This is a genomic window from Hymenobacter terrigena, from assembly GCF_054776515.1.
Map to the genome: position 1 here is coordinate 230687 of NZ_BAAHBU010000004.1, position 229312 is coordinate 459998.

The following is a 229312-nucleotide window of genomic DNA, read 5'->3' on the forward strand; positions in this document are numbered from 1 at the left end:
GCCCGGGCCACCCCGGAAAAAGCCAGCGATGCCAGCACCAACGCGTAAAAACGATTCATCAGAAAGGAAGTAGCTAAGGGTGAAAAAGGAGTTGCAGCGCGCGGTACAAAAATCACGCCCACCTTTGCAGCAAGTTACACCCGGTTTGCTTTTCCAGTTCTGCAGCATGTTGCTCTATTCCCGTTATTTGGCCGCCGGCGGCCTCGTCAGCACCGATTCGCGCCAGCCCCAGCCCGGCACCCTGTTCTTCGCCCTCAACGGCCCCAGCTTCCGCGGAGCCGACTTTGCGCCGCAGGCGCTGGCCGCCGGAGCCAGCCACGCCGTGGTTGATGATGTGCTGCTGGCCGCTTCGGACCCCATCCATTACACCTACGCCCCCGACCCGCTGGTGGCCCTGCAACAACTGGCCCGGCACCACCGCCGGCAGTTCCGCATCCCGGTGCTGGCCATCACGGGCTCCAACGGCAAAACCACCACCAAAGAGCTGCTCACGGCCGTGCTGGCGCAGCAATTCAAGGTGCTGGCCACGATAGGGAACCTGAATAACCACATCGGCGTGCCGCTCACGCTGCTGCGCCTGCGCCAGGACGAGCACGACTTCGCCGTGATTGAGATGGGCGCCAACCACCGGGGCGAAATCGCGGCCTACTGCGAGTGGGCCGAGCCCACGCACGGCCTCATCACCAACATCGGCAAGGCTCACCTCGAAGGCTTTGGCGGGGCCGAAGGCGTGGCGCTGGGCAAGGGCGAGCTGTTCGACTACCTCACCCGCACCGGCGGCACGGCCTTCGTGAACACGCTGGATGCGCGCCTGCCGTCGCTGGCCGCGCAGGTACCCACCATCCTCACCTACCCCCGCGTGATGGATAATTACCCGGCCACGCTGCTCTCGGCCGCACCGGCGGTGGCCCTGCGCCTCGGTGATGGCACCGAAGTGGTGGCCCAGCTCACCGGCGACTACAACTTCCCCAACCTGGCCGCCGCCGCCGCCGTGGGCCAGTATTTTGGGATTTCAACCGATAAAATAGCCGCTGCCCTGACTCGCTACAACCCGCAGAACAACCGCTCGCAGCTGGTGCGCACGCCCGCCGGCAACGAGCTGGTGCTGGATGCCTACAACGCCAACCCCAGCAGCATGGCCGCCGCCCTGCGCAGCTTCGCAGCGCGCCCCGTGGCAGCCGGCCAAACCAAGCTGGTGCTGCTCGGCGACATGTTTGAGCTCGGCGACGAGAGTGCCAAAGAGCATGCAGCACTCGGCCAGCTGCTGGCGGAGCTGCCGCTGCCGCAGGTGCTGCTCATCGGCCCGGAAATGGCGCGGGCGGCGGCGCTGGCCCCCACCGCGCAGCACTTCGCCACCAAAGCCGAAGCGGCCGAGTGGCTCCGCGCCCATCCCGTGCGCAACCGCCAGGTGCTGGTGAAGGGCAGCCGCGGCATGGCCCTGGAAACGCTGGTGGAACTGCTGTAGCGAGTGACTGAGTGAGGGAGTGGCTGAGTGACGTTCCAAACAATCAATCAGCCACTCCCTCACTCAGTCACTCGCTAGAACGGGCTCACGAAATCTGTGAAGGCCGGCAGCTCATTGTCCTTGCCCGATACGAGTGGGTGTACTTCCGTGCCCCAGTTGATGGCCAGGTCGGCATCGTCCCAGCGCAGGCCGCCTTCGGTGGCAGGCGCGTAATAATCGGAGCACTTGTAGAGGAAGATGGTGTTTTCTTCGAGGGCCATGAAGCCGTGGGCGAAGCCGGCCGGAATGTAGAGCATATTGCCCCGCTCGGCGGCCAATTCCACCATCTGGTGCTGGCCGTAGGTGGGCGACTCACGGCGCAAATCCACGGCTACGTCGAGGGCGCGGCCATGGCCCACGCGCACCAGCTTGGCCTGGGCGTGGGGCGGGCGCTGGAAGTGCAGCCCGCGCAACACGCCTTTTTTGGAGTTCGACTGGTTGTCCTGCACCCAGTGGGCGGCAGCACCGGCCTCGGCCATGAGGCGCTCGCAAAAGGTTTCGAAGAATACGCCCCGGTCGTCGGCAAAAACGCGGGGGGTAAACTCAATCAGGCCGGCGAGGGGAAACATCTTTACTTCCATTGGGACAAAGGTAGAAGGTTGGGGAAGATGATTTGACCCGTTTAGGCCGAAAAAAGAATGGTCCTGCTCAGCTTGGCGACGCATCTCTACTGCATAACGCAATCCAATCGAATGGTTTGCTAAAGCGGCAGAGATGCGTCGGCAAGTTCAGCTGGACCGTACTATCAGGGTGAAAAACCATTTACTTCCGCGGCACGGCTGCTACTGCCGAGATGTACTTGTCGAGCACCAGCCGCTCGTCAAACTTGGTTTCGGCCAGGTAGCGGCTGTTCTGGCCCATGCCCTGCAGGTCGGCGTCGCTCAGGCGTAGCACTTGCAGCATTTTGGCGGCCAAATCTTCGCCGTTGCGCACCTGGCAGAGGTAGCCGTTGCGGCCGTCCACCACGGTTTCGCGGCAGCCGGGCACGTCGGTGGTCACGATGGGCTTGCCCACGGCCGCCGCTTCGAGCAGGGTTTTGGGGGTGCCTTCGCGGTAACTGGGCAGCACCACGCAGTCGGCGCGGTGCAGGTGGGCGGCCACGTCGTCGGAGCGGCCCAGGTATTCGATGTCGCCGCTCAGCAGCCACTCCTCAAACGTGGCGCGGGGCACGCCCACGCCGCCGGCCTCATCGAGCCCGCCCAATAGTTGGATGCGGGTGCCGGGCACGGCCCGACGAATGATTTTGGCCGCTTCGAAATATTCGACCACGCCCTTTTCATACAGCACCCGCGCCACCATCAGAAACACGAACGGGGTTTGGCGTACGAAGCTGGCGGCGGGCCGGAACTTGATGGTATCCACGCCGGAGCCGGGCAGCAGGTCGGTGATGCCGCGCTTCACCAGGCCGTTATCGAGGAAAAGCTGCCGGTCGTCGCCGTTCTGGAAAAACACCTTGGCCGGGAAGCGGAACGCGAAGCGGTAAAGGCCCAGTGCCACCTTGCTCACAAAGTTTTTGATGATGAACACCGTGCCCAGCCCGCTCACGTTGTTGATGCTGGGAATGCCCGCGATGCGCGCCGCAATGCTGCCGTAGATGTTGGGCTTGATGGTGTAATGCAGCACCACGTCGGGCTGCTCGCGCCGGTAGATGCGGTAGAAACGGCGTGTGAGGGCGGCGTCCTTGATGGGGTTGGTGCCCTTGTTTTCCATTAGAATGGGCACGAAGCGGCAGCCCAGCTCGGTTTCGAGGCGCGCCGAGTAGTCATCGGGCGGGGCAATGGCCAGCACTTCGTGGCCGGCGGCCTGCAGGGCCCGCACGAGGCTGGCACGGAAATTCCAAATATTCCAGCTGGTATTGATGACGATGGCGACGCGCAAGGGAGTGGCTGAATGAGAGAGTGACTGAGTGAATGGGGGCAAAGGTCGGGCCTACGAGGGTTAGAGTCGTGCGGTTATTTCACCTGCTCACTCAGTCACGTCCTCACTCATTCACGCTTTCGCCGGTACTTTGTGAGCTCTTTGCGTGTTGTGCCTGCTATGAACCTTCGTCTTTCGGTCTTTTTGTTTGTTTTGGCGCTGCTGCCGCAATTGGTTTCGGCTGCGCCACCCACGCTGCCTGGCCAGGCCATTTTCCAGAAAAACTGCGTGCGCTGCCACGGGGCCAACGGCAAGCGCGGCCTCAACGGCGCGCACGACCTTACCAAGAGCAACCTCAACGAATTTGGCCGCACCTACCTTGTCACCAACGGCATGGGCAAGATGCCGGCTTTCGGCAAAAGCCTCACGCCAGCCCAGGTGCAGCAGGTGGTGGCGTATTCGCTGACGCTGAAGTAACCGTTTTGTCATGCAGAGCGCAGCGAAGCATCTTTACCGCGCAACGCAATCAAAAGAATTACCATTGAGGTAAAGATGCTTCGCTGCGCTCTGCATGACTGTCGTTATGCTCGGCGTAACGTTCTTTTTGGCCAGACTTGCGTTTACTAGCTCCTGACCTATACAATACTGACAACAACTTCCCATGGCAACTACCCAATCCGGCGGCCGCAAGCCCGGCAACAGCACCCGCCACATCGGCGCCGTCGACGGCGTGAAAGGCCGGGCCGGCCGCATCCTGCTAAAGGCGACCGACAACGGCACCTACGAAACCGCCAAAGAGCACGAAACCGCCGTGCTCGTCTCGGTGCCCCCGCGCCGACAGTCCGAAGCGCAAACTACCGAATACCTTGACGAGCTGGCGTTTTTGATTGAAACGGCCGGCGCTACTGCCACCAAGCGCTTCGTGCAACGGCTCGAAAAGCCCGACATCCGCACGTATGTGGGCGAGGGCAAGCTGGCCGAAATCAAGGCCTATGTGCAGCACGAGGGCACCAGCATGGTCGTGTTCGACGATGACCTCTCCCCTTCCCAGCTGCGCAACCTGGAAGCCGAGCTGCTGGTGAAAATCGTGGACCGCTCGCTGCTCATTCTCGATATTTTCGCGCTGCGGGCCAAGTCGGCCACCTCGCGCACGCAGGTCGAGCTGGCGCAGTACCAGTACTTATTGCCCCGCCTCACCGGCCTCTGGACTCACCTTGACAAGCAGCGCGGCGGCGTGGGCATGAAGGGTCCGGGTGAAACGGAAATTGAAACCGACCGCCGCATCGTGCGCGACCGGATTGCCTTTCTAAAAGAGAAGCTCGAAGACCTCGACAAGCAGAGTCACACGCAGCGCAAATCGCGCGGCGGCAGCATCCGGGTGGCGCTGGTGGGCTACACCAACGTGGGCAAAAGCACGCTCATGAACGTGCTGGGCAAGGCCGAAGTGTTTGCCGAAAACAAGCTGTTCGCCACCGTAGACGCAACCACGCGCAAAGTCGTGCTCGACAACACGCCGTTTCTGCTATCTGATACGGTTGGGTTTATTCGCAAGCTGCCTACCAAGCTGATTGAGAGCTTCAAGAGCACGCTGGATGAGATTCGCGAAGCCGATTTGCTGCTGCACGTCGTGGACATCTCGCACCCCAATTTCGAGGAGCAGATTCAGGTGGTGAACGATACGCTGGGCGACATCGGCGCGGCTGACAAGCCCATGCTGTTGGTGTTCAACAAAATAGACCAGTACAAGCCGGACGGCGCCGAACAGGACCCCTTCGGCGAAGTGCTGGATGCCGAGGACGATGGCACCGCACCGCGCCCACCGCTGGAGCAGCTGCAAGCCACCTACATGGCCAAGCTGCACGACCCAGTGGTATTCGTGTCGGCCCAGGACCGCACCAATCTGGACGAGCTGCGCGAGTTGCTGGGCAAGCGCGTGGCGGCCCTGCATCAGCAGCGCTACCCCTACCAGGCCAATAACTGGGGCGGCGAGTAGCCCAGTCAGCCCGGCGGCATTATCAAAATGTTGCCGGGCCGGGCAGCGATGAACGTTACGTGAATATTAGCGTAAGAAAAAGGCCGGGCCTCATCAGGCGCGGCCTTTTTCTTATGATTCAGGTGCGTTTTTTCCGTTTAAGCTGCCTGTTGCTGCTGGGTTTGGGCCGGGCCGCCGCACAGGATATTCCGGTGTACCCGCCGCCCGCGCCGCTCGATACCACTGGGGCGTCCGATGCCCAGACGTTTGCCAACTCGCAGGTGGTGGGCATGGGACCGAGCAAGGGCCTCATTGTGAAATACGAGCGGATTCCGGGCAACTTCAGCCTGAAAAGTACGGCCGTGGGCGGCTCGGCCGACTACAATACTCAGGTCAGCAAAAACGCTAACCTCGTCGTGAAGGCCTACGCACCGCTGCTCAACCACCCGCACCTCAAGCTCATTCTGGGCCTGAACTACGACCGGCAGGAGTTCCAGTTCAGCACGCCCGCCACCACCGACCAGTATGGCCTCTACAGCAACATCGAGAACAAGGGACTGAGCATCATCGGCGCGCAGCTGGCCGTTATCCGGCCGGTGGATGCGGTGCACTGGTACCTCTTGCGCACCAAAACCGAGCTCAACGGCGACTACAATTCCGACGAGCTCAGCGTGAGCGACTACCTCAAAGTCACTTCCGAATTCATTTACGGCTGGAAGCGCAGCCCCACCTTTGCCTGGGGCCTGGGCGTGCAGCTGGGCTACACGCTGGGCCGCCAGAGCATCTACCCGGTGCTGGTGTATAACCGCTCCTTCAACCCGCGCTGGGGCGTGGAGGCTCTGTTTCCGGCCCGGGTGCTGGTGCGGCGCAACCTTTCGCCTAGCTCGCTGCTGTTTGCCGGCTACGAGGTAGCCAGCAACAACTACAACCTCAAACTGCGCACACCTTTTCCCGCGCCCAACAACCCCAAAGTCACTTCGCTGGAGCTGCGTCAGATTGACCTGAAATTCCGCCTGCGCTACGAGCACGAGCTGCTGTCCTTCCTCTGGACGGGCATTGAGGCCGGATACCGCTACAACTACGCGTTCAACGCCTTCGACCGCACCAACAACACCCGCGACCGCCTCATCAACAGCCGGCTGGGGAGCACGCCTTACGCCAGCCTCGACCTGTTCATCGTGCCGCCCCGAAAGCTGCTGCAAAAAGCCGAGCGCAGACGGAAGTAGCTTACTTATTTACCCGAAAAACCGGGGCCGTCGGTCCGCAGAAACGCCCTCAGTGAGGAGGCTTCTGCGGACCGACGGCCCCGGTTTTGTGCTGTAAAGCTACGCTGAGCGCTAAATCCCGAAGTTATACACCGCCTTCAGGTATACGAAGGCCCCGTTAAAGCCCATTTGCACCGGGGCGTAGGGGTACACGTCGTGGTTGGTCGGAAAGGGCGACGGCACGCCGTAGCGGCCCTGGAAATAACGCTCGAAATCGCTGCGGCTGGCGAAGCCGCCGGGGGCCACGCCGTTGGAAGCCGCTTCGTTGAGGGTACTGGGCTTCACGTTGAACAGGTTCTGCGCGCCCACGGTCAGCGTCAGGGCTTTGGCAGGCTGGTAGCTGACGAGCAAATCGGTCACGGTGCGGGGTTTGAACACCAGCAGGTAGGCGCCAAAATCATACACAGACGGGTCAGGAGCCACGTCGTAGTATTTCACCTGGCCGAAATAGGTATTGCGCAGGCCCACCCCGAATTTGCCGACGTTGTAGTTTATGCCGAGCAGGATTTTGCTGGCTGGGTTGCCGGTTTCGATGAGCGACAGCTGGCGCGGGTCGATGTAGTTGGTGGTCGGGTTGTCGTCGGTTTGCAGGTTGCTGAAGTTGGCCGGAATGTTCTGGGCGCGGGTGCGGGTCTGGTTGAAGTTAGCCGCGGCGGTCACCGTGAGCTGGCCTTTGCCCAGGGCCTGGTGGTAGCTGCCCACCACGTCGATGCCCTGCGTGCGGGTGTCCAGGTCATTGGTGAAGAACTGGGCCTGGCTCACGCGGTTGTTGGCCAGCACCTGCGCAAACTCCGGGCTGATGCCCGAGCCCGGCCGCAGCAGGCCCGAGAGCGTGATGCGGTTGTCGATGTCAATCAGGTACGCATCGGCCGTGAGCGAGAACGACGGTGTCGGCGTCAGCACCAGACCGGCGCTGTAGCTCCGCGATTTTTCGGGCGTCAGGGTCGGCACCTGGGCTTTCAGGGTCAGCTCGTCCTGGTTGTTGAAAATGCCGGCGTACACCACCCCGCTCACGCCCGGGCGCTGCGTAATCTGGCGGTAGAGCGCCTGCTGGAGCGACGGCGCCCGAAAGCCCGTGTTGAAGGCGCCGCGCACGGCCAGAAAATCCGTCACCTTCAGGCGCGTCGTGGCCTTGTAAATGAAGGCCGAGCCGAAGGTGGAATAGTTCTCGTAGCGCAGGGCGCCGCTCACGCTCCAGCGCTTGGTTACGTCGGCTTCCACGTCGAGAAAGGCGCCCACGTTGGTGCGGCTGCCCACTACCGCCGAAGCTTCGCCAAAGCCGCTGAAGCCCTGCGCGCCCTGCTGGGCCAGCGAGTTGTTGTCGTACTCGGCCTCGGCGCGCTCGTCGCCGCGCAGGATTTGGTAGCGGTCGGCCCGGAACTCACCGCCGAAGGCCACGTTGGTGCCGGCCAGCACTTTATCGAAGAAGCGGTTGGCCGTGGCGTTGGTCACGTTTTGCAGAAACTGAAAGCCGCCGGCGTTGGCAAACACCGTGGGCGACTCCGAGCCCAGCGACGCATTCAGGGTGTTGGCCAGGTCGTAGCTCATCCGGTTGTAGCCGGTGGTGTTGCTCAGGTCCAGCGTCCAGTGGTTGGGGCCGCTGCGGCCCAGCACCACGCCCACCGTGCCGGCACCGTCGTGGATGCGGGTGTTCACCTCGGGCTGGTAGCCGTACGGGAACAGCTCCTTCACTACCTCGTTGGGCTGGGTGGCAGGCAGCACCCACGGCGTGTTGGCCTGCCCCCGGCGGAAGTTATAGCTGCCGAAACCGTAGAAGGCCAACGCATCCGACACTTCAACGCGGGCATTGAACAAGCCCCGCACGTTGCGCACGCGGGCATCGCCGTTGTGCTGCTCAAAGTCCTTATAGGTTTTGCCGGCGGCCGCCAGCGCGGCCTGCTCGGCGGCGGGGTTGTTGGCCACAAACACGGGGCTCACCAGCGGGTCGCGGGCGTAGCCGCGGGTGGTGCGGCCCCGGTAGTCGGCGTCGGCCGTCAGGTTCAGAAAGCCCTTCTGGCCCAGCCGGAAGCCTTTGTTCACGCCTAGCAGCGTGGCCAGGCCGTCGCCCTCCGAGGTGATGCCCGAGTTCAGCAGCACGCTGCCGCCGTGATTGTCGCTCTTCAGGTTGATGTTCATCACGCCGGCAATGGCATCGGAGCCGTACTGGGCCGCCGCCCCGTCGCGCAGCACTTCCACGCGCTCCACGCCCAGGCTGGACAGCGTGTTGAGGTCGGTGCCCACGCTGCCCAGGCCGCGGTTGCTCAGCAGGTTTACCAGGGCGGTGGTGTGACGGCGCTTGCCGTTCACGAGCACCAGCATCTGGTCGGTGCCCAGGCCGCGCAGGCTGGCCGGGTCCACGTGGTCGGAGCCGCCGGCCGCCGTCTGGCGCGTCGAGTTGAAGGCCGCCACCGTGTATTGCAGCAGCTGCGTGAGGTCGGTCTGGGGCACGGTGCGCACCAGCTCGCTCATTTCCACCACGTCAACCGGCACCGCCGATTCCAGGGCGGTACGGTCGCTGCGGCGCGTACCTACGGCCACCGTTTCCGGGTTCAGCGTCACGGTGAGCACGGTGGCCTCGCCAGCTTTCAAAAACACGTTGGTAATGTTCTGCACCCGGAAGCCGGGCTGCTGCACCTGCACCACGTAGGGCCCGCCGGGCACCAGCCCGGCAATGGTGAACGTGCCCGTCGGGCCGGCCTGTACCGTGCGGCGTTGGCTGGTAGCCAGCGAGATGATGGACACCGAAGTGTTGGGCTGCACCTGCCCCTGAGCGGAGGTGACTTGCCCGGTCAGACTCGATGAGCTGCCAACAGCAGCGGCTCCGGTGCTCCCGTCGGGAGTGGTAGGCGTTTGGGCCTGGGCGGTGGCCGGCAGCAGCGCCGGAGTTAACGAAACTCCTAATAAAAAGCAGCGCAGGGTAAAATTATTCATGCAAAAACGTGAAAAGGAAAAAAATATAAAAATTAAAAATGCTGAGGCGAAAACAGAGAAAGAGGACTGAAAGTGACGAGTTTTTAGCTCCGTTGCAAATCGGAATAATCTTATTTATATTTTATAAACAGACAATTGGCAATTCATTACTGTCCAGGTAAAGCATTGTTTTGACTACTAAAGTGGAAAACCGCTTTTTGTCCCAAAATGGGAAATCAGGTGGTTAATGCGACGTCAGACGGTAATTTATGTCTCCGTTCTGGAATACTACCGTAAACCTTTTTATTTTGTTTAAGTTATAGGCACAATAACTTAAACTTTTCTTCAAGTCCATTTTAAACACAATCTTTTAACCCACATGAAAAAGTCCTACATTTTCTTTCTAGCATCCGCATTGAGCCTCTTTACTGCTTGCAGCAAGGACGACGCCACCCCTACCGCTAACACGACGACCAATCTGACGGCCACCATCAACGGGGCGCAGCAGGTACCGGCCAACAACACGACTGCCGCCGGAGCCTTTGCGGGCGTGTACACCAGCAGCAATAAGCTGCTTACGTATACGGTCACCTTTTCGGGTTTTACGCCTTCGGCAGCTCACATCCACTCTGGTGCACCGGGCGTCAACGGAGCGGTGGCTATTCCGTTCTCTTCGCTGACTTCGCCCATCACGGGCACGGTGACGCTCACGGATGACCAGGCAAACCAGCTGCTCAACAATGGCATGTACGTGAACATGCACTCGACGGCTTTCCCGAACGGCGAGATTCGCGGCGACATTAAAAAGCAGTAAGTAGCCGGGGCTTACCGGCTACTTAGTAACTCCGTTAAAAAGGCCCGCTATTAGCATAGCGGGCCTTTTTTTGCAGTAGCTAACCAGCCCACGCTACGATTTCCGCTGGCGGCGCTTCATGCCTTTCAGCCACGCGTAGGTGGCTTCCTGCGCCCGCAGGGGCTTTTCGCCTTCCGGTGCCGGAATGAACGCATTCTCGAAATCGCGGGCCTTCACATTATCGTGGCGCTGGAAATCGAGCAGCTGGCGCACTTCGGCGCGCAGGCTTTCGTCGAGGATGGGGAAGGCAACCTCCACCCGCCGGTCGAGGTTGCGCGTCATCCAGTCGGCCGAGGACACGTAGACTTTTTCCTCGCCGCCGTGGCCGAAAACGTACACCCGGCTGTGCTCCAAAAACCGGTCGACGATGCCGCGCTGGCTGATGTTTTCGCTGAAGCCAGGCTGGCCAGGCACCAGCCGGCCAATGCCGCGCACGATGAGCTCGACGCGCACGCCGGCGTGGCTGGCCTCGTAGAGCCGGGCAATCATGCCCTCGTCCTCCACGGCATTCACTTTGAGGATGATGTAGGTGTCGTGGCCTTTTTTGGCCTGCTTAATTTCGTAGTCAATCAGGGCGTTGAGGCCGGGGCGCAGGCCAAAGGGCGCTACCAACAGCTGCTTCAGCTCGGGCACCACGCTTTGGTCGCGCAGGTACTCAAACACGGCGGCCGACTCCTGCGTCAGCCGCTCATCGGCCGTGAACAGGCCGTGGTCGGTGTAGAGGTCGGCGGTGCTTTCGTTGAAGTTGCCGGTGCTGAAATAGCCGTAGCGGCGCGTGGTTTCGTCGGCCTCGCGGCGGGCAATAAGCAGCAGCTTGCTGTGCACCTTGAGCTCGGGCGGGGTGAAGACGACGTGCGCGCCGGCCCGCTTCAGCTTATCGGCCCAGAAAAGGTTGGATTCCTCATCGAAGCGGGCTTTCAACTCAACGACTACCGTGACCTGCTTGCCATTTTTGGCCGCTTTCAGCAGGGCTTTCACCACGGCGCTTTTGCTGGCCACGCGATAGAGCGTGATGCTGATGCTGGGCACGCGCGGGTCGGCGGCGGCTTCGCGGAGCAGCCGGCACACGTAGTCGAACGACTGGTAGGGCGGGTGCAGCAAGTGGTCGCGCTGCCCAATGGCCGCCAGCAGGCTGCCCGTGCGCGGCAGCGTGGGATGCGGCAGCGCCGGTCGCGGCGGGTAGTGAAAGTCGGGCTCGCCAAAATCGGGGAAGCCGAAGAAGTCGCGGAAGTTGTGGTAGCGGCTGCCTTCCACCAGCTCCTCGTCGGTGATGCCGGTTTTCTGCTTGATGGCGCGCAGGACTTCCTTTGGCATCTGGGGGTCGAAGAGCATGCGGGCCGGGAAGCCGGTGGCGCGCTTGGCCAGGCTACTGCGGATTTTCTCCATCAAGTCGCCCGACACCTCTTCTTCGATGTCCAGCTCGGCATCGCGCGAAAGCTTCACGGCATTGACTTCCACTTTCTCATACGCCGGGAACAGGCTGGGTGCCCCCACCCGGATTACGTCGTCCAGAAACAGCACGTACCGCTCCTCGCCCTCGTCGGGCAGGCGCACGAAACGGCTGCCGTGGCGCTTGGTGGGCAGCTCCATTATCAGCACCCGCTCGTCGGCGTGCTTGCTTTTGGCCTTGCTGGCGGCGTGCGGCTGGCTCAGGAAAAAGGTGAGGTAAACGGCCTGGTCCTTGAGGAAGAGATGGTGCAGGGTGTCGTCGAGCACCACGGGCGAGAGCAGGTCGCGCACGTTTTTGTCGAAGTAGCGGGCCGTCCACTCGCGCTGCTGGTCGGTGAGCTCGGCCTCGGTGAGCAGGTGAATGTGATGACGGTTGAGCTCGGGCAGCAGCTGCTCCCGGAACGTGGCCCCAAATTCCTCCTGCTGCCGCGCCACTTCGGCCAGCACTGCCTTGAGCTGCCGCTTGGGGCTTTCGCCGAGCCTGGCGCGAGTTTTCTTCTTCAGCTTCGTCAGCCGCCGCAGCGTGGCCACCCGCACCTTGAAAAACTCATCCAGATTGCTGCTGAAAATGGCCAGGAACTTGAGGCGCTCCAGCAGCGGCACGGCATCACTCTGGGCTTCTTGCAGCACGCGGGCGTTGAAACGCAGCCAGCTCAGGTCGCGGGAAAGGGTTTTCATGAGGCGGGTTTTGTCATTGCGAGGGCTGCGCCGGTCATTGCGAGGAGGCACGACGAAGCAATCCGTCCTGTCAGGGCCAGACACTTCCCTGAGCGACCAGCTTACTTCGTTGAGTTTCGCCCTTTACGGCTGTATTCGCAAAAAGGCTTGTCGCGGAAGAAAATGTCTGGTGTTGACAGGACGGATTGCTTCGCTACGCTCGCAATGACAAGCACGGTGCTCGCAGTGACAGCCTTGGTCCCTACTCCACGTTGCGCGGGTAGTCGTAGAAATAAAACTCGGCGTTCACCTTGCTTATTTCGGCCCAATGGTCGCACTCGAAGCGTAGGCAGACCACGGCGGCAGTGGGCATCTCGTTGAGGCTGGAGGGCGACAGCGCGTTGGCCGTTTCGGTAATGGTGGGGTTGTGGCCCACCACCAGGGCCGAGGCGGCCGAATCGGGCAAATCCTTGATGATGGCGAGAAAATCGTCCACGTCGGCCCCATAGATGCCGGACTCCACCACAATCTTATCGTGCGGGTACTGCATTTCGCGGGCCACCAGCACGGCCGTGCTCATGGCGCGCACGGCGGGCGAGCTCACGATGATATCGGGGCAGATGCGGCGCTTGGCCAGGGCCTGGCCCATCAGGGGGGCATCGTCGCGCCCCCGGTCGTTGAGGGGACGTTCCTGGTCGCTGAGCTCATCGAAGCTCCAGCTGGATTTGGCGTGGCGAAGTAGATAAAGCGTTTTCATGGAGGCGAAGCTAGTGGCGTTTGGCTTACATCAGGCATTAGGAAAAGGTTATGAGGGGGAACAGGATAACTGTTTGCACACGGGTAGTCATGCAGAGCGCAGCGAAGCATCTTTACCGCTTCGTTGAGCCGATTGATTTACTACTGCGGTAAAGATGCTTCGCTGCGCTCTGCATGACTGTTCTAAATGGTTCTCCCGACTTCCAGGCAGCCGCAATGAAAAAGAGCCCCGTCGCCAAACCGGCGACGGGGCTCTTTTACGGTCATTCACCTTATTCAACAATTAGCTTTTTCACCACCATTCCCATTTCCGTCGTCAGGCGCAGGGAGTAGATGCCGGGCGTCACGTTGGATAGCGGCAACACATGAGCCGCCAGGCCCGCAGACAGCACCTGCCGACGCATCACCCGGCCCAGGGCATCAACCAAAGCCACCATTACCGGCTGGCGGCTCAGGCTGAGCGGCAGCTCGATGGCTACCTGATTTCTGGCCGGGTTGGGGTATACCGCCACTTGCTGCGCCAAAGCCGCTGAGGCAACAGCCAGCGCCGACCGGGCCGAGAACACCAGCTCAAAGCGCGTGGTGTTGAGCGCGGCGGCATTAGTCACGGTGAACTGGTAAGCGGCCTGCTGCGTGAGGTCGGTGAGGGTGCCGAGCTGCACGTCGCGCAGGTACACGGCGGTGGTGCTCAGGTTCAGCAGCTGGGTGGCGGTGAGGGTGTAGGTGCCGGCCTGCGGCACGCCCACGGCCAGCGGTACCACGCGCTGAGCGGTGCCCAAAATGGGCTGGCCGTCGATGCTGAGGTTGTGGCCAGCCAGGCCGGTGGAGAGGTTGAGGCCGGAAGGATTGGGCAGTTTCCCGGCATCATAAGCGGCATCAAACCCACTGGTGGCCCCGCTTTCGAAATATACGGTGGCCTCATCCACCAGCGGGCGGCCGGCGCCTTGCAAGGTGAGCTGCACCAGAGGCCGGGTTTCGACCGTGGCGCGCTGGAAGGTAGTGGGGCTGGGCGTGGTCAGGCGCTGGCCGTTGCGGAAGGTGAGGGTGGCCGACGACTGGCCGGCCGCCACGCGGGCAAAAAACGCCTGCCCCACCGGCAGCACCGGGTTGCCGACGTTGTTGACGTAGCTGCGGTACTGCCCCGCGTACTGGGCGCTGCTGCCAAACACGTAGATGGCATCTTCCAGGCCGGCGCGGTCGGCGGGGGCTACCCGCGAGTAGTCGAGCGGCGCGGGATAGGGGTTGCCCAGCAGATGCCAGCCGCCGTCGGGGTAGCTGGCGCGGTTGCTGGGCAGGGCCAGCTGCTGGTCGCCGCTGGTGAGGGTGCCCTGGAAATCGACCAGTTCCCCGGCCCCGATGTTCACGGTGTAGCCCCGGCCCACGGCCAGCGCATCGGTCAGCGTGGTCGGCGAGAACCAGCCTTTATCGAAGCTGCTCATGGTGTTGGTGAGGGCCAGGCGGCTGTCGTCGTAGCCGTACACGGTCGGGAACGGTCGCACACTGCCGGGCGCGGCGGCCGAATTGTAAGCCGGGTTTACCACCGGCGCGAAGCTGCCGCCGCTGGCCGTGGTGGCCAGGTCGGCCACGGTGGTGTTGCTCACCGGGGCCGTGTACTGGCGGTAGCCCAACCCGGCGTTCAGGCTTGGGTCGATGGCGCGCTGCACCGTGGCAGTGCCCAGCACCGCGCCGCCGCTGTTCACCACCAGGGCATCGGTGGCCACGCCATTGCTCACGCTGGAAAGCAGCGTCAGGGCCTGGCCGTTGGTGCTGAGGCTGCCTTGCAGCGTGAGCACGCCCCGCAAGCAGGCGGCACTGCCCAACGTGGCCCCGGCCGGTCCCACACTCAGGTTCTGGAACGTGAGCACGCTGCCGCTGCCCAGGGTCTGGCTGGCGGGGCCACTGGTGGCCAGGGTGCCGCCGGTGGCCGTGTAGCTGCCGTTGTTAATGAGATTACCCGTCAGGCTGAGCGTGCCGCCGCTCTGGTCCACGGTGGTTTCGGCGTTGATGGTGAGGTTGCGGGCCGTGGCCGTGCCGGTGCTCAGCAGCGGGTAGCGGGTGCTGGCGTTGGTGGGAATCAGGGCATCGGTGGTGGCCGTGGGCACGCCGCCGGTCCAGTTGGCGGCCTCAAACCAATCGGTGCTTACTGCGCCGGTCCACAGCGTGGCAAATTCAAACGCGCCCAGGTCGGGCGCCGCGCCGCTGTAGGGAAGGCCCACGTCGATGCCGGCGTCAATGAGCCGGCTGCCGGACGCCAGGCGCAGGGTAGAAACCACGGGCATGCTGCCGTCGGCCTGGCGCGGGGCGCGCAGCCGGGTGGTGTCGAGACTTACGAAGTCGCTGGCACTCACCGTTACCCCCACGTTGTTGGGGCCGAAGGTGTTGTGGTCGATGGTGCACTGGGTGGGGTCGTAGTTGATGAAGTCGTTGCCCGTCACGGCCGGGCTGTAGCTGATGTTGTTTTGCACCACGTGGTTGTAGCCGGGCACGTCGGACTGGTAGTTCGACGCGCGGTTCAGCATGTTGAAATTGGCGCTGCTCGTCCCCCCGCCGTTCCGGTAGGCCGTGTTGTTGATGAAAGTGACGCCGCCGGGGTGGTGGTTGGCGTAAAACCCGTTCGACTTGTTGCGCACCGACACACAGCCGCGCACGATGTTGCGCGGAATGGTGGCGGGCACGCTGGGCGTGGTGGAGGTGCCGTAGCCACCCGTTTTGAAGCCGTTGCCGTCGCCCCGGCTCACGAACTTGGGCGTAAACCCGTTGTAGAATGCCCAGCAGTTCTCAAACGTCGTTGCAGCGAAGGCCGAGATGCAGTCGTAGCCGTCGTCGCTGTTTTGCCAGGCGCGGCAGCCGCGAAACACGTTGCCGGTGTAGGTGGGCTGGTTGGGGTGGCAGCCGAAACCGTCCACGTTGCCGCCGTTTTGGGTGCCGGTGGAGTTGGGCACGTTGATGTCGTCGTTGTTGCGGTAGGCGTCGCAGTTCAGAATGAGATTATTCGGGCCCCGGGTCAAATAAAAGCCGATGGCTTGCCCATCGTGCATGCTCAGCCGCTCGTAGATGTTGTTGCCAAACTGCCCGCTCTGCGAAAAGCAGATGGACAAGGTATTGACGGTGCTGGCCACCCGCGGCACTCGCAAGCCCACCACTTCCAGCCCCCGCAGGTGGATATACGAGCCCGTGACCTCAAACGCGCTGAGCCGGTAAGGGGCCGGCACGGCACCGGGGTTGGCCACGGGATTGGTGTCGGTGATGCCGGGGTCGACGCCGGCGTAGTTGAACACCGGCTGCTCGCCCGGGTAGGCCCAGTAGTTGATGCGTCCGGCCGTTGCCGAGCCGCTTTTAGTCAGGTACGTGATGTAGGCGTAGGAACCGGCGGCGGCAGTGGAGTGCCCCGATATGTTTGTGTTATTCATCATGTACGTGCCGCCGCGGATGTACACGGTGTCGCCGGCCGACACGGCCGTCTGGGCCCGCTGAATGGTGAGGAAGGGTTGTTGAATGGTGCCGCTGTTGGTGTCGCTGCCCGTGGGGGCCACGTAGTACCGGGCAGCAATTGCCGGGCGAAAGCTCAGCGCCAGCAGGAGGGCAAGAAAGTAGTGTTTGTACATAGTGGGGATGGGAAATGGATGATGAGTTGAACTTACCCGCTTCCTTTGCCCACACTCTCCTGCACTGTTCTGACTGCCCCTCAATCACTTCGTCAGGAGAGGCCCGCAGCCGAAGCAAGCGCCGCCCGGCTTACCTTTTCCCGATTCTTTTCCATCTCGCCCACACCTCCCGGGCCGGTTTATGCCCGGCCCAACCACTGCCCCAGGCCCGGCAACCTGCGCTCACCTGCTCCCATGCTCCCCTCCTACCTCCGCCGCTTCCAGCACCTGCGCGTGGCCACCAGCCGCCAGCACGGCGAAGCGCCCTACAAGCCCGCCCTGCTGCTGGCCGTGCTCGAAGGCATTGCCGACGGCTCCATCCAGGGCAACCGCATCGAAATTACGCCCGAGCTCATCGCGGCCTTCAAAGCCATTTGCACCGATTTGGGCACCTCCGCGCTGTTCACGGCCGCCAACTTCGCGCTGCCCTTCTACCACCTGCGTTCCGACGGCTTCTGGCACCTGCACACCTGGCCCGGCCTCGAAATTCTGCTCACCCGCTCGGGCTCCATCCGCAGCTTCCGCCACCTGCGCGACGTGGTAGCCTACGCCGCGCTCGATGCCGACCTCTGGCAACTACTGCAAGACCCCACCCAGCGGGCCGCCTTCACGCAAGCCCTGCTCACGCGCTACTTCCCCCAAACGCAGGGCCGCTACCGCGCCCGCGCCGGGCAGGAGGCGCTGGCCGGCATCCGCCGCCAAATGCTGGAAGAGCCCGCCGCCGAGTACCGCGCCCACCTGCACCTGGCCGACGAGCTGGACCTGAACGTGCGCAGCGGCGTGTTCAAGCGCGTGGTGCTCGAAGCCTACGACTACACCTGCGCCGTATCGGGCCTAAAGCTGCTCAGCACCCGCAGCAGCCCCGTGCCGCTGCTCGATGCCTGCCACATTGTGCCCTGGGCCGTGAGCCACGACGACACCCTGCCCAACGGCCTCGCGCTGTGCCCCAACCTGCACCGCGCCTTCGACCGCCACCTGTTCTGGATTGACGCCGACTACCGCGTGCGCCTGGCCGAGGATTTCGGCGAGCTCAGCGGCGGCGACTACGGCGTGCGCCGCTTCGAGGGGCAGGAGCTGCGGCTGCCCCACCGGCCGGAGTGGTGGCCGGGGCGGGAGAATCTGAGGGCACAATGTACGGGTACACACTAATTCTCGCACTACTGTCTAAAGTGCTTCTGAACATAGCCTATCAAGCCATCACGCATTAAAAAGAAGTTCTAATGGTATGCAGCAATACATCCCCCTCTTGCCCTTTGCGCCGGCTGCCTTCCAGAAAACAATTTAGGAAACCCGTCACCTTCTGCGCAGAAAGAGCATAAGCTCCAGATATATTCATACGGTGGTAATTTCCGCCGCCATGACCAGGCCCTATTGATTCTTTTGCACCAATAACTGTACAGCACACGCTCAGCTTCTCACGACTTAGAAAATCCCGAAGAAAGTCTTCGCGTAGCAGAAGCGCCGTTGGTCCATTTTGATGTACTGTAGGGTCGAATGCTACTAGCCGATTTTCTGCATCAACATAATCTGCGCCATTGCCTGTCCAGCGCAAGGCCATTTTCTCTATCAATTCAGGCCGTAATAGGTTTAACGAAACAGTTTCATCGATTGAGCAGTCAAAACCACCCGAGCTGTCTGAATAGTCAAAAGGAATAACCTGCACATCGACAGGACAGTCCTTTCTTGGCCTTTCCCATACTTCTCTATCATAGTATTCCCGCTGAAAATAATTTGAAGCAGGCGACCAACTGTGTTCACCAAGAAACATTTCGCTAAAATTATTTGCATCTGGCATCCATTGTCCTAGGAAATCAACGGTTTCTGCCCACTGCATGAATGCTGAAACATCATCTTCTCGCACAAGGTATCCAGTAGTTATATACCAAATCCGTCGTTTTTCTACATCCATAGAATCGAGGTCGGGTGGTGTAGGCTCGGCCCAGCTGAAATGACCAGCAGCATTGAGCCATTGAGAGGAGTCTTCTTGCCGAGACACAAGCAGTAAATTTTCTACTGTGGGCAAATCCTGCCATTGAACTACCCAATCCTTTGCTTTTGCCGCTTCGCCCCAATGTCCTTGCTCTTGCTGCCCCCACCATGCTGGGGCGTGTGAAACCCAAGACGTACCGCCCGTAATGGAGCGCAAGGTATTTGAGGGGTCAAGGTCACGGATGCTGGGCTGCCAAGGCCCTTCATATATCCTTACTTTCTCCTCCGAAGAAAACCGCTCATAAAACTGATAATGGTCAGCTAGAAACGCCATCATTTCATGAAAGGCAATCCACTGGTATTTTTTGCCTATCCGCTCTACTTTGTGTGCTTCACGACCATGGTACCCTATTGTGATATTATCAAACTGACCGAAAAGCTCAGAAGACCAGCCTAAGTCAAACACACGCCAAATAATGTAGTTCTGAACCTTTCCTAATTCAAACTGCGGAGCACGGCGCACCTCATAATTAGATGCTGCGTTATCATATATACCAGCAAGCTGTTGAGCGTGCTCATCTGTCAAAGTGCTGTCTAACTCAGCCAATCTGGCTTCACGCTCGGCGCTTTCCACAGTGGTTTTTGCATCTACTTGTGCTATCAATTCAGCATACTCAGGCGAGTCATCCTCGAAGAAAGCCCACTGCTTAGGAAGTTCTTCTTGTTCATCAAGCATCTTCTTAAGATGCCTGTACGATGCAGCTTCTAGTTCTTCTTTTGCTTGCTGAAAAGCGCTCCAAGCTTCTTGTTCGATTTCTGAGAGATTTTCAGCAAAATCTTCTAGTTGTTCGTTAGTGCTTTTCGGAATAGTCCACTCAGGCTCATTCAGAAGTATTGCTAACCAATCGTCTATTGCGGGCTCTATAACATATCGACTGAAGTCATCGTGTATTACCGATTCTTTGATGCGGTCACGGCCCCATGTCTCCCTACCATTAGATTCTCCAGTCGCTACTTCAGGAAATAGCAAGGCAATTTCTTCGTCAGTTGGAATGGTAGGCCAGCTACTTACATAAGGTGGACGTATTAATTTAACTTCAATAGAAATATCAGCCTCTAAAAACAGAGCTCTTTCAATTACTCCACGGGCATAGTCTCGCAATAGGATATGAACTGGCGGCCTTTTATCAGCAAAAACGCGGTTGTAAACGATAAAGGCAAGCTTCCCAGTTTCCGTTTTATCATTGCTGCGCATAGCCACCCCGTAGGCAACTGCATAAATACGTTCTGTCACGTATGGGTCATCCACATCTGCAAACCGCTCAACTAATCGGCCTGCAGCTTCCAGCTTCCCAGTCAGCAGGCTAATAAGCCCCTTTGTTGCTCTGTCACGCAAGAATCTGTTTGAAGAAGTAAGCATCCATGCGAGGGCAACAGCACATAAATCAACTGCTGGCTCATCAAGAACAGTAGAGGCTGTGATAGCAGATGACCAGTCTACCAACCGGTCAACGGCGCTGTGCCTATCCCATAGGTTATGCAGGTCGATACTCCACCAAGCATCGCGTTCGGGCATTGTAGAAGTTCTAAGCTTTCGGTCAAGAAACCCTGCATTGAAAGGATGGTCAGGCAGCGTTGCGACAGTAAGCAGCATATCGAGCGTTTTCGCCCATTCATTATCCGTTCTGTTGAATTCGTTCAATGCATCCCGGGTCCTATCAGAAAATGCCTTAGTAGAGCGCCAGACGATGCTTTGACGAAAAGCATCAGCGTTCCAATATTCTATAACCGCAGGTGCCAGTTCTGATAATTCCCGGTTGGTACGTTCAGGTACCTGAATGAACATTGCTTCCAGCAAACCCGATTGAAACCTGCTATCAGTGTTCCATATCAGAGCCAATGGCGCGCCTTCTGCAAAATCAGAAGCTGCATCAGTAGAAGTTAAGTGAGTATCTAGAAGAACCTTTACCCATAGGTGGTCAGCCAACCGTTCGTAGGAAATAAAAACCACCTCCTCACGTCTTTCCTCAGAGTGCCCACTATGGGGCGCTTCCTCAATTAAAACGCCTTCTGTTACCAACCCGTGATATAAAGAACGACGAAAATCACGGTTAGGCAGCAGTTTATCAACGACAGCAGTTGCCTCTGTCAGCGTGAGCCAACGTTCATCCTTTTTAGCAACTTCTTGGGCAAATTCTTCCAATGCCCTGCTCACCAAATTTTGTTTTGGCTGATAGTCTAAAGACTCCGACAGCTTTTTATTAATACCTGTCAAATAGAGGTCAAACGTTGCCGTAATGCCATGGAATCCTCTTGGTAAGCGACGCAGATTTTTTGCCTTCAATCCCTCGCATAAAGTCTTTAAAAAAAGCGGATTCTGAAATTCTGGAGCCAGCAGCGGGGTAGAAGGCAGTTCTAAGCCGTAATGGATAAAAAAAGCCTTTGTCGCATCATACTCGTGTCCCGAAAAACCTTCGTGTGTTACTTGACAAGCTTGGTCACGCACCGATTGAGGCAAGATGTAATCTTTATAGGAAGAACGTACTGATAGAACAATGCCCAGCCAAGGCGACCTGAATGCTTGGACTAAAAATGAAGCTACGTTACTTGGCCAGATTGCTCTACCGTTTCCCTCGTTAATGGCATCAACCATTAGTAGCAAGCGGCTATTAGCTACTTGAGCAGCCGACTCCAAAGCTCCTACAACTTCCTCCACGCTGACCATTGCCAAATCAAGTTGTTGTAAGGCTTGAATCCATGGCCCTTCTGTACCAATAAAGAGTTGGCCCATCAGTAGTAGCGTTGGCCTTCCAGCAGCAACTCTATCTTTTGCGATATCGCATAGAAGGTGTGTCTTGCCGCTACCAGCAGCACCGCTCAGTATCATTAGACTATGATTGGCTACACTTCTAGCCTCCCATATCCTATTATTTGCTTCTCGCAGAGATTTAGTGAGTCGTGATATATCGTACCGCAAGCTCCTAAAAGGGTCGGTATCGGATGTTTTTTTTGTGCGTTCTGGCCTGGACTTAAACTCTTGTTCCAATAGCTGACGCTCAATCTTATCTGTGCATTCCCTTGTGCTTGAAATGAGTTCGATAATGGGTGTGAGAGGCAATTCGCCAATAGGCTGCAATTGAAGGCTGCCTAGATGCGAGAGAACACTTCCGATTGAGCTAGTAAGCTCTGTAAGAGCAGATTCAATACCGCTTTCCTCTACGACATCTTTTGATGGATAAAGCCGCCTATGAGTTTCCCTGATATCTTTCGCTAAGGCTTTTATACCATTGAAAAATCCTTCCGTGCGACCAAATGCTTCAAATTTTTCAGCTATTGGCAAGTTCAGGTTAAGCTCTGGGGTGTAGCGAGTGCCAGCGGTGTCAATAGTCTCTTCCAAACGAGACTTAAACCAATTTTCGTCAAAAACCTTAGTATCGAACCAAAAGCGGACTCTCCCTACATTAACTGGCTTAGTCAGTAGGTTTATAATTTCATGCGAACCCCAATAGGTAAACTCTACAGTCATTCCTTTTGCTTGTGCTAGCCCTGTCCACTTCTGAACGTAGCCATTCCACGTTTGCATTGCTGATTGTCGCTTGTCGATGCGCCCGTCTGGCCGGTCAAGGGGAACACATATAAAGTACCGCACAAGATTGGGATGCTTCTTAAGTGCGGTCTTTACTGATTCGTCTAGTTGCTGCCATTGTGAACTTCCGAAAGAATCGAAGTATTTGGACTGCCATCCCCATTCGCTTCCATCTTCAAGAACAGCGAAGCATTCTACCCCAGCATCTGGTGTGCCTTTCCGCTCAAAGCGAGATTTGGTAGGTTTCTCAACCCTGGCTAATTGAGCACACAATTCCTCAAATCCATCTTTTTTGTCACCATTCAGTGGACGGATAGCGCTTAGGTCAATATTAAGCTTATTCATATGCTTCTCAAACCAGGCAATAGTTACTGCCTTTACACGAAGATGCTCAGAAACACAAAAGAAGCCCCGGCCGCCCACGCAGCCGGGGCTTCTTCTTGCTCCCTCAGCAACTCATGTTACATTCCTCCCAAAAAATAAAAGCCACGTAACATCCGTTGTTACGTGCCGGCGGATTTTTCCCGGCGACGTAACATTTTCTGCTGCTATGGCGCGCAAACTGCCTTCCAACTCTCTTTCGGCGGCGGTGCGGGCGCATTTCGGCCTCACGCAGCCGGAGTTGGGCCGCTACCTGGGCGTGCGGCGCGAGCAGGTAGCGTTTGTGGAAGCGGGGCAGCGCACGTTTTCGGCGGTGGCCGAGCGGCGGCTGCGCCCACTGGGGCTGTTGCTGCCCGAGTCGCGGGCCGGTGGGCCGCCCGCATCGGTGGCGGCCGAGCCAGTGGCCCCGGCCGATGCGCCCGACGTGGCCGCGCTACGCAAGCGCCTGCGCCGCTGCCGGCACCAGGCCGCGCAGTTGCGCTACGAATTGGAAAACCAGGCGGCCCGCGTCCAGAGCCACGCCAACCGCCAGCGCGGGCTGGCGCAGCTGCAAGCGGGCCTGCTGCCCTCCCTTGCCAATGGGGCCGCGCCCACGGCCGATGCTGAGCGCGCCCGGTGCTGGCTGGTGCAGCTCGCCGCCGATACGCCGCCCGCACCGCCCAACGCCACGGCGCGGGCATTGCTGACGGCGCGCCTGCAAGGGCTGGTGGCCGAAGCAGAAGCGCTGGAGGACCTGCTGGCGGCTACGGCGGCTATAGGTACTGGGAATCAGGAATAAAAATGTGGGCCCGCACAATTCCACAGCGGGGCTTGCCGTTCAGCTGCCGAACCTCATTTTTCCACATTAACCCTAGTTACCCCTATGGCTTACTCCGTGAATTTACTGACGACCACCGCCGAGTGCGACGCCGCCCTGGCCGCCGCCGATGCCGAGCTGCGCGACCTGAACCACCGCGCCGACAACCTCGACTACACCCGCGAAAACACCACCGAAAGTGCTACGGAAGTGCAAGCCGAAATGGCCAGCCTCACCGCCGAAATCACCGCCCTGAATACCATCATCCCCACGCTGGCCGATGGCACCAAGGCCCGCAAGAGCAACGAAATAAGCCTGCGCCGCGCCACCAACCGCCAGGCCATCCTCAACGACAAGCAGGATTCGCGGGGCCCTGTGGCCCTGCTCACCCGCGAGCTGGATTTGGCCCAGGTGCAAGCTCAAATCACGGAGACGAATACGTATAAGACGGCCGTCACGGCGCGGCGGGCAGCGCTGTAGAAATGTCATGCAGAGCGTAGCGAAGCATCTTTACCGCATCAGTAAATCAATTAAATGAATTGCGTTGCGCGGTAAAGATGCTTCGCTACGCTCTGCATGACGTTCTGTTCGTTCCCTAATAAATCAGTCACCACACATCACACAAAAAAGCCCCGACCAACCGGCCGGGGCTTCTTTGTTTTCGGTAGCTCAGAAAGGCTAATGCTATTCTTTCACGAAACGCTGGTGCGAGGTCTTGCTGCCGTCGCTCACGCTCAGCGTGTAGATGCCGGTGCGCAGCGAGGCCACGTTCAGCTGACCATCCACGAAGGACAGGCCTTTGATTTCGCTGCCGCGCACGTCGTACACGCGCACCGTGAACGCCTGCTCGGGGTCCATGTTCAGCGGGCGGGCAATGGTCAGCACGCTGCTGGCCGGGTTGGGGTACAGCGTGTACTGGTCGGCCAGACCGGTGGTGCCGTTGGTGCGGGCCGTGGTGCCGTCGAGGCGGGCACCGCCGGTGATGCTTATCGTGTAGTCCTCAGTTTCGCCGTAGCTGTAGCTGCCGCAGCTGGTGGTGGCACTGTTGTCGCTCAGCACCACGCGCATGCGGGTGTTGCCGCTCTTGGCCGTGGTGGGCACCGTAAACGAGCCCGTGCGGGTGGTTGCGGCCGTGCTAGCGGCAGCATTCACCACCAGCTCGCCAGCATCGGTAAACACGCCGTTCTGGTTGTAGTCGATGTACACTTTCACGTACTCCGAGTAGGCCGAGCCGGTGAAGCCGGCCGAGAAGCTGATGGTCTGGGCCGAGCCGGCCGCGAGGCTGGTGCTCAGGGCCGTGCCGTCGTAGTAGCCGCCATCGGCGCCCGAGGTGCGGGCAATGGTGCCCAGCTTCACGTAGTCGATGTACTCATAGGCTACGCTGGTGCCCTTGCTGGCGCAGTACGTAACGGTAGGGGGAGGCGTGGTGCCGCCGCCCGAGGGCGCTACCCCGCCCTGCGAGGTGAGCAGGCCGACGCGGGCCCCACCGGTGGCAAACAGCGCGTTCATGCGCTGGCTCTGGCCGGTCGAGAACATGAACATGGCGTTGTCGTCCACGTAGTCCATGTAGTTCATGAACATGTCGCCGTTCGGGCCGTTCGAGCACGATACCTGCGGGAAAGCGGGCGTGCCGTAGTGCTCAGCACCCTGGTTGGGGGTGTCGGCCACGTTGTCGGTGCCGGTGCAGGCCCCGGAGTCATCGCCCCAAATGTGGTTCAGGTTCAGCCAGTGGCCCACTTCGTGGCTGGCGGTACGGCCTAGGTTGTAGGGCGAGGTCACGGTGCCGGTGCGGCCGAAGTACACGGGCGAAATCACTACGCCATCGGTAGCGGCCGCGCCGCCGGGAAACTGGGCGTAGCCCAGAATGCCGCCGCCAATGGTGCCCACCCACAGGTTGAGGTACTTGCTGGCGTCCCAGGCGTCGAGGCCGCCGGTGCTGACTTTCTTGATTTTATCGGCAGTGCCCCAGCTGGTGGTGGTGCTGCTTTTGCGCTCGATGCCGGTGGTAGCCACGCCAGCGGGCGTGCGCTTGGCCAGCACAAACTGGATGCCCACGTCGGCCACCAGGCCGGCAAAGGCGCTGGGGGTTTTGGTGTAGTCGGCGTTCATCTTGTGGTAGTCCTCATTCAGCACGTCAATCTGCGACTGAATCTGGGCATCGGAAATGTTTTCGGAAGCCGTGCTGTAGAGCACGTGCACCACCACCGGAATGGTGACCGTAATGGCGGCCGTGGCGTTAGTCGCCTGGTTGCTTTTGGCAAACTGCAGGGCCTGGTTGTTGATGGCGGCCATGCGCTGGGCCAGGCCGGGGTCGGCGGCCAGCTGCTGCTGGAGCACTTCAACCGAGGCACAGGTCCGGTGCGGCGCAGGGGCCTGCGCAGTGGCCGGGTTAGAGGTGAGCGCAAGACCCAGAAGGCCCAGCGCAGCGGCGTAAAAATTTGTTTTCATTCAAATGGGGGGTTTGGTGGTAAAAATGCTTTTGGACCGGCAAGCTATTGAAAATATTACAACATTATCAACAAAATTTCGGCATTAATGATAATTTCAAAAGTTTTTACACTATTTACATATTAAATTGATAATTAAATTGATTCTTTTGGCCCTTTCACTCGGCTTAACGGAATTTTTTCTAATCACCACACTACTAGCCGGCTAATCAACTTCACTGCTAACCGGTAAAAACAACGACGCCCTGCCCAAAGGGCAAGGCGTCGTGCAGGCAAAAAACCGAAATCCGCTAGTCCTTCTGGAAGCGCTGGCGGCTCACTTCAGCCCCGGTGCCGATGGTGACGTAGTACAGGCCCTTGGGCAGGTCGCTCACGCGCACCTGGCCCCGGCCGTCGTAGCGCACCTGCGTCATTTCGTGGCCCGTCAGGTCGAACACGCGCACGGCGTACTGCGCGGCATTGGCACCGCTGGGCAAGTCCAGCGTCAGCACGTCGGAGGCGGGGTTGGGATAGAACGAAGCCACCGAAGACGTGGACAGTGTGCGCGGTGCCGTGCCGCCCTGCGAGGTGAGCAGGCCGACGCGGGCCCCACCGGCGGCAAACAGCGCGTTCATGCGCTGGCTCTGGCCGGTCGAGAACATGTACATGCAGGCATCGTCCACGTAGTCCATGTAGTTCATGCTCATGTCGCCCGAGTTGGAGCACGACACGTGCGGGAAGGCCGGGCAGCCGTAGTTTTCGGCGCCCTGGTTGGGGGTATCGGCCACCAGGTCCGAGCCGGTGCAGGCGCCGTTGTCATCGCCCCAGATGTGGCGCAGGTTCAGCCAGTGGCCCACTTCGTGGGTGGCGGTGCGGCCCAGGTCGTAGCTGCTGGTGTAGGTGCCGGCGGCGTACTTGGCGCGGCTGCCGAAAGCCGAATACAGAATCACCACGCCATCGGTGCTGGCCGCGCCGCCGGGAAACTGGGCGTAGCCCAGCAGGCCCTGGCCCAGGTTGCAGGCCCACAGGTTGAGGTATTTGGTGGCATCCCAGGCATCATCGCCGCCGCGCTTGGAGTTCTTCACGGCATCGTTGGTGCTCCACGAGGTCGTTTTGGTAGACTTATGAATGATGCCGGTAGTGGCCGCGCCGGTGGGCGTGCGCTTGGCCAGCACAAACTGCACGTTGGCATTGGCCACCAGGCCGGCGTAGATGCCGGGCGTTTTGGTGTAGTCGGCGTTCAGCTTCTGGTAGTCTTCGTTCAGCACGGCAATCTGCGACTGCACCTGGGCATCGGAGATGTTCTGGGCGGCCGTGTTGTAGAGCACGTGTACCACCACCGGGATGATGACCGTGCCCGCCGTGCTGCGCTGCAGCGCCGGGTTGGCCAGCAGCTGCCGGGTCTGGGCTTCGATGGTGGCCATGCGCTGGGCCTGGGCGGGGTCGGCGGCGAGCTGGGCGGCCAGCACTTCCATGGTGCCGCAGGCACGGCGCGTGATGGTAGAGGCGGTTTCCATCCCGGTGACGGGCGCGAGGCGCTGAGCATCCTGCGCCAAGGCGGGGGCGGCGCTGGCCAACAGGGCCAGTGCGGAGTAGTAAAGTTTGTTCATGTAAGGGTTGGGCAATAGGGTGAGAGTTGGTTGAAGTCGCAATACCAAATTAAGAAAAAAAGGTTACCATTCCGCTTTTTTATTAACAAATCTTCAAGCATACTGTCCAGCATAAACTGAAACTGGCAATAGAAACCAGGAAAACCTGTTTCTATTGCCAGTTACGATAGTTAATAAAATGACGCGGCCCGGCTCCTTAAAACAGGAAGTCGAACCCGACGAATATCAGCTTCTCCTCCCCTACCGAATAGGTAGCGTTGATGATGGCCGCCTTAAGAATATCGACGTACACGCCGCCCCCAAAACCGCTGTGGAAGGCGTTGAGGCCGGTGTAGGTACCCGTGTCGTTGTCGGAATATACCCGGCCGATATCGGCCAGACCCATCACGCCAAGCTTGCCGGGGAAGAGGTAGGCGTTGAAAGAAAACAGCTCCAGGCGCGGCTCAAAGTTGGCGTACACGGTGGTGCGGCCCGCAAAGCGGGTGCGGCGGTAGCCGCGCAGGTTGGTGGTGCCGCCCAGCGTATTGGCCTGGTAGAAGCGGTAGTCGCCGTAGTTGTGCTGGTAGCCGATGCGGCCGGCATACGTCAGGTGGAAAGGGAAATTGGGCGTGAGGTAGGCCCGCACCTCGGTGCTGAAACGTCCGAAGCTCAGGCTCTCGCTGTTGAGCTGCCAGTTGTACTGGTACTCATTGTACCAACGCAGGCCGATGCGGGGGTTCTTGGCCGAAGAGCTGGCGTCCAGGTTCAGGTACACCAGGCCCCCGAGGTACTGGTTAGTCTGGAAATCGGAGGCGCGCACGCCGAAACGGCGGTTCTCGTAGGTCGTGACGCCGTTTTTGTTGGTCAGGCTGTCTTTAATAACCGAGCCGATGGGGTCCTTCTCGATGCGGAACTGTTCGTATTGCGGCCCGATGCCAAACTTGAGGAAGCTGAACATCTTGCGCTCTAAGGTGGGCGCGATGGTAATGCGGTTGAAGCGCACGCGGTAGGCGCTGTTCACGGTGCGGTTGGTCACCACGCCCCGGGTTTCGTCCTCGGTGGCCAGGTTAGCCGTGTTGTTGCCGATGCCGAAGAAGTTGTACAGCAGCTGCGGGCCGTAGTACTGGGCCGCGATATGCAAATCGGTCTTCTTGAAAATGCGCGTAAACTGGCCCGTGTAGCGGATGTTATAGGCAGCGCGGGCCGGCGCGAAGTTGGCCGCGATGGTCTGCTCCCACGAATAGGGCTCGCGACGGAAGCCGTAGTGGCGGTACGTCACGCCGCCGCCGAGCAGGAGGCCATCGTCGATGTTGTAGCCAAAGTACAGGGCCGGCCCCACGTAATCGAGGCGGTAGTCTTTCAGGTCGAAGCGGTGCGGGTAGTCGTAGCGGCTCACCTCGTAGCCGGGCTCCAGGCGCTGGCGGGCCTCGGAGCTGGCGTTGATGACGTTGCCGGTGTCGGCGTCGTAAATCTGGGTTTTGTGGAGCAGGCCGCCCACGTGGTCGCGGGTGGTGATGGAGTCGCGGCCCGTGCCGGCAATGATGCGCAGCTTCACGCCCCGGTTCACGTCGCCGCGCACGTCGTACACGTCCTTGCCGCCAATGCCATAGAGGCGCACCTCGTCGGTCACCCTATCGTCGAAAGTGCGGTCGTAGAGGATTTTGGTCAGCTTGCCTTCCTTGTTAATCTTCTGCATCACCACGTGGGTTTTGCGGTTGCTGAGGCGCTCCACGGTGAACTTCTCGTTCTTTTTCGAGCCGCGCACCTCCACTATTTCGGCCAGCACGTCGGCGTACTTGCCGGCCACGTCGGGCAGCAGGTCGCGGCGGCTTTTCAGCTTGGCAATGATTTCCTTGCCGTGCAGGTCATAGATTTGCTTGGGCCACTTTTCCAGAAAAGCCTTCTCAATCACCTCGTCGGTGAGGTGGGTTTTCATGTACTCGGCCTCCTTAATCCAGTCCTCGCGGGTCACGGCGCTCATAAACACCCGGTCGTTGCTCATGCCCGTCTGGTTCAGGCCCTTGTAGTCGGCGTAGTCGTACCCGAAGTTCTGGAAGTTGCGGATGGCGAATTTGCGCGAAATCAAGTAGGGCAGCACGCCATCGCCCTTGAAGAAGGCAATGTCGCGGTCTTCGGGCACGGCCGTGAAGGTGCGGTCGCCGCCCTTGTCCTTCGTTTCGCTCCAGCGCCACTGGTCCTCGTGGCGGTCCCAGTCGCCAATCCACATATCGAAGAGGCGCGAGCGGGCGAAGGCTTTCTGGTTCACCTGGTTGTCGTTGTCGTCGAGCAAGCGGCTCAGCATTTTCTCGGTGCCCACCAGGTTTTTGGCGAAGCCAAGGCTTTCCACGTTGTCCTGGTTGTCTTTGGAGTCTTCTTCCAACGCTGCGGGCAGGTTGGCAAACTGCGCGTAGTACTGCCCCAGCAAAGGGTCCTGCGGAATGTAAACGGGCTCGGGGTTGGTGTGCAGAATGCCGGCTGCCGTGCCCAGCGGCGGCAGCACAAATGAGGCATACGGGTGCTGGGCCGAAATCTGGTCCTGGAGCACGGCCTTGGCCAGGCCGGTGCGCAGCTGCTCGGGCAGCACGGCGGCGGGGTCTTTGTCGATGCCGCGCAGGGTGAAGTTGTGGCCTTCCTCGTTGCGCACTTTCAGCGACGCGGTTTGCTTGCCGCCGCCGGTTTTGTATGGCATGAGGCCGCCCTTGTCGTTGGCCAGGTCCAGGGTGCGGAATTTTACGGGCGTGGCCCACTCCTTGCGGTAGTGCTCGCCCAGCAGCCAGTTGTGGAAGGCCCCGTGCTTGTTGTAGTTCGGGTTGATGGCCACCGTCACCGAGCTGTCGCGGAAATCGGGGCGCTTCGTCGGAATCGGGGCCTTGGCAATGGCCGCAGCCTCTTTTTCCTGCTTCTTCTCCTTGTCTTTTTTCTTTTCCTTGATGGCCTCCTCGGTCTGGAGCAGCTTTTTGCCGGTGGGCAGGCCGTTGGTGGTGATGAGGGCCGTTTCGGGAATAGGCTGGGCGGGCGCGGTGGCAATGGCGCCCGTGGTTTTGGCGTACATCGGCGTGCGGAACACGCGGCGGGCCGTCTGGCCATTGCCCTGCGGGATGAAGTACTCGGTCCATACCTGGCCGTCGTCGTAGTAGTTCACCACCGCAAAGCCCTTCTCCTTATCCGAAAAAATGGCCCCGCCGCCATCGCCGGGCTTCACGTGCTGGGTTTTGCAGCCCGAGCCGCTGGTGATGAAGTGCGTGCTGCCCTCGGTATAGTATTGCAGGTTGTGCTCGTGCCCGGCGGCGTACACCACATTCGGGTATTTGGCGAAAATATCGAGCAGCCCCTTGCGGTAAGCCTGGTACAGCGGGTGCGGAATGTCCTGGCTGATGCCGCCGTACTTCCGGGCAAACGGGTAAATGGAGCCAATGACGGGCAGCGGCAAAAACGCATACTTCAGCACAATGCTGAGCGGGAAAATGTGGTCGGCCAGCGTGAAGTAGCCGCCGTGAATGCCGTCGCTGAACAGCGGGTGGTGGGCAAACACCATGATGTGCTTGTCCTTGTTGCGGGCAATGATTTCCTCAATGGCCGCAAATACGTCGTCGTTGTTATCGGCGCCGCAGGGCCCGTTCAGGCCGAATGGGCGGTTGGTGGGCAGGGTCAGAAACCACTGCGAGTTCAGGGCGATGAGCACCAGGTCGTCCTGCACGCGCACCTCAAACGGGCCGGGGCAGCCGTCGCGGGGCAGGAAAAAGTCGCCGGTGTAGGCAAAGGCCGTCGAGTCCTTGCGCATGTACTGCTCCACAAAGGCCTGCTCGCGGTTCACCTGTTCCAGGCCACCGGCCGCGCCCTGAATCCAGTCGTGGTTGCCGGGGGTCATGTACTTCTCGCCGGGGTAGTTGCGGAATACATCAAGCTGGGCGGTGAGGCGCTCCTCGGCAAACTTGCGGTCGTAGGCCCCTTCCGGCGGCATGCCGAAGTTGTACACGTTGTCGCCCAGGAAGATGGTCGTGCTGTTTTTGCCGGCCTCCATGATGCGCTGGCGCAGGTAGTTCAGGCTGGGCTCGCCGCCCTTGGCCTTGGGAATGGGGTTGCCCACGTCGCCAATCAGAAACACGCGGTAGCGAATGCGGCTGGAATCGGGCGGAATATTCTTCTGCCAGTTCACCCCGGATTTGCGGTAGATGGGGCGGCTGGTGTGCGGGTTCTGGTCCGACTCGCCGGGCTCGGGAAGCTCCCGCTGAGTCCCCCGCGGTTCTTTGGGCTCTTTCGAGGATTGAGTGGCGGCGGGCTGCGCAGAAGCAAGCAGCGGCAGGCAGCAGGCAAGCAGAAAAGTGAGGCGGCGAAGTAGGAGCATGTAATAAATTTACGAGACGAAGAATGGGCCACGCCGCAGGGCCCGGGCAAATACGGAAATAGCGCGCCCGCCCGGCTGGGACCGGCGCTGTAGCGCCCGTTACGCAAAGCACGGCGGTGCGGTTTGGCCGGGTTTTTAACTTCTGGCCCGCGCTTCGCGTTGAAAGCCGGCGGACCAGCCCATTGTGCCGGCCGTAGCTTCGCGTATCATGAAAGAAATTACCCCCGAATCCGTCGAAACGTCTGCGGCACCTGCATCGGCGGAAACCCCGGCTCCTGTTGCGCCTGAAGCAACCCCTGCCACCGAGCAGCCGATGGCAGCCGAGGCCGACAAAGCCCCCAAGGCTAAAGTCTCGGCCCTGGTGAAAGAGGCGCAGGCCTACATCACCGATTTGTTTGCCAAAGAACTGCCGGCCAAGCTCACTTACCACACCCTCGGCCACACCGAAGCCGTGGTGAAGGAGTGCCGCGCCCTGGCCCCCGCCGCCAAGCTCAGCGCCGAGGACACCGAAAACCTGCTGCTGGCGGCCTGGTTTCACGACGCCGGCTACCTCGATGTGTACGATGGCCACGAGTTTCGCAGCATGGAGCGCGCCGGGGCCTGGCTTGCCGAGCACGGCCTGCCCAAGGCCCGCATCGAGCTGATTCAGGAGCTGATTAAAACCACGCACCGCGACTCGCCGCCCGAAACCGAACTGCAAAAGCTGCTCTCCGACGCCGACATGAGCAACCTGGCGCGCGAGGACTACCGCTCGCGCGCCGAGCTGCTGCGTACCGAGTGGGAGCTGGTGCTCGACAAAACCTACACCACCCCGGAGTGGACGGAACTGCAGCTCAATTTCATGCTGGCCCACAAGTACCTTTCCGAAGCGGGCAAGGAGCGGTACAAGAAGGCCCTCAAAAAGAACATTGAGGACCAGCGCGAGCACCTCAAAAAGAAAGAGAAAAAGGACAAGAAGAAGACCAAGGAAAAGAGCGACACCTTCGCCGAGCCCAAGCGGGGCATCGAAACCATGTTCCGCACCATGTACTCGAACCACATGAAGCTGAGCGACATGGCCGACAAAAAGGCCAGCATGATGATTCAGCTCAACGCGGTGCTCATCTCGGTCATCATCACCTACCTGGGCGCTAAAATGGGCAAGGCCGGCAACCTGGCGCCGCTGATGGGCAACAACCCCGTGCTGGCCATTCCGGTGAGCATTCTGCTGGTCACGGCCCTGGGGTCGGTGACCACGGCCATCCTCTCGGCCCAGCCCGATGTGACGAGTTTTGCCTGGCTCAAGAAAAGCCCCGAAATAGCCACCAACCGCCGCGTCAACCTGTTGTTTTTCGGGCAGTTCACCAAGCTCAAGCTCGACCACTTCCAGAACGGCATGCGCGATATCATGCGCCAGAAAGACCTGCTTTACACCAACATGGTGACGGACATTTACTACCTCGGCGAGGTGCTGACGCGCAAGTACCGCCTGCTGCGCACCAGCTACACCATTTTTCTAGTGGGTATTATTCTCACGGCGCTGTCGTTTGGCATTGCGCTGCTGTATAAGTCGTAGGTCAGAACCTTGTATTGGCGGACTTGCGTTATCTTTGTCAGGCACTGTTATCAACTGGGCCTGTAGCTTAACTGCATAAAGCAAGCCTCTCCTAAGGGCTAGAGTACAGGTTGGATTCCTGTCAGGCTCACTTAGTTAAACCCCGCACTGCCGGCCCATCAATGGCTGAACAGTGTGGGGTTTATTGCTAACAGGCCGTGGTCGTACTCCCAATGGCAATTGGGGCAGAGTATCAGAATGTTTTCCGGTCCCGATACTTTTTGCACCGTCGTAGAATCAGGAAATACCTTGATGGGCTGAATGTGGCAATATTCCACATGTTTATCGTAGCCACAAGCTTGGCAAATGCGTGGCCGGTGCACATTTAACAGCCGTGTGATGCTGTTGAGATAGCCTCGATAGTAGCTGGGGTGCTTAATGGCGTCTTTGGCTTTGAGCTGCGCTACTGTTAGCAATCGGTAGTCCGCTTTGCGCTTGCCGTGCACCGCGCAAAACTGCCGGTCAGCCGGAATTAGCGTATCGCACTCCGGGCACTTGCGCGTCAGCCGCCGTTTGGGAGCCTGCTGATTAGTGTGGATGGCCGCGTGCGAACGAGAGCAGTATTTGGGATTGGCAGTTTGAGCGCCGCAATGCAGGCAGTTATTCATGCCTCAAATTACCGGATATTGTCGGCTCATTCGCGCCCCTGCATGAAGAAGCTGAAGAAACTCCTGCCCCTGCTGCTCCTCGTAGCAACTGCCGCTCAAGCTCAGAAAGCTCGCAATCCCCAACCCGAAAACCTCATCCAGTACGCGCACCCCCTGGTGGGCACGCAGAAGATGGGCCATACCTACCCCGGCGCCACGGTGCCCTTCGGCATGGTGCAGCTCTCACCCGATACCGACACGCTGAGCTACGAGCAAAACGGCAAGTACAACCCCGACATTTACAAGTACTGCGCAGGGTATAACTACGACGATAAAACCATCGTCGGCTTCAGCCACACGCACTTCAGCGGCACGGGGCACTCCGATTTGGGCGATTTCCTGCTCATGCCCACCACCGGCCCGCTGCAGCTCAACCCCGGCACCGCCGACCGGCCCCGGAGTGGCTACCGCTCCGCCTTCTCGCACCAGAACGAGGTGGCCGAGCCGGCCTACTACAAGGTAAAGCTCGACGACCACAACATCCTCGCCGAGCTTACGGCTACCACCCGGGTGGGCTTCCACCAGTACACGTTTCCAAGCACCGAGCCGGCCCACGTCATCCTGGATATGATGGCCGGCATCTACAACTACCCGGATAAGAATGTGTGGAGTTACGTGCGCATCGAAAACGACTCGCTCGTGACCGGCTACCGCCAAACCACCGGCTGGGGTCGCACCCGCACCGAGTACTTCGCCATGCAGTTCTCGAAGCCTTTCCGCAGCTACGGCGCCCGCAAGTACGACGCCAAGGAAACCTACCGCGGCTTCTGGGGCCGCTTCGACCAAAGCAAGAACTGGCCCGAGCAGGCCGGCCGCCAGCTGCGCCTTTACTTCGATTTCAACACCGTGGCGGGTGAGAAAATCAAGGTCAAGTTTGCGCTTTCATCCGTGAGCACCGCCGGTGCCCTGGCCAACATGCGCGCTGAGCTGCCCGGCTGGAACTTCGAGCAGACCCGCCGCGCCAGCCAGCAGCTCTGGCAGCAAGAGTTGGCCAAAGTCACCATCCAAACGTCCAACCGGGCCGACAAGGAGAACTTCTACACGGCCCTCTACCACGCCTGCCTCAGCCCCACCGTGTACCAGGACGCCGACGGCCAGTACCGCGGCCTCGACCAGCAAACCCACCGCGCCGAGGGCTTCGTGAACTACACCACCTTCTCGCTCTGGGACACCTTCCGGGCCCTGCACCCGCTCTTCAACCTGCTCCAGCCCAGCCGCAACGCCGACATGGTGCAGTCCATGCTGGCCCACTACGACCAGAGCCCCGAGCACATGCTGCCCGTCTGGAGCCACCACGCCAACGAAAACTGGTGCATGAGCGGCTACCACAGCACCTCCGTAGTGGCCGATGCCGTGCTGAACGGCACCGTGCCGCCCGCCCAGGCCGAGCGCTCCCTGGCCGCCTGCGTGGCCACCGCCCGCCACGGCTGGTACGACGGCCTCGACAGCTACATCAGCCGTGGCTACGTGCCCAGCGAGCGCAGCGGCACCTCCGTATCCAACACCCTGGAGTTTGCCTTCGATGACTGGTGCATTGCTCAGCTCGCCCAGAAGCTCGGCCACCCGGACATTTACCAAGAGTTCAGCAAGCGCGCCGGCAACTGGCAAAACGTGTTCGACCCACACGTGAACGCCATGCGCCCACGCCTGGCCGACGGCAGCTTCCGCCCCAAGTTCGACGTGCTGAGCACCAACGGTCAGGGCTTCATCGAGGGCAACGCCTGGAACTACACCCTCGCCGTGCCCCACGACCCCGCCGGCCTCATTGCGCGCATGGGCGGCAACCGCCGCTTCGTGCCCCACCTCGATTCGCTCTTCACCATGAACCTGCCCGACAGCTTCTTTGCCGAAACCGAGGACATCACCCGCGAGGGCATCATCGGGGGCTACGTGCACGGCAACGAGCCCGCCCACCACGCCGCCTACCTCTACAACTACACCGACCAGCCCTGGAAAACGCAGGCTCAGGTCCGCAACATCCTCGCCCGCCAGTACCACCCCACCCCCGACGGCCTCGGCGGCAACGACGACTGCGGCCAGATGAGCGCCTGGTACCTCTTCTCGGCCCTGGGCTTCTACCCGGTGGCCCCGTCATCAGGCCAATACGCGCTGGGCAGCCCGCTGGTGCACGGCGCCGTCCTGCACCTCGAAAACGGCAAGGAGTTCACCATCCAGGTCAAAAACCAAAGCCCCAAAAACGTCTACGTGCAGTCGGTCACCCTCAACGGCCGGCGGCTGGCGCAGCCGTTTCTGCAGCAGCAAGACGTGGCAAAGGTTGGGAAGCTGGTGTTTACGATGGGCGCGCGGCCGGTGAAGTATTAGCGCCTACCTTCATCACCACGAATAGTTTCATAATAGTTTATAGCCCAAAACAAATGCAGAAATGCCTTCTCATTTTAGCGACATTTCTCATGTCGTTTACGTCGTTCAAGAACGAACCTATTGACAGAATGGGTGTCAAAGGACCATTGACTTTCAACCAAACGGCTTTCAACTTATCCTGGTCTGGAAGACCAAGCGAGACTTACTTTATTCAGGAGTATTTACCTAAAGGCGAAAAGGCAGAGCAGTTCAACCAAATGTTGACGCTCCACTTGTTTGACAAAGACATAGCAGTAAAAAATGCTGTTAAACAAAAGGTCCAGGAGCTTGAGAACCGCAAAAAGACAGACCCCATATGCAACTACCAAGTAACAGAAGGGCCTGATGGCAAAGAGTTCATGGTCGACTTCCTCCTTGGCGAAAGCAAGGAGGATAAAATGACCATTGCCGAATTCAATATCTACCGTTTTAAACAAGTAGACCTTGGGAATAAGAAAAGGGGAATTCTCATTTATTCTTTATCAAAAAGAGCATATGGCGATGACATAACCCCATTTCTGAAAAACCTGGGCAAAGACAGAATCGACCTATTAAATACCATGCTTAGCACTCAAATCCCTTCCGTAAAGCTCGGGGGCAATTAGAGCCAGCATCAGCCAAAAAGCCGCCCGCTCCTCAACTGGAAGCGGGCGGCTTCATTTCCAATCCTCCCGAAACCTACGCCACAGCCGGTTTCTCCTTGCTGCTTCCACCGCCGTAGTTGAGGACCTTGCGGGCCTGCGTGTAGCCGTCGAAGAGCGGGCGGTTCAGCAGCTTCAAGGCTTTCAGGTCTTCGTCTAGCTCGCGGAGCTCGTCCATCAGGTCGGCATGCAGGTCTTCCAGAGCAGCGCCCGAGAGGGCGACCCAAACTGGCGCGAGGTCCAACCTTTGCTCTGCCAGCTTGTTGCCCTAAACGACCTACCCTTCTCCAATGCTCCAATGAACGCCTTTTGTGAACAGTTGGGCCTCTCCCACCCCATCATCCAGGCACCGATGGCGGGTGTGTCGACGGTGGCACTGGCCGCGGCGGTGTTGGAGGCCGGGGCGCTGGGGTCGTTTGCCACGGGCGCCATTCCCGCCGCCGAAACGGTGGCGAAGCAGCTAGCAGAACTGCACGCGGCCACTACCCGGCCGTTCAACGTCAACGTGTTTTGCCACCAGCCCGCCGCGCCCAACCCGGCGCAGGATGCCCAATGGCTGGCTTATCTGAAGCCCTTCTTCACCGCGCTGCACAGCACCCCGCCGCCGTGCCTGGAAGAACTTTACCCCAGCTTTCTGGTCAATGACGCGCTGCTGGCCGTGCTGGTGCAGGCCCGGCCCCGCGTGGTGAGCTTCCACTTCGGCATGCCCACCGCCGCCCAACTCGCGGCTCTGCGCCAGGCAGGCATCCTGTTGCTGGCCTGCGTGACATCCCCGGCCGAAGCACAAGCCGCCGAAGCCGCTGGCGTTGACGTACTATTGGCCCAGGGCGTGGAAGCCGGCGGCCACCGCGGCACCTTCAACCAGGAAATAGAGCCCGGCATTTCGACCCTGGACCTGACCCGCTACCTGGTGCGCAACGTACGCCTCCCGGTGGTAGCCGCCGGTGGAATCATGGACGGGGCCGACATTGCGGCGGCTTTGCGGGCGGGCGCCGTGGCTGCCCAGCTGGGCACCGCCTTCGTGGGCTGTCCCGAATCCAGTGCTTCGGCGGCGTATCGGGCGGCACTTCTGCAACAGCCGCCCCTACCCACCGCCCTCACCGCCGTGATTTCCGGCCGGCCCGCGCGGGGTCTGGTCAACCGCTTCACCGAGGAAATAGACCAACCCGGCCGGCCGCCAGTCGCCGCCTATTCCCGGGCGTATGCGGCCGGCAAAGCCCTGGTAGCCGCTGCCCAGCAAGCCAACGAGCTCGGATTTGCCGTGCAATGGGCGGGCACCGGGGCCGGCCGGGCGCGGGCACTTCCGGCCGCCGAGCTGGTGCGCGCATTGGCCGCTGAGCTTCGGCTCGCCCTTGGCTAGCTCGGTGCCCCTGGAGCAGTTTCAGGGCCGGTGCACAGCGGACGATGTAGGGGCGGTGCCGTACCCATCAATCTGAGAACCGCTCTAGCTTTGCCCTCCGCAGCAGCACAGCCGCTTTCGCTTCCCGCTGACAACCGCCGATGGAAACTTATATCGTGGACTCCTTTACGCAAGAACCATTCAAGGGCAATCCGGCCGGGGTGTGCTTCCCCCGGCGGGAAATAAGTGCCGGGGCCATGCTGAAAATAGCGCAGGAATTCGGGCTTTCCGAAACGGCTTTCGTGCGCGAAACCAGCGCCGCCGGCACCTACGCCATCCGGTATTTCTCGCCGAAGCAGGAGATTCCGCTGTGCGGCCACGCCACCCTGGCCGCCGCCAAAGTGCTGTTCAGCCAAACAACGCAAACCGAAATTCACTTCCTCACCCACGAGCAGGTCGACCTCGGCATCACCCGCCGGGGCGACGACATCACCATGACCTTCCCGGTGTATGACACCGTGGCCGCGACCGCGCCACCGGCCCTGCTGGCCGCCCTGGGGCTGCCCGCAGTGGTAAACACCGCATTTAGCCCAAAAAACAAGATTGTCCTCCTCGAAATTGCCGACGACCAGCTGCTGGTCGCCCTCCGGCCCGATTTCGCCGCCCTGCTTCAGTCTCACACCGGCATCAACGGCGTGCTGGTGACGGCCCCCGGCAGCACCCCGGCCTACGACTACCACTACCGCTATTTCTGGCCCTGGGCCGGCACCAACGAAGACCCCGTCACGGGCGGCGTGCAAACCTTCCTCGCCAAATACTGGGCCACCCGGCTCCACAAGCCGCTGATGCAGGCCTTCCAATCATCGGCCCGCACCGGCTCCATGCAGGTCGAGCTGCGGGACGATAAGGTCTTGCTCACCAGCCAGGCCCGCATTGTCCTCGAAGGCAGTCTGGTGGCTTTCGACTAATTAATTCTCCCTGCTTATCCACTCCCGCCATGCTCATCGCCACCCTCCGCACCCTCTTCGCCCGCGACCTGAACAAGCTGAAACAGGAAATCGAAGCCTACCACCACGAACCCGCCCTGTGGCGCACCGCACCCGACATCAGCAACTCGGCCGGCAACCTGTGCCTGCACCTGGTGGGCAACCTCAACACCTACATCGGGGCCGAGCTGGGCCACAGCGGCTACGTGCGGCACCGCGACCTGGAGTTCTCCCTGCGCGACATTCCCCGCGCGGAGCTGCTCGAAAAGATTGCCGAAACCCTCGTCGTGGTCGATGCCGCGCTGGCCGACCTCCCCGCCGCCCAGCTCGACGCCGAATACCCCCTTCTGGTGTTCGAAGCGAAGACTTCCACGGGGTATTTCCTCGTGCATCTGGCCTCCCACCTGGCCTACCACCTCGGCCAAATCAATTACCACCGCCGGTTACTGGATAATCCCCTATCCGAAGACTAAATGGCCGCCCCGCCTGACGCCTCCCTGCCGCTAATTTTGGCTCAAATCTCAACCCGCCACTCAGCTCCCCGCCCGGCCCCATGACCCCAGCAGAAGCCCTTTACCTTTCCATCGGCCAGGCCCTGCCGGATGCCGCCCCAAGCCAGCTATTCGGCAAGCCCTGCTTCAAGACCAACGGCAAAGCCTTCATCTGCTTTTTCCAAAACGAAATGGTGTTCAAGCTCCCCGGCGACCATCACCACGAAGCCCTAAGCCTCGACGGCGCCCACTTATTCGACCCCTCCGGCAAAAACCGCCCGATGAAAGAATGGGTGCAAGTGCCCGCAACCTACCAAGACCAGTGGCCGGCCTACGCCCAGGCCGCCCAGCAGTACGTCGGTGGGCAATAGCCTGGCGGCCGACTAATCGTCCAGCCCCTTCCCACTAAGGATTTGCGGCAGCCATTTTTCAACCCTTGACTCCCGGGTTTTAGACTGCTTGGCGGCCGAAAAATAAAGCAGATACGCACGCTTCCGTCCTGGCGTCAGGGCGTTAAAAGCCGTTTTCAAGGCGGGGATTTCAGTTAATTTATGCTGAAATTCTTCCGGAATCAGGGGCTCTGCATCCGTTTTGAAATCCACTTTCAAACCACTCTTTTCCACCTCAACAGCCTCCTGAACATAGGCTTTCAGGCTGGATTCCAGCGCCACTATTTCCGAGACATTGGTGAACCGAATCTGGCGCGTGGCCCGCGTATTCTCCGTTTGTTGGGTTAGAATTCCTTGGGCGTCCTTCAGCAAGGCCCCTTTGAAAAACATAAGCGCACAGTATTCTTTAAATACGTGTAGCAGGCAGATGTTCTTTTGCTGAAACGTGTAGCAAGGCACGCCCCACTTCAATTCCTCAGTCAGCCCACAGTCCAGCACAAACGTGCGCAGGTGCTCCAGCTCCACCAGCCACTTTTTGTTTTTATTGAAATAGAAATCGACGGCAGGATTCGTGCTGTTCATCTATTGATTAATTGAAGTGCGCTTTCCCAGGCGTAGGCTTGCACCTGTTCGGTTGATGCAATTATAAAGTAAAAAGCCGCCCACTCCCCAACCGGAAGCGGGCGGCTTTTTCCCAAAGCGAAGCTAAACCCAGGCTCCGATGCTACGGGCACTTTTGTCTTCGTGTCACCGCCTCGCTGCCGAAACTGGTAGTGTCGTGCGGATTAGAGGCTTTCATGGCTGCATTTTTCGCGCTACGCCCATTACCCTGAGAATGTCCCCAACGCAAAGCCCGGCAATTGCCCCCACTAATTCCCTGACTAATTGTTATAAGAAAAACGGACAGGGTTAGCCCCAAAACCTTTATCAGTTATAATAATCATCACCTCAATCCAATGAGACAAAATGTGTAGTATGTTAGCTTACCCAATTACCCCAGCCCATCCCCCTCTCACCCCATGAGCCCATCCAGTACCACTATTCTCGAGCGCAGCAACGTTACCATTTCCGGTGCCACCGGCCCCGGCACCCAGGCCATCGTCTTCCTGCACGGCCTCGGCGGCGACCAGCACGACTGGCGCCTCGTAGCCCCCGCCTTTGAAGACCGGTACCAGGTTATCCTCCTCGACCTGATTGGGGCCGGCCAGTCCGACCTCAGTGCCTACCAGCCGACTGTGGCCCACAGCACCCTTGACGGCCACGCCACCGACCTGCTGGGCGTACTCAGCGCCCTGGCCCTGCACGATGTCGTGTTCGTAGGCCATTCCGTGGCCAGCATGATTGGCGTGATTGCCGCCGTGCGCGAGCCCCAGCGCTTCGCTAAAATGGTTCTCATCTCGCCTTCGCCCCGCTTCATCAACGAAAAGGGCTACTCCGGCGGCTTCGAGCAAAAGGACATCAGCGAATTGCTGGCCGCCATGGAGGCCGACTACAACGGCTGGTCGCACGGTTTCTCGCCCGTGATGGTGGGCGAGCAAGAATCGCCCGAGCTGGTGATGGCCCTCACCAACAGCTTCGTGCGCACCAACCCCGAAATCGCCAAGCATTTCGCCCGCGTCACCTTCTTCTCCGACACCCGCGCCGAGCTGGGTTTCCTCACCATTCCCACGCTTATCATTCAGTCGGCGCACGATGTCATCGCGCCGCTGGCCGTGGGCCACTACATCAACGAGCAACTGGCCGACAGCCGCATGGTCGTCATCGAAACCAACGGCCACCTGCCCCACCTCAGCGCCCCGCAGCAAACCCTGGCGGCCATTGACCATTTCCTGCACGAGGAAACGGTGCTGTAAGACGTTTGGCTTTGTAAGGGGCATCGCCAAAAAAGGCCGTCATGCTTCGACTACGCTCAGCATGACGGCCTTTTTTGTTCGTTCCGCTCTCCTTTTCCCCAACTTTTACAGCCGAATGCTGAACGCCAGCGGCTCCACCACCCACTGCTGCACCGCCGAGCGGTACACCACCCGCACCCCCGCCTCTACGGGCGTACGCAGCCGCAGCACGTTGAAGAGCACCAGCAAATCGGCCCCCACGTTGCGGTAGTTGAGCTGCGCGGCGGTGCCCCGGAAATCATTGCCCTGGGCAAAATCGCCGAACACGGTGGCCCGCAGGCGCTGCACATACAGCAGCCGGCCCAGTTCCCAATGGGTATAGCCCAACGGCAGGAAATAGTCCAGGCTGCTCACTCCCAGGCGGTCGAAGCTGGTGTAGCCCTCGCCGCGCGGGAATGACACGGCGGGCGCAAACTGGTACTGCATCTGGTCCTGCCACTGGTAACCGGCCCGCACCCGGATGGCGTGATGCCGCCACAGCCCCGGCAAAAACGCGCTGGCCTGCGCCGCTAGCTGCCGCGCCTCCAGCCCGGTGCCAAACGGCGTGGTACGCCATGTGCCCAAAAAAGTATAGCCCAGCGTGGGCGCAATGCCCCGCGCCGGCGCCTTGCGCTGCTTCACGTAGCTGAGGGTGGTTTGCAGGGCATTGAGGGGCGCGTTGGGGCTGACATCGGAAAGCTTCCGGACGGGCAGGTCGTAGCCGTACACCTGCTCGTGCAGGAAGTAGGTGCCCAGCGACATGGCTTCCAGAAATTTGGAATGCGTGAGGTTGAGCGGCAGCCGCAGCCCGGCCGTGAGGCGGGCGTACTGCCACTGGTCACGGTAGGTAGCTCCCCGGTAAATGATGGCCGCGTCGCGCCCGCCATACGTCACATCCGCATCCAGCACCGGGAAGCGCCCCTGGTAGCTGAGCGCGCCGGTCACGTTGAAGGTACGCTCCACCTGGTCGTACCCCAGCCCGGCGAAGGCCTGCGTGGTGTTCAGCAAGTCCTGCGAGCGCAGGCCCACGCTCACCGTATTGCCGCTCGGGCTCTGCACCACGCCGTAGCTGAACAGGTTGAAAGCATGCGCCAGCGGCCGGTACCGCCGCACGCCATAGCGCGGCAAGGCCGAATCGGGCCGGGCCGCCAGCAGGCGCGGCACCAGCTTGCCGGCCGGCTCCTGCGCCGTGAGAGCCGCCGCGTAGGGGCCAGGAATATCGGCCGTGGCGGTGGGCACCGGTACCCAGGCCGTGGTATCGAGCGGCATTTCGACCACCTGCGCCCCGGTGGCCCGGTAGTCGTGGAAGGCCAGCGTGCGCCCACCGGGCGAGACGGCCGCTTGGTACGCCCCGAATGGCCGGGCCGTGACGCGGTAGGTCTGGCCGGTGCGGGCGCTCACGGCGTAAATGTTGTCGATGCCCGACTGGGCCGAGTTGTAGAGCACGAAATCGCGCCAGGGCTGCGGGTTAGCCAGGTTGAGATTGGCCACGGGCAGCAGGGCTTTTGAAGTGCCGGTGGTAGGGTCAATGACGGCAATAGTTTTGCCGGCGGCGCTCAGCGTCACGGCTACCAGGCGGCGGCCGTCGGGGTGCCAGCGGGGCTGCTGGTAGAAGTCGTTGGCGGGGTTGGGCAGGGTCTGGATTTCGGCCCCGGTTTGGGCATCCAGAATAACGAGGGCATGATGGTAATCGGCATTCTCCCGCACGGCCACCAGCCGCAACCCATCGGGCGAAAGCGCGGCGGCCGAATACCGCAGCCCCTTGCCGATGCGCGTGAGCCGGCCGGTTTTCAGGTCCAGCACTTTTAGCTCAGAAGCAATGCGCTGGCCCCAGCGGGCATGCTGCTGGTACTCGGGCCACACGGCCCGGCCGCCACCCACCGACAGCATCTCGGGAATGTTCAGCTGGCCCGGCGTGAACACCGTCTGCTCGGCTCCGTGCCGGCTCAGCAGCACGAAGCGGGGGATGATGGCGAGGCCGGTTTTCAGGGCCAGCACCGTGCTGTCGTTCACGTACTGCGGGTATTGGTATTGGGTGAAAATTTTTCCAACCCCGGCCTGCCGCAGCTCCCGCACCGGCGTGGTGGTGGGCTGCTCCCGCTGCTGCACCCACCACAGCGAGTCGATTTCGGCCATGCTGCGCGCGTACACCTGTTCCACCCGCAGGCCGGTGGTGCGCCGGATGCCGTTGGAAAACGAGAACGGGTAGAATGGAAACCGGTAATAGTTGTCCAGCACCTTGGCCCACACATCGGGGCCGTAGTGGGCTTTCAGGTACGAAGTCATGAAGTAGCCCAGCACGTACCAGTCGGGCACGTTGTCGCGCAGCGAGCCGTTCACGGCCTTCTGGTAGCTGTAGTTGAAGCCGCTGTGCAGGTTGGCGCGCAGGCCCACGTTGAAATTGGGAATGCGCCCGCGCCCGCTGCGCGTCAGGGCCGTTTCGGTGCCCACGGCGTCGCCCTCAAAAAACCATTGCGGCACGCCCACCGCCGCAATGCCCAGCGCCCCATCGCCAAACAACGGCCCCAGCACCCGGCCCACGCCCTGCCGCGCCTTCTCGAACTGCCCCACGTGCCGGAACTCGTGCACCGCCAGTCCATCGAGCCAGTCCACGGTGCCCAGCCCAAACCCCTGCTGCGGCGTGGTAAAAAACTCGGCGTGCCGGGGCAAAAACGTCACGAAGCCGTTGCTGACCGTGGTCTGGTTCTGCATCACCACCGCAATGGGGCGCGGATTCACGCCCAGCGTGGCCACATCGGGGCCGTGCAGCTGCTCCAGCCGGGCGGCCGTGTGCTGCGCGGCCGAGTCAATCCCGCCCGCGTAGAGCACCCGAAAATGCGGCGTGCGGACCTCGCGCCAGCGCAGCTCGGGCGGGTTTTGGGGCAGGATGGGCAGGCTTTGGGCGTGGGCCGGAGCAGTAAAAACCAGGCTCAGCAGCCCCGGCAGCAACAAACGACGCATGGGTAGCGGATGGAATCGGCGGGAATAGATAAATTGGGCACTAAAGAACGTCATGCAGCGGCAGTACCGATGCCAACGGGGCCAGCCGTTGCGTTTGGGCCCAGACTTCTGAACTTTCGGAGGCCGGATGCGTTAAGCTAAAAAATAATTGATGTAGCGACATCAAATGTAGCAACATTGATTATCTTTGTATTCTCAATTCACCTTTTCAACCCCCAACGCCATGTCCGAAACCACCGCCACCGCCACCAAATGGGTGCTCGACCCTACGCACTCCGAAGTACAGTTCAAAATCAAGCACCTGGTTATTTCCACCGTCACCGGCTCGTTCAACACCTTCGCCGGCACGCTGGAATCGGCCAGCGACGACAACTTTGAGAATGCCAAAGTAGATTTTTCGCTTGATGTGGAAAGTATCAATACCAACCAGGAGCAGCGCGACGCCCACCTGCGCGGCGAGGAGTTCTTCGATTCGGCTAAGTTCCCGAAAATCAAGTTTGAGTCGACTTCCTTCGTGAAAACCGGCGGCAACGAGTACAAGGTAACCGGCAACCTGACCGTGAAGGACGTGACCAAGCCCGTGACCCTGGAAGCCGAATACGGCGGCTCGGCCGTCGATTTCTACGGCAACCACAAGGCTGGCTTCGAGGTAACCGGCAAAATCAACCGCAAGGAATTTGGCCTGACCTGGGGCGCCGTCACGGAAGCTGGCTCCATCGTGGTGGGCGACGACGTGAAGCTGATTTTCAACGTGCAGTTCGTGAAGCAGGCGTAATTAGCCGGTTTCTGACCGAGCAGCAAGGCGGCCGTTCCCATTGGAACGGCCGTCTTTTTTTGTGGGCATGCAACGCGGCAAGTCCGGCGGCGGTCAACGCCCTGAACCCGATTCTTCCACATTTTAAACTGCCGGCCCATGCTACGCAACACATTCTCCTTCTTCCTGGCCGCACTGCTGGCCGGCGCTTTCCTCGGCTGCAAAAAAGACTGTGCCACCCCCGCACCGAGCTGCTACAGCGGCAAAGTGGTGGCCTATACCTGCATGATGGGCCCCCTGATTGAGGTGGACGCGGCGTACCCCATCGGCGCGCGGGCCGTGTCGATAGCGGGCAACCGCTTCCTTGGCAACAACGTCATCGCCGTGGCCAATCCGGCCAGCTTGCGCAACATAAGCCAGGTGGGACAAGTGCTGTATTTCACCTACACCCCGGCTTCTACTCCGGCGGTGGCCGCCTGCCTGGCGGCGGACGGCACTACTACCCCCGTGCCCATCCTGTCTCTCAGCAATGTGTCGACCATAAGCTGTGACTCGGCCCGCGCCAAGTAGCGGCCAATTGTAAAAAAGCAAAAAAGGCGGCCCGATGGGCCGCCTTTTTTGTGGTTCACTAGCTTTACGCCGACAGTAATTCCTTGTCCGGCACGCTCTGGTCTTTGAGGGTGGCCGTGCCGCGCTCCTTGCGCATGATGCGCGAGTAAAGGCTGATTTCCTGGTCGAACAGGAATTTAAAGAAGAGCTTGGTGTAGCTGGTGTGGGCCAGCAGCGGCTCGTAGAACTCGGGGGCCACGGTTTTGAGCTTGGGCAGGTTGTTCCACGGAATGCTGGGCATGTCGTGGTGCTCGTTGTGGAAGCCCACGTTGAGGTTGATGCCGTTGAGGCGGCCGTAGTAGGAATAGGTTTCCTGCTCGGGGCTGAGGGTGAGGTAGTGTTCCTGAATCCAGCGGGCGCCCAGCGGGTGCAGGCCGACGGAAAACCAGAAGCTGAGGAACAGGTACAGCAGCGCCGTCCAACCGAAGAAGTACACGATGGCCACATCGAAGGCCACCTGGGCCACAATATTGGCGGCCACGTACTTATCAATGGTCGCCACCTCGCGGCAGCGCGCCGTGCGAATTACCTGAAACAGCGGGAAGAAAAACAGCCAGATGGCCTTGCCAATGCTGTAATTATGAATCAGCTTGGCCTCGTACCAGTCGGGCAGGTCGGCGTCCAGCTCGTGCACGCCCTGAAAAACGTGGTGCTTGATGTGGAAATTCTTGAAGCTGATGGCCGTGGGAAAAACCGACGGGAAATTGGCCAGAATGCCGGTGGCCACGTTCTGCCATATCTTCCGGAACACCAGGTTGTGAGCCGCTTCGTGAATCACCACAAACAGCGTGTGCGAAAAAAACGCCCCCACCAGATACGCCGCCGGAATGGTCCAGTACCAGGCTTTATCCCGCAGGAAATACGCAATGGCCACCTGGGCCACCACGCAGCCCAGGCCGATGAGGAAGGTGGTGGGGTTGCGCGTCATCAGCTGCTTCACCTCGGGGTGGGCCTTGATGATTTGGCGGGTGCGGATGCGGTGCGGCTCGGGGGCCGTGGCCACGGTGAAAGCGGTAGGTGCTGATGCCATAAGAAGCAGAAAGCGGGCGCAATGAGTAGGGACGCGCCCGGCCTTTCAGACAAAAATACGGCAAATAGGTTCAGCCTGAAACGCCGGGGGCGCTACGGCAGGCTGCGCAGCCAGTCTTCGGCGTCCTCCAGGCGGTCAAACATTTTTATCTCAAACTGGTCGCTGATGCGCTGGTGCAAATCCTGCATCGAGAGCTGCCCAAAAACGCCCGGGGCCAGCACCTGGGCAAAGTAGCGCAGGCCGGCCTGCATGATGCGCGGCGTCCAGACCTGAGCCACCCAGTCGTTGGCATCCACGAAGCGGCCCACCAGCTCGCGGTGGTCGTTGAGCAGCTTGGGGCAGGGCTCGGCGCGGAGCATGTCGATGTAAGCCAGACCGCCGGTCTGGATGGTCGCCAGGGTTTGCACGCCCGACCATTCCGCGTGAATCCAGTTATTCACCCGGTCGCGGGTGGCCGTAAGGAATACGTGGCCATCGGGGCGGCGAAAGGTGAGGATATCAGCAGGTTGCACGGAGGAAATAGCGAAGAAGGATTATAACATCCCAAACCTACTGAAAAATCCCAGCAGCTACAGCTGCATCAGCCAGGCTTTGGCCGTGTCGATGTCGTCGAAGGTGGCCACCACGGGCTGGCCAGCCGTGAACTGCAGGGTGAGGTCGGTGGAGAGGCGGCTGTAGATGTTGGGCGAGTATATCCAGGCGAAGTACTGCAGGCCGGCGGCCGTCATGGCTGGAAACCACTCCGTGCCGGCCCACTCGGCGGCTTCGCTCCACATGCTCGTCACGCGGGTGTTGTCGTTCAGCACTTTGTGGCAATGCTGCACCTGCAATAGCCTCAGCATTTCCTGGCCGCCGTGCTGCACGCTGGCCAGGTTCTGGTCGCCGTGCCAGTCGGCCAGAATCCACTCATTCAGATGGTCGTAGGAAATGGTGATATGTGGTGCTTCTAGTAAAGTTTGTAAAGACATAGCGACAGGCTGGACGGCAACAGCGCCTGCTACGTGAAATACGCAGCAAAAGATGCGCACATTATTCACTTTTACCGATTTTATAGACCTGAGCACTTCAAAACCATGATAGAACGGTTATAACGCTGGCATAAATACGGATAGGCAACGTCATAAATATGGGCAGGCCCGGGAATCTGGCGAATAAATTTGCCACCAGCCCCTTCAGGGCTTGGCTACGTTTGCATGCCCGCCCAATAGCCACGCAACCCTGCCAACCCGGACCGCGCCCGGGGCCGTACATGGTACTCAAGCAGATGGGCGCGGGCTGTAAGGCCGGCGGCGCAGCCGCGTCTACCGACGCAGCAACTCCTTATTAGCATTCCTCTCTTCGTCATCATTTTCATGAAAAGTCAATTGAAATCCCTGCTTGGCATTGGCCTGCTGGCCTTCACGTTTGCTTGCGGCTCGCAGCAGCCCGCCGATGCCCAGAACCCGCCACGCTCCACGGCGGGCTTCGCGCCGACCAACCTGACGGGGCTGGCCGTGGCTACCTTCGCGGGTGGCTGCTTCTGGGCCCAGGAAGAAGCTTTTGAGCAGATAAAGGGCGTGAAGCAGGTGGTGAGCGGCTACGCCGGCGGCACCAAAGCCAACCCTACTTATGAGGAGGTGGCCGACAAAACCACCGGCCACACCGAAACGGTGCAGATTTACTACGACCCCAAAGTCATCAGCTACCAGAAGCTGGCCGATATTTTCTTCACCGCCTCGCACGACCCCACCCAGCTGAACCGCCAGGGACCGGACGCCGGGCCGGAGTACCGCTCGGCCGCGTTCTACCGCACCCCGGAGGAAAAGAGAATCCTGGAAACCACCATTGCCCGGGTCAATGCCTCGAAAGAATACGACGGCAAGATTGTGACCCAGGTGGTGCCGTTCCAGAAGTTCTGGCCCGCCGAGGACTATCACCAGGGCTACTACCGCCTGCACCCCGAAAACCCTTACATCGCCCACGTTTCGGCGCACAAAGTGGAGCACGTGCAAAAGCTGTTTCCGCAAGACCTCAAAAACCCGTTGTAGCTGCCGACTGTTCAATTGACGCACTACTCAAAAAGCCCCGACCTGCAACGGCCGGGGCTTTTTGATAGCCGCTGTGCACGCACGCCCAGCGGCCTATCTTTGAAAGCAGAAGTAGCCGGCTGGTAGTCTGCTTCGGTTGAATGACCCGTCCGTTAAGTATGTCTGTTGCCACTCCACCCGCGCTGGATTTTGAGCTGCTGTTTTCGCTGCTGCCCGCGCCCCATGGCGTACTGGCCCCCGACGGCACGGTGCTGCACCTGAACGCGGCCATGGCCGCCCTGCTACCCGTCGGCAGCACGCCCGGAGCCCTCATTGGCCAGCCGCTGGCGGCCCTGCGCACGGCCATTGAAACGGGCGGACACCTGCTGGCGGCCAATGCGGCCTGGGGTCCGGCGCTGGCCGCCGCGCTGGCCGGCACGGCCCAGGTGCTGATGCCTGACCCGGTACTCACCGGCCTGGCCCCGCCGCACGGCTACTGGCAGGCCACGTTGCAGCCCGTGCCGCAGGAGCGGCTGCAGTACGTGCTGCTGCGCCTGCTCGATGTGACGCCGCAGGTGCGCAGCCAGCAGGTGGCCACGCAGGAGCAGGAACGGTTCCGGTTTTTGGCTGAAAGCCTGCCCCAGCTCATTTGGGCGACCAATGCCGACGGCAAAGCCGACTACACCAATCAGCGCTTCATTGCCTACACCGGCCACGACGTGCTGCTAATGTCGGAGGACGAAAAAGCTGCCTTGTGGCAACAAATTATTCACCCCGATGACCTGGCAGGCATGTATGCCCAGTGGGGCGCGGCGCTGCAAAGCACCCAGCCCTTTGAACTGGAATTCCGGATGCGGGGCACGGATGGCGAGTACCGCTGGTTTATCTCGCAGGTGGTGGCGCAGCGCGGGGCCGATGGGCAGGTGCAGCGCTGGTTTGGCCTGTGCACCGACGTGGATGCCCGCCACCGCGCCCAGCTGCAGGTGGGCGTCCAGCAGCGCCACATGCAGCGCATCCTCGACCAGCTGCCGCTCACCATCACCTCGATGGAAGCCCCCGATTTCCGGTTCACCTTTCTCTCGGCCCGCGCCCGCGAGATGATGGGGCCGCGCGCCGGCGTGGGCACCACCGTGGCCGAAAGCCTGCCCGAAATTGCCGAGCAGGGCTACCTGAAATTATTGGAGCAAGTGGTGGCCACCGGCCAGCCCATACTGGGCCACGAAGAGCATTCTATCCTGACCGACCCCGCCACCGGCGAGCCCCGGGAGCATTACAACAACTTCGGCTACCTGCCGCTGGCCGGCGAACCCGGGGCGGCCCCCGGCGTGCTAGCCTACAGCCTCGACGTGACGGAACAGGTACGGGCCCGCCAGCGCAGCGAAGCCCTGCAGGCCCAGGCCCACGCCGCCGACCAGCGCCTGCGCCGCGTTACCGAGAGCCTGCCGTCCATCACCTTCATCAGCGACCAGGCCGGGGAAGTGCTCTACCTCAGCCCGCAGTGGTACGCCTACACCGGCACCCGGCCCACCGACGACCTGGCCGAGGTGTGGGCCGCCTGCCTGCACCCCGACGATACCGCCCGCGTGGCCACGGCCTACAGCGCCGCGCTGGCCGCCGGCACGCCGTGGCGCTACGAGCTGCGCCTGCGCCGCCACGACGGTGAGTACCGTTGGTTTATGAGCCAGGGCGTGCCCGAGCCGCTGGCCGATGCCGTGGGCCTCTCCCGCCAGTGGTTCGGCTCCGACCTCGACATTCACGAGCTGCACGAGGCCCGGTACCGCCTCGAAATCAAGGACCGGCAGCTGAGCCAGATTCTGGCTCAGGCCCCGGCCTTTATTGCCACGTTTGAGGGCCCCGACCACCGCTACTCGTTCTTCAACGCCGGGTATAATGAGTTAATGAGCCCTCGCCCCCGCCTGGGCCAGCCCGTGGCCGAAGCGCAGCCCGAAGTAGCGAAACAGGGCTTTCTGAAGCTTCTCGACCGCGTGTACCAGACCGGCGAGCCGTTTGTGGGGCACGAAATGCTCATCCGGCTGCCGGGCCAATCTCCCACCGACGCGTATACCGAGCAATACTTCGACCTGAGTCTGGTGCCCCTGTGCGACGACGAGAACCAGGTGTACGGCGTGCTTAATTTTGCGCTGGAAGTAACTGAGCGCGTGTACGCCCGCCAGCGCGCCGAGGCCCTGGCCGCCGAAATGAGCCGCCGCAACGAGCAGGTGAACGCCATCACGGCTTCGGTGCCGGTGTTCATCTTCAATTTCGACCCCAGCGGCTCCATCACCTACACCAACCCATACTTCTACGAGTACACCGGCCTGAACCCCGAAGCCGCACCCGACTCGGCCTGGGAGTCCCTCCCGCCCGACGACCGCGCCGCCGTGAGCGCCGTGGGCCAGGCCGCCATGGCCGCCGGCCAGGCCTGGGAAGCTACCTTCCGCTGCCGCCGGCGCGATGGCGAGCTGCGCTGGTTCCAGACCAAGGTTCAGCCTTACACCGATGCGGCCGGGCAGCTGGCGGGCTTCAGCGCGGCCACCGTGGAAATCCACGACCTGCACGAGCGCACCGAGGAACTGGCCCGCAGCCGCACCGACTTTGCCGCGCTGGCCGACAAAATGTCCCAGCTGGCCTGGATGGCCGATGCCACGGGGCATATTTTCTGGTACAACCAGCGCTGGTATGACTTCACGGGCACTACGCTGGAAACCATGCAGGGCACGGGCTGGCAGGCCGTGCACGACCCCGAGCTGGTGGAAGGCGTGAATGCGCGCTACCTGGCGGCCATCCAGGCCGGGCAGCCGTGGGAAGACACCTTCCCGCTGCGCCGCCACGACGGCGCATATCACTGGTTTCTGAGCCGCGCCCGGCCCATCCGCGACGCGGCCACCGGCGAAGTGGTGCGCTGGTTTGGCACCAACACCGACGTGACCGAGCTGCGCCGCCTGCAAACCCAGCTGGCCGAGAGTGAGGAAGAGCAACGCATTCAGGCCGAGAGCATTCCGCAGCAGGTATGGACGGCCCGGCCCGATGGCACCGTGGACTTCTACAACCACCGCACGGCCGCCTACCTGGGCGAAGCCATGGAGAAGAACGGCGCCGCGAACTGGCTCAGCTTCGTGCACCCCGACGACCGTGCCCTCATGCAGGAGCGGTGGCAGGCCGCCATTGCCAGCCAGCGCTACTACGAGGCCGAGTTCCGGCTGCGCCGCTACGACGGCCAGTACCGCTGGTTTCTGGGCCAGGCCCAGGCGCGCCGCGCGCCCGGCGGAGGCATCCTGAAATGGTACGGCACCAACACCGACGTGCACCAGCAGCGCGTGCTGCAGGAGCAGGTGCTGGCCAGCCAGGCCCGCTTCAAGCAGCTGCTCGAAGCCCTGCCCCAAATGGCGTGGACCTCGCGCCCCGATGGCAGCGTGAACTACTACAACCAACGCTGGTACGACCTCACGGGCAGCACCTTCGAAACCATGCGCGACTGGGGCTGGGAGCGGTTTATTCATCCCGATGACCTGGCGAATACCATGGCCCTGTGGAAGCACAGCGTGGCCACGGGTACCGACTTTGAAGCCGAGCACCGCTGGCGCGACCAGATGGGCCACTACCGCTGGTTTCTGGCCCGCGCCGAAGCCATCCGCGACAAGGACGGCGCCGTGGCCCTCTGGGTGGGGGCTAATACCGACGTGCACGAATTCAAGCAGGTGCAACAGCAGCTCGAAGCGCAGAACGCCCGCCTGAGGCGCACCAACGAAGACCTCGACAACTTCGTGTACACGGCCTCGCACGACCTCAAGCAGCCCATCAACAACATGGCCGGCATTTTCGACGAGCTGACCCGCACGGCCTATTTCCGCGACCCCGACGCCATCAAGCTCATCGACTATTTCGAGCGTGCCCTGGGCCGGATTTATGCCACCATCGACGACCTCAGCGCCATTGTGCAGGTGCAGCGCCAGCAGCAGGAGCGGCCCGTGGAAGCCGTAGACCTTGCCCAACTGGTGGGGGAAATAACGGCCAGCCTGCACGACCAGATTGAGCAGAGCAAGGCCACTTTTGAGCTGGATTTTGCCACTTTCCCGGCCGTTGATTTCGTGCGGCCTAACCTGCAAAGCGTCCTGTTCAACCTCATCAGCAACTCGCTGAAATATGCCGCTCCCGCCCGCCCGCCGCGCATCCGCCTCAGCAGCACCCCCGATGCCCTTACCGGCCGCCCCACCCTCACGGTGCAGGACAACGGCCTGGGCATCGACCTTGACCGCTTTGGGCCGCAGCTGTTCCAGCTGTTCCGCCGCTTCCACTCTCACGTCGACGGCACCGGCATGGGCCTCTACCTCGTCAACCGCATTGTGCAGAACCACGGCGGCCGCATCGAAGTGAGCAGCAAGGTGGACGAAGGCACCACGTTCCAGATTTATTTGTGAGGCTCTGAACGGTTGCAGTAAATTGGGTTACGCTCAGCATAACGTTCTCACTTTAAACCTCATCTCCTCCCCGCCCGTGCTCCAATCCAAGCTCCCCGACGTTGGCGTCAGCATTTTCACCCAAATGACCCTGCTGGCCCAGGAAACCGGGGCCATCAACCTTGCCCAGGGTTTTCCTGATTACGACCCGCCGCAGGAACTGCTCGAAGCCCTGGCCCGCCACGCCCTCATCCCCGGCCACCACCAGTACGCGCCCATGCCGGGCCTGCCCCGGCTGCGCGAGGCCATTGCCGCCCAGGTAGCCCGCCTCCACGCCGATGCGCCCGCCCCCGACCCGGCCACCGAAATCACCATCACGGCCGGGGCCACCGAGGCCTTGTATGCCGTGCTGGCCGCCGTGGTGCGTCCCGGCGATGAGGTACTGGTGTTTGAGCCGGCCTATGATTTGTACGGCCCCGCCATCCGGTTGCAGGGCGGTGTGCCGCGCTACGCGCGCCTGCCCGCCCCACACTTCCGGCCCGACTGGGACGCCGTGCGCCGCGTGCTCACGGCCCGTACCCGCTTGGTGATAGTGAACACCCCCCACAACCCCAGCGGCGCCGTTTTCACGGCCGACGACTGGCAGGAGTTGGCACGCCTGCTGGATGGCACCGACGCGCTGGTGCTCAGCGACGAAGTGTACGAGCACCTTGTGTTCGACGGCGCGCCGCGCATAAGCGCCCGCCAGCACCCGGCCTTGCGCGAGCGCAGCTTTGTGCTTTCATCCTTTGGCAAAACCTACCACGCCACCGGCTGGAAAGTGGGCTACTGCATTGCCCCGCCCGCCCTCACGGCCGAGGTGCGCCGCGTGCACCAGTTCCTCACCTTCGCCGTGAGCACGCCCACCCAGCACGCCCTCGCCGATGCCCTCGCTGGCGATGCCACCGATGCCCACGCCCGCGGCCTGGCCGGCTTTTATCAGCAGAAACGCGACGAGTTTCGGGCCTTGCTCGCGGGCGCGGGCTGGGACTTATTGCCCGTGCCCGGCGGCTACTTTCAGCTGGCCCGCTACGATGCTATCTCGCCCGCCAGCGACCTGGCTTTCGCCCAGTTTCTGGCCCGCGACAAGGGCGTGGCCGTGGTGCCAGTCTCAGCTTTTTACCATGATGGGTTCGATGATGGCCTCATTCGGTTCTGCTTCGCCAAAGAGTCGGCCACGCTGCACGCAGCGGCGGCGCGGCTCCGGCCGTAACCGCGGATGGCTTTTTCTCAGATTGCTCACTTGCACGGCCTGCTTTTCTATGAAAAGCGGGCCGGTCTATTTTCGGCTTGTGACACCTGATGACCGAGATTGTGCAAGTTGACAGAAGCTTACATAGACCCCGATGATTTGGAAGCTCCTCCCTTGTATACAAAGGCATGCCACCTAAAAAAGGGTGTTTTAGCTGTTCCCCCCATTCCAAAAACAGGAGGCGTATGTCCCAAGCTCATCAATATGGTGTGCTCCCCTACTATAACGGTGGTGCTTCAGCAAATCTTCACATATTTTTCACTCTTGGAAAAAACTAATTTTTAATTTACACGCATCTTCCATTGAACTATATTGGCCCGAAGTATGCTTCTGCACTTTCACTTTTGAGAAAGGCTTAAAATTCATTCTTTGGCCCTTTATTTTAACTAGTGCTTCTAGCCGTTCGCCGATTATTTTTCAGCATTCGGCCTGTTATGCCCCTTCCGGCGTTCACTATTTATTCCAAATTCATACCTTTCGAAATATTGAAAGCTGAACTGTAATTCAATTCGGCTTTTTTCTATTCTCCTAACACATCCCACCCGTGTCATTTGAACTAGAAATGGCGGCCCGCCTCACGGCTGGCGCCCCCGGCGTTTCGCACGCCCCCGCCCGCATCTCCTACGACCATGTGGTGCTGCCCGGCGATTTCCCCGACCCCACCGTCACCAAAATCGGTGACACCTATTGGGCCAGCGCCACCTCGGCCGAGTGGGGCGCGGTGTTCCCGATTTTCACCTCGAAGAATTTGCTCGACTGGGAATTGGTGAGCCACGTTTTCCCCGAAAAGCTGCCCGACTGGGCCGGCTCCAACTTTTGGGCCCCTGAGTTTTACCACGAGAATGACCGCACCTACATGTACTACACCGCCCGCAAAAAGGGCGGCATGCTGTGCGTGGCCGTGGCCAGCGCCGACCACCCCGCCGGCCCGTACACCGACCACGGCATACTGGTAGGCCAGGAAGCCGGCTCCATCGACGGTTTTGCCATGCCCGATGAGCACGGCGACCTCTACCTCATCTGGAAGGAAGACGGCAACTCCTGCCACCAGGACACGCCCATCTGGGCCCAGCGCCTGAACGATGAGCGCACCGCCCTCGTCGGCGAAGCCACTGAGTTGTTCGGCAACGACGTGAAGTGGGAAGGCCCGCTGGTGGAAGGCTCGGCCCTGGTGCGGCACAACGGCTGGTTCTACATGTTCTATGCCGGCAACAGCTGCTGCGGCAAGGGCTGCAACTACGCCACCGGCGTGGCCCGCTCCCGCAACCTGCTGGGGCCCTGGGAAAAGCACGAGCAAAACCCCATCCTCGACCGCAATAGCACCTGGAAATGCCCCGGCCACGGCACCGTGACCGAGCTGGACGGCCGCTGGTTCCTGCTGCACCACGCCTACGCGGCCGAAAGCCACGAGTTTGTGGGCCGCCAGGGCCTGCTCAGCGAGTTTACCTGGAATGCCGACGAGTGGCCCGAATTTGTGCACCGCAGCCCGCAGGCCCCGGCTCTCACCAACATGGGCCGCTTTAACGTGGCCGATGAGTTCGGGGGCGACCGCCTGGGCCTGGAGTGGCAATGGCCCATTGGCCAGCAGCCCTCCACGGCCGTGCGCCACGGCCAGCTGCACCTCGCCGCCCACGACTCGCGCCTTGGCGCCTTGGTAGCGCGCCGCACCCACGCCGCCACCTACAAGGCTGCCACCACCATCGACTTCGCCAACCTGCCCGTCGACACCTTCGCCGGCCTGGCCGCCGTGGGCGACCCTTACAACGCCCTGGCTCTGATGGCCGGCAATGGCCAGCTCCAAATATGGCACCTGAAAAGTGGCAAGCAGCAGTGCCTGGTCAACATCTTCATCGATGCCTGCCCCACCCTCACGCTGCGCCTCGAAGTGTGGGGCGGCCAGCGCTACCGCTTCGCCTACAGCACCGACGGGGCCACCTGGCAGCCCCTCCCCACCGAAAGCTTCACCCTGAACGGCACCTACCTCCCACCCTGGGACCGGGGCGTGCGCGTGGCCCTGGTGGCCCAAGGCACAACCGACAGCGCCGCCACGTTCAACAATTTCATCATCCGCAACCAGCGGTAGGATGATGAAATTGGATAGAAAAGGACCGTCACGCTGAGCGCAGTCGAAGCGTGACGGTCTTAATTAATTTAGCCCTTAAACAGCAACGCCCGACACAGTGTGTCGGGCGTTGCTGTTTTTGCTATTTCAAACTACCGTGCTCTAGCGGCGGTGCTTGGCCTTGCTCTTAGTTTTGGAGGGCGTGGACTTCTTGCTGGATTTGTGAGCCGTGCTCTTTTTAGCTTTCGAAGAGCTGCTGTGCGTGGTTTTGCTTTTGGCTTTGCTGCTCTTGCTTTTCGAGGTGCTTTTGCTGCTGTGGGCAGTCGACTTGCTTTTGCTTTTCGACTTGCTCGCCTTGCTTTTGCTGCTATGCGACGTGGCTTTGTGGGCTTTCGATTTGCTGCGGCTGCTGTGGCGGGCGGCGCGACGGGCTTCAGCCCGGGCCTCGGCGCGCGCTTCGGCTCTGGCTTCGGCGCGTGCTTCTTCGCGGCGGGCAGCGGCCCGGCGGGCGGCGCGGGCTTCGGCATGGCTGGCCTCGTAGCTGCGGGCGGTGCGGGCCGACGTGTTGACGGCTTCGTCGGTGGCCTCGGCGTAGTGGGCCGTGGCGTCGGTTTCGGGGGCGGCGGTGTTGTCCTCGGTGTTGGCTTTCGGAGCTTCCGCGACGATTTTCTTGCGGCGCACCGGCATCAGAAAATCGCGCTCGGCGCGCTCGCGGAGGCTGAGGTTTTCCTCGCCCGGCAGCTTCGTTACGGGCGTTTGTTTCTCGTTTTGGGCCTGAGCGCTGCCCCAGGTGAGCAGCAGCGAAAGGAAGACAAATAGGTGCTTCATAGACGAATAAAGGAATAACAACGGTAGACAAAGCTACACCTTACCCCGGTTAAATGCAAGGGCGAAGTGGTTTTAAACGCTGTTGGAGCCGTTTCAGCCGCCTAAGGGCCTATTTTAGCGGTTCGGCAGCTACGGGGCCACCCGCAGCCGCACGCCGGCCGACTGCGCTCCAAATTCGGGAGCATACAAACACTGTACCTGGCTCAGGCCGCCCGAAAAATCGCCGGCTTGGCTGGCCCGCAGCCGGTACTCGAAAACGTGTGTGCCGCGCGGCACTTCGCTCAGGAAAAAGTTCGTGGCCGCGTCGCGGGGCGACTCATAGTAGCCCAGGCCGTTCTGGTAGCGGTAGCCGCTGGTCTGGCCGATGGGTTCGAGGCCGGCGGCGCGCTGGTCCTTGAGGTGCACGTATTCGAGGGCGCGGTCGGTGCGCAGCACGAGGCGCACCACCAGCGCATCGCCAATTTTCAGGGGCGACGTGGGCGTGAGCTTTTCCAGTACCGGACCACTGGCGGTGCGGGTTTCGCGGTAGAGCTGGCGCTCCAGGCTGAGCGGCGTGGCGGCGGGCGTCACCTTGTCGATGTCCTCGAAATACTGCCAGTAGAGCGCCCCCCAGGCCACGCCCGCGTCGGGTTTGGTGAGGGTGACTTTGCCTTGCGCGGGCTGCACGTCGGCGGCGGGCCAGCTGGTTTTGAAATAGCCGGTGCCGGCCTGGGCGGCTTCGGGCCGGATGCTTTGGCCGCCGACGGTGACTTGCAGGGGCTGGGTGGGCGCGAGCCAGTCGGAGCCGCGCAGCAGCAGGGCGTAGCAGGCATCGGCGGTGGCACGGGTGCTTTCCCAGCTGTGGGTCTGCTTTTGTTTAAGCAGCCAGAGCTTCATTCCGTCCACCGATTTTTGGTCGTTCTTCACCTCATCGAAGGCTTCAATGAGCGTGGCCTGGGTTTCGGTGGGGGCTTCGCGCCAGTAGTAGCCGCCGCGCACTTCCTTCCAATACATGCCCAGCTCGGGCGAGTGCAGGGCATTTTCCGAAAGAGCCCGCAGGATTTCAGCGGCGGCCGGGGTTTTAGCATCCTGGCGGAACAGGGCCAGGGCAACTTGCGCTTGCAGGTAGCGCGTTTGGGCGGGCCAGAAATTGGCGGCCTGTTCGCGGTAGTAGGTGGCGGCGGTTTTCGAGGCGGCTTCGGCTGGCTGGGGCCAGAAGCTGCGGGCGTAGAGGGCCTGGATTTGCAGGTCGCTGAGGTGGTTTTCGGTCAGCTTTACGCCCTTGGTTTGGCGCAGGCGGGCGTAGTCGGCAGCCAGCTCGGCATCGAGGTAGCGCAGGGCATTTTGCAGGATGTCGCGGCCCACGGCATCTTTCCCGGCATCGAACGCGCCCAGCTTTTTCAGCTTGCCGAAGCCGGCTACGATGAGCTGGGTGATGTACCGGTCATCGGGCATTTTGTCGAACCACGGAAAAGCGCCGCCGGGCAGCTGCATGCGCTGGAGCTTGAGCAGGGCACGGGCGGTTTCGCCTTGCAGGCGGGTTTCATCAAACAGCTCGGTGAGGCGGGCCAGACGGGCGGTTTCGCTTTGCGCATTGCGCACCCAGGGGGTTTCCTGAAGCAGCAGGTTTTTGAGCTCCTGGTTTTGGGCCAGCTTGCTTTCGAGGGCATTTTTCTGAGATGCCGTACCGCTCTGCGCCTGCCGCGTCCACTCGGCCAGGATGGTTTTGAAGCGCGGGTTCGATTTGAGAATCTGAGCCGCGACGAGGTTAGCGTAGAGGCGGCTGAATACCTGCTCGGAGCACTCATAGGGATATTCCATGAGGTAGGGCAGGCTCTGCACGGCGTACCAGGCGGGGTTGGCCGTCATTTCCAGCGTGAGCGAGTAGTTGCGGCGCGTGGGGCTGTTGGTGCTGGTGAGTTTCTGCAGCTCAAATTCCCGCGTCCCAGGCCCCACGATGGGCAGCGGCAGGCTTTCGGTGATGAGAATGCGGTTGGGCAGGACCGGCAGCGTGTTCTCCTCGCCATCGGAGAAAGTGGTAGCGGGCTGCTTGCTGCGCTTGGTGTTTTTGCCTTTCGCTTCGTCTTGGCCACCTGCCTGCGCTACTACCCGATACGTCACCGCAGCCGGCGCGAAATCAGCAGGGATGCTCAACTCCCAGCCCAGCGCGGCGCTTTGGTGCGCGGCGGCCGACACGGTTTGCTGCGCCGGCCCGTGCAGCAATTGGTTGGTGATGTCCTGGCCCGTGGCGGCGTCAATCAGAAATAATTGCGCGGTGCCGCTGGTGGCGTGGTCGGTCAGGTTTGAGAACTTGGCGGGGAAGGTGAAGGTATCGCCCTGCCGCAGGAAGCGCGGCGCATTGGGCGTAATCTGGATTTCCTTCTGCGTCACGAGTTGCCGGGCGAGCTGGCCGCTGTGCAGGGCTTTGTCGTGGGCCAGGGCTAGTAGCTGCCAGCGCGTTACAGCCTCGGGCATTTGAAATTCGAGCACTACGTCGCCGTTCTTATCGGTGCGCAGGGCCGGCTGCCAGAAGGCTGTTTCGCGGAAATCGGTGCGGGTGGGGATGGTGGTGAGGTCGGGGGGGGTGGGCTTGGAACGGCTCGCTCCTGCGCTGTTGGTATCAGCTACCTCTTCGTGCAGAGCCTCATCGTCGTTTTTGATGACCGGCGCTGTGAATCTCACTTTAGAAGCCATTGGTGCAGGAGCGGCCATTGCCATAGCTGCGTTTCCACGCACCGTTACCCGACGTACTACTTTATCTTTTAAATCTGCTTGGTCGGGTATTTCTTCTGAATTATTAATCCAGTCCTTCAACTCCGGATATTCAATGTCATCAATCCCTCGGCTCTCCTCCCCAAACATCATTTCCGAATTCACCTCCTCAAACTCCCCCATCCACCCAAACCGCGCCGGATAATACCCCGCGCCCAACTCCAGCCCCATGAAGCTGTGCGGCCGGAAAATGTCCAGGCTCTGATCGTACAGCGTGGCTAGTAGCTCGGCATCGGCGGCTTTGCCGTTGGCCTGGTGGATGGTGACGCGCCAGGTTTCCTTCTGGCCGGGCTGGAGCTTGTCGCGGAACGTGGCAATGGACAGCCGCAGCGGCTGGGGTTTCTCAGCCACCTGCACGGTGGCATCGTGGCGGTAGAGGCGGCCGTCGCGCACCTGCGTGGTGTGGATGTAGAGCGGGCCGACGGCCGTGGTAGCGCCGCTTTCGAGGCTGAGGCGGCGCTGCTCGCCGGCCTTCAGCGTCAGCCATTCCTGCCGCAATAGCCGGCCTTCACGCTCCACTTCCAGCAGAATGCGCGCGCCGGCCTCGCTGCTGCCCAGCAGAATTTCGGTGGACTGGCCGGGGGCCACGGTATCGGCCAGGGCCACAAACCAATCGGGCGTGGCATAGGGCACGGCAGCGGCTTGCGAATCGTAGAGCGTGAAATCGAGCTTCGCCCGGGCCGAATCGGCTCCGGCGGCGCGGGCTTCAAGGCGGTAGCGGCCGGTGGGCAACTGGGCGAGGGCGGCTTTCAGGTCGAGCGTGGCGCTGGCTTTGGTATCGAAGGACAGGGTCTGTACCAGCTCGGCGGGGGCTTCGTTCTCCTCCGTTTCGGGCGCCGGACCGGGCACGCCGGGCGGGTTGGGGCGGTAGCGGCGGGCCAGCAGGCGCAGGGTGCCGGTGGCAGGCAGCGGCTCGCCGGTGGCGTTGGTGCTGAGCAGCTTGATAGTGGGCAGATGCTGCTTATCTAGCTCAGTTGGGCCGGTGAGTTGCAGGCTGAGCGGGTTGCGGCCGATGGGCAGGCTGCGGGTGCCGGTGCGGGTTTCGCCGGCCGCGTCGGTCACGTCGGCGGTTATTTCGAACAGGTAGCCCGGCTCCCACCGGCGGCCGGCCGGCCTGGGCACCAGCGGCGGCGTGAAGGTGAGGCTGAACCGGCCCTCAGCATCGGTGATGGAGCTGCCGTGGGCAATTTCCTGGCTGCCCTGCCCCCGCCCCGGCCCGTAGATGCCGCGCCCACCAAAGCCGTAATCAAACAGCGGAAACAGCTCGCGGCGCGTAACGCGGTAGCGCACCGCCGCACCGTCGGTGGCCTGCCCGGCATAGGCCCGGGCGCGGCCGTTAATGGTGAGCGGCTGACCCAGCTGCGGCCGGCCGGGCACCGAATCGATGCTGACCAGGAAGGTAGGCCGCTTATAGTCCTCCACCGCGAAGCTGAGGCTGCCGTAGTCGGTTTGCAGGCTCATTTCGCCATTGAGCAGGCCCGTGGGCAGCACCAGGGAGCCGTGAAAACTACCGAAATCAGAAGTCGTGAAGGGCAGCGTTTGCACGGTCTGGCCGTTCACATCCACCAGCCGCACGCTCACCGCCTGGCCGGTCACCAGGCTGCTTTTGGCGCGTAGGGTTTCGGTCAGAATGCCTTTGAAGTACAGCGTCTGGCCGGGCCGGTAAATAGCGCGGTCAGTAAAGAGGAAGGTGCGGCGCTGGGCCTGTTCCGTTATCTGGGTGGGCTGGTAGTAGCCCCAGATACCATCCAGCTTCAACGTGTCGTTGCCCTGCCAGACGCGCACGGCCGTTACTCGCTCAGCATTCGATTCGTTGGGGCTGGAAGCCTGGATTTCCACTTCGCCCGAAGCTGCTGTTTTATACACGTCACCCACGCGGGTCACCTGTTTCCGTGCCTTCTGGTCGTAGCGGCTGTAAGTGGCCTGTGCCTGCACACCGGCCAGTGGCACGCCCTGCTGCCGATGGAGCAGTAGCAGCTTCAGCGCCCAATCTGTAAGACCATGTCGATTCAGGGCGCTCAACTCGCTGGCTCCTACAAAGCCGTAGCTCGTCACCGCGCCCGGCCGCCCTTCCGTTGGCTTCGCCGCTTGATTACTGATGATGACCAAGTAATACCCAATAGGCAGCGCCGCGCCCGCCGCCCCAAACTTCTGCTCCTTATAATCCTGCGAATGCGTGGGCACCGGCACGGTCCAGGTAGCCGCTGGCGCAGCTTTCAGGGCGCGGGCGTAGCGCTGGGCCACCGTGCGGTTCTTTTCATCGTATTGCCTAGATTTCTCCCACTCGCTCAGCGAAATGCGGTACGCCCAGGCGTGCAATTCAGTCACGTTGCGGGCCGTCATATTCAGCCGCCAGGGCTGGTTGGGCACCACGATATCGGCCGCCGAAAATGCCAGCTCCGGCTGCTCAATCTGCGCCCGCAGCTGCCGCGCCCGCGCTGCACCGCGCGATTTCGGGAACCGCGCCTCGGCATCCTGCGCCAGGCGCACGGCGGCCACGTTATCGCCGGCCTCGCGCACCGCCTCGGCCCGCCGCGCCATAAACTCCGTGCTGATGGGCAGCGTCTTATAAGTCTCGGCCAGGCGCACCAAGGCCGGCTCATACTGCGCCGCCAAATCCGTATTCTGGGTGATGCTGTGCAGGTAATCAATCCGGCTCAGGTCCACATCGGCTAATGCGGCCACGTTCTGCGGCGCCAGCTGCTGGCGCGAGGCCGTGAGGCGCTGCAACAGGTGCAGCGCGTGCAGCTGGCCGTTCAGCGAGTCGGCATCCGGGGCCAGCAGGCGTAGCGCGGCAAACTCGGCCGCAGTTCCAAACAGCTTCGGGTCCGTGAGCTGAAACTGCTGTTCGGGCCGGGCCACGTACAGCTCCTGATTTTTCAGCCCCTCGATGGCGCGCTGGGCCAGCAGGTCGTAGAGCGTGGGGCGCAGGGCGCGGCCTTCGGCATCGCCGCCGGTAACCAGGTCGCCGAGGTCGGCCAGGGTGGTTTTCAGCTGCTTCTGCGGCTCGTCTTCTACCGACTGATAGTAGTGCCGCACGATGGCCGCGCCCAGCCGGCCCATGTCCCAGGTGGCGAGTCCGGTGCCGCCGTCGGCGGTTTTCTGGTCGTCGGTGGTAGGCGTGGCCCCGGCCGTGCGCTGGTAAAGGCGGTAGCGGTTCTGGTTGAGGTAGTTGGTGTACTGCTCGGCCAGGAGCGAGTGCAGAATGGGCCGCGCCGGAAAGGCAGCCGTTTTCACATCGGCTTCCAGCAGGGCAATGGCTTTTTCGTCGGCATCTTCCTGCCCGGCTTGCAGCAGACGGATTTTGTAGAGCAGCGCCCGCACGTAGGCTGCGCTGTTGTTCTCCTTTTTGGCCTGCTGATAAATGGCTTCCACCAGCGGCGCGGCCGTGGCGGTCTGGTCCTTCTTTAGCAGCGCGTCAATCTTCTTCCAGCGGGCGGCGTAGGGGCCGGGCGGCGGGCCGGGAGCAGCAGAGTCGGCACTAAAAATCATGGTCAGCAGCAGGCAGGCAAACAGAAACAAGCGCATAGGCGAAGCGGGCACTGGCAAAGGTTGGAGCCATAAAGATGCTCGGCCGGGCATTATTGCACAGAGCGGGCCATTTTCCGCACGCCGTAGCGCGAACTTTTAATCCCCGCCCCCTCTACGGCGTCATTCTGTGACGCGACGGACAAGGTCAGGCTATAAAAAAAGCGCCGGGCTGCCCGGCGCTTTTCGCATTTCCATCGTCATTCTGCCAAAATCCTGCCGATGGCACGGCCGCTTTTCAGGCCGCCGAAGCGCTGGCTGTCACGGTATTGCCGGCCAGCACGGCCTCGGCCTGGGCAATGTGGCGCTGCATGTGTACCACCAGGAATTCGAGCTGGTCGGTGAGGCGCAGCAAAATTAATGGGAATAAGGCATTGGGAATCCGAATGGCGTTGGCATTTACCTGCCGGGCCAATAGTGTGAGGCGCAGCAATTCATCCACTTGCCGGCTGAAAACCTCCGTAACGGTGCGCGGTAGCCGGGTGCCCGTGGGGGCGTAGCGCTGCGGCGAAGTGTAGGTTTTCACGCTGGCCGGCGTGCGCATGGCGTCAATAAATTTCTTGCCCAAATAGCCCTGCTTGGCCACGGCCGCCGGCTTCGAGCCCCGCTCCTGGGCGCGCTTGATGCGGGCCGCGATGCTGGGCAAGTAGTAGCCGCCCACGATGTTGAGGTGCTCCAGGCACTGGCCGGCGCTCCAGCGACTGGGGCCGGGGCGGCGGTTCAGTTCTTCGGCGCTCAGGGGACGAAAACGCTGCTGCGCCTTTACCCGCAGCAGCAGCAGGTCATTGGTTAGCTGGTCGAAGAAATCGGAAGTGGCACGGGCGGCAACGGGCATAAAAGCAGAGGCTAACGAGTCGTAAACATACAATTTTGCAGCGGATTCCGAATAATTTACGGTGGGTTTCTGCCCCGCCAAGCTCAACATTTGGGTCCGGCTGGTATCTTGGCTGCATGGTAAAACAATGTTTTTGGTATTGTAGTGCACTGGTTGTCTTAGCAACGGCATTTTTCGGCGAGGCTCGGGCCCAGGCCGTGCCCAATGCCGGCGAACGGGTGGAAAGCCTGGTCACCTTTGGCGCGCAGTCGGACAAGATGTGGGGCGACGATGATTACACCCAGACCTTCTTCTTCCTCATCCCCGAAAAACAGCGCACCCCGGTTTATATCCGCGTGTTCGACCCCGACTGTGGCGGCAAAAACGACGACCTGAAAGGCGCCGCCAACACCACTACCTCGTTCAGCCTCTACGGCGGCCCGGGCACCTTCAGCGGCCCGCAGGCGCGCGACCCGCGCCCCACCAACCCCACGCCCACCGGCCGCCTGCTCAAGAGCCAGACCTTCGGCAACGAGCCCAAATACGATGGCAAGTGGTACACCTTCGGCCCGCTCAACCCGCTGGAAGGCGAGATGGTGGACGAGTTCAAAGGCCATGTTTTCAAACTGGTGGCCCGCGGCCTGACCGGCAACGACGGCAACCTGTACCGCTACTTTTTCAGCACCAGCCCCACCGAGAATGTGTCGGTGGAAGGCGGCAACGCCTTCACCTACGAGTACTGCTTCCGTCTGCCGGCCACGGCCAGCAAAACCACCGTGCACCTCTACCCCTTCGTAAACGACAAGGTGGTGAGCATTAAGCAAAGCAATTTCGACGCCGACAATGCAGCCACGCTCAACGTGTTCAGCATTGCCAAAAACGGCCAGCCCGGTACTATGAGCGGCGACGGCGAATGGAGTAGCAGCGTCTTCCCGGTGTCGCCCAAAGAGCACGGCCTCAGCCTCGATTTCCGCCTCACCTCCACCAAGCCCGCCCCCAACGACATGGTGTTCTACGTGACCGACCAGTACGAAACGGCCATGCCATTTTTCGCCATTCCGCTGGGCGGCCCGCCGCGCTACCAGTACGATATCAACGTGAAAGTGCACCGCTAAGCGCTACTTTTCGTCGGTATTCCTCCACAGAAAAAGGCCCGTTAATAGCTAACGGGCCTTTTCTGTGGGGTAAATTTTAGCCCAGCGCTTTACTCGTCGGCTTCGCCGTCACGGCCGGCATTGCGCCGCGGCGCGCTGTAGTCGGTGCTATCGTCGTCGCCGGTCCTGTTCTCCTGGCGGGCCGCCGAGCCGTAGTTTTGGGCCGCATCTTCGGCGCGCTGTTCGCCTTTGGCGGGCGAGCCGGCGGTGCTGCCGGCTTTGCTGTCGTCGTAGGCATCGTTATAGGAACCGCCGCGCGAGCCGATACCCTGAGCGGCATCGCCTTTGTTGGCGGCGGGCTGCGTGTAGCCGTTGCGCTCGCCGCCGGTGTTGTTATCGGGCACGCTGTTGGGCTGGTCGCGGCCCCGGTCGCCGTAGCCCTGGCCGCGCTGGTTGGCCATTTCGGGCTGGTTGGTGGAGTAGGTGCCGGAATCATGGCGGCCTTCTTTCTCGTTAGCACCACCCTCAGCGGGCATGTAATCCCCCATCTGGTTGCGGTGTTCGCCTTCGGCAATATTGCCGGTGCGCTGTCCAGAGGCATCGCCGGAGCGGAGCGACGTGTGACCGTAGTCGGCCGCGAAACCGGTATCGACGCTTCTAGGCGAGCCGTTGTCGTTTAACCGAGGGTTGCCAGTAGTGCGCATGGAGTCTGTCGCGGCTCCGGCTTCGAAACCGTATTCGGTGCGGCTGTCGGGGCGGGCATCGCGGCCGTCGTAGCTGCGGTAGGCATTGTCCTGCTCGCCGGGGCGGCCGGGGCCGCCGTAGTACTTGTCTTCGGCGGTGTTGTTGGGTTCGTAATCGGCCATGCGGTTCTGGTTGCCGAAGCCGCCGTGAGTGGTGCCGCCCAGGTCCTGCGCACCAAACTCACCCCGGTTGGGGTCGCTGTCCTGGTTTTCGCGGCGGTCCTGGTCGTGGTAGCTGCCCTGGGTGCTATTGCTGAAATTGCCGCCGTAGGAGCCCTCCGGCACCAGATGGGCCGGGTCGGCTTCCTTGTTTTCCTGGGGCTGGCCATCGGCGTCCACGGCTCCCTGCGCCATGCTGGTTTCGGCATCGGCCAGCGTTTCGCTAGTTACCGGGGCAGGCGCGGCGTGGCTGGCAGGCGGCTTGGGTGGGCCGCCTGGCTGCCCCACGCCCTGGCCGGGCGGGGTGTGCTTGGTGGCAGTGTTGCCCACCGGTCCGTCGATGCGGTTGCCGGCGATGTCGTTGGGTTCGGTGTTCAGGTTTTCTTCGGCGTCGGTCATGGCGGTGGGCTGATAATTAAGAGGTGAGCATTAGCCAAAGGCTGCTTATCTATACGCACCACCGAACCCGTTGTTTTCGAAGCGGACCGGGCGCGGGGGTGGACACGGTTTTCGGCGGTGCCATTTTACCTTTGCCTGGCAGCGGCCCGCCGCGCTCCGATTTCAGGCCCTCTGCCAGCCGGATGCGGAGCTTCCAAACCCGATTCATTTTACCCTTACCCCACGCTCATGCTTACCGGCACCGTTAAGTTTTACAACGACACCAAAGGCTTTGGCTTCATCATTGCCGACGACAATCAGGAAGAAATCTTCGTGCACCAAACCGGCCTCATCCACGAAATCCAGGAGGGCGACCGGGTGCAGTTCAACATCAAAGCCGGCAAGAAAGGCCCCAACGCCGTGGACGTAACTCGCGTGCAATAATCTTAAAGCGCTGGCATCAGGCAGTCGGCAATCAGACGGCCAATGCAGCGTCTATTTATTTAGAAAACAAAAGGCCGGCTCCGCATTGTGCGGAGCCGGCCTTTTGTTTTTCCGGTCATTTTCAACTGACTACTTCTTTGCCACATGCTTGGCCACGCGCACGCCCACAGCCATGAGGCCGGGCAGCTGGTCTTGGCGCATGTACTGCTCCAGGGTCAGGGTGTAGTTGCCGGGCTTGGCAAAGTGCTGATTGGGCAGGGCCAGGGCTTGTAGGTCGTAGATGTCGCCGGTGCCGCTGCCTTTGGGTTCGCCGGTTTTAGGGTCCATCAGCAGGATTTGGTGCAATAGCGGCGGGCCAGCCGGGCCAGCGGGACCAGTCAGCGTGTGCTTCACATACAAGTTGTAAAACCCATAAGCCGAAGCAAACCGGACGTTGAAAAACACGTCGTAGCGCGCCGCGGTGTCTTCAATAGCGAAGGTGAAAGCGGGCTTCTGCTGCACGTCCCACGAGTACTTGGGGAAATCGATATTCTGTTCAAAAACCCGGTTGGGGTCGCAGGCCGTGAGCAGACTTAGCAGTCCGCCCACCACGACCATCTTCCATGCAAAACGCTGATTCATATTAATAACTGGCATTCAAAAACAAAACAGCGTTGACTAGGAACCGGCCGGAGCCGGGGCCGCGCCGGAGGCAGCTCCGCCTTCACCGGCCGGGCCACGGCCGCCGCGGCGGTTGCGGCCGCCCCGGCCTTCGCGGCGCTCACCACCTTCGCGGCGGGGGCGCGGCTCGCTTCCACCCTCGGCGGCGTGACGGGGTGTAGCACCAGCGGTAGAGTCGGTTCGGCGGGGGTTATCGGGGCGGCGGTGGCGGCCGCCTTCGGGGCGCGGTTCGCCGGCTTCGCCCTCGGGGCGGGGTGCGTCGCTGCGGTTGCGGCCGCCGCGGCGGTTGCTGGGGCGGGCGGCGGCACCACGGCGGCCGCGCTGCTCGGCCGTATCGCCCAGGGCGGGTACCGGGTTGTCGGCATCGCCGGGACCGGGGCTGGTCATTTGCTCGGGCGGGCGGGGGCCGCCGGGCGCGGCACCGGCGGGGCGGCGGCCATCGCGGGCGGGCCGGCCGTCGCGAGACGGGCGGCTTTCGCGCGGCGCGGCGCCCGGCTCCTGGGCAGCGCGGGGCTCACGCTCGGGACGGGGCGCCCGAGGTTCGCGTGGCTCACGGCCTTCACGCGGAATGCGGGCTTCGGTGGTTTCGGCACTGCTCTCTTTTTCGCCGCGGCCTTTTTTGCGCTTGCTGCGCTTGGCGCTCGATTTGATTTTGTCGTCGAGGCGGTCGAGGGAGCCCTCCACGATGGCCGATACTTCGGGTTCTGGGGCTTCTTCACGGGGCGGCAGCAGGCTTTCAATGACCTCGCCGCGCTTGTTCATTTCCAGCAGCTCGCGCACGCGGGCCGTGTCCAGCATCACCCAGTTGTTGTCGCCCTTGAAGGCAAACCACATGCGGCGGCGGAAGATGTCGGTTTTCTGCAAAAAAGCCTCGCCCTTGCTGGTTTTCAGGGGACGCTGCACCTGCGGAATGTCCTTCAGGGCATCGAGGTACGCATCCAGCTCATAGTTGAGGCAGCACTTGAGGCGGCCGCACTGGCCGGCCAGCTTCTGCGGGTTCAGGCTCAGGTTCTGGTAGCGGGCGGCGGTGGTACTCACGGTTTTGAAGTCGGTGAGCCAGGTCGAGCAGCACAGTTCGCGCCCGCAGATGCCGAGGCCGCCGATGCGGCCGGCTTCCTGCCGCAAGGAAATCTGCCGCATTTCCACGCGCACCCGGAACTCGTCGGCCAGGCGGCGGATGAGCTCGCGGAAATCAACCCGGTCCTCGGCCGAATAATAAAAGAGGGCGCGGGTACGGTCGGCTTGGTATTCCACGTCGCTCAGCTTCATGCGCAGGCGCAGCTCGCTCACCATGGCGCGGGCCCGGAACATGGTGCCGGTTTCGAGGTCGCGCACGGCCTGCCACCGCTCCTCGTCGTCGGGGGTGGCGATGCGCAGGATGTTGCGGATTTCCTTCGAGTCCGCGGATACCTTCTTCTTGCGCATTTGCAGGCGCACCAACTCGCCCTTGAGCGAGACGTGGCCGAGGTGCCAGCCCGAGCCAGCGGCATCCACCACCACGGCATCGCCGGTCACGAGCGGCAGACGCAAATCATTGCGCATAAACTCTTTGCGGCCGCCTTTGAAGCGTACTTCCACGAGGTCGAAACCAGCAAAGGAGTCGGGAATTTCTACGTCCTGGAGCCAGTCGAAGACGTTCATGCGGGTGCAGCCGCCGGAGCTACAGCCCCCTTTGGAGCCGCAGCCCCCTACTTTGGTGGTGCCGCAGCCCCCACCGGTTGAACATGATGCACAAGCCACGAGTCAGACAATTATATAGTTGGGCGAAAAGCTGGTTTTCGCGAAAATTCGGTTCCTAGCAAAGATACGCAATTAGCACAGGGCACTTCCGACAGGCCAATAACAAGGTCCGGAGCACTTCTATCCCGGGCAGGCCGCCCCAAGTGCGGGCAACAAGTGCCCTACTCAATCGTGTAATTATTAAAATAGTTTATTAGACCGGCACTTATAAAATTTTGTCATTTTTCACAATTAAAAACCCATAAAACCTATTTATTCGCCATTAAATCGGTTTTTGATTAAACTTTTTTCAAAACATTTAATGTTGATTGATGCGATTCACAATTTCAGCCACATATATTCGCCCATTCTTCACCAAAACCTCACCACCAAAAAGTTCTATGAAAAATTTCAAACTTCTCACCCTCCTTGCGCTGGCCGGCGCAACTCTATCTCTGTCGTCGTGCAGCAAAAAGGAAGAAGCCACTGCGGCTCCTACAGTTGCTTCGGCAGATGCAATGGCTCAAATCAAAGCCCTAGGTTTTAGCACGCAGGACGTAAAGAAAGTTGATGCTGGCTACGTGGTGGAAGGCGACATACTGCTGACCCCGGAGCTGCTGGCCAGTGCCCCCGGCTACTCCACTCTCCGCGTAGGCGACCAGGAGCAGTACCGCACCACCAACCTGGTGGGCAGCCTGCCGCGCGTGCTCACGGTAAGCCTCAGCAGTTCGTTTCCTGCCGCCTATACATCGGCCATTGATGAAGCCATCCGGCGCTATAACGCTGCGGGCCTGCGCATCACGATGCGCCGCATCACCTCGGGCACGGCCGACCTGCCCGTGAAGTATTCGTCGAACCTGGGGCCGGGCGTACTGGGCCAGTCGGGCGGCTTCCCCAGCGGTGGCAACCCCGCACCGGGCTTCACGCTGGTGCCCAATGTGATTAACAGCTCGAACGTTAACTACATCGCCACCATCATGGCGCACGAGATGGGTCACTGCATTGGCATGCGCCACACCGATTACTACAACCGCGCCATCAGCTGCGGCGGCAGCGCTTCCAACGAAGGTGCCAGCTCAGTGGGAGCCATCCTCATCCCCGGCACGCCCTCGACGGCCGAGTCGAACTCCTGGATGCTGGCCTGCGTGGGCAACGGTGTAAACCGCCCCTTCACCGCCAACGACCTGACGGCCCTGAACTACATCTACTAGCCGCGGCTAGTAACCCCAATAAAAAGCCCCGGCTCTCGTCAGAGCCGGGGCTTTTTGCTGTTTTCCCGCATCCAAATCCGGCGGACTTATTGAATGACAATCTTCAGGGTTTGCCCGGGCTTGTTATCCTGCTGCACCTGGAGCAGATACATCCCCGGCTTCAATCCATTGGTTTCTATCAGGTTAACCAAGCCTTCAGCAATTGCTGTGCGCTGAAACCGGCCCAGCATATCGTAGAGGCGGATGGCCACGGGAGCAGCGCTATTGGCAACCACGGTGAGCGGGGCACCGGCCAGCACGGGGTTGGGATAAGCCTGAATCAGGCCGGCTTGCAGCAGGAAAGCTTCTTCGGTGTCGCTGTAAAATTGCTGGCTGGCTACATTGTCGAGGCGCACGCGGTAGAGGTAGCGGCCGGCGGCTGCGGGCTGGTCGGTGAAGGTAAACGTAGTGCTGGTGACCGGGCTGATGGTTTGCAAGGCCTCAAAGCTGCCATCGGGCCGCTGGCGCTCCAGCGTAGCCGATTTGAGGTGATACACCGTGCCAAGGATTACATCGAAGCGGATGGTTTCATCGACCAGCTGCCGGGGCAAAAAGGAGCGAAAGTAGCACGCCGTGCCTTGCGTGGTGTAATTGATGGTGGTGCCCGGCTGGCCCACGCGCCCGCCCACCACGGGGGCCACGGCGTAGTACAGCACCGGCACCTGGGCCCGGCTGAGTACGAGGGCGGTATCAGCCGTTTGTGTCAGGGGCTCAAGCTGCGTAGCGCCCAATTGATATACTTGATAGCGGGCCACGCCCGGGATGCGTGGCCATTGCAGCAGCGCTTCTTCGGGACAGGCGTAGCCGACTTGCAGGGAGGGAGCCCGCACAATAGCGAATGTATCGGAAATGAATTCGCTGCTGCCGCTCACCAGCCGCAGCTGGGCCAGCGTGGCCGTATCGGGCACGGCCCAGGTGGCGCGGCGGTCGGCCAACGGTACCGATGCATTCAATATGCGCCAACCAGGACGGCCCACGGGACGGTAATCGAGGCGGGCGGTAGCAGTGGCCGGGCCGCTCCACTGCCAGCGCAGGCTGGCGGTGGTCGTGGGCCGCAGGTTATCGGGGCGTACGGGGTAGGTCCAGGTCAGGCCGGGCGGGTTGAATTCGTAGGCCAAGCTAAAGGCTTGCGGGCCTTGCGGCACGGCGTAGCCGCGCACGTGCAGCTCGTAGGTGCCGGCGGCGGGCAGCGTGAGGGTGATTTGCTCGGCGTTGTTGATATGGTCGGCACGGCGGCGGGCGGGGCGGGCCAGCGAGTCGGCATTGGGGTAGGCACTCAGGGCCCAGGGTAACCAGCGCTGGCCGGTGCTCACGGCTACCAACTCCAGGTCGAGGTCGTTGACGAGGGCGGCGGCGGCGTTGGCGGCGGCGGCGGGGTCGCTCCACACCAGCGTGGCTTTCAGTTGCTGCTGGCCGGCGGGCACGGTGATGCGGAATACCTGGTCGGCACCCTGGCCGGCGCTGCCGGCGAAGAAGCGCCTGGCACGCAGGGTGCTCACCGCCCCCAGCGCATCGGCCTGCCCGAAGCCACTGAGGTAGTCGATTTCGGCCGTGCCGAGGTCGTCGGCGCTGTTCAGGAGCACGGCTTTGACGAGGGCGGCGGGCGGCAGGGCACCGGCGTGCTGGTCGCGGTACTGTTGCTGAAGCAGAATACTGATGCCTGACACCAGCGCAGCCGCTTCGGACGAGCCACCTTCGCCGTAGGCCACCAGCTCGGGTTTGATGCGGCCATCATACGCCGGGCCGCGTGAGCTGAGGATGGCCACCTGTCCGCTGGGGTCGGTAGCGCCCACGGTCAGGGTGTTTTTCGACATCTTGAACTGCCCGCTGACGTTGGCGAACCGGGGAATGTCTTTATAAACGCCGCTGGGGCTGGCCGACGAGCCCACATTGCCCGATGAAAAAACGTGCAGCAGCTGCGGCAGCTGTTGCGTCTGCTGGTCATAAGCCTGTGATTCGAGGCCGTAATAGTTTTCGATGCCAACGCCATAGGAGTGGTTTTGGACCGACACGCCTGCCTGGGTGAGTTGGGCAACATCGTCGGGCAGCAGGCGGGCGAAGTCGGACGTAGCCAGCCGTACGGCCCGGGCGGCACCACGGCCCAGCGGGTCGGAGTTGCCGGCGCCGCCCAATAGCGTGGCCATGGCCGTGGCGTGGTCGGAATAGGGTTTGGCAAACGCGCCCGGGTTCACTACGCGGCCTTTCAGGTCAATGTCATCAGGGTCGAAGGGTAGTTCTTTGACCGAGGCCGTGAGGCCTTGCCCGGTGAGGTCGGGGAAGCGGGCGTGCACCGCCGAGATGACGTTTACCGATAAATCGGAATTGCCGAGGCGGCGCTCCTCGTGGGCGCGGCGGTCGGCCACGTCCACAAATTCCACACCCGGCGCGGTGGCGAGCTGGGCCGGCGTGAGGCCCGTGATGGTGAGCGTGCGGGCATCGGGGCCGGGCTGGGCTAGCTGCGCGGCGGGCTGGTGCTGCCGCGCCCACTGCCGGAAGGCCGGGCCGTCGGCCACGCGAATGCGGAGCGGGCGGGGCGCATTGGTTGCGGAAGCAGCTTGTAGGCCCGGAGCCAGCTTTTCTATAGTAGAATGGCTAACCTGCGCTTGGGCACTGAGCAACTGCGGTAGCAATAGCCCCAGCAGCAACGCCCACCGACCACAGCGCAAAGGCTTTGAAACAGATATCAACTCACCTCGAAAATACCCCATGTAGTCAGCCTATCAGATGAAATTGCCGGCCCACAGGGCCTTTGCCAAAGGTAAAACATACTTTCCCGGCTGCCACCAAAAGAGAAAGGAACCCGCTTGCGCAGATTCCTTTCCTTATTAACAGCTAGTTACAAACTACTCGCCGGGTTTCAGCACCACTTTGGTGCAGTTGTCCTTTTTGTTGCGGAAGATGTCGTAGGCGTGCGGAGCCTGCGAGAGGGGCAGGCGGTGCGAAATGATGTCGTCGAGGCGCACGTCGCCGTTGGCCACGTGGGCCAGCAGCTTGTCGATGTGCTTGTGGGCCGGGGCCTGGCCGCCTTTCAGCGTGATGCCCTTGTCGAAGAACTGATGGATGGGGAAGTTATCAAACGGCGAAGAGTACACGCCCAGCACCGACACGAACCCGCCCCGGCGCACGGCGCTCATGCAGGCCAGCAGCACCTTGTCGGAGCCTTTTTCGAGGTTGACGACTGATTTGGCGCGGTCAGCCAGGTTACGGTCGGGCTCGAAGCCCACGGCTTCCACCACCACATCGGCCCCATAGCCTTTGCTCATGGCGCGGATTTCGTCGACCACTTGCTTATGGTTTTCCCACAGAATGCCTTCGGCGCGGGCCGCTTGCTTGGCCTTATCCAAGCGGTACTGCTGGGTATCGACGATGATAACCCGGCTGGCCCCGCGCAGCCAGGCCGATTTGGCGGCCATGATGCCCACCGGACCGGCCCCGAAAATGGCCACGATTTCGCCGCCCCGCACATTGGCCCAGTCGATGCCCGTGTAGCCCGTGGGGAAGATGTCGGTGAGGAAGAGCACCTGCTCATCGGTGAGGTTATCCGGCACTTTGCGGGGGCCGTTGTTGGCGTAGGGCACGCGCACGTACTCGGCCTGGCCGCCGTCGTAGCCGCCGTACAGGTCGGTGTAGCCGAACAGGGCGCCGCCCTTTTCGGTCATCAGGCCGCCCTCAGGGCCGTAGTGGTCGGGGTTGGAGTTTTCGCAGTGGCCGGGCAGGTCGTGGTTGCAAAACAGGCAATGGCCACAGGCCACCGGGAAGGGCACCACCACACGGTCGCCGCGCCGGAGGTTGGTGACGCCCTTGCCCACTTCCTCCACAATGCCCATGAACTCGTGGCCGAGCGTCATCGGCTTGGGCTGGGGAATGCTGCCGTTGTAGATGTGCAGGTCGGAGCCGCAGATGGCCGTGCTGGTCACGCGCAGGATTACATCGCGCGATTCCTTGATTTCGGGGTCGTCCACGTTATCGACACGAACGTCTTTGGCACCGTGAATGCGGAGAGCTTTCATAAAGCAGGAGTTAGGAATGAAACAGAAGAACCTGTGCTCCTAACGGGCTGCTTTTCCGGTGGGTTGCTATGATTGAGGCCGCCTAGCCGTTAGGCTCCACCGTAGCTACCCGTCTTACATCTGATACACAGCCACGCCCGCCGCCGTGAAAATATAGGCGTACGTTTCGCCCACCAGCACCTGCCGTACCGCGCCGGGGTCGAGGCCGGCGGGCAGGGCCACGCGCCGCTCGCTCAGGTTGTAGAGGTGGAAGAAGTGGATGGCGCCGGCTTCCAGAAAGTACAGCTCATCGCCCCGGAAGCCCACCGTGCCGAGGCCCGGGAAAGGCAGCTTCTTCTTGTAATTTCCGAGATTGTCGAACACGTACACGCCGGTGCTGCGGTCCACGAGGTAGGTGTTGTTCTGGTACTGCCGAATGAACCGAAAATCGGGCCGCGAACGGCCAATGATGAGGTCCAGCGGCGTGTTCTGCACCAGGCGCAGGGTGTTGGGGTCGAATTCGCGCAGCACTAGGTTGCTCTCATCAAGTAGCCAAATGAAGTTGTCCGGAGCCAGCGTGGCCACACGCACCGTGCCGTCGAGGTAATCCGCTAGTCGGACTTCGCTGATGGGCGACAGGAACCTATCGAGCAGCACCAGCTGCTGCCGGTCATCGTTGAAAACGAGCGTACTGGTCACGTTCCAGGCTTCGACCTGGGCTACGTGGCCGGGTTGGGTAGGGGCGTAGGTGTTCAGGGGCAGGCCTTCGGGGCCGTATTGGCGGAGGTTGTTGTCGGCATCGGCCACGTAAAGCGCGCCGCGCCGGTCGAGCGAGGCCGCGCCGGGATTGGGCAGTTTGATGAGGCGCAGCAGCTTCCAGGCAGCCACGGTAGGCGCGGCCGTGGCATCCAGCACGGGTGCAGGGGCCGGCTGCACGGGAGCCACGGTCTCCTTTGATGCCGGCGCGGCCGAGGCAGCAGAGGGCACAGTGGTTTGGGCGCGGGCGGCGATGCCCGCCAGTAAAAACACGGCGAGACACTGTGCCTTTAAATACTGCGGGAAACTGCGTGAAATGCCGTCCACGCTACTGCTCAAAATGCCGCAAGGCCAGCTCATTTCCATCATATACGCCGTAGCTGCAATAATTGACCCACTCCCCCAGGTTCACGTAGCGGCTGCCGGGGGCCACTTCCACGTCCAGCGGCAGGTGGCGGTGGCCGAAAACGTAGTAGTCGTGGTGCAAACGCGTTTCCAGCTCGCGGCAGTATTGCAGCAGCCATTCCTCGTCGCCGAAGTACACGGTGTCATCCTTGCCCACCTGCATCCGGCTGCGGCGGCTCCACTTATTGGCCATGCCAATGCCAAAATTGGGGTGCAGCCGCGCAAACAGCCACTGCGCCACGCCCGAGGTGAACACCTGCTTCAGGGCCTTGTAGCTGTAGTCCTTCGGCCCCAGCCCGTCGCCGTGCCCGATGTGGAACATCTTATCACCAATCCGTTGGCTCACCTCCTGGCGCAGCACCGGAATGCCCATTTCTTGGGTGAAGTAGCCGAACATCCACATGTCGTGGTTGCCGGTGAAGATGGTGATGGGCAGGCCGCCATCCGTCAGCTCCGCCAGCTTGCCCTGCAAGCGGCTGAACCCGCGCGGAATGGCATGCTTGTACTCAAACCAGAAATCGAACAAGTCGCCCAGTAAGTAAATGGCCGCCGCATCCTTTGCCGCTTCATCCAGCCAGCGCACGATGCGCTTCTCCCGCGCCAGCGAGGACGCCGCATCGGGTGCCCCCAGGTGGAAATCGGAAGCGAAATAAACCCGTTTGCCGGGCGGCAGGATAAGGTCAGAAAGTAAATGGGGCGACTTCATTCAGGTAAGTTTTCGGCGTCGTCTTCCAGCAGGAATAGCGCAATGCGGCGCGGGCCGTGGGCCCCGAGCACGAGGGTTTTTTCAATATCGGCGGTGCGGCTGGGGCCGCTGGTAAGCGACACCATGGAGGGCATTCCTGCGCCGTAGCGGCTTTGCAGCACGCGCAGGGCCTCCCCTATCTCGTTTACCACCTGGCGGGGGCGGGCCAGTACCAAATGTTGGTCGGGATAAATGCTCAGCCGCCGCCCGCTGGCCGTGGCCGCCGATACCAGCACGCTGCCGGTACGGGCCACCAGTGCCTCGCAGGAGGTCAGGCTCAAATCAGCCTTGGCGATAAAATCGGTTTCATCGGCCTGAAAAGCGATGCCTGCCTGGTAGAGCAGCGCCTGCATTTCGGGCTCCCACACGTAGGGCGCGCCCACCTGCTGCCGCTGCCGGAAGCCTGCCACCTGCGTTGCCAGGTGCGGCAGCGACTCGCAGTAGTAAAACTCACCGCCCACACGCTGGAAGCTTTCGGCAAATGCCACCACAGCATCGGCGTTGTTCAGCGGCGGATGCACTGGCGCTGCAAAATCAGGACGAGGCGGCAACGGGGCAGGACCAGCCGCCAGCCCCTGGCGAATGCGGGCTAAAACGGCATCGCGGGAAGAATCAGCCATGACGAGAGAGTTGCGGGTTGAAGCTGCCAAAGGTAACCGTTGCCCGATAACCGGCATTACTTCACCAAAAAAGCCCGCCTCCTAAGTGGAAGCGGGCTTTCTTATTGTTAAACCTGAGCCGGAAAACTACCCCGCAACCGCGCTGCCGTTAGCAGCAGGGGTCTCGTTGTTGCGATTGTCGTCCACGCCGGGCAAGTGCAGTTCGGGTAAGTCGTTGCCGAGCTTGCCACCGGCGGCCTGTTCGCCTTTCACCTCCGAAGCGGTTTCGCTGCGGTCGGTGCCGGCCATGTGGGCCTGGTAGTTGGTCTGGGTTTCGAAGGGACGCGGACCCACGAGGCGGGTCAGGTCTTCCTGTTGCAACACCTCTTTTTCCAGCAACTCCTTGGCGATTACCTCCAGCTCGTGGCGGCGCTCCGTCAGCAGGTCTTTGGTACGGGTGTAGGCGTTTTCAATGATGGTGCGCACTTCCTCGTCAATCATCTGCGACGTGGCTTCCGAGTAGGGCTTCGAAAAACCGTACTCGTTCTGGCCTTTCGAGTCGTAGAACGACACGTTGCCGAGCTTCGAGTTCATGCCATACATCGTCACAATGGAGTAGGCCATCTTGGTGATGCGCTCCAGGTCGCTCAGCGCGCCAGTCGAGATTTTGCCAAATACCAGCTCCTCGGCGGCGCGGCCACCCAGGGCCATGCACATCTCATCGGTCAGCTGCTCGGTGTTGTACAGGAACTGCTCTTTCGGCAGGTACTGCGCGTAGCCGAGCGCGGCCACACCACGGGGCACAATGCTCACTTTCACCAGCGGGTCGACGTGTTCCAGGAACCAGCCCGCGATGGCGTGGCCGGCTTCGTGGTAGGCCACGATGCGCTTCTCGCCGGGCGAGATGATTTTGTTCTTCTTCTCCAAACCACCAATCACGCGGTCGATGGCGTCGGTGAAGTCCTGGTCGGTGATGAATTTCTTGTCGCGGCGGGCAGCAATCAGCGCGGCCTCGTTGCAGACGTTGGCAATTTCGGCGCCGGCAAAGCCCGGGGTTTGGGCCGAGAGGCGCTTAGCATCTACGTCGGGGCCCAGCGTCAGCGGCTTCAAGTGCACATTGAAAATCTGGGTGCGGCCGTTGATGTCCGGCTTGTCGATGCTGATTTGACGGTCGAAACGGCCGGGGCGCAGCAGGGCCGAGTCCAAGGTATCAGGCCGGTTGGTGGCGGCCAAGATGATAACGCCGGAATCGGTGCCGAAACCGTCCATTTCCACCAGCAGCGAGTTCAGGGTGTTTTCGCGCTCGTCGTTGCCGCCGGGCATCGAGCCCTTGCTGCGCGAACGACCCACGGCGTCAATCTCATCAATGAAGATGATACAGGGCGCCTTAGCCTTGGCTTGCTTGAACAGGTCACGAACGCGAGCCGCGCCCACACCTACGAACATCTCCACAAAGTCGGAGCCCGAAAGTGAGAAGAATGGCACGTCGGCTTCACCGGCTACGGCTTTGGCCAACAGGGTTTTGCCGGTACCGGGAGGGCCTACCAGCAGTGCACCTTTCGGAATCTTGCCGCCGAGAATGGTGAACTTGCTGGGGTTCTTGAGGAACTCCACAATCTCCTGCACTTCCTCCTTGGCTTCTTCGAGGCCGGCTACGTCTTTGAAGGTGATTTTCACCTTGTCGCCGCCCTCAAACAGGGCGGCTTTGCTCTTGCCAATGCTGAAAATCTGGCCGCCGGGGCCACCAGCGCTACCCATGCGGCGCATCAGGAACCAGAAGCCGACAATCATCAAGACAATGAAGCCGTAGGTGCCGATGTAATCGCCGGGGCTGGAACGCTCCTCAATGTTGATGGGCAGGCGCTGGGCGGCGGGCACGTTTTTCTGCAGCGCGTCCAGGTTTTCCTGGAATAGCTTGGCATCCACCACCGGGAAATAAAACTGCGAGCCCACGCCCGATGCGCCAAATGGCGTGCGGCGCGTGAGCTCCTGCCGGTACTTGGCCTGCGCCGCCTCCTTCAGGGTCACTTCCACCACTTTCTGGTTGCTCACGATGGTGACGGCCTGCACATCGCCGGCCGCCAGCATGCTCTCGAAGCGCTGCTGGTTGATTTTGGCGGGCGAGTTGAGGTTATTCACCCACATCACCCCAAATAAAAACACCAGCAAGCCCGCCAGCACCCACAGCTGCAAGCCCGGCCGCGGACTAGGCACCGGGGCAATGGGCTTCTTCTTTTTATTGTTATTCAGATTTTTATCCGACATGAAAATAGCTACTTAAAACCGAGTATAGGTAGGAGCAAAACACCACGCTAAAAGCAAATGTTCGGCAAGAAGGAAGACGCGGGGCGGGGTGTTTTATTTTATCGCGTTTATCGCGGCATCGCCTTTTCTGTCATCCTGAGCGCAGCGAAGGACCTTATTGCGCCTGTGCCGTTTGGTATTACTACAAACTTTCGAGCTTGATAAGGTCCTTCGCTGCGCTCAGGATGACAGGTCCAGACTAAACGCTTTACGCTGGCTCCGATTCGATATAGCTGATGTTGGCATCGCCCCACAGCTCCTCGAGAGCGTAGAACTTGCGGCGGTCGCGCAGGAAAACGTGAACCACCACATCAACATAGTCGAGCAGCACCCACTCACGGTTGGTGCGGCCTTCGGTTTGCCAGGGGCTCTCGCCGGTAACTTTTTCGATTTCTTCTTCTACCGAGCGGGCCACGGCTTCGAGCTGCGTATCGGAGTTGGCCGAGCAGATGATGAAATAATCGGCAACGGCATTTTTTAATTCCTTCAAGTTCAGCACCACGATATCGGATGCCTTCTTGTCTTGCATGCCGCGAACGACCAAATCTGCCAATGTGTCTGAATCCTGACGGACCAACGTGCTTTTCATATTGTCTTGTTAGGTGTGAGCTTTACAGCCGAAAGTCTACGAAGTTAACGAAACGCGAAAGAAGGCCGTGGTTGTCACCCCAAAAACCTTGTTCACGGGCCAGCAATTGCTGTGGCTGCCGGCCTGCGCCTCGACCAATTCGGAGGCTCAAAGTTTGATTGTCCAAAACCGGGCCAGCGAGGGCTGCACCGTCATAACGGACTTTCAGACCGCCGGCCGGGGCCAGCGCGGCAACCAGTGGGTGGCCGCCCCCGCCGAAAACCTGATGCTTTCGGTGGTGTGGCAGCCCACGTTTCTAGCCGCCACCGAGCAGTTTCGCCTCAGCCAAGCCGTGGCGCTGGGCGTACACGACTGGGCCGCGGCCCTGCTCGGCCCCGACCCGAAGCTCAAAGTGAAATGGCCCAACGACTTGTATTACGGCAATCAAAAGCTGGGCGGCATATTGATTGAGAACAGCCTGAACGGCACAAAAATTCAATATAGCATCATTGGCATTGGCCTGAACATCAACCAACAAGCTTTTGAGTTGCCCACGGCCACGTCTTTTGCCCGGCTCACCGGCCGCGCCTACGACCGCGCCGCCCTGGCCGCCCGCCTGTTGGAATGCCTGGAGCGGCGCTACCTGCAGCTGCGGGCCGGGCAGGTGGGCGCCTTGCGGCGCGATTATTTGCAGGCCTTGTACCGCTACCAGGAAACTCACCCGTTCATTATCGACGGGCAGCCGGTGAGCGGCCAGATTGTCGGGGTGGAAGACGATGGCCGGCTGGCCGTGGCCATTGGCAATGAGCTGCGCCGCTTTGGCTTGCAGGAAATTCGCCACGGCTAGCAACCCTGACCTCCTATTTCGGCATCAGGCTGATGAGTTTTGGTGAGCCGTAAAAAAATAATTCTTTCAGGCAACTAATTCCCAGCTTGCGCCGAGTTGTCAGTAACGTTGGCTCCAAATGGTTACTTTTCTGCCGGTCCATCAAACCGAAATAATTTTCGGGGTGTTGATTTAATGGAAAATAAATTCGGCACAGTGCTTGTCAATGCCTTATCCGCAACTTTTCAATTTTCGCCTTCACTTTTTCTGCTTGAGCTATGAAACTCTCTACTCGCTGTGTGGTGCTACTGGCGGCGTTACTGCTGCCGCTGGCCTCGGCTTTTGCCACGACGGTAACGGTTACGATTGGCAGTAACTTCTACTCGCCGCTGACGGTCAATATTCAGACCGGTGACGTAGTACATTTTGTCTTGCAGAGCGGCCAGCACCCCACGGTGTCGGACGATGGAACGTCTATTCCGCTGTTCACCCTCAGTTCGGCCAGTCCCACCCGCGATATCACCTTCAATACGGTGGGGGCCATTCCCTACTACTGCCTGGCGCATGGTGCGCCCGGCCAGCCCATAGGCCAGACCATGAATGGCTTAATCAACGTGACGCAGCGTACCACCACTGCTACACTGGATGCCAAAGCGGCGGGTATCGACGTGAATGTGTACCCCAACCCCAGCCACGGCCAAGTGACGGTGCAGCTCAACCAGAAAATCGGTGCGGGCACTTACCAGTTGCGCCTGAGCAACATCATCGGCCAGGAAGTGCGCACGGTGGCCCTCAAGCCGGAGCTGACCACTGCCGGCCTGGCGCTCGACTTGAGCGACCTGCGCACCGGCGTATATTTCTACAGCTTGTTGGTGGATGGCAAGGTGGCCAGCACCAAACGCCTCGTGCTGCAGAACTGACCTGACATCTTCGCCGAACCGTTTGACCAAAAAGCAGCCCCGGGCTGCTTTTTGTGTTTCTAGCCCGAATTGGTTTCGCGCAAGCATCAGTGCAACGGTGCATTGCCTACTTTTGCCTTTTCACCGATTTGCTCGTTGCTTCTTCCGGCAGTGTGCGGCTTGCGCATCTGCCGGTGTCTTGTGTCCCATTCGTTTCTATGCGCTCTTTTAAAAGCTTGAACAACCTCGTCGGCTGGCTCGTGTTTGCCATTGCCGCCGTCACCTACCTGCTCACCCTGGAGCCTACCGCTTCGTTCTGGGACTGCGGCGAGTTTATTGCCTGCTCCTACAAGCTGCTGGTGCCGCACCCTCCCGGGGCGCCCACCTTCCTGCTGCTGGGCCGCCTGTTTTCGCTGTTCTCGTTTGGCGATGTGACCAAGGTGGCCGTGCTCATCAACGCCCTCTCGGGCCTGAGCAGCGCCTTCACCGTCCTGTTTCTGTTCTGGATTATCACCCGCATGGCCCGCAAGCTGGTGCTGCGCGAGGCCACGGGCAATAGCGGCTTAGCCGCCGAAGCCATCGAGCCCAGCGGCTACCAGTCGTTGCTCATTCTGAGCGCGGGCGTGGTGGGTGCGCTGGCCTTTGCCTTCTCCGATTCGTTCTGGTTTAACGCCGTGGAGGGCGAAGTATACGCCATGTCGGCCCTGTGCACGGCGGCCGTGGTCTGGATTATGCTGAAGTGGGAAGCCCATTCCAACGAAGCCGACTCGGATAAGTGGCTCATTCTGATTGCCTACGTCATCGGCCTCAGCATCGGGGTTCACTTGCTGAACCTGCTGACGCTGCCAGCCCTGGGCTTCATCTACTACTACCGCCGCACGGCCAATCCTTCGCTGAAAGGCGGCATCATCGTGATGGTGGTGAGCATGATTATCGTGGGCTCCATCCTGGTGGGCATCATCCCGGGCCTGCCCACGCTGGCCGGGGACTTCGAGGTGTTCTTCGTGAATACCGTGGGTCTGCCCTTCAACTCGGGCCTGTTCATCTTCCTGATTGTGTTTATCGGGCTGATTTGGTTTGGTTTCCGGATGTCGTTTCAGCGCCGCAGCCAACTACTGAACACGGCCATGCTGTGCTTCGTGTTCATCCTGATTGGCTACTCGTCTTACCTGATTGTGCCGATTCGGAGTTCTTTCCAGCCCACCATCAACGAGAATGACCCGGAGGATGTGCTGAGCTTCGTGAGCTACCTCAAGCGGGAGCAGTACGGCTCGCGCCCGCTACTCTACGGCCCGCAGTTCAACGCCCAGCCCGTGGACTACGCCGAGGGTGCCCCCCGCTACGCCCGCGACCTCAAAACCGGTACCTACAAAGAGATTCTGCCGCGCCAGCAGGAGCCCGTGTACCGCGACGAGGATAAGATGCTGCTGCCTCGCATCTACAGCTACGAGCCCGACCAGATTGCCAACTACAAGAAGTGGGTCGACATTCAGGACGGCGTGAAGCCGACGATGGGCCAGAACCTGGGCTTCCTGTTCCGCTACCAGATGGGCCACATGTTCTGGCGCTACTTCATGTGGAACTTTGTGGGCCGCGAGTCCGATATTCAGCAGGCGGGCGTGGTTACGCCGTTTAGCCCCAGCGCAAAGTCGCTGCCGCCCCGCGTTGGCGAGAGCCCGGCGCACAACAACTTCCTCGCCCTGCCGCTCATCCTCGGCCTCATCGGCCTGTGGTTCCAGAGCCGGCGCGACAGCAAGGACGCCTGGGTGACCGGCCTGCTGTTTTTGATGACCGGCCTGGCCATTGTGATTTACCTCAACCAGCCGCCGCGCGAGCCGCGTGAGCGCGACTACACCTTCACCGGGGCCACCTTCGCCTTTGCCATCTGGATAGGGCTGGGCGTGCTGGGGCTGGCCGAATTGTTCGGCAAAGTGGTGAAGGCCGACGGCTTGCGGGCCGGCCTGGCCCTGGCCGTCGGCCTGCTGATTCCGGGCATCATGGCGGCCCAGGGCTGGGACGACCACGACCGCAGCAACCGCTACAACTCGGTGGATTCGGCCAAGAACCTACTCAATAGCTGCGCCCCCAACGCCATCCTGTTCACCAACGGCGACAACGACACCTTCCCGCTCTGGTACGCCCAGGAAGTGGAGGGCTTCCGCACCGACGTGCGCGTGGCCGTGCTGAGCTACCTGAATACCGACTGGTACATCGCCCAGATGAAGCGCCGCTCCTACCTTTCGCAGCCCTTCCCCATCTCGATGCCCGCCGCGGCCTACGCCCAGGGCACCAACGACATGCTGCCCTTCGCCGCCAACCCGGCTGTGCCCAGCGTGAACCTCAAGGAATTCATTGAGCTGGTGAAGGGCAACAACCCGCTGCTGCAGGTGCAGTACCAGGAAAACGGCCCGAGCATGATGAGCTTCCCGACGCCCAACTTCTTCCTGCCCGTGGACACGCTGGCCGTGAAAAAGCTCGGCATCATCCCCAAAGACCGGGAAGGCCAGCTCGTGAGCAAGATGGAGTGGAGCATGGGCAAGCGCGCCATCGAGAAGAAAAACCTAGTGATTCTGGACATGATTGCCACCAACAACTGGCAGCGGCCCATCTACTTCAGCAGCACCGTGGCCCCGAGCGACTACATGAACCTGCAGCCCTACTTCCAGCTGGAGGGCATGGCCTACCGCCTGCTACCTCTGAAAGACCCGAACTACGACCCGCGTAGCGGTGACGAGGGCTTCGTGGAAAAAGACCTCACCTACCAGCGCCTGCTGAAGGATTTCAGCTACCGCGGCCTGCAAAACCCGAAGATTTTCTACGACGAGAACAACCTGCGCTTCCCGGCCAACTACCGCGACAAGTTCGCCCGCCTGGCTAATGCCTACCTGGCGTCTAACAACGTGGCCAAGGCCAAGGAAGTGGCCGACAAAGCCATGGAGCTGATGCCCGACAACACGATTCCCTACGACTATTACTCGCCCCAGCTGGTGCCCGCCCTGGTAGCGGGTGGCGAGAAAGCCAAAGCCAACCAGATTCTGGACACCATGACCCAGCGCTCGGAGCAGATGCTGGCCTACTACGCCAGCAAGCCCGACGGCAGCCTGTTTGAAGACGACCAGCGCGGCTACCTCCTGGGCCTGCAAAGCGTGTACCGCGCCGCCGAGCTGGCAGGCGACAAGCCCCGCAGCGAAAAGGCCCTGGGCCTGATGAACCAGTACTACCCGCGCTAAGGCAGCAGTAGCAGTTGAATAGAAAAGGCCGGTCCGCAATGTGCGGGCCGGCCTTTTTTGGGTTATCAACCCTGTTTAATTTTTCATTCGCCAAATTGCTTTAAGCACTTTCGTGGCAATAACCGAGTTTTATTTTCCCGCAGCGCCCGCTTTCGTCGCTTTGTTCGTTAGGAAAAAGGACTTTACAATTCTACATCCGTAGTGCCAGCTATGCCTTTCACCCCGCGCTCCTGGTTTCGCCTCAGTTGGCTGCTGCCGCTGCTGTGCGCCTTCGCGCCCTTGGCGCCGCGCCCCGACTACGCCGGCCTCTACCGCGACGCCCCGCACCTGGACGTGGACACCCGCCGCGAGAGCGACAGCCTGCGCCTCTACCTGCGCCTGCCCGCCCCCGCCCGCCTGGGGCCGGGCCACCCGCTGCGCCTCACCGCGTGGCCCAGCTACGAAGCCAAGCTGCCGCTGTGGCAAGACAGCATCGGGCGCCGCCGGCAGCACCCGCGCCCCGATGCCGACGGCAGCCAGCGCCTCAGCTTCTGCATCGCGGCCACTCGCGTACCCGTCGGGGCCGTATTACAAATCACCACCGCCCCCACCGATGCCAAAGACGACTACCAGGAGCCCAGCACCACCGCCTGGCTGCGCCTGACCGAAGCCGTGCTGGCGCGCCCCTTCGTGCTCACCGACTCGGTGGGGCTGCCCCTGCTGCGCCGCTACGTGCAAGCTGGCGAAACCTTCGGCGTGGACAGCTACGGCCTGATGCAGCCCGTGCGCTGGAAGCGCTACGCCGTGACGCCCACCCCCGCCCTGCCGCCCATGACCAGCCCCGCCGCCATGCCCGCCGGCCCGCGCCTGCTGCCCGTCCTCGATTCGGCCACGGCCACACCCGGCGAGCCGCTGCGCTTCCGCGAGCCCGGCCTGTATGCGCTGAAGGTGGGCGGCGCGGGCGGCCTGCCCACCCGCACGCTGGCCGTGCTGGTGGGGGCCAACCGCTACCCGGCGCTCACCACGGCTTCAGAGCTGATTGAGCCGCTGCGCTACCTCACCACCAGTCAGGAGCGTCAGCGCCTCGCCGACGCGCCCGACCCCAAGCGCGCGGTGGATAAATTCTGGCTCGATATCGCCAAAGGCAACCAGCGGCAGGGCAAGGAATTGATTCGGCAGTTCTACGGCCGCGTCACGGCGGCCAACCGCCTTTTTGCCGCCCACAAGGCCGGCTGGCTCACCGATAGGGGCTTGCTGTACGTGGTGCTGGGCCCGCCGCCAAGCGTGCGGCGGCTGTTCAACGGCGAGGAACGGTGGTTTTATCCCGAGGGCGGGTTGAGCAACGGGCCCATCACCTATACCTTCCGGCCCCGGCCGAGTACCTTTGCCCCTGATTACTACGAATTGGTGCGCCGGCCCGAGTACGAACTGCTCTGGTATGCCGCCGTTGAAAAATGGAGAACCCCACTGACCGCCCTGACCGGCCCGAACGTCCCCAGCGACCTGCCCGCCCGGTAGCCGGCCGCCGCTTTTACGATGGCGCCAACCGCCCCGTCACCCCGAAACAGTTCCGCCCCGACCGCGGCGGTTCTGAGTTCGACGAACGCCCCGCCCGCCCCCGTGGCCGCGGCGGCTCCGACAACCGCGACGACGCCTCTGGTGACCGCACCGGCCGTTCCGACCGGGGCGAGTCGCGCCCGCCCTATCGCGAGCGCGAAGGCGGCAACGACCGGCCCCGCTACGAAAACCGCTCCGCCCAAGCCTCCAGCATCGACATGCTGTTTGGCCTACGCCCCATTCAGGAAGCCCTGAACGCGGGCCGCACGCTGGAGAAGATTTTCCTGCTGCGAGGCACCAAAAACAGCCTCGTGACGGACATCTCGGCCGCTGCCCGCGCGGCGGGTATTCAGGTGCAGCTGGTGCCCGTGGAGAAGCTCGATAACCTGACCCGCAAAAACCACCAGGGCGCAGTGGCCTTCGTGTCGCCCATCGACTACGCGCCGCTGGACACCATCGTAACCGGCTTGTTTGAGGAAGGGAAAGTGCCCTTCCTACTGCTACTTGACCGCATTACCGATGTCCGCAACTTCGGCGCTATTGCCCGCACGGCTGAGTGTCTGGGCGTGCAGGCCATCGTGGTGCCCAGCCGGGGCGCGGCCCAAATCAACGGCGATGCGCTGAAAACCAGCGCCGGCGCGCTCAACCTCCTGCCCGTGTGCCGCGAAGTGAGCCTGCACGAAACCATCCGCTTCCTCCAGCAGTCCGGCATCACGGTGGTGGCCTGTACCGAGAAAGCGGAAGAAGCCGTAGGCACGGCCGATATCGACTTCACTGGCCCCGTGGCCGTCCTTATGGGCTCGGAAGAAGACGGCATCTCGCCCGACCTGCTGAACCTGGCCGATGTGAAGCTGAAAGTGCCCATGAGTGGCCAGATTCAGAGCTTGAATGTGGGCGTAGCCGCTGGCATCATGCTGTTTGAAGTGGCCCGCCAGCGGGTGAATGCATAACTGCAGAACGTATGGCGATGAAGACGCAGCCACAGGACTGGGCTTTTATCGCCGCTTGCTACCAAAGCCTTAATAAGCAAGGCTGGAGGCATGAAAGAATGCTGGAATTGGTTCAGCACATTATTTCATCAGGTGCAGCAAGTCGTCTTTTCGCTTACACTTCACTTGATACGCTCAACGTGAGTAACTACGAGCCACTTGAAGACTCAGAGATACTGCGCATCCACTTTGACCGCCAAAAGCAACTTTTCTGCTTTGAATACTTTGCTAGTGCAACTGGCAGCAAACTATATGACCAAGTGCAGCCCGAATTTCAAAGATGGTATTCATCTGAAATCGGTATAGAGAAATTTGACCAGTTCCTGCGTTGGATTCGTTGGTAAGTCGACAATAAAAAAGCCCGCTTTTAAGCGGGCTTTTTTTTATTGGTACGAGTCGTTATTAATTATACCCCCCGCCCTTCTTCGCCTTCACATCGGCCACGAAATCCTTCACGCGCTGCTCCTCGCTACGCTTGCAGATGAGCAGCACATTGTCGTACTCGGCCACGATGTAATCTTCTAAGCCTTGCACCACCACGAGGCGGTCGGCGGGGGTTTTGATGACGCAACCTGTCGTGTCGTAAAGCAGCACGTCGCCGCTCACCATGTTGTTGTTTTCGTCGTGGTGGCCGATGCGGTGCAGCGAATCCCAGGTGCCCACGTCGCTCCAGCCGAAATCGGCCGGCAAGACGTACACGTTGTCCGCCTTTTCCATCACACCGTAGTCGATGCTGATGTTGCGGCAGCGCGAATAGGCCCGACTGATGAACTCTTCTTCTTCAGAAGTACCTAGTTGGTCAGCGCCCTCATCGAACACTTCGGCAATGTCGCCTAGGTAGTGGTGGAAGGCATTGATGATGACCTCGGCGCGCCACACAAACAGGCCGGAGTTCCAGAGAAAGTCGCCGCTGTCCACGAACATGCGGGCCAGCTCGAGATTGGGCTTTTCGGTAAAGGTTTTCACCTTGTGCAGCTGGCCGCCGGGCAGGCTTTGGTCGTCCATGTACTGGATATAGCCGTAGCCAGTATCGGGCCGCGAGGGCTGAATGCCGAGGGTGATGAGTACATCGTTGGCCCGGGCGGCCGCCACGGCAATGCCGATGAGGCGACGAAATTCGTCTTCGCGCAGTACGGCGTGGTCGGCGGGCGTCACAATGATGGTGGCGTGCGGGTCGCGCTGCGCAATGCGGTAGCTGGCGTAGGCAATGCACGGCGCGGTATTGCGGCCAATGGGCTCGCCCAGAATCTGGTCGGCCGGTAGCTGGGGCAGGTGCTCCTGCACCAGGTCCACGTAGTCGCGGTTGGTCACCACAAACACGTTCTCGGGCGGGCAGATGCCTTTGAAACGGTCTACGGTAAGCTGGAGCATGGAGCGGCCCGTGCCCAGCACGTCGTGAAACTGCTTGGGGTGGTTGGTGCGACTAAACGGCCAGAACCGGCTGCCAATACCGCCAGCCATAACGACGATGTAAGTGGAATTCATGTGAGCAAATGTAAAGGAGAACGAAGTACGACCCGAAGGACTGCTATTTACTCCACAAATATTATATATTAAATAAATAATATAAATCAGACTAATCCTTCACGTAGTAAATCGTGCAAGTGAATGAAGCCGGCAAACCGGCCGTCTTCCGTCACCACCAGCTGCGTGATGTTGCGACTCTGCATCCGCGCCAGCGCTTCGGCGGCAAAGTCTTCCACATCAATTGTAGCGGGCCGGGGCGTGAGAATGTCGCGGGCCTTGAGCTTCTCCAGGTCCGAGAAGCTGCCCAGCATGCGGCGCAGGTCGCCGTCGGTGATGATGCCGGCGAGTTGGCCGGCGGCGTCGAGCACGGCGGTGGCCCCGAGGCGCTTGCCGGATATCTCAAGCAGTACGTCTTTTAGTGGGGCTTCTTCCTGCACCTGAGGTCGCTGGTTCTGGCGGCTGAGGTCGCCCACTTTCAGGTAGAGGCGCTTGCCGAGGGTGCCGCCGGGGTGCAGGCGTGCAAAGTCGGCAGCGGTAAACTGGCGGCTTTCGAGCAGGCAGACGGCCAGGGCGTCGCCCAGGGCCAGGGCCGCCGTGGTGCTGGTGGTAGGCGCGAGGTTGTTGGGGCAGGCCTCTTTGGTCACGGGGGCGTGCAGCACGTAGGTGGCCTGCTGGGCCAGGTAGGAGTCGGCGTTGCTCACCAGGGCGGCCAGCGGCACCCCCTTGCGGCGCAGCAGCGGCACCAGCACCTTAATCTCGGGCGTATCGCCGCTCTTGCTGATGGCAATGACGAAGTCTTCGGGCTGAATCATGCCCAGGTCGCCGTGGATGGCATCGGCGGCGTGCATGAACAGGGCCGGCGTGCCGGTGCTGTTGAGCGTGGCCACGATTTTGCCCGCGATGTGGGCACTTTTGCCAATGCCGGTCACCACCACGCGGCCTTTTAATTGCAGAATGGCCTGCACGCAGGCCCCGAAATCGGGCGTGGCGGCCAGCGCATCGGCCACGGCGCGCACGGCGTCGGCTTCCTCGTGCAGCACCTGCCGGGCAATGGTCAGCACGTCGGCGGAGGCCGGAATAGCGGCGGGCGGGGCATTCTCAGAATGAAGGGTCACAGGCATGGGCAAGGCACGAAATGTTATTGCAAAATTGGGGGAAAGAAGCTTAGCCCGCTTCCACCGACGCAAATCAACTCGCTCGGATTAATGGATAATTTAACCAATGCCAACAGCGCAATTGCATCAGGTTGGGCCGCTCGTCACTTTAGAAACAGCTTTTCTTATAGATGGACAGCCTTAGAAGCACAAGGTTTTCAAATAACTCATTCCCATTTCGGAGGAGGTGGCAATATGAATAAATTGTTTTCCACAATTCATGAAAAACACCATTTTTCATGCTGAAAACTGAGGCTATTGATTATCTTCGTTATGAACCGCGCGTCGGTACGCCTTTCACTAGTGCTATCATCCTATGTCATCAGTTGCCCTCCAAGAAGCCCCGGTCCTCGCGGCCAATTTGAAACATACACTTAAAGAAGTATTCGGCTACGGCCAGTTTCGGGGCACGCAAGAGGCTGTTATTCAAAACGTACTCGCCGGGCACAACACGTTTGTGATTATGCCCACCGGCGCGGGCAAAAGCCTGTGCTACCAGTTGCCGGCGCTGGTGGTGCCGGGCACGGCCATCGTTATTTCGCCCCTCATCGCCCTGATGAAAAACCAGGTCGACCAGCTCGGGGCCTTTGGTGTTAATGCTCAGGTGTACAATTCGACCCTGACCAAAACCGAAATGAAACGGGTGCAAAAAGACGTGATGAGCGGCGAGGTGCGCCTGCTCTACGTGGCCCCCGAAAGCCTGACCAAAGACGACACCATCGAGTTTCTGCTGAAATCCACCATCAGCTTCGTGGCCATCGACGAGGCCCACTGCATTTCGGAGTGGGGCCACGACTTTCGGCCCGAATACCGCAAGATTCGCGGCATTATTGACAACCTGGGCGGCAATGTGCCCATTATCGCCCTCACCGCCACGGCCACGCCCAAAGTGCAGCTGGACATCCAGAAGAACCTGCACATGGACGATGCCAGCGTCTTCAAAACCAGCTTCAACCGCACCAACCTCTACTACGAGGTGCGCGCCAAGCACAACACCAAAAAGCAGCTGATTCAGTACGTGAAGCAGCACAAGGGCAAGGCCGGCATTATTTATTGCCTGAGCCGCAAGAAGGTGGAGGAAATTGCCGAGCTGCTGCGCGTAAACGACGTGCGCGCCCGTCCCTACCACGCCGGCCTCGACCAGCAAACCCGCATCGACAACCAGGATGCTTTCCTGAACGAGGAATGCGATGTGATTGTGGCCACCATCGCCTTTGGCATGGGCATCGACAAGCCCGACGTGCGCTTTGTGGTGCACTACGACGCGCCCAAGTCCATCGAGGGTTACTACCAGGAAACCGGCCGCGGCGGTCGCGACGGCCTGGAAGGCAACTGCCTGATGTTCTACAGCTACGACGACATTCTCAAGCTGGAAAAGTTCAGCAAGGACAAGCCCGTGACGGAGCGCGACAACGCCCACCAGTTGCTGGCCGAAATGACGAACTACGCCGAGTCGTCGGTGTGCCGGCGGCGGCAGCTGCTGCACTACTTTGGCGAACAGCTGGACAAGGACTGCGGCTTTTGCGACAACTGCAAGCACCCGAAGGAGCGGTTCGAGGGCGAAGCGGCCGTGGGCCTGGCCCTGCGCGCCGTGGTGCAGACGGAAGCCCGGTTTAACCTCAACCATATCGGCCAGGTGTTGCTGGGCTTGAACAACCCACACATCGAAAGCTACGCCCACAATGCGCTGCCGGTGTACGGCCAGGGCAAGGAGTTGGGCGACGCGCAGTTCTGGCACTCGGTGCTGCGCCAGTGCCTGCTGAACGGCTTGCTGGAGAAGGACATTGACAGCCTGGGCCTGGTGCGCATTACGGACAAGGGCATGGATTTCATCGAGAATTCGTATTCCATCACGCTTACCCGCGACCATAACTTCGACGCCGAGCAGAAGGCCGACGAGGAAAAGGAAGAAGTGCAGCACGCCGCCGGCCACGACGAGGCGCTGTTCGCGCAGCTCAAGGAACTGCGCAAGCAGGTGGCCAAGCAGAAAAACCTGCCGCCCTACGTCCTGTTCCAAGACCCGAGCCTGAAAGAGATGGCCACCACCTACCCCACTTCGCTGCACGACCTCACGCACGTGTCGGGGGTGGGCCAGGGCAAGGCCCAGAAGTTTGGCGCGCCGTTCGTGGCCGCCATCAAGAAGTACGTGGAAGACAACGACATCGAAACCGCCGAGGACGTAGTGGTGAAGTCGGCCGTGAACCGCTCGAAAATCAAAATCTACGTCATTCAGCAAATCGACAAGAAGATGATGCTGGAGGACATCGCCTCGTCCAAGGGCATCACGATGGCCGAGCTGATGGAAGAAATCGAGCACATCTGCTACTCCGGCACCCGCCTCAACATCGACTATTACCTGGAAGAAATGGTGGAAGAGGAAGTGCGCGACGAGATTTACGACTACTTTATGACAGCCAGCACGGACAACATTGCCGTGGCAATGAAGGAGTTGGGCAATGATTTCACCGAGGAAGAGTTGCGCCTGGTGCGCGTGAAATTCCTGAGCGAAGTGGCCAACTAAAACCGACCAGCTTCAATAACAAGCCGAAAAAGCCGCTCTAAATTGGAGCGGCTTTTTTGTTTTCCGGCAGGCTTTCGGGCATCTGCAACATCAACTCTGCTTAGCTAGCCGCGTATGGGCAGAGGTGCTTGGCGCGCAGCTGGGCAAGTGCTTTTTGAGCCTTACTATGTGGATTGTCTTCGCGTTGCTGGCCGCTCTGGCTTCGGCCTCGGTGGTTACGCTGTCGAAAGCCGCGATTAAGGATGTGCCGCCCAGCCTGGTGTTTGCCATTGAGGCCGTGCTGATTTTATTGGTGGCCTGGGGCACGGTGCTGTTTCAGGGATTGTTGCCGGACATCGCCAGGATTGAGCGCAAAACCTGGCTGGTGCTGGTGGTGGCGGGCGTACTTACGGCTGCGTCGTCGCTGCTCGTATTTCGGGCGCTGTCCATTGGCGATGCTTCGCGGGTGTCGCCGCTCACCAACATCACCCTGGTGTTTTCGGTGACGCTGGCCGCCATTTTCCTCAAGGAAAAACTCACCTGGCAGGTGGTGCTGGGCGCGGCGCTCATGGCGGCCGGAGCCATTCTCATTGCCACCACCAAACCCGCCACGAAGAAGGACAGCGCCAAAAAAAATGGTCGCCCCGCAAGCGGAACGACCATTTACGAATCCAAGCCGGCAGCCTGAATTTCGCCTAGCAATACTCTTCGAACGCGCCTTGCAGGTTGTTCACGATGCGCATGGCGTCGGAGCCTTCGATGTGGTAGCGCTCAATCATGTGCACCAGCTCGCCGTCTTTGAACAGCGCGATGCAGGGGGACGAGGGAGGGTATGGGAGCAGATGCTCGCGCATTTTGGCCACGGCGTCGGTTTCCATGCCGGCGAAAACGGTCACGAGTTTGCCGGGCTTTTTGTCGGCGCTGGCGAGGGCCATTTTCAGGGCGGGGCGGGCTTTGGCGGCGGCGCAGCCGCACACCGAGTTCACGGCCACCAGCACGGTGCCTTCTTTATCGGCGAGGGCCGACTCTACTTCCTCGGGGGTCATGAGCTGCTCGAAACCAACTTCGGTGAGGTCCTGGCGGATGGGGGCCACCATGTATTCGGGATAAACTGCCATTGTCGTAGGTATTATTTAAAAAGCGGCGGGGCCGCGTGATGGTGCAAAAGTACGAAGGCCTAAAGCATTAAGGTGGCCAGAAGGTTTCCGGCGGTGGCTACCGGCGGCCGTAGCGTTGGCCAAAAAAGTCGCCCTTGTTCCAGGTGGGCCGGGCGGGGTCCTGCGCCACCTGGTAGCCGATGAGGAAGCAGAGCTGCACGTACTTGCGGCCGGCCTCAAAATCGAAGCGGCCGTTGATGTCGTCCTGCGGCTTATGGTAGGTCACGGCGCGCCATTTCTGCACTTCCTCGCTGAGGTTGTTGCGGCCGTCGGCGGTTTTGTTGCCGTATTTGATGTGCAGGGCTGGGATGCCGGCCGTCACGAAGCTGTACTGGTCGCTGCGGATGAAGCGGTTTTGCTCCGGCTCGGGGTCCTGCTCCAGGTCGATGGCCATGTAGGCGCAGGCTTTTTTCACAGGCTCGATGAGGGTGGAATGCGGGGCACCCAGCGCCACCACGCTCAGCAGCGGGGCAATGAGGGTGGGCATGTCCATGTTGATATCGGCCACGATTTTGGCCTTGGGCACGGTGGGGTTGGCCGCGAAAGCCGACGAGCCCAGCAGGCCCAGCTCCTCACCGGTCATGAAGGCGAAGAGCATGGTGCGCTTCGGCTTGTCCTTGAGTTTGGAGTAGATTCTGGCGATTTCGAGCACGCAGGCCACGCCCGAAGCGTTGTCGTGCGCGCCGTTGTTGATGGAGTCGCCCTTCACCGGCGCGGTTACGCCCAGATGGTCGAGGTGGGCCGAATGCACCACGTACTCATCGCGCAGCTTGGCATCGGAGCCAACAAATTTGCCCACCACATTATAGCTCTCGATGTCCTGGTACGAGGACTGCGCGCTGGCGCTAATCGTGGTTTTCAGCCCCGCCGAGGCCGGTTTGCCGCTCCGAATGGCCGCGAAAGCCTGCGTGGTATCGAGCCCCGAAGTTTGCAGCAGGCGCTGGAGCGTGGCCGCGTTCACGGCCCCGTAGAGCTGCTGCCGGCTGCCGGCCGCAAAGGTGCGCGACACGGCCACCTTGCCATCGGCGCCGAGCACGCTGTAGGTGCCGGCTTTGAGGTCAGGCAGCGCACCGGCGTGGGTCGAGGCCAGTATCAGCCCCACCGCGCCGTGGCCGATGGCCGCCTTCAGCAGCCCGGCCAAATCCTGGCTGGCCGAGGCCACCGTGGAGGCAAAGGTGCGGGGTGCGCCGCGCACAATCATCACTACTTTGCCCTTCACGTCGAGGCCGGCGTAGTCGTCATAGCCCAGCTCGGGCGCGCTGATGCCGAAGCCGGCGAAGGCCAGCGGCGCATTCTGCACGCTGGTGGCGGGCAGCTCGGGGCTGGGGTACACGATGTAGTCCTGACCAGCGATGAGGGGCAGCGTGGCGCCCTGCGCATCGCGGGCCGCGAAGGTGGCCCCCGGCTTAAGGAAGGCGCGGCGCAGGCGCACTTTCTGGATGAAGGTGCCGCCCTCGCCGGCGGGCTGCACGCCCAGCGTTTTCAGCTGCTGCGTCACGTAGTCGACGGCCATTTGGTAGCCGGGGGTGCCGGCTTTGCGGCCCAGCAGGCGGTCATCGGCCAGGTAGGCGATGTGGGCTTTGATGTCGGTCGGCTTTACCTGCTCCAAGGCGGCGGCCACGGGCTTGGGCACGGTGAGGGGCGCTTGGCTAGCGCCGACCTGCGGCTGCGCATAGGCCGCGCCGCTTAGCAGCAGCGCGGCGGAGAGGGACGAAAGGGAGATTCTCATGCCGTAAAGAAACGCAGAGGGCGAGCATTCAGGTAAAAAACATAACCTGCGCGTAACAACAAAACACCGGCGATACCGGAGGCAAAACCGGGCGTTCCACAATCGTTTTTGCCGGGCCCATTCCACTAAAAAGGACCATGGCCGCGCCAGCCGGATGGGCCAGCGCATTGAAATAATCACGACGAACTATACTGCAAGGCTTCGCGTTAATAGCCCTTGTCCCTGTTTTATTAACTATCTTGAGATATAAGCCCGGCATTACCCGGGTGAGCCCCGGCCGCGTGGCCATGCCTTTGCCGGCCCGCCACGCCCGCCCGGTTGGCCAGTTGGCCGGCTCCTTTGCTAAATAATTATCGCCATGACTACTTCCCTGCCTACGTATTCCGACGCCATTGCTCCCCAGTTTCAAATCACGGACCCCACGCATCGGCAAACCCACGACCTCAAGACCTGGCCCGAGTGCTTCGCGGCCGTAAAAGCCGGCAACAAGCCTTTCGATGTGCGCCGCAACGAAGAGAATTTTCAGGTCGGCGACTTGCTGATGCTGCGAGAATTTGACCCCGATACCGAGCAGTACACCGGGCGCACCATTACGCGCTGGGTGAGCTACGTGCTGCAGGGCGGCCTGTTTGGCGTGCAGCCCGACTGGTGCGTGCTGGGCTTTAGCGAGCTGGCCCCCATCCCGACGGGCATGACCGATATCCGGCTCTGGTAACAGTGCGGAGCGTTTTGAGTTAAGAGTTAGCGCCTGCCGCTTTCAACCCTTAACTCTGCACTCCCAACTCTTAACTCCCTTCTAATGCCTGTTATCCGCGCCGCTGGCTTGCGCAAGTCGTTTGGCGCGCATACCGTGGTCAATGATGTGTCGTTTGAGGTGGCGGCCGGCGAGACGCTGGTGCTGCTGGGCCCCAGCGGCTGCGGCAAAACTACGCTTCTCAAGCTGCTCAACCGCCTCATTGAGCCGGACGGCGGCACCGTGGAAATCAACGGCGAAAACGTGCTGGCTCAGCGCCCCGAGGTGCTGCGGCGCGGCATGGGCTACGTCATTCAGCAGGTGGGGCTGCTGCCGCACTACACGGTGGCCGAGAACATTGCGGTGGTGCCGCGCCTGCTGGGCCACGCGCCGGCGGCCATTGCGGCGCGCACCGAGGCGCTGCTTACGCGGCTGCATTTGCCGCCCGGGCGCTACGCCGGACAGCTGCCGCAGCAGCTCTCGGGCGGGCAGCAGCAGCGGGTGGGATTGGCCCGCGCCCTGGCCGCCGACCCGCCCATTATCTTGCTCGATGAGCCCTTCGGGGCCCTTGACCCGGTGACGCGGGCCGGCATCCGGCGCGAGTTTCGGGAATTGGAGGAACTGAAAAGCAAAACGGTGGTGCTCGTGACGCACGACGTGACGGAAGCCTTCGAGCTGGCCGACCGGATTATGCTGCTCGATGCCGGGCAGATTCAGCAACTGGGCACGCCGCGGGAGCTGCTGTTTCGGCCGGCCAACGCCTTTGTGCGGGGCTTTTTCGCGGCCGAACGGCTGGCTTTGCAGCTGCGCACGCTCACGCTGGGCGACGTATGGCCGGATGTGCAGACTCTTCCTGCCCTAATTGACCATCAAAGGCTCGATTTCGAGCCAAAAAGGGCCGAAATCGAGGGTCTGACCTCGGAAATCGAGCTAAAAAGGGTCGGTATCGAGCCAACGAAGGTCGATTTCGGCCCTTCGACCCGCGCAATCGAGCCAAAAAGGGTCGATATCGAAGGTCCGACCCTCGATATCGAGCCAAAAAGGGGCGTAATCGGGGGTCGGACCCTCGATTTAACCCCGGCCACCACCGTGCACGATGCTTTGGAGACGCTGACCACTGCCACGGCAGCGGCCGCGCCCTTCACAATAGCCCAATTAATGGCCGCCTTCGGCGAAGCCTTGCAACGAGAGGAGGACGCATGGAAACGCTAACGGCTCTCTTCACTTTCTGGCGTGAGCAGGCCGGCAAACTCGGCGAGCAGACGGTGCAGCACATTGGCCTCACGGCGGGCTCGCTGCTGCTGGGGGTGCTGCTGGGCGTGCCGCTGGGGCTGTTTTTGTCGCGCCGGCCGCGCTGGGCACCGGCAGTGCTGGGCCTGGCCGGCGTGCTCCAGACGGTGCCGAGCATTGCCCTGCTGGGCTTCCTGATTCCGCTGCTGGGCATCGGGCCGAAGCCGGCCATTTTCGCGCTTTTTCTGTATTCGCTGCTGCCCATTATCCGCAACACGTTTGAGGGTATTCGGGGCGTGCCGCCGGCCGTGGTGGAGGCCGCCCGGGGCCTGGGCCTGACCGATGGGCAGGTGCTGCGGAAGGTAGAATTGCCGTTGGCGCTGCCGGTGCTCATGGCCGGCATTCGCACGGCCACGGTGATAAATGTGGGCGTGGCCACGCTGGCGGCCTACGTGGCGGCCGGCGGGCTGGGCGAGTTCATTTTCGGCGGCATCGCTCTCAACAATCCGGTGATGATACTGGCCGGGGCGCTGCCCGCCGCCGGGCTGGCGCTGGCGTTTGATGCGCTGCTGGGCGGCGTGCAAAAGCTGAGCACGAAGCGCCTGGGCCGGGTGGGCGCGGCGTTGCTGGTGGCGCTGCCGCTGCTGAGCGGGCTGTATCTGCTGCCCCAGGCCACAGGCCGGCTGCGGGCCGGGTTCAGCCCCGAGTTCGTGGGCCGGGCCGATGGCCTGCCGGGTCTCACCGCCGCCTACGGCCTCACGCACCTGCCCAGCGTGGTGCTGGCCCCCGCCCTCGTCTACGAAGCCGCCCGCCACGCCGACGTGGACGTCATCGACGGCTACAGTACCGATGGCCGCATCCGGGCCTACGGCCTGCGCGTGCTGCGCGACGACCGTCGGGTGTTTCCGCCCTACTACGCCGTGCCCGTGGTGCGGCCGGAGCTGCTGCGCCAGCACCCGGAGCTGGGGCCGGTTTTGGCGAAGCTGAATGGGCAAATTTCCGACTCGGTGATGACCGATTTGAACTACCGCGCCGACTACCTGCACCAGCACCCCAAGGCCATTGCTGAAGCCTTCCTGCGGCAACGCGGGCTATGGCGGGCGGCGCGGGCGGCCGTGGCGGGCGCACCGGTGGTGCGGCTGGGCTCGAAGATTTTTGCCGAACAATACATTCTGGCCGAGCTGTACGCGGCCCTCATCCGGGGCAATACCGACCTGGCCGTGGAAACCAAAACCGGCCTGGGTGGCACCACCATCTGCTTCGAGGCTTTGAAAAGTGGAGCCATTGACATGTACCCCGAGTACACTGGCACGGGGCTGCTGGTGCTGCTGCAACCCCGCCCGGCGGTGGTCGATTCGCTGGGCGGCCGCCCGGCGGCGGTGCTGGACTACGTGCGGGCCGAGTTTCGGCGGCGCTTCGGGCTGGAGTGGCTGGCCCCGCTGGGCTTCAACAACACGTATGCGCTGCTGATGCGCGGGCAGCAGGCCCGGAAATTAGGCATTGTGAGCGTGTCGGATTTGGGCGGGTATTTGCGGGAGTAATGCAATAATTTGAACGGCATGCTGAGCACAGCCGAAGCATGAGGTGTTCTGCTTTTACTTTCGCCCCATGATTCTCGCCACCGCCACGCCCGCCGATGCGCCCCGCCTCACCCAATTCGTAAATGCCGCCTACCGGGGTGACACCGCCCGCCAAGGTTGGACCACCGAAGCCGACTTGCTCGACGGTCAGCGCATCGACGAAGAGGGCATGCGGGAGATGCTGGCCCGGCCCGGCGCGGCCATCCTGCTCTGCCAGAACGAGGCCGGCGAACTGCTAGGCAGCTTCCATGCGCAGGCCAAAGGCGAGCTGCTCTATCTATCCATGCTGGCCGTGAACCCTACCGGCCAGGCCCAGGGCGTGGGCAAATTTCTGTTGACCGCGGCTGAGAACTACGGCCGGGAGCACGGCTGCACGACCAGCCACATGACGGTTATTTCCGTGCGTACCGAGCTGATTGCCTACTACGAGCGGCGCGGCTATCGCCTCACCGGGGCTGCCGAGCCCTTCCCGACGGACCCACGCTTCGGCATTCCGAAGCAGCCCCTGGTGCTGCTGGTGCTGGAAAAGCCGCTATAGCCGGTACTCATCCCGTTTTCTGGTCGAAATCCAGCTGCACGTCGCCGCCCACGGGGTAGCCCGTGCAGGTGAGCACCAGGCCGCGGGCCAGTTCGCGGTCGGTCAGCACCTCGTTGGCGCTCATCCAGACGCGGCCCTGGGTGCAGCGTACGGCGCAATTGCCGCACTGGCCCACCTCGCAGCTGTAGGGCAGACGCAGGCCCTGCCGCTTGGCCGCTTGTAGAATGGTGACGGGAAACTGCACCCACAGCCGGTGCTGCTGGCCGCGTACTTGCAGCGCTACCTCGTGCGACGCCGTATCGGGCGGCACGGCGGGGGCCGGCGCTACGGCGCTGGTAAAGAACAGCTCGCGCCGCATGAGGCCGAGGGGCAGGCCCGCTTCGTGCAGGCCGTAGGTGGCCATTCGCATGAAATTGATGGGGCCGCAGAGGTAGGCCAGCGTGCGTGCCGGAAAGCCCGGCACGAGTTGCGTCACGAGGGCTTGCAGCAGCTCCTTGTGCAGGTGGGCGCGGTAGAGAATGGGGTCGTTGCTGAAAAACAACTCCAGCTGCAACCGCACCGGGAATGCCAGCGCCAGCGCCCGCAGGTCTTCCAGAAACAGCGCATCGGCCGCCGTGCGGTTGCTGTAGAGCAGCAGCACGGCCAAGTGGGGCTGCTGCATCAGCACCGTTTTCAGCAGCGAAAACAGCGGCGTGATGCCGCTGCCAGCGGCCACGAACACGAGCTGCTGATAGGCGCTTACATCGGGCGGAAGCGTGAAAAACCCGCCCACGCCGCTGGTGCGCAGCACATCGCCCACCCGCACCTGGTCGACCAGCCAGCGCGAAAACAGGCCGTTATCGACGCGCCGGATGGTGATGGCGGGCAGTTCATCCAGCGCCGGGGCCGAGCTGAACGAGTACGAGCGCCGCACTTCGGCCCCGTACACCTCGCGCACCAGCGTCAGGTATTGGCCGGGCTGATACGCAAGGGTTTCGCCGGGCCGTGGCCGCAACACCAGCGTGCGGGCCGAGGGGCCGTGCTGCCGGATTTCGACAATCGTGAGCTGCTGATAGGCGTTCGACATGGCCACACACGAGTAGGAAGACGGAAAATTTACAGCTGCTTTTCTGCGCCAGTCCGCGCCAGCTTCTCGGCCCGAAACAGGTCGTCACTCGCCTGCAGGAGCTTGGCGCGTAGCTGCGGATTATAATCGGGATGCGCGGCCAGAAAGCTCCGCACGGTAGCGGCGGCCGTGGGCGACTGGTAGCTGCCCAGCGTAGCCTGGAGCCAGGAATACGGAAAGAAAATATCGCCGGTGAGCTGAATTTCCTGTAATAAATCCAGGCTGGCAGGCAGGTATTTCTCGGACGTGGCCTGCCGCAGCGGGTGGTGCAGGTAGCCGAGCGCAGCCGTGACCCAGGCTTCTTTGGCGCGGCCGGTTTTGTCTTTCAGGCTGGCAAAAAAAGCATCGCGGGTAGCCCCGTCCGGCGACAGCGCGGGCATGAGGAACTGCAGGCGCTGGCGGCGGTCGGCGTTGGTGATGCGGGCAAGTTGGGCGGGCAGAATGGGTTCAGCGGCGGGGTAGTCGCGCACGGCCAGCGCCAGGGCCAGGGCGGTGTAGTCGTCCTCGGTCAGCTTCACGCGGGCGGGCGCTTTTTGAGTTTGCCAGATTTGATATAGGCGGGTTTGGGCCGGCTTGGTCAGGGCAATGGACTGGTAGGTTTTGAAAAGCTGCTTCTGGGAATTGGGCGAGGAGTTTTTCAGCAGCGCCGCCCACAGGTCTTTTTCCAGCCCCGGCCCCACGGCCAGCCGTTGGGCCGGCGTGAGAAACTGCCAGAAAACAGCGCTAGCCTGGCCCGTGAGCAACTTCAGGTTCAGCTCCTCGGGCTCTAGCGTCAGCGCCTGGCGATAGGCAGTGAGCAATTTCAGCGGCGTAATATCCTGGCCGTTGAGCATGTTCTCATACAGGTTGACGTAGCTGGCCGCCCGGGTCACCGGGTTTTGCAGGCGCGGCACGGCAGTCAACAATTCCGGCGCGGCCGGAAATACGCCGTAGCCCAGCCCCGTGGAATTGAAAACGATGCGCCGGGGCAGAAACGGCAGCCGAATTTCTTTTTCCTTGCCCTCCATTTTCACGCTCAGCTGCTGCTGCTGCTCGCCGCTGGCCGACTCTATCAGCACCTCAAACTCCTGCGGCCACAGGCGGTCGGAGCCGTCCTCGGCCGTTTGCGTCACATAAAGCCCGTACCGCTTGTCGTGCCCCCCGCTGTAGCGGTAGGTGAAGACGGGGCGGCCGGGCTGGTTCACCCACACCTGGTTCCAGGCTTGCAGGTCGGCGGGGGTGCGGGCGTCAAGGATTTTGATGAGGTCGGGCCAGGTGGCGTTGCCGTGGGCGTAGGTTTTGAGGTATTCGCGCAGACCGTCGCGGAAAGCCTCCGCCCCCATCAGGCGCTCCAGCTGGCGCATCATGATGGGCGCTTTGTGGTAGATGATGTTGCCGTAGAGCGAGCCTGCATCCTGCAAATTGGCCAGCGGCTGGCGGATAGGGTTAGCCCCGGCCGTGCGGTCGATGCCGTAGGCGGCGGGGTAGTGGTCGATGACGAACTTGAGGTCGTAGTTCGAGTTTTTGACGGCCACCTGCGTGATTTTATCGGCCATGAAATTGGCAAACACCTCCTTCATCCACACGTCGTTGAACCACTGCATGGTCACCAAATCGCCGAACCACATGTGCGCCGTTTCGTGCGACACGAGGTTGGAGCGGGCCAGAATTTGGTCCTGCGTCGCGCCCTCATCCAGAAACAGCGTCGAGGCCTTGTAATCAATGGCCCCCACGTGTTCCATGCCGCCGTACTGAAAATCGGGAATCGCCACAAAATCAAACTTCTGGAACGGGTATGGCAGGCCGGTGTACTGCTCCATAAATGCCAGCGCATCGGCGTGCAGCTGGAAAATGGGGCCGAGGCTGAGGCGCAGCTTGGCGGGGTCGGTTTCGCGGTGCAGGAAGCTCATGGGCCGGCCGCTCAGGGTCCGGTTGAGGCGCGTGAACTTGCCGGCCGCGAAGGAAAACAGATAGGTGCTGATGCTGTCGGAAGCGGCGAAAGTGTAGTGCTTGGTCGCGCCATTGAGCACAGAATCGGCCACGGGCGCATTGGCTATGGCTTGCCAACTGGCGGGCACAGTCAGCACTAAGCTGAAAGTAGCCTTCAGGTTAGGCTGGTCGAAGACCGGTAAGACGGTGCGGGCGCGGTCGGGCACCAGCAGGGTGTAGAGGTAATCGTCATTGCGGTTGAGTGATAATTCGCCGGCCGTAAGGCTGATTTCGGCCACGTTTCGGCCCAGACGCAGCGCGGCGGCGGGCAGCACGAGGTGTTCGTTGCGGTAGTCGAGGGCCACGGACTGCCCGTTGACGGTGAGGCTGCGCAGGTGGCTGGTGGCAGCCTTGAAATCAAGCTGCACCGGGTGGCGGTTGTCGGTCAGGTAAAAAGAGACGGACTCGCTCACCTCAATTGGATTGGCCTTTTTTTCGGGAATGCCCAGGCTGATATTATAAGCCACGCGGCTAATAGTGGCCTTGCGCGCCACGGCCAGCGCTTCGGACACGCCGGTGGTCACGGGCGGGTCGGGCTCGGCGGGCGTGGCCGGTACTGCGGGTTGTGGGGTGGTCGTCACGGGCGTGCTGAACATGGGGGCACGGTGGCAGGCTGCGGCGCTCAGCGCCAGCAGAACCGCCCCGGCCCTGCCATATTTACGAAAGCTAAATGTCATTGGAATAGGCCAGTGCTGAGAGCTTCAAAAGTAACCGCCGCGTTGTGAGTACTGCCCTGCCGCCGTCTGAGATGCCGCCGGTGCGCCTGTATCCGATGGGCGATGCGGCCGTGGTGCTCGAATTCGGCGACCGCATCAGCCCGGCTACGCACCGGGCCATTGCGGGTTTTAGCGCCCGGCTGGCGCGGCAGCCATTTGCAGGGCTACGCGAGGTGGTGCCCGCTTTCACCACCCTCACCGTGTATTACGACCCTTACTTGGTGAGCGAAAACGGCTGCTACGCGCCCTACGAGCGAGTAGCGGCGCAGCTGCAGGATTTGCTGGCAGCTGCCGAAGAATCTGATTATGAGGCCGCCTTTGAAACCAAAGTCGTAACAATCCCGGTGTGCTACGGCGGCGCGTTTGGGCCAGATTTGGAATTCGTGGCCGCTCATGCCGAGGTATCGGTGGCTGAGGTCATCGCCCGGCACACTGCTCCGGAATACTTGGTGCACATGATTGGCTTCGCGCCCGGCTTCCCGTACCTGGGCGGGCTGGATGCCCGGCTGGCCACGCCGCGCCGACCGCAGCCGCGCCCGCTGGTACCGGCCGGCACGGTAGGCATCGCCGGGCCGCAAACGGGGATTTACTCGCTGCCCACGCCGGGTGGCTGGCAGCTCATTGGGCGCACACCGCTCCGGCTGTTCAATCCGCATTGGGCCGCGCCCAGCCGGCTGCGGGCGGGCCAGAAGCTGCGGTTTGTGGCCATTTCGGAGGCAGAATTCATGGAAATTCAACGGCAGGAGCTTCAGCCATGAGCCTGCGCATCCTCCGTCCCGGCCTGCTGACCACCGTGCAGGACCTCGGCCGCTTCGGCTATCAGCAGGATGGCATCATCGTGAGTGGCGCGGCCGATACCGTGGCCTTGCGCGTGGGCAACCTGCTGGTGGGCAATGCTGAAACCGCCGCTGGTCTCGAAATTACCTTGCTGGGGCCGAAAATCTGCTTCGATGCCGACCATCTGATTGCAGTCACCGGCGCGCACCTCTCCCCCACCCTCAATGGGCAGCCGGTAGGCCGGAACCGCGCCATCTGGTTAGCAGCAGGTGCGGAGCTGGCGTTCGGGCCGGCCGTGGCGGGATGCAGGGCGTATCTGGCGGTGGCGGGCGGCGTGGCCGCGCCGCTGGTGCTGGGCAGCCGCTCTACGTATTTACGGGCCGGCTTTGGGGGGCTGGATGGCCGGGCCTTGCGGGCCGGTGATGTGCTGCCAATCGGTGAGCCCTCCGCAACTGGCGCGGCAATTGAGGCCGCCCTTTTCAACAGCCAAAAAGCATGGAACCAGGCTCGTTTCACGCCCGGCCCGGACTTGTGGCCCATGCCCCGGCCGGAGCCCATTATCCGAGCCGTGCGCGGGCCGGAATACGTGCAGTTTTCGGCCGAAAGCCAGCAGGCATTCTGGCAGGAGCCCTTCACCGTCAGCACCGAGGCCGACCGCATGGGTTGCCGCCTGCAAGGGCCGGGCCTTGAGCGGCTCGAAGCCACCGAGCTGCTGTCGAGCGCCGTTACGTTCGGGACGGTGCAGGTGCCAGCCGGCGGGCAGCCCATCGTGCTGCTGGCCGACCATCAGACCACCGGCGGCTACCCACGCATTGCGCAGGTGATTTCGGCCGATTTTTCGGCGCTGGCACAGTTGCGGCCGGGGCAGCGCCTGCGGTTTCAGGAAGTGGCGCTGGATGAGGCACAGGCGTTGTATCTGGCGCAGGAAGTGCGGGTGCGCGGGTTGCGGCGGGGAATTACCACGGTTTTTGGGGATTGCAGAAAGCCTGTCATGCTGAGCGTAGTCGAAGCATGACGGGCTTTCTTGACGTTCTTTCGCGCCAAATCTATTAATCCCAACATGCCCCCAACCCACTCCGTTGACCTGAACTGCGACATGGGCGAGAGCTTCGGCGCCTGGACGCTGGGCCAAGATGCCGCGCTGATGCCCCTCATCACTTCGGCCAACATCGCCTGCGGCTACCACGCCGGCGACCCCGCCGTGATGAAGCAAACCGTGCGCGCTGCCCTCAAGCATAATGTGGCCCTCGGGGCCCACCCCGGCCTGCCCGACTTGGTGGGTTTCGGCCGGCGCAACATGGATATTTCGGCCGAGGAAGCGTTTGACATGACGGTGTACCAGCTGGGGGCAATAAATGCCATCGCGAAGGCCGAGGGCGGCCAGCTCCACCACCTAAAGCCCCACGGTGCGCTCTACAACATGGCCGCCACCAACGCCGCCCTGGCCACGGCCATTGCCGAAGCCGTGTACAAGGTGCAGCCCGAGCTGGTGCTCTACGGCCTGGCCGGCTCCGAGCTCACCAAAGCCGGCGAGAAGCTCGGCCTGCGCACCGCCCACGAAGTCTTCGCTGACCGCACCTACCAGGCCGACGGCACCCTCACCCCGCGCCGCCAGCCCGATGCCCTCATCACCAGCGCCGACGCGGCCATTGCCCAGGTGCTGCGCATGGTGCAGGGCGGCGGTGTGCGCACCCAGCAGGGCACCGACATGGCCATTCGGGCCGATACCGTGTGCCTGCACGGCGACGGCGCCCACGCCCTCGAATTCGCCCAGCGCCTGCACCAGGAATTGCGCGCCGCCGGGGTACAGCTGCAAGCCACCGGCTCAAAAAGCACCCGATGAAGCCGAAGTTTCGCGCATTCGGCGGGGCCAGCCTGGGGGCGGCGTTTCTGATGGCGAATTCGTCCATCGGGCCGGGCTTTCTCACCCAGACCACGGTGTTCACCCAGCAGCTGCTCACCAGCTTCGGGTTCGTTATACTGATTTCGGTGGTACTCGACATCGGCGCGCAGCTCAACACCTGGCGCATCCTCACGGTGAGCGAGTTGCGGGCGCAGGACCTGGCCAACCGCCTGCTGCCGGGGCTGGGCTACTTCCTGGCCGGCATGGTCATTCTGGGCGGCTTTGCCTTCAATATCGGCAACATCGCGGGCTGCGGGCTGGGGCTGAATGTGCTCACCGGCCTGTCGTACGAACAAGGGGCCATGATTAGCTGCGGGGTGGCGCTGCTGCTGTTCTGGGTGCGCGAAATCGGGAAGATGCTGGACGGGTTCACCAAGATTCTCGGCACGGTCAAGATTCTGCTCACGTTGGGCATTGCCTTCAGCGCGCACCCGCCCCTGGTGCAGGCGCTGCACCACACGCTGCTGCCTGCTCAACTCAGCGCCGCCGCCATTGTCACCATCGTGGGCGGCACGGTGGGCGGCTACATCACGTTTTCGGGTGCGCACCGGCTGCTCGACGCGGGCATCAAAGGCATTGATAACCAAAATGAAGTAACGCGCAGCGCCGTCAGCGGCATTGTTATTTCCACCATCATGCGGTTTGTGCTGTTTTTGGCAATTGTGGGCGTGCTCAGCCACGGGGCCATTCTGGAAAAAGACAACCCGGCCGCGGGCGTGTTCCGCGCGGCGGCGGGCGAGGTGGGCTTTCGAGTGTTCGGGGTGATTTTGTGGAGCGCGGCCATCTCGTCGGTGGTGGGCGCGGCCTACACGTCGGTGTCGTTTTTCAAGACCTTTCACCCGGTGTTTGCGCGGTACGAGCGGGCCTGCATCTCAGTATTTATTGTTCTATCAACCAGTATTTTCGTATTTATCGGCAAGCCTACGCAGCTGCTGGTTTTCGCCGGGGCCATCAATGGGCTGATTCTACCCGTCGCCTTAGGAATTGTGCTGATTGCGGCCACCCGCCGCCGCCTGATGGGCCCCTACCGCCACCCGCGCTGGATGCTGGCCGCCGGCTGGGTAGTAGTGCTGGTGATGGGCGGCCTGAGCGTGCCCGTGCTGGTGGAGCAGGTGGGCGGGCTGCTGCGGTGAGTAGTGAGTAAAATGAACGACGTGCTGGTTCCAAATCCCTCCCATGTCCACCCCCAACCCCTTCCACCGCGAAACCCTGCTCCGGCAGCTTACCGCCACCCCGGCCTGGGACCTCATCGTGATTGGCGGGGGCGCCACGGGGCTGGGCGTGGCGCTCGACGGCATCAGCCGGGGCTATAAGACGCTGCTGCTGGAACAGGCCGATTTTGCCAAAGGCACCAGCAGCCGCAGCACCAAGCTGGTGCACGGCGGCGTGCGCTACCTCGCGCAGGGCGACATCGGACTGGTGCGCGAGGCGCTGCACGAACGCGGCCTGCTGCTGCGCAACGCTCCGCACCTGTGCCGTAATCAGGCGTTTATCATCCCGAATTATACCTGGTGGGGTGGCCCGTTCTACACCCTCGGCCTGAAAATGTACGACCTGCTGGCGGGCAGCCTGAGCCTGGGCGCCTCCACGCACCTCAGCCGGGCCGAGACGCTGCGCCAGCTGCCCGGCCTGCGCCCGGCAGGCCTGCGCGGCGGCGTGCTGTACAACGACGGCCAGTTCGATGACGCCCGCCTGGCCGTGAACCTGGCCCAGACTTGCATCGATGGCGGCGGCACGGCGCTCAACTACTTCCCGGTGCGCGGCCTGCTGAAAGACGCCGCCGGCCGCGTGGCCGGTGTGCGCGCCACCGACCAGGAAACCGGCCGCGAATACAAGCTAAGCGCCAAAGCCGTGGTGAATGCCACCGGCATTTTCGTGGATGAAATCCGGCAACTCGACGAGCCGCAAGCCGCCCCGCTGGTGCAGCCCAGCCAGGGCGTGCACCTGGTGCTGGACCAGTCGTTTCTGCCCGGCGCGGCAGCCCTGATGATTCCGCACACCGACGACGGCCGGGTATTGTTTGCCGTGCCGTGGCTGGGCCGCCTAGTGCTGGGCACCACCGATACGCCCGTGCCCACCGCCAGCCTGGAGCCCCGCGCCCAGGAGGCCGAAATCGACTTCCTGCTGCGCACCGCTGCCCAATACCTCACCCACGCCCCTACTCGCGCCGATGTGCTAAGCGTCTTCGTGGGCCTGCGCCCGCTGGCAGCGTCCACGACGGGCTCGACTAAAACCAAGGAGATTTCGCGCCGCCACAAAATCGTGGTTTCGGCCACCGGGCTCGTCACCATTACCGGCGGCAAGTGGACCACCTACCGCCGCATGGGCCAGGACACCATCGACCAGGCCATTGCCTTGGGCCAGCTACCGCCTGCCGCCTGCCAAACGGAACACCTGGCCATCCACGGTGCCGGCGCACTTGCCGAAAAGGCCACTTTGCCCGCCCATCTGGCCGCCTATGGCAGCGACCAGCCGGCCCTGCTGAAACTCATTGCCGACAACCCGGCACTGGGCGCAAAGCTGGATGCGCAATTCGACTTTTTGCAAGCCGAGGTGGTGTGGGCTGCCCGCCACGAGCTGGCCCGCACCGTGGAAGACGTGCTGGCCCGCCGCGTGCGTCTGCTGTTTCTGGACGCGGCGGCCGCTGTGCGCGCCGCACCCACCGTGGCCGCCCTGCTGGCCCGGGAGCTGGGCCACGATGCCGCCTGGCAGGCCCGGCAGGTGGCGGCGTTTGTAGAGTTGGCGCAGGGCTATCGGTTGGCGGGGTAGTGCGGGGCAGCGGGCATTACCTCACGCGGGGCAATTAATTCAGGAATCGGAACGCAGCCAGCGAGTTAAACCAGCGCGTTTTCCCTACATTAGCCCGGCCTTTTTACGGATAATCGCATGAGCACTTCTTCGGAAACTTCCACCTCGCCCGCCCCCGGCCTCATCAGTCTCGACCTGGCCCCGGTGCCTTTTGCCGAGCGCACCTGGGGCACGGGCCACTACGCCGCGCTCTGGATTAGCATGAGCCTGTGCATTCCGACCTACATGCTGGCCAGCTCGCTGATTGAGGGCGGCATGAACTGGTGGCAGGCGCTGCTCACCATCTTTCTGGGCAACACCATTGTGCTGGCCCCCATGCTGCTCAATGGCCGGGCCGGGGCGCGCTACGGCATCCCGTTTCCGGTGCTGGCCCGCGCCAGCTTCGGGGTGCGCGGGGCCAATGTGCCGGCGCTGCTGCGGGCCATCATCGCCTGCGGCTGGTTCGGCATCCAGACCTGGATTGGCGGCTACGCGCTCTACCAGATGGCCGTGCTGTGGGTGCCTTCGCTGGGCACGCTGCCGGCCATTTTCCCGGCCAGCTGGGCGCTGGCTACGGGGCCGGCGCTGGTGTTTCTCTTGTTTTGGGCCTTGAATATGTACGTGGTGTACCTCGGGGTCGAGAGCATTCGCAAGCTCTTGGTGTTCAAGGCGTTTTTCCTGCCGCTGGCGGCGCTGGCGCTGTTGTGGTGGGCCATATCGGCCGGGCACGGACTGGGGCCGATATTGGCGCAGCCGAGCAAATTCACTTCCAGCGCAGCGTTCTGGGCTTTCTTTTTTCCCTCGCTCACGGGCATGGTGGGCTTTTGGGCCACGCTTTCGCTTAATATTCCCGATTTCACGCGCTATGCCGTGAGCCAGCGGGCACAGCAGCTAGGGCAGGCGCTGGCACTGCCCGCGTCCATGACGTTGTTCTCTTTTGTGGGCGTGGTCGTGACTTCGGCCACGTTCATCATCTACGGCAAAACCATCTGGGACCCGGTGGTGCTGGCCGGTCGCTTCGACAGCAAGCTGCTGGTGAGCTTCGCCATGATTGCCGTGGCCCTGAGCACGCTGGCTACCAACATTGCGGCCAACATCGTGAGCCCGGCCAACGACTTCGCCAACTTCTCGCCCGAGCGCATCAGCTTCAAGACTGGCGGCTATATCACGGGCGTGCTGGGCGTACTGATATTCCCCTGGAAGCTGATTGCCGACCCCTCGGGCTACATTTTCACCTGGCTGGTGGGCTACTCGGGGCTGCTGGGCCCCATCGGCGGCATCATGATTGTGGACTACTACCTCGTGCGCCGCCAACAGCTCGACGTGCCCGATTTGTACCAGTACCACGGCCGCTATGCCTACCGCGGCGGCTTCAACCCGGCCGCCATTATCGCCCTCATCATCGGCGTGCTGCCCAACGTGCCGGGCTTCCTCACGGCCATCGGCGTGCTGAACAAAGGCGCGGTGTGGCCGGCGCTGGTGGCCGTGTACAACTACGCCTGGTTCGTGGGGTTTGCGGTGTCCGGGCTAGTGTATTGGCTGCTGATGCGTGGGCAAACGGCCGTCCGGCCAGCGGCAATGGCGTCTTCGGCAATGGCAGCTTCCGCACCTTCGGTGGCGCAATAAGTCCTTGGCAACCGGAAATCACACTACCGCCACCAGACCGGCAAACCACTATGTTTCAATGCTACCATCGGGGTACGGCTCAGTGCGGGCCGGCGTCGATGAACGGACTTTGTGCTACCGCTCCCGGAATCCCCGTATGAAGGCTGGTACAATCCGATTCCGACCATGCTCAAACCTGCTACTTCTAACTCCCGTTCCGGCTTCGTGCGCGTGCGCGGCGCCCGCGAGCACAATCTCAAAAACGTCGATGTCGAGATTCCCCGCGATGCGCTGGTGGTGTTCACCGGCGTGTCGGGCTCGGGCAAGTCGAGCCTAGCATTTGGCACGCTCTACGCCGAGGCCCAACGGCGCTACCTGGAATCGGTGTCGCCCTACGCCCGCCGGCTGTTTCACCAGATGGCCGTGCCCGAGGTGACGGCCATTGAGGGGCTACCGCCGGCCGTGGCCTTGCAGCAGCAGCGCGGCGCGCCCAGCACCCGCTCGTCGGTGGGCTCGGTCACGACGCTTTCGAATCTGCTGCGGATGCTGTACTCGCGGGCCGGCGACTACCCGCCCGGCCAGGGCATCATCTACGCCGAATCCTTTTCGCCCAACACCGCCGAGGGTGCCTGCCCCACCTGCCACGGCCTGGGCCGCGTGTACGAGGTAACCGAACAAAGCATGGTGCCCGACCCCACGCTCACCATCCGCGAGCGGGCCATTGCGGCCTGGCCCCAGGCCTGGGGCGGCCAGAACCAGCGCGACATTCTGGTGAGCATGGGCTTCGATATAGATACTCCGTGGAAAGATTTGCCCCAGAAGGACCGCGACTGGATTCTCTTCACCGAGGAGCAGCCCGTGCTGCCGGTGTACCCCGGCTACTCGCCCGAGCAAACCCAGCGCGCCATCAAGCGCCGCGAGCCGCCGGGCTACATGGGCACCTTCACGGGGGTGAAGAAGTACGTGCTGCACACCTTCGCCACCACCCAAAGCGCGCTGATGAAGAAGCGCGTGGCCCAGTACATGCTGGGCTCCGACTGCCCCACCTGCCACGGCAAGCGCCTGCGCCGGGAGTCGCTGTCGGTGAAATTCGCCGGGCTGGACATCGCCGAAATGTCGCGCCTACCCCTGAAGCGGCTGTCGGCGCTGCTGCAGCCGTTTGCCGAGGGCAAAGCCGGCAAGCAGAAGCACGATAAGGAGCATCCGGAGCAGGCCATCGTAGCGCGGCGCATCGCCGAAGATTTGGCCGCCCGCCTCACGGTGCTGCTCGATTTGGGGCTAGGGTATTTGTCCTTGGAGCGCGGCACGCCTACGCTTTCGCCCGGCGAGCTGCAACGCCTGCGGCTGGCCACGCAGCTGTATTCCAACCTGTTCGGCGTAGTTTATGTTCTTGACGAGCCCAGCGCCGGCCTGCACCCGGCCGATACCGAAGCGCTGCTGAAGGCGCTGGCCGGCCTGAAAAGCGCAGGCAATTCGCTCTTTGTGGTGGAGCACGATTTGGACGTCATTCGCCAGGCCGACTGGCTGGTGGACGTAGGCCCGGCCGCCGGCGAGAAGGGCGGCGAAATCCTCTACAGCGGCCCACCCGAGGGCTTGCGCCTCATGCTGGAATCGCAGACGCGCCAGTTTCTCTTCGATGCGCCCGCCCTGCCCGAAGCGCCGCCCCGCGCCCCCACCGGCTGGCTGAAACTGGCCGGCGTGACGCGCAACAACCTCGAAAACCTGGCTGTAGAATTTCCGCTGGGCGTGTTCACCACGGTTACCGGCGTGTCGGGCTCGGGCAAATCCAGCCTCGTGAGCCAGGTATTGGTCGAGCTGGTAGCCGAAAGCCTGGGCCAGGCCATTGAGGCCGAAGAAGAGGAAACCGACCCGCTGGCCGCGCCCGCACCGGCCACGCTGGGCGGCCGCATCACGGCCGGCCTCGACAAAATCAAGCGCCTGGTGCGCGTCGACCAGAAGCCCATCGGCCGCACGCCGCGCTCCAACATGGCCACCTACACCGGCCTGTTCGACCACGTCCGCAAGCTGTTCGCGGCCACCCCCGAGGCCCGCAAGCGCCGCTACGACGCCGGCCGCTTCTCCTTCAACGTGGCCAAAGGCCGCTGCGAAAACTGCTCGGGCGAGGGCTTCGTGATGGTTGAATTGCTCTTCCTGCCCAGCGTGTACGCGCCCTGCCCCGTCTGCCACGGCGCGCGCTACAACGCCAAAACCCTCGAAGTGCAGTACCACGGCCGCAACATTGCCGAAGTGTTGGGCCTGACCGTGGACGACGCCTGGGAGTTCTTCGCCGACGAGCCCGCCATTTTCCGGGCCCTCACGGTGCTGCGGGAAGTGGGCTTGGGCTACCTGCGTCTCGGCCAGCCCGCCACCGAGCTCTCCGGCGGCGAGGCCCAGCGCATTAAGCTGGCCACTGAGCTCCAACGCATCGGCCGGGGCAACACGCTTTATGTATTGGATGAACCCACCACCGGCCTGCACCCGTCGGACATTGAGAAGCTGATGCTCCAGCTCGAAGGTCTGGTAGCCGCTGATAACACGGTTATTGTGGTGGAACACGACATGCGGGTAGTGGCCGGTTCCGACTGGGTTATCGACATCGGCCCCGGCGCGGGTGAGGACGGTGGCAAGGTAGTAGCCGCCGGGCCGCCGGCCGAGGTAGCCCGCGCCAAGCAAAGCCGCACCGCGCCCTATCTGAACCGCTTTTTGGCCGAATCAAAATGAGGCTGAAATCCGGACCTCCCCCAACAGCAGGTAAGTTCGCAGCTACAACTACGCCGCTGCACAGAAGTATTGCATGAAATCACTAGCCGGTCCTGCTGAACGCAGTCAAAGCAGGACCGGCTTTGTTGACACACTCGCTCGTTGAAGACTACTTAACAAAAGGTATTTTCATATCCCCTGACTGCTTTTTGATGGTGCATTTTTCCTCTTTTCCCCAGGTACTGCGCGGTGCATTTGTGCTGCTTTGCCTGGTGGCTGCCCGCCCGGCCGCGGCCCAAACCCGCCAGGAATATACCCTGAGTTCGAACTGGAAATTTGCCAAAGGCGAGCAGCCCGATGCCGCCAAGCCCGGCTTCAACGATGCGCAATGGCAAACCGTGCAGGTGCCGCACGACTGGGCTATCTACGGCCCTTTCGACGGCAAGAACGACCTGCAAACGGTGAAAATTGAGCAGAACAACGAGAAGGCTGCCACCCAAAAAGCCGGGCGCACGGGCGGGCTGCCCTTCATCGGCACGGGCTGGTACCGGCGCAAGCTGGCGGTGCCAGGCTTCGGGCCGGGCAAGCGGGCCGTGTTGCTCTTCGACGGCGCCATGAGCGACGCCCACGTCTTCGTGAACGGCCAGGAAGTGGGCAACTGGCCCTACGGCTACAATTCCTTTTCCTTCGACATCACCTCTTTCCTGAAAGCCGGCGCCGACAACACGCTGGCCGTGCGCCTCACCAACCAGCCCCAGTCTTCGCGCTGGTACCCCGGCGCGGGCCTTTACCGCAACGTGCACCTCATCGTGACCGACGACGTGCACATCCCGGTGTGGGGCACCTACCTCACCACACCCGAAATTACGTCCCAGGCGGCCCAGGTGAAGCTGCGCACCCAGGTGGCGGCGCCCGGCGGTGCCCGCCCGGCCCTGCGCCTCGTCACCGAAATTCGGGACGCGGCCGGCAAGGTAGTGGCCACCCAGACCAGCAGCCTGGCCGCGCCCGACCAGCCGGAATTTGCCCAAACCCTGACCGTGCCCCAGCCCAGGATGTGGTCGCCCGAAACGCCCGTGCTCTACACTGCGGCGTCGAAGCTGTATGCGGGACAGGCGCTGAAGGACACGTACACCACCCGCTTCGGCATTCGCTCCTTCAAGTTTGAGGCCGGCAAAGGCTTCTCACTGAACGGGCAGCCGCGCAAGTTCAAGGGCGTGTGCAACCACCACGACTTGGGCCCCCTGGGTACGGCCGTGAACACGGCTGCCCTGCGCCGCCAGCTGGCCTTGCTGAAGGATATGGGCTGCGACGCCATCCGCACTTCGCACAACATGCCTACGCCGGAGCTAGTGAGCCTGGCCGACGAAATGGGCTTCATGCTGATGGTGGAGGCCTTTGACGAATGGAAAACGCCGAAGGTGAAAAACGGCTACAGCCAGTATTTCGATGAATGGTCGGAGCGCGACCTGGTGAACATGGTGCACCGCGACCGCAACCATCCCTCGGTCATCCTGTGGAGCATCGGCAACGAAGTGCCCGACCAAAGCAATGCCAACAGCACGATGCTGACTAAGCGCCTGCAAGACATTGTGCACCGCGAAGACCCCACCCGCCCCGTGGGCGCGGGCATGAACCGCTACGACGACGGTTTCAAGTTCGGCATGGCCACCACCCTCGACATTCCCGGCTTCAACTACAAGCCCAGTCGCTACGCCGAGGCGGTGGCCAAGCTACCGCAGGGCTTCTTGCTGGGGTCGGAAACGGCCTCGACGGTGAGCTCGCGCGGGGTGTATAAGTTTCCGGTCGAGAAGGCCAAGCACAAGAAATACCCGGATAATCAGTCGTCTTCCTACGACCTGGAAGTCTGCAGGTGGTCGCAGACGCCCGACGAAGAATTTGCGATGCAGGAAGACCAGCCCGCCGTCGTGGGCGAGTTTGTGTGGACCGGCTTCGACTACCTCGGCGAGCCCACGCCCTACGACGAGGCCTGGCCCTCGCACAGTTCCATGTTCGGCATACTCGACCTGGCCGGCCTGCCCAAAGACCGGTTTTACCTCTACCGCGCCCATTGGAACACCGCCCAGCCCACCCTACACCTGCTCCCGCACTGGACCTGGCCCGGCCGCGAAGGCGAAACCACCCCCGTATTTTGCTATACCAGCTACCCCTCCGCCGAGCTGTTTGTGAACGGCATCAGTCAGGGCCGCCAAACCAAGGCGAAATCGGACCAGTCCCAAACGCGCTATCGCCTCATGTGGAACGACGTGAAATACGCGCCCGGCGCCCTCAAAGTAGTGGCCTACGACGCCCAGGGCAAGGCCGTGGCCGAAGAAACCGTGCGCACCGCCGGCACCCCGCACCACATCAAGCTGGTGGCCGACCGCACCGCTCTTGCTGCTGACGGGCAGGACCTGGCCTACATCACGGCCCGCGTGGAAGACGCCCAGGGCAACCTCTGCCCCGATGCCACCAACCAGTTGCAAGTGAAGGTGAGCGGCGCGGGCCGCTTCCGCGCCATGGGCAACGGCGACCCTACCAGCCTGGAGCTGTTCCACCAGCCCGAGATGCACGCCTTCCACGGCCAGTTGGTAGCCATTGTGCAAGCCGCTGATAAAGCCGGCAACATTCAGCTCAGCGTATCGGCCCCCGGCTTGGCCAGTGCCACGCTGGCGCTAAAAGCTGGCGTAGGCAAGTAGGCAGATACCAGCTTCCGGTAGCCACCAAAGAAAAAAGGCCGTTTCCAATCTGGAAACGGCCTTTTAGGTAGCGGGGACTGGACTCGAACCAGTGACCTTTGGGTTATGAGCCCAACGAGCTACCAACTGCTCCACCCCGCACTGTTTGGTTCTGCAAAGGTAGGAAAATTTATTTACAAACCAAGGCCTGCGTGGTCAATTAGCCCTTTTGGTGTGCTTTTTTTTCGATAGCCACAGGCTATGAACTGGCATTGCCGGACGTAACCCACAGGTAATGCGCGCTTTGCCGCTCAAGCTGTTTCTGCCACCGCCAAGCTTGTTTTCTGGTACTGAAAGCGATTTTTGAAACGGTCAAGCGGTTCTTCCACAAAATACCAGGAGGCGGCGGCCAGTCCAGCCAGCACCGGGCCCAGCACCAACAGCGTGGGAAGGGGCCCCATCCAGAAGGCCCGCCCTGTGGCATCGGGCACAAAGTAATACACCAGTCGCTGCCAGAATACGAACAGGGGCAAGTGATAGAGGTAAAAGCCGTAGCTGCGCCGGCCCATCCACTGCGCCACGGGCTGCAGCAGGCCGAGCCGGCGGGCGGCATCGGGGCTGCCCAGCAGCCAATTGATGGTGAGGAAAGCGGCCCCAGCAATGCATGTTCCGAAGCTGCCGTGCCACGCCAGCGCCCACGGGCCGCCATCGAACACCCGCACGCCCACGGCCCAAGCGCCCCAGGCCAGCAGCACCAGCCAGCCGCTGCGCCACCGCGCCAGCCAGGCCTGGCGCTGGCCCAGCCGCAGCAGCGTGCCCAGCGCAAACAGGTCGAGGCTGGAGGGCAGCAGCAGGTGCATCATGCCCGAGCCCACCTGCGCCAGCCAGAACAGCCGAAATGCCCAGGCCGTGACCGCCAGCCCCAGCAACGGCCACACCCGCCGGCCCACCATCCCCAGCACAAGCGGCCAGAGCAGGTAAAACTGCTCATCCACGGCCTGGGTCCAGTAGTGGCCGCAGCCGTCGCCCCAGCCGCGCATCTTGTAAAACAGCAGGTTGGCGCCCGGCAGCAGAAACCAGCCCAGGTGCTGCTGCACGGTTTCGAGGGGCAGCAGGTAGCAGCCGGCCAGGGCCAGGTAGTAGGGCGGAATAATGCGCAGCACCCGCCGAATGAAAAACGTGCGCAGCTGCGGGCCCCAGCCGCCGGGCGCTCCCACGTAGGCCCCGTACTTCCAGATAATGCCCGAAACCAGATAGCCGCTGAGCATGAAAAACAGTGCCCGCCCCATCTCCCCAAACGGAAATGGCGGGTGCACCCAGTGCTGCAGCACCACCACGCCCACGGCCACGGCGCGCAGGCCGTTGAGCTCGGGGCGAAAAGCAAGGGGCGTGGACGGCGGCGCGGTGGACATATGAAGTAAAAGGCCCGCGAAATTACGCGGCAGCGGGTCGGCCGGAATCAGGGACGCGGCTTTGTGCGGACCTTTGCCCTCCCAACCGGCCGCCCAGCGGCTTATTTGCCCGCATGCTTATGTCCGACAAACGCTCTCCTGCCCTTAGCTTTATTTTCATCACCATCCTGGTTGACGTTATCGGCCTGGGCATCATTATTCCCGTGGTGCCTAAGCTCATCGAGCAGCTCACGGGCGAGGGGCTGAGCCGGGCCGCCATCTATTCGGGCTGGCTCACGTTTGCCTACGCTAGCGCACAGTTTTGCTTCGCGCCGGTGATGGGCGGCCTCAGCGACAAGCTGGGGCGGCGGCCGGTGCTGCTGACCTCTTTGCTGGGCCTGGGGCTCGATTATGTGTTTGTGAGCTTCGCCCCCACGCTGGCCTGGCTGTTTGTCGGGCGCGTGATTGCGGGGATGGCGGGGGCCAGCTTCACCACGGCCACGGCCTACATTGCCGACATCAGCACGCCCGAGAAGCGGGCCCAGAACTTCGGCCTGGTGGGGGCCGCGTTTGGCATTGGCTTTATCGTGGGGCCGGCAATGGGTGGTTTGCTGGCCCATTTTGGCCCACGCGTGCCGTTTATGGTGGCCGCCGGCCTGAGCCTGTGCAATGTGCTCTACGGCTATTTCGTGCTGCCCGAGTCGCTGGCACCGGACAAGCGCCGGCCGTTTGAGTGGCGACGGGCCAACCCGGTGGCTTCACTATTACGCCTGGGCAAATACCCGGCCGTGTCCGGGCTAGTGGCCGCGCTGGTGCTGCTGTACCTGGCGGGCTCGGCTACGCAGTCGGTCTGGACGTTCTATACCATGCTCAAGTTTGGCTGGACCGAGAAGTTGGTAGGCATTTCGCTGGCCGTCATCGGGCTGTTTACGGGGCTGGTGCAGGGCGGGCTGGTGCGGGTGGCCATTCCGAAGCTGGGCGCGGCCCGCGCCATCGTCATCGGACTGCTGTGCTACACGGTGGGCTTCGTGCTGTTCGCCTTCGCGCCCAATGGCTGGCTGATGCTGGCTTTCCTGGCCCCGTACTGCCTGGGCGGCATCTCGGGACCGGCGCTGCAAAGCACCATTTCGGGCCAGGTGCCGCCCACCGAGCAGGGCGAGTTGCAGGGCGCGCTCACCAGCCTCATCAGCGTAACGGGCGTGGCGGGACCACTGATGATGAGCTACTTATTCGGGGAGTTCACGCACAAGGGGGCCCCGATATACTTTCCCGGCGCGCCCTTCATTCTGGGTGCGGTGCTGGCGCTGGGCAGCGTGGCGCTGGCCGTGCGCTCGCTCCGCAAACACCCGCCGGTGGCCCTCAGCGCGGTGCCGGCCGAGGCAGTGCCGGTACACTAGCGGCGCAGCAGCCCGACGGCAACTGCCGCCCGGGCTTTACTTTGCCGCTCAATTTCTTTGCGTATGACGTCTCAAACCCCGCAGTCCCTGCTTCAGCTTGCCCACCGGCCCGATTTGGACATTCTGGTTGGACGCTGGGCCTATCAGCCTGTGCCACAAGAACTCCCGGCAGTGTACCAGCACGTTGAGGCCGTGGCGTTGCAGGAGCACTGCCGTTTCTGGCTTCAGGACATTCGCCGCCGCACCCTCAACGACCCGCACACCACCCAATGGCTGTTGAACGACTTTTTCCCGCGTATGGCCCGGCGGCTGGACGGTCGGCTATTCATCGCCTACCTGGTGGGGCCGGCACTGCACGAAACCATTGTGCAGCGGCCCGGCTACGTGTCGGCCGAAGCGTATGACGACAAGCCCTTCGCCATTTCCTTTTTTGGCGATGAGGGCGCGGCCATCCGGTGGCTGCAAATTCAACAGACCGACAAGGTGCACTGAGCCCGGGGCAACCACATCCTCTTTTTTGTTTTCTCAAAAGGCTGTTTCTGCGTCGGAAACGGCCTTTTTTGCTTTCACGGAAATTTATTTCAAACCAAACAGAATCATAATTACGAAAGTTTCGTAGATTTACGACATAATCGTATTGCACTTATGTCCACCTCGCTCGAACGCCTCACCCAACCCGAAGAAGACGCGCTGCGCGTGCTCTGGCCGCTGCCCGCCGGCGGCTTTGTGAAAGACGTGCTCGACGGCCTGCCGGCCCCGCCCCCGCCCTACACCACGCTGGCCAGCACCCTGCGCAACCTGGAGCGCAAGGGCTACGTGCGCGCCGAAAAGCTGGGCAACTCCTACCGTTTCGTGCCCCTGGTAACGGCCGACGACTACCAGCGCCGCTCCTTAGGCACGCTGGTGAAGCAGCATTTCCAGAACTCTTACAAGGACCTGGTGTCGTTTTTCGCGCAGGAAAACAAGGTCAGTGCTGCCGATTTGCAGGAGATTATCAAGCTCATCGAAAGCAAAAAGGAGGACTAGCCATGTCACTGTCGACGTCCATCCTGCTGTATCTGCTGAAGGCTAATGTGGCGCTGCTGCTGTTTGCGGCGGGGTATTTCGGGCTGCTGCGCCGGCTCACGTTTTTCACGTTGAACCGGGCTTACCTGGTATTTGCGCTGCTGTTTGCGGCGGGGTACCCGGCCTTGCCGCTGCCGGCCCTGCTGCCGGCCGAGGCCACTCCCACCGTAGTCTTTGCGATGGTCGAAGCTACGGGGGCCGCCCCTGGTGCCGCTCCGGCGGTGCCCGTGGCCCCACCGGTAGATTGGGCCGTCGTGGGAGTGGCCTTGTACGCGGTGGGCGCGGCCGTGCTGCTGGCCCGGCTGCTGGGGCAGCTACTGGCACTGGCGCGGCTGCGGCGGCGCAGCCGGCCGGCGGTGGTGCAGGGCCAGCCGGTGCGGGCGCTGGCGGAGGCGGTCAGTCCGTTTTCCTTCTGGCAGACCATTTACCTGAACCCGGCGCAGCACCCCGCCCCCGAGCTGGCTGCCGTGCTGCGCCACGAGCAGGTGCACGTGCGCCAGTGGCATACGCTGGATGTACTGCTAGCCCAGCTAGCCCAGGCGGCGGCCTGGTGCAACCCGGCCGCGTGGCTGCTGCGCCGCGCCCTGCTCGACAACCTCGAATACCTGGCCGACCAGGCCGTGCTCGAAACCGGCCAGGTCGACCGCCGGGCCTACCAGTACAGCCTGCTGCGCCTCAGCCACGCCGCCGCAGTTCCTTCCCTTGTTACCTCTTTCACATTTCCAACCCTCAAAAACCGTGTTATCATGATGAATTCCCCTGCTTCCGCATTGGCCCAGACCGGGCGCTACCTGCTGGCCGTGCCGCTGGCGTTGGGCCTGGCCTTGGGCGCGGGCGCGGCGCTGTCGCCCGCCGTGGCGGCCCCGGCCACTCAGACTGCTGCGCCCAGCCCGGCCGTGTACTACCTCGATGGCAAGCTGAGCGACAAGGCTGCGGTGTACGCCCTCGACCCTAAAAGCATTGCCTACATCCATATGCTGGACGAGAAGCAGGCCCGTCAGGTGTTTGGCGGGGCCAGCGGGGCCGTGGCCATCGTCGTCACCACGGCCAACCAGAACTCGGACGCCGTATCGGCCCTCAACAAAAAAGTGGACAAGGTGGCCCCGATGGTGCCGGCCACGCCTGAACAAAAGGCCGCCATGGCTGCCGCCCAGGAGTATTTGCAAAAGACTTACCCCAATGCCAAGGTGAATGCCATTGGCCCCGACACCAAAGCTGGCACCGCCGCACCGCGCTACCGCGCCCAGTTTGAGGACGGCGGCCAGACCAAGGTGCAGTACTTTGATGCAAAAGGCCAGCCCGTGGGCGCCGCCACCGTTGGCAAGCCGGTGGGCGTAGTGGCGCCGGCAGCCCAGCCGGTGCCCTACCTGGCCGCGCCCGCGCTGGCTTACATCACCAAAAACTATCCCGATGCGCGCCTGCTGGCCATGACCGAAGTGCCAGCCGCCGCGGGCAATCCGCCAACGTACAAGGCCGAGCTGGCAATAGGCCGGCGACCGGTGAGTCTGTTGTTTGATGGGCGGGGCGCGTTTATTTCGGAGACGCGCTAGGCGCGGCAAGTTGCCTGGCTTATCAGAAAAGCCGTTTATTAGGACAGCAAGAAGGACGGCATGTGGAGCGCATGACGTCCTTTTTTGTGGGCGAAACGCTATTTGACCATGCAATCAATGGGCGGCGGCCCGGGTCTTTGGCGCTACTTTGCGTTTGAAAACCTTGCCCGCCCATCCATGAAAAAAAATACTACTTATCTCGGCCTGGCCACCGCGCTGGCCCTGGCCGGCTGCACCAGCACCAAGCCAGCCGCTACTGCCACTACGGCCGCCACCACCCCGGTAGTCGCAGCGGCCCCGGCCCCTAAAGGCGTGGGCCTCGATATGGCCGACATCGACCGCGCGGTGAGCCCCTGCGACGACTTCTTTCAGTTTTCGGGCGGCAACTGGCTGCGGAACAACCCCGTGCCAAGCTACGCCAGCAGCTGGGGGCCGCGCAACCTGCTGGGCAACCGCACACAGGATTTGCTGCGCAAGATTCTGGAAGACGCGGCGGCCAACCGCAACGCCGCACCCGGCAGCAATGTCCAGAAAGTGGGCGACTTCTACGCCAGCGCCATGGACACGGTGGCCATCGACCGGGCCGGCCTCGCGCCACTGAAACCGGAGCTGGACCGCGTGGCCGCCGTGCGCGACGCGGCCGGGCTGCGCGCCGAAATCGTGCGTTTGCAGGAGCTGGGGGCCGGTCCGTTTTTCCGGGCCGGGGTGGACGTGGACGAGAAGCAGACCACGCAGTACGCCGTGCAGCTGAATCAGGGCGGGCTCACGCTGCCCAACCGCGACTTCTACTTCAAAACCGATGCCCGCACCGAGAAAGTGAAAGCCGCTTACCGTGCCTACATGCAGCAGGTATTTGAGCTGCTGGGCGCGGCTCCCACGGTGGCCCGGCTCGACGCGGCCACCGTGGAGCGCATTGAAACGCGCCTGGCCAAGGCCTCACGCACGCCCGTGGAGCTGCGCGACCCGCAATCCAACTACAACAAGCTGACCGTGGCCGCCGCCCAGCAGCGCTACCCCGTACTCGACCCCAAGAGCCTGCTGGCCGGCATGCAGCTGGGCAAGGCGCAGGAAATCATCATCGGCCAGCCGGCGTTCTTCGATGAAGTGAACGCGGTGCTGAAAACCGAGAGCCTGCCCGACCTCAAAACTTACCTGCGCTGGCACCTGGTGCGCTCGGTGGCGAGTGCGCTGCCCACGCCGTATGCCGAGGCGGCCTTCCGCTACAGCCAGGCCCAGACCGGGGCCAAGCAGCAGGCCCCGCGCTGGAAACGCATTCAGGCGGCCACGGATGCCTACCTGGGCGAGGCGTTTGGGCAGCTGTACGTGGACCAGGCGTTCAGCCCCGAGGCCAAGGCGCGGGCGCTGGAAATGGTGGCCAACATCAAGGCCAGCATGGCCGAGCACATCAAGACCAACACCTGGATGAGTGCGCCCACCAAGACCGAGGCCCTGAAAAAGCTGAACGCCCTGCGCGTGAAAATCGGCTACCCCGACGTGTGGAAGGACTATTCGGCCCTGCCCATCTCCCGCGATTCGTACCTGAAGAACCTGCTGGCGGCCCGCCTCTGGGAGAGCCGGCGCGAGGCCGCCCACTTCGGCCAGCCCATCGACCGCAACGAGTGGGGCATGACGCCGCCCACCATCAACGCTTACTACAACCCGCCGATGAACGAAATCGTGTTTCCGGCCGGCTACCTCCAGCCCCCGTTCTTCGACCCCAAGGCCGACGACGCCATCAACTACGGGGCCATTGGCGGGGTGATGGGCCACGAAATGACCCATGGCTTCGACGACCAGGGCCGGCAGTACGACTCAGAGGGCAACCTGCGCGACTGGTGGACCCCGGCCGACGCGGCCGAGTTTACGAAGCGCGCGGCAGTGGTGGGCCGCCAGTACAGCGCCTTCTCGCCCCTCGACTCGGTGCACGTGAACGGCCAGCTCACGATGGGCGAAAACCTGGCCGATTTCGCCGGCCTCACCGTGGTGTATGGGGCCCTGGAGAAGCAATTGCAGCAGCGCTACGGCAACGGCCCGCGCCCCAACTACGACGGCTTCACGCCCGAGCAGCGCTACTTCCTGAGCTGGGCCCAGCTGCGCCGCACCAACATCCGCCCCGAGGCCCTGCGCCAGCAAATCGCCACCGACCCGCACTCGCCCGGCCAGTACCGCACCATCGGGCCCCTCATGAACATGCCGCAGTTTCAGCAGGCCTTCGGCTGCCCCGAGGGCAGCAAGATGACCCGCAGCTCGGCCGACCGGGCTGTGATTTGGTAGTAGCGCGAACTTTTAGTTCGCGTCCCCGCGCCGCCTGATTATCATTCGCCAAGCAGCCCCGGTGCCCGTGCATCGGGGCTGCTTTGTGCCCCTATCTTTACCCCCGGCCTTCTACCACTGGGCGGCCGTTTTTTTCCTTTTCATGAAACACCTTTCCTATTTATTGCGCGCCGGCCTATCGGCGGTGCTCCTGATGCTTCTGTGGCTGGCCGGGCCGGCAGCGCGGGCGCAGGCCCCGGCCTGGCAGATGGCCGTGGTAGCGGGACAGGGCGGCACTTCATTTGGAAGTGCAACGCCTGCTGATAGCAACGGCAATGTGTACATAGCCGGTTCTTTTTCTGGAACCATTAGCTTTGGAATTGCTACCCTTACCAGTGCTGGTGGCGACGATATCTTTGTAGCTAAATGGAATCAGGTTATTGGCAGCTTCGTGTGGGCACAACGCGCTGGAGGAACAGCCAATGATGGGGCCGTTGGCGTAACGTTTAATGGAGCGAACGTATACATAGCCGGCAGTTTTGCCAGTGCCACGGCTATTTTTGGAAATACAACCCTGACCAATGCCTCGGCTGGTTACAGCAAGGGATTCGTGGCGAAGCTGACCGATTTGGGACTTAGCAGCGCCTTCAGTTGGGTCCAGCAGGTCGGTGATGCGGGCAATGTTGAAGTCAGAACCCTCGCATCAAGTGGAACAGCCGTTTATATAGCGGGCACATTTTATAACCCGACATTGACTTTAGGGTCCACTACACTGGCCAACTCCAGCTCTCCCCCCATTTATACCGGTTTTATAGCAAAGCTGACGGATGCGGGTAGCACGGGCAACTTTGAGTGGGCACAGCTTTGCGGTGGCAGTACATTACCAAGTCGTTTGGCCGTGAATGGGGCTAATGTGTACTTAGTGGGAAGTTTTCATGGCCCGGGCCCGGCCACGTTTGGCGCGTTCTCTATCGTCAACATTGCTGACTTGGATATTTTTATCGCCAAACTCGTAGATACGGGCAGCAGCAGCAACTACGTTTGGGTTAAACAGGCTGGCGGCACGAATGCCGACGAGGCCTTTGGGGTAGCGGTAAACGGGAACAATATCTACGTGGCTGGGGGCTTTTACAGCCCTACGGTCAGCTTTGACAATATTTCCCTAACCAACTCGGGCACTACTTGGTCTACCGACATCTTCGTGGCTAAGCTTACAGATGCCGGGGCTAGCGCTGCCTTTACGTGGGCGGTGCATGCCGGGGGCTCGTCTTATGATTACGCTTACAGCCTAGCCGTGCGTGGTCCCAACCTGTACCTGGTGGGACACACCGCATCCCCAACGGCTACCTTTGGCAACATTGTTTTGGCTAATGTCACCAATGCTTCAGGCAATACGGAGGCATTCTTAGCCAAGCTCATCGACACGGGAAGTAGCGGGGGATTCGCATGGGCAAAACACTTTGGCGGCACGGGCAACGACCTGGCATACACGGTGACAACAGGGGGTACCCAGGTATTCGTATCCGGCTATGTATCCCCCCCAGCCACCTTTGACAGCCTAACCATCAGCGCGTCGAACAATAATCCGGTCGCCTTCCTGGCTTCCCTCACCGACCCCACCCTCACGGCCACCGCCGCCGCCCAAAGCAGCCTGCCATTCACCCTCTCCCCCAACCCGGCCCGCACCACGGCCACCCTCACCCTGCACGCGTTGCCCGGCACGGCCACGGCCACCCTCATCCTGCGCGACGCCCTGGGCCGCGCCCTGCGCACCGAAACCCTGCCCCTGCCCGCCGCCGACCTGCGCCACACGCTTGACCTGACCGGCCTGGCCCCCGGCCTATACGCCGTGCAGGTGCTAGCCGGGCCGGCCGCCGCCACCCGCCGCCTCGTGGTGGAATAAACCCCGGCGTTTGCAACTCATCGGGCTTGAATCTCAATTAAATCGTCGGACCTTTGCTTCCTGATTTGGCAGCCGTTAGCCTTATTCCGGCCCTTATTATCGAAAAGCCCCGGTGCCCGGCAGCGGGGCTTTTTTGCGCCCCAACTTTACCCGATACGCTACGTATTGCCGTGCATATCTCTTATTAAAATGAAATACGTTATCAATTTTTTATCAGGCAGCCGATTGGTGGGCGTACTGCTGCTGGCCGCATTACTGCCGGGAACAATGGTCCGGGCGCAAACCCCCGCCCCCCTCTGGCAGTCGGCCCTGGTAGTGGGCGGCGGTAGCTCCAACTTATCCATTAAAAGCACGACTTCTAACCTCGGCGGCGACCTGTACGTGGCGGGGTCTTTCTCCGGCATCGTCACCATCGGCGGCACCACCATGATTAGTGCTGGCGGCACCGACGGCTTCGTGGCCAAGTGGAGCGCCGCCACCAGCGCCTTCGTGTGGGCTTACCGCTTCGGCGGCTCCGACCTCGACCAGGTAACGGCCGTGGCCCTGAGCGGGGCCCGCGTATACGTGGCCGGCACCTTCATCAGCCCCACCGCCGCCTTCGGCAGCACCAACCTGACCAACTACGGCAGCGCCAACTCCGTGACCACCGATGCCTTTGTGGCCCGCCTCACCGATGCCGGCTCCTCAGCCACTGTGGATTGGGCGCAGCAGTTTGGCGGCACCAGCCAGGACGTGGCCAATGCCCTGGCCGTGGCCGGTAGCAGCGTATTTGTGGGCGGGCAGTTTGGCAGCGCCACGGCCCAGTTCGGCAGCACCACGCTGGCCAGCTCCAACGCCGGCACAGGCTACGACGGCTTCGTGGCCAAGCTGACCGATGGCACCAGCAGCGCCAGCGTTAGCTGGGTGAAGACCATCACAGGCTCGGGCAGCAAGTACGTAAACGCCCTAGGTCTGAATGGGGCCAGCGTGTACGCCACCGGCTCCATCGGAGGCCAGAACGCCACCTTCGGCCCCACCACCGTCCCCAATGGCGGGGCTTCCAACGCCTACGTAGCCAAGCTAACCGATGCGGGTACCACCGCCACCTGGCAGTGGGCGCTGCGGGCCAATGGCGCGGGCACCGACCAAAGCAACGCGTTGGTCGTGAACGGCCCCGTGGTGTACATCGCCGGCACCTTTTCGAGCACGGCGCTGGCCACGGGCAGCCATACCATCACCAACGCCGGCCCCACCGGCACCACCGATGCCTTCGTGGCCGCCGTGCAGGATGCGGGCAGCACCGCCGTCTGGAGCTGGGCCCGCCAGGCCGGCGGCACCGACGACGACAAAGGCACCGGCCTGGCCCTCTACGGCAATAGTGGCGTGTACCTGGCGGGCAGCTTTGCCAGCAGCGCAGTCACGGTAGGTAGCACGACGCTGGCGGCCGGCAGCGGCGGCGCGCTGGTAGCGCGGCTCAGCGACGACGGCAACGGCGCTACCGTCGACTGGTCGCAGCGCGGCGGCAGCCCCACCAACACCACCGCTTCGTGCATCACCATGAGCGGCACCAAGATGTACCTGACCGGCAATTTCCAGAACACGGCCACCTTCGGCAGCCAGACGCTCAACAGCTCCTCGGCCGGGTCATCGACCAACTTCCTGGCCCACCTCGTCGACCCTTCCGCCCTCACCACCACGGCCACCACTTCAGCCCTGAGCGGTTCGGACTTCGCGCTGTATCCCAACCCGGCCCACGCTGCGTCTACGGTCACGCTGCCCGCCCTGCCTGGCATGGCCACCGCCACCATCACCCTGCGTGATGCCATGGGCCGGGCCGTGCGCACCATCGCTGTAACCCTACCCAGCGCCGGCCTGCGCCACGAGATGAGCCTGACCGGGCTACCCGCCGGCATCTACGCCGTGCAGGTGCAGGCCGGGCGGAACACCGCCGCCCGCCGCTTGGTGGTGGAGTAAACGCCTGTCGGAGCGCGGCGGGCCTGTCATTGCGGGGCGAAGCCGAAGCAATCCGTCCTGTCAAAACCAGATACTTCCTTTTACCAGAAAGCCCCGGCACTGCACAGTACCGGGGCTTTTCACGTCTCAGGGCTTATCACGTTGTACAGGAAGGCTTGCTTCGCTACGCTCGCAATGACAAACGCCTCGCAATGACAGGCCCGCCGCGTATTGGCACGCCCCTACCCTTCCATCACCTTGCTCTGGCGATTGATGGACTCCAGGTGCACGGCGGCCAGGTATTGCTCCACAAACTCGCTGGTGAGGCCCACCGATGCACCCTGGCGCTGGGCGCGCTCCAGCACCTCATTCCAGCGGCTGGTCTGGAGGATGGTGATGTCGTTTTCCTTCTTGTAGAGGCCGATTTTCTCGGCCACGGCCATGCGGCGGCCCAGCAGCTGCATAATCTCGGCATCGAGCTGGTTGATTTGCTCGCGCAGGCCCGAAAGAGCGGTGAGGAACTCGCGCTGGTCGGTGGTTTCGTGGCGCCACACTAGGTCCTGAATCAGGTCGCGCAGCACCTCCGGGGTGATTTGCTGCTTGGCGTCGCTCCAGGCGTGGTCGGGGTCGATGTGGCTTTCAATCATGTTGCCATCGAAGCCCAGGTTGAGGGCCTGCTGGGCCACGGCGAAGAGCGTGTCACGCCGGCCGCAGATGTGACTGGGGTCGCAGAGCAGCGGCATCTCGGGCATGCGGCGCTTCATTTCGATGGGCAGGTGCCACATCGGTGCGTTGCGGAAATCGGTGTTGCCGTAGCTCGAAAAACCCCGGTGAATGAGGCCCACGTGCGTAAGGCCGGCCTTTTGCAGGCGCTCCACGGCGCCTACCCACAGCTCCAGCTCGGGGTGAATGGGGTTTTTCACCAGCACCGGCACGTCCACGCCGCGCAGCACGTTGGCAATTTCCTGCACCGAAAACGGGTTGCCGGTGGTGCGCGCGCCCACCCACAGAATGTCCACGCCGAAGGCCAGGCAGTCTTCCACGTGCTTGGCCGTGGCCACTTCCACGGCAATGGGCAGGCCGGTCAGCTCGCTGGCTTTCTTGAGCCAGGGCAGCCCCTTGGTGCCCACGCCCTCGAAGCCGCCGGGCTTGGTTCGGGGCTTCCAGATGCCGGCGCGCAGGGCCTGCACCTTGCCGGTAGCGGCCAGCCGCTGGCAGGTTTCAAGCACCTGTTCCTCCGTCTCGGCCGAGCACGGCCCGGAGATGAGATAGGGCTTGTCGTCGGGCTGACGGTTGAAGAGGGCGGATTTCATGGTTGGATTCATAGGAGACGTTGTTAGTATTGATTGATTGACTGATTATGGCCGTCATGCAGAGCGTAGCGAAGCATCTTGCCCGCCACCACTAATCAATGCCGTTGCAACGAAGCGGTAAAGATGCTTCGCTGCGCTCTGCATGACGTTCTTTCATTTATTCTCACAGCCTTCACGGCAGAATCTTCCGAATGTGATTAGCCTGCCGAATCTGCTCGGCCAGCCCGTCGTAATCTTCCCGCGCCAGCAGCTCACGCAGGTGTTGTAATTGATGCAAATGTTCATCGAGCACATCCAGCACGTTGAGCCGGTTTTGCCGAAAAATGGGCACCCACGTAGCCGGTGCGCTCTTCGCCAGCCGCACCGTCGACTCGAACCCGCCGCTGGCCAAATCGAAGATGCGCTGCTCTTCCTTTTCCTTCTCCAGCACCGTGAGCGCCAGCGCAAACGAAGTGATGTGCGAGATGTGCGACACGTAGGCCGTGTGCACGTCGTGGTCGGCGCCGTTGAGGTACAGCAGCCGCATGGGCAGCGCCTGAAACAGCTTTTCGACCAGCTGCACGGCGTCGGCATCGCTGTGCTCCACATCGCAGAGCACCACCGTTTTCCCCTCAAACAACCCCGAAACCGCCGCTTCCGGCCCCGAGTGCTCGGTGCCGGCCATGGGGTGCGCGGCTACGAAACGGCCCCGGTTCGGGTGCCCCGCCACCGCCGCCAGCAGTGCCTGCTTGGTCGAGCCCACGTCGATAACCACCTGCTGCGGCGTGATGATATCCAGCACCGGCGGGAGCACGGCCACCATAGCGTCCACAGGCACGGCCACCACCACGAGGTCGGCGCGGCGCACGGCCGCCGTCAGGTCAGTTTCGATTTCATCGACCAGCCCCAGCTCCAACGCGCGGCGGGCATGGGCCGGGCTGCTTTCTACGCCGATGAGGTGTTGCGCCAGGCCGTGTTGCCGCAGGCTGAGCGCCAGCGAGCCGCCGATAAGGCCTAATCCGATTACAGTAACATTCATGATTTGACAGACTGAACAGTAGCTTGAATGCGCTCCAGCGCCTCGCGTAGCAGCGCCTCGGGCTGGCACAGGCTGGCGCGGATGTAGCCATTACCATTGCTCCCGAAAATGCCGCCCGGCGTGAGGAAAACCCGCGCCTCGGCCAGCACGGCATCGCTCAGGGCGTAGCCATCGGCATAGCCGGCCGGCACCGCCGCCCAGATGAACAAGCCCGTCTGGCCGGGCGCGGGCGCGCAGCCCAGGGCTTGCAGCAGCTCGACTACCAATTCGCGGCGGGCGCGGTAGGTGGCGTTTAGTTCATGAAACCAGTCATCGCCCAGCGCCAGGGCGGCCACCGCCGCCTGCTGCACCGGCAGAAACATGCCCGAATCCATGTTGCTCTTGAAGCGGAGGACGTCGGCAATAACGTCGGCTCGCCCGGCCAGCAGGCCTACGCGCCAACCCGCCATGTTGTGGCTCTTGCTGAGCGAGTTCAGCTCGACAGCTACTTCGCGGGCACCGGGCACGGCCAGCAGGCTCACGGGCGGCGTTTCGTTGAGGATGAAGCCGTACGGGTTATCGTGCACCAGCAGAATATCCTGGGCCTTGGCAAAAGCCACCAGACGCGTGAGAAACGGTAAACCGGCGGCCGTGCCGGTGGGCATGTGCGGGTAGTTCACCAGCATGAGCTTCACGCGGGAGAGGTCGGTTTGGGCCAGCGCATCCAAATCAGGCAGCCAGCCCGTGGCTTCGGTCAGGTCGTACTCGCGCACCTCGGCCCCGCAGATTTCGGCCACAGCGCGGTAGGTCGGGTAGCCGGGATTGGGAATGAGCACGGCATCGCTCGCTTCCAGAAACGTCATGCCGATGTGCATCAGGCCTTCCTTCGAGCCCAGCAGCGGCAGAATTTCCGTGGCCGGGTCCAGCGTCACGCCGTAGTGGCGCTGGTAGAAATCGGCCATCGCGCCGCGCAGGGCCGGCGTGCCCTGGTAGCTCTGGTAGCCGTGCGCGCCGGGCTGCGCCGCCGAAGCAGCCAGCGCCGCAATCACGCTGGGGTGCGGCGGCAAATCGGGGCTGCCGATGCCCAGGCTGATGATGTTGGCTCCGGCCGCGTTGAGGGCGGCCAGCTCGCGCAGCTTGCGCGAGAAGTAGTATTCGCCGGTGTGGGCCAGGCGGCTGGCAATGGAGATATTCATGGGGTAGTTATATGGGCCTTTTGTCATTGCGAGTGAAGCGCAGCGGAACGCGGCAATCTTTCCTCTCTTAAGTGACTAATTTCCTATTGTGATAAAGTCATTTTTATAGTGGCCGAAGCTTGAATCAGGTCTTGTCACGGCTCAAGGCTAGTCGCTCAAGAGAGGACGGATTGCTTCGTCGTTCCTCCTCGCAATGACAGACGGCCCACTACTTTCCGCTCGCAATAACAGGTCCTCCCCCATCGCCTCGGCCATGCTGCCGCGCCGGTAGGCTCCCAGCACCCGCAGCTCATCCGTCACGGGCTCCAAATCCCGCAGCAGCGCCTCTAGCTGGCCCATTTTATCGAATTCCACATCGGCATGAAAGCCGTAATGCCAAGGTTGTCCGGGACGGGGGCACGATTGCAGCTTGCTCAGATTCAGCCCCAGCGCCGCTACACGGCTGAGCACGGCGGCCAGACTGCCCGGTGCGTGCGGCGCGCAGAAATAGAGCGACGCTTTATCGGCCTGTGGGTCAGCGGTAGCCGTTTCGGCGCGCTCCAACACCAGGAAACGGGTGTAGTTGTGCGGGTCGTCGTGGATGGCGGGGGCCAGAATTTGCAGGCCGAATTGCTCGGCGGCCTGGGCGCCGGCTACTACGGCCACGCCGGGAGTGCGCTGCTCGGCCAGGAGTTGGGCGCTGTGGCCGGTGTCGTCGGTTTCCACCAACTTCCAGTGCGGGTGGCGGTCAAGAAACTCGCCGCACTGGCGCAGGGCCATGGGGTGCGAATGCACGGCCTGCACCTCCGCCAGCGTAGTGCCGGGCAGCGCCAGCAGGTGCTGATGAATGGGCAGGTACACCTCGCCGGTCACGCGCACGGCGTGGCGCTCCAGCAGCAGGTAGTTGGGCAGGATGCTGCCGGCCAGCGAGTTTTCCATGGCCATCAGGCCGGCCTCGGCGGTGCCATTCACGACGTGCGCCACCACCGCGCCGAAGGTGGCGCAGGGCAGCAGCGCCGGCTGCGCCCCGAAATAACGCCGGGCCGCGACTTCGTGGAAACTTCCCTGGAAACCTTGAATGGAAACGTGCTGAGGCATGATGTGTGTGATTATTGGGCAATAAAAAAGGGCCTCCGTTGTGCGGTGGCCCTGGGCTTGTTGGGAGACAGTGCGGTGGTTAACACTGGCAACAAAGGGCCGGCTTCTTCGGGTAGAAGAAGTAATAAGCGTAATAAAAAAAGACGTTTTGCAGAGTAGGCATCGAAAAACCGGGCATTAAAAAAGCGCCTCCCGAAGAACGAGCGGCGCTGGAGAAGTTTGTGGGGGTTAGCTACAAACGGCGGCTCGTTCTACGCGGTGGCGTAGAAGTAATAGTAGCCAAAAAAATAGCGCGTCTGGAGCATGATTGGGTGCGTTTGCGGCTGCAAGGTAAGGATGGATTCGGGAAAAGCAAATTTGCTGCGGGGTTCGGAAAAGAATACCGCGGCCCGTCATGCAGAGCGCAGCGAAGCATCTTTACCGCAGTAGTAAACTCATTTGATTGAATTACTTGTGCGGTAAAGATGCTTCGCTACGCTCTGCATGACGTTCTATTTTTCCCGCACCTGCCTGCATCCCACCATAACCCAAACGCCCCAAAATGGGTTTATTCAGCTTCACATCTCCTCTGGCATCCCGTTTATGATTAAGCTATTTGAACCCCTCGCCCTGCGCAGCGTCACCCTAAAAAACCGCATCGTGGTATCGCCCATGTGCCAGTACAGCGCCGAAGACGGCTTTGCCAACGACTGGCACCTGGTGCACCTGGGCAGCCGGGCCGTGGGCGGGGCCAGCCTCGTTATTCAGGAGGCCACGGCCGTGTCGCCCGAGGGCCGCATCAGTCCCCAGGACCTCGGCATCTGGAAAGACGAGCACCTGCCCATACTCCAGCGCATCAACGCCTTCATCACGGGGCAGGGCAGCGTGCCCGGCGTGCAGCTGGCCCACGCGGGCCGCAAGGCCAGCACCTACCGGCCGTGGTCGGGCGAGGGAATGGTGGCCGAAAGCGAAGGCGGCTGGCCGGTGGTCGGCCCTACTGATATCCAATTCAACGACCATTACCCGGTGCCGACGGCCCTCGATGCAGCCGGGATTCAGAAGGTGATTACGGATTTCCGGGCTGCTGCCCAACGGGCGCTTAATGCGGGCTTCAAAGTAATTGAGCTGCACGCGGCCCACGGCTACCTGCTGCACCAGTTTCTGTCGCCGCTGAGCAACCAGCGCACCGACGAATACGGCGGCACCTTCGAAAACCGCATCCGGCTGCTGCTGGAGGTGGTGGCCGCCACCCGCGAGGTGTGGCCCGACGACCTGCCGCTCATCGTGCGCCTTTCCGCCACGGATTGGACCGAAGGCGGCTGGAACGCCGACGAATCAGTGCAGCTGGCGGCCATGCTTAAGGTGCGCGGCGTGGACCTGATTGACTGCTCCACGGGCGGCAACGTGCCCAAAGCCCCCATTCCCGTGGGCCCCGGCTACCAGGTGCAGTTTGCCGAACGCATCAAAGAAGAAACCGGGATTCTGACCGGCGCGGTGGGCCTCATCACCACCCCGGCCGAGGCCGAAGCCATTGTGGCCAGCGGCCAGGCCGACATTGTGCTGCTGGCACGCGAGTTTCTGCGCGAGCCGTATTTCCCGCTCTTCGCGGCGCAGGACTTGGGTGCGGAGGTGCAGTGGCCGGCGCAATACGAGCGCGCCAAGCCGCGCGTGGCTTCGGCTGCCGGACCGCGGTAGAAGTAGGGTGCGGGGTCGTACCCGGTAGGGCGAGCCCCGCACCCTACATTTTTACCCATTTCGCCGTCACCAGCAACTGGCCCAGGTGGCGCGTGGTGTGTTCAGCCGCGTGTACCAGCAGGCCGATGACGGTGGACGGCAGCATCGCCCGGCCCACGCCGCGTACTTCCGGCAGCTTGGTTTCATCGGTGGCCCGAAGCTGCGCCAACGCGCTATCAACCTGCGTACTGAAGCGCTGCACCAATTTCTGCACCGTATCAGCTTCAATAGGCAATGGTGGATTTTCTGCTGCCAAAGCTGCCGACTGCCCCTCTGAAAGCGCCTCACCCCGGGCGTAGGTGAAGGTGCGGTCGAGCACGCCGGCCAGGTGCTGGAGGTGAAAACCCACCGAGGCCACGCCGCCGGGCCGCTCGTTGAGCAGCGCAGCCGGGAAATCCTGCATCGCCGCATTCAGCTCTTCGCGGGCTTGCAGCAGGGCGTGGGCTACGGGCTGGAGCAGCGGCGGCACATCGGGCAGCGGGCCGCGCAGCCAGACTTCGCGGGTTTCGGGCGGTGGAGCGGATGGGAACGTTGGGCTACTCATTGGGTGTACAGTATTCGGAGCGGCTGCTTAGGCCGTACTTTTGTGATTATGTCAGGTATTAACGATGCGCTGCGCGCTGCGGCCGACCAGTTCGGCACCCCTCTTTACGTGTACAATGCAGCCACCATCACGGGGCAGTATAAAAAACTGGTGAAAGCCTTCGCGGGCCATAAAACCCGGTTTTTCTACGCGTGTAAGGCGCTGAGCAACGTGGCCGTTCTGCGCCACATCCACAGCCTGGGGTCGGGACTTGACTGCGTGAGCATCAACGAGGTACGTCTGGGGCTGCATGTGGGCTTCGCGCCGGAAAACATTCTGTTTACGCCCAACAGCGTGACGTTTGAGGAATTGGTGGAAGCCAAGGAGCTGGGCGTAAATCTGAACATCGATAACATCTCGCTGCTGGAGCGGTTCGGGGCCACGTTTGGCGGCTCCTACCCGGTGTGTGTGCGCCTAAACCCGCACATTGAGGCGGGTGGCAACTATAAGATTCAAACCGGCCACATCGACTCCAAGTTTGGCATTTCGATTCATCAGATGCGCCACCTGGAGCGCGTGGTGAAGGGCACCGGCCTGCACGTGCGCGGCCTGCACATGCACACGGGCTCCGAAATCAAGGACGTGGGCGTGTTCCTGCGCTCGCTCGAAATTTTGTTCGACGCCGCCGGCCGCTTCCCCGACCTCGACTTTCTGGACCTCGGCTCGGGCTTCAAAGTGCCTTACAAGCCCGGCGACCCCGAAACCGACGTGGCGACCCTGGGCAAGCAGGTGGCCGAGGCGTTCAAAACCTTCGAGAAAGAATACGGCCGGCCGTTGGAATGCTGGTTCGAGCCCGGCAAGTACCTGGTGAGCGAATCCGGCTACCTGCTGGTGAACGTGGCCGTGGTGAAGCAAACCACCGCTACCGTGTTTGCGGGCGTGAACTCGGGCTTCAACCACCTCATCCGGCCCATGTTCTACGACAGCTACCACCACATCAGCAACCTGACCAACCCCAAGGGTTCGGAGCGGCTGTACACGGTGGTGGGCAACATCTGCGAGACGGACACCTTTGCCTGGGACCGGCTGCTGCCCGAAATTCACGAAAACGACCTGCTGGCCTTCCACAACGCCGGGGCCTATGGCTTCGAGATGAGCAGCAGCTTCAACTCGCGCACCCGCCCCGCCGAAGTGCTGCTCACCGAAGCCGGCGAGCTGCGCCTCATCCGCAAGCGCCAGACGTTTGAGGACCTGCTGGCCGGGCAGGTGGACGTGGCGGCCGAAGCGCCGGCCCAGCCGGTGCCGGCGGCCTAGCGTTGACTGGGCCGAGCCCACAAGACGCAGGGCCGAATATTCAATACTCGCTATTTTTGCTATCTTAGCATCGCCTTTCCACCTGCCGCTGGCGGGCGGAAAAGCGACGGTTCGATGGTTCACTAGCGGTTTTTCGGCTATGGCTTCTACTGCCGTAATGATGCGCTCCGCTTTGCGGCATTCGCGCCGGGGCCTGGTGGTGCGCCTGTTGCAGCTGCTGCTGGCGCTGGGCGTCGCGGTCCTTTTTTACCTATTGGCCCCGCCTGATTTTAAGTTTAGTACCCGTTTTCTCGTGGCTTGGGATGGGTTTGTGGTGAGCATTCTGACCATCAGCTGGAAAACCATTCTGCAGACGCACTTCGCCGATATGCGAAGTATTGTGAAGTCGCTGCATCCCAGCCGTACCTGGGCATTGCTCCTGGTAGTTGTATTCTTATGCTGCACCGTCTGCATCGTGGCCGTGCTGCTGCTGCTGCACGACATCCGGCAGCTGCCCATCGAAGAGCGCGTCGAGCACATCCTGGTATCGGCCGTGGCCATCGTGGGCACCTGGTGCCTGATGCACACACTGTTTGCGCTGCATTATGCCCACACCTACTTCAGTCTGTTGCCCGACATACAGGAAAATGCCTGGCAAACCGGGCTGGTATTCGCGGGCGCGCCGCCCACCTCCTATTGGGATTTTGTCTACTTCGCCTTCGTGGTGGGAATGACAACCCAAACCTCCGACGTCACCGTCACCACGATACGCATGCGGCGGTTAGTACTGTTCCACAGCATGTTATCTTTTGCCTTCAACACTACTATTCTGGCGCTGAGCATCAACATTATCTCGGGCCTGCTATGAGGGCGGGGGCGGCTGAAGCGCCGCGCTGCCAGCTTTAGGCCAACAGCCAGACCACCGCTGCTTCCTCGGCCTCGAAGGTGCGGTAAGTGTGCGGCAAGTCCCGGGAGGCCAGGATAAACTGATTGGTGGCCAGCCGGGCAAATACGTTGTGTGCCACTAGGATAGCGCCGAAACGATAGCCGCTTTCCCGCACGGCGCGGGGCAGCCATTCGTTGGTCATCCAGGCCAGCTCGCCGGGGTCGAAGGGGGCCATTTCGCGCTGGTCGACCAGCATTTTGCTCCACTGCCGCCGGGCCATCGCCTGGGCCGTGTGCGTAAGCAAGGCCCTGAACTGCGTCGCCTCACGCAGGCCCGAGCGGTATTCCAACCGCACGTAGCCCTCGGGCTCCTCCCAAATGCGGCCAACGCTGTTTTCGAAATAAAGGGAACGGGTGGGCTTACGCATCAACTGATTACAAACAAGGCTACGACCTCAGGCTCCGCCCACCGATGCAAAGCATTGGCGGCAAAGCAGGTCGCACGCCTCAACCACCAACCCCGGGCAGAGGTTATGAACCCGGCGCTTTTTTGCGGTTAACCGTTCCAGCTCCCGAATGCGCCGCGCTGGTAGTCGCGGTAGGCTTGCTGAATCTCGGCCTCCGTGTTCATCACAAACGGCCCTGCCGATACCACGGGCTCGCCAAACGGCTGGGCGTGGCCCAGCAGCACCACACTTGCCTCGTGGGCGGCAAGGGTCAGCTCATCGCCATCGTGGTTGAATTCGACCAGTTGCAGGGCCTTGGTTTCGGTGTCATTCACGCGCAGCGTGCCGCGCACGGTGTAGAAAAAGATGTTGCGCGCCGCCGCAATGGGCAGCGTGACGCGGCTGCCAGCCGGCAGCTCCAGCCAGGCCAGCGCCACATCGGCCAGCGGCTGCACGGCCCCGGCAGTGCCTGCCCACTCGCCCGATACGGCGTGGATAACCACGCCGCCGGCCAGCGCCACAGTCGGAATCTCGTCTTTTTGCAGCCCGATGTAGCGCGGGGCCGTCATCTTGTCCTTGGCCGGCAGGTTCACCCACAACTGCAGAATTTCGAGCGGCCCGCCGTGGGCTTTGAAATTGTCGGAGGAAACTTCGGCGTGAATCAGGCCGCTGCCGGCCGTCATCCACTGAATGCCGCCGGCCTCAATCACGCTTTCGTGCCCGCTGCTGTCCTTGTGCAGGATGTCGCCTTCGAGGATAAACGTCACCGTCTCGAAGCCCCGGTGCGGGTGTGGGCCAAAGGGAAGGCCCCGGTTTTTGGGCCGGTATACTTGCGGCCCGTGGTGGTTCAGAAACAGAAACGGGTCGATGTACTCGACTGAATTTGTGGGCAGGGCACGGTAGGTGGTGAGGTCGGCAATGGGTGCGCTCACGGCGCGGTGCTGCTGCTTGACGGTGCGCATAGCTGGAGGTGGTGTGTTTTGGAAGGGATAAATAATGCCGTCATGCAGAGCGCAGCGAAGCATCTTTACCGCAATAGTAAATCGATTCAATATTGCGGTAAAGATGCTTCGCTGCGCTCTGCATGACAGTCTGCTAAAGCCGTCGACCGGCTTAAAGTTTACGCTTCCTCTTTGGGCGCCTCGCCCCTAAAAGCGTCCAGCTTGGCCACGGCGGGCAGCTTCACCGGCCGGTTTTCCCGGGCCGACTGGTAGATAGCTTCTATAATGCGCTGGTCCTGCAGGCCTTCTTCGCCGGGCGTGTAGGGCGTTTTGTTCTGGCGCACGCACTCGGCCATGTGGTCCATTTCGAGGGCGAACTGGTCTTTGTCGGGGTTGCTGGGCTGCTCGGTCACCTGCTTTCCGTTGGGGGCGTGAATGCGCTCCTGCTTCAGTCCTTTATAAGGGAAAGCCGGGTCCATTCTGATACTGCCGGTTTCGGCATACACGGTGTAGCTCTTGTTGTTGAAGGAGCCGTAGCCCGTCATGCACTGCGAGATAACGCCGCTGGGAAAGCGCAGCGTGAAGCTCACGTTCTCCTCAATTTCCTTGAACCGGTCATCGCCCGGCGTGCTGTAAATCTGGGCCGAAACTTCGGTGGGCTCCTCGCCCAGTAGGAAGCGCGTGGTATTGAGGCAGTACAGCCCCACGTCGGGCAGCGAGCCGCCGCCGGCCAAGGCTTTTTTGTGCCGCCACTGCTGGTCGTGGGCCTGGTTCTGGGTGTTCATCATCTGCAGCATTTTGGTCGCGCCGAAGGTTTTGTCGCGCACCGCTTTCTGCACCTGGCGGTTCAGCGGCTCGTACTGAATGCGGTAGGCAATCATGAGCTTTTTGCCGGCCTTTTTGCAGGCTTCAATCATTTCCTCGCACTCTTTTACCGAGTTAGCCATCGGCTTTTCGCAGAGAATGTGCTTGCCGGCTTTCGCGCCTCGAATGGTGAATTCGTGGTGCATGGAGTTGGGCAGCACAATGTAAATCACCTCCACCTCAGGATTGTCCTTGAGCTTATCGTAGGTCTGATACGAGTAGCAGCTGCTCGGCTTGATGCCGTACTGCTTTGCCACTTTGGCCATTTTATCGGCGTCGCCGCTCACCAGGGCCACTGGCTTAGCGTGCTTGCTCTGGCCAAAAGCGGGCAGAATCTCATTGAGCGTGAGGTGACCCAGGCCCACCAGGGCGTAGCCCACGCGGCGGTCGGGCGCGTCGGGGTTGAAGGGTTCGGCGCCCTTGGGGTCGGTGGGCGCTTCGAGGGGCGGCAGCTTAATGTCGAGCGGGCCGGTGGCGGGCGGCGGGGCGGCTTCGGCGGCTTTATGGGCTTCGGCGGCGGCGATGGGCAGAGCGCTGGCTACGCCCACGGCCAGCAGCCCGCGCCCGGCATGGTTGATAAAATGGCGGCGCGACTCGTCGTAGCCGTTTTCGGCATCGGCGCTGAAGGCGGTATTGAAAGCGGTGTTTTCCTGGAACATGGGTTTGGACGGCGAATAGCGAGGATTTGATAGCAACTGCTTTCGCTTACGTGCCCGGGCCGGGCCAGAGTTGCCGCATGGCGCCGTGTGGTTGAGCTTAATTGCCGCTGTCTGACGCACCCGATTCCAACCACTAAAACCCTAGTACATTTATAGCCCCGCAATGGGTTTTCTTAATTTTCGACTTGCTGATGAAGGTATTTACCCGCTCGTTTTTTCCCGTTTTCGTGACCCTGGCAGCCGGCAGCCTGGCCCCCAGCCTGGCGCAGGCCCAAACGACAGTCACGCCCATCGGCACCATTCAGGGCACCGGGGCGCTGGCCACGGCGGGCACCTACACCATTGAGGGCGTGGTGACGGCCGTGTACGCCGACCTAAGCCCGGCCGGCTTCTACATCCAAAACGACGCGGCCAGCGCCGACGGCAACCCCGCTACTTCCGATGCCCTGTTTGTGGTGCAACCCAACCCCACGGTGGCTGTCGGCAACCGCCTAAGCATCAGGGGCACGGTGCAGGAAGGCCCCGCCTCGCCGTCATTTAGCCAGGCCGTGCTTACCGCGCCCACCATCACGGTGCTGGCGGCCAGCAGCCCGTTGCCAGCTTTCTCCATCATCGACAACGCCACGTTTTCGATGGCCGATGCCGAGCCGCTGGAAGGCATGCGGGTGCAGTTTTCGGCCCCCATCACAGTGTCGGACGTAGCCACGCTGAAATCGCGCGGCGAGCTAAATATCTCTCTGCGCGGCCTCGTGTACCAGCCCACGCAGTTCGTGGACCCCAACGACAACCCCGCCAGCGGCACCAGCAGCAGCGGCACCAGCAACGTGGCCGCCGTGAACGCCTACCAGGCCGATAACGTCAACAAAAGCCTCTTGCTTGATGACGGCCGCGCCACCACCAACCCCACGCCCATCCCCTACCTCGACGCCGCCACCCAAACCGTGCGGGTGGGCAGCACCGTGGCCAGTCTGCGCGGCATCATGGGCTACGGCAACAGCAAATGGCGCATCCAGCCCCTGGCCGGGGCCGACGCGCCGGCCGTCGTGTCGGTGCGCCCGCCGGTGCCCGCCTTCGGGCCGATTGACGTGAAAATCGCCAGCATGAACGTGCTCAACTTCTTTAATGGCGACGGGCTGGGCGCGGGCTTCCCCACCGCGCGCGGGGCCAAAACACTGGCTGATTTCCAGCGCCAGCGCAGCAAAATCCTCGTCGCCATTTCCCAAATGAATGCTGACGTGCTGGGCCTGATGGAGGTAGAAAACGACGGCACCGGGGCCAACTCGGCCGTGCAGGACCTGGTGAACGGCCTGAACCAGCTCATGGGTGCGGGCACCTATGCCTTCGTGAACGACGGCGGCGCCAACTCCCAGCCCAACGATACCGACCTGATTCACTGCGTCATCATCTACAAACCGGCGGCCGTAACGCCATACGGCCCGGCCCTGCTGGCCACCGTGACCGGCATTTTTGAGCGCCCGCCGCTGGCGCAGGTGTTCATCACCAACCGCACCTCGGCCGCGGCCCGCGACACGTTTGCCCTTGTCGTCAATCACCTCAAGTCGAAGGCCAGCGGCACGGGCCTCGACGCCGACCAGTTTGACGGCCAGGGTCAGTCTAACCTACGCCGCAAGGGCCAGGCCACGGCCCTCGTGCAGTTTATCAACACGGTGGTGAAGCCCGCCGGCACGCGCTACGTGGTGAGCGTGGGCGACTACAACGCCAACTACGAGGAAGACCCGATGGACATTCTGCGGGCGGCTGGTTTCGTGCTGCCCAGCCCCGCCAGCAGCGCCTCCTACCTGTACAGCGGCCTGAGCGGCAGCCTCGACCACGCCGTGCTCAGCGGCAACCTGGCAGGCCACGCGGCCGTGGAAAAGTGGCACATCAACGCCAGCGAACCCGAGTTTCTGGAGTACGTCAACGCCGGCGCGGCCACCGACATCACCAGCCCCTTCCGCTCATCGGACCACGACCCGGTGCTCATCGGGCTGAATTTCCGCACCACCGCCACGGCCACCGGCCGGGCCGCCACGGGCGGGCAAATCAACGTTTTTCCGAACCCCGCTTCCGGCGCGTTCAACCTGCGCATCAGCGGCTTCGCGGCGCAGCCGATGACGCTGGAAGTGGTGTCGGCCCTGGGCCAGCGCCTGCTCACGCTGCACGGCACGGCCGAGGAATTGCAGGCTGAAATCGGGCCGCGCACCGCCCGGCTGGCGGCTGGCACGTACGTGCTGCGGCTGAGCGGGACTGATTTCAGTCAGGTGCAGCGCGTGGTGAAGCTGTAGCTTTGCCCGAGCGAAATAAGGAAGAACGTCATGCCTGGGCTCCGCTCGGCATGGCGTTCTGCTTTTTACCCCATTGCCTTGTTAGTTATAGCCCCGTTCCGATGGCCATTAAGCCCCGCCGCAAGCCCACCGTTCTCCGCAAGCCCACTCATTTCCCCGCCGAAAACGTGGCCGAGCGCTGGGACGCGCGCCACCTGTTGGGCCACACCGAGTTCGATGAATTCCGCTTCGTGAACTGCGATTTCAGCGAGGCCGATTTCAGCCGGATACGCTTCACCGACTGCCTGTTTGAGCACTGTAACCTGAGCTCGGCCAAGCTGGCGGGCACGGCGCTGCAAAACGTGGCTTTCGCCGATTGCAAGTTGCTGGGGCTGCAGTTCACGGCCTGCCGCGACATGCTGTTTAGGGTGCATTTCGACCAGTGCCAACTGCGCTACGCCTCGTTTGCGGGCCGCGTGATGCCGGGCACGCGCTTCGTAGGCTGCAGCCTGGAAGAAGCCGATTTTGCCGATGCTGACCTCTCGGCGGCCGTGTTCGAAGGCTGCGCGTTGGCCGGGGCCGTGTTCCAGAATACGCGGCTGGCGGAGGCCGACTTTCGCAGTGCCACCGGCTTTGTTATCGACCCCGAGAGCAACGTCATTACCGGCGCGCACTTCACGCTCCATGGCTTGCTGGGGGTAGTAGCCAGGTACAACCTGATGGTGGAGTAACGTCAGATAAAAATTTGCAAAAAGGCCATTTCTTGCTCAAAAACAGCCTTCCTTGACGGACCAAACTTCCGGTTTCGATTTCGGCTAGTAGATTGCGCTGGAATTCCCATCTATGCCCGAAAGCCACCGTCTGATGAACAGATGGCATCCTACTTTCGGTTAATTGTCAGCACCCCGCGCCGTGGTACGGTTGGGCCGGCGGGCCCACGCTACCGGCCGCCTTGGCCAGCGCGCGGGTATTTTCTCACTTTGCTACAACGACCAGATGGCTAATCGCCGCGCTTCCATTACCGACCTGGCCAAAACGCTGGGCCTCTCGCCTTCCACCATTTCCCGCGCCCTCTCCGACCACGACGACGTGAGCGAGGCCACCAAGGCCCGCGTGCGCAAGCTGGCCGAGGAGTTGCACTACCAGCCCAATCAGCTGGCCGCCGCCCTGCGGCGGGGCCGCAGCAACACGCTGGGCGTGCTGGTGCCGCACATCACCGGTCATTTTTTTCCGCAAGTGGTGCACGGCATCGCCACCGAAGCCGCCAAGCTGGGCTTCAACGTGATGATTTGCCAGTCGAACGAAGACGCCCGGCAGGAGCAGAAAAACATCGACCTGCTGATGAACTCGCAGGTGGAAGGCATTCTGGTTTCGCTGGCCAATACCACCCAGAGCTTCGAGCATTTTGAGGCCGTGCGCCAGCAGAACATTCCGCTGGTGTTTTTCGACCGCATGGTGGAGGATTTTCAGGGCAGCAACGTAAGCGCCGTGGTGATTGATGACTATCAGGGCGCCTACCAGGTGGTAACGCACCTCATCGAGCAGGGCTGCACGCGCATTGCGCACTTCACCGGCCCGCTGCACCTGAGCATTCACAAAAACCGCCACCAGGGCTACCGCGACGCCCTCACGGCCCACGGCCTGCCCATCGACGAAGACCTGATTGCCTGCTTCGACATGAACCAGAAAAGCGGGGCCCAGGCCATGCGCCAGCTCCTGAAGCTGCCCCAGCGCCCCGACGCCGTGTTTTCGAGCAACGACCTGGCCGCTGTGGGTGCCTTGCAGGTGGTGAAAGCCCAGCGCCTGCGCGTGCCCGAGGACGTGGCCATTGTGGGCTTCAGCAACGAGATGTTCACCTCCCTCACCGAGCCCATGCTGAGCAGCGTGGACCAGCGCTGCGAGCAAATGGGCAAAACAGCGGTGCAGCTGCTGCAAAAAATGCTCAAAAGCGGCCCCAACCGCGTGGGTCCGCCCAAGCCCATTGTGCTCAAGCCCAAGCTGCTGGTGCGTGAGTCGTCGCAGAAACGGCGGTAGTTGTAGCGCGGACTTTTAGTCCGCGCATGGGCAGGACGGAACCGGCGAGGCGCGGACTCGCAGAGTCCACGCTACACCTTTACAGGCTCGAAAGCCGTAGGAAGCTATTTGTGCTGTTTCGCTGTTATCAATGGCGAAATCTTCCTGCTGTCTGATGCCTGATTCCGTCGCTACGCCGCCTGCTCCTCCCGTCAAGGTCACGCTCTGGACCCCGTTCATGTATGCCCTGTTCCGCGCCATCTGGATTGCGGGGCTGGTGTCGAACGTGGGGACCTGGATGCAGAACGTGGCCGGCGTGTGGCTTGTGACCACCCTCACCACCTCGGCCCTGGTGGTGGCTCTGATGCAGACGGCCACCTCGCTACCGGCCTTTCTGCTGAGCATGCCGGCTGGCGTGATGGCCGATTTGGTGGACCGCCGCCGGCTGCTGCTGCTCACGCAGGGCTTCATGGCATTGGTGGCTACCGCACTGGGCGTATTGACGTTGAACAACGGCATTTCGGCCTACGGGGTGCTGGGTTTCACGTTTTTGCTGGGCATGGGCGCAGCCCTGAACGCGCCCATCTGGCAGTCGATAGCCACGGAGTTGGTGCCCCGCCCGGCGCTGGGGTCGGCCATCACGCTGAACGGCGTGAGCAACAACATTGCCCGGGCCATCGGGCCGGCCATTGGCGGGGCTATTATTGCGTATTACTCGCCAGGTTGGGTGTTTTTGCTGAACGGGGTGTCGTTTCTGGGCACCTGGGCAGTGGTGTATTTCTGGAAGCGCCAGCCCACCGTGACCAGCGGGCCGGCCGAAAACTTCATCGGCGCGCTGCGGGCCGGAATGCGCTACGTGCAGTACTCGCCGGCCATTTATGGGGTGCTGGTGCGCACGTTTGCGTTTTCGTTTGGGGCGGCGGCCATGTGGGGGCTGGTGTCGGTGGTGGTGGCGCGGCGGCTGCACCTGAGCTCGGGCCACTACGGCGTGATGCTCTCGTGGCTGGGCGCGGGCGCCGTGACGGGGGCCATCATCATGGGCCGGGCCGGCTCGCGGCTCAATTTCAACCAGCGGGTGCTGCTGGGCGTGCTGGCCTTCGTGGGCACCAATACGGCGCTGGCACTGGTGAACCAGATTTACATTCTGTACGCGGTGATGTTCGTGTCAGGCATTGCCTGGCTGCTGGTGATGACCAGTTTCAGCACCACCGTGCAGCTGAGCGTGCCGCGCTGGGTGCAGGCCCGGGTCATCAGTGTGTACATGCTGGTGTTTCAGGCCGGCCTGTCGGTGGGCAGCTTGGTATGGGGCGAGCTGGCCGACCACCTCACGCTGCAGATTTCGCTGCTGGCCGCGGCGGGCTGGATGCTGGCCAGCACGCTGCTGGCCCTGCCTTTCCCCATGCGCTCGGCCGAGGGCCTGAACCTGGACCCCGCCGACGACCGCCCGCACACCGTGGGCAACGGCACCATCGACCCCGACGATGGACCCGTGCTCGTCACCATTGAGTACCACGTCGAACCGGAAAACTGGGCCGCCTTCCACCTGGCGGCCGAGCAGCTGAAACGCCTGCGCCTGCGCGATGGAGCTTTGCGGGCCGGTGTATTTGCCGACGTGAACGACCCCACGCGCATTTCCGAGTTTTTCTACCTGGCCACCTGGGGCGAGCACCAGCGCCAGCATCACCGCTTCACCCGCGAAGACCAGGTGGTGGAAGCTGCCGTGCGTCGCCTGCACTCCGGCCCCGACGCGCCCCGCGTAACCCACCTGCTGGCTTTCCCCAACACCTCCAACGTGGAAGAAGCCACGCCCATTTCCACCCTGGAAAGCCAGCGGTGATTGACGCGCCTTACTGCCGGGCCTGGCGGCGGTGCTCGTCGAGCCAGGCGTTGGCCGCCCCTTCATCGATGAAGCGGGCGTATTGAAACGGGTCAGTCGAGTTGGGCGAAATAATGGGCAGGCTAGCTTCCTCTTGCAATTCGCGCAGGTGGTTGGGCAGCACGAGGAAGGCCACGCACAGGCGGCCGCCCATTTCTCGCTGTACGTTGAGCAGGAAGGTCGTCACCACCCATTCGGGACCATTGCGGCGCCGGTCGACGCGGCGGCGGGCATCCATCAGCCAGTGCGAGCAGTTGTGCTCCAGCGCGGCCAGACGCATGGTTTCGTAGCCCTCGTGCAACTGCGCATCGGTAATGGAGCACAGCCAGCGGCCAATCAGCAGGCGGGAATCTGGCCGGTAGGCTACGTGCAAAAAGGCGGTCGAAGCTAATTCCTGGTACATAACCGGCGGCAGAAGAGGCAGCCAAAGCTACACAAAATAGCTCGGCATTAGCTGGGTGCTTGTCATTCGGATAGCGACTAAACTCCCCTCCCCCGGCAACCGCACTACACCGGATTACTGGCCAGATTGCGCTCCCACAGCTGCTTCAGAAACTCCTGCTCGGCCAGCCACTGGCCCTGCCGCCCCAGCAGCCACTGCTCCGATTTTTCGTCCTGTGGCGTTTCGGCCACATGGCCCAGCGGCTTGAGGCGGCCGGCGGCAAAAGCCAGGCAGGCCCGGAAATCTTCCGGCTCCAACGCCGGGTGTTGGGCCCGAATTTCGTCCGTAGTCAGCCCGGAGGCCAGCCACTCAAGCACTTGCCATACGGGATAACGCAGCCCCCGCACGGTGGGCTGCCCTTCACAAATAGCTGGATGAATGGTGATGCGGGGAATGGTCGGGAAATTCATCCCCCAAAATACAGCCGCGCGCTGAAGTGCGCAACCCCTACCGTCGCTAGAGCAGCCGTTCCAGGTCGCCGGGGCGGTTGATGCGCAACGGGGCTTCTTCTTCGCTCAGCTGGCCGAAGCCGTAGGTGGCGAAGATGAACGGCACGCCGGCTGCCTCGCTGGCGGCCAGGTCGCCGGGGGTATCGCCCACGTACACGGGCGCTTGCAGGTCGTATTCGGCCATGATTTCGCGGATGTTTTCCGATTTCGGCAGCAGCTTGGTCCCGAAGCACTGGTGGCCTTCAAAGTAGCGCTCCAACCCGCTGTGTTTGAAGAACCCTTCCACGTAGCCGCGCTGGCAGTTGCTCACGATGAACAGTCGGTAGCCCTGATTCAGCAGGTAGCGCAGGGTGATTTCGAGGCCGGGGTAGAGCGTGCCGCCGTGCTCCACGGCGGCGGCCAACTCCTGTTGGGCGCAGAGGGCGCGGTACTCGTCGAGCTTTTCGGCGGGCAGGTTGGGAAACAGGCGCTCATAGACCACGGTGTAGGGCTGGCCGGTCACGGCCTGCACCTGGGCCAGGGTCACGTCATTATCGATGTAGTCGACGCTGCTTTTAGCGGCCTGGAAGGCTTTGGTGATGGCGGCCGAGGCATCCCAGAGGGTGCCGTCGAGGTCAAAGATTACGCTGTCGAATTGGTCGGGCATGGGGCAAGGAAAACGGGCGGGGCAAGTGGTTTCGCCCGGCTCCTAACCGGCTGAGGCGCGCCGGGGTTCTTATTCGTACAAATCCTGCGGGTCGGCGGCGGCCAGCTCCACCAGGAATTGGGCAATGTTGGTGGTTACGACTTCGAGGAAAGCCGCGCCTTTTTCGGCCGTGGCGGCGGCCGGGTTGCCCACGCCGGTATCGGCCGAAACCTGGCTCCACTCGCGCTGCGCCCAGGCCCAGCCCTGCCGCAGCGCCGCAATGCGGAACTGCTTGGCCGCGCCATCGCCGGCTTCGGACAATGGGCTCACAAAATCGGGCACCAGGTGCATCATCACGCTGGTTTCCAACTCGTCGGCGTGGTCGCCGGGGGCGGAGAAATACTGGTTGCGGTCGGCCGCTTTGAACCAGTTGAGCGTGCTCAGGAATACATTGGGGAAATCGGCTTGCAGCTCGCGCAGAATCTGGCGGAAATCGTTGCCGCCGTGCCCGTTCAGAATCACCAGCTTCGGGATGCCCTGCCGGGCCAGCGTGTGCACGATGTCGCCCAGAATAGCCAGCTGAGTACTGGGGTTCAGGTTCATATCCAGGGTGATGTCGAGCTGGCCGGTGTTCACCCCAAATGGGATGCAGGGCAGCACCACCACTTTCGCGCCCTGGTCCCAGGCCTTGCGGGCGGCCTCGGCGGCCACGTAGTCCGACTGGATATTATCGGTGGCGTAGGGCAAGTGGTAGTTGTGCGCCTCGGTGGCGCCCCAGGGCAATATCACCACTTCATAGTTGGCTTCCTGAACGGTTTTCCAGGTGGTTTCGGCGAGGATGTAGGGACGTGGGGCCATGGTGGGAATGGAAATAATTTGATAGAAGACAGCTGCACTCGCGGCTTATAGACCTGTTGCACCTACTGGCTTTTGCGCATCAGCTGCCACTTGGCTCGTGTGTAAGCAATACGGAAGCCGTGACGCTCTGCGTTGCGTTGCGACTGGCTGCCGGGCAGCGCGCCCATCATGGCCAGAGTGCAGCCGGCAGCGGCCGCATGCTGCAGCCTTACCGCCAGCAGCGCTGCCTGGGCACCCTGCCGCCGCCCGGCGGGCACCGTGCTGGCACCAGCCAGTAGGGCCACGCTGCCGTGCATATACAGGCTGGCCGTGGCAATGGCCACGCCCTGGACCTCCGCCACAAAACACGTTATGCCCGTGCTCTGAGCACTAATAGCACCCAGTTCTCGCAGAAAAGCAGTTAGCGTGGGGGCTTCTTCCAGCCAGCCAGCGGCGGCGGTGCTGGCCCAGGCATCGGCTTCTTCCGGGCCGATAACGCGAATGTGAAGGCTCGAATGCGACGGCGCGGGCACGCTGGCACTGGTCAGGCTTTGGTACAGTACGCTGGTGAATTCGATGGGTTGGTAGCCGCGCGTGCCCAACAACGGCAGCAACGCCGGGCTGGCCAATGGGCTTATTTCATGTAGAACCGGGGCTTGGCGTGCTGCAAAAAAGGATTCGATGCGCTCCAGGTCGACGGCCGTTGCTTCTTCAAACAACCCCAGGCCGAAGGTTTGAGTGAGTGGCGATTCAGGACCATCGAACAGAACGTAGGTGCCGGCCACAGTCTGCCATTCCGCTCCACTTTCCGGAAAAAGCCGGGCGCGCGCCTCTACAAACGCCGCGTTGCAGCGGGCTTCGGTCAGTTCCAGGCGCTGGGCTAAGTCGTGGTCAGCAAAAATCATGGGGGAATGCGAAAAGCTGAGCAGGCTCAATCAAGCCGGTGTGCCAGGCCGCTCCAGCAGCACGATGGGCTGGGTGTGGTAGGTGGCGCGGGCGTATTCCTGGTAACCGAATTTAGCTGCCAGGCGCAGCGACGGCTCATTTTCGGGATGAATGATGCACACGGTTCGCACCGGCCCGAAATAGCTTTCGCCCCACGCCAATACGGCTGCTACCGCCTCTGAGGCGTAGCCCTTGCCGTGGATAGCCGGGTCCATCACCCAGCCAATTTCCGGGGCGTCGCCCAGCGGCGGCTCGATGGCGCGCTTCAGGTGCAGAAATCCCACGGCTCCCACAAACCGGCCGCTCTCCTTTTCTTCTACTGCCCAGAATCCGTAACCCGTTATCAGCCAATGGCCGGCGCTGCGCAACACCAGCTTCCAGACTTCCTCGGCGGGCATGGGCTCGGGGGTGAAATAGCGGTGGTAGGCAAGCTGCCGGCTCATGGCAAACCAAGGGTCGAAATCGTCGGCGCGGAAGCCGCGCAGGCGCAGGCGGCTGGTTTCCAGCACGGGCACTAGCGAGGGGGGCGTGTGGGCTAAAGACATGACGGCAACTTACGGCCGGCCGGCCAAACTCCGGGCTTTCCTAAAGCAAAAGCCCCCGTGCCAGCCGGCACAGGAGCTTTTTACACACTATTTACCAACCTGTTATGCTACCAAGAGCCGCTGTTGTCACTGCCGCTATCGAAGCCTCCGCCGCCGGTGTCGTTGGAGGAAGTGTCATCGTAAGACGAGTTGTTATCATCGCCCGAGAAGTAGTCCGAGTTGTTGTCGGCCGCCGTGTTGTCGTCGGAGAAATAATCGGGGGACGAGTTGTCGGCCGTGCCGCCGTCGCGGTTGGAGAAGTAGTCGCTGGCCGCACCCGTGCCAGCCGCTCCGGCCGCACCCGCGCCGGTGTTGAAGTTGTTGTTATTGTTGTCGTAGTTCGACAGGTTCTGGCCCGAAGTATCGTGGCCCGAGGCCATGCGGTTGCCGAGGTAAGCACCGGCCGCGGCGGCCGCACCGGTAGCCAGCATCCCGCCAATGCCGGGGCCGCTGCTCTGGTTTGGCACGTTGCCGTAGCCGGGGCCGTAGTTGCCGGGATTTTGCGCCTGGCCGTACCCGCCTGTGGGGCCATTGGGCCGGTTAGGCAGGAAATTGGGGGTGCCGCCCGGGTTGTTAGCCGCCGCGCTCCGGCCTTTAAACATCCGGACCACAAACCACAAAATACCGCCAATTATCAGCGCGCCGATGAGCAGCGTGCCCATGCCCGGGCCGGAGGAAACTGGTTCCGTAGGCACCGTATTTACCGGTTCGGAAGTGGTGGCAGGATATTGATTGTCCTGCGACAGATTAGTCGACGGGTTTTCGGCGGCCGAATTGCTAGCGGTCATGCCCGAAGCAGCAGCAGCCGTCCGGTCTTTTTTGGGAGCCGAGCTGGGATTGGCCGTTACCATCAGCGTGTTCAGCCCCGCGCGCAGGCCGGCGAAATAGTTCCCCTGCTTGAAGCCGGGCGTCATTTCATTGATAACGCGGCTGGTGACCTCAGGCGTGATGACGCTTTGCAGGCCGCTGCCGGCCTGGATGGTGACTTTGTGCTCCTTAGCGCCCAGCAGCACCACAATGCCGTTGTTCTTGTCGCGCTGGCCCACGCCCCAGGCGGTGCCGAGGGCGCGGCCGTAGTCGGCCACGTCGCGGCCGCCCAGCGTGGGCACGGTCACTACTACTACCTGGGTGCCGGTGTTGTCGGCGTAGCGGCGCAGGCCGGCATCCAGCTTTTTGGCATCGGCCGGCTGCATGAGCTGGGCCTCGTCGTTCACAAACTTGAACGGCGTAGGCCGGGGCGGCAGGGCATCGGTCTGGGCCAGCGCGGGTTGCGCCAGCCCAGCCGAGACAAATAGAAAGACGAAAAACAGGAGACGGGACATAGCTCAGCGGGTTGAAGTGATGAAGGAACGGGTATCTGCGAACCTTCTACGACTGTTGCCGCCAATTAGCTGCCTACGAGGCCACCCGGACTTTCAGCACCAGCTTTTTGTCCTTCTCCACACCGTCGACTTTGATGTTGGGCCGATGCACATCCTGCGGAAAAAAGATGTAGATGGTGCCCGGCTTGGCTTCATAAAGCTTACCCTCGGCGCTGTAGTTGGCCACGTCGCGGGCCTCGTCGTAGGGCTTGATGACGGTGGCTTTGTCGATGGGCACCACGCCGATTTTCTCGGCGCCCTGCACCACGTACTGCATGTCGATGTACTTGCGGTGCGACTCCCAGTTGGTTTTGTCGTAGTCCTTGGTGGGGTTTTCGGTCACGGCGGCCGTCACGTTTTCGCCATCCACCGGGTACTTGCCGGGCGTGAGCTGGTCGAGGTTGGTATCCCGGAAGTAAGCAAACGCCTTGTCCCAAACCGCCTTGTTGGCGTGGTACTGCTTCGCAAACTCGACCTTATCAATCGACTCCTGCACATTCAGCTTCAGGCCGTTGGCCCACTCGCGTTTTTTAAACCACTTTTCGGCTTTTTTCTTGGTCCAGGTTTCGGTGGCGGGCGCGGTTTGGGCACGGGCACCGAAGCCCAGGGCAGCCACGCCCAGCATCAGCAGGGCGGTTTTCAGGAGGGGATTTTTCATTATTGGCAAAGAGGAGGAAGCAAAGATTTGGGAGCGGAAAGATAACCGCTCACTGGCAGCTTCCGTGCCAGCTACGCCGCTTTGGCCACGGGCTCCACGGCGCGCTCGAAGCGCGGCCGGCCATCAGCGCTAATGTCGGCGGGCACGAAGCCGTTGCGCAGCAGCACCTGCTGGGCGGCAAGGTTGTCGGCGGGCGGGCGGGCGATAAGCTGGCGCACCAGGCCAGTATCGGCGGCTTGCTGCACCAGGCCGGCCACCAACTCGGTGCCGAGGCCCTGGCCCTGCCACTCGGCCGCGATGGAATAGGTGATTTCGGCCGTGCCGGCGGCATCGGGCCGGCCCAGGAAGCCGCCGGCGCCCACCAGCGTGCGGGGCGCGGTGTCGTCGGCCTTGCGCAGGGCGTACCAAGCGTACCAGCCCGCGGCATCGCGCCCGCCGGCGGTGAGCTCTTCCAGGAACTGTTCCTGGGCCGGGCGGTCGTGCTGGGCGGGGGGCCAGTCGGCGGGCAGGGCCGCGCCGAGGAGCACGGGGAAATACTGGGGCTTGTGAAGCTCGGCCGTGAGCAGCGCGCGGCTGGCGGCGAGAATCTGAAGGTGCGGGGTTTGGGTGATGAGCGGAATCATATGCCTGCATTATACGGCGCAGATGGCCAGCGGGCGGCGTAGCGGCGGCACTTTTGCAGGCGGTCGGGCGGCGGCGCGGCCAATGCGGTACTTTATTCAGCATAAATTGGAGCATTGACGAAGTCCAGCCCTGCCGAATATCTTTACTCCCCCCGCTACCGCTCTTTTCGCCCCTCGCCATGACCTCCAAACTACTCCTCTACACGGCTATTCTGCTGGCAGCCCGCACGGTTAGCGCTACTTCTATTGGCTCGATTCAGGGCACGGGCGCGGCGGCCAAGGCCGGCAGCTACACCGTGGAGGGGATTGTGACGGGCGTCTACGCCAACCTGAAACCGGCCGGCTTCTACATTCAGGATGACAAGGCCACGGCCGACGGCAACCCCGCCACTTCCGACGCCATTTTCGTGATTCAGGCCGACCCCAACGTGAAGGTGGGCGACAAGGTGCGCGTGACCGGCGTGGTGCGCGAGGACGATGCCGCTCCTTCCTTCGGCCAGGCCGTGATAACGGAGCCGGGCTTTGTGGTCATTTCTTCGGGCAATGCGCTGCCGGATTTCGTGCGCCTCGTCAACAGCGAGTTTGCGGCCGACAAGGCCGAGCGCTACGAAGGCATGCGGGTGCAGTTCACCGCGCCCCTCACCGTCACCGACAACTACAACCTGAAGCAACGCGGCGAGCTCACGGTTTCGACCGAGGGCCTGACCTACCAGGCCACGCAGTTCATCGACCCCAACGATAACCCCGCCACCGGCACCAACAGCAGCGGCACCAGCAACCTGGCCGCCGTGAACGCCTATCAGGCCGCCAACGACCGCCGCAGCCTGGTCCTTGATGATGGCAGCTCGGCCATCAACCCCACGCCCACGCCCTACCTCGATGCTCACTTCCATACCGTGCGCGTGGGCAGCACCCTGAGCAACATCGGTGGCATTCTGGCCTATGGCTACGGGCGCTGGCGCTTGCAGCCGCTGGCCGGGGCCGATGCGCCCGTGATTAACGTAGTGCGGCCGCTCACGCCGCCCGCCTTCGGCCCGCTCGACCTGAAGCTGGCCAGCTTCAACGTGTTCAACTACTTCAACGGCGACGGCGCGGGCGGCGGCTTTCCCACCCCGCGCGGGGCCAAAACGGCGGCCGACTTCCAGCGCCAGCGCACCAAAATCATCCTGGCCCTCGCCCAGATGAACGCCGACATCGTGGGCCTCACCGAGATTGAAAACGACGGCAATGGCTCCACGGCGGCCATTCAGGACCTGGTAGATGGCCTGAACAAGGCCGTGGGCGCGGGCACCTACATCTTCGTGAACGACGGCAACGCCGAGCGCCAGACCAACAATACCGACCTCATTCACTGCGCCATTATCTACAAGCCGAGCGTGGTGGCGCCGCTGGGGCCGCCCATGGTGGCCACTGTGCAGGGGGTGTTTGAGCGGCCGCCGCTGGCGCAGGTGTTCATAACGAAACGCAAGGAGCGGCCCGATACGCTGGGCTTCATCGTGAACCACTTCAAGAGCAAGAGCAGCGGCAGCGGGGTCGATGCCGACCAGAACGACGGCCAGGGCGGCTCCAACGCCCGCCGCAAGGCCCAGGCCCGCGCCCTGGTCGAGTTCATCAACAAAACCGTGCGGCCGGCCGGGGCCGCGCGCATTGTGAGCGCCGGCGACTACAACGCCAACTACGAGGAAGACCCCATCGACATCCTGCGGGCCGCCGGCTTCGTGCCGGCCACGCCGCCCACCAGCGCGTCCTACGTGTTCAAGGGCCTCACCGGCTCGCTCGACCACGCCGTGGTGACGCCCAACCTAGTGGGCTTTGTGGACGTGCAGAAGTGGCACATCAACTCGGCCGAGCCGCCCGTGCTCGAATATGACCAGGCCGGCGAAGCCACCGACATCACCACGCCCTTCCGCTGCTCCGACCACGACCCCGTGCTGATTGGGGTGAACTTCGCGGGCATTCGCAACGCCTCGTCCAACCGGACCAACCGCCTGTTCGTGTACCCCGGGCCGGCGGCCGGGCGGCAGGCGTTCAGCCTGGCCGATGTGCCCGCCAGCGCCGGCGCGCTCACCCTCGACTTTGCCCTGCCCCAGGGCGGCCTCCGGCTGCTCTCGCTGCACGGCACGCCCGCCCTGCTGGGCAGCCAGCTCAACGACTACACGGCCCACCTCGCGCCCGGCATCTACGTGGTGACGCTGCGCGGCCAGGGCTACCAGAAAACCCAGCGCGTGATGAAGGAATAGCGGCCCGCGCTGCCTCTGGGGTACGAGTGGCTTACCTTTGTCGCAATGCCCAGCCTTTTGCCCAGCCTGTATTTTGAAAACGCTGCGGGCGAAGTGCTGACGGACCCCGCCGGTTTTCTGCGCACCAACTGGAGCAGCCACAAGCGCAGCCCGGAAGCCACCCGGGCCATCTTCGAGAACATGCTGCGGGCTTTGCAACAGCGCGGCTGGAGCCGCATTCTGATTAATCAGCAGGCCATGATTCCCTTCACCCCGGAGGAGCAGCGCTGGATTGCCCACGAGTGGCTGCCCCGGGCCGTGCAGGCCGGCTACCGCCACGGGGCCGTAGTGGTGTCGCCCAACGTGCTGGTGCGCCTGGCCACGGCCTTCGTCACCACCAGCATCCAGGGCATGCCTTTGGTGTACCGCTCCTTCGATACCGTGGCCAATGCGCAACGCTGGCTGGTACTACAGCCCGCCGCGCCTCAGTAGGTCCGGCGGTTGCTCCAACGCCTCAGGAATTAAGAATCAGCCGCGCCTCACTGCCCCTTTGGCTGGTAGCCGGTGGGGGGGATGTTCTGATTCACCCGAAACAGGTTGTGCGGGTCGTAGGTGGTTTTGATGGCCACCAGCCGCTCGTAGTGCGGGCCGTAGGTGGCTTTCACGCGGTCGGTGCCTTCGTCCATCATGAAATTGACGTAGGCGCCCCCGGCCGAATACGGGTGCATGGCCTCCCAATACTCTTTGGCCCAGTGCGTGATGTCCGCGGCCCGGGTGGGTTCAGTTTCGGCCCCCAGGATGACCATGGACCAGGTGGCGTTGCGGTAAGCCCAGGCGGTGTCATCCGGAGCCACGCGGGCCGCCGCCCCGTTGATGGGGTACAGGTGCATGGTGGAAAGCGGACTGGGCAGCATTTCGGCAAAATGCAGGTGAATGTCGATGGCCTCGTCGGGCAGCTCGTTGATGAAGTCGGCCTTCCAGTAATACTGAATGTACGGGGGCGTCAGCCCGTCGAACATGCTTTGCAGAGCCGGCACCGGCAGGGTGCCCAGCAGGTCGAGGGCCGGCGGCCAGGCCTTGCGAATGGGCGCAAAAACCTGCTCGGCCTGATCGGCTGGCCCGCTGTAGTTCCACACGATGCCGCACATTTTTTTGCCGTGCAGCTGCTCGGGGAAGGGCGGACCGGGCGGCACCGTGAGAAAGGCAAAAAAGCCGTTCAGCTCGTCGGGGGCGTCTTTGATGAAGGTGCGGTACCACTGCATCACGGGCTTGGCGTCGCTCAGCTCCCAGAGCATGGGCCCGGCATACACGGTGCTGATGGGGTGCGAGCGGAACAAAAACGAAGTGACGATGCCGAAGTTGCCGCCGCCGCCGCGCAGCGCCCAGAACAGGTCGGGGTGCTCGGTGGCCGAGGCTTTTACCATGCTGCCGTCGGCCAGCACCACGTCGGCTTCCAGCAGGTTGTCGATGGAGAGGCCGCAGCGGCGCGTGAAGTGCCCCATGCCCCCGCCCAGCGTGATGCCGCCCACGCCGGTAGTCGAAATGATGCCGCTCGGCACCAGCACCCCGAAAGCGTGCGTCACGTGGTCGAGGTCGCCGAGGTGGCAGCCGCCTTCCACGCGCACGGTTTTGTCCACGGGGTCGACGTGGATGCCGTTCAGCTGCGACAGGTCAATCACCAGCCCATCATCGCAGAGGCCAAGGCCGGCCCCGCTGTGGCCGCCGCCCCGCACCGCCACCAGCAGGTGGTGCTCGCGGGCGTAGTTCACGGCCGCAATCACGTCGGCATCGTCGGCGCAGTAGGCAATGGCGGCGGGCCGCTTGTCAATCATGGCGTTGTGCACCCGGCGGCTGGCGTCGTAGTCGGGGTGGTGGGGTTCGATGAGCCTGCCGCGCAGGTCCACGGTGAAAGGGGAGGCGATTTCGTCGACGAGCATGACCGTAAGGTGTTGAGGAGCGCAGATGCGCTGGGTGAAAGAATCAGGCCTGGGTAGCCGCCCCACGCCCCGCAGCAAGCCGTGACCGGGCTACCGATTATTAATATATAAAAATAACTATTAATTTATATAAAATACACATTTTATCTCGCTGCCCATCCCCCAAACGCAAACCAGCCGCCCCCGGAACGGAAGCGGCTGGCTACACGGCTTGGTTGGACAGGTCCCGGGCCTAGCGTCGGCGGGCGGGCACGGTCTCGTAGCGGGTGGTTTTCTTCTCTTCGGTTACCACGGTGGGGTGGTCGCCAGTGCCTTTCTCTACGGCGTCGGCCTGCTTTTCGAGGTTATGCGCTTTGGCTTCGGCATCGGCCCGCACTTGTTTGGCATCGGCGCGGGCGCGCTCGGCGTCGGCTTTGGCCTGGGCTTCCACGGCGTCCTGGCGGGCGCTGTCGGCCTGGCGTTGTTTTTCTTGTTCCTGGCTGCAGCCTCCCAAAAGCAAGCCGGCAGCGAGTAAATAGGTGAGGCGGTTAGTCATATGCGTGGTGCCGGAGGCGGCGTAAGGTGAGATAGCGCGTGTACGAATTGGCACCGCTAAATGTTGATTAAGCGATACACCAGCGGAGCCACCAGCCGGTGGGCATGGTCCACCCCCTGGTTGTTACCCATATGACGAGCGCAGGACTCCACGTCCGCTTTATATCTTTCTTTATATGTGTTACGGTTTGGGCACTCGCTGCCGCGCCAGATTGTGCTTTGCCCAGCCGGCAAGCACGTGAGTTCGGACGTACTTGCTCACTATTTCCGCTTCGTAGCTTTTGGTGTAGCGAACGTTGCGGTTTAGCAACGCGATGGTTCCTGCAAGGCTGGCAACGATGGCTACCACCGGAAAGGCTGCCGCCGGCTAGTCGTACAAATAGGCATGCCGGCGTTTGGGCGCGGCGGGCGCGGGCTCTCCCAGCATTTCCAGCAGGGTGCTTTCTATCATGTGGTTCATGGTGTTCAGGGCCAAATCGTTGGGGCCGGTGCCGAAAGGCTCTTCAATCTCGCGCACAATGGCATCGAGGGCCATAAACGTGTAGCCCACGAAGGTCACCACCAGCGGCATCATCCAGCCGATGCTGTCGACGAGGCCAAACGGCAGCAGGAAGCAGTAGAGGTAGGTGGTGCGGTGCAGCATCACGCGGTAGGTGTACGGGATGGGCGTGCCAGCCAGGCGCTCGCAGCCGCCCACAATGTCGGACAGCTGGTTGAAATTGTGGTCGAAGGCCAGCTGCGTGTTGGTGTCGAGCTGGCCGGCCGCCACCCCCTGCTGCACCCAGCGGCCCATTTCCAGCAGCAGCATTATGGGCTTATAGGTGGCCTGCTGCACGGCCTGGGCCAGCGGCGCGGGCAGTAGCCGGGCCAGGTCGGGCGCGGCATCGGTGTGGCGCAGCTGGTGCTTGAGGGCATAAGTGAAAGCCACCAGCAGCTGCACAAACGCAGCAGTGGACGTGGCCCCGCCGGCCGGCCCGCTCATGGTGAGGGCCTGCCGGGCCAGCGAGCGGGTGGTGTTCAGCAGCGCCCCCCACTGCTTGCGGCCTTCCCAGAATCGGTCGTAGCTGGCGTTATTGTAAAAGCCCAGGAAGATGGCCAGCGTGATGCCGAACAAGGGGAAGGCCGAGGCGTTGAGCGGAATCTTGTACTGCAGCAGCCGGCCGTGGGCCACCATCACGCCCACCGACAGCAGCAACAGCACCAGCAGCCGCGGCAGTATCTGGGGCAGCACCGAGCCGCGCCACACAAAGAGCAGCCGCAGCCAATTGTCCTTCTCACGAATAATCATGGCCAGGATACGGCGGAAATGCTGTCAGGGCTGCCCCAAACTCCGCCGCTGGCCGCGCCCGGTGCTGGGGCGCCTTAGTGAAACCCTACTATCTTCACCACATGGAATCTTTGCAGCACCGCATCACCACCAATCCGCGCCAGTGCGGCGGCCGCCCATGCATTCGCGGCATGCGCATCCGCGTGGCCGACGTGCTTCAACTCTTTGCCGCCGGCCTCAGCGCCGAGCAGATTCTGGCCGAGATGCCCGACCTCGAAGCCGCTGACCTGCAAGCCGCCCTGCAATACGCGGCCCGCCAGCTCGACTACCCGCGCCTGGCCGCATGACCGCATGACCGCATGACCATCTGGATTGACGCGCACCTCTCGCCGCTCATCGCAGCCTGGATAAAGTGGAAATTCCCCGTTGAGGCCATACCCCTGCGCACGCTGGGCCTGCGCGATGCCGAGGACGAAGAAATATTCCGGGCTGCCAAAGCCGCCGGGGCCGAACGATGACTAGTGTTTCCCTAACGGTGCGTCACCAGCAGCGTGCGCGACAATTCCAGGTACGAGTGATGCGCAAACAGCTTCGTGAGTTGCGGCAGGAACGCCCGAAACACCTCCAATAACTCATTGGAGCTGATGTTGCCCGTGGACACGAGCAGCAGCTTATACGGCTGGCCGTGCAGCAGGAAGCTGTTCACAAAGTCCGCGTCTTTGGTAATGACTACCCGCTTCTCGTCCATCGAAAGCCGGGTGATGCTGCCGTCCTGCGTCTGGTTGGCGGCGGGCAGGTCGAGGGTGTGCAGGCAGTCGCAGCCGGTGTGAAAGGCCAGAAACTGCGCCAGCCGCCGGGGCAGCTGCGCATCGACCAGAAACCGCAGCGGCTCGGCGGTGCTCACGACGCCAGCCGGAAGATGGACCGCACTTGCAGCATGTCGGCCGCGTAGGCCTGGCAGGCGCGCAGGTCCTCGGCTTCCAAATCGGGGTAGTCGGCCAGGATTTCGGCCTCGCTCATGCCGGAGGCCAGGTACTCCAGCACGTTCTGCACCGGGTAGCGCAGGCCGCGCACGGTGGGCTGCCCGTGGCAGATGTTGGGGTCGAGGGTGATGCGCGGGTGCGCCGCTGAAGCTGCCGTTTCCATGTGGCTAAGATACGAAACCGCCTTAGCGGCCGCCACCCACCCGCCCCCAGCACCGCAGCGGCCGAACGATGCTCAGCGTTTCTCGCCATTCCGTGCGAGCTAACCCAAAACCAAACCAGCCGCCCCCGGTACCGGAAGCGGCTGGCTGATGCGATAACCAAACCCTAATACACTTCCTTCTGGAAGCCGAAAGCTCGCAGCACGCCGCGCTGGGCATCCTCGTCGGGGTAGTTGGCCTTGATGCTGCCCACCAGCGAGCTCAGCACCACCCGTAGGGGCGCTTCGAGGGCGTTTTTCTGGCCCACGGCTTCGGAGGCCGCGCCGCGCAGCTCGCCGCTGCCTTTGGCCAGCTGCGCGTACTCGGTGGCGATGGGCTGCCAGAAGGCGAGGCCGAATTTCTTCTTGTCGTACTTGTGGGCGGTGAGGGCGGCCACCAGCTTGCCCAGGGCCAGGGCGCGGGCCGTGCGGGCGGTGGGCAGGCGGAAGTTTTTGCCCTCGCGCACGATGCCGAACTCGGCGTAGTAGGCTTCGCCGCCGTCCTCGTCGTGGTCTTCGGCCAGGTAGCCCTTCACGAAGTTCAGGTTTTTGGCGATGAGCTTGTCGAGCGTTTTCATGCGCTTCGATTGCGGGCTGGCGCCGTCGTTGGCGGCATCGGCCGTGCCCAGGCTGGCGGCGTAGGCAGCGGCCTGGGTGCTGAAGGCGGCCTTGCTCACGAAGAGCAGCGCGGGCAGCTCGGAGGCCAGCCAGGCTTTGGCGGCGGCCATGCCCAGGGTGGCGAGGGCGAGCTGGCTGGTGGGCAATACTTCTTTCTTGTTGCGCTTGGCAGGGGTAGCGGGGGTAGCAGCCGAAGCGTTGGGGTTGGTAGGCGACATGGGCGTTGGGTAAAAGGGTTGGAAATGAAAGAGATTACGCCGTCAATGTATCGCTATTCCCCGTCATTTCCTACCCGCTGTCGCCCCGTAGCTCATTCGGGCAGCGGAATAGCCAAAGGGGCGGCCCCGTAGCACCGTCGGGCACCCGAATGGCCAAAGGGGCGGCCCCGTAGCTCATTCCGCTGCCCGACCGGCCTGCGGGGCCGCCCCGTAGCTCATTCGGGCAGCGGAATGAGCTACGGGGCGGCCCCACGCCCCACGCCGCCCCCGGGGCGAAGGCGGCTGAGAGAAGCTTAGGTTTTTGCTTATCGATGCGTCATCAGCAGGGTACGCGGCAACCCAAGTACAGATAAATATTAATTTATATATTTAGCAAAAGTGTTACCTCACTGGCCTTACTGCTTCTTATTAGCCCTGCTTTATGAAACGCCGCACGTTCTTCGCCCTGCCTCTGGCCTTGCCCGCGATGCCTTCTCTGGCCGCTGTGTTATCGGGGCGCGATGAGGGCCCGACCACCGGCATCCTGGTGCCCGCGGGCCAGGACCGATTCGGCAAAAGCTTCGACTTCCTGGGCGCGCACTTCGACCTGAAGGCATCGGGACAGGATAGCAACGGCGCCATGAGCATCTACGACACCACCCGCTTCGAAAAAGTGGGACCGGCGCTGCACACGCACACCAACCTCGACGAATGGTTCTTCGTAACGGCCGGCGAGTTCAAGTTCCAGGTGGGCACCGAGCTGTTTCACCTCAAGGTCGGCGACTCACTATTTGGCCCGCGCAACGTGCCCCACACGTTTGTGAAAACCAGCGAGGGCCCCGCCCGGCTCGTTATCATGCACGCCCCGGCTGGCACCATGGAAACCTACTTCGCCGAAGCGCGCCAGCTGCAAAACCCCACCCCCGCCGAGCGCGACGCCCTCATGCGCAAGCACGGCATGATACCCGCCGGCCCGCGCCTCTCGCCAGACTGAGGTGCCCCAGCCGCCCCCGACGCGAAGCGGCTGAACGATGCTTAGAGTTTCTCGCTATTCCGCGCGGGTTTCCCCAAAACCAAACCAGCCGCTCCCGGGGCGGAAGTGGCTGGTGAAGCTTAGGACTCAACCAACCTCACCATCTTAAAATCAAAAACGACCCTGTTGGCGTTTATACACCAAAGAACCGGGGTGGCAGCCTTTGCGTTGTCAGGGAAATCCTTATCTGTATCTTCGTTGCCTCTATTTTCAATTGTTCTATGGCTACCCTCGCAACCAACAAGCATGGCCACCTCACAAAAGCGCAGGTAGAAGTGCTACTTGTGCTTGATGATGATACGGGCCAGTACGTAGCTTATTGCCCCGCTTTGGAGCTTTCCTCATATGGCGATACCGAAGCTGAGGCTGAAGCTGCATTTGAAGAAACCCTTCAGTTCTTCATTCAGGACACTGCTGAACGTGGCACTCTTGACCGTTTGCTGTTAGCTTTAGGGTGGCGGCTGGTCAAAAAACCCACCCCTATATATGAGCCTCCGCGACTTTCTGCTGAGGTCCTAAACCGCCCTTCTCGCAGCCGCCGTATCCTCACTGAGCAAGTACTGCTTCCTGCCTAACTCAAATTTTGTGTTGTTCAATAAAAACGGCCGCCCCTACAGAGGCGGCCGTTTTTGTTTCAGTCTTTGGTTCGCTTGCGTTGCGCCTTAGCTGCTTTAGGATTTTGCTGCGCAGTAAGCATCTTTTCAAATTCTGCTTTCGTCACCACATCCGAAGCTTCCAGTGTTGCCAAGTTGGTTTGCATGTGAAGTACCGGAATGTCTTTGTCTTTATCGCGCAAAGTCAGTGTCCGCAGCAATGCCTTTCCGGAACCTTTGGGGAAATCCCAGTGCTGGTGGCTACCTACTGTTCGTACGTATTCTAACCCTAGCAATTTGAGTAGCGCTACGTACTGAGCGAACGGAATAGACTTCACAGGATTTGGATTAGAGAGGTGACATCATGCGCCTCTGATTTTTGGTGTCAGCTATACTCTGAGCCTCTACTTGTTTAGCGGTTTCAGTGGCTAGCTATTTTCAATAAATACTCTCAATACCTCCAACTGCATTCTTATGATGTCGAGGTCTTTGATGGTCATTTCATCTGGCACAATCAACTCTGCCATGCGCTTTTGCGGCAAGGGAATCTGAATTTTTCTTCTATCATCACTAGGAACCTCAACAGGCGTGTAGTGAGTATGCATTTCCTCCCCGTTGTCGCGTCTACGGTTTGGCTCATACCTGTTTGACTCAGAAGGCGGCAGTACTTCTAGTGGTGCCACTTCACGCGTGTGAATGACGTCTTCATCATCTGAATTTTCATCCGCTGGCGCGGCTGCATTTTGCCTAATGACGCCTGAGCCGTCTAGAAGCCCAACCGACTTTGCGCCGTCGATAAAATAGTTAGCTACTGTTGTGGCAGCGACTGAATCCACACCAAACTCCCGCGCCAAGAGCTTACCAAGCATTTCCACAGGCAAAGAATTACCATCAAAACGGTTGGCAAGGTCTCGGAAAACTGTTGGCGTCAAAAATGCGCCTTTCAGAATCTCGTTTTTCTCCTTATCGTCGTACGCTAACTTAATACTCTTATGCAAGGGCGTAACCGCAAGCTGGCCACCGCCAGAAGTTATTAAACCAAATTTAACAGCAGCTCCAATTTGTCCTTTAAAGGTTCCTGTCACCTTTTTACCCATCTTTTGAGCGGCTGACTCTGGTGTGCATTTGCCACCTAAGGACTCTACAGCTTTTGCCAACTCAAGACTCATCTTGAATGATGCGCGCGGGTAATCAAGAAGTTTGGGCATGTGTTTTGGTTTAGTACGCCACAAATATAGACACGGTTACTAGTGCTTGAGTACAAAGAGTCTAAAAACTTCGACCTAACTCGTAATCAATTGTAAAACAGTGCAATATTTTTTAGTGCGCGCAAAGGGTATTTATATCCTCTTTTAGCATTCGTAAAGGCAATTTTTCTATTTGGTAAATGAAAAGGGTCGCCCCATTGAATGGAGCGACCCTTTTTATCATTTGTTCTTTTTAGCTTCCTGCTCTTTCCTCAACGTGCCAAGTAGTTTGTCACTTCTTGTATCTCTGCCATCCGGATTACGAATTGTACCAGGAGCGACGCCAAGCTTCTTCTCGAGGTTTCCGACCTTAATGTCGGACCGAATTTGTCTTGCCATTAGAACTGAATTTTAAGAGTGAATTATTACGCTAGCTATTGAAGGATTCTCTCCCTTACGACCCACACGCCTCGCAGCCTTCCGGGTTATCCAGGGAGCAGGCCATGTCGGACTGGTTTTGCTCCACCAGGGCCAGGGGCTCCAGGGTTTCGGCGGCTTGCTTTTCCACCGTGAACTTGATGGCGTCGGCGGCGGCTTTGGTGCGCAGGTAGTACATGCCCGTTTTCAGGCCGCGCTTCCAGGCGTGGAAGTGCATGCTGGTGAGCTTGCCGAAGTTCACGTTTTGCACGTGCAGGTTCAGGCTCTGGCTCTGGCAGATGTAGGCGCCGCGGTCGGCGGCCTGGTCGATGATGCGGCGCTGCGAAATCTCCCACACCGTCTTGTACAGGTCCTTGATGTGCTGCGGGATGCGCTGGATGTTCTGCACCGAGCCGTTGGCCGCGATGATTTCCTGCTTCATCGCGTCGTTCCACAGGCCCAGGGCCACCAGGTCCTTCAGCAGGTGCTTGTTCACCACCATAAACTCGCCGCTGAGCACGCGCCGCACGTAAATGTTGCTCGTGTAGGGCTCAAACGACTCGTTGTTGCCCAGAATCTGGGCGGTGCTGGCCGTGGGCATGGGCGCCACCAGCAGCGAGTTGCGGGCGCCGTGCTTCACCACCTCGGCGCGCAGGCTTTCCCAGTCCCAGCGGCCCGAGTCGGGCGTCACGCCCCAGAGGTCGAACTGGAACTTGCCCTGGCTGAGGGGCGAGCCGGGGAAGGTCTCGTAGTGCCCGTCCTTGATGGCGAGGTCCTTCGAGGCCGTCATGGCCGCGAAGTAGATGGTTTCGAAAATGTCCTTGTTCAGGCCCGAAGCTTCGTCGCTTTCGAAGGGCATACGCAGGGCAATGAACGTGTCGGCCAGGCCCTGCACGCCCAGCCCGATGGGGCGGTGGCGGAAGTTCGACTTCTGCGTTTCGGGCACCGGGTAGTAGTTCACGTCGATGACCTTGTTCAGGTTCACCGTGGCCTGGTAGGTCACCTCGTACAGCTTCTGGTGGTCGAAGGTGGTGTTGCCCTGGGCGTCGGTCACCAGGTAGCGGGGCAGCGCCAGCGAGGCCAGGTTGCACACGGCAATCTCGTCGGCGTCGGTGTACTCAATAATCTCGGTGCACAGGTTCGAGCTCTTAATCGTGCCCAGGTTCTGCTGGTTCGATTTGCCGTTGGCCGCGTCCTTGAACAGCATGTAGGGCGTGCCCGTCTCGGTCTGGCTTTCCAGGATGGCAAACCACAGCTCCTGCGCCTTGATGGTGCGGCGACCGCGGCCCTCCTTCTCGTACTTACTATAGAGCCGCTCAAACTCCGGGCCCCAGGTGGTGTCCAGGCCGGGGCACTCGTGGGGGCACATCAGCGTCCAGTCGCCGTTTTCCTCCACACGCTTCATGAACAGGTCGGGCGTCCACAGGGCGTAAAACAGGTCGCGGGCGCGCATCTCCTCCTTGCCGTGGTTCTTCTTCAAATCCAGGAACTCGAAGATGTCGGCGTGCCAGGGCTCCAGGTAGATGGCAAAAGCACCCTTGCGCTTGCCGCCGCCCTGGTCCACGTAGCGGGCCGTGTCGTTGAACACCTTCAGCATGGGCACCAAGCCGTTGGAGTTGCCATTCGTGCCCTTGATGTAGGAGCCCGTGGCCCGCACGTTGCTCACCGACAGCCCGATGCCGCCGGCGCTCTGCGAAATCAGCGCGCAGTTCTTCAGCGTGTCGTAAATGCCGTCGATGGAGTCGTCCTTCATCGTGAGCAGGAAGCAGCTCGACATCTGCGGCTTCGGCGTGCCGGCGTTGAAGAGCGTGGGCGTGGCGTGCGTAAACCACCGCTCGCTCAGCAGGTTGTAGGTTTTGATAACCGAATCGATGTCGTCCTTGTGGATGCCCACCGACACGCGCATCAGCATGTGCTGGGGCCGCTCCACCACCTTGCCCTCCAGGCGCAGCAGGTAGCTCCGCTCCAGTGTCTTGAAGCCGAAGAAGTCGTAGTTGTAGTCCCGGTCGTAGATAATGGCCGAGTCCAAGGTGTGGGCATTCTTATGAATCACCTCCCACACGTCGGTGGCGATGAGCGAGGCGTTGTCGCCGTTCTTCGGGTCCTCGTAAGTATACAGCCGCTTCATGGTGCTGCTGAAGGACTTCGAGGTCACCTTGTGCAGGTTGCTCACCGCAATGCGGGCCGCCAGAATGGCGTAATCGGGGTGGCGGGTGGTGAGCGAAGCGGCCGTTTCGGCGGCCAGGTTGTCCAGTTCAATGGTGCTCACGCCATCGTAGATGCCGTCAATCACCTTCTTGGCCACCTCAATGGGCGAGATGTAGTCCTGGTTCAACCCATAGCAAAGCTTCTCGATACGGGCCGTGACTTTGTCAAACTTCACGGATTCGCGGCGGCCGTCGCGTTTAATTACTAGCATACCAGTGGTGTTTGGTTGGGGGATTTTTCGTATAAAAAGCAGCCGGCCCGGACAGGCTCAGCCGCAACTTGTTCAGACAGTTGTGAAAGCGTAATACCAAAGCCGCCGCAGAATGCCGGCCTCGTTTCATTGAATCCCGGAAATTACCTCCTGTGTTTGCGGGGGGCAAACAAAAAATATAGAAGTTTTCCACATACCCTTGTAGCATCGCGCAAACGCCAATTTTGAAGGGCATTATTCACAGCCACGCAGTTTCAACGTATATTGCTTCAATTGACGACAACTCCACCTTCAAATGACAGCAATCCCCTTTCAAACGACCATCGACGCAATGGTGGCATTGCTCGGTGGCCCAGGCGTCATGTCGCAGCCGGTTCGCACCAGCATGGATTTAATTCGGGCCGCTGCTGCCGGGGTTTCGGTGCAAGCTGTGCGCCACTTGCAGCAGCACATGCGCCTCACCAACCGCGAGATGAGCGAAGTATTGTCCATCTCCGAAAGCACCCTCACGCGCCGCGAACAAGCAAAAGGCAACCTCACCCGCGACGAATCAGAGAAGGCCATCCAGCTTTCGGCCGTAGTGGCCAAAGGCCTAGAAGTTTTTGAGAACGAGCTGGACTTTCACCGCTGGCTGCAACAGGAAAACCCAGCCTTGGGCGGCGAGCGGCCCCAAGCATTGCTGTCGTCAGCGTTGGGCCGCGAGCAGGTGCGCGAGATTCTGGGTAGAATTCAATGGGGTATTTTTTCTTAAAACCTATTTTCACTTCAGGGTAAGAAATGCTTTGCCGAAATAGTATACCCTTCATAACGTTGCGATTATGAAACTGTACCGTTTCGGCAAGCAGCCGTACATCAACGACCTCACGGGCCAGGGCGGCCTCTACCACAGCGGCCGTTGGCACCAGCAGGGCACACCCATCCTCTACACCGCCGAGCACCTGTCGCTGGCGAAGCTGGAGATGCTGGCCAACTCGCCGGTGCTGCCCGTCAACTACTTCGTCCTGACGCTAGCAGTACCCGATGATGCTCCAGTGAAACTAGTTAGTCCAGCCGATTTGCCGCCCGACTGGTTCGGACTCCCCTATCCTTCTGAACTAGCAGCCATCACGGAAGAATGGATTCAGGAAGGCAGATTCTGGTTGATGCGCGTGCCCTCTGCCCACTCGCCCACCGAATGGAACTACCTGATTAACCCCTTGCATCCCGACCATTCGCAGCTACGCATCGTGTCAGTAGAGCCACACCCATTTGATGCGCGGTTGAAATAAAAGGCACAATAAAAAGCACAAAAAAGCCCGCCGCTATCGAAGCAGAGCGGGCTTTTCTGTTCGAATGGATTGCCTTAGCGGCTCGCCGTGCCCGCGGGCCCCGGCTGGCAGGTCAGTATTACACTGATATCAATAGACTTGGCGATATTATTCCGCACCAATGCCGGGATTTTAATCTTGTAGTCGGCCGGGGCCACGCTGAACTTGGACGTCACCACCAGGTCGTTGCCGCGTAGCTGCAAGGTGCCCGGCACGCGCACCTTTCGCTTCACGTTGTGAATGGTGAGTTGGCCCTGCACGTACACCGGTTGCGGGCCGCTGCGGAACTGGTCCTCGGTGGGCCTGGTCACCAGCGTACCCGTGAAGCGCGCCCGCGGGTACTTCTCGCTCTCGGCGTAGTTCTCGTTGAAATGCTCCTGCATCAGCGAGTTCTTGAACTGGAAGTCCTTCATCAGCATCGAAAACGCCAACTGCCCGCTGCTCAAATCGAAGATGGCAGCCACCCGCGAGTTCAGCGCCTCAATGTCCTCCAGCGGCGCGGTGGAGAAGAAAGTGGTTTGGCCGCTGGCCGTGGTGTAGCGCTGGAGCATGGCGGCGGTAGGCGCCACCGCGGCGGCCGTAGCAGGCGTTTGGGCATAAACCTCGGGCGCCCCCACCCCCAGCAGCAGGATAAGTAACGTTTTTTTCATGCGATGAAAGGAATGAAATAGTGAGAATGAGGAAGTAAGCACCAAACACAGAAGGCCCCGCGCGGCGCGCGGGGCCTTCTGGTCAGCAACTCGTCAAAGTCATTATGGGAGTTGCCTAGCAGTCCGCTTTTTATTATCGAGACCTAGAAGTCCTCGTCGAGCGAGAACACGTTGTCGTTGCGCTCGCTCATCACGCCGGCTTTCTGGTACTCGGCCACGCGCTTCTCGAAGAAGTTGGTTTTGCCCTGCACCGAAATCATCTCCATGAAATCGAAGGGGTTGGTGGCGTTGTAAATCTTGGGGCAGCCCAGCGACACCAGCAGGCGGTCGGCCACAAACTCGATGTATTGCGACATCGACTTGGCATTCATGCCAATCAAACTCACGGGCAGCGCGTCGGTCACGAACTCCTGCTCAATCGTCACCGCGTCGCGGATGATGCTCTGCACCCGCTCCGTGCTCAGCTTGTTCTGCAAATAGCTGTAGAGCAGGCAGGCAAAGTCGCAGTGCAGGCCTTCGTCGCGCGAAATCAACTCGTTTGAGAAGGTAAGGCCCGGCATCAGGCCGCGCTTTTTCAGCCAGAAAATGGAGCAGAACGAGCCCGAGAAGAAGATGCCTTCCACGGCCGCGAAGGCGATGAGGCGCTCGGCGAAGTTCTCCGAGTTAATCCACTTCAGCGCCCACTCGCCTTTCTTCTGCACGGCGGGCACGGTTTCGAGGGCGTTGAAGAGGTAATCCTTTTCCTTGGGGTCTTTGATGTAGGTGTCAATCAGCAGCGAATACGTCTCGCTGTGAATGTTTTCCATCATAATCTGGAAGCCGTAGAAGCAGCGCGCCTCGGGCATCTGCACCTCCTGCATGAAGTTCACGGCCAGGTTCTCGTTCACGATGCCATCGGAGGCGGCAAAAAAGGCCAGCACGTGCTTGATGAAGTGGCGCTCGTTGTCGTTCAGGCTGTTCCAGTCTTTCTGGTCCTGGCTCAGGTCGATTTCCTCGGCCGTCCAGAACGAGGCCTGCGACTTCTTGTAGTACTGCCACACCTCATCGTTCTGGATGGGAAATAGCACGAAGCGGTTGGGGTTTTCGGCGAGGAGCGGTTCCATAATATCTCGGGGCTTGATGGCGGTTTTCGGCGTGGAAGACGGCAGGCTAACCCCAACGTTCGGACAGATGTTTGGCCCAAACGTCAGAAACGCGGCCGGCCTTCCAACACCAAATATAGGCCGGCCCAGCAGGCCGATTGCCCACCCGATTAGCTTTTTTATTCGCTCTTTTTTAGCTAAGTCCGGATTTTTTTCAGGCCACTTGCAAAGGTTTTCACCGGTTTTCTTAGCCGGACCGGGCAGAGAAATACGCTTCTAAATCAGGCGTTTCAATGCCACTTATCCACATTCGCCTTGTGGATAAACCCACTTGTCCCCAAACGGACTGTTTTTAGGTCCAGTTCACGTTGTTTTTTAATCTGGGCTTAATCTGCGCTTCACCGGCCGGGAGGCGCTTTGGAGCGGGCAGCTGGCGGCCAGCCAATGATGATTAAGAACTTAGGTTTGGATTTCCCAAATCAAAGTCGTACTTTTGCCTTCCCATTTCAGAAAAACCCGCGAAAGCTGATGTACGCAATTGTTAACATAGCTGGCCAGCAGACCAAGGTTGAGGCCAACAAATTCGTTTACGCTCACAAACTGGCCGGCAATGTTGGCGACGTCGTAACGCTGGGCAACGCCCTGCTGACCGATGACAACGGCACCATCACCGTTGGCGCTCCCGAGTTGAACGTAGCCGTAACCGGCACCATCCTCGCCCACGTAAAAGGCGACAAAGTTCTGGTCTTCAAGAAGAAGCGCCGCAAAGGCTACCAGAAAATGAACGGCCACCGTCAGTCGTTCACCAAAGTAATGATTAACAGCATCGGTTAGAAATTTTGAGTTGTGAGGGTTGAGGGTTGAATGAGTCGCTTGCTCATCGCCTTTCTAACACTCAACACTCAAACCTCAACCCTTATAACTTTAGAATACCATGGCTCACAAGAAAGGTGTCGGCTCGTCCAACAACGGCCGCGAATCGCATTCGAAACGTCTCGGCGTAAAAATCTTTGGCGGCCAGGCTCTGGTTGCTGGCAACATCATCGTGCGTCAGCGCGGTACCAAGCACCACCCCGGCGCTAACGTGGGCATGGGCAAGGACCACACGCTGTTCGCTCTCGTCGACGGTGAAGTGCAGTTCCGCAAGGGCCGCAAAGACCGTTCGCTCGTGACGGTTGTTCCCCGCGAAGTAGTTTCGATTCCGGCTTAATTGCCCATCGACAAAAAGTAAAAAGGGCTGCTCTTACCGGGCAGCCCTTTTGGCGTTATGGTTCCCCGACGGGTTTAGGGCTGCCCGGTTTTGGCCGCGCGGGGCTGGTTGACGAAGTAAACCCGCAGGTTGACTTGCGCGGCTACGTCCCAGGGTGGGCTGGTAATGGCTTCAGCCGAGTAAGCCGGGGGCGCTTCAATGCCGAGGCCGGCATTGAGGTCGTAGAGCAGGCGGCGGCCGGGCCCGCGGTGCTGCGTGCCGCACAGCACAAACAGGGCGGGCGTGATGCGCCCGACGCTCAGCCCCCGGCCCCGCCGCCCGCGCCGGCCGCTAATTTGGGCCAGTTCGGTGCTGGCTTCCAGGGCTACGTAATTGCCCCACGGCTCGGAGCCGACCGAGGATGCGGCGGGCTGGTTGAAGTAGTAGCGAGTGCCTAGGCTTATGCTGGTACCGGGCGTGGGCAGCAGTGGCGAGCCGCGCCGGCCCCGCGGTGCCCGGCCGGCCGAAATATCGGCTTCGGCCTGCGCGTAGGCACTGAACCGGGGCCTCAGGCGATATTCGAGGCCGAACGAGAGGGGCAATAGCAGCTGCCAGCTACGGGCATCGGGCAGATAGAAAAGGTGGGTAAGGCGCAGACCGCTTTTCAGGAGTAGCCGGGGGCTGGAGGCTGAAACTGGTGAAGCCGCAACGGGGGCGGTTTGGGCCAGTGCGGGTGCCATCAGCCCGGGCAGCAACCCCATGCTCAACACCAAAGCGCACAACCGACGAGTAAACAATGGCATTGGGATGAGAGAAGCAAAGCAGTTGAAAACCCGATTCCGGCCTGAGCGAGTAATTTACTAATTTACAGCCCACAAGCAATATGGGGCTTATATCCCGGTCATCGCAACGGTGGCTGGCTGAGCGCCGGCCCACACCCGGCCTACCGCCCAAAATACACGCCGAGATTGAGTTGGGTGGTGATATTGAGGTTGCTGTTGTTGGGGGTGTAGCCGAGGTAAGAATCGCTGCGGTACGGCCCCAGGCCGATGCCCGCGTTCAAATCGAAGAGGAAATTGCGGCTCAGCCGGCGCTGCATGCCCCACACGGCGTTGAGGCTGGGGGCTACATCGTTGCGCAAGCCGGCGCGCTGGCGCAGCTCGGTGTGGGCTTCGAGGGCCAGGTAGTTGCCCACGAAAGCGCCGTGGGGCCGGTTGTGACGCTCGCGGCCGGCCTGGTTGTAATAATAACGCGCGCCGATGCCCAGCCCGCCGGCTGGAATCGCGAAGTTGCCATCGCCGCCATGCGTGTTGTTTTTGAAAAGCCGAAAGTCAGCATCGGCTTGGCCGTAAAGCGTGAATTTGGAGCTAAGAGCGTATTCGGCCCCCACCGAGAGGGGCAGGCGCGCCGACAGGCCGTAGTAGCCGGTGTAGCGGAGGGCGCGGCCGGCGTTCAGGCCCACTTTTAGCAGCAGCCTATCAGCGGTGGTTTCGGTGGGAACGGTAGCAGCGGGGGCCGTCTGGCCCTGGCTATACAGGGTGCCGGCCAGTACCAGCAGGCCGAGCAAAAGTGAACGAATGAGGAGCATAACGAAACAAGTAGCTGATGTGGAAATTCATCAGCTTAGATTCGGGGGCTGCTCATTTCGTTGCATCAATCAGCTTGCCGCGGGCAAACTCAGGCGATAGAGTACCGGTTTGCTCGGGCTGGCATCGAGCTCCAGGCTGGTGATTTGAATATTGAGCAGGTAGAGGCCGTCTTCTACTTCATTGGGCACAAAGATGAGTTCGGTGATGGTAGCCTCGCGGCGCGGCTGAGCGGGATACTGCCAGAAAGCGTGGTGGGCCAGGAGTTGGCCGGCGTCCTCTTCGCGGTCGACGCTGGGCAGGTCGAGCAGCAGGTGTTGAATCTGGTATTCGACCAGCCACTCGGCCAGCGCGGGCTCGATGTAGGTGGGGTTGGTACCGGAGTAGTGGCGGTAGCGCTTGGCGGCCTCGTTAGGCAACGTGCGCAGGACGAGGGCTTCGGGCAGCGCGCGGTCGGGCTGCGCCATGAGGGCAGCCTGTACATCGGCCAGCATTACCACCAGGTCGCCGTTGGGCTGGGGCCGCGGGGCCACGCTCACCAGCCGGGCCACAAACAGGAAGCGGCGCAGGCACTGGTTGAGCGTGATGGCCGGGTCGGGCGAGATGTGGCCGTAGCATTCGGTGTGCGTGCCGTTGCCGTGGGGCGTGACGTGCACGCGCTGGTAATTGGTGCTGCCGCCCAGTGCCACGCTGCCCACAAAGCTGCCCACGCGAATGGTATCGAACTGCACGGGCTCGGCCCAGAAGCAGTTCACCTGGTCATCGCCGGGGGCCAGGGGCAGGGAAATATCGAGGGGCGCGGCGGGGTCGTAGGTGTAGGTGCGGCCGGCAAAGGGATAGGTGGGAAGCACTTGGCGAAGGTGTTAAGGGTGAGTTGGTGCCGATGGCGCAGCTTGCGCGACGGGAGAAACAGCAGAAGCTTCAGCAGCAAGTTGGTTCAGAATCCGGCTGATTGCGGCGGCTTGGCTGATGATAATCAGGTGGCCGCCGGGCAAAATGTACTGGCTGCGCGCGGCTCCGGCGGGCAGCAGCCGGTCCTCGGCGCCGTGGATGCGAATGGCCGCCGGCGATGTGCAGCCCGGCCACTGCAGAAGCTGCGCAATGGCCCAGCGTGTGAATCCCGGGTCGGTATCGTGCAGAATCTGACGGAGCAATTGGTAATCGCGGCCGTTTCTCACGCCAAAAAGCCACTTGGCTACGCGCGGCAGCCGGGGCAGCAGCTGTGGCGGCACCAACTGGTACAAGCCCGTGATTCGAGCCAATTTACCAACCCACGGCAGTTCCGATGGCCCCGCGAAACTGGAGATGAGCACTGCCCGCGCCAACGGACGCAGCCGCGCCAGCTCCAGCGCCAAAACGCCCCCGAAGGAAACCCCCACCAGCCAACAGGCCTGTTCCGACGGAACCGCTGCCGCAAGGCGAGCCGCATAGTGTGGCAAGTCTTCGGCGGCATTCTGCGGTGGCAGCCAGCGCAGTACGTGCACTTCGCCCTGCAAGCGCAGGAACTGAAATACCCGTTCATCGGCCCCGAGGCCGGGAATGAGGTAAAAAACGGGCAGCGAAGCAGCCATCAATCCACCCTACATATCGAGGCGCACGAACACGCCTTCGAGGTAGAAAATGTTGTGGGGCTGCGGGTCATCGTCATCCAGTTCGCCATCCTCGGTGGCGGGGTAAGTGACGGACAGTTTCAGGGCCACGCTGGGCAGGGGCACGGGCGGGCGGTCGTCGGAATTGTATTCGAGCAGGGCGGGCCACTCCTGGGCGGCCAGGGCGTCGGCTACTTCCTCCTGCAGGGCTCCGGCGCGGGTGTGGGCCAGGCTCAGGAGCGTATCGAGGGCTTTAAAGGGCAGCGCGAGGTGAAAAAAATGGGTGTCGTTATCAAAAAACGTGGTGGCCCACACGGTCACGTCGTCGGTGTTGTCGAAGACAATGGCCACGACGTGAATCTGCTCCACAAAGAAGTCGGCGTCGTCGGCAATGCTGTCGCTCAGTAGCTTGACCACAGATTTAGTGGATTGTATGGGGTGAAACGGATTTGTTGTGGTTCCGCACAAATGTAGATTGAAGTCGCCAGGCCTACCGGATGGAACCACAGAAAATCCGTATCACCCATTAAAATCCGCTAAATCTGTAGCCAAACCCGTGGTCGCAAACAGCTCCAGCGTGATGTGGTCGGCCAGGAGCTTGCCCGCGTCGGTCAAGGTAAGAACTTCGTTTTGGATAGTGGCCCAGCCGTTGGCTTGTAGCTCGGTAAGGTAGGCGGCGCGCTGTGCGAGCAGGTCGAGGCCGTGGTGGGTGCGCAGGTGGGCCAGGTCGCAGCCGCGCGCGGTGCGCAGGGTGGTGAGCAGGTACTCGTTGGCGCGGTCGGTGGCGGTGAGCTCGTCCACGGTCACGGGCACTTCGCCGCGCTCCAGCACAGCGGCTACGTACTGGGGGTTGTTGGCGAGGGTAAACTGGCGGTTTCGGCCGTCGTAGCTGTGGGCGCTGGGGCCGAGGCCGAGGTAGGGCACGCCGCGCCAGTAGTTGCCGTTGTGGCGGCTCTCGCGGCCGGGCTGGCAGAAGTTGCTGATTTCGTACTGCTCGTAGCCGTGGGCGCGCATGGCCGCGAGCAGCATCTCAAACTGCGTGGCTACAAATTCATCGGGCGCAGCTTTGAAAGTCCCCTTTTGCAGGCGATGGCCAAAGGCCGTGCCCGGCTCAATGGTAAGCGCATAGGCCGAAACGTGCGGCACACCCAGCGCGAAAGCATTGGCCAAATCGGCTTCCCAGATGTGGTGGCCGGGCGCGGGCACGCCATAAATCAGGTCGATGGAAATATTCTCGAAGCCCGCGTCCTGGGCGCGGCGCACGGCCGTGGTCGATTCTTCGGCGGTGTGGGCGCGGTTCATCATCCGCAGGTGCGGCTCGTAGAAGCTTTGCAGGCCGATGCTGAGGCGGTTGATACCGGCCGCTTTCAGCTCCTGCAGCTTGGCGGCGCTGAGGTCGTCGGGGTTGGCTTCGAGGGTGATTTCGGCTTGGGGCGCTACCGCGAAGTGGCGGTGAATGGCAGCAAAAATCTGGTTTAGCTCATCCGCAGTGAGCAGTGACGGGGTACCGCCGCCGAAGTAGATGGTTTCCAGAGCCGCACCCTTACCAAGATAATCTTCCCGCAACTCAACCTCCCGCACAATGGCCTCCACCAGCCGGCTTTTCAGTCCCAGTGAGGTGCTGAAATGGAAGTCGCAGTAGTGGCAGGCCTGCTTGCAGAAAGGAATGTGGAGATAAAGGCCGGCCATGGAGCGCGAAGAGGTAAACAGATTTTGGAACGAATACCCGTTAAACACTCATTCCACACGAGCCGTGCAAAGCCGCCCCGCACAAAGGTACTTGCCCGCCCAGCGAGGCGGCGGAAGCCCCCGCTTTCCTGGTTTACTTTCGGGAAATTAAACGCCGCCATCTGCGTTATCCTCCCCGAATGACTAGGTTTCTACTGCGCTTTTGGGGAATAATGGTGCTCGGCTGGCTGGCGATGCCGCAGCTGGCCGCGGCCCAAACGCCCGGCCTCGACCCCAACGTGCCCAACCAGCCCGGCCTGGCCGCCCCTACCCTGCCGCCCCGCGCCACACCGGCTTCGGCAGCGGCCACGCGCCGGGTGCTGGCCCACCCACGCCTGCTGGTGCTCGAAACCGAAGCCGCCGACCGGCCGGTGCTGCGCCGCTACAAGGTGCGCGCCAGCGTGCCCGACTCCCTCAGCGCGCTGCGCGAGGTGCGCGAGCTGGTGTTGGGCCTCCAAAGCGACGCCTACCTCACGGCCTCGGCCGATGAACTGCATTGGAGCCGCGACACCGTGCGGGTGCGCCTGTACGTGGGCGAGCAGTTCCGCTGGGCCTACCTGCGCAACGGCAACCTCGGCGACGGCCTGCTGACCCGCGCCGGCTACCGCGAAAAGTTCTTCCGCCACACGCCCTTCGTGCCCGAAGACTGGGTGAAACTCCAGGAGCGCATCCTGACCGAAGCCGAAAACCAGGGCTTCCCCTTCGCCTCGGTCGGCCTCGATTCCGTCCACCTCAGCGGGCACGACATTGCGGGCCGCGTGGTGCTGAAACGGGGCCGCGTGGTGGTATTCGACTCGCTCCAGATTGTGGGCAACAGCAAGACCAAGAAGCGTTTTCTGACCAAATACCTGCAGATTTTTCCGGGCCAGCCCTTCAGCCAGCAGCGCGTGGCCGCCGCCGCCCAGCTGCTGCGCCAGCTGCCCTACGTGAAGCTGCGCGCCGAGCCCGAAGTGCGCTTTGCCCTGGGCCGGGCGCGGGTGTACCTGCTGCTCGACGACCGGCCGAGCAACCAGTTCGACGCCATCGTGGGGATTTTGCCGAACTCGAACTCCAGCCAAACCGGCGTGCAGTTCACCGGCGACGTTACCATCAACCTGCGAAACATCAAGGGCGGCGGCAAGCAGTTGGGCTTACAATGGCGCAAAACCGACGCCATCTCGCAGCTGCTCGATGCGCAGTACGTGCACCCCAACTTCTTCGGCACGCCGCTGGAAGTGGCCGGCACCTTCAACCTTTACAAGCAAACCGACGCCTTCCTCACGCTCCGCCCGCGCCTGCAGGTGACGTATCCCACGGCGCGGGCCGGCCGCGTCAGCTTCTTCACCGAGCAGCGCAGCACTTTTTCGCTTGACCCGGACACGTTGCTGCGGTTGAGAAGGGTACTGCCTGACACCCTTGATTCGCAGTATAATTCCTACGGCCTGGGCTACGCCTGGAACAGCCTCGACGACTTATTCTTCCCACACCGCGGCTACCTCGTGAATGCGCAGGGCGCGGTGGGCACCAAGAAAATTGTGAAAAACGGCGAGCTGAAGCCCGAACTCTACGACGGCATTCCGCTCAACTCCACTCAATACTCCTTCGGCCTCCGCGCCGAGCGCTACTTCCCGGTGAAGCGGGCCGGCGTGCTGCTGCTGCGCCTGCGCGGCGAGGGTCTGCTCAATTCGCGCCTGTTTGTCAACGACTTGTTCCGGTTGGGCGGGCTGAATTCCTTGCGCGGCTTCAACGAAAACCAGTTTTACACCAGTTCCTACGCCGTGGCTACGGCCGAGTTCCGCCAGTTCATCGGGCCTGACTCCTACGCGTTTCTGTTCACCGACCAGGCCTACCTGCGGCACGATATTGAAAACGACCGGTTCAGCGACCAGCCCACTGGCGTGGGCGCGGGCCTGAGCTTCCGCACGGCGGCGGGCTTGTTTCAGTTTGTATACTCGGTGGGGCGAGCTAATAACCAGCCTTTTGAGTTGAAATCATCCAAAATCCACTTTGGTTTGACCAGCCGTTTTTAGGCTGCTTGGGAGCCTTTAAAAATGAGCAATTGCGCCATTTCGTCCGGATTTTTGTTTGAAATCCTCGCTTTCGGCCACCCTGGCCGAAAACGGAAAAGTTCCATAAAAAACACCGCCAATATGACTGATATTCAGCGCAGATAAGCCCTGATTCAGATTGGTACATCATTTGTCATAGCAAGCCCGAAGCCGCCCCTATTTGCGGCTCCTTGCCATGAAACTTATCAGCTCGAAATTCATCCATAGCATTGCCCCTCAGCTCGACCTGCTCAACACCATCGGTGGTGGAGTAGCCCAGCCGCAGCTCCGCATCGACCGCCACCCGAAAGGCGTGATTGTGCGCGTGGCCATGCCCACCGTAGCCGCTGACAGTTTCCGCGTGGTGCTCAACCAGCAGAAGCTTACCGTATTCAGCGAGTACCGCCACGAGCCCCACGACCAGCTGGCGGCCCCGCTCTTCGTCCAGACCCTCGACCTGCCCACCAACCTCGACGTGGCCCGCATCGACGCCATCCACGAAGGCCAGGAGTTGCGCGTGCGCATCCCCTTCCTGAGCCCCAGCGACCAGCAGCGCGAAATCGACATCAAGCGCGGCGAGTAGAGACAACCGCTAGCGAGAAACCGGCGGCATTTTACCAGCCGCCGGCTTCGCTACCGCTCCTTGCCACCGCTTTTTATAACGCCGGGACCGACCGGCACCGCAGTCCACTGATATCGCCGGGACCGACCGGCCACTTTCCGAGTCCTTTGGGTTTTACTCTTGAGCCACCGCCCGCAGCGGTGGTTTTGTTTTTTCGGCCCTACCCGAACAGCGGGATAATCAGCACAAAGCTCATCGCCACAGCCAGGTAAAACCAGCCCATCATCTGGCCCCGGTAGCGGCGCGGCAGGCGGTTGCTGAGCACCAGCATGGCCGCGATAACCAGCGTGAGGTGCGCCACGAAAAACACCATCGTCTTCACCCAATTGGCCACAATGGTGTTTTCGGGCTGGTTCTGGTTGCTCTCGCCCAGGCCCGAGGTGAGGTACTGCAAGCCGTAAAAGGCCACGGTTTCGAAGGCGATGAAGAGCAGCAGGCCCGCCAGCAGCGCCGGCCCGGACGATTTTTCGGAAACGTCGGCCATGATGCTTACGGGCGGGGGCGGCCCTGCACTTCCGCGCTGCGGGCCTTGATATACAGCTCCTCCACCTTAGTGCGGGCCCAGGGCGTGCGGCGCAAAAACGTGAGGCTGGACTTGATGCTCGGGTTCTCGGCAAAGCAGTTCATGCGCAGGCGCGCATCGAGCTCGGGCCAGCCGTAGGCGGCCACGAGGTACTCCAGAATCTGCACCAGCTTCACGCCGTGCAGCTCGCTGATGAGGTGGCCGGTTTCGTCGCGGGCATCGGCGGCGCGGAGGAAAGACATAGGCGGATTTGATGGGCTGAAAGCGCAAAGTTCGCGAAAAGCCGGGGCCCGGCGCACGATGGCGCCCGGCGCGGCGTTATTTTTGGAGCCCCTGCCTATGCCTCCATTGTCCAGCACCGCTCTCGTTGCCCAACCCGCCCGGCCCACCGCGCCCCGGCGGCCGTGGCGGCGCGGCCTGCTGGCTGCGGCCCTGCTGGTCTTGCTATTGGGCGGCGCCTACTACCTGCGCCACCAGGTGCAGCTGAACCGTTACGCCCGCCGGGCTTGGGCCACCTTCACCAAAAACGGCCTCACCGGCCGCGAAAAAACCCCGCTGCTGGCCGGCTACTCGGTGCACGGCATCGACGTGTCATCTTACCAGGGCCATATCGATTGGCCCGAAGTGGCGCGCAACCGGGTGCGGTTTGCCTTCATCAAGGCCAGCGAGGGCGCCACGCTACGCGACCCCCGCTTTGCCCGCAACTGGCGCGAGGCCCGCGCCGCCGGCGTACTCTGCGGGGCTTACCATTACTTCCTGCCCAACCGCGACGGGAAGGTGCAAGCCGATTTATTCGCCCAAACCGTTCCCCTCGCTCCCGGCGACCTGCCGCCCGTGCTCGACGTGGAAGCCGCCAATTTCCACGACGTGGCCGTGCTGCGCCGCGAAGTGGCCCGCTGGCTGCGCCTCATCGAGGCGCACTACGGCGTGCGGCCCATCCTCTATTCCAACCACAGCTTCTACAAGCGCCACCTCGCCGGGCATTTCGACGACTACCCGCTCTGGCTGGCCCACTACGAAGTGGAGCACCCCACCCTGCCGCGCAGCAAGTGGATAATCTGGCAGCACTCCGACGAAGCTTACGTGCCGGGCATTCGCGGCGTGGTCGATTTCAACGTGTTTCAGGGCAATTTCGAGTCCTTGCAGGCGTTGCGCATTCCGGCCGCCCCGCCCAAGCCGGCCCGGTAAAGCATAAAAAAACCGTCCGGCCCGGCAGCTTCCGCAGAAACCGCTGGGCCGGACGGCCGTAGTGCGCCAGACGAACCAAGGGCCTACATTTTGTCCTTGGCATCCATTTTGGCGTCCTTCTTCATCATCTTGCCGTCCTTCTTGGCCATCTTATCGCCTTTCATCATTTTGCCCTCCTTCTTCACCATCTTGCCTTCGGTCTTTTCTTCTTTTTTCATCATCTTGCCGTCGCCTTGCTGCGCGTGAGCAGCCATGAACGTGAAAGATAGGGCGAGGGCCGAAGCCACTTTCAGGAAATTTTTCATCGTTGTGTTGGGGAAAAAATGGGGTGTGAGAGAATTACGGCCGAAAGGTTATCACCGAAAATAAAGGTTGGATGAAGTTGAATAAACAAGCCAAAATTCTGTACCGCGGGCTGGTCGCCCTGCTGTTTTTGCTGGCCCTGGGGCTGGGGCTGGCTTCCTGTGGCAGCAGCCACAACGCGAGCAACGGCACCAAGGGCGCGCGGGGCAGTATTCAATCGGGCCTGGGTTCGTACTACGCCGACAAATTCAACGGCCGGCCCACCGCCAGCGGCACCACTTACCGCCCGGGCCAAATGACGGCCGCCCACAACACGCTGCCCTTCGGCACGCTCATCCGCGTCACCAACACCCGCAACGGCCGCTCCGTGGATGTGACCGTGACCGACCGCGGTCCGCACACCAAAGGCTATATCGTGGACGTGTCGCGCCGCGCCGCCGTGCAGCTCGGCATCATCGAGGCCGGGGTGGTACCGGTACAGGTTACCGTTATCCGCGAGGCCGGGGACAGCCGCTAGGTTCTCGGCCCTGCCCTCATTTCTATCTTCGCGCCCACCTCACCTGCCCTACTCCATTGCCATGAACATCCGCAAAAAAGTAACCTGGACGCTCCCGCCCGGCATCAACCGCTACGCTGCCCTTGACCTGTGGGTGCCCATTGCGGAAGAAGAAGACTGGTCTGACGATGAAATCCAGCACGTTATCAACGAAGTAGTGGAAGCCGAAACCAACGCCGCCGGCCTCGAAGTGCTGGCCTGGTACAGCAAAACAATGTAAGCAGCTACGCTTCGGCCCGGCCATGCCGGACAAGAAAAGCCGCCCTCCCCTTGCTGCTGTTCGCAGCCAGTGGGGAGGGCGGCTTTTCTTGTCCGGCGCTACTTGAATTGAGGCGGCAGCAGAATTCTTAAATGATTTATAAAACGAGCAGTGTTTTATAAATAAGACTTTACAAATATTTTTTATTTACAAATCATCTTAATTCCTATTTATTAAATAATATTTGATTGTACTTTTGAGCTAACCAGGAACTACTCAGCACTCCGAGCCTCCGGTCACCACTAACGCTGAGACCCATATCCGCTATGAATATTAGACGTTTACTACTGAGAGTCATTAGCTTATCTGTTGTCAGCGCACTGAGCGTGACAGCCGGTCAGGCCGCTCCCATCGGCAAGGACCAGATGCTGGGACAATGGGCTGGTTCCTTGCCCGTACCGGGCGGTAGCCGTCAGGTAGTCATCAGCGTGAGCGCGCTAGCCGATGGCACGCCCACGGCGGTGCTCCGCATGGATGCAGGCCGACTGCACAACAGCCCCATGCGCGTGGTGAGCAGCGCCGACAGTGTGATTTTTTACGCCGATAAAGCGGGCTGTCGCTTTGCGGGCCAGCCCGTGGCCAGCGGGCAGCGGCTGCGCGGGCAATGGCAGCAACCCGGCTTCCGGGCCATGCTGGTGCTGGACCGCGTGACCGCCGACAAAACTGCTGAAATCAGCGAAGCTTCAGCCCCCTCTAAAGAAGCGCCTGCTTACACGACCGAAGAAGTACACGTAAGCAGCCCGAGCAGCCCAAGCCCGGAAATTGGCCTGGGCGGCACCCTGCGCCTGCCCACTGGCACCGGGCCCTTCCCCGCCGTGGTGCTGCTGGCCGATGTGAACACCCCGGAACCGGCCACGAGCGACTACGGCCTGCTGAGTGCGCTGACCGACTACCTCACCCGGCAGGGCGTGGCCGTGCTGCGCCTCGATGACCGGGGCACCGGCCGCTCGGTGGGGGTATCTGCGGCCACGGCGGGCACGCAGTTGGTGGCCGATGCGCAGTCGGCCATGGCCTACCTGCGGGCCAAGCCCGGCATCGACCCGCTGCACGTGGGCCTGCTGGGGCACGGCGAAGGAGCCAACGTGGCGCTTTTGGCTGGGGCGCAGGCACCCGCGCCGGCGTTTCTGGTGGCATTGGGCGCGGCTGGTGTGAACGGGCAGGAACTGCTGGCCCGGCAAACTTCGCTGGTGAACCAGCCCGGCGAGCCCGACACGACCCAGATTAAGTGGGCAACCCAGGCAGCGCAGGTAATGGCCCTGGCCCGGCGCGAAGCCAAGAAACAACTGGCCGCCGGCGCCAATCCTGAGCAAACTCAGGTGCGCATAGCCCAGGAACAACTGCGCCTGACCACCGAAGCCCGCAAGCGCAACGACGCGCTGTACAAGCGCCAGTACGCACTGCTCGAAATCATCCGCCAGACGAGGGATAATGCCCAGGCGCAGGCCATTGTGGCCAACATGCTGAAGCAAATTTATCCATCGTTGAGCCCGGCGGCGGCGCAGGCCCGGGCGGGCCAGCTCACCAGCCCGTGGTATCGTGCTTTCCTTACGTTCAATCCGCAGGCCGAGCTAGCCAAAGTAACCTGCCCCACCCTGCTCCTGCACGGCACCGCCGACACGCAGGTGCAGTTAGCCGCCAACCTGCCAGTGCTGGAAAAAGGACTTAAAGCCAACAAGCGCTTGAACGTGCAGAAGCTGGACGGCCTGAACCATGAGTTTCAGGCTCCCCTCAGTGAGCAAGCTTTGGCTGCCGGCACCACTGTGCGCCCCACAACCGCTACCGATGCCCTCGAAACCGTGGGCGAATGGGTGATGCAGCAAGTGAAATAATAGCTTACGCGCTGGCCGAAGATGGACGCACGGCTTCGCGCAGCCAGCAACCGGCCAAAGCCGCCAGCCCGCTTACCAGACCAGCCACGAGGCCTGCCACCAGAACCAACGCCACCGATGAGCCGCCCAGCGGCAGCAGCTGCGCCACCCGGTGCGCCAGCAAGCCATCATTCTGGTAGGCCAGCCAGGCAGCGGGCAATATCCAGCTCAAACCGCCGCCGCTAAATCCGGCCCAAAAGGCCACCCGGCCCGTGGGCGCAATGGCCAGTCCCACCACAAATGCCACCACGGCCAGGCTCCACCACGGCAGGTCCAGCTGCACGGCCGATGCCAACACGAGAATGAGAATCGGTAAAAGCCAGGGGTTGCGCCAGTTCATGCGGGCAAAGTAACGCAGCAGCCCGACGTTCTGCTAATTCTCAACCGCTTAAGCTGCCGCCAATACCTCCGGGTCATTATTAGCCGGCGAGTTTACGCGCTTGCTGATGACGTATTCCTGCATAGCGGCCGCATCATACGGCTGCAACAGTTGCTGGTGCGCGGTCAGGCCTAGTCCATCGTCCAACCAGGCTTGCTCGGCGGCGCGGGTGGGCAGGATGACGGGCATGCGGTTGTGGATTTTGGCCATTAGCGCGTTGGGCTCGGTGGTGATGATAGTGAAGGTGGGGTGCAGCTCGCCGGTGCTGCGGTCCAGCCATTCATCCCATAGGCCGGCGAAAGCGAAGGGCTGCTCGTCGCGCAACAGAATACGGTGCGGCACCTTGCCGGCCGGTGTGGCCTGCCATTCAAAGAAGCTGTCGGCCAGCACCAGGCAGCGCTTCCGCCCCAGCAGCTGCCGGAAACTGGGTTTCTCGGCCAGCGTCTCGGCCCGGGCGTTGATGGGCTTGGGGCCGGACGCAGGGTCCTTGCTCCAGCCGGGCATCAGGCCCCAGCTCAGCAGCTGAATCTGGCCGGGCGCGGCGTTGGTGATGATGGGCAGCCGCTGCGAAGGCGCGGCATTGTAGGTAGTCGGCGCCGACTCGGAGAACTTGGCGTCGAAACGCTGCTCAATGACGGGCGCGGGGGCGATGAAGGTGTAACGGCCACACATGCAGAAAGGCAGGAAATGGAAAGGTTAAAACCAGTATTTATGCACTATTTTAACACTAAACGGCCCTTTATCATTCAGGTTTGTGCCTGAATGATAAAGGGCCGTTTTACGAACGCACCGGTTCACAAGCCCGCTATTCTACTTGTATAGCTGCTCGTAGTATTCCTTGGCCATGCGGCCGCTTTCGAACTCCGGCTCTACGTCCTTCATAGCGGTTTTCACCACTTTTAGGAAGTTTTTGGGCTGGTCGTAATACAGCGGCAGCACCTTGTTTTCCAGCACATCGAGCAGGGTGGTGGCTTCCTGGTCGTCCTTCACGTTTTCGGGCAGGTTTTCGTCAGCGTGTGCGATGATGAAGCCGTTTTCACCATCCCTGCAGAACTCAGGAATCCAGCCGTCGGCGATGCTCAGGTTCACGCTGGCGTTCATGGCGGCGGTCATGCCGCTGGTGCCGCTGGCCTCGCGGGGGAAGCGCGGCGTGTTCAGCCAGATGTCGGAGCCCTTCTTGAGGGCGGCCGACAGGCCCAGCTCGTAGCCGGTGAGCACGGCGCAGTTCTTCAGGTTGGCCGTGCGCTTGATGATGTCATTGAACAAGGCCACCGCGCCGAAGTCCTTCGGATACGGCTTGCCGGCCCAAATCATCTGAATCGGGTGCTTGGCGTTGTTGGCCAGCTCCACGAAGCGCTCGAAGTGGCGCAGAATCAAATCGGCACGCTTGTAGCCGGCGAAACGGCGGGACCACACGATGGTGATGACGTTGGGGTCGAAGACGTTGCCGGTCTGGTCGGCCACGATTTTGAACAGGTCTTTTTTCAGCTCCTGCTTGCGGGCCAGCAGGGCCGCGTCGTCTTTGGCCTTGAGGGCAGCGGCCAGCTGCGGGTCGCGCCAGTAGGTGCCGTTCTGGCTGTTGGTGATGGGGATAATGGGGCAGATGCCCTCGTAATGGCCCCACATTTCGTTGGCCACCGTGCCGTGTACCTTGCTCACGGCGTTGGCCTTGCGCGAGAAACGCAGGGCGGTGAGCGTGTAGTTGAGCGCATCGCCGTTGTCGATGCGGGCCACGCGGCGCACTTCATCTTCCGGCATCGTGCCGAAGAAAGTCATGTCGGTGAGCAGCTTCATGGGGCGCTCCTCGTTGCCGGCCAGCTCGGGGGTGTGGGTGGTGAAAACCAGGCGCTTCTGCACCTCAGCCAGGTCGCGGCCGTGTTTCTCGTAGAGGTAAAATGCCAGCGGCAGGCCGTGGCCCTCGTTGAGGTGGTACACGTCGGTCTGGCGGCCCAGCACGTCGAGCAGCTTGCCGCCGCCCACGCCCAGCAGGATGCTCTGGGCCACGCGGGCGGCCGCGTCTGGGTCGTAGAGGTGGTGCGAGATGGTGCGCGAGAGGAAGTCGTTCTCGGCAATGTCCGTGGTCAGGAAGAACATCGGCACAGTACCGAATACTTCCGGGGCCAGGTACAGGGCCTTCACCTGCACATCGGCGCCGTGGATGGTGATGGGGAAAACGATGCCCGTGTCCTGCAGGAAGGAATAATGCTTCCGGCGAAACTCAGCGCGCATGCTTTGGTCCTCGTTGCGGTCCTGGTCGTAGTAGCCGAAGCTCCACAGGATGCTGATGCCAATCAGGTTCTGCTTCAGCTCGAAGCCCGAGCGCATGTGCGAGCCAGCCAGAAAGCCGAGGCCGCCAGAATAGGTTTTCAGGGCCTGGTCGACGGCAAACTCCATCGAGAAGTATGCGGCGGCGGTCTTGTATTTGGCGGCCGGCGTGTAGGGTTTAAAGGTAAAAGCCATTAATAAAGGACAAGGGCGCGAGCCCAACTGGATGTTTCGGGTTGGAAAAAAGGAGTGCAGCTCCCGTTGAAGGCGCAAGGTCAGAAGCATTCCGGAAAAATCGCAACCTCTTGATATTGAGGCACGACTTACGCAAACGTTAGCATTTGCGCCAACACCAACAGTGTCAAGACAATATCAGCCAGCGGGTTACTGCCAAATTTTCTTCGAGGCATGTGTAAAGAGCCGGCGATTCAGCTGCTCAGGTCTGGGCCACTTCGCTTGCCAGCCAGCTACCCCATTGGCGAGCCGGAAAACATGAAGAAACAATTAATTTTTCAATTATAATAATAAATTTTCTGATTTTAATAAAAATATGCGGCTTTAAAAGCGCAACACTGCCGATATTTCAAAAAAGGCCATAATCTTTTAACACTGCTTATTATAATCCCCGGCATCGATTCCTCTAGCTTTGGCGCTTCACTTCCAAACCCTTAACCCATTTCACACCATGCGCATGACACTTTCTGTTCGCTACCTGGTGGCGCCTTTGCTGGGCGCTCTCCTGTTCGCCAGCTGTTCGAAATCGGAGCTTACCCCGGAAGCCCCGGCGGCGGCCACCGCGTTGCAAAACGTCTCGGCACCGGGCTTCCCCGAAGGGTTTGAAACGGGTACCAAAGCGGCGTACACCACGGGCAGCGTCACGCTGGGCTCGGGTTCCTGGACGCTGAACGATGCCCTCATCGGCAACACCACGGCCGACGCCAAAACCGGCAGCTGGTCGACCCGGGTGCGCAACAGCGGCTCGCTGAGCATGAACTTTGACCTGACCGGCGGGGCCGGCGTGGTCACGGTGGCGCACGCCCTGTACGGCACCGACGCCAGCGGCACCTGGGAGCTGTGGGCCAGCGCCAACAGCGGCAGCAGCTACGCCAAAGTGGGCAGCACCATCACCACGAGCAGCACCACGCTGAGCACGGCTTCCTTCACGGTAAACATCGCCGGCAATGTGCGCCTGCAGGTGCGCAAAACCGACGGCAGCACCAACCGCCTGAACTTCGACAACATCACCGTGGAAAGCTACAGTGGCGGTGGTGGTACCGGTGGTGGCGGCACCGGCACCGGCGGAAAGAAATTCCTTTTCGATGCCAGCCACGCGGAACTGGCCGGCAACGCCGACTGGGCGCTGGATGTGGACAGCGGCGTGACGCCGCGCTACCCCACGCCGGCCGCCTCGGGCATCACGGCCAGCACTTCGGAAACGTACTGGACGGCCGCCCTCTCCTCGTGGGGCGTGGCGCTGGTGAAGCTGGGCAACTCGGTGGAAAACCTGCCCTCGGGCACGGCCATCACCTACGGCAATGCCTCGAACCCCCAGGATTTGGCTAATTACAACGTATTTGTGGTGGATGAGCCCAACACGCTGTTCACCGCTACCGAGAAAACGGCCATTATCAACTTCGTGAAAAACGGCGGCGGCTTGTTCATGATTTCGGACCACGACGTGTCGGACCGCAACAACGACGGCTACGACTCGCCCGCCATCTGGAACGACTTGATGACCAACAACTCGGTGCAGGCCAATCCCTTCGGCTACAGCATCAACCTCACCAACATCTCGGAAACCACCAGCAACGTGCTGGCCAGCAGCACCAACACCATCCTGAACGGCTCGCAGGGCGCCGTGACGCAGCTGAAGTTCTCGAACGGCGCGACGATGACCAAAACCTCGGGCTCGGCTGCCACGCCGCTGATTTGGCAGAGCACGGCCTCGCAGGGCAACACCAACATCATGTGCCTGAGCAGCACCTACGGCACGGGCCGCGTGGTGTGCATCACCGACTCGTCGCCGGCCGACGACGGCACCGGCAGCCCCGGCAACACCGTGTACCCCGGCTGGACGGAGCTGGCCAGCCACGCCAAGCTGCACATGAACGCCTCGCTCTGGCTGGCCAAGCAGCAGTAAGCCATCTGGCTGAAGCGAATAGTGAAAGCCCGCTCCCGGATTTGGGAGCGGGCTTTTTTGTGGGCTTGATGTGAGCGAAAAATATATTCCGGAAGTGGAAACGGTTGCGCATGAAGCGCCTTCGGGGAAAGCCGTACTTTTGGCCTTGACGTTATTCTTACGCCCTTTTTACCATGAAATTCCCACAATTTTTACTGGTTGCCACCGGGCTGCTGATGCCGCTGCTCTCGCCGGCCGCCACCGGTGCAGCTGGTCCCGCCGCTACGCCTGTTGCCACTGCAAAAGCCGCCCCCGGCGTGCGCATCGACCCCACTTACTGGTGGGTGGGCATGAAAAACCCCAAGCTGCAGCTGCTGGTGAATGCGCCCGGCATCGCGGGCAGCACCGCTACCTTGGCCACCTACCCCGGCGTGACGCTGGACGGCCAGCAGAAGCTCGAAAGCCCCAACTACCTCGTTGTCAACCTCACCATAAGCCCCGATGCCAAGCCGGGCCAGCTAAAACTAAGCTTCAAAGGTGGCAAAAGCCTTACCTACAGCTACGAGCTGCGCGCCCGCAACACCGACCCGCAGCGTACGCAGGGCCTCACGCAGGCCGATTTCATCTACATGCTGATGCCGGACCGTTTCTCGAACGGCGACCCGACAAACGACGTGGTGAAGGGCACCCGCGTGAATCATATTGCCCGCGACTCGATGTACGCCCGCCACGGCGGCGACCTGAAGGGCATTCAGAACCATTTCGACTACTTCAAGAAGCTGGGCGCCACGGCCATCTGGCCCACGCCCATCATCGAAAACGACATGCCCAAGGCCAGCTACCACGGCTACGCGGTGACGGACTGCTACAAGATTGACCCGCGCTACGGCACCAACGCCGAGTACCAGCAATTTGTGAAAGCCGCCCACGCCGACGGCCTGAAAGTGGTGCAGGACATCGTGCTCAACCACTGGGGCAGCTACCACCACTTGTTCCTCGACAAGCCGGCGGCCGACTGGTTCCACGCCTTCCCCAAGTTCACGCGCAGCAACTACAACGCTTTCGCGCTGAACGACCCCTACGGCTCGAAGCGCGACTACACGCTGTTCAACGACGGCTGGTTTGATACCTCGATGCCCGACGTGAACCAGGGCAACCCGCTGGTGGCGACGTACATCATTCAGAATTTCCTGTGGTGGGTAGAATCGACGGGCCTTGATGGCTACCGCATTGATACTTACCCGTATTCTGAGCCGAACTTTCTCATGGCCTGGGGCAAGGCCATCGGCGAAGAATACCCCAAGCTGGCCCAGTTTGGCGAAGCCTGGGAGGGCACCGAGGCCGAGCAGGCCTTCTTCGCCCAGAATATTTTTCCGCCAGTGAACGGCTTCAAATCGAACCTGCCCGGCGTGCTGGACTTCCAAATCTGCTTCGCGATTTCGGACGCCCTGAAAACCGAAAACGGCGACCTGAGCAAGCTCTACCACGCCCTGCAGGGCGACTGGCTGTACGTGGACGCCACGCGCAACGTGCCCTTCCTCGACAACCACGACATGAGCCGCTTCTACTCGGTGATTGGCGAGGATTTTGGCAAGTTCAAAACCGGCATTGCCTGGCTGCTCACCTTGCGCGGCACGCCCCAGCTCTACTACGGCACCGAAGTGCTGATGAAAAACTTCTCGAACCCCGACGGCAAAGTGCGCGAGGATTTCCCCGGCGGCTGGGCCGGCGACAAAACCAACTACTTCACCACGCGGCCCGGCGGCCAGGCCGGCGAGGCGTTTGACTACGTGAGCAAGCTGGCCAACTACCGCAAGGCGCACCCCGTGCTGAGCAGCGGCAAGCTGATGCAGTTTATCCCGCAGGATGGCGTGTACACGTATTTCCGCTACAACGACGCGGGCGAGTGCGTGATGATTATCGCCAACAACACGAAGGACGAAAAGAAGGTGGACGGCACCCGCTTCGCCGAGCGCACCGACGGCTTTTCGTCGGGCGTGGAAGTGGTGAGCAGCGCCACCATCAGCGACCTGAAAACGCTGACTGTGCCTGCCCACACGGCCTGGGTGGTGGAACTGCGGAAATAATCCGACGGTTCGTTTAAACTGTTCCGCTGGCTACCCCGGCGGATTTCCCTTTACTGTTGCTAATCCTGCGCGCCCATGACCGACCTCACCGACCAAGTTGCCATCGTCACGGGCGCAAGCCGCGGCATTGGCAAAGCCATTGCGCTGCTGCTGGCCCTGCAAGGCGCCAAAGTAGTAGCAGTGGCCCGCAGCGAAGACGAACTGCTGGAGCTCGGCCAGAAAACGCAGGGCCTGTGCATCGTGGCCGACGTTTCGGACGAGCAGGACTCGCAGGACATCATCAACGAAACGCTGCGCCGCTACGCCCGCCTCGATATTCTGGTGTGCAACGCCGGCGTGGGCTCCTTCAACGAGTTAGAGCAGTTCGACGCGGCCGAGTGGGACCGAATTTTCGATACCAACGTAAAGGGCACTTTCCTGCTGTGCAAGGCCGCCGTGCCGCATTTCAAAGCCCAGAAAAAAGGCCACATCGTGGGCATTACCTCCGATGTGGCCAAGCGCACTTTCGCCCACGGCACGGCTTACGGGGCCAGCAAATTTGCCCAGGATGCCGTGCTGGCCAGCCTGCGCAAGGAAGTGCGGCCGCACGGCATCAAGGTGAGCACCATCTACCCGGGGCTGGTCGATACCTACTTCAACGACACCACCCCCGGCAGCGCGGAAAACGAGAAAACCCACCTCCGCCCCGCCGATGTGGCCCAGGCCGTGCGCTACGTGCTCGAAGCCCCCGCCCATGTGGTGGTGGACGAACTCATGTTGCACCCGCTCACGCAGGAATGGTAGGTCGTTTAATGGTTAATGATTAATGGTCAACGGTTAATAGCCGTGACCTCTACCGCCTAACTTATTAACCGTTGACCATTAATCATTAATCATTAACGCGAAGCGTTATCTTGCCGCATCATGAAAAAACTGTTGCTGGCCGGCGGCCTCCTCTCTTTGGCTGCTTTCTCGTTGCCCCATTCGCCTGTGGACAAAAAACACCCCAAAGCCACCGACCCGAACACCACTGCTGAGGTTCCGAAGGATAATAAACTTGTCATCTACCAGCTGATGACGCGCCTGTTCGGCAATAAAGTGGCGCTGAACAAGCCCTACGGCACCATCACGGAGAACGGCTGCGGCAAATTCAACGACATTACCGACAAAGCCCTCGACGAAATTAAAGGCTTGGGCGTGAGCCATGTGTGGTACACCGGCGTGATTGAGCACGCCACCATGACGGACTACACCAGCGCCGGCATTCCGGCCGACGATGCCGACGTGGTGAAGGGCCGCGCTGGCTCGCCCTACGCCATCAAGGACTATTACGACGTGGCCCCCGACCTGGCCGTGACGGTGAAAAACCGCATGTCGGAGTACGAAGCCCTCATCAAGCGCACCCACGACCACGGCCTGAAAGTCCTTATGGACTTCATCCCGAACCACGTGGCGCGGTCGTACAAGTCGGACGCCAAGCCCCAGGGCGTGGTGGATTTGGGGGCAAAGGACGACAAAACCAAGGCTTTCGCGCCCAACAACAACTTCTACTACCTGCCCGGCAAGGCCTTCGTGGTGCCCGCCAACTACAACCCGCTCGGCCCGCTGAAAGGCCCGCGCGAGGACGGCAAGTACGCCGAAAATCCCGCCAAGGCCACTGGCAACGACGTTTTCTCGGAAGCGCCGAGCGTGAACGACTGGTTCGAAACCGTGAAGCTAAACTACGGCGTGGACTACGTGAACGGCCGCAAAACCTACTTCGAGCCCGTGCCCGATACCTGGAAGAAGATGCGCGACATCCTCGTGTTCTGGGCCGGCAAGAACGTGGACGGCTTCCGCTGCGACATGGTGGAAATGGTGCCCGTGGAGTTCTGGGCCTGGGTGATTCCCGAGCTGAAAAAGGTAAAGCCTGGCCTCGTCTTCATCGGCGAAGCCTACAATCCCAAAGAATACCGGACCTACCTGGAGAAGGGTCATTTCGACTTCCTGTATGACAAAGTGGGCCTCTACGACGACCTGCGCAAGCTGATGCGCCAGGAAGGCACCACCGAAGACATCACCAAAGTGTGGAAAGAGGAAAGCAACGGCTTTTCCTCGCACATGCTGCGCTTTCTGGAAAACCACGACGAGCAGCGCATTGCCTCGCCGGACTTTGCCACCGACCCGCGCCGCGCCATTCCGGCCATGGCCGTGACGGCCACGCTGGCCAGCGGCCCGGTGATGCTCTACTTCGGGCAGGAAGTGGGCGAGCCCGGCCGCGGGGCCGAAGGCTTCAGCAGCGAGGACGGCCGCACCAGCATTTTCGACTACTGGGGCGTGCCCGAGCACCAGAAATGGCTGAACCAGGGCAAGTTCGACGGCGGCAAGCTCAGCCCCGAGCAGAAAAGCCTGCGCGACTACTACCGCCGCCTGCTCACCCTCACCAGTACCAGCGAGGCCATCCGCAAGGGCCGCTTCTACGAGCTACAGGATGCGAATAACCTGGGCAAGGAGTACAACCAGCGCCACCTCTACTCCTACCTGCGCTACACCGACAAGCAGCAGCTGCTCATCGTGGTGAATTTCAGCGCCGATAAGACGTATAAACCCACCATCAACATTCCGGCCGAGGCCCTGACGGCCATGGGCCTGAGCACCAAGAAATTCTACACCTACACCGACCTGCTGGCCGAGGGTGAGCCGCGCAACGCCCTCAACCTGACCCTGTCTCCGCTCTCGGCCCAGATTTTTGAGATAAAGTCCCGGTAGTAATGCCCGGCTTTGCCGGTAAGTTGTTAAATTCAACATACGTCCTGCGCTCATTTGCGGCGTCGGCATCCCACTCTTCTCCTTTATTCCCATGGCTGCTCCCACCGCCGTCGCCACCTCCGCCAGCACCCGCGAAAAACCCCGGCTTAGCTTCTGGCAAATCTGGAACATGAGCTTCGGATTCCTTGGCATTCAGTTCGGTTTTGCGCTGCAAAACAGCAACATGAGTCGGATTTTTGAAACCATGGGAGCCAAGACCGACGAAATTGCCTTCCTGTGGCTGGCCGCGCCCATCACGGGCCTGCTGGTGCAGCCCATCATTGGCTACCTATCCGACCGCACCTGGAGCCCGCGCTGGGGCCGCCGCCGGCCGTTCTTCTTCGTGGGGGCGCTGCTGGCCTCGCTGGCGCTGGTGGTAATGCCCAACGTGACGGCCCTGTGGATGGCCGCCGGCATGCTCTGGATTCTGGATTCGAGCATCAATATTTCGATGGAGCCGTTCCGGGCGCTGGTCGGCGATTTGCTGCCCTCGCAGCAGCGCACCACCGGTTTCGGAGCCCAGACGTTCTTCATTGGCGTGGGGGCCATCGTGGGCTCGTCGCTGCCCTGGATGTTTGCCAACTGGTTCGGCATTTCCAACACGCCCGAGCCGGGCCACATCTCGCTGTCGCTGAAGTATGCCTTCTACGTGGGCGGCTTAGTGTTCTTCCTGGCCGTGCTCTGGACCATCCTGCGCACCAAGGAATACCCGCCCGAAAACATGGCTGAGTTCGAGGCCGAAAAGGCCCGCACCGCCGGCTTCGCCAACGGCCTGAAAGAGTCGTTCGAGGGCATCTTCCACATGCCCAAAACCATGCGTCAATTGGCGGTGGTGCAGTTCTTCTCTTGGTTTGCGCTGTTCTCGATGTGGATTTACACCACGCAGGCCGTCACCAGCCACATTTTCCACACCACCGACACCGCTTCGGCGCTCTACAACAAAGGCGGCGACTGGGTGGGCGTGTGCTTCTCGGTGTACAACGGCCTGTCGGCGGTGGTGGCGCTGCTGCTGCCTGTGGTGGCCCGCGCTACCAGTCGCCGCTTCACCCACATGCTGGCCCTGGTGATGGGCGGCGTGGGGCTGATTTCGATTTATTTCATTCAGGATTACCACTACATTCTGCTCTCGATGGTGGGCGTAGGCGTTGCCTGGGCCAGCATCCTGAGTGTGCCCTACGCCATGCTGGCCGGCGCGCTGCCGTCCAACAAAATGGGCTACTATATGGGCGTGTTCAACTTCTTCATTGTGATTCCGCAGGGCGTGGCCGGCCTGGTGCTGGGGCCGCTCACGAAGCACGTGTTTCACGACCAGCCCATCTTCACGCTGGTGCTCGGCGGCGCATCCATGATAATCGCGGGCCTGCTGACCCTGCGCGTGCACGACGCCGACGACATCCGCCTGCCCGCCGAGCCGGAGCCCGCCGAAACCCTGGGCTACGACGCGCTGGCCCCCGCCAACCCGCAGGTATAACGTTTCGAATCAAATGCAAAGAGGCCCGTTTCTTCAATAAGGAACGGGCCTCTTTGCGTAGATTATTCGGAATGAATTAGCTTTTGATAATCATTTCGGCCACCTCGCGGCCCGTGGCCAGCGCCGCGTTCAGCGAGGGGTAGGCGGCCCAGTCGCCGCAGCGGTAGAGCGTGTCAGCCAGTTTCAGGGGCTGCTCTACGGGCTGGCCGGGCAGGTACACGGGCAGCGCCGTGGGGATGCGGTAGGTGCGCAGGTGCTCCCACTGCCGGGCAGCCGGCCCAAACCAAGCGGCCAGCTCCTCGCGCAGGCGGGCGGTGAGCTCCTCTTCGCCGAGGCTGCGCTCGCCGTGGGTGCTCACCGAAATCAGGGCGCGGCCGGCCGGGGCATACGCGCCGCTCACATCAGCGGGAAAAGCCACGTTGTGGGCCAGCACACCGGAGGCCGCGTTCAGGCGCAGCAGCTTGTCGTTGCGGCCCGGCGAGTGGCCGCCGGGCGTGGCGAAGTAAGTGCAGGTAGTGATGCGGGCCGCTGTGGGAAAACCCGATTTCTGGGCTGTGCGGCTATCGTCGGGGTTGCCGCTACGGCCGGCCAGCAGGCGCAGCGTGCTTAGCCCGTCGGTAGCCAGCACTACGGCTGCGCCGTCCAATACCTGCCCGGTGGTGAGGCGCACCCGCGTGCCATCCATCACGCCGGCCACGGGAGCATTGAGGCGCACCGTGCCGGCGGGCAGGCGGGCCGCCAGCTGCTCGGGCAGCTGCTGCATGCCCAGGGCGGGCACGGCCGCCTCGCCGGTCACGAACTGCTGGAACACGAACTCGAAGAAATTGCTGGCCGTGGTCAGTTCCCTATCGAGAAAAACGCCGCCGAAAAACGGCTTGAAAAACGAGTTTATCATCTGCTCGCTCCAGCCGTAGCGCTGCAGGAAGCTGAGCGTATCAGTGGCCGGGCGGGCCAGCAGTTCCTCGGGCGTGTACTTGAGCACATGCCGCACCAGGCTGAGGATGCGCAGCTTGTCGGGCAACGTACCAACGGGTGAGCGAAGCGCCGAAAACGCCGTTAGAGGTGCTTGCAGTGGGTTTTGCAGAGTGGTTTCCTGCCCATCGGCCAGCCGGATAACGGCCCCGGAACGGAAGCATTTCAGGTTGAGGGCGCCGTAGTCGAAGATGCGCCGGGCCTCGGGGTAGTTGGTTTGCAGTACCTGAAAACCGCGGTCGAGCCGGAAGCCGTCGGGCGTGACATCGGTACGCACGCGGCCACCCACAGCGTCGGCCGCTTCGAGCACGAGCACGGCGTGGCCGGCGCGGTGCAGCCAGTTTGCGCAGGCCAGCCCGGCCATGCCCGCGCCGATGATGATGACGGGTTTTTCAGAGGGAATCATAAGGAAATAGCAAGCAGGGTTTCGCGCAGCATTTCCTTGATTTGACGGTACCAGACGCGAAAGGTTGGGCTTATGCTTCGGCTATTTAAGAATGAGGCCTTATTATCGGTTGTCATCCTGAGCTTGCGAAGGACCTGCTTACGTTCGGGACAACGGTAAAAACAGCAAGTTCGGCAGGCGTGAAAAGGTCCTTCGCAAGCTCAGGATGACAGATGCTTTAACCTCATCCACAAAAGGCGGAGCTACTTAAAACAGCTTCGGCATCTTGTGCTCCTTCCACTTCTTGCGCGTTTTCATCGTCCAGAACTCGGCCACGCCGGGCCGTTGCAGGCTGAGCTGCCACGCGCCCATAGCTTGGCCCAGCCGGTAGCCGGTGGCTTGGTCCTGCGGGAATTTCTGCTTGATGAGAGCGTAATCAGCCGTCGAAATATCCTTGCCAACTTCGCCGTGGCAGCGCAGGCATAATTGGTTGTTGAGCACGATGGGCCGCTGGTAGAAAAACACTTCCTGCGACAGCCGCTTGATGGTCCGCACCGTGTCGGGCTGCATTTCTTCGGCCAATAGCGGGGCTTGGCTGGCGGGGTTGCGCGGCCGCTCGCTCACGCGGTGGGCCGTGGCCTTAAGCACGCTGGCCAGGGAATCGACGGCGGGATAGGTTTCGGGGCGGCAAAACGACAGGGCGCGGGCCACGCCGCCGGCGGCCAGCTCGCACGCCAGCGTGCGGCGCAGCAGCGAGTCGGCGGTGGCGGTGAGGGAGTCGCCGGCCCAGCGGGTGGCGTGCAGCAGGTCCTTGGGCATGATGCGCTTCACCTCCCAGTTTTCGGCCTCGATGCCAATGCGCTTGCTGTCCTTGAGGTGCTCCACTTGGTCGGGGCGGCAGGCCGCGAAGCCGAGCACCAGCGCCGGCAGGGCAATTTTATACAGCAGGTTGTTCACGGATGCGGGCATTGAACTGATTTTACGCAAAGGTCCGAACCGCCGTCCCAATGGCCCAAGCCGCCCGGCTACATCAGGTAGGCTTTCAAATCTTCGTAGTTAACCGCCAGCGGCACGCTTCGTTTGGCGCGGCCCTGCAAGGCCTGCACCACGGCCGGCAGCTCGATGGCCCGGCCGAGGATGGGCTCCACCACGTCGGGAAACTTCACGGGGTGGGCCGTGGCCAGAATCAGGCCCGCCGCGCCCGGGTGCTGGGCCTGGTAGCGACGCAAGGCCGTGTAGGCAACCGCGCCGTGCGGGTCGAGCAGATAGTCGTCGCGCTCCCACACCTGTCGGATGGCGGCCACGGTTTCGGCATCGGTCACGGTGTCGGCGCTGAGGGCGGCGCGCATTTTGTTCAGGTCGTTATCGAACAGTTCCAGAATGCGCACGAAGTTGCTGGGGTTGCCCACATCCATGGCATTGGAGAAGGTGGGCACGGCCGGCCGCGGCGTGAAGGTGCCCGTGCGCAGGTACACCGGCACCGGCTCGTTGGCATTGCAGGCCGCGATAAAATGTCCCAGCCCCAGCCCCGAGGCCTGGGCCAGCAGCCCCGCGCACAGGTTGCCAAAGTTGCCGCTCGGCACCGACACCACCGGCGCAGGCGCCCCGGCCGGCCACTGTTGCATGGCAAAGCAGTAATAGAGCTGTTGCGGCAGCCACCGCGCCACGTTGATGGAGTTGGCAGAGGTCAGGAAGCGCTTTTTAGCTAACTCCTCGTCCAGAAACGCTTGTTTCACCAGCGCCTGACAGTCATCGAACGTGCCAGCCACTTCCAGCGCCGTGATGTTCTGGCCGAGCGTCGTGAGCTGCTGCTCCTGCACCGGGCTCACCTTGCCCGAGGGGTAGAGAATCACCACTTCCACGCCCGGCACACCTAGAAAGCCGCTGGCCACGGCCCCGCCGGTATCGCCGGAGGTGGCCACCAGCACGGTCACGGGCGGGGTATCGCCGCGCTGGGCAAAGTAGCCCAGGCAACGGCTCATAAACCGCGCCCCCACGTCCTTAAACGCCAGGGTCGGCCCATGAAACAACTCCAGCGCCGACACCTCCGCTGCCACCGGCACCAGCGGAAACTCAAAATTCACCGCCTCGGCGCAAATGCGCTGTAAGTCGGCCTCGGCAATGGTGCTGCCCACGTAGGGCCGCATCACGTTGAAAGCCACGGTGGCCTTGCTCAGGCTGCGCAGCTCGCGCAGGAAGCCGAGCGAGAATTTCGGGATGCTTTCGGGGAAGTACAGGCCGCCATCCGGGGCCTGCCCGGTGATGGTGGCAGTGCGAAAATCAACCAGCGGCGACTGGTGGTGGAGGCTGTAGTATTTCATTTTTGTTGTTTGTTTTCCCGACAGTCATGCAGAGCGGAGCGAAGCATGACTGTCCGCTTCGTTCCTTTTTTGCTCAAGATTCTTCCGAAACCACCCGCGCCCCTGTGGTGCCCACCGGCCCCACGTACACGTTGCACTGAATCTTCAACTCTGTAAACACGCTGCCCATCGCCGCACCCACGGCCTGCGCCGTTTCCTCGGTCCGGTTCAGCATGAAAATCGACGGCCCCGAACCCGAAATACCGCCGCCAATGGCCCCCGCTGCCAGTGCCCGCGTGCGGGCTTCGGCTAGACCAGGAATGAGCGGCAGCCGCGCCGGCTCCACAATATAGTCGTCGAGCGAGCGGCCGATGAGGTCGTAATCGGCCAGCAGGAATCCTGAAACCAGACCCGCCACGTTGGCCCACTGCCGCACGGCCAGACCCAGCGGCACGGCGGCCGGCAGCACCTTGCGCGAGTCGCTGGTTTTCACCTCAATCTGCGGGTGCACCACGGCCACCCACAGCGGCGGCGCAGGCAGCGCAATGATATCAATGGCCGGCTCCAGGGCCCGCACCACCGTGAAGCCCCCAAAAATGGCCGGCGCAATGTTGTCGGCGTGGCGCGCCCCGGATGCCACCGCCTCCCCTTCCATCGCAAAATCCACCAGCTGCATTTTGGTGAAGCGGTTGCCCAGCAGCGCATTGGCCGCCACCGCCGCGCCGGCGGCGCTGGCGGCGCTACTGCCCACCCCGCTGCCCGGCATGATGCCTTTGGTGATTTCCAACTCAAAACCTACGGCCTCCGGTACCTGCTTCAGCAGGGCCAGTAGGGCCACTCCGGCTACGTTATGCAGCGGGTCGGTGGGCAGGTTGTACGGGTCGTGGTGCTGAATGCGGATGCCCGGCGTAGCGCTGCGGGTGAGGCGAATGGTATCGTAGGGCTCGGCCAGGGCCAGGCCGAAAACATCGAAGCCGCAGCCCAGATTGGAGAGCGTGGCGGGGGAATGAACGAGAACGGAATCAGGCATAAAATGTAGCGGGACTCTGCGAGTCCGCGCATGGGTGTTAGTAAAAAGAAGGCCGCAGATGCCCCTGCCTACGCGGACTCACAGAGTCCGCGCTACAGCGCTACAGCCGCGCGGCCCGAATAATATCCGCGAACACGCCCGAGGCCGTGACCTCCGCCCCGGCCCCGGCACCTTTCACCACCAGCGGCTGGTCCACATAGCGGTCGGTGTAGAAAAGCACCACGTTATCCTTGCCGCGCAGGTCGTATAAATCGTGGCCGGGCGCTACCTGTTGGAGGCCCACGGCGGCGTGCCCATCGGCGTAGCGGGCCACGAATTTGAGGCGCTTGCCGGCCGCAGTAGCCGCATCGTAGAGGGCACGGAAATGGCTTTCGTGTGCCGCCATTTGGGTGTAGAAAGCTTCCACGTCGCCTTCGAGGCAGGCGGGCGGCAGGAAGGTATCGATTTCAATGTCGCTCATTTCCATCACCTGGCCGGCCTCGCGGGCGAGGATGAGAATTTTGCGGGCCACGTCCGAGCCGCTCAGGTCGAGGCGTGGGTCGGGCTCGGTGTAGCCTTCGGCCTGGGCCTGGCGCACCACCTCGGCAAAAGGCCGTGTGCCGTCGTAGTTATTGAACACGAAGTTGAGCGTGCCCGAAAGCACGGCTTCCATACGCCGCACCACGTCGCCGCTGCGCGTGAGGTCATTCAGCGTACCGATGATGGGCAGGGCCGCGCCCACGTTGGTTTCGAACAAATAGCTGGCGTTGAATTCCTTCGACAGGCTTTTAAGCTTAGCGTAGTGCGCGTATTCTGATGATGCAGCCACCTTATTACAGGCCACGATGGCTACGCTTTTCGCCAGCAAATCGGCGTAAATGCCGGCGGCGGCCGGGTTAGCCGTCACGTCCACGAAGATGGAATTGCGCAGGTTGCGGGCGATGATGAGCTGGGTGAATTCTTCCAGCGTTTGGGCCGGGGCTTGCGCCAATTCTTCGGGCCAGGCAGTGAGGTCGAGGCCGTTTTCATCCACCAGGCAGTGGCGGCTGTTGGCAATGGCCACCACGCGCACCTGCAGGCCCAGCTTCTCCAGCAGGTGAGGCTGCTGCCGCGCCAGCTGTTCCAGCAGCTTGCTGCCCACGTTACCGGGACCGAGGATGAACAGGTTCACTTGCTTCTTGGTGGCCTCAAAAAAGGCCTCGTGCAGCACGTTGATGGCCTTGCGCACATCGGTGGCCCGAATCACAGTCGAGATATTCTTCTCCGAAGCACCCTGCGCGATGGCCCGGATGTTGACCCCGTTCTGCCCCAGCGCGCCAAAGAGCTTGCCGCTGATGCCGGGGTGGTTTTTCATGTTTTCGCCCACCAGCGCCACGATGGCGAGGTCGGTTTCGGGCCGCAGCGGCTCGATGCGGCCGGCCGCGATTTCCGTGGCAAACTCCTCATCCACCGCCACTTGGGCGGGCGCGGCATCCTGCGCGTTCACCCCCACACAAATGGAATGCTCCGAAGAGCTTTGGGTGATGAGAATCACGTTGATGCGCTCGCGGGCCAGGGCCTCAAACAGCCGTTTTGAGAAGCCGGGGATGCCCACCATGCCGCTACCTTCCAGGTTCAGCAGCGTGAGGTTGCCGATGCTGGAAATGCCTTGCACCACGGCCGGCGTGCGCGGCGGCTCCACTTCCACCAGCGTGCCGTAGTCGTCGGGGGCGAAGGTGTTTTTAATCCACAGCGGGATTCCGCGCTGCATGACCGGCTGAATAGTAGGCGGATAGAGCACCTTCGCCCCGAAGTGCGACAGCTCCATGGCCTCCTGATACGAGATGTGCGCAATGGGCCGGGCGCTGCGCACGAGGCGCGGGTCGGCGGTCATCATGCCGCTCACATCGGTCCATATTTCCAGCACCTCGGCATTGAGGGCAGCGGCCAGCAGGGCGGCGGTGTAGTCGGAACCACCGCGGCCCAGCGTGGTGGTGGTGCCGTGGGCATCGGCGGCGATGAAGCCGGGAACGACCCAGATTTTAGCAGAATTATTACCCTTGAAATCAGCGACTTGCTTTTTAGTTGTAGCCATGTCCACTTCGGCCGTACCGAAGCGGGAATTGGTGCGAATGAGCTGCCGGGCATCGGCCCACACAACTTCTAGTCCCTGCACTTTGGCTACGGACGCGATGAGGTGCGACGACAGCAGCTCGCCGTAGCTCATGAGTTTATCCAGCGTCCGGGTCGATAATTCGCCCAGCGCGAAAATGCCGTTGCACAGGCTGGTCAGCTCCCCAAACTGGGCTACCAGTTGGCCTTCGGCGGCCGTGCGCGCGGCGGGCAGCAGCTCCTGCACGGCCGTGCGGTGGCGCGCGGCCAGCTGCAATAAAGTGTCGCGGTAGCCCGCGTCGCCCGCGGCGGCGGCCCGGCCCGCGCCAATCAGCGCATCGGTAGTCCCGCCCAGCGCCGATACGACCATGACGACCGGCCCGCGCGCGGCGGCCCTGGCCACGATGGCCAACGACTTGCGGATATTCTCGGCGGAGGCCACCGATGTGCCTCCGAATTTCAACACTTGCATTGCAGTTTTCTGGTTGGTGAAAGTGGGGTACCGCTTGGGTGGGAAGTGCGAAACCAGAAGAGTTTGAGAGCTAGAACGAAGCCGCCTGGGGCGTAAAAAAAGCTGTTTGAGCTGGTGGGAATTGGCTTGGAATAGTCTTGCTATCCTACTGCCCGGCCCCAGTCGCGCCCAAACAGACGGGCGCAATGTAGGGCGCGCCGGGGCCATTTCCCGCATCCGTTCGGCGGTTTGTTGAGGGCGCTGGGCCGCTGGCGGTATCCGCCTGGCTAAGTCGGCGAACCAACGTACTGAATGGCGGTGTTTAGAATCCGTATCTTTGCAGACTATCTGATTATTTCCCGAACACCCGATGCTCGATAAACTAGAAGCCATCAACCAGCGCTACGAAAACGTCAACGAAGAGCTGATGCAGCCCGACGTGATGTCGGACCTGAAGCGCTACAAGTCCCTGAATAAGGAATACAAAGAGCTGGGCAAGATTGTGGCGCAATACCGCAACTACCAGCAGGTGCTCAGCAACATCGAAAACGCCCGCGAAGTCATTGCCACCGAAAAGGACCAGGACTTCCGCGAGATGGCCAAGGCCGAGCTCGACGAGCTGATGCCCGAGCAGGAGCGCCTCGAAGAAGTTATTAAAGACCTGCTGCTGCCCAAGGACCCCAACGACTCGAAAGACGTCATCATGGAAATCCGGGCCGGCGCGGGCGGCGACGAAGCCGCCATTTTTGCCGGCGACCTGCAACGCATGTATATGCGCTTCGCTGAAAAGCAGGGCTGGAAAATGGAGCTTATGGATGCCATGGAAGGCACCGCCGGCGGCTACAAGGAAATCATCGTGGCCGTGCGCGGCGAGGATGTGTACGGTAAGCTCAAGTTTGAAAGCGGCGTGCACCGCGTGCAGCGCGTGCCGGCCACCGAAACGCAGGGCCGCATCCACACCAGCGTGGCCTCTATCGTGGTGATTCCCGAAGTGGAGGAATTCGATGTGGAGCTGAACATGAGCGACATCCGCAAGGATTATTTCTGCTCCAGCGGCCCCGGTGGCCAGTCGGTAAACACGACCTACTCGGCCGTGCGCCTAACCCACTTGCCCACCGGCCTCGTGGCCCAGTGCCAGGACCAGAAATCGCAGCTCAAAAACTTCGACAAAGCCCTGGCCGTGCTGCGTTCCCGCGTGTACGACATGGAGCTGGCCAAGAAAAACGAAGCCGATGGCCTGGTGCGCAAAACCATGATTGGCGGCGGCGACCGCAGCGACAAAATCCGCACCTACAACTATCCTCAGGGCCGCGTGACCGACCACCGCATTGGCTACACGGTGTACAACCTGGCCAGCGTGATGGAAGGCAACGTGGACGACTTCGTGGAGCAGCTGCGCCTGGCCGAAAGCGCCGAGCGCCTGCAGGAAGGCGTGACGAAATAAGCCCGACGCGGGGCCGGCACTTGCTGGCCCCGCCGCTTAGGTTGCAATACCATTCCGGCTTTATCGTTTGTTCCGGGCACTTCCATGCCTTCGCCACTGCTTATGCGCCACTTCTTCCCGCTGTTTCTGTTTCTGAGTTGTTTGCTCGCCTTCCTGTCCGGCTGCGAGCCGAAGGAAGATTTGGTGCAGACGTCCGGCAGCCTGGAGTTCGCTACTGATTCGGTGAAGTTTGATACGGTGTTTACGACCATCCAGACGGTGACGAAACGGCTGTGGGTGTACAACCGCAACAGCGGCGCGGTGAAAACCGATGTAAGTCTGGCCGGCAAGCTGGGTACTACTTATTCCCTGATTATCAACGGCGACGCCGGCCCGAGTATTAGTGGCATCACCATTCGGGGCAACGACAGCTTGCTGGTGCTGGTGCGCGCCGTGCTGGGCGACAATGGCAAAGACATTAAGCCTTTCGTGCTGGAAGACCAGGTGAACTTCCGCACCAATGGAAACGAGCAGAACGTGAAGGTGGTGGCCTTTGGGCAGAATGCGTATTTCCACCGGGGCAATTACGTTTCGACCAACACGACATGGCGCACAGACAAGCCCCACGTCATTATCAATGGCAACACGGTGCTTCCGGGCTCAACCACTCCTTCTTTATTCGGCGTGCTCGTGGCCCAGGGCGTTACCCTGACTATTCCCAAGGGTGCCCGCATTTATGTGCACGCCGGCTCTTACTTGCAAGTAAATGGCACGCTGCGGGTAAACGACGACTTTGTGCCCAGTTCCGGAGCGACCGATACCGTGAAAGCCAACAACCCTAACATCGTCCGTTTTCAGGGAGACCGGCTGGAGCCGTTTTACGCCGACATTCCCAGCCAGTGGGGCGGCATCATCTTCACCAGTACCAGCCGCAACAACAGCATCCGCTACGCCGAGATTAAGAACGCCACGTTCGGCGCGCTACTCTACAACCGCGACGCCGTCCTGCCACACCCCACACTGGCGCTCAACAATACCGTTTTCCGGAATATCTCGGGGTCGAATGTCTCCTTTGCCAATGCCAACCCCGGCACCGGCGGCGGCGTCATCAGCTATTCCGGCGATGTTACGGCCACCAACTGCCTCTTCACCAACTGCGGCGAATATGCCATGGTGGGCATCGGCGGCACCTACGACCTGAACTTCTGCACCATCGCCAACTATACGCCCGCTTTTCGGCGCGAAACCTCGTCCCTCACGTTTACCAACGTGGACGATGCCCTGAAGAACCCGCCGAAATTGCCCACCAGCGTCACCATCCGCAATTCCATCGTGTGGGGCTCTTTCGAGGACGAGCTGTATTTGCAGAACAACGGTGACTCCTCTTTCAAGTTCAGCATCCTGAATTCGCTGCTGCGCACCAAAGAATACCAGGCTGCTACAGATGCCACCGGCAAGCCCGGGCTGGCCAACAGTGCCTACAATAACATAGTCAACGTAGACCCGCTGTTTGTCCGCACGTCGCTTACCAGCAGCCGGCCCGATTACACCTTGCAGGCCACTTCGCCGGCTACCTCGCCCCGTCGCCCCAGTGCCAGCGGCTCCATTACGCCAGCGAGAGACCTCATCAACCTGCCGCGCAATCTGAGCGCCCCCAGCCTGGGAGCCTACGAGCACAAATAAGCACGAGTAATTGCGCTATTCTATCCGCCCGGCCGCTGAATAGCGCAACGTGTCGAACAGCACCAGCTTCTGGGTTCCCACCACTTCGTAGGTGCGCAGCTGGCCGTTTTCCAGCTGCACATGCAGTTGTTTCTGTGCCGAGAACAATGGGTTATTCTGAATAATAGTGGCCGCGATTTCCTGCGGCACCGCGCCTTGCTGCACCACCGTTAAGTTGGCCACGGGCGCATTGGGCTGGCCCGGCCGGCGCGTGTACGTGCGGCGCTGCAGCCCACCGGGCAGCGCCACCGAATCCACGGCGTAAGCCCCGCGTAGCGCGGCTTTGTTGATATCGGCCTGGAAGAAAATCTGGAGCTCGTCGTTCCACTTCACGGTGGGCACGCGCACGGTTTCGGGCGCGTTGCCGCGCAGGCTCACGTGCTTGGTTACGGCGGCGTGGCGCTGTTCCAGCTGCGCTATCTGCTGCGTGAGCAAGCCCTTCACATCAAAGTAAAGCGGCCGACGGGCAGCGGGCGCAGCCGGGCCGGCCTCGCCGCAACCGGCCAGCAGCGCCACGCCCAACGCCCACCCGCCTATCGCCAGGCCGCGCTTACGCATTCGGGGCGGTGCTGGGCCGCAGGATGCTCACGCCCGTCATCTCGGCCGGCTTGGGGATGCCCATTAGCTCCAGAATGGTGGGGGCCAGGTCGCCGAGCTTGCCATCGGCCAGGGTGCCGTGGTAGTCGTTGTCGGCCAGAATGCAGGGCACCAGGTTGGTGGTGTGAGCGGTATTGGGCGAGCCGTCGGCGTTGCGCATGAACTCGGCATTGCCGTGGTCGGCGATGATGATGCTGGCGTAGCCAGCAGCCAAGGCCGCTTCTACCACGGCGCGGGCGCAGGCGTCGGTCGTTTCCACGGCCTTCACCACGGCTTCAAACACGCCGGTATGGCCTACCATGTCGGGGTTGGCGAAGTTCAGTACCACAAAATCGGCCGACTTGGCTTGCAGCTCCGGCACCAGCGCGTCGCGTAGCTCGGCGGCGCTCATTTCGGGTTGCAGGTCGTAGGTCGCCACTTTGGGCGAGGCCCGCAGGATGCGCGTTTCGCCCTCAAACTCATTTTCCCGGCCACCCGAGAAGAAGAACGTGACGTGCGGGTATTTCTCGGTTTCGGCAATGCGAATCTGGGTTTTGCCGTGCGCCGCCAGCACTTCGCCCAGCGTGTTGTTCAGGTTGTCCTTCTCAAAAATGGGCGTCACGCCCACAAACGTGTCGTCGTAGTTGGTCAGCGTCAGGTAATGGAGGTTAAGGCGCTGCATCTGGAAGGCGTTCATGTCCTGTTGCGTCAGCACTTCCGTGATTTCGCGGCCCCGGTCGGTGCGGAAGTTGAAGCACAGCACCACGTCGCCCTCCTGAATGGTGGCCAGCGGCTGGCCGTCAGCCCCAGTCTTCACAATCGGCTTCAGAAACTCATCCGTCACGCCTTCCTTGTACTGCTCCTGAATGGTTTGAATCAGGTTTTGCGAGGGCGTGCCGATGCCGTTTACCAGCAGGTCGTAGGCCACTTTCACGCGCTCCCAGCGGCGGTCGCGGTCCATGGCGTAGTAGCGGCCCACCACCGAGGCGATTTTGGCCCCGCTGCGCACCATCGATTCTTCCAGCTCGTTCACGAAGCGCACACCGCTCTTCGGGTCGGTGTCGCGGCCGTCGGTGAAGGCGTGCACGAACACGCGCCGCACGCCTGCCTCATGGGCAATGGTGCAGAGGGCCTTCACGTGGTCGATGTGCGAGTGCACCCCGCCATCGGAAAGCAGGCCGATGAGGTGCAGCGGCTTGTCATTGGCAATGGCGTACTCGAAGGCTTTCACCAGCGCGGGCATCTGACCCAGCTTCCGCTCCCGGATGGACTTGCCGATGCGCACCAGCTCTTGGTCGACCACGCGGCCGGCCCCGATGTTCATGTGGCCCACTTCGGAGTTGCCCATCTGGCCCTCGGGCAGCCCCACGGCCTCGCCCGAAGCTTGCAGCGTGCTGTGCGGAAACCGCTGCAACAGCTCGTGGTAGAACGGCGTACTAGCCGCGTCCACTGCCGAAACCGCCGTATTCGGAGCAATGCCCCACCCATCCAGAATTACCAATAATACCTGCTTATTCATAGCGCAAAGATACGGCGGCTCCGCGCCTCCGGCTGAAATTTTCTACCTTCGTGCCCGCTTTAAGTTGGAGCAAACTCCAGCCGTTTTCCTGCCCGCTCAAAGCCATCCATCACTTCCTGGCACCATTTTCGCTTGACTGTTTCTGTGTATGACGCACTTATTACCCTTATAATGAAACGCTATTTAATTAGGACTCTATTCATCGGATGGCTGTTCCTGCTCGGTTCTGTGGCGGCTCACGCGCAGGCCGATAACCTCGGAGCCGTTCGGTCGGCGCTGCGCAATGGGTCTTCCCGCGAATTGTCGCAATATTTTGCTGCTACCGTTGAAATTAGTTTCGATGGGGACAAGAACAGCTACAACGCTACCCAGGCCGAAATAGTCATCAAGGATTTTTTCGGCAAAAACGCGCCCAGCAGCTTTGAGTTTATTCATCAGGGCCAGAGCAGCGAAGGCATTCAATATGCCATTGGCCGCTACACCGGCCGTAGCGGCACCTACCGCGTGTATGTGAAGCTCAAGCCCTCGCGCGGTGCACCGGTGATTGACACGCTGGATTTTACGAAAGAATAACCTTAGCCCCGGCCCCACAGGCCGGGGCTTTTTCGTGGGAATCTTCTGCTTTACTGGCCGCCGCAAGGGCCGTACCTTTGCGCCGTGCAAACTTCCACCTCTCCCTATTCTTATCTCACGTCCGAAGCGCTGACCACCTTCATCCGCACGGCTTTGGCCGAGGACGTGGGCGACGGCGACCATTCGGCGCTGGCCTCCATTCCGGCCGATGCCCGCAACCGCGCCCACCTGTTGGTGAAGGGCGAAGGAATTCTGGCGGGGGTGGCGCTGGCTCCGCTCATTTTCAAGGAGGTAGATGCTTCGCTGGTGGTCACGCCCCTGCTCGCCGATGGCGACCGGGTGAAGCACGGCGACATCGCCTTCACCGTGGAAGGCCCGGCCCGCAGCATCCTCACCGCCGAGCGCCTGGTGCTCAACTGCATGCAGCGCATGAGCGGCATTGCCACCTACACCGCGCACCTGAACAACCTCATTGCCGGTACCACCGCCAAGCTGCTCGACACGCGCAAGACCACACCCAATTTCCGCATCTGTGAGAAGTGGGCCGTGCTCATCGGCGGCGGCGTGAACCACCGCTACGGGCTGTTCGACATGATTATTCTTAAGGACAACCACGTCGACTACGCGGGCGGCATTGCGCAGGCCATCGCGGCTACGCACGCCTACCTCGCCAAAAATGGCCGGCAACTGCCCATCGAAATCGAAACCCGCTCGCTCGATGAAGTGCAGCAGGCGCTGGACGCGGGCGGCATTGACCGCATCATGCTCGACAACATGAACCCCGACCAGCTGCGCGAGGCCGTGGAACTCATCGCCGGGCGTTTCCCCACCGAGGCCAGCGGCGGCATCACCGAAAAAACCATTGCCGAAGTTGCCCGCACCGGGGTTGATTATATTTCAGTGGGTGCCCTTACGCACTCCGTCAAAAGCCTGGATTTGAGCCTGAAGGCATTTTAGCTGTCGGTTGTTGGTTATCAGTTGTCAGGGCATGGCCCATTAAAACTGAGACTAACAACTGACAACCAACAATTAACAATTACCCCATGAACCAACCCAACCAACGCGGCGGCGGTGGCGGCTTCCGCCAGGCCCAGCAGGCCCCGTCGCTGGCCATTCGCACCAAGAAAACCCAGCTGACCACCGACACCTACACCAAGATGGTGATCGGCGAAGTATGGAAAAAAGACTGGGTGTACGCCCTCATTCCCTTTGCGCTGGGGCTGCTGCCGGCCATTTTTGTGCATTCCTGGTGGTGGATTGTGCTGGCCGTGGTGCTCACCATTCTGTTCGTGCTGTTCCGCTCGGCGCAGGTGACGGGCGTGACCCAGATGGAGCAGAGCAAGCCGCTGTTCGAGCGCATGGCGTTTGAGATGGACAACAAGCAGCTGTTGCTGCGCGTGGGCCCTGAGAAAGAAGGCAAAGCCATGCAGCTGACCTGGGACATGATTGGCCGGGTGCGCCGCGACGTCGATGCGTACGTACTGTACCTCAAGCCCGGCACGCCGCCGGCCGGCATGGCCGCGTGGCGCCTGTGGCTGGCGCGCACGTTCGATGTGCCGGTGTTTTTACATTTGCCTTTCAAAATTTTCAACGCCGACAACGACCGCCGCTTGTTTGAGTCGATGTTGCGCCGCAAAAACCTGCTGCCCGCCGAAGCCGGCGCGGCTACCGTCTAAATTTCAACCCCTGCTAATTTTACTTCGATGAAATTGACCTCCACCCTGTTGCTGGCTGTTTCCGCCGCTACTTTGGCCCTGACTTCTTGCAGCAGCGAGCCCTCCGACTGGCGCCCCGACGAGAAAGTGTCGCTCGATGTGATAGCCCCCGGCACCCGCAACGACGAAAACTTCGACCGCTCGGTGCCGAACGGTTCCATCGAAAACGTGAACACGCCCCTGATGAAGGCGGCCGCCGGCGAAGCTCCCGAGAACGAAGCCAAGCACCCAACCCCCGAGTCGGCCATCTCGGCCAACGCCGAGGAAGGCATGCGCAAGCGCGGCCAGTTGCACGATGCCGGCAAATCGGGCCAGGCAGATACGGCCGAAAACGGCCACGAAATCCAGCGTTAAGGCGCGCTGATTTTCAGGTTTCTCTCGTTTGGGTGGCAGCTTTGCCCGCCGGCTGGCGGTAGCAGAGCTGCCGCTTTGCGTCATTCCAGAATGAAGAATGAGGAATGAAAAATGGGGAATTGACGCCAGTGCCGGCGCCTCTTCATTTTTCATTCCTCGTTCTTCATTCCTCATTTTTTCTGTATGGGGTTTGCAATTTTCCTGCTGCTGCTCACAGTGTTGGGTGCGGGCGCGGCGGCAGCCTGGGTGCCGGTGGCGCGCGGCGGGCAGTGGCTAAAGCCGCTGCTGGCCTTCAGCGGGGCGTATTTGTTCACGCTTACCGTCACGCACATTTTGCCCGAGGCATTGCAACTACTGCCCGAACACCCGACGCGGGTGGGCTACTGGGTGCTGGCGGGCTTCTTTGGACAGTTGCTGCTGGAAGTGCTGTCGCAAGGGGTGGAGCACGGGCATGTGCACCACGAAGCCGCGCACAGCCCGCAGGGAGGCGTGGGCCGGGTGCCGTTCTTGCTGCTGGCAGCACTGGTAGTGCATTCGTTTCTGGAGGGCAGCATTCTGGTGCACAGCCCGGAAGTGGGGCAAGTGAGCCAGAATTTCTACGCCATCGTGGTGGGCGTGGCGCTGCACCACATGCCGGCAGCCTTTGCGCTGGCTACGCTGTTGCGACTGCGATTGGGCAGCTTCCGGCGGGTGTGGCCGGGCCTGCTGATTTTCGCGCTGGCTTCGCCCGTGGGCATCATTATCAGCAACTACGTAGTGTTGTCGCAGCTGCTGAGCAGCGGCTGGTATGCGGCGCTGCTGGGGCTGGTAGCGGGCAATTTCCTCCACGTTTCGACCACCATTCTGTTTGAAACCAGCCCCGAACATCGGCTCAATTGGCCCAAGCTGGTCGCTACGCTGGCGGGACTAATGCTGGCGCTGGCCGTGGCGTGAAGGAGGGTTGGGTAACTGTCATCCTGAACGCAGTGCAGGACCTTATCACCCAAAATCCTCCACTTTCCCGCCGCCCAGCAGGAAGTTCTCCAGCTGCCGCGCCCGGGCCGTTTCGCGGGCCAGGCTGGCTTGCAGGCGCACCAGCCGCTGGCGCATGGCCAGAATGATGTCGAGCGCCTCCGGGGCCAGGCCCAGCTCGTGATGCAGGCGGGCGAGGCGCGGCAGGTCATCGGGCTCGTCCACGATGACGGTTTCGGGTGTGGGCGCGGCGCGGAGCAGGCCGGCTTGCAGGAAGTCGCGCAGGTCGGCCGGGCCCAGGCCGTAGCGTACCGAGCATTCCTGAAAAGTGAGGGTGATGAAGGTCGTTTCCATGCTGAACAAGACGATGGGTTAGGCTTCGGCGGGTCGCAGGGCGGCCAGCTGCCGAATCAGTTCTTTTTCTTGGTCGGTGAGGTGCTGAGGCAATGTCAGATTCAGGCGCAGGTAGAGGTCGCCGAACTGGCCCTCCTTTTTATACACCGGGAAGCCTTTGCCGCGCAGGCGCAGGCGGGTGCCGTTGGCCGTTTCGGGCTTGAGCTTGATTTTGACGGGGCCGCTGAGGGTTTCCACGGTTTGCTCGCCGCCCAGCAGGGCCTTGTAGATGCTTACGGGTACGTCCTGGGTTAGGTCGTCGCCGGTGCGGGCGTAGCGGGCATCGGGCCGGATGCGGAAGGTGATGAGCAACGCGCCGTTGGGGCCGCCGTTGCGACCAGGACCGCCCTGGTCGCGCAGGCGGATGGTCTGGCCGTCGGCTACGCCCGGCGCGATGTTCAGGCGCAGGTTTTTGCCATTCACCGTGATGGTGCGCGGGCCGCCGTGGTAGGCTTCCTCCAGGCTCAATTCCAGCTCGGCCTGGTAGTCGGGGCCGGCCCCGGGGCGGGTGCCGCCGGCCCGCCGCCCGCCGCCCATGTTGCCGAAGAGCGAGCCGAAAAAATCCGAGAAGTCTTCGCCCTCGCCAAACGGGTTGCCGCCGCCCCCGCCGCCTTGGGTGTACTGGCTCCAGTCGAAGCCGCCGCCGGGCTGGCCGCCGCGGCCCGCGCCGCCACCGGGCTGCTGCTGGTAGCGCTGCCAGTCGGCCCCGAACTGGTCGTACTTCTTCCGCTTGTCGGGGTCGCTGAGGACTTCGTTGGCCTCGTTTATTTCCTTGAATTTCTGTTCCGCGCCCTTGTCGTTGGGGTTCACGTCGGGGTGGTGCTGGCGGGCCAGCTTGCGGTACGCCTTCTTGATTTGCTCGGGCGTGGCGTTTTTATCCACTCCCAGCGCTTTGTAATAGTCTTTGTAATCCACGGGATGAGGGAAATGCGATGAAGTTATTCGGGGGCAGGAGCGGCTGGTCAGCCGACATTTGCGGTCGTCCCGCAAATTCAGCATTAATGGCCAATTTCTGATGCCGACAATTTTGCGGGGTGCATTACGCTGCTGGCCGTCCGTTTTCGTATTTAGGGATGCAGAGGCATGGAAAAACGTTAAGAACTGGTTTCCGGCATCAAAATTGGATACCCTCCTGAACGCAAGCGGTGCGAGAATGTTGACTTTTCGCCCCTGTTAATCGGAAATCCTATTTTGCACTCCTCTACAACATAACACAACCGTCATATTCTGAAAAAGGCTTATATTTGCCTACTGGAAGCATTTATCGTTACGCTTTTCCTTATTCTGTTTTTAATTTTTCCATGAAAATCAAGAATTCCCTCCTCGGTGCTTTTGCGTTGGCTTTACTGAATATTGCCGTGGTACAAGCCCAGACGGCGCGCCCGGGCCGGGTGCAGCCCAAGCCCCGTGCCGCGGCAGCGGCCACCGAGGGAATTAAGGACGGCATCTCGATGCAAAAGGGCCGGGTGGTGCTCACCGAGCTCGGCATCAGCAACCCGCTCACGGCCGATAAAAAGCTGATTAATGGTACCGTCATCACCCCGGCCGGCGCGGTAACGACGCCCGATGGCACCACCACCCAGATTGCCGAGGGCGACTACGTGTCGCTCACCGGCCGCGTGACCAGCCGCAAGGCCATTGCCGATGCCGACAGCATTGCCAAGGTGATGGCCTTCGACGCCAAATACCCCGGCAAGCGCAAGAAAATGGAAGAAGCCGCCGCCAAAAAAGCCAAAGAGAAGGCCAAGCGCGACGAAGAAAAGGCCAAAGCCAAAGCCAAGGCCGAAAAGAAAAAGAAGAAGTAGTCAGCCCCTCATTCCCAGGGCACCAGCGCCGCCAAGCCTCCGGGTTTGGCGGCGCTTGGCGTTTGGGGGCAGCGCGGGCCTATCTTTCGGAGCCACACGCCGTATTCCCGCCCATGCTTTTTTATACTGTGATGAAACCGCTGGTGCAGGTTGCGCTGCGGGTCTTTTTCCGCCGCATCGAGGTGCGCCACGCCGAGCGCCTGCACCTGCCCGGGCCGCTGCTGCTGGCCGGCAACCACCCCAACACCCTCATGGACCCGTTGCTGGCGGCCGTGAACCGCCGCCAGCCCATCGCCTTCCTGGCCAAAAGCACGTTTTTTGTCAACCCCATCCTGCGCGCCATCATGGAGTCGGGCAACTCCATCCCCATCTACCGGGCGCAGGACGCGGGCCAGGGCGGCCCCGTTACGCCCGCGCAACGGGCGGCGCAGAATGAAGCTACGTTCGGCCGCTGCTACGACTACCTGGGCCGGGGTGGCACCATCATGATATTCCCGGAGGGCACCAGCGTGAGCGAGCGCCGCCTACGGCCCCTCAAAACCGGTGCGGCGCGCATTGCGCTGGGGGCCGAGGCCCGGCACCATTTCAAACTGGGCCTGAAGGTGGTGCCGGTGGCGACCAATTATTTCGACCCCAGCAAATTTCGCTCGGATGTTCTGCTGAACGTGGCCCCGCCCATTCGCGTGGCCGACTACGCCGCCGCCTACGCCCAGGACCCCGACGAGGCCGCCGACCAGCTCACCGAGGCCATTCGGGTGGCGCTGGAGCGGCGGCTGGTCATCACCCGCGACGCGGCCGAGGACGCCTTCGTGCAGCAGATTGAGCGCGTGTTCGGCAGCCACCTCAACCCCGACGACGACCCCGATACGCTCTACGACAACTTCCAGCTCAGCCGCACGCTGCTCCAGGCCCTGCCCTGGGCCGAGCAGCACTTTCCCGAGCGCCTCACCGCCGCCCGTGCCCAGTTTGAGGCCTACCTGGCCGACCTGCGCCGCCACGGCCTCACCGACGAGGCGCTCGACAGCCAGCGGCGCGGCTCCGTGGTGGGCCTGCTCAACCTGGTATTTGGCGTACCGGTGTGGCTGTATGGGGTAATCAACAACTATTTGCCCTACATCCTGCCCTCGGCCGTGGCCAAGCGGGCCACCAAAGACGTGGAGTTTGTGGCCCCCATCATGCTGGTGATGGGCATGATTACCTTCCCGCTGGCGTATGCGCTGCAAGCGGCCGCCGTGCAGCACTACCTCACCCATGACTGGCGCCTGACGGCGCTCTACGTGCTCAGCCTGCCCCTTACCGGCTTCTATGCCCTGAGTTATTGGAGCACCCTTTCGGCGCGGCTGCGGCGGCTGCGGGCAGCGCGGCTGTTCCGGCGCACGCCGGCCGTGGGCCAGGCCCTGCTGAAGCAACGCGCTACGTTGCTAACCGAGTTGGAGGATGCCCGAATGGCCTATTTAACCGCGAAATCAGCGAATTGAGTTAAGCCCGCATCAGCGCGCCGGCCAGCAGCGCCACGGCGATAATGACCACGCTCGGCACCTTTTCCCAGAGCAGCAGCAGGAAAGTAAGGCCCACCAGCAGCGGGTTCAGGGGCAGCGAATTGATGGGGCCGAGGTGGAAGGGCAGCTCCAGCAGGCGGTAGGGCAGCGGGTGGTAGAGCAGGAACGTGGCCGCGCACACCAGCCCGGCGCTCACGGCGTTGATGCCCTCCAGCGAGGCCTGCACCACCCGATACTGCCGCAGCCGGTCCCAGAAGCGAATCACGAAAAATATCAGGAACGTGCCCGGCAGAAAGATGCCCGCCACCCCTACCAGCGCCCCCAGCACCTGCAAGCTGGTGCCACCCGCCGGCCGCATGGCCAGCGCTCCGATGTAAGCCGCGATGGAAAAATTGGGCCCCGGCATGGCCTGCACCAGCCCCAGCCCCGACAGAAATTCCGGCCCCGTGAGGTAATGCTTGAACTCCACGAACTCGGCATACAGCAGCGGGGCCAGCACCTGCCCGCCCCCAAATACCAGCGAACCGTTGCGATAGAAATTCTCGAACAGCCGCACCGGCAGCCAACGCGTGTAGTGCCCCACTACGGCCGCCCCTACCAGGATGCCAAACCACAGCACGAAATTGGCCCATTCCACGCGCAGGGGCTTTTTTTCCTGCACGATGGCGTGCTTGCGGTAGCGCACCGTGGTCACGGCCCCGCCGGCCAGCAGCAGCAACGGCAGCATCCAGGGCAGCTGGAAAAAGTAGGCCAGCATGGCGGCGGCCACCATCAGGGCCACGGCCGTTTTGGTATGAATAACCTTCTCCGCAATCTTGTAGGCCGAGAACGCCACGAAGCCCACCGCCACCGGCTGCACAAACTGCACCAGCGCCGTGACGCGGGCTGGGTCGAGGTGGCTGAGGGTGAGGCCGGCGAGTGTCATGAGCGTCACGGCCGGCGCCATCCAGACCAGCAGCGTGAGGTAGGCCAGGTTGGGCCCGCCCAGCCGGAAACCAATCACCGTGATGGTTTGCGTGGAAGTGGGGCCCGGCAGCAGCGCGCACAGCGCCTGCAACTCCAGCAGCTCGGCCGCGCTGATGTAGCGGCGTTTCTCCACCAGCAGCCGAAAGAACATGGCCAGGTGCGCCTGCGGCCCACCAAAGGCCGTGAGGGCCAGCACGGCCACATCCTTCAAAAAAATAATGCCCCGCACCCGCCGCGTGCGCTTGCCCGAGCGCCGCGGGGGCGGCGTGAGGGAAACGGGGGCGGCGGGGTGCGGGGCAGAGCTATTCATTGTCATTCCGAGCGATGCGAGGAAGCTGGATTAACCACAGCGGGCTTCTGGGCTCAGATTCCTCGCTGCGTTCGGAATGACAAATTACTTCTTCTTCAAACCCAGCTCAATCAGGCGCTCGTTCAGGAACTCGCCGGCCGTGATGTCGGCCTCCTTCTTGGGGTTGTCGGGCGTCACGCAGTGCTCCAGGGCGGCCAGGCTCATTTCGGAGCGCGGGTGCATGAAGAACGGGATGCTGTAGCGCGAGGTGTTCATTTTTTCGCGGGGCGGGTTCACCACGCGGTGAATAGTGGACTTCAGCACGCCATTGGTGAGGCGCTGGAGCATGTCGCCCACGTTCACCACAATCTGGTCGGGCAGCGCCGTGATGGGAATCCACTTGCCGTCGCGGCGCTTCACCTGCAGGCCGTCGGCGCTGGCGCCCATCAGCAGAGTGATGAGGTTGATGTCGCCGTGTTCGGCGGCGCGCACGGCATCGGCGGGCACCGCGTTCGGGTCTTCGATGGGGAAGTAGTGAATGGGGCGCAGGATGCTGTTGCCGTTTTTCACCTTGTCGTCGAAGTAGTTTTCGGGCAGGTGCAGGTACAGGGCAATGGCGCGCAGCACGTCCTTACCGGCCGACTCCAGGGTGCGGTAGGTGGTCAGGGCCGTGTTTTTGAATGTGCTGAGCTCCTCGGGCCAGATATTGTCGGGGTACTCGCTCTTGATGGGGTCCTCGCCTTCCACTTCCTGGCCCACGTGGTAAAACTCCTTCAGGTCGCCGGTGTTGCGGCCCTTGGCGTGCTCCTTGCCTTTGCTGATGTAGCCGCGCTGGCCGGCCAGCTCGGGCTTCTCGTAGCGCTGCTTGGCTTCGTCGGGCAGTTGGAAGAAGGCCTGCACGTCGGCGTACAGCTGTTTGGTCTGCTCGTCGTTGAGGCCGTGGTTTTTCAGGGCCACAAAGCCAATGTTTTGGTAGGCCTCGCCGAGCTGCTGCACGAAACGGGCCTTGCGCTCGGGGTCGCCGGAACGGAAGTCGGCGAGGTCGAGCGAGGGAATATGGTCAAGAAGTTGGTCTTGCATGATAAAATTGAGTTTACTTTGGGGCCGCGTAGGCCCGTTGGTGGGCAACGGCGCAAGTTAAGCAAAACCCGGCACCGGTCCTTCACCGTAAGCGACTTCGTTTATGGTCACTATCAAATAAACCACTACCTCTTTTTTTAACGTTCGATTCTATGAAACGCCCCCTTTGGCTGCTGTGCAGCACCACCGTTACGCTGGCACTGCTGGCTAGCTGCGAAACGAGCAAGCCCGCCACCGACGTAAGTGCCAATGCCGGCGGCAACAACCCCAGCGCCACCCGGGCCGGTGGCAGCGGCGAAAGCATGGAATCAAACGGTATCCGCCTCACGCCTTTCGGCGATTCGCCCAAATTCCCCGAAGCCCAGATGCAGCTGCGCACCCCCATTGCCGGGGCCACCGTGCCCAGCGGCGAGGTGATGTTTGACTACCAAATCAGCAACTTTCTGCTCACCAAAATGAGCGGCGGCCCCCACATGGCCGAAATGGCCAACTCGATGAAGGGCCAGCACATCCACAACATTGTAGACAACGAGCCCTACACGGCCCACTACGAAACCAAATTCAGCAAGCCCATTCCTGATGGCCAGCACGTGGTGCTCTCGTTCCTGTCGCGTTCCTACCACGAGAGCCTGAAGCACCGCGGCGCCTACGACCTGCGCATCATCAACGTGGGCAATACCCCGCCGCCGGCCACGCCCATCATCGACACCAAGGCTCCAAACCTGTTCTACAGCCGCCCGAAAGACACGTATTCGGGTGCCGATGCCAAGCGCATCATGCTGGATTTCTACCTGGTGAACACCACCTTGGAGCCCGGCGGAAACCGCGTCCGCGCCACCATCAACGGCACCGAGTTCATGCTCGACCGCTGGATGCCTTACCAGATGGAAGGCCTGCCCGCCGGCGAAAACACCGTGAAGCTGGAACTGGTAGATGCCAGCGGCAACATGATTCCCGGCCCGTACAACTCGGTAACGCGCAAGTTTACGGTAGCTCCCTAGTCTCGAAGGCATTATTTCTTCGTTACGATTTCATCTTCAAAAGTCTCCCGGCCCGGCCGGGAGACTTTTTTGGTTAAAGCCGTTTATTGTACCGGTTCTACCTTGCCTCCTATGTCCGTTGCCCCTGCCGATTCTGCCCCGCTGCTCACCCGCGAGCAGGTGCTGCGCGCCCTGCGCCAGATAGCGCGCGAAGGCCGCCTGCTGCCGCCCAGCACCGTATACGAGCTGGTGTATCGCGGCCGGCGCTACCCGCCCCGCGCCGTGGCCGAGCTGGCCTACCGCCTGGCCACCGCCAACCCGGCCGCCCACTGGCCCCGTCCCGCCGGCGCACCTACCAACGCCCTGCTCGAAAGCCTGGATTTTACCATCAGTACGAAGCGGCCAGTGCTCACGGCCGGCTCCGGCCCCGACGGCGAGGAAGTGGCCCACCAGCAAGCCGAGGACTTATACACCGGCTTGGCCAAAAATGCCGATGCCCCGCCCGCCCACGCGGCCGAGCCGAACGCAGCATATGCCGCGCCCGCCTACACCCGTACTGAGGCGCTGGCTGAGCTATTCGTCACCGAAGCCGAGCTGGATGCGGCCCTGGCGGGCCTGGCGCGCCGCCGCAATCTGCTATTGCAAGGCCCGCCCGGCACGGGCAAGACCTTCCTGGCGCGCCGCCTGGCCTGGCTCCTGCTGGGCGCGCAGGACGAAAGCCGCATTGAGCTGGTGCAGTTCCACCCCAGCTACGGCTACGAGGATTTTATGCTGGGCTTCCGGCCCGATGCCAAGGGCCGGTTCCATCTAGTGCCCGGCTTGCTGCCGCTGCTGTGCCAGCGCGCCACGACCGACCCCGGCCGGCCGTATTTTCTGCTGATTGACGAGGTAAATCGGGGTAACGTACCGCGCATTTTTGGTGAATTGTTACTGTTGCTCGAAGCCGACAAGCGCGGTCCCGCCCACGCCCTGCGCCTACCCTACGCTCCGCCTGATGCCCCCAAATTCTTCGTACCGGATAACCTCTACGTCATTGGCACGCTCAACCTGGCCGACCGCTCGCTCAGCCCGCTGGATTATGCCATGCGCCGCCGCTTTGCGTTCGTGGCGCTGGGGCCGCAGTTTGGTGCGCCGCTCCGGCAGCAACTGGCGGCCCGCCACGTGCCCGCCGAGATTATCGAGCGCCTCTGCACCCGCATGGCCGCCCTCAACCAAACCATTGCCGACGACCCCGAGCTGGGGCCGGACTTTGAAATTGGCCACAGCTACTTCTGTCAGCCCCCGGCCCGGCCGGAGCAGGCTTCGGAGTGGCTGCGCCTGATTTTCGAGCAGGAAATTGGCCCGCTACTGGCCGATTATTGGCGCGAGCAGCCCGCCACGGCTGCCGCGCAGCTCCGCAAGCTGCTGGCGTAACACAACCAGACTTTTAGTTAAGTCATGCCTCATTCCATCAAAATTCTTTCCGCAACGCTCGAAGTGCTGGCGGATTATTGGCGCGACCAAGCAATTCTCGCGGCTCCTGCTGAGCAGTGGAATGCTACAGTCATAGCGCGAGCAAACGGCGTGGCGCTACCTACCGATTTTGCTAGCCTATATCAATGCTCAAATGGTATGCGCGTTGACCTGATTGAGCGCCATATAGATACTGATGAGGAAGGGTTTTACTTTTTTTCGGTAGAAGAGTTGCGCACAGAACCGCGTGAATTGCTTATCGATTCGATGCTTGGAGTAAAGACTGTTTCAACCAGCGTAACGGCCTTTGTCGACTACATGCAATGGAGCTGGCAGTATGCGTTCATTCCCAACCCAACGGGTGATGGCTATCAGATTGGCATCATGCCAACCCACAACAGGTTCAAGGTCATCACTTCGTCACTGGCCACTTTTCTGAGCTTGTATATGGAAAATGCCCAAGTGCTCTACGATTACGGCGATTTATACGCTTACCCCAACCCAGACACCAGCGCTGCATAACGCTTCTACTTATTGCTCATCTGGCACTTGCAAAACAATAAGCTCATCGCATTTGCTTCCGATTCGTGATACCGATAGGCACGCTCTACTATTTCCTCTGCTACGCCTGGAACCGGCTGCCCGAGCCGGCCGTGCTGCTGGCCAGCGAGGCCACGCCCTTCGAGCAGCCGTTGGGGCTGCTGGCGCAGGTGCTGCTGCACGCCACCCGACGCCTGCTTAAAACCGGCCTGCCGCGCACCTTCGAGACGCAGCAAGCCGAGCTCACCAGCCTGCGCGGGCGCGTGGAGCTGGCCCCTACGCTGGGCCGGGGTTTGTTGAGCCAGGGCCGCGCCATCTGCACCTTCGATGAGTTGAGCACGGCTTCGCCCCTGCACCGCCTCATCGCCCAAACGCTGGGCGTGCTGGGGCGGGCAGCGGCTTTGCCCTCGGCCTTGCGCCGGGAGTTGCACCAAGTCGGCCAGCGGTTCCCGGCGGGGCTGAATGATGCCACATGGCCGCCCCCCACGGCCGCTACGTTTCGGGAGCTACGGCGGCAGCGGCCGGATAGCCAGGCCGCGTTCCTGGTGCATATCTGCGAGCTGGTGTGGCTGACGGCCCTGCCCGAACCTACCGCCACCGGCCGCAAGCGCTTCACCGATTTCCGGCGCGATGAGGTGCTGATGGCGCGCATCTTCGAGCAGTTCACCCGCAATTTTTTTCGCCGCGAGCAGCGCCGCTACCGCGTGTTTGCCGAAACTATTGCCTGGCAGGCCGAAGCCCCGATGCCCGCCGACCTCGCCCTGCTGCCCACCATGCTCACCGACACCACGCTGGAAGCGCCCGACCGCAAAATCATCCTCGACACCAAATACTACGCCGCCGCCCTGCGCCCGCGCTACGACCGGCAGCGCCTCATTGCCCCGCACCTCTACCAGCTCTACGCCTACCTCCAGAACCAGCGCCCCGCTCCTGGCCAGGCGCTAGAGGGCATTTTGCTCTACCCGGCCGCCACGCAAGACGTGGATGTGCGCTACACCCTGGGCGGCCATCCGGTGCGCGTCGTCACCCTCAACCTGCACCAGCCCTGGCCGGGCATCGCCGCCGATTTGCTGCGGCTGGTGGAATAATGCCCCGCGGGCATAAAAAAGCAGCCCGGACTTTCCAAATGGAAAATCCGGGCTGCCGGTGTCGAATGACGAAGATTTGCGCTGGCCCAGGGCCAGCAGCAAACTACTTCTTCTCTTCGGTCGTAGTCGTGGTGGTGGTAGCAGCAGGAGCAGCAGCCGAGTCAGCAGCGGGAGCAGCCGTAGCGGTGCTGTCGGTGCTGGTGGTGGTCGTCGTAGCTTCCGTGCCGGTAGCAGGAGTCTCAACCGTGGTGGTTTCTTCGGTCTTCTTTTCGCCGCACGAAGTCAGACCAGCGGTGAGAGCCAGGCCCAGGGCAGCAGCTTTAAACAGATTTTTCATCTTTGGGGGTAATTTTGAAAACGGGTTAACTTAAAAACGCCCTTTATCCCCGCTTTCCGGAAAGGTAACCCAGCCCGGAAAAAAATTATTTCGGCGGGTTACTTGTAGCCTTTGCCTGTATTAACCCCCAAAGTGAATGAGCAGGGGCAATCCAACTTCCTCTTCTTTGACTCCTACCGACGACGCGCTGATTGCCGCCATTCGCGGCGGCGATGAGCGGGCCCTGGCCCACCTCTACCGGCTGCACTGGCCCATGGTGTCGCACTTCGTGCTGCAAAACAGCGGCACCGAGGACGACGCCCAGGACGTGTACCAGGAAGGCGTGATGGTGTTTTATGAAAAAGTACGCGACGGCTCCCTCGAGCTCAGCTGCCAGATTAAAACCTACCTCTACGCCGTGTGCCGCCGCCTGTGGCTCAAGCGCCTGACCAGCAAAAGCCGCTTCGGCGTGCGCTTGCTCGACGACGAGGAGCATGGCCCGTACCTGAACACGGGAGCCGAGGAAGACCTGCTGGCCGCCGAGGAACAGGACCGCCGTTTCGCCACCATGAGCGAGGCCCTGAACCACCTGGGGGAGCCCTGTCGTTCGCTTTTGGAAGGCTTTTACCTGCTCGATAAGTCGATGCAGGACCTTACGGCAGAATTCGGCTACACCAACGCCGACAATGCCAAAAACCAGAAATACAAGTGCCTCGTGCGCCTGAAAAAATTATTCTTCGCCCATTATAAAGAAGAGCCTATCTGATATCGTTAGCCGTCGGCAGTAGTCGGCGGAACCTCCCATCCGCTTACCGCCGCCGGCCCCGGCCCACGGCATTTACCCATGATGACTGAAGCTGACTATTACGCCTTATTTGAAGCCTACTCGAACGGCGAGCTGGCCGGGCCCGCCCGTGCCAACCTCGAAGCGCGCCTCGCGGCCGACCCAGCCCTGACCCTGCGCTACGCCGACTTCACCGAGCTGACGGGCACGCTGCGCGCCTATGGGCAGCGCCAGCAGGCCCGGCAGCAGCTGCGCGGCATCCATGCCGCCATGCTGGCCGCCGATGCCCCCGAAGAAATTGCCCTGCCCGCCACCGGCCTTACCCATACCGTGCACCCGATGCTGCGCATTTCGCGCACCGAGCGCAAGCTGCGCGAGTTCTGGAGCGGCCACCGCGCCACCGTGGGCGTGGCTGCTTCGGTGGCCGTGATGGCCGTGTTTGCCACCCTGCTGGGGCTGGATTTGTGGAAGACTTCGCACCTGCCCGTTCCGGCCAGCTACCAGGCGCTTCGCCGCGAAGTAGAGCGAATTAAGAAAAGCCAGAAAGACCTGAAGCTGACGCTGAACACCCAGATAGGCAAGGAAACCATCGCGCCCATGCCTAGCAAGTTCAGCGGTACGGGCTTTGCCCTTACTTCGGAAGGCTATATCGTGACCAGCTTCCACGTTATTCAAGGGGCTGACTCTTTGCTGATTGAAGGCCGTAACCACCAGCGCTACCACGCTGAGCCGGTTTATTCCGATGTGAAGCACGACCTGGCCATTCTGCGCATCACCGATAAGCGCTTCACCGGTTTCGGTCGGTTGCCTTACGCCGTGAAATCGGGCCAGGCCGATTTGGGCGAGCGGGTGTTCACACTCGGCTACCCGCGCGAGGACGTGGTGTACGGCGAAGGCTCGCTGAGCGCCCGCTCGGGCTTCGAGGGCGATACCGCCTTCTACCAGGTGAGCATTCCGGTGAACCCCGGCAACTCGGGCGGCCCGCTATTGGACGAGCGCGGCAACCTGATTGGCGTGGTGAGCGGCCGGCAGAACGACGCGCAGAGTGCCGCCTTCGCCACCAAGTCGTCGTACCTCGTGCGCCTCGTAGATTCGCTGGCCGCCAAATCGGCGGCGACCTACCCTTACCACTTGCCCCGTTTTGGCCAATTGGCTGGCACCGGGCGGCCCCAGCAGCTCAAGAAGCTGCAGGACTATGTATTCGTAGTGAAGGTGTTTGAATAGGCTGCTATTCTGTTCCAACGCTGTGCAAAGGCCTGTTTCTTTATCGAAGCGGGCCTTTGTGTTGTAATGACTGCTCAGGCGTGGCGATTATTGTTCATAGAACATCAAAACAAGCCGGCTATTCTCGCGTTTGGCAAGGCTACTGCAGGCGTTTTTTCATAACCTTAGGTTCCGTAATGTAGTATTCAGGCTTAGATGAGCGGCGCTTGTCTTTCAATCTTTTTGTCTTTCTTAACCTCCGCATTCCGTGGCTCAAAACCAACAAACCCCGCCGACCAGCAACGACGTTGCGGGCTCCGCTATTTTCAAGAAGTTTCTGAATACTGCCGAAGGCTACATCAAGCAGCCCACGCGCATGAAGACGCTGCTGACCGATGCCTACAAGAAAGCCAGCGAGAAAAATGACGTGGGCACGCTGGCCCACGAAGCCTGGGAAACCCTCCAGACTATGTTCCGCCTCATCAAGGCGTCGATGTCGGGCGAGTATACGGGCGTGCCCGGCACCACGGTAGCGGCGGCCGTGGCCGTGCTTATTTACTTTCTGAGCCCAATTGACCTGATTCCGGACTTCATTCCGGTGTTGGGTTTGCTTGATGACGTGGCCCTGGTGGCTTGGTTCTCGACCACGCTGAAGGGCGAAATGGACAAGTTCCACGAGTGGGAGCTGACCCGCGCCAGCGAGGCCAAAACCAGCGCCACAGACGTAACCGCCACGGCCAGCGGCCTCACCCCAAAAACGGCGGCGCCTGCCGCCCAGCCCTCGCATTCTAACGCCCCTGCTGCGCAGGTGGCCGAAGAATCGGCGAAGCACGCCGGTACTACCACCCACCAAGCCCATTCATCTAACACTGATTCGGGCCTGGGCTCGCCCGAAAGCAGCAACCCGCGCCCGGTACACGAGGCCGGCCCCGATGTCCAGCCCACGGGCGCAACCAATGGCCCCACCGTTCGGACCTGGGAAGGCAGCCGCAACGCATCCGACCCCGGCACCTTGGATACCGGCGGCAACGTGCGCTAGACCAGACCACCGAAACCGATAAGCAAAAAGCCCCGGCAACTTAAGTTGCCGGGGCTTTTTGCTGGGCCATCCGTAAAAATCATTACGCGGCAGCGGCGTGGTCGCGCACGTAGCGAACGAAGTCGCCCACGGTGTAGAGCGGCACTTCGTCGGGGATGGTGATGCTGAAGTTGCGCTCCAGTTCCAGAATGATATCTACTACGTCGACGGTGTCGAAACGCAGGTCGCGGGCGAGGCTGGCGGTTTTGCGCACGCGGCTGGCCCGAATGGCCTTGCGCTTGCTGATAATGCGGAATACCTGCTGCTCGATAGTAGGCGTGTGGTGCGTGGAGCTAATGGTGGATACGTACATAATAGAGTTGCGGAAAAAGATGGTGAGGCAAGGGCTGGCGCTCTGTTTCAGTAGCCCCCGCGGCGGCGGGGCAAAGTGCCCACCGGCGGCCGCTGCTGCAACAACAGCCGGCCAGCGGGCACCCAACGCCTGAAACGTTAGGCTAGTACAGGCGGCGTAGCCGCCTGTACTTCCTCAGAGCCCACCTCCTCGGAAATGGTTGCAACGTGGTCGGGATTTTTTCCCGAAATTTTTCCCTTCAGCGATTCGCTCAGCAAATACATCACCGGCACCACCAGCAGGGTGATTCCCGTGGCGAACACCAGACCGAAAATGATGGTCCAGGCCAGCGGGCCCCAGAACGTTACCGACTCGCCGCCGATGAAGAAATGGGCGTTGCCGGAGTTGAACAGCTCGTAGAAATCGATGTTCAGGCCGATGGCCAGCGGGATGAGGCCCAGCGTGGCGGCCGTGGCCGTGAGGATTACCGGGTTGAGGCGGGTGCGGCCGGCCAGCACGATGGCCTCGCGCAGCGGCATGCCCTGCGCCCGCAGCATGTCCATAAATTCGACCAGCAGAATCCCGTTTTTCACCACGATACCGGCCAGGGCAATGATGCCCACACCCGTCATCACGATGCTGACACTCTGGCCCGTAATAGCCAGGCCCCAGAACACGCCGGCGATGGAAAACAGCACCTCGGAGAGGATGATGACCGGCTTGCTGAACGAGTTGAACTGCGTAACCAGAATCAGGAAGATGAGGCCCAGCGCGCCGATGCCGGCCAGCGGCAGGAAGTCGGAGGTTTCCTTCTGGTTTTCCTGGGCACCGCCCATGTTGATGGTGTAGCCGGGCGGCAGCGGGAAGGCTTTGAGGGCCGTCTGGATGTTGCGCACCACGTCGGGGCCGGTGTAGCCGCCCAGCACGTTCGAGCTGATGGTGATGATGCGCTTGGTGTCTTTGCGCTTAATGCCGCCGTAGGTGCTGCCGTAGGTGACATCGGCCACCGATGAAATTGGCACTTGGCGCACAGCGCCGGTAGCGTCGCGGAAGGTGAGCGGGGCGTTTACCACAGCGTCTACGTCGTCGCGGTAGGGTTTGGCGTAGCGCACCTGGATGGGGTATTCGTCATCCGGGGTCTTGAATTTGCTGGCCTCGGTGCCGTAAATGGCAGTGCGAACTTCCATCCCAATCTGGCCGGTGCTGATGCCTTCGCGGTTGGCGCGGGTGCGGTTGATGTTAACAGCAATTTCGGGGTTGCGGTCTTCGAGGTTGGAGCGCAGCTGCTCCACGCCACCGATTTTCATCGAATCAACGTAGCGAATTACCTTTTTCGACAGAGCGGCCAGTTTGGGGTAGTCGTCGCCGGCTACTTCGATGGCAATTTCCTTGCCCGTGGGCGGGCCGCTGGCCTCCTGGTCAACCGAGACTTCGGCGCCGGGAATACCTTTTACCACCTCGCGGATTTTATCCATGTAGGTGTGGGTGGCCGGGCCGGTGCGCTCGCTGAGCTCCTTAAAGGCCACGCCAACCTTGCCCATATGCGACTGCGACACGCCAGCGGCGGTGGCTTCGCCGGGGTCGCCGGCGCCGATGGCCACGTTGGTGATGACAGATTCCACATCGGGGTTATGCTCGCCGATGACACCGTAGATGCGTTTTTCCAGCACTTTGGTAATCGAGTCGGTGACGGCAACACGGGTGCCGACGGGCATTTTCAGGTAGGTATAGATGAACTTGGGGTCGCCCTTCGGAAAGAAGGCCACGGCCGGCTTGCGGATGCCCACGGCCACAAACGAACCGAAAAACAGCAGCACTACCCCAATCATCACAACAACCGGGTGGGTGATGGACCAGCGCACGAGGCCAGCGTAGCCGTTCTGGAACCGCGGCAGGGCGCGCGTCTGGAACCAGGCAATCATCTTCACAAACACGAACTTATCGAGGAAGCAAAGCAGGATAACCGTGATAGAGAGGTTGCCCACAAAGGTGGAATGCGATACGTAGCCGAGGATGGCCACCACGAGCAGCGCGCCCATCGCCAGCAGGAAATTGCGGGTCAGCTTGGGCTTGCTGTGCAGGTCTTCTTCGAAATGCTCTTCGCGCTCCATGAAGCTCACGGCAAATACCGGGTTCATGATGAAGGCCACCACGAGCGAAGCCATCAGTGTGATAATCAGCGTTACAGGCAGGTAGTACATGAACGAGCCCACGATGCCGGGCCAGAACAACAACGGCACGAACGGCGCCACTGTGGTCAGCGTGCCGGCCAGTACCGGCACGAACACCTCACCGGCGGCGAATTTGGCCGCTTTGGGCGTGTCGAGATGGGGGTGCTCGTGTAGCAGGCGGTGGGTGTTTTCGATTACCACAATGGCGTCATCGACCACGATGCCCAGCGCCAGCAGGAAGGCGAACAGCACAATCATGTTCAGCGTGAAGCCAAAAACCGGGATAACCAAAAAGGCCAGGAACATCGAAATCGGCACCGAGAGGCCCACAAACAGCGCGTTGGTGGTGCCCATGAAGAACATCAGAATCAGCGTCACGAGCAGGAAGCCGATGATGATGGTGTTGATGAGGTCGTGCAGCGTGACGCGGGTATCGTTCGAGGTGTCGCCGGTTACGGTGATGGTCAGCTCCTTGGGCAAGCTGGCTTTCGACTCTTCAATCAGGGCCTTGATTTTGTCGGAGGCGTCAATCAAGTTTTCGCCCTGACGCTTCACCACGTTCAGGGTGATGGCGGGCTTACCGTCGAGGCGGGCGTAGCTTTCGCGGTCCTTGAAGCCGTCCGTTACGGTGGCGATGTCGCCGAGGCGCACGGGCGCGCCGTTCAGGTTCTTGATTTGGATGTCGGCGATGTCGGCGGCGCGCGCGTACTGGCCAGCCACGCGCACGGCGCGTTTCTGCCCGCCCACGTCGATGGAGCCGCCCGAGATGGTGAGGTTTTCGCCGCTGATGGCGCGGGAAATGTCGGTGAAGCCGAGGCGCGAGGCGCGCAATTTGTTCAGGTCCACGTCCACGTTCACCTGCTGGTCGAGGGCGCCCACGATGTCGACGCGGGTAATTTCGGGCAGGGCCTCAATCTTGTCCTGGAAGTCGTCGGCGAACTTTTTGAGCTGGGCGGCGGGGAGGTTGCCGGCCAGGTTCACGAACATAATGGGCTGCTCGGAAATGTTGATTTCCTTCACCAGCGGCGCGCTCGGCAGGTCGTTGGGCAGCTCGGTGCTGGCCTTGTCCACGGCGTCCTTAATGAGCTGCTTGGCGGCTTGCACATCCACGCCGGAGGTGAATTCCACGTCCACGATGCAATAGTCTTGGTTCGAGGTGGAGTTGATGTGCTTCACCCCGTTCACGGATTTAATCTCCTTTTCGAGCTGGCGCGTCACCAGGTTTTCGATGTCCGTGGGCGAGGTGCCGGGGTACACCGTAGCCACGATGATGCGCGGAATCACGATGTCGGGGAATTTCTCCTTGCCGAGCTTGATGTAGGCAAAAATACCCGCCACGCACAGCAGCACCGTGATGATGTAGATGCTGGTTTTGTTATTAATGGACCAACTGGTTGGGCCAAATTCTTTTTCGATGTCCTGCATGGTTTCTTCTCTAAAAGCTTGAGAAATAATTGCGTCTCTACGCGCCCTGCACGGCCACTTTCTGGCCTTCGTTCAGGTTCTGGTAGCCGCCTGAGATAATCTGGTCTTCGGCGGTGAGGCCGCTGGTCACTTCCACCTTGCCGTTGTAGGTATTGCCGGTTTTGATGACGCGCTTCTTGGCCACGGCCTTGCCGGCCTCCTGGGCCACCACGTACACGTAGCTGTTTTCCTCGTCGTGCTGCACGATATCAACCGGAATAACCGTGGCGTTGGTGGCGTTGTAGTTTTGGATGCGGACGGTGGCCACCATGTTGGGCCGCAGGGTGGCGGCTTTGGCACCTTTCAGGCGCAGCTCTACCGTGAAGGTGCGGCTGGTGGCATTGATGCTGCGGCTCACGACGCGCACCGTGGCGGGAATTTCTTCATCGCCCAGGTCCGGAATGGTTACCACGGCGTTGTCGCCGGCCTTGATGCTGTTGCCGTAGGCTTCCGACACGTCGGCCAGGATTTTGCCGCCCGAGCCGCTGGTCAGGCGCACCACCGGCGAGCCGGGAGCCGCGATTTCGCCCAGCTTGGGCAGCACCTCGTCCACGGTGCCCGAGAACGGGGCCACCACGTTGTACAAGGAGCGCTGCTGGTTGAGCGTGGCCAGGTTGCGCTGCAGCGCCTGGTAGTTGTTCTTGGCTTGCAGGTACTGGATTTCGGTGCCAATCTGCTGGTCCCAGAGGCTCTTCTGCTTCTCGTATACCGTTTTGGCGAGGTCCATACGGGTGCGCAGCTCGGCAATGCTGGCATCGAGGATGCTGGCATCGATGGTGGCCAGCACCTGGCCCTTGCTCACGCGGTCGCCGCGCTGCACGCGGATGCTGGTGAGTGAGCCGGCGGCGCGGGCGCCCACAGTGGCGTTCTGGTCGAAATCGACGCGGCCCTGCACTTCGAGGTAGCTCTTGAAGCTTTCGGGCTTGGCGTTCATCACCGAAACCGGCGTGGGAGCCACCGTAGCGGGGCCACCGGTTTTGGCTTCCAGCTCGGCAATTCTGGCCTGCGTGGCGGCCTGCTCGCCTTTCAGCTTGGCCAGCTCGGCCTTGGGGTCTTTGTTGGAAGAGCCGCCGCAGGAGGCAAGCAGCAGGGTGCCGGCGAGAAACAGCGCAGCGGGTTGGGTTGAGGAGAAACGCATGGGTAAGCGGGGTATTTTTAAGATGTCGGAGGGCAAGTAGCGCGGACTTGTAGTCCGCGAGTGGTGCCGTTGGTATCAATTGGAGTCGCGGACTAAAAGTCCGCGCCACATTACTTTTTAACCTGGTTATACAGCTCGCCGGTCGCTTTGTCGCGGTCGACTTTCGCCACCAGCACGTCGTAGATGGCCCCGTAGTAATTGGTCTGGGCCGAGCGCAGGTCGGTTTCGGCCGTAATCACCTCCAGGTTGGAGCCCACGCCGGCGTTAAACTTGATGCGCGTCACCCGGGCCACGTCGGTGGCCAGGTCGAGGTTGGCTTTCTGGTTGTCCAGTACATCGAGGGCATTGATGAGCGTGGTGCGGCTCTGGGCGTCCTGCAGGTCAATGCTTTGCTTCAGCGTTTCGAAGCCGCGCTCGATGGTTTGCTGCTGAATCCGAGTCTGCTGCACCAGGTATTTGCGGCGGAAGCCATCGAACACCGGCACCTGCAAGCTCAGGCCCACGTTGCCGAAACCAAACCAGTTCTGGTTGGGGAAGTTGTTGGAATTGCGCGAGTCCGGCCCGCGGAAAGCGAACAAATCACCCGGCGTTTTGGCTGAACCCGT

190 protein-coding genes, 2 tRNA genes and 1 pseudogene (2 of these 193 cut by a window edge) are annotated in these 229312 nt (G+C 61.7%); 98 read left to right on the forward strand and 95 right to left on the reverse strand.

The annotated features are described in order from the left end of the window. On the reverse strand, positions 1-59 hold the beginning of the coding sequence (locus ACYU7Q_RS17560) for a T9SS type A sorting domain-containing protein (protein ID WP_460610723.1). It extends 2248 nt beyond the left edge of the window; 59 of the gene's 2307 nt are visible here — the first part of the coding sequence; its start codon is at positions 57-59; the stop codon falls past the left edge of the window. 107 nt (positions 60-166) lie between these two features. Between ACYU7Q_RS17560 and ACYU7Q_RS17565 the strand changes: the two genes are divergently transcribed. Next, entirely contained in the window at positions 167-1465 is a 1299-nt protein-coding gene (locus ACYU7Q_RS17565) for a UDP-N-acetylmuramoyl-tripeptide--D-alanyl-D-alanine ligase (protein WP_460610724.1), read from the forward strand. A gap of 74 nt (positions 1466-1539) precedes the next feature. Here ACYU7Q_RS17565 and rfbC read toward each other — a convergent pair whose 3' ends face one another. Beyond that, a complete protein-coding gene (gene rfbC / locus ACYU7Q_RS17570; protein WP_460610725.1) occupies positions 1540-2085 on the reverse strand; it encodes a dTDP-4-dehydrorhamnose 3,5-epimerase family protein in 546 nt (181 codons plus the stop codon). 181 nt (positions 2086-2266) lie between these two features. After that, the gene (locus tag ACYU7Q_RS17575) at positions 2267-3382 is read right to left on the reverse strand and encodes a glycosyltransferase family 4 protein (RefSeq protein ID WP_460610726.1); all 1116 of its coding nucleotides are present in this window, start codon (positions 3380-3382) and stop codon (positions 2267-2269) included. A gap of 159 nt (positions 3383-3541) precedes the next feature. Between ACYU7Q_RS17575 and ACYU7Q_RS17580 the strand changes: the two genes are divergently transcribed. The 3 genes from ACYU7Q_RS17580 to ACYU7Q_RS17590 all read left to right on the forward strand — a co-directional run bounded on the left by ACYU7Q_RS17580 (position 3542) and on the right by ACYU7Q_RS17590 (position 6559). Then, entirely contained in the window at positions 3542-3838 is a 297-nt protein-coding gene (locus ACYU7Q_RS17580; protein ID WP_460610727.1) for a c-type cytochrome, read from the forward strand. Between the two features lie 184 nt (positions 3839-4022). Continuing rightward, positions 4023-5354 carry an HflX GTPase family protein gene (gene hflX / locus ACYU7Q_RS17585; protein ID WP_460610729.1) on the forward strand — a complete coding sequence of 444 codons (1332 nt, stop codon included), beginning with the start codon at positions 4023-4025 and terminating at the stop codon, positions 5352-5354. A gap of 122 nt (positions 5355-5476) precedes the next feature. Then, on the forward strand, positions 5477-6559 hold the full coding sequence (locus ACYU7Q_RS17590; protein WP_460610730.1) for a hypothetical protein: 1083 nt from the start codon (positions 5477-5479) through the stop codon (positions 6557-6559). 111 nt (positions 6560-6670) lie between these two features. Here the strand turns inward: ACYU7Q_RS17590 and ACYU7Q_RS17595 are convergent, their stop codons facing one another. Further along, positions 6671-9529: a TonB-dependent receptor gene (locus tag ACYU7Q_RS17595; protein WP_460610731.1), complete on the reverse strand. Its 2859-nt coding sequence runs from the start codon at positions 9527-9529 to the stop codon at positions 6671-6673. A gap of 394 nt (positions 9530-9923) precedes the next feature. Here ACYU7Q_RS17595 and ACYU7Q_RS17600 point away from each other — a divergent pair, with 394 nt between their 5' ends. Beyond that, positions 9924-10322 (forward strand): CHRD domain-containing protein, encoded by a 399-nt coding sequence (locus ACYU7Q_RS17600; protein WP_460610732.1) that lies wholly within the window; start codon positions 9924-9926, stop codon positions 10320-10322. A gap of 93 nt (positions 10323-10415) precedes the next feature. Here the strand turns inward: ACYU7Q_RS17600 and ppk1 are convergent, their stop codons facing one another. The 3 genes from ppk1 to ACYU7Q_RS17615 all read right to left on the reverse strand — a co-directional run bounded on the left by ppk1 (position 10416) and on the right by ACYU7Q_RS17615 (position 16828). Beyond that, positions 10416-12488, reverse strand: coding sequence for a polyphosphate kinase (ppk1, locus tag ACYU7Q_RS17605; RefSeq protein ID WP_460610733.1), 2073 nt, complete (start codon positions 12486-12488; stop codon positions 10416-10418). 241 nt (positions 12489-12729) lie between these two features. After that, positions 12730-13224 (reverse strand): SixA phosphatase family protein, encoded by a 495-nt coding sequence (locus ACYU7Q_RS17610; RefSeq protein WP_460610734.1) that lies wholly within the window; start codon positions 13222-13224, stop codon positions 12730-12732. A 271-nt stretch (positions 13225-13495) separates the two neighbouring features. Then, a complete protein-coding gene (locus tag ACYU7Q_RS17615; RefSeq protein ID WP_460610735.1) occupies positions 13496-16828 on the reverse strand; it encodes a T9SS type A sorting domain-containing protein in 3333 nt (1110 codons plus the stop codon). Positions 16829-17062: 234 nt separating this feature from the next. Here ACYU7Q_RS17615 and ACYU7Q_RS17620 point away from each other — a divergent pair, with 234 nt between their 5' ends. Further along, positions 17063-18016: an HNH endonuclease gene (locus tag ACYU7Q_RS17620; RefSeq protein WP_460610736.1), complete on the forward strand. Its 954-nt coding sequence runs from the start codon at positions 17063-17065 to the stop codon at positions 18014-18016. A 55-nt stretch (positions 18017-18071) separates the two neighbouring features. Here ACYU7Q_RS17620 and avs2 read toward each other — a convergent pair whose 3' ends face one another. Continuing rightward, positions 18072-22727 (reverse strand): NACHT domain-containing protein, encoded by a 4656-nt coding sequence (gene avs2 / locus ACYU7Q_RS17625; protein ID WP_460610737.1) that lies wholly within the window; start codon positions 22725-22727, stop codon positions 18072-18074. A 205-nt stretch (positions 22728-22932) separates the two neighbouring features. Here avs2 and ACYU7Q_RS17630 point away from each other — a divergent pair, with 205 nt between their 5' ends. After that, positions 22933-23541 carry a hypothetical protein gene (locus ACYU7Q_RS17630; protein ID WP_460610738.1) on the forward strand — a complete coding sequence of 203 codons (609 nt, stop codon included), beginning with the start codon at positions 22933-22935 and terminating at the stop codon, positions 23539-23541. Positions 23542-23625: 84 nt separating this feature from the next. Next, the gene (locus tag ACYU7Q_RS17635; RefSeq protein ID WP_460610739.1) at positions 23626-24039 is read left to right on the forward strand and encodes a hypothetical protein; all 414 of its coding nucleotides are present in this window, start codon (positions 23626-23628) and stop codon (positions 24037-24039) included. A 204-nt stretch (positions 24040-24243) separates the two neighbouring features. Here ACYU7Q_RS17635 and ACYU7Q_RS17640 read toward each other — a convergent pair whose 3' ends face one another. The 3 genes from ACYU7Q_RS17640 to ACYU7Q_RS17650 form a co-directional block, all read right to left on the reverse strand. Continuing rightward, a complete protein-coding gene (locus ACYU7Q_RS17640) occupies positions 24244-26007 on the reverse strand; it encodes a GEVED domain-containing protein (RefSeq protein WP_460610740.1) in 1764 nt (587 codons plus the stop codon). 289 nt (positions 26008-26296) lie between these two features. Beyond that, a complete protein-coding gene (locus ACYU7Q_RS17645) occupies positions 26297-27595 on the reverse strand; it encodes a M43 family zinc metalloprotease (protein WP_460610741.1) in 1299 nt (432 codons plus the stop codon). 196 nt (positions 27596-27791) lie between these two features. After that, a complete protein-coding gene (locus ACYU7Q_RS17650; RefSeq protein WP_460610742.1) occupies positions 27792-31919 on the reverse strand; it encodes a bifunctional metallophosphoesterase/BamA family protein in 4128 nt (1375 codons plus the stop codon). A 208-nt stretch (positions 31920-32127) separates the two neighbouring features. Here ACYU7Q_RS17650 and ACYU7Q_RS17655 point away from each other — a divergent pair, with 208 nt between their 5' ends. Both ACYU7Q_RS17655 and ACYU7Q_RS17660 read left to right on the forward strand, forming a co-directional pair. Next, positions 32128-33474, forward strand: a complete 1347-nt coding sequence (locus ACYU7Q_RS17655) for a Pycsar system effector family protein (RefSeq protein ID WP_460610743.1) — start codon at positions 32128-32130, stop codon at positions 33472-33474. Positions 33475-33530: 56 nt separating this feature from the next. Further along, positions 33531-33604: transfer RNA gene (locus ACYU7Q_RS17660), tRNA-Arg, on the forward strand. Positions 33605-33632: 28 nt separating this feature from the next. Here ACYU7Q_RS17660 and ACYU7Q_RS17665 read toward each other — a convergent pair. After that, the gene (locus ACYU7Q_RS17665; RefSeq protein ID WP_460610744.1) at positions 33633-34121 is read right to left on the reverse strand and encodes an HNH endonuclease; all 489 of its coding nucleotides are present in this window, start codon (positions 34119-34121) and stop codon (positions 33633-33635) included. 42 nt (positions 34122-34163) lie between these two features. Here ACYU7Q_RS17665 and ACYU7Q_RS17670 point away from each other — a divergent pair, with 42 nt between their 5' ends. Next, complete coding sequence (locus ACYU7Q_RS17670) at positions 34164-36482, forward strand: GH92 family glycosyl hydrolase (RefSeq protein WP_460610745.1); 2319 nt, start codon at positions 34164-34166, stop codon at positions 36480-36482. Between the two features lie 89 nt (positions 36483-36571). Then, positions 36572-37126 carry a hypothetical protein gene (locus ACYU7Q_RS17675; RefSeq protein WP_460610746.1) on the forward strand — a complete coding sequence of 185 codons (555 nt, stop codon included), beginning with the start codon at positions 36572-36574 and terminating at the stop codon, positions 37124-37126. Between the two features lie 73 nt (positions 37127-37199). Here ACYU7Q_RS17675 and ACYU7Q_RS17680 read toward each other — a convergent pair whose 3' ends face one another. Next, positions 37200-37406 (reverse strand): hypothetical protein, encoded by a 207-nt coding sequence (locus ACYU7Q_RS17680; RefSeq protein ID WP_460610747.1) that lies wholly within the window; start codon positions 37404-37406, stop codon positions 37200-37202. A gap of 54 nt (positions 37407-37460) precedes the next feature. On the opposite strand from ACYU7Q_RS17680, the gene ACYU7Q_RS17685 reads away from it, so the two are divergent. The 4 genes from ACYU7Q_RS17685 (at position 37461) to ACYU7Q_RS17700 (ending at position 40349) form a co-directional block, all read left to right on the forward strand. After that, complete coding sequence (locus ACYU7Q_RS17685) at positions 37461-38522, forward strand: NAD(P)H-dependent flavin oxidoreductase (protein WP_460610748.1); 1062 nt, start codon at positions 37461-37463, stop codon at positions 38520-38522. A 140-nt stretch (positions 38523-38662) separates the two neighbouring features. Next, positions 38663-39469 (forward strand): PhzF family phenazine biosynthesis protein, encoded by an 807-nt coding sequence (locus tag ACYU7Q_RS17690; protein WP_460610749.1) that lies wholly within the window; start codon positions 38663-38665, stop codon positions 39467-39469. Positions 39470-39498: 29 nt separating this feature from the next. After that, on the forward strand, positions 39499-39960 hold the full coding sequence (locus tag ACYU7Q_RS17695) for a DinB family protein (RefSeq protein WP_460610750.1): 462 nt from the start codon (positions 39499-39501) through the stop codon (positions 39958-39960). An 80-nt stretch (positions 39961-40040) separates the two neighbouring features. Then, positions 40041-40349 (forward strand): hypothetical protein, encoded by a 309-nt coding sequence (locus tag ACYU7Q_RS17700; protein ID WP_460610751.1) that lies wholly within the window; start codon positions 40041-40043, stop codon positions 40347-40349. Between the two features lie 12 nt (positions 40350-40361). Here the strand turns inward: ACYU7Q_RS17700 and ACYU7Q_RS17705 are convergent, their stop codons facing one another. Further along, on the reverse strand, positions 40362-40949 hold the full coding sequence (locus ACYU7Q_RS17705; RefSeq protein WP_460610752.1) for a YdeI/OmpD-associated family protein: 588 nt from the start codon (positions 40947-40949) through the stop codon (positions 40362-40364). A gap of 437 nt (positions 40950-41386) precedes the next feature. Between ACYU7Q_RS17705 and ACYU7Q_RS17710 the strand changes: the two genes are divergently transcribed. Continuing rightward, entirely contained in the window at positions 41387-42220 is an 834-nt protein-coding gene (locus ACYU7Q_RS17710) for an alpha/beta fold hydrolase (RefSeq protein ID WP_460610753.1), read from the forward strand. Between the two features lie 105 nt (positions 42221-42325). Here the strand turns inward: ACYU7Q_RS17710 and ACYU7Q_RS17715 are convergent, their stop codons facing one another. Next, on the reverse strand, positions 42326-45199 hold the full coding sequence (locus ACYU7Q_RS17715; protein ID WP_460610754.1) for a TolB family protein: 2874 nt from the start codon (positions 45197-45199) through the stop codon (positions 42326-42328). A 223-nt stretch (positions 45200-45422) separates the two neighbouring features. Between ACYU7Q_RS17715 and ACYU7Q_RS17720 the strand changes: the two genes are divergently transcribed. Next, complete coding sequence (locus ACYU7Q_RS17720) at positions 45423-45974, forward strand: YceI family protein (protein WP_460610755.1); 552 nt, start codon at positions 45423-45425, stop codon at positions 45972-45974. Positions 45975-46112: 138 nt separating this feature from the next. Next, entirely contained in the window at positions 46113-46523 is a 411-nt protein-coding gene (locus ACYU7Q_RS17725) for a hypothetical protein (protein WP_460610756.1), read from the forward strand. Positions 46524-46587: 64 nt separating this feature from the next. Here the strand turns inward: ACYU7Q_RS17725 and ACYU7Q_RS17730 are convergent, their stop codons facing one another. The 3 genes from ACYU7Q_RS17730 to ACYU7Q_RS17740 all read right to left on the reverse strand — a co-directional run bounded on the left by ACYU7Q_RS17730 (position 46588) and on the right by ACYU7Q_RS17740 (position 48560). Then, entirely contained in the window at positions 46588-47592 is a 1005-nt protein-coding gene (locus ACYU7Q_RS17730; RefSeq protein WP_460610757.1) for a fatty acid desaturase family protein, read from the reverse strand. Between the two features lie 92 nt (positions 47593-47684). Continuing rightward, positions 47685-48104, reverse strand: coding sequence for a hypothetical protein (locus ACYU7Q_RS17735; protein WP_460610758.1), 420 nt, complete (start codon positions 48102-48104; stop codon positions 47685-47687). 57 nt (positions 48105-48161) lie between these two features. Then, positions 48162-48560: a hypothetical protein gene (locus ACYU7Q_RS17740; RefSeq protein WP_460610759.1), complete on the reverse strand. Its 399-nt coding sequence runs from the start codon at positions 48558-48560 to the stop codon at positions 48162-48164. Between the two features lie 384 nt (positions 48561-48944). Here ACYU7Q_RS17740 and msrA point away from each other — a divergent pair, with 384 nt between their 5' ends. The 4 genes from msrA to ACYU7Q_RS17760 all read left to right on the forward strand — a co-directional run bounded on the left by msrA (position 48945) and on the right by ACYU7Q_RS17760 (position 57369). Further along, positions 48945-49619: a peptide-methionine (S)-S-oxide reductase gene (gene msrA, locus ACYU7Q_RS17745; RefSeq protein ID WP_460610760.1), complete on the forward strand. Its 675-nt coding sequence runs from the start codon at positions 48945-48947 to the stop codon at positions 49617-49619. Positions 49620-49777: 158 nt separating this feature from the next. Beyond that, on the forward strand, positions 49778-54016 hold the full coding sequence (locus ACYU7Q_RS17750) for a PAS domain-containing sensor histidine kinase (protein WP_460610761.1): 4239 nt from the start codon (positions 49778-49780) through the stop codon (positions 54014-54016). Positions 54017-54092: 76 nt separating this feature from the next. Next, positions 54093-55247, forward strand: a complete 1155-nt coding sequence (locus tag ACYU7Q_RS17755; protein ID WP_460610763.1) for a methionine aminotransferase — start codon at positions 54093-54095, stop codon at positions 55245-55247. Positions 55248-55830: 583 nt separating this feature from the next. Then, a complete protein-coding gene (locus ACYU7Q_RS17760; RefSeq protein WP_460610764.1) occupies positions 55831-57369 on the forward strand; it encodes a family 43 glycosylhydrolase in 1539 nt (512 codons plus the stop codon). Between the two features lie 141 nt (positions 57370-57510). Here ACYU7Q_RS17760 and ACYU7Q_RS17765 read toward each other — a convergent pair whose 3' ends face one another. From ACYU7Q_RS17765 to ACYU7Q_RS17775, 3 genes are all read right to left on the reverse strand, one after another. Continuing rightward, positions 57511-58176, reverse strand: coding sequence for a hypothetical protein (locus ACYU7Q_RS17765; RefSeq protein ID WP_460610765.1), 666 nt, complete (start codon positions 58174-58176; stop codon positions 57511-57513). Between the two features lie 129 nt (positions 58177-58305). Further along, complete coding sequence (locus ACYU7Q_RS17770) at positions 58306-64455, reverse strand: alpha-2-macroglobulin family protein (protein WP_460610766.1); 6150 nt, start codon at positions 64453-64455, stop codon at positions 58306-58308. A 238-nt stretch (positions 64456-64693) separates the two neighbouring features. Then, positions 64694-65290 (reverse strand): DinB family protein, encoded by a 597-nt coding sequence (locus ACYU7Q_RS17775; protein ID WP_460610767.1) that lies wholly within the window; start codon positions 65288-65290, stop codon positions 64694-64696. Positions 65291-65487: 197 nt separating this feature from the next. Here ACYU7Q_RS17775 and ACYU7Q_RS17780 point away from each other — a divergent pair, with 197 nt between their 5' ends. Further along, positions 65488-66384 carry a hypothetical protein gene (locus ACYU7Q_RS17780; RefSeq protein ID WP_460610768.1) on the forward strand — a complete coding sequence of 299 codons (897 nt, stop codon included), beginning with the start codon at positions 65488-65490 and terminating at the stop codon, positions 66382-66384. Positions 66385-66473: 89 nt separating this feature from the next. Here ACYU7Q_RS17780 and ACYU7Q_RS17785 read toward each other — a convergent pair whose 3' ends face one another. Further along, positions 66474-67664, reverse strand: coding sequence for a hypothetical protein (locus ACYU7Q_RS17785; RefSeq protein ID WP_460610769.1), 1191 nt, complete (start codon positions 67662-67664; stop codon positions 66474-66476). 228 nt (positions 67665-67892) lie between these two features. Here ACYU7Q_RS17785 and ACYU7Q_RS17790 point away from each other — a divergent pair, with 228 nt between their 5' ends. Then, positions 67893-68087: a cold-shock protein gene (locus ACYU7Q_RS17790; RefSeq protein ID WP_198069229.1), complete on the forward strand. Its 195-nt coding sequence runs from the start codon at positions 67893-67895 to the stop codon at positions 68085-68087. A gap of 129 nt (positions 68088-68216) precedes the next feature. Here the strand turns inward: ACYU7Q_RS17790 and ACYU7Q_RS17795 are convergent, their stop codons facing one another. Further along, positions 68217-68708: a gliding motility lipoprotein GldH gene (locus tag ACYU7Q_RS17795; RefSeq protein ID WP_460610770.1), complete on the reverse strand. Its 492-nt coding sequence runs from the start codon at positions 68706-68708 to the stop codon at positions 68217-68219. A 36-nt stretch (positions 68709-68744) separates the two neighbouring features. Then, the gene (locus tag ACYU7Q_RS17800) at positions 68745-70388 is read right to left on the reverse strand and encodes a PSP1 domain-containing protein (RefSeq protein ID WP_460610771.1); all 1644 of its coding nucleotides are present in this window, start codon (positions 70386-70388) and stop codon (positions 68745-68747) included. A 479-nt stretch (positions 70389-70867) separates the two neighbouring features. On the opposite strand from ACYU7Q_RS17800, the gene ACYU7Q_RS17805 reads away from it, so the two are divergent. After that, a complete protein-coding gene (locus ACYU7Q_RS17805) occupies positions 70868-71677 on the forward strand; it encodes a M57 family metalloprotease (RefSeq protein ID WP_460610772.1) in 810 nt (269 codons plus the stop codon). 86 nt (positions 71678-71763) lie between these two features. Here the strand turns inward: ACYU7Q_RS17805 and ACYU7Q_RS17810 are convergent, their stop codons facing one another. The 7 genes from ACYU7Q_RS17810 to rsfS form a co-directional block, all read right to left on the reverse strand. Next, the gene (locus ACYU7Q_RS17810) at positions 71764-74229 is read right to left on the reverse strand and encodes a S8 family peptidase (protein WP_460610773.1); all 2466 of its coding nucleotides are present in this window, start codon (positions 74227-74229) and stop codon (positions 71764-71766) included. 330 nt (positions 74230-74559) lie between these two features. After that, positions 74560-75726, reverse strand: coding sequence for a zinc-dependent alcohol dehydrogenase (locus ACYU7Q_RS17815; protein WP_460610774.1), 1167 nt, complete (start codon positions 75724-75726; stop codon positions 74560-74562). A 114-nt stretch (positions 75727-75840) separates the two neighbouring features. After that, entirely contained in the window at positions 75841-76734 is an 894-nt protein-coding gene (locus tag ACYU7Q_RS17820; protein ID WP_460610775.1) for a hypothetical protein, read from the reverse strand. A 55-nt stretch (positions 76735-76789) separates the two neighbouring features. After that, positions 76790-77572 carry a UDP-2,3-diacylglucosamine diphosphatase gene (locus ACYU7Q_RS17825; RefSeq protein ID WP_460610776.1) on the reverse strand — a complete coding sequence of 261 codons (783 nt, stop codon included), beginning with the start codon at positions 77570-77572 and terminating at the stop codon, positions 76790-76792. Further along, positions 77569-78231 (reverse strand): LutC/YkgG family protein, encoded by a 663-nt coding sequence (locus tag ACYU7Q_RS17830; protein WP_460610777.1) that lies wholly within the window; start codon positions 78229-78231, stop codon positions 77569-77571. The genes ACYU7Q_RS17825 and ACYU7Q_RS17830 overlap by 4 nt, the downstream gene beginning before the upstream one ends. 126 nt (positions 78232-78357) lie before the next feature. Continuing rightward, on the reverse strand, positions 78358-80475 hold the full coding sequence (gene ftsH, locus ACYU7Q_RS17835; protein WP_460610778.1) for an ATP-dependent metallopeptidase FtsH/Yme1/Tma family protein: 2118 nt from the start codon (positions 80473-80475) through the stop codon (positions 78358-78360). Positions 80476-80722: 247 nt separating this feature from the next. Beyond that, the gene (rsfS, locus tag ACYU7Q_RS17840) at positions 80723-81103 is read right to left on the reverse strand and encodes a ribosome silencing factor (RefSeq protein WP_342300707.1); all 381 of its coding nucleotides are present in this window, start codon (positions 81101-81103) and stop codon (positions 80723-80725) included. Between the two features lie 67 nt (positions 81104-81170). Between rsfS and ACYU7Q_RS17845 the strand changes: the two genes are divergently transcribed. The 6 genes from ACYU7Q_RS17845 (at position 81171) to ACYU7Q_RS17870 (ending at position 88906) form a co-directional block, all read left to right on the forward strand. Continuing rightward, on the forward strand, positions 81171-81929 hold the full coding sequence (locus ACYU7Q_RS17845) for a biotin--[acetyl-CoA-carboxylase] ligase (RefSeq protein WP_460610779.1): 759 nt from the start codon (positions 81171-81173) through the stop codon (positions 81927-81929). 257 nt (positions 81930-82186) lie between these two features. Beyond that, a complete protein-coding gene (locus tag ACYU7Q_RS17850; RefSeq protein ID WP_460610780.1) occupies positions 82187-82828 on the forward strand; it encodes a T9SS type A sorting domain-containing protein in 642 nt (213 codons plus the stop codon). Positions 82829-83025: 197 nt separating this feature from the next. Further along, positions 83026-86037: a protein O-mannosyl-transferase family gene (locus ACYU7Q_RS17855; RefSeq protein ID WP_460610781.1), complete on the forward strand. Its 3012-nt coding sequence runs from the start codon at positions 83026-83028 to the stop codon at positions 86035-86037. A gap of 210 nt (positions 86038-86247) precedes the next feature. Beyond that, positions 86248-87534 (forward strand): GWxTD domain-containing protein, encoded by a 1287-nt coding sequence (locus tag ACYU7Q_RS17860; RefSeq protein WP_460610782.1) that lies wholly within the window; start codon positions 86248-86250, stop codon positions 87532-87534. Further along, entirely contained in the window at positions 87471-88523 is a 1053-nt protein-coding gene (rlmB, locus tag ACYU7Q_RS17865; protein WP_460610783.1) for a TrmH family RNA methyltransferase, read from the forward strand. The genes ACYU7Q_RS17860 and rlmB overlap by 64 nt, the downstream gene beginning before the upstream one ends. Before the next feature lie 11 nt (positions 88524-88534). Continuing rightward, positions 88535-88906, forward strand: a complete 372-nt coding sequence (locus tag ACYU7Q_RS17870) for a hypothetical protein (protein ID WP_460610784.1) — start codon at positions 88535-88537, stop codon at positions 88904-88906. A gap of 58 nt (positions 88907-88964) precedes the next feature. On the opposite strand, the gene ACYU7Q_RS17875 is transcribed toward ACYU7Q_RS17870, so the two are convergent. Further along, complete coding sequence (locus ACYU7Q_RS17875) at positions 88965-90047, reverse strand: mannose-1-phosphate guanylyltransferase (protein ID WP_460610785.1); 1083 nt, start codon at positions 90045-90047, stop codon at positions 88965-88967. 86 nt (positions 90048-90133) lie between these two features. Further along, positions 90134-91150: a KpsF/GutQ family sugar-phosphate isomerase gene (locus ACYU7Q_RS17880; RefSeq protein ID WP_460610786.1), complete on the reverse strand. Its 1017-nt coding sequence runs from the start codon at positions 91148-91150 to the stop codon at positions 90134-90136. Positions 91151-91234: 84 nt separating this feature from the next. Here ACYU7Q_RS17880 and ACYU7Q_RS17885 point away from each other — a divergent pair, with 84 nt between their 5' ends. From ACYU7Q_RS17885 to ACYU7Q_RS17895, 3 genes are all read left to right on the forward strand, one after another. Next, the gene (locus ACYU7Q_RS17885; protein ID WP_460610787.1) at positions 91235-91429 is read left to right on the forward strand and encodes a hypothetical protein; all 195 of its coding nucleotides are present in this window, start codon (positions 91235-91237) and stop codon (positions 91427-91429) included. 70 nt (positions 91430-91499) lie between these two features. After that, a complete protein-coding gene (recQ, locus tag ACYU7Q_RS17890) occupies positions 91500-93704 on the forward strand; it encodes a RecQ family ATP-dependent DNA helicase (RefSeq protein WP_460610789.1) in 2205 nt (734 codons plus the stop codon). Positions 93705-93870: 166 nt separating this feature from the next. Then, a complete protein-coding gene (locus ACYU7Q_RS17895) occupies positions 93871-94371 on the forward strand; it encodes an EamA family transporter (protein ID WP_460610790.1) in 501 nt (166 codons plus the stop codon). A gap of 7 nt (positions 94372-94378) precedes the next feature. On the opposite strand, the gene ACYU7Q_RS17900 is transcribed toward ACYU7Q_RS17895, so the two are convergent. Next, the gene (locus ACYU7Q_RS17900) at positions 94379-94801 is read right to left on the reverse strand and encodes a BrxA/BrxB family bacilliredoxin (protein ID WP_196286972.1); all 423 of its coding nucleotides are present in this window, start codon (positions 94799-94801) and stop codon (positions 94379-94381) included. Between the two features lie 97 nt (positions 94802-94898). Continuing rightward, on the reverse strand, positions 94899-96569 hold the full coding sequence (locus ACYU7Q_RS17905) for a M28 family peptidase (protein ID WP_460610791.1): 1671 nt from the start codon (positions 96567-96569) through the stop codon (positions 94899-94901). 358 nt (positions 96570-96927) lie between these two features. On the opposite strand from ACYU7Q_RS17905, the gene ACYU7Q_RS17910 reads away from it, so the two are divergent. From ACYU7Q_RS17910 to ACYU7Q_RS17925, 4 genes are all read left to right on the forward strand, one after another. Next, positions 96928-97284, forward strand: a complete 357-nt coding sequence (locus ACYU7Q_RS17910; protein WP_460610793.1) for an ASCH/PUA domain-containing protein — start codon at positions 96928-96930, stop codon at positions 97282-97284. A gap of 84 nt (positions 97285-97368) precedes the next feature. Next, complete coding sequence (locus ACYU7Q_RS17915) at positions 97369-98514, forward strand: ABC transporter ATP-binding protein (protein WP_460610794.1); 1146 nt, start codon at positions 97369-97371, stop codon at positions 98512-98514. Further along, positions 98502-100073 carry an ABC transporter permease/substrate-binding protein gene (locus ACYU7Q_RS17920; protein WP_460610795.1) on the forward strand — a complete coding sequence of 524 codons (1572 nt, stop codon included), beginning with the start codon at positions 98502-98504 and terminating at the stop codon, positions 100071-100073. Before ACYU7Q_RS17915 ends, ACYU7Q_RS17920 begins: the two co-directional genes overlap by 13 nt. Positions 100074-100140: 67 nt before the next feature. Beyond that, positions 100141-100650 carry a GNAT family N-acetyltransferase gene (locus ACYU7Q_RS17925; protein ID WP_460610796.1) on the forward strand — a complete coding sequence of 170 codons (510 nt, stop codon included), beginning with the start codon at positions 100141-100143 and terminating at the stop codon, positions 100648-100650. A gap of 7 nt (positions 100651-100657) precedes the next feature. Here the strand turns inward: ACYU7Q_RS17925 and ACYU7Q_RS17930 are convergent, their stop codons facing one another. Continuing rightward, complete coding sequence (locus ACYU7Q_RS17930; protein WP_460610797.1) at positions 100658-101716, reverse strand: 2Fe-2S iron-sulfur cluster-binding protein; 1059 nt, start codon at positions 101714-101716, stop codon at positions 100658-100660. Between the two features lie 29 nt (positions 101717-101745). Continuing rightward, entirely contained in the window at positions 101746-104319 is a 2574-nt protein-coding gene (locus ACYU7Q_RS17935) for a M1 family metallopeptidase (RefSeq protein ID WP_460610799.1), read from the reverse strand. A gap of 125 nt (positions 104320-104444) precedes the next feature. On the opposite strand from ACYU7Q_RS17935, the gene pxpB reads away from it, so the two are divergent. The 8 genes from pxpB (at position 104445) to galB (ending at position 116907) form a co-directional block, all read left to right on the forward strand. After that, the gene (gene pxpB / locus ACYU7Q_RS17940) at positions 104445-105197 is read left to right on the forward strand and encodes a 5-oxoprolinase subunit PxpB (protein WP_460610800.1); all 753 of its coding nucleotides are present in this window, start codon (positions 104445-104447) and stop codon (positions 105195-105197) included. Next, on the forward strand, positions 105194-106231 hold the full coding sequence (locus ACYU7Q_RS17945) for a 5-oxoprolinase subunit C family protein (RefSeq protein ID WP_460610801.1): 1038 nt from the start codon (positions 105194-105196) through the stop codon (positions 106229-106231). Before pxpB ends, ACYU7Q_RS17945 begins: the two co-directional genes overlap by 4 nt. A gap of 45 nt (positions 106232-106276) precedes the next feature. Then, positions 106277-107059 (forward strand): LamB/YcsF family protein, encoded by a 783-nt coding sequence (locus ACYU7Q_RS17950; RefSeq protein ID WP_460610802.1) that lies wholly within the window; start codon positions 106277-106279, stop codon positions 107057-107059. Beyond that, the gene (locus ACYU7Q_RS17955) at positions 107056-108252 is read left to right on the forward strand and encodes an NRAMP family divalent metal transporter (RefSeq protein ID WP_460610803.1); all 1197 of its coding nucleotides are present in this window, start codon (positions 107056-107058) and stop codon (positions 108250-108252) included. Before ACYU7Q_RS17950 ends, ACYU7Q_RS17955 begins: the two co-directional genes overlap by 4 nt. 43 nt (positions 108253-108295) lie before the next feature. Further along, positions 108296-109888 (forward strand): glycerol-3-phosphate dehydrogenase/oxidase, encoded by a 1593-nt coding sequence (locus ACYU7Q_RS17960; protein ID WP_460610804.1) that lies wholly within the window; start codon positions 108296-108298, stop codon positions 109886-109888. 117 nt (positions 109889-110005) lie between these two features. Next, positions 110006-111532, forward strand: coding sequence for an NCS1 family nucleobase:cation symporter-1 (locus tag ACYU7Q_RS17965; protein ID WP_460610805.1), 1527 nt, complete (start codon positions 110006-110008; stop codon positions 111530-111532). Positions 111533-111697: 165 nt separating this feature from the next. Beyond that, the gene (gene uvrA, locus ACYU7Q_RS17970) at positions 111698-114232 is read left to right on the forward strand and encodes an excinuclease ABC subunit UvrA (protein ID WP_460610806.1); all 2535 of its coding nucleotides are present in this window, start codon (positions 111698-111700) and stop codon (positions 114230-114232) included. A 191-nt stretch (positions 114233-114423) separates the two neighbouring features. Further along, a complete protein-coding gene (galB, locus tag ACYU7Q_RS17975; protein WP_460610807.1) occupies positions 114424-116907 on the forward strand; it encodes a beta-galactosidase GalB in 2484 nt (827 codons plus the stop codon). 68 nt (positions 116908-116975) lie between these two features. Here galB and ACYU7Q_RS17980 read toward each other — a convergent pair. Both ACYU7Q_RS17980 and ACYU7Q_RS17985 read right to left on the reverse strand, forming a co-directional pair. Then, positions 116976-117048, reverse strand: a tRNA-Met gene (locus tag ACYU7Q_RS17980). A gap of 149 nt (positions 117049-117197) precedes the next feature. Next, positions 117198-118298, reverse strand: a complete 1101-nt coding sequence (locus tag ACYU7Q_RS17985; protein WP_460610808.1) for an acyltransferase family protein — start codon at positions 118296-118298, stop codon at positions 117198-117200. Positions 118299-118417: 119 nt separating this feature from the next. Between ACYU7Q_RS17985 and ACYU7Q_RS17990 the strand changes: the two genes are divergently transcribed. The 7 genes from ACYU7Q_RS17990 to ACYU7Q_RS18020 all read left to right on the forward strand — a co-directional run bounded on the left by ACYU7Q_RS17990 (position 118418) and on the right by ACYU7Q_RS18020 (position 128398). Continuing rightward, positions 118418-119674 (forward strand): TCR/Tet family MFS transporter, encoded by a 1257-nt coding sequence (locus ACYU7Q_RS17990; RefSeq protein ID WP_460610809.1) that lies wholly within the window; start codon positions 118418-118420, stop codon positions 119672-119674. Between the two features lie 63 nt (positions 119675-119737). After that, positions 119738-120166, forward strand: coding sequence for a hypothetical protein (locus tag ACYU7Q_RS17995; protein WP_460610810.1), 429 nt, complete (start codon positions 119738-119740; stop codon positions 120164-120166). A 153-nt stretch (positions 120167-120319) separates the two neighbouring features. Next, positions 120320-120700 (forward strand): BlaI/MecI/CopY family transcriptional regulator, encoded by a 381-nt coding sequence (locus tag ACYU7Q_RS18000; protein ID WP_460610811.1) that lies wholly within the window; start codon positions 120320-120322, stop codon positions 120698-120700. Positions 120701-120702: 2 nt separating this feature from the next. After that, positions 120703-122289, forward strand: coding sequence for a M56 family metallopeptidase (locus tag ACYU7Q_RS18005; RefSeq protein ID WP_460610812.1), 1587 nt, complete (start codon positions 120703-120705; stop codon positions 122287-122289). 177 nt (positions 122290-122466) lie between these two features. After that, positions 122467-124563, forward strand: coding sequence for a M13 family metallopeptidase (locus ACYU7Q_RS18010; RefSeq protein WP_460610813.1), 2097 nt, complete (start codon positions 122467-122469; stop codon positions 124561-124563). Between the two features lie 967 nt (positions 124564-125530). Further along, positions 125531-126445 (forward strand): T9SS type A sorting domain-containing protein, encoded by a 915-nt coding sequence (locus ACYU7Q_RS18015; protein ID WP_460610814.1) that lies wholly within the window; start codon positions 125531-125533, stop codon positions 126443-126445. A gap of 189 nt (positions 126446-126634) precedes the next feature. Next, positions 126635-128398 (forward strand): T9SS type A sorting domain-containing protein, encoded by a 1764-nt coding sequence (locus ACYU7Q_RS18020; RefSeq protein ID WP_460610815.1) that lies wholly within the window; start codon positions 126635-126637, stop codon positions 128396-128398. A 221-nt stretch (positions 128399-128619) separates the two neighbouring features. On the opposite strand, the gene ACYU7Q_RS18025 is transcribed toward ACYU7Q_RS18020, so the two are convergent. The 4 genes from ACYU7Q_RS18025 to ACYU7Q_RS18040 form a co-directional block, all read right to left on the reverse strand. Next, complete coding sequence (locus tag ACYU7Q_RS18025) at positions 128620-129690, reverse strand: chorismate mutase (RefSeq protein ID WP_460610816.1); 1071 nt, start codon at positions 129688-129690, stop codon at positions 128620-128622. 172 nt (positions 129691-129862) lie between these two features. Further along, positions 129863-130708 (reverse strand): Rossmann-fold NAD(P)-binding domain-containing protein, encoded by an 846-nt coding sequence (locus tag ACYU7Q_RS18030; protein ID WP_460610817.1) that lies wholly within the window; start codon positions 130706-130708, stop codon positions 129863-129865. After that, a complete protein-coding gene (locus ACYU7Q_RS18035; protein WP_460610818.1) occupies positions 130705-131883 on the reverse strand; it encodes a pyridoxal phosphate-dependent aminotransferase in 1179 nt (392 codons plus the stop codon). Before ACYU7Q_RS18035 ends, ACYU7Q_RS18030 begins: the two co-directional genes overlap by 4 nt. Before the next feature lie 147 nt (positions 131884-132030). Beyond that, positions 132031-132960: a prephenate dehydratase gene (locus tag ACYU7Q_RS18040; RefSeq protein WP_460610819.1), complete on the reverse strand. Its 930-nt coding sequence runs from the start codon at positions 132958-132960 to the stop codon at positions 132031-132033. A gap of 582 nt (positions 132961-133542) precedes the next feature. Between ACYU7Q_RS18040 and ACYU7Q_RS18045 the strand changes: the two genes are divergently transcribed. Next, positions 133543-134634, forward strand: coding sequence for an NADH:flavin oxidoreductase/NADH oxidase (locus ACYU7Q_RS18045; RefSeq protein WP_460610820.1), 1092 nt, complete (start codon positions 133543-133545; stop codon positions 134632-134634). Positions 134635-134677: 43 nt separating this feature from the next. Here the strand turns inward: ACYU7Q_RS18045 and ACYU7Q_RS18050 are convergent, their stop codons facing one another. Next, positions 134678-135217, reverse strand: coding sequence for a DinB family protein (locus ACYU7Q_RS18050; protein WP_460610821.1), 540 nt, complete (start codon positions 135215-135217; stop codon positions 134678-134680). Between the two features lie 48 nt (positions 135218-135265). Between ACYU7Q_RS18050 and lysA the strand changes: the two genes are divergently transcribed. Both lysA and ACYU7Q_RS18060 read left to right on the forward strand, forming a co-directional pair. Beyond that, positions 135266-136510 (forward strand): diaminopimelate decarboxylase family protein, encoded by a 1245-nt coding sequence (lysA, locus tag ACYU7Q_RS18055; protein ID WP_460610822.1) that lies wholly within the window; start codon positions 135266-135268, stop codon positions 136508-136510. A 157-nt stretch (positions 136511-136667) separates the two neighbouring features. Beyond that, complete coding sequence (locus ACYU7Q_RS18060; protein ID WP_460610823.1) at positions 136668-137357, forward strand: DUF1345 domain-containing protein; 690 nt, start codon at positions 136668-136670, stop codon at positions 137355-137357. A gap of 34 nt (positions 137358-137391) precedes the next feature. Here the strand turns inward: ACYU7Q_RS18060 and ACYU7Q_RS18065 are convergent, their stop codons facing one another. From ACYU7Q_RS18065 to ACYU7Q_RS18075, 3 genes are all read right to left on the reverse strand, one after another. Continuing rightward, positions 137392-137802: a hypothetical protein gene (locus tag ACYU7Q_RS18065; RefSeq protein WP_460610824.1), complete on the reverse strand. Its 411-nt coding sequence runs from the start codon at positions 137800-137802 to the stop codon at positions 137392-137394. A gap of 128 nt (positions 137803-137930) precedes the next feature. Beyond that, positions 137931-138782 carry a pirin family protein gene (locus tag ACYU7Q_RS18070; RefSeq protein ID WP_460610825.1) on the reverse strand — a complete coding sequence of 284 codons (852 nt, stop codon included), beginning with the start codon at positions 138780-138782 and terminating at the stop codon, positions 137931-137933. 158 nt (positions 138783-138940) lie between these two features. After that, positions 138941-140284: a Gfo/Idh/MocA family protein gene (locus tag ACYU7Q_RS18075; protein WP_460610826.1), complete on the reverse strand. Its 1344-nt coding sequence runs from the start codon at positions 140282-140284 to the stop codon at positions 138941-138943. A gap of 191 nt (positions 140285-140475) precedes the next feature. Here ACYU7Q_RS18075 and ACYU7Q_RS18080 point away from each other — a divergent pair, with 191 nt between their 5' ends. The 4 genes from ACYU7Q_RS18080 (at position 140476) to ACYU7Q_RS18095 (ending at position 146398) form a co-directional block, all read left to right on the forward strand. Continuing rightward, complete coding sequence (locus ACYU7Q_RS18080; protein WP_460610827.1) at positions 140476-142569, forward strand: ExeM/NucH family extracellular endonuclease; 2094 nt, start codon at positions 140476-140478, stop codon at positions 142567-142569. Between the two features lie 101 nt (positions 142570-142670). Continuing rightward, on the forward strand, positions 142671-143279 hold the full coding sequence (locus ACYU7Q_RS18085; protein ID WP_460610828.1) for a pentapeptide repeat-containing protein: 609 nt from the start codon (positions 142671-142673) through the stop codon (positions 143277-143279). Positions 143280-143442: 163 nt separating this feature from the next. Continuing rightward, positions 143443-144582: a LacI family DNA-binding transcriptional regulator gene (locus ACYU7Q_RS18090; RefSeq protein WP_460610829.1), complete on the forward strand. Its 1140-nt coding sequence runs from the start codon at positions 143443-143445 to the stop codon at positions 144580-144582. A gap of 154 nt (positions 144583-144736) precedes the next feature. Then, complete coding sequence (locus tag ACYU7Q_RS18095) at positions 144737-146398, forward strand: MFS transporter (RefSeq protein ID WP_460610830.1); 1662 nt, start codon at positions 144737-144739, stop codon at positions 146396-146398. Positions 146399-146408: 10 nt separating this feature from the next. Here ACYU7Q_RS18095 and ACYU7Q_RS18100 read toward each other — a convergent pair whose 3' ends face one another. The 9 genes from ACYU7Q_RS18100 to ACYU7Q_RS18140 all read right to left on the reverse strand — a co-directional run bounded on the left by ACYU7Q_RS18100 (position 146409) and on the right by ACYU7Q_RS18140 (position 152961). Next, the gene (locus ACYU7Q_RS18100; RefSeq protein WP_460610831.1) at positions 146409-146840 is read right to left on the reverse strand and encodes a hypothetical protein; all 432 of its coding nucleotides are present in this window, start codon (positions 146838-146840) and stop codon (positions 146409-146411) included. A 104-nt stretch (positions 146841-146944) separates the two neighbouring features. Then, positions 146945-147289, reverse strand: coding sequence for a DUF433 domain-containing protein (locus tag ACYU7Q_RS18105; protein WP_460610832.1), 345 nt, complete (start codon positions 147287-147289; stop codon positions 146945-146947). Positions 147290-147335: 46 nt separating this feature from the next. After that, positions 147336-147974, reverse strand: a complete 639-nt coding sequence (locus tag ACYU7Q_RS18110; protein WP_460610833.1) for an HAD family hydrolase — start codon at positions 147972-147974, stop codon at positions 147336-147338. 69 nt (positions 147975-148043) lie between these two features. Beyond that, positions 148044-148811: a creatininase family protein gene (locus ACYU7Q_RS18115; protein WP_460610834.1), complete on the reverse strand. Its 768-nt coding sequence runs from the start codon at positions 148809-148811 to the stop codon at positions 148044-148046. 62 nt (positions 148812-148873) lie between these two features. Beyond that, positions 148874-149695, reverse strand: coding sequence for a GNAT family N-acetyltransferase (locus ACYU7Q_RS18120; RefSeq protein ID WP_460610835.1), 822 nt, complete (start codon positions 149693-149695; stop codon positions 148874-148876). 30 nt (positions 149696-149725) lie between these two features. Continuing rightward, on the reverse strand, positions 149726-150280 hold the full coding sequence (locus tag ACYU7Q_RS18125) for a GNAT family N-acetyltransferase (RefSeq protein ID WP_460610836.1): 555 nt from the start codon (positions 150278-150280) through the stop codon (positions 149726-149728). Positions 150281-150387: 107 nt separating this feature from the next. Continuing rightward, entirely contained in the window at positions 150388-151641 is a 1254-nt protein-coding gene (locus ACYU7Q_RS18130) for a TPM domain-containing protein (protein WP_460610837.1), read from the reverse strand. A gap of 73 nt (positions 151642-151714) precedes the next feature. Further along, positions 151715-152338 (reverse strand): NanQ anomerase/TabA/YiaL family protein, encoded by a 624-nt coding sequence (locus tag ACYU7Q_RS18135; protein ID WP_460610838.1) that lies wholly within the window; start codon positions 152336-152338, stop codon positions 151715-151717. A 71-nt stretch (positions 152339-152409) separates the two neighbouring features. Then, the gene (locus ACYU7Q_RS18140; RefSeq protein ID WP_460610839.1) at positions 152410-152961 is read right to left on the reverse strand and encodes a GNAT family N-acetyltransferase; all 552 of its coding nucleotides are present in this window, start codon (positions 152959-152961) and stop codon (positions 152410-152412) included. Between the two features lie 179 nt (positions 152962-153140). Between ACYU7Q_RS18140 and ACYU7Q_RS18145 the strand changes: the two genes are divergently transcribed. Together ACYU7Q_RS18145 and ACYU7Q_RS18150 are read left to right on the forward strand one after the other, a co-directional pair. Further along, positions 153141-155201, forward strand: a complete 2061-nt coding sequence (locus tag ACYU7Q_RS18145; RefSeq protein WP_460610840.1) for an ExeM/NucH family extracellular endonuclease — start codon at positions 153141-153143, stop codon at positions 155199-155201. Positions 155202-155246: 45 nt separating this feature from the next. Beyond that, positions 155247-155672 (forward strand): hypothetical protein, encoded by a 426-nt coding sequence (locus ACYU7Q_RS18150; protein WP_460610841.1) that lies wholly within the window; start codon positions 155247-155249, stop codon positions 155670-155672. A 47-nt stretch (positions 155673-155719) separates the two neighbouring features. Here ACYU7Q_RS18150 and ACYU7Q_RS18155 read toward each other — a convergent pair whose 3' ends face one another. The 3 genes from ACYU7Q_RS18155 to ACYU7Q_RS18165 all read right to left on the reverse strand — a co-directional run bounded on the left by ACYU7Q_RS18155 (position 155720) and on the right by ACYU7Q_RS18165 (position 158939). Further along, entirely contained in the window at positions 155720-157117 is a 1398-nt protein-coding gene (locus ACYU7Q_RS18155; protein ID WP_460610843.1) for an FAD-binding oxidoreductase, read from the reverse strand. Between the two features lie 232 nt (positions 157118-157349). Further along, positions 157350-157652 (reverse strand): hypothetical protein, encoded by a 303-nt coding sequence (locus ACYU7Q_RS18160; protein WP_460610844.1) that lies wholly within the window; start codon positions 157650-157652, stop codon positions 157350-157352. A 366-nt stretch (positions 157653-158018) separates the two neighbouring features. Continuing rightward, entirely contained in the window at positions 158019-158939 is a 921-nt protein-coding gene (locus ACYU7Q_RS18165; RefSeq protein WP_460610846.1) for a bestrophin family protein, read from the reverse strand. Positions 158940-159040: 101 nt separating this feature from the next. On the opposite strand from ACYU7Q_RS18165, the gene ACYU7Q_RS18170 reads away from it, so the two are divergent. Then, positions 159041-159265 carry a DUF433 domain-containing protein gene (locus tag ACYU7Q_RS18170; protein ID WP_460610847.1) on the forward strand — a complete coding sequence of 75 codons (225 nt, stop codon included), beginning with the start codon at positions 159041-159043 and terminating at the stop codon, positions 159263-159265. Between the two features lie 12 nt (positions 159266-159277). After that, positions 159278-159436, forward strand: coding sequence for a DUF5615 family PIN-like protein (locus ACYU7Q_RS18175; RefSeq protein ID WP_460610848.1), 159 nt, complete (start codon positions 159278-159280; stop codon positions 159434-159436). 11 nt (positions 159437-159447) lie between these two features. Here the strand turns inward: ACYU7Q_RS18175 and ACYU7Q_RS18180 are convergent, their stop codons facing one another. The 3 genes from ACYU7Q_RS18180 to ACYU7Q_RS18190 form a co-directional block, all read right to left on the reverse strand. Then, a complete protein-coding gene (locus ACYU7Q_RS18180) occupies positions 159448-159822 on the reverse strand; it encodes a DUF5615 family PIN-like protein (RefSeq protein WP_460610849.1) in 375 nt (124 codons plus the stop codon). After that, positions 159819-160064: a DUF433 domain-containing protein gene (locus ACYU7Q_RS18185; protein WP_460610850.1), complete on the reverse strand. Its 246-nt coding sequence runs from the start codon at positions 160062-160064 to the stop codon at positions 159819-159821. Before ACYU7Q_RS18185 ends, ACYU7Q_RS18180 begins: the two co-directional genes overlap by 4 nt. A 164-nt stretch (positions 160065-160228) precedes the next feature. Next, complete coding sequence (locus ACYU7Q_RS18190) at positions 160229-160936, reverse strand: hypothetical protein (protein ID WP_460610851.1); 708 nt, start codon at positions 160934-160936, stop codon at positions 160229-160231. Between the two features lie 421 nt (positions 160937-161357). Between ACYU7Q_RS18190 and ACYU7Q_RS18195 the strand changes: the two genes are divergently transcribed. Both ACYU7Q_RS18195 and ACYU7Q_RS18200 read left to right on the forward strand, forming a co-directional pair. Next, a complete protein-coding gene (locus ACYU7Q_RS18195; RefSeq protein ID WP_460610852.1) occupies positions 161358-161909 on the forward strand; it encodes a cupin domain-containing protein in 552 nt (183 codons plus the stop codon). A gap of 260 nt (positions 161910-162169) precedes the next feature. Next, entirely contained in the window at positions 162170-162523 is a 354-nt protein-coding gene (locus ACYU7Q_RS18200; protein ID WP_460610853.1) for a hypothetical protein, read from the forward strand. Between the two features lie 59 nt (positions 162524-162582). Here the strand turns inward: ACYU7Q_RS18200 and ACYU7Q_RS18205 are convergent, their stop codons facing one another. From ACYU7Q_RS18205 to ACYU7Q_RS18215, 3 genes are all read right to left on the reverse strand, one after another. Continuing rightward, on the reverse strand, positions 162583-162879 hold the full coding sequence (locus ACYU7Q_RS18205) for a hypothetical protein (protein WP_460610854.1): 297 nt from the start codon (positions 162877-162879) through the stop codon (positions 162583-162585). A gap of 90 nt (positions 162880-162969) precedes the next feature. After that, positions 162970-163749, reverse strand: a complete 780-nt coding sequence (locus ACYU7Q_RS18210; protein ID WP_460610855.1) for a hypothetical protein — start codon at positions 163747-163749, stop codon at positions 162970-162972. 433 nt (positions 163750-164182) lie between these two features. Further along, the gene (locus ACYU7Q_RS18215; RefSeq protein WP_460610856.1) at positions 164183-166564 is read right to left on the reverse strand and encodes a ribonucleoside-diphosphate reductase large subunit; all 2382 of its coding nucleotides are present in this window, start codon (positions 166562-166564) and stop codon (positions 164183-164185) included. Between the two features lie 295 nt (positions 166565-166859). On the opposite strand from ACYU7Q_RS18215, the gene parS reads away from it, so the two are divergent. Together parS and ACYU7Q_RS18225 are read left to right on the forward strand one after the other, a co-directional pair. Beyond that, positions 166860-167315, forward strand: coding sequence for a type II RES/Xre toxin-antitoxin system antitoxin (parS, locus tag ACYU7Q_RS18220; RefSeq protein ID WP_460610857.1), 456 nt, complete (start codon positions 166860-166862; stop codon positions 167313-167315). Positions 167316-167382: 67 nt separating this feature from the next. Then, positions 167383-167832, forward strand: coding sequence for an RES family NAD+ phosphorylase (locus ACYU7Q_RS18225; RefSeq protein WP_460610858.1), 450 nt, complete (start codon positions 167383-167385; stop codon positions 167830-167832). 74 nt (positions 167833-167906) lie between these two features. On the opposite strand, the gene ACYU7Q_RS18230 is transcribed toward ACYU7Q_RS18225, so the two are convergent. Both ACYU7Q_RS18230 and ACYU7Q_RS18235 read right to left on the reverse strand, forming a co-directional pair. After that, complete coding sequence (locus ACYU7Q_RS18230) at positions 167907-168521, reverse strand: YceI family protein (RefSeq protein WP_460610859.1); 615 nt, start codon at positions 168519-168521, stop codon at positions 167907-167909. Positions 168522-168664: 143 nt separating this feature from the next. Further along, positions 168665-169624 (reverse strand): ribonucleoside-diphosphate reductase small subunit, encoded by a 960-nt coding sequence (locus ACYU7Q_RS18235; RefSeq protein WP_198075547.1) that lies wholly within the window; start codon positions 169622-169624, stop codon positions 168665-168667. 507 nt (positions 169625-170131) lie between these two features. Between ACYU7Q_RS18235 and rplU the strand changes: the two genes are divergently transcribed. Together rplU and rpmA are read left to right on the forward strand one after the other, a co-directional pair. Continuing rightward, entirely contained in the window at positions 170132-170437 is a 306-nt protein-coding gene (gene rplU / locus ACYU7Q_RS18240; protein ID WP_198069310.1) for a 50S ribosomal protein L21, read from the forward strand. A gap of 100 nt (positions 170438-170537) precedes the next feature. After that, complete coding sequence (gene rpmA / locus ACYU7Q_RS18245; RefSeq protein WP_460610860.1) at positions 170538-170813, forward strand: bL27 family ribosomal protein; 276 nt, start codon at positions 170538-170540, stop codon at positions 170811-170813. Positions 170814-170887: 74 nt separating this feature from the next. Here the strand turns inward: rpmA and ACYU7Q_RS18250 are convergent, their stop codons facing one another. From ACYU7Q_RS18250 to hemW, 6 genes are all read right to left on the reverse strand, one after another. Beyond that, positions 170888-171595 carry a hypothetical protein gene (locus ACYU7Q_RS18250; RefSeq protein ID WP_460610861.1) on the reverse strand — a complete coding sequence of 236 codons (708 nt, stop codon included), beginning with the start codon at positions 171593-171595 and terminating at the stop codon, positions 170888-170890. Between the two features lie 140 nt (positions 171596-171735). Beyond that, complete coding sequence (locus ACYU7Q_RS18255) at positions 171736-172380, reverse strand: hypothetical protein (protein WP_460610862.1); 645 nt, start codon at positions 172378-172380, stop codon at positions 171736-171738. A 69-nt stretch (positions 172381-172449) separates the two neighbouring features. Next, positions 172450-173229 carry a cyclase family protein gene (locus ACYU7Q_RS18260; protein WP_460610864.1) on the reverse strand — a complete coding sequence of 260 codons (780 nt, stop codon included), beginning with the start codon at positions 173227-173229 and terminating at the stop codon, positions 172450-172452. A 12-nt stretch (positions 173230-173241) separates the two neighbouring features. After that, a complete protein-coding gene (locus ACYU7Q_RS18265; protein WP_460610865.1) occupies positions 173242-173949 on the reverse strand; it encodes an alpha/beta fold hydrolase in 708 nt (235 codons plus the stop codon). Positions 173950-173958: 9 nt separating this feature from the next. Further along, on the reverse strand, positions 173959-174384 hold the full coding sequence (locus tag ACYU7Q_RS18270; protein ID WP_460610866.1) for a hypothetical protein: 426 nt from the start codon (positions 174382-174384) through the stop codon (positions 173959-173961). A gap of 102 nt (positions 174385-174486) precedes the next feature. Continuing rightward, on the reverse strand, positions 174487-175656 hold the full coding sequence (gene hemW / locus ACYU7Q_RS18275; protein ID WP_460610867.1) for a coproporphyrinogen-III oxidase family protein: 1170 nt from the start codon (positions 175654-175656) through the stop codon (positions 174487-174489). A gap of 179 nt (positions 175657-175835) precedes the next feature. On the opposite strand from hemW, the gene ACYU7Q_RS18280 reads away from it, so the two are divergent. Together ACYU7Q_RS18280 and ACYU7Q_RS18285 are read left to right on the forward strand one after the other, a co-directional pair. Beyond that, positions 175836-177704: a BamA/TamA family outer membrane protein gene (locus ACYU7Q_RS18280; protein ID WP_460610868.1), complete on the forward strand. Its 1869-nt coding sequence runs from the start codon at positions 175836-175838 to the stop codon at positions 177702-177704. A 214-nt stretch (positions 177705-177918) separates the two neighbouring features. Then, positions 177919-178305: an Hsp20/alpha crystallin family protein gene (locus ACYU7Q_RS18285; protein ID WP_460610869.1), complete on the forward strand. Its 387-nt coding sequence runs from the start codon at positions 177919-177921 to the stop codon at positions 178303-178305. Between the two features lie 199 nt (positions 178306-178504). Here ACYU7Q_RS18285 and ACYU7Q_RS18290 read toward each other — a convergent pair whose 3' ends face one another. Both ACYU7Q_RS18290 and ACYU7Q_RS18295 read right to left on the reverse strand, forming a co-directional pair. Beyond that, the gene (locus ACYU7Q_RS18290; protein ID WP_460610870.1) at positions 178505-178828 is read right to left on the reverse strand and encodes a hypothetical protein; all 324 of its coding nucleotides are present in this window, start codon (positions 178826-178828) and stop codon (positions 178505-178507) included. Positions 178829-178833: 5 nt separating this feature from the next. Continuing rightward, positions 178834-179109, reverse strand: coding sequence for a VF530 family protein (locus ACYU7Q_RS18295; protein WP_460610871.1), 276 nt, complete (start codon positions 179107-179109; stop codon positions 178834-178836). A 97-nt stretch (positions 179110-179206) separates the two neighbouring features. Between ACYU7Q_RS18295 and ACYU7Q_RS18300 the strand changes: the two genes are divergently transcribed. Further along, a complete protein-coding gene (locus tag ACYU7Q_RS18300; RefSeq protein WP_460610873.1) occupies positions 179207-180055 on the forward strand; it encodes a glycoside hydrolase family 25 protein in 849 nt (282 codons plus the stop codon). 83 nt (positions 180056-180138) lie between these two features. Here the strand turns inward: ACYU7Q_RS18300 and ACYU7Q_RS18305 are convergent, their stop codons facing one another. Beyond that, complete coding sequence (locus ACYU7Q_RS18305; protein WP_460610874.1) at positions 180139-180360, reverse strand: hypothetical protein; 222 nt, start codon at positions 180358-180360, stop codon at positions 180139-180141. Positions 180361-180431: 71 nt separating this feature from the next. On the opposite strand from ACYU7Q_RS18305, the gene ACYU7Q_RS18310 reads away from it, so the two are divergent. From ACYU7Q_RS18310 to ACYU7Q_RS18320, 3 genes are all read left to right on the forward strand, one after another. Continuing rightward, complete coding sequence (locus ACYU7Q_RS18310) at positions 180432-180875, forward strand: septal ring lytic transglycosylase RlpA family protein (RefSeq protein ID WP_460610875.1); 444 nt, start codon at positions 180432-180434, stop codon at positions 180873-180875. Positions 180876-180936: 61 nt separating this feature from the next. Beyond that, on the forward strand, positions 180937-181134 hold the full coding sequence (locus tag ACYU7Q_RS18315; RefSeq protein WP_460610876.1) for a hypothetical protein: 198 nt from the start codon (positions 180937-180939) through the stop codon (positions 181132-181134). 305 nt (positions 181135-181439) lie between these two features. Next, positions 181440-183002 carry an alpha/beta hydrolase gene (locus ACYU7Q_RS18320; protein WP_460610877.1) on the forward strand — a complete coding sequence of 521 codons (1563 nt, stop codon included), beginning with the start codon at positions 181440-181442 and terminating at the stop codon, positions 183000-183002. A 4-nt stretch (positions 183003-183006) separates the two neighbouring features. Here ACYU7Q_RS18320 and ACYU7Q_RS18325 read toward each other — a convergent pair whose 3' ends face one another. The 3 genes from ACYU7Q_RS18325 to glgP form a co-directional block, all read right to left on the reverse strand. After that, positions 183007-183381 (reverse strand): hypothetical protein, encoded by a 375-nt coding sequence (locus ACYU7Q_RS18325; RefSeq protein ID WP_460610878.1) that lies wholly within the window; start codon positions 183379-183381, stop codon positions 183007-183009. Between the two features lie 48 nt (positions 183382-183429). Beyond that, complete coding sequence (locus ACYU7Q_RS18330) at positions 183430-184092, reverse strand: SOS response-associated peptidase (RefSeq protein WP_460610879.1); 663 nt, start codon at positions 184090-184092, stop codon at positions 183430-183432. A 138-nt stretch (positions 184093-184230) separates the two neighbouring features. Further along, positions 184231-185880, reverse strand: a complete 1650-nt coding sequence (gene glgP / locus ACYU7Q_RS18335) for an alpha-glucan family phosphorylase (RefSeq protein WP_460610880.1) — start codon at positions 185878-185880, stop codon at positions 184231-184233. A 496-nt stretch (positions 185881-186376) separates the two neighbouring features. Here glgP and ACYU7Q_RS18340 point away from each other — a divergent pair, with 496 nt between their 5' ends. The 5 genes from ACYU7Q_RS18340 to ACYU7Q_RS18360 all read left to right on the forward strand — a co-directional run bounded on the left by ACYU7Q_RS18340 (position 186377) and on the right by ACYU7Q_RS18360 (position 194128). After that, complete coding sequence (locus ACYU7Q_RS18340) at positions 186377-187825, forward strand: hydrolase (RefSeq protein WP_460610881.1); 1449 nt, start codon at positions 186377-186379, stop codon at positions 187823-187825. 173 nt (positions 187826-187998) lie between these two features. Continuing rightward, positions 187999-189891: an alpha-amylase family glycosyl hydrolase gene (locus tag ACYU7Q_RS18345; protein ID WP_460610882.1), complete on the forward strand. Its 1893-nt coding sequence runs from the start codon at positions 187999-188001 to the stop codon at positions 189889-189891. Between the two features lie 75 nt (positions 189892-189966). Continuing rightward, entirely contained in the window at positions 189967-190674 is a 708-nt protein-coding gene (locus ACYU7Q_RS18350; RefSeq protein WP_460610883.1) for an SDR family oxidoreductase, read from the forward strand. Positions 190675-190794: 120 nt separating this feature from the next. Next, a complete protein-coding gene (locus tag ACYU7Q_RS18355) occupies positions 190795-192618 on the forward strand; it encodes an alpha-amylase family protein (RefSeq protein ID WP_460610884.1) in 1824 nt (607 codons plus the stop codon). Between the two features lie 91 nt (positions 192619-192709). Beyond that, positions 192710-194128: an MFS transporter gene (locus tag ACYU7Q_RS18360; protein ID WP_460610885.1), complete on the forward strand. Its 1419-nt coding sequence runs from the start codon at positions 192710-192712 to the stop codon at positions 194126-194128. A 76-nt stretch (positions 194129-194204) separates the two neighbouring features. Here ACYU7Q_RS18360 and ACYU7Q_RS18365 read toward each other — a convergent pair whose 3' ends face one another. The 5 genes from ACYU7Q_RS18365 to thrA form a co-directional block, all read right to left on the reverse strand. Then, positions 194205-195506, reverse strand: a complete 1302-nt coding sequence (locus ACYU7Q_RS18365) for a protoporphyrinogen/coproporphyrinogen oxidase (protein ID WP_460610887.1) — start codon at positions 195504-195506, stop codon at positions 194205-194207. 246 nt (positions 195507-195752) lie between these two features. After that, positions 195753-196454, reverse strand: coding sequence for a c-type heme family protein (locus tag ACYU7Q_RS18370; RefSeq protein ID WP_460610888.1), 702 nt, complete (start codon positions 196452-196454; stop codon positions 195753-195755). 56 nt (positions 196455-196510) lie between these two features. Then, positions 196511-197806: a PALP domain-containing protein gene (gene thrC, locus ACYU7Q_RS18375; RefSeq protein WP_460610889.1), complete on the reverse strand. Its 1296-nt coding sequence runs from the start codon at positions 197804-197806 to the stop codon at positions 196511-196513. 73 nt (positions 197807-197879) lie between these two features. Further along, the gene (locus ACYU7Q_RS18380) at positions 197880-198815 is read right to left on the reverse strand and encodes a homoserine kinase (RefSeq protein WP_460610890.1); all 936 of its coding nucleotides are present in this window, start codon (positions 198813-198815) and stop codon (positions 197880-197882) included. Positions 198816-198915: 100 nt separating this feature from the next. Next, the gene (gene thrA, locus ACYU7Q_RS18385; RefSeq protein ID WP_460610891.1) at positions 198916-201357 is read right to left on the reverse strand and encodes a homoserine dehydrogenase family protein; all 2442 of its coding nucleotides are present in this window, start codon (positions 201355-201357) and stop codon (positions 198916-198918) included. Positions 201358-201706: 349 nt separating this feature from the next. Here thrA and prfA point away from each other — a divergent pair, with 349 nt between their 5' ends. Continuing rightward, the gene (gene prfA, locus ACYU7Q_RS18390; RefSeq protein ID WP_460610892.1) at positions 201707-202780 is read left to right on the forward strand and encodes a peptide chain release factor 1; all 1074 of its coding nucleotides are present in this window, start codon (positions 201707-201709) and stop codon (positions 202778-202780) included. Positions 202781-202882: 102 nt separating this feature from the next. Beyond that, positions 202883-204442 (forward strand): hypothetical protein, encoded by a 1560-nt coding sequence (locus ACYU7Q_RS18395; RefSeq protein WP_460610893.1) that lies wholly within the window; start codon positions 202883-202885, stop codon positions 204440-204442. Between the two features lie 15 nt (positions 204443-204457). Here ACYU7Q_RS18395 and ACYU7Q_RS18400 read toward each other — a convergent pair whose 3' ends face one another. Next, a complete protein-coding gene (locus ACYU7Q_RS18400; RefSeq protein WP_460610894.1) occupies positions 204458-205039 on the reverse strand; it encodes a hypothetical protein in 582 nt (193 codons plus the stop codon). Next, on the reverse strand, positions 205032-206576 hold the full coding sequence (gene gpmI, locus ACYU7Q_RS18405; RefSeq protein WP_460610895.1) for a 2,3-bisphosphoglycerate-independent phosphoglycerate mutase: 1545 nt from the start codon (positions 206574-206576) through the stop codon (positions 205032-205034). The genes ACYU7Q_RS18400 and gpmI overlap by 8 nt, the downstream gene beginning before the upstream one ends. A 171-nt stretch (positions 206577-206747) precedes the next feature. On the opposite strand from gpmI, the gene ACYU7Q_RS18410 reads away from it, so the two are divergent. From ACYU7Q_RS18410 to ACYU7Q_RS18430, 5 genes are all read left to right on the forward strand, one after another. Further along, positions 206748-207149: a DUF4783 domain-containing protein gene (locus ACYU7Q_RS18410; RefSeq protein ID WP_460610896.1), complete on the forward strand. Its 402-nt coding sequence runs from the start codon at positions 206748-206750 to the stop codon at positions 207147-207149. Positions 207150-207233: 84 nt separating this feature from the next. Continuing rightward, positions 207234-208106, forward strand: a complete 873-nt coding sequence (gene nadC / locus ACYU7Q_RS18415; RefSeq protein WP_460610897.1) for a nicotinate-nucleotide diphosphorylase — start codon at positions 207234-207236, stop codon at positions 208104-208106. Between the two features lie 86 nt (positions 208107-208192). Beyond that, the gene (locus tag ACYU7Q_RS18420; protein ID WP_460610898.1) at positions 208193-208825 is read left to right on the forward strand and encodes a hypothetical protein; all 633 of its coding nucleotides are present in this window, start codon (positions 208193-208195) and stop codon (positions 208823-208825) included. Between the two features lie 27 nt (positions 208826-208852). Continuing rightward, the gene (locus ACYU7Q_RS18425; RefSeq protein WP_460610900.1) at positions 208853-209218 is read left to right on the forward strand and encodes a hypothetical protein; all 366 of its coding nucleotides are present in this window, start codon (positions 208853-208855) and stop codon (positions 209216-209218) included. Between the two features lie 183 nt (positions 209219-209401). After that, a complete protein-coding gene (locus ACYU7Q_RS18430; protein WP_460610901.1) occupies positions 209402-210151 on the forward strand; it encodes a ZIP family metal transporter in 750 nt (249 codons plus the stop codon). A gap of 45 nt (positions 210152-210196) precedes the next feature. Here ACYU7Q_RS18430 and ACYU7Q_RS18435 read toward each other — a convergent pair whose 3' ends face one another. Next, complete coding sequence (locus tag ACYU7Q_RS18435; RefSeq protein WP_460610902.1) at positions 210197-210523, reverse strand: MerR family transcriptional regulator; 327 nt, start codon at positions 210521-210523, stop codon at positions 210197-210199. An 18-nt stretch (positions 210524-210541) separates the two neighbouring features. Further along, a complete protein-coding gene (locus ACYU7Q_RS18440; protein ID WP_460610903.1) occupies positions 210542-211477 on the reverse strand; it encodes a J domain-containing protein in 936 nt (311 codons plus the stop codon). Positions 211478-211863: 386 nt separating this feature from the next. Here ACYU7Q_RS18440 and ACYU7Q_RS18445 point away from each other — a divergent pair, with 386 nt between their 5' ends. Continuing rightward, positions 211864-212367 carry a DUF6799 domain-containing protein gene (locus ACYU7Q_RS18445; RefSeq protein WP_460610904.1) on the forward strand — a complete coding sequence of 168 codons (504 nt, stop codon included), beginning with the start codon at positions 211864-211866 and terminating at the stop codon, positions 212365-212367. Positions 212368-212480: 113 nt separating this feature from the next. Next, positions 212481-213845 (forward strand): lysophospholipid acyltransferase family protein, encoded by a 1365-nt coding sequence (locus ACYU7Q_RS18450; protein WP_460610905.1) that lies wholly within the window; start codon positions 212481-212483, stop codon positions 213843-213845. A gap of 1 nt (position 213846) precedes the next feature. Here ACYU7Q_RS18450 and ACYU7Q_RS18455 read toward each other — a convergent pair whose 3' ends face one another. Both ACYU7Q_RS18455 and ACYU7Q_RS18460 read right to left on the reverse strand, forming a co-directional pair. Continuing rightward, positions 213847-215142, reverse strand: a complete 1296-nt coding sequence (locus tag ACYU7Q_RS18455) for a chromate transporter (protein ID WP_460610907.1) — start codon at positions 215140-215142, stop codon at positions 213847-213849. 84 nt (positions 215143-215226) lie between these two features. Then, on the reverse strand, positions 215227-216201 hold the full coding sequence (locus ACYU7Q_RS18460; RefSeq protein ID WP_460610908.1) for an isopenicillin N synthase family dioxygenase: 975 nt from the start codon (positions 216199-216201) through the stop codon (positions 215227-215229). A gap of 152 nt (positions 216202-216353) precedes the next feature. Between ACYU7Q_RS18460 and ACYU7Q_RS18465 the strand changes: the two genes are divergently transcribed. The 4 genes from ACYU7Q_RS18465 (at position 216354) to ACYU7Q_RS18480 (ending at position 220261) form a co-directional block, all read left to right on the forward strand. Then, positions 216354-217202, forward strand: a complete 849-nt coding sequence (locus tag ACYU7Q_RS18465; protein ID WP_460610909.1) for a hypothetical protein — start codon at positions 216354-216356, stop codon at positions 217200-217202. 111 nt (positions 217203-217313) lie between these two features. Further along, positions 217314-218594 carry a 5-methylcytosine-specific restriction endonuclease subunit McrB gene (locus ACYU7Q_RS18470; protein WP_460610910.1) on the forward strand — a complete coding sequence of 427 codons (1281 nt, stop codon included), beginning with the start codon at positions 217314-217316 and terminating at the stop codon, positions 218592-218594. A 24-nt stretch (positions 218595-218618) separates the two neighbouring features. After that, positions 218619-219155, forward strand: a complete 537-nt coding sequence (locus tag ACYU7Q_RS18475) for a hypothetical protein (RefSeq protein ID WP_460610911.1) — start codon at positions 218619-218621, stop codon at positions 219153-219155. A 65-nt stretch (positions 219156-219220) separates the two neighbouring features. Then, on the forward strand, positions 219221-220261 hold the full coding sequence (locus ACYU7Q_RS18480) for an McrC family protein (protein ID WP_460610913.1): 1041 nt from the start codon (positions 219221-219223) through the stop codon (positions 220259-220261). 103 nt (positions 220262-220364) lie between these two features. On the opposite strand, the gene ACYU7Q_RS18485 is transcribed toward ACYU7Q_RS18480, so the two are convergent. Then, positions 220365-220598 carry a hypothetical protein gene (locus ACYU7Q_RS18485; protein ID WP_460610915.1) on the reverse strand — a complete coding sequence of 78 codons (234 nt, stop codon included), beginning with the start codon at positions 220596-220598 and terminating at the stop codon, positions 220365-220367. 136 nt (positions 220599-220734) lie between these two features. Between ACYU7Q_RS18485 and ACYU7Q_RS18490 the strand changes: the two genes are divergently transcribed. The 3 genes and pseudogenes from ACYU7Q_RS18490 to ACYU7Q_RS18500 all read left to right on the forward strand — a co-directional run. Then, positions 220735-221343, forward strand: a complete 609-nt coding sequence (locus ACYU7Q_RS18490; protein ID WP_198069360.1) for an RNA polymerase sigma factor — start codon at positions 220735-220737, stop codon at positions 221341-221343. 78 nt (positions 221344-221421) lie between these two features. After that, entirely contained in the window at positions 221422-222585 is a 1164-nt protein-coding gene (locus ACYU7Q_RS18495; protein ID WP_460610916.1) for a trypsin-like peptidase domain-containing protein, read from the forward strand. Between the two features lie 448 nt (positions 222586-223033). Beyond that, a pseudogene (locus ACYU7Q_RS18500) lies at positions 223034-223195 on the forward strand (YkvA family protein); the annotation flags it as partial. Between the two features lie 490 nt (positions 223196-223685). Here ACYU7Q_RS18500 and ACYU7Q_RS18505 read toward each other — a convergent pair. The 4 genes from ACYU7Q_RS18505 to ACYU7Q_RS18520 form a co-directional block, all read right to left on the reverse strand. Continuing rightward, positions 223686-223955 (reverse strand): acyl carrier protein, encoded by a 270-nt coding sequence (locus ACYU7Q_RS18505; protein WP_460610917.1) that lies wholly within the window; start codon positions 223953-223955, stop codon positions 223686-223688. 137 nt (positions 223956-224092) lie between these two features. Further along, positions 224093-227530, reverse strand: coding sequence for an efflux RND transporter permease subunit (locus tag ACYU7Q_RS18510; RefSeq protein WP_460610918.1), 3438 nt, complete (start codon positions 227528-227530; stop codon positions 224093-224095). Positions 227531-227567: 37 nt separating this feature from the next. Next, positions 227568-228707: an efflux RND transporter periplasmic adaptor subunit gene (locus ACYU7Q_RS18515; protein WP_460610919.1), complete on the reverse strand. Its 1140-nt coding sequence runs from the start codon at positions 228705-228707 to the stop codon at positions 227568-227570. Positions 228708-228817: 110 nt separating this feature from the next. Continuing rightward, positions 228818-229312 carry the end of a TolC family protein gene (locus ACYU7Q_RS18520; RefSeq protein WP_460610921.1) on the reverse strand. The gene runs 1188 nt beyond the window's last position, so 495 of the gene's 1683 nt are visible here — the last part of the coding sequence; the start codon falls outside the window, past its right edge; it ends in the stop codon at positions 228818-228820.

Excerpts from the sequence above, each read along its gene's own strand:
- ACYU7Q_RS17565 (WP_460610724.1), top strand. The coding sequence starts at position 167 with ATGTTGCTCTATTCCCGTTATTTGGCCGCCGGCGGCCTCGTCAGCACC.
- rfbC (WP_460610725.1), bottom strand. The coding sequence starts at position 2,085 with ATGGAAGTAAAGATGTTTCCCCTCGCCGGCCTGATTGAGTTTACCCCC.
- ACYU7Q_RS17580 (WP_460610727.1), top strand. The coding sequence starts at position 3,542 with ATGAACCTTCGTCTTTCGGTCTTTTTGTTTGTTTTGGCGCTGCTGCCG.
- hflX (WP_460610729.1), top strand. The coding sequence starts at position 4,023 with ATGGCAACTACCCAATCCGGCGGCCGCAAGCCCGGCAACAGCACCCGC.
- ACYU7Q_RS17595 (WP_460610731.1), bottom strand. The coding sequence starts at position 9,529 with ATGAATAATTTTACCCTGCGCTGCTTTTTATTAGGAGTTTCGTTAACT.
- ppk1 (WP_460610733.1), bottom strand. The coding sequence starts at position 12,488 with ATGAAAACCCTTTCCCGCGACCTGAGCTGGCTGCGTTTCAACGCCCGC.
- ACYU7Q_RS17610 (WP_460610734.1), bottom strand. The coding sequence starts at position 13,224 with ATGAAAACGCTTTATCTACTTCGCCACGCCAAATCCAGCTGGAGCTTC.
- ACYU7Q_RS17615 (WP_460610735.1), bottom strand. The coding sequence starts at position 16,828 with ATGTACAAACACTACTTTCTTGCCCTCCTGCTGGCGCTGAGCTTTCGC.
- ACYU7Q_RS17620 (WP_460610736.1), top strand. The coding sequence starts at position 17,063 with ATGCTCCCCTCCTACCTCCGCCGCTTCCAGCACCTGCGCGTGGCCACC.
- avs2 (WP_460610737.1), bottom strand. The coding sequence starts at position 22,727 with ATGAATAAGCTTAATATTGACCTAAGCGCTATCCGTCCACTGAATGGT.
- ACYU7Q_RS17630 (WP_460610738.1), top strand. The coding sequence starts at position 22,933 with ATGGCGCGCAAACTGCCTTCCAACTCTCTTTCGGCGGCGGTGCGGGCG.
- ACYU7Q_RS17635 (WP_460610739.1), top strand. The coding sequence starts at position 23,626 with ATGGCTTACTCCGTGAATTTACTGACGACCACCGCCGAGTGCGACGCC.
- ACYU7Q_RS17640 (WP_460610740.1), bottom strand. The coding sequence starts at position 26,007 with ATGAAAACAAATTTTTACGCCGCTGCGCTGGGCCTTCTGGGTCTTGCG.
- ACYU7Q_RS17645 (WP_460610741.1), bottom strand. The coding sequence starts at position 27,595 with ATGAACAAACTTTACTACTCCGCACTGGCCCTGTTGGCCAGCGCCGCC.
- ACYU7Q_RS17650 (WP_460610742.1), bottom strand. The coding sequence starts at position 31,919 with ATGCTCCTACTTCGCCGCCTCACTTTTCTGCTTGCCTGCTGCCTGCCG.
- ACYU7Q_RS17655 (WP_460610743.1), top strand. The coding sequence starts at position 32,128 with ATGAAAGAAATTACCCCCGAATCCGTCGAAACGTCTGCGGCACCTGCA.
- ACYU7Q_RS17665 (WP_460610744.1), bottom strand. The coding sequence starts at position 34,121 with ATGAATAACTGCCTGCATTGCGGCGCTCAAACTGCCAATCCCAAATAC.
- ACYU7Q_RS17670 (WP_460610745.1), top strand. The coding sequence starts at position 34,164 with ATGAAGAAGCTGAAGAAACTCCTGCCCCTGCTGCTCCTCGTAGCAACT.
- ACYU7Q_RS17675 (WP_460610746.1), top strand. The coding sequence starts at position 36,572 with ATGTCGTTTACGTCGTTCAAGAACGAACCTATTGACAGAATGGGTGTC.
- ACYU7Q_RS17685 (WP_460610748.1), top strand. The coding sequence starts at position 37,461 with ATGAACGCCTTTTGTGAACAGTTGGGCCTCTCCCACCCCATCATCCAG.
- ACYU7Q_RS17690 (WP_460610749.1), top strand. The coding sequence starts at position 38,663 with ATGGAAACTTATATCGTGGACTCCTTTACGCAAGAACCATTCAAGGGC.
- ACYU7Q_RS17695 (WP_460610750.1), top strand. The coding sequence starts at position 39,499 with ATGCTCATCGCCACCCTCCGCACCCTCTTCGCCCGCGACCTGAACAAG.
- ACYU7Q_RS17700 (WP_460610751.1), top strand. The coding sequence starts at position 40,041 with ATGACCCCAGCAGAAGCCCTTTACCTTTCCATCGGCCAGGCCCTGCCG.
- ACYU7Q_RS17705 (WP_460610752.1), bottom strand. The coding sequence starts at position 40,949 with ATGAACAGCACGAATCCTGCCGTCGATTTCTATTTCAATAAAAACAAA.
- ACYU7Q_RS17710 (WP_460610753.1), top strand. The coding sequence starts at position 41,387 with ATGAGCCCATCCAGTACCACTATTCTCGAGCGCAGCAACGTTACCATT.
- ACYU7Q_RS17715 (WP_460610754.1), bottom strand. The coding sequence starts at position 45,199 with ATGCGTCGTTTGTTGCTGCCGGGGCTGCTGAGCCTGGTTTTTACTGCT.
- ACYU7Q_RS17720 (WP_460610755.1), top strand. The coding sequence starts at position 45,423 with ATGTCCGAAACCACCGCCACCGCCACCAAATGGGTGCTCGACCCTACG.
- ACYU7Q_RS17725 (WP_460610756.1), top strand. The coding sequence starts at position 46,113 with ATGCTACGCAACACATTCTCCTTCTTCCTGGCCGCACTGCTGGCCGGC.
- ACYU7Q_RS17730 (WP_460610757.1), bottom strand. The coding sequence starts at position 47,592 with ATGGCATCAGCACCTACCGCTTTCACCGTGGCCACGGCCCCCGAGCCG.
- ACYU7Q_RS17740 (WP_460610759.1), bottom strand. The coding sequence starts at position 48,560 with ATGTCTTTACAAACTTTACTAGAAGCACCACATATCACCATTTCCTAC.
- msrA (WP_460610760.1), top strand. The coding sequence starts at position 48,945 with ATGAAAAGTCAATTGAAATCCCTGCTTGGCATTGGCCTGCTGGCCTTC.
- ACYU7Q_RS17750 (WP_460610761.1), top strand. The coding sequence starts at position 49,778 with ATGTCTGTTGCCACTCCACCCGCGCTGGATTTTGAGCTGCTGTTTTCG.
- ACYU7Q_RS17765 (WP_460610765.1), bottom strand. The coding sequence starts at position 58,176 with ATGAAGCACCTATTTGTCTTCCTTTCGCTGCTGCTCACCTGGGGCAGC.
- ACYU7Q_RS17770 (WP_460610766.1), bottom strand. The coding sequence starts at position 64,455 with ATGCGCTTGTTTCTGTTTGCCTGCCTGCTGCTGACCATGATTTTTAGT.
- ACYU7Q_RS17775 (WP_460610767.1), bottom strand. The coding sequence starts at position 65,290 with ATGCCCGTTGCCGCCCGTGCCACTTCCGATTTCTTCGACCAGCTAACC.
- ACYU7Q_RS17785 (WP_460610769.1), bottom strand. The coding sequence starts at position 67,664 with ATGACCGACGCCGAAGAAAACCTGAACACCGAACCCAACGACATCGCC.
- ACYU7Q_RS17790 (WP_198069229.1), top strand. The coding sequence starts at position 67,893 with ATGCTTACCGGCACCGTTAAGTTTTACAACGACACCAAAGGCTTTGGC.
- ACYU7Q_RS17795 (WP_460610770.1), bottom strand. The coding sequence starts at position 68,708 with ATGAATCAGCGTTTTGCATGGAAGATGGTCGTGGTGGGCGGACTGCTA.
- ACYU7Q_RS17800 (WP_460610771.1), bottom strand. The coding sequence starts at position 70,388 with ATGAACGTCTTCGACTGGCTCCAGGACGTAGAAATTCCCGACTCCTTT.
- ACYU7Q_RS17805 (WP_460610772.1), top strand. The coding sequence starts at position 70,868 with ATGAAAAATTTCAAACTTCTCACCCTCCTTGCGCTGGCCGGCGCAACT.
- ACYU7Q_RS17815 (WP_460610774.1), bottom strand. The coding sequence starts at position 75,726 with ATGAAAGCTCTCCGCATTCACGGTGCCAAAGACGTTCGTGTCGATAAC.
- ACYU7Q_RS17825 (WP_460610776.1), bottom strand. The coding sequence starts at position 77,572 with ATGAAGTCGCCCCATTTACTTTCTGACCTTATCCTGCCGCCCGGCAAA.
- ACYU7Q_RS17830 (WP_460610777.1), bottom strand. The coding sequence starts at position 78,231 with ATGGCTGATTCTTCCCGCGATGCCGTTTTAGCCCGCATTCGCCAGGGG.
- ftsH (WP_460610778.1), bottom strand. The coding sequence starts at position 80,475 with ATGTCGGATAAAAATCTGAATAACAATAAAAAGAAGAAGCCCATTGCC.
- rsfS (WP_342300707.1), bottom strand. The coding sequence starts at position 81,103 with ATGAAAAGCACGTTGGTCCGTCAGGATTCAGACACATTGGCAGATTTG.
- ACYU7Q_RS17850 (WP_460610780.1), top strand. The coding sequence starts at position 82,187 with ATGAAACTCTCTACTCGCTGTGTGGTGCTACTGGCGGCGTTACTGCTG.
- ACYU7Q_RS17855 (WP_460610781.1), top strand. The coding sequence starts at position 83,026 with ATGCGCTCTTTTAAAAGCTTGAACAACCTCGTCGGCTGGCTCGTGTTT.
- ACYU7Q_RS17860 (WP_460610782.1), top strand. The coding sequence starts at position 86,248 with ATGCCTTTCACCCCGCGCTCCTGGTTTCGCCTCAGTTGGCTGCTGCCG.
- rlmB (WP_460610783.1), top strand. The coding sequence starts at position 87,471 with ATGGAGAACCCCACTGACCGCCCTGACCGGCCCGAACGTCCCCAGCGA.
- ACYU7Q_RS17870 (WP_460610784.1), top strand. The coding sequence starts at position 88,535 with ATGGCGATGAAGACGCAGCCACAGGACTGGGCTTTTATCGCCGCTTGC.
- ACYU7Q_RS17875 (WP_460610785.1), bottom strand. The coding sequence starts at position 90,047 with ATGAATTCCACTTACATCGTCGTTATGGCTGGCGGTATTGGCAGCCGG.
- ACYU7Q_RS17880 (WP_460610786.1), bottom strand. The coding sequence starts at position 91,150 with ATGCCTGTGACCCTTCATTCTGAGAATGCCCCGCCCGCCGCTATTCCG.
- ACYU7Q_RS17885 (WP_460610787.1), top strand. The coding sequence starts at position 91,235 with ATGGATAATTTAACCAATGCCAACAGCGCAATTGCATCAGGTTGGGCC.
- recQ (WP_460610789.1), top strand. The coding sequence starts at position 91,500 with ATGTCATCAGTTGCCCTCCAAGAAGCCCCGGTCCTCGCGGCCAATTTG.
- ACYU7Q_RS17895 (WP_460610790.1), top strand. The coding sequence starts at position 93,871 with ATGTGGATTGTCTTCGCGTTGCTGGCCGCTCTGGCTTCGGCCTCGGTG.
- ACYU7Q_RS17900 (WP_196286972.1), bottom strand. The coding sequence starts at position 94,801 with ATGGCAGTTTATCCCGAATACATGGTGGCCCCCATCCGCCAGGACCTC.
- ACYU7Q_RS17905 (WP_460610791.1), bottom strand. The coding sequence starts at position 96,569 with ATGAGAATCTCCCTTTCGTCCCTCTCCGCCGCGCTGCTGCTAAGCGGC.
- ACYU7Q_RS17910 (WP_460610793.1), top strand. The coding sequence starts at position 96,928 with ATGACTACTTCCCTGCCTACGTATTCCGACGCCATTGCTCCCCAGTTT.
- ACYU7Q_RS17915 (WP_460610794.1), top strand. The coding sequence starts at position 97,369 with ATGCCTGTTATCCGCGCCGCTGGCTTGCGCAAGTCGTTTGGCGCGCAT.
- ACYU7Q_RS17920 (WP_460610795.1), top strand. The coding sequence starts at position 98,502 with ATGGAAACGCTAACGGCTCTCTTCACTTTCTGGCGTGAGCAGGCCGGC.
- ACYU7Q_RS17925 (WP_460610796.1), top strand. The coding sequence starts at position 100,141 with ATGATTCTCGCCACCGCCACGCCCGCCGATGCGCCCCGCCTCACCCAA.
- ACYU7Q_RS17930 (WP_460610797.1), bottom strand. The coding sequence starts at position 101,716 with ATGTCGAACGCCTATCAGCAGCTCACGATTGTCGAAATCCGGCAGCAC.
- ACYU7Q_RS17935 (WP_460610799.1), bottom strand. The coding sequence starts at position 104,319 with ATGTTCAGCACGCCCGTGACGACCACCCCACAACCCGCAGTACCGGCC.
- ACYU7Q_RS17945 (WP_460610801.1), top strand. The coding sequence starts at position 105,194 with ATGAGCCTGCGCATCCTCCGTCCCGGCCTGCTGACCACCGTGCAGGAC.
- ACYU7Q_RS17950 (WP_460610802.1), top strand. The coding sequence starts at position 106,277 with ATGCCCCCAACCCACTCCGTTGACCTGAACTGCGACATGGGCGAGAGC.
- ACYU7Q_RS17955 (WP_460610803.1), top strand. The coding sequence starts at position 107,056 with ATGAAGCCGAAGTTTCGCGCATTCGGCGGGGCCAGCCTGGGGGCGGCG.
- ACYU7Q_RS17960 (WP_460610804.1), top strand. The coding sequence starts at position 108,296 with ATGTCCACCCCCAACCCCTTCCACCGCGAAACCCTGCTCCGGCAGCTT.
- ACYU7Q_RS17965 (WP_460610805.1), top strand. The coding sequence starts at position 110,006 with ATGAGCACTTCTTCGGAAACTTCCACCTCGCCCGCCCCCGGCCTCATC.
- uvrA (WP_460610806.1), top strand. The coding sequence starts at position 111,698 with ATGCTCAAACCTGCTACTTCTAACTCCCGTTCCGGCTTCGTGCGCGTG.
- galB (WP_460610807.1), top strand. The coding sequence starts at position 114,424 with ATGGTGCATTTTTCCTCTTTTCCCCAGGTACTGCGCGGTGCATTTGTG.
- ACYU7Q_RS17985 (WP_460610808.1), bottom strand. The coding sequence starts at position 118,298 with ATGTCCACCGCGCCGCCGTCCACGCCCCTTGCTTTTCGCCCCGAGCTC.
- ACYU7Q_RS17990 (WP_460610809.1), top strand. The coding sequence starts at position 118,418 with ATGTCCGACAAACGCTCTCCTGCCCTTAGCTTTATTTTCATCACCATC.
- ACYU7Q_RS17995 (WP_460610810.1), top strand. The coding sequence starts at position 119,738 with ATGACGTCTCAAACCCCGCAGTCCCTGCTTCAGCTTGCCCACCGGCCC.
- ACYU7Q_RS18000 (WP_460610811.1), top strand. The coding sequence starts at position 120,320 with ATGTCCACCTCGCTCGAACGCCTCACCCAACCCGAAGAAGACGCGCTG.
- ACYU7Q_RS18005 (WP_460610812.1), top strand. The coding sequence starts at position 120,703 with ATGTCACTGTCGACGTCCATCCTGCTGTATCTGCTGAAGGCTAATGTG.
- ACYU7Q_RS18010 (WP_460610813.1), top strand. The coding sequence starts at position 122,467 with ATGAAAAAAAATACTACTTATCTCGGCCTGGCCACCGCGCTGGCCCTG.
- ACYU7Q_RS18020 (WP_460610815.1), top strand. The coding sequence starts at position 126,635 with ATGAAATACGTTATCAATTTTTTATCAGGCAGCCGATTGGTGGGCGTA.
- ACYU7Q_RS18025 (WP_460610816.1), bottom strand. The coding sequence starts at position 129,690 with ATGAAATCCGCCCTCTTCAACCGTCAGCCCGACGACAAGCCCTATCTC.
- ACYU7Q_RS18030 (WP_460610817.1), bottom strand. The coding sequence starts at position 130,708 with ATGAATGTTACTGTAATCGGATTAGGCCTTATCGGCGGCTCGCTGGCG.
- ACYU7Q_RS18035 (WP_460610818.1), bottom strand. The coding sequence starts at position 131,883 with ATGAATATCTCCATTGCCAGCCGCCTGGCCCACACCGGCGAATACTAC.
- ACYU7Q_RS18040 (WP_460610819.1), bottom strand. The coding sequence starts at position 132,960 with ATGCCTCAGCACGTTTCCATTCAAGGTTTCCAGGGAAGTTTCCACGAA.
- ACYU7Q_RS18045 (WP_460610820.1), top strand. The coding sequence starts at position 133,543 with ATGATTAAGCTATTTGAACCCCTCGCCCTGCGCAGCGTCACCCTAAAA.
- ACYU7Q_RS18050 (WP_460610821.1), bottom strand. The coding sequence starts at position 135,217 with ATGAGTAGCCCAACGTTCCCATCCGCTCCACCGCCCGAAACCCGCGAA.
- lysA (WP_460610822.1), top strand. The coding sequence starts at position 135,266 with ATGTCAGGTATTAACGATGCGCTGCGCGCTGCGGCCGACCAGTTCGGC.
- ACYU7Q_RS18060 (WP_460610823.1), top strand. The coding sequence starts at position 136,668 with ATGATGCGCTCCGCTTTGCGGCATTCGCGCCGGGGCCTGGTGGTGCGC.
- ACYU7Q_RS18065 (WP_460610824.1), bottom strand. The coding sequence starts at position 137,802 with ATGCGTAAGCCCACCCGTTCCCTTTATTTCGAAAACAGCGTTGGCCGC.
- ACYU7Q_RS18070 (WP_460610825.1), bottom strand. The coding sequence starts at position 138,782 with ATGCGCACCGTCAAGCAGCAGCACCGCGCCGTGAGCGCACCCATTGCC.
- ACYU7Q_RS18075 (WP_460610826.1), bottom strand. The coding sequence starts at position 140,284 with ATGTTCCAGGAAAACACCGCTTTCAATACCGCCTTCAGCGCCGATGCC.
- ACYU7Q_RS18080 (WP_460610827.1), top strand. The coding sequence starts at position 140,476 with ATGAAGGTATTTACCCGCTCGTTTTTTCCCGTTTTCGTGACCCTGGCA.
- ACYU7Q_RS18085 (WP_460610828.1), top strand. The coding sequence starts at position 142,671 with ATGGCCATTAAGCCCCGCCGCAAGCCCACCGTTCTCCGCAAGCCCACT.
- ACYU7Q_RS18095 (WP_460610830.1), top strand. The coding sequence starts at position 144,737 with ATGCCTGATTCCGTCGCTACGCCGCCTGCTCCTCCCGTCAAGGTCACG.
- ACYU7Q_RS18100 (WP_460610831.1), bottom strand. The coding sequence starts at position 146,840 with ATGTACCAGGAATTAGCTTCGACCGCCTTTTTGCACGTAGCCTACCGG.
- ACYU7Q_RS18105 (WP_460610832.1), bottom strand. The coding sequence starts at position 147,289 with ATGAATTTCCCGACCATTCCCCGCATCACCATTCATCCAGCTATTTGT.
- ACYU7Q_RS18110 (WP_460610833.1), bottom strand. The coding sequence starts at position 147,974 with ATGCCCGACCAATTCGACAGCGTAATCTTTGACCTCGACGGCACCCTC.
- ACYU7Q_RS18115 (WP_460610834.1), bottom strand. The coding sequence starts at position 148,811 with ATGGCCCCACGTCCCTACATCCTCGCCGAAACCACCTGGAAAACCGTT.
- ACYU7Q_RS18120 (WP_460610835.1), bottom strand. The coding sequence starts at position 149,695 with ATGATTTTTGCTGACCACGACTTAGCCCAGCGCCTGGAACTGACCGAA.
- ACYU7Q_RS18125 (WP_460610836.1), bottom strand. The coding sequence starts at position 150,280 with ATGTCTTTAGCCCACACGCCCCCCTCGCTAGTGCCCGTGCTGGAAACC.
- ACYU7Q_RS18130 (WP_460610837.1), bottom strand. The coding sequence starts at position 151,641 with ATGTCCCGTCTCCTGTTTTTCGTCTTTCTATTTGTCTCGGCTGGGCTG.
- ACYU7Q_RS18135 (WP_460610838.1), bottom strand. The coding sequence starts at position 152,338 with ATGAAAAATCCCCTCCTGAAAACCGCCCTGCTGATGCTGGGCGTGGCT.
- ACYU7Q_RS18140 (WP_460610839.1), bottom strand. The coding sequence starts at position 152,961 with ATGATTCCGCTCATCACCCAAACCCCGCACCTTCAGATTCTCGCCGCC.
- ACYU7Q_RS18145 (WP_460610840.1), top strand. The coding sequence starts at position 153,141 with ATGACCTCCAAACTACTCCTCTACACGGCTATTCTGCTGGCAGCCCGC.
- ACYU7Q_RS18150 (WP_460610841.1), top strand. The coding sequence starts at position 155,247 with ATGCCCAGCCTTTTGCCCAGCCTGTATTTTGAAAACGCTGCGGGCGAA.
- ACYU7Q_RS18155 (WP_460610843.1), bottom strand. The coding sequence starts at position 157,117 with ATGCTCGTCGACGAAATCGCCTCCCCTTTCACCGTGGACCTGCGCGGC.
- ACYU7Q_RS18160 (WP_460610844.1), bottom strand. The coding sequence starts at position 157,652 with ATGACTAACCGCCTCACCTATTTACTCGCTGCCGGCTTGCTTTTGGGA.
- ACYU7Q_RS18165 (WP_460610846.1), bottom strand. The coding sequence starts at position 158,939 with ATGATTATTCGTGAGAAGGACAATTGGCTGCGGCTGCTCTTTGTGTGG.
- ACYU7Q_RS18170 (WP_460610847.1), top strand. The coding sequence starts at position 159,041 with ATGGAATCTTTGCAGCACCGCATCACCACCAATCCGCGCCAGTGCGGC.
- ACYU7Q_RS18175 (WP_460610848.1), top strand. The coding sequence starts at position 159,278 with ATGACCATCTGGATTGACGCGCACCTCTCGCCGCTCATCGCAGCCTGG.
- ACYU7Q_RS18185 (WP_460610850.1), bottom strand. The coding sequence starts at position 160,064 with ATGGAAACGGCAGCTTCAGCGGCGCACCCGCGCATCACCCTCGACCCC.
- ACYU7Q_RS18190 (WP_460610851.1), bottom strand. The coding sequence starts at position 160,936 with ATGTCGCCTACCAACCCCAACGCTTCGGCTGCTACCCCCGCTACCCCT.
- ACYU7Q_RS18195 (WP_460610852.1), top strand. The coding sequence starts at position 161,358 with ATGAAACGCCGCACGTTCTTCGCCCTGCCTCTGGCCTTGCCCGCGATG.
- ACYU7Q_RS18200 (WP_460610853.1), top strand. The coding sequence starts at position 162,170 with ATGGCTACCCTCGCAACCAACAAGCATGGCCACCTCACAAAAGCGCAG.
- ACYU7Q_RS18210 (WP_460610855.1), bottom strand. The coding sequence starts at position 163,749 with ATGCCCAAACTTCTTGATTACCCGCGCGCATCATTCAAGATGAGTCTT.
- ACYU7Q_RS18215 (WP_460610856.1), bottom strand. The coding sequence starts at position 166,564 with ATGCTAGTAATTAAACGCGACGGCCGCCGCGAATCCGTGAAGTTTGAC.
- parS (WP_460610857.1), top strand. The coding sequence starts at position 166,860 with ATGACAGCAATCCCCTTTCAAACGACCATCGACGCAATGGTGGCATTG.
- ACYU7Q_RS18225 (WP_460610858.1), top strand. The coding sequence starts at position 167,383 with ATGAAACTGTACCGTTTCGGCAAGCAGCCGTACATCAACGACCTCACG.
- ACYU7Q_RS18230 (WP_460610859.1), bottom strand. The coding sequence starts at position 168,521 with ATGAAAAAAACGTTACTTATCCTGCTGCTGGGGGTGGGGGCGCCCGAG.
- ACYU7Q_RS18235 (WP_198075547.1), bottom strand. The coding sequence starts at position 169,624 with ATGGAACCGCTCCTCGCCGAAAACCCCAACCGCTTCGTGCTATTTCCC.
- rplU (WP_198069310.1), top strand. The coding sequence starts at position 170,132 with ATGTACGCAATTGTTAACATAGCTGGCCAGCAGACCAAGGTTGAGGCC.
- rpmA (WP_460610860.1), top strand. The coding sequence starts at position 170,538 with ATGGCTCACAAGAAAGGTGTCGGCTCGTCCAACAACGGCCGCGAATCG.
- ACYU7Q_RS18250 (WP_460610861.1), bottom strand. The coding sequence starts at position 171,595 with ATGCCATTGTTTACTCGTCGGTTGTGCGCTTTGGTGTTGAGCATGGGG.
- ACYU7Q_RS18255 (WP_460610862.1), bottom strand. The coding sequence starts at position 172,380 with ATGCTCCTCATTCGTTCACTTTTGCTCGGCCTGCTGGTACTGGCCGGC.
- ACYU7Q_RS18265 (WP_460610865.1), bottom strand. The coding sequence starts at position 173,949 with ATGGCTGCTTCGCTGCCCGTTTTTTACCTCATTCCCGGCCTCGGGGCC.
- hemW (WP_460610867.1), bottom strand. The coding sequence starts at position 175,656 with ATGGCCGGCCTTTATCTCCACATTCCTTTCTGCAAGCAGGCCTGCCAC.
- ACYU7Q_RS18280 (WP_460610868.1), top strand. The coding sequence starts at position 175,836 with ATGACTAGGTTTCTACTGCGCTTTTGGGGAATAATGGTGCTCGGCTGG.
- ACYU7Q_RS18285 (WP_460610869.1), top strand. The coding sequence starts at position 177,919 with ATGAAACTTATCAGCTCGAAATTCATCCATAGCATTGCCCCTCAGCTC.
- ACYU7Q_RS18290 (WP_460610870.1), bottom strand. The coding sequence starts at position 178,828 with ATGGCCGACGTTTCCGAAAAATCGTCCGGGCCGGCGCTGCTGGCGGGC.
- ACYU7Q_RS18295 (WP_460610871.1), bottom strand. The coding sequence starts at position 179,109 with ATGTCTTTCCTCCGCGCCGCCGATGCCCGCGACGAAACCGGCCACCTC.
- ACYU7Q_RS18300 (WP_460610873.1), top strand. The coding sequence starts at position 179,207 with ATGCCTCCATTGTCCAGCACCGCTCTCGTTGCCCAACCCGCCCGGCCC.
- ACYU7Q_RS18305 (WP_460610874.1), bottom strand. The coding sequence starts at position 180,360 with ATGAAAAATTTCCTGAAAGTGGCTTCGGCCCTCGCCCTATCTTTCACG.
- ACYU7Q_RS18310 (WP_460610875.1), top strand. The coding sequence starts at position 180,432 with ATGAAGTTGAATAAACAAGCCAAAATTCTGTACCGCGGGCTGGTCGCC.
- ACYU7Q_RS18315 (WP_460610876.1), top strand. The coding sequence starts at position 180,937 with ATGAACATCCGCAAAAAAGTAACCTGGACGCTCCCGCCCGGCATCAAC.
- ACYU7Q_RS18320 (WP_460610877.1), top strand. The coding sequence starts at position 181,440 with ATGAATATTAGACGTTTACTACTGAGAGTCATTAGCTTATCTGTTGTC.
- ACYU7Q_RS18325 (WP_460610878.1), bottom strand. The coding sequence starts at position 183,381 with ATGAACTGGCGCAACCCCTGGCTTTTACCGATTCTCATTCTCGTGTTG.
- ACYU7Q_RS18330 (WP_460610879.1), bottom strand. The coding sequence starts at position 184,092 with ATGTGTGGCCGTTACACCTTCATCGCCCCCGCGCCCGTCATTGAGCAG.
- glgP (WP_460610880.1), bottom strand. The coding sequence starts at position 185,880 with ATGGCTTTTACCTTTAAACCCTACACGCCGGCCGCCAAATACAAGACC.
- ACYU7Q_RS18340 (WP_460610881.1), top strand. The coding sequence starts at position 186,377 with ATGACACTTTCTGTTCGCTACCTGGTGGCGCCTTTGCTGGGCGCTCTC.
- ACYU7Q_RS18345 (WP_460610882.1), top strand. The coding sequence starts at position 187,999 with ATGAAATTCCCACAATTTTTACTGGTTGCCACCGGGCTGCTGATGCCG.
- ACYU7Q_RS18350 (WP_460610883.1), top strand. The coding sequence starts at position 189,967 with ATGACCGACCTCACCGACCAAGTTGCCATCGTCACGGGCGCAAGCCGC.
- ACYU7Q_RS18355 (WP_460610884.1), top strand. The coding sequence starts at position 190,795 with ATGAAAAAACTGTTGCTGGCCGGCGGCCTCCTCTCTTTGGCTGCTTTC.
- ACYU7Q_RS18360 (WP_460610885.1), top strand. The coding sequence starts at position 192,710 with ATGGCTGCTCCCACCGCCGTCGCCACCTCCGCCAGCACCCGCGAAAAA.
- ACYU7Q_RS18365 (WP_460610887.1), bottom strand. The coding sequence starts at position 195,506 with ATGATTCCCTCTGAAAAACCCGTCATCATCATCGGCGCGGGCATGGCC.
- ACYU7Q_RS18370 (WP_460610888.1), bottom strand. The coding sequence starts at position 196,454 with ATGCCCGCATCCGTGAACAACCTGCTGTATAAAATTGCCCTGCCGGCG.
- thrC (WP_460610889.1), bottom strand. The coding sequence starts at position 197,806 with ATGAAATACTACAGCCTCCACCACCAGTCGCCGCTGGTTGATTTTCGC.
- ACYU7Q_RS18380 (WP_460610890.1), bottom strand. The coding sequence starts at position 198,815 with ATGCCTGATTCCGTTCTCGTTCATTCCCCCGCCACGCTCTCCAATCTG.
- thrA (WP_460610891.1), bottom strand. The coding sequence starts at position 201,357 with ATGCAAGTGTTGAAATTCGGAGGCACATCGGTGGCCTCCGCCGAGAAT.
- prfA (WP_460610892.1), top strand. The coding sequence starts at position 201,707 with ATGCTCGATAAACTAGAAGCCATCAACCAGCGCTACGAAAACGTCAAC.
- ACYU7Q_RS18395 (WP_460610893.1), top strand. The coding sequence starts at position 202,883 with ATGCGCCACTTCTTCCCGCTGTTTCTGTTTCTGAGTTGTTTGCTCGCC.
- ACYU7Q_RS18400 (WP_460610894.1), bottom strand. The coding sequence starts at position 205,039 with ATGCGTAAGCGCGGCCTGGCGATAGGCGGGTGGGCGTTGGGCGTGGCG.
- gpmI (WP_460610895.1), bottom strand. The coding sequence starts at position 206,576 with ATGAATAAGCAGGTATTATTGGTAATTCTGGATGGGTGGGGCATTGCT.
- ACYU7Q_RS18410 (WP_460610896.1), top strand. The coding sequence starts at position 206,748 with ATGAAACGCTATTTAATTAGGACTCTATTCATCGGATGGCTGTTCCTG.
- ACYU7Q_RS18420 (WP_460610898.1), top strand. The coding sequence starts at position 208,193 with ATGAACCAACCCAACCAACGCGGCGGCGGTGGCGGCTTCCGCCAGGCC.
- ACYU7Q_RS18425 (WP_460610900.1), top strand. The coding sequence starts at position 208,853 with ATGAAATTGACCTCCACCCTGTTGCTGGCTGTTTCCGCCGCTACTTTG.
- ACYU7Q_RS18430 (WP_460610901.1), top strand. The coding sequence starts at position 209,402 with ATGGGGTTTGCAATTTTCCTGCTGCTGCTCACAGTGTTGGGTGCGGGC.
- ACYU7Q_RS18435 (WP_460610902.1), bottom strand. The coding sequence starts at position 210,523 with ATGGAAACGACCTTCATCACCCTCACTTTTCAGGAATGCTCGGTACGC.
- ACYU7Q_RS18445 (WP_460610904.1), top strand. The coding sequence starts at position 211,864 with ATGAAAATCAAGAATTCCCTCCTCGGTGCTTTTGCGTTGGCTTTACTG.
- ACYU7Q_RS18450 (WP_460610905.1), top strand. The coding sequence starts at position 212,481 with ATGCTTTTTTATACTGTGATGAAACCGCTGGTGCAGGTTGCGCTGCGG.
- ACYU7Q_RS18455 (WP_460610907.1), bottom strand. The coding sequence starts at position 215,142 with ATGAATAGCTCTGCCCCGCACCCCGCCGCCCCCGTTTCCCTCACGCCG.
- ACYU7Q_RS18460 (WP_460610908.1), bottom strand. The coding sequence starts at position 216,201 with ATGCAAGACCAACTTCTTGACCATATTCCCTCGCTCGACCTCGCCGAC.
- ACYU7Q_RS18465 (WP_460610909.1), top strand. The coding sequence starts at position 216,354 with ATGAAACGCCCCCTTTGGCTGCTGTGCAGCACCACCGTTACGCTGGCA.
- ACYU7Q_RS18470 (WP_460610910.1), top strand. The coding sequence starts at position 217,314 with ATGTCCGTTGCCCCTGCCGATTCTGCCCCGCTGCTCACCCGCGAGCAG.
- ACYU7Q_RS18475 (WP_460610911.1), top strand. The coding sequence starts at position 218,619 with ATGCCTCATTCCATCAAAATTCTTTCCGCAACGCTCGAAGTGCTGGCG.
- ACYU7Q_RS18485 (WP_460610915.1), bottom strand. The coding sequence starts at position 220,598 with ATGAAAAATCTGTTTAAAGCTGCTGCCCTGGGCCTGGCTCTCACCGCT.
- ACYU7Q_RS18490 (WP_198069360.1), top strand. The coding sequence starts at position 220,735 with ATGAGCAGGGGCAATCCAACTTCCTCTTCTTTGACTCCTACCGACGAC.
- ACYU7Q_RS18495 (WP_460610916.1), top strand. The coding sequence starts at position 221,422 with ATGATGACTGAAGCTGACTATTACGCCTTATTTGAAGCCTACTCGAAC.
- ACYU7Q_RS18505 (WP_460610917.1), bottom strand. The coding sequence starts at position 223,955 with ATGTACGTATCCACCATTAGCTCCACGCACCACACGCCTACTATCGAG.
- ACYU7Q_RS18510 (WP_460610918.1), bottom strand. The coding sequence starts at position 227,530 with ATGCAGGACATCGAAAAAGAATTTGGCCCAACCAGTTGGTCCATTAAT.
- ACYU7Q_RS18515 (WP_460610919.1), bottom strand. The coding sequence starts at position 228,707 with ATGCGTTTCTCCTCAACCCAACCCGCTGCGCTGTTTCTCGCCGGCACC.